The sequence below is a fragment of the Pseudomonas sp. RW409 genome, assembly GCF_003184125.1.
Lineage (GTDB): Bacteria > Pseudomonadota > Gammaproteobacteria > Pseudomonadales > Pseudomonadaceae > Aquipseudomonas > Aquipseudomonas chlororaphis_I.
Genome location: NZ_QHHP01000021.1, coordinates 281,386 through 512,071, shown reverse-complemented (window position 1 = coordinate 512,071; position 230,686 = coordinate 281,386). Strand labels below are relative to the sequence as shown.

Below are 230,686 nucleotides of genomic sequence, written 5' to 3'. Positions count from 1 at the left end.
CCTGTTTGCCGCGGCGGCCCGCCCTCGGCCCCCGGCTGAATAGCCCCATCGACCTTGTCTGCCTGCCGGCCTGGCCCGTGCAGGATCCTTTTGCGTCGAACAGGAGCCGTCATGAGCACTCGTCAGCACGACATGATCACCTGGGGCATGATGCTGCGAAAGTTGCCCTCCATCGCCCGGGCGTTGCCGCGGGTCATCAAGGGCATGCAGATAGCCAACGTCAAGCGTGCCGATCAGCCCTGCGGGCTGGGCTGGACCTTCGAGCAGGCCACGCAACGCAACCCTGACGGCCCGGCGCTGCTGTATGGCGACCGGGTGTTGAGTTATGCACAGGCCAACCAGTGGGCCAACCGGATCGCCCATTACCTGGCGAGCCAGGGCATCGGCAAGGGCGACGTGGTGGCGATCTTCGTCGAGAACCGTCCCGAGTTGCTGGTGAGCGTGCTGGCGGTGGCCAAGCTCGGCGGTATCTGCGCCATGCTCAACACCGCGCAGACCGGCAGTGTGCTGGTGCACAGCGTGAACCTGGTGAAGCCGGTGGCGATGATCGTCGGCGTCGAACTGCTGGATGCCTATTCGGCGATTCGCGACCAGGTCGCCATCGACGAGGCGCGTACCTGGTTCGTCGCCGACCCGGATGTGGCGCCCGGGCCAACGCCCGCCGGCTGCATCGACCTGATGGCCGCCAGCGCCGCCAGCGACTCGGGCAACCCCCCGAGCACCGCGCGGATCTACCTCGACGATCCGTGCTTCTATATCTACACCTCGGGCACCACCGGGCTGCCCAAGGCCGGCATTTTCAAGCATGGCCGCTGGATGCGCACCTCGGCCAGCTTCGGCATGATCGCCCTCGATATGCAGCCGGCCGACATCCTCTACTGCACCTTGCCGCTGTATCACGCCACCGGGCTGTGCGTGTGCTGGGGCTCGGCCATCAGCGGCGCCTCGGGCTTCGCCATTCGCCGCAAGTTCAGCGCCAGCCGGTTCTGGGAAGACGCCCGCCGGTTCAAGGCCACCACCATCGGCTATGTGGGCGAGCTGTGCCGTTACCTGATCGACCAGCCCGCCAGCGAGCACGACCGCGACAACAGTGTGGTGAAGATGGTTGGCAACGGTCTGCGCCCCGGCGTGTGGGGGGCGTTCAAGCAGCGTTTCGGCGTCGAGCATATCTGCGAGTTGTATGCCGCCAGCGACGGCAATATCGGCTTTACCAACGTGCTCAACTTCGACAATACCGTGGGTTTTTCCCTGGCGCCCTGGGCGCTGGTGGAGTACGCCCATGACACCTGCGCGCCGATCCGCAACGGTTCCGGCTTCATGCAGAAGGTCGCCCGGGGCGGGCAGGGCCTGCTGCTGGCGAAGATCGACGACAAGGCGCCGCTGGACGGCTACACCGAACCGGAAAAGAACCTGAAGGTGATCCTCACCGACGTGTTCGAGAAGGGCGACCGTTACTTCAATACCGGCGACCTGCTGCGCGATATCGGTTTTGGCCATGCGCAGTTCATCGATCGCCTGGGCGATACCTATCGCTGGAAGGGCGAAAACGTCTCCACCACCGAGGTGGAGAACATCCTCCTGCAACATCCGCAGGTCGCCGAGGCGGTGGCCTATGGCGTCGAGGTGCACAACACCAACGGTCGCGCCGGGATGGCGGCGATCACTCCGGCCGAGTCCCTGGCGACCCTGGATTTCACCGAGCTGTTGCAGTTCGCCCGCGAGCATCTGCCGGGCTACGCGGTGCCGCTGTTCCTGCGGGTCAAGGTGAAAATGGAGACCACCGGCACCTTCAAGTACCAGAAGACCCGGCTCAAGGAAGAAGCCTTCGACCCGTCGAAAACCGGTGGCGATCCGGTGTACGCCTGGTTGCCGGGATCGGCGACTTACGTCCAGGTGACGGAGGCGGTCCTGGCGGACATTTGCGCTGGCCGGCACCGTTATTGATTCTGGCTATGGCCGCTCTTGAGAAAAAAGGGATGACAGGGCAGGAGGCGCTTGGGGACACTAGCGGCTTTCCGATTGGCCGAAAGTGGAGTTCCCGATGTCAGACAAAAGCCGCCAGATGACCGCAGAAGAAGCCGCCGAGTTTACCGAGCAGGTCTTCAACGTCGCCCGTCAAGGCGACGCCCAGATGCTCGACAAGCTGGCGAGCAGCGGTCTGCCGGTCAACCTGCGCAATCACAAGGGCGACACCCTGCTGATGCTGGCCAGCTACTACGGGCATGTGGACGCGGTGCAGGTGCTGCTCAAGCACAAGGCCGACCCCGAGATTCGTAACGACAACGGCCAGAGCCCGATCGCCGGCGCGGCCTTCAAGGGCGACCTGGCGGTGGTCAAGGCATTGGTGGAAGGCGGTGCGGAGGTGGAAGGCTCATCCTTCGACGGGCGTACCGCGCTGATGATGGCGGCGATGTTCAACCGCACGGAAATCGTCGACTACCTGATCGGCAAGGGCGCCAACCCGCGGGCCACCGACGCCAACGGCGTGAGCGCACTGGACGCGGCGAAGACCATGGGCGCCGTCGACACCACCGCGCAGTTGCAGAAGTTGCTGGGCTGAGCTGAATGGCGCATGCCGCCGGGCCAAGGCCAGGCCTTGGTCGCGGCGGTAGGTTCGCGGGGCGGGTTTAGGCTATCCTGCGCGCCCGCCATTGACCCGTAACAGGATTCGCCCATGAAAACCGTCCTCGCCGAACTCATCACCAAAATCAGCTCCGGCTGCATGGGCGAAGAAGAAATCCTGCGGATCGCCGACGAGGCCGCCCAGGCCTACGCCGATCCCCAGGCTTTCCTGGCCGCCAACCCGGACATCAACTACGACGACAGCTTCCCGATCCCGCTGGGCGAATGGGTGGTGGTCGGCAGCCTGCCGGAAACCGTGCTGTTCCAGGCCGACACCTACATGGACCTGTTCGCGCAGATCGTTGCGTCTTTCGGCCCGGGCGTGGCGTTCAACATCAAGCCCAAGCAACTGGCCAAGACCGAGGCCCTGACCGCGCTCAACCGCATCCAGATCCAGATGGGCAGCATGAACCCGGAAAACGGCGGCTACGTGCTGATGAACTTCAGCCAGCTGCTGGACGACGAGCTGCAAGTGGTGCTGGTCTACGGCAACGATGTGCCGCGCGTGCTGGAGCTGTGCGCCGAAGCCGGTATCGCCGCCGCTCCGTCCCTGGAAGCGCTCAAGGTCGCGGTTCACGTCTGAGCTGCCGAGCCACGGACCTGACCGCGCGGGCGATAAAAAGGAACCCAGGCGCTGGCCGGCTATCCTAAGTGGGCAAGCCCTCACTTAGGAGCGACACCATGGGTTCCACCTTCAATACGCTGGTCGGCCTGATCATCCTCGCGCTGGACATCTGGGCGATCATCAATGTGCTAAAAAGCAGTGCCGAAACCGGGATGAAAATCCTCTGGGTGCTGCTGATCATCCTGTTGCCGGTTCTGGGCCTGATCATCTGGGCGATTGCCGGGCCGCGCGGTAACGTGAGGTTCTGAAGGCTGGCGCGGGTTCGAAAAGGGGCCGCCAGGCCCTTTTTTATGTGACCAAATATGCGCTGCACGAAATTTTCACAAAGTCTCCATGACAATTCGCCAGCGCTGTTTTTCCGCTGCACCCCGTGCGATCTCCGGTTGCGATCCCTGACTCTGGCCATTGCCGGCCGGGTGAGGGCGCCTGCCAGTAATCAATGGCAATGCCGCTGCTGATCGTGCAACATTTGCGCACCGCGCCATCCCCCCAGCCCTGAATGGCTACAAGAGGGCAAAGCGCAGCTGCATTTTTTTCGCAACTTCAACTTCCATTGGGTCCTAAAACGATATGGCAAACCCGGACGCCCTGAGTCAGCAGCGAGCCTCGAGTCGCCTGCTGCAACCGACCGTCAAATCGCATCTGGCTTATACGCTGCTCTGCGCGCTGGCCATGATGGTCATGCTGTCCTTGCTGCGCGTGGCGCTGCTGGTCTACAACCGCGAGATGATCCTCGACACACCGGCCTCGACCTTCCTTGAAGCCTTCGCCAACGGCCTGCGCTTCGACGTGCGCCTGGTGGTCTACCTCAGCATCCCGCTGCTGCTGGCCCTGTTCAGTGCCCGGGCCATGGCGGCTCGCGGTTTCTTCCGCTTCTGGCTGACCATCGTTTCGAGCATCGCGCTGTTCCTCGGCCTGATGGAGATGGACTTCTACCGCGAGTTCCACCAGCGCCTCAACGGCCTGGTCTTCCAGTATGTGAAGGAAGACCCGAAAACCGTGATGAGCATGCTCTGGTACGGCTTCCCGGTGGTGCGCTACCTGCTGGCCTGGGCGCTCGGCACCTGGCTGCTGAGCCTGGCGTTCAAGGGCGCCGACCGCGCGACCCGGCCACGCGGCCCGTTCAGCGGCGGCAGCATCGGCACCCGGCAGGTCGCCCCGTGGTACGCCCGTATCGGCGTATTCGTGGTCTGCCTGCTGGTCTGCGTGGTCGCCGCCCGCGGCACCCTGCGCCAGGGCCCGCCACTGCGCTGGGGTGACGTCTACACCACCGAATCGAACTTCGCCAACCAGCTGGGCCTCAACGGCACGCTGTCGCTGGTCGAAGCGGCCAAGAGCCGGATGGGCGAAGACCGCAGCAATATCTGGAAAGCCACCCTGCCGCAGCCCGAGGCGCAGCAAGTGGTGCGCGACCTGCTGGTGATGCCGGACGACAAGCTGGTGGACGCCGATATCGCCGCCGTGCGCCGCGACTACACGCCACCGGCCGACAAGACCCTGCCGATCAAGAACGTGGTCGTGATCCTGATGGAAAGCATGGCCGGTCACTCGGTGGGCGCCCTGGGCGCTCCGGGCAACATCACCCCGTACCTGGACCAACTGTCCAAGGAAGGCCTGCTGTTCGACCGCTTCTTCTCCAACGGCACCCATACCCACCAGGGCATGTTCGCCACCATGGCCTGCTTCCCCAACCTGCCGGGTTTCGAATACCTGATGCAGACCCCGGAAGGCAGCCACAAGCTGTCCGGCCTGCCGCAGGTGCTGAGCGCCCGCAAGTATGACGACGTGTACGTCTACAACGGCGATTTCGCCTGGGACAACCAGTCGGGCTTCTTCAGCAACCAGGGCATGACCAACTTCGTCGGTCGCAACGACTTCGTCGATCCGGTGTTCTCCGATCCGACCTGGGGCGTGTCCGACCAGGACATGTTCAACCGTGGCCTGGAAGAGTTGAAGGCGCGGGAAAACGGCAAGCCGTTCTATGCCCTGCTGCAGACCCTGTCCAACCACACCCCGTACGCCTTGCCGACGCCGTTGCCGGTGGAGAAGGTGACCGACCGTGGCAGCCTGAACGAACACCTGACCGCCATGCGTTATTCCGACTGGGCCCTGGGCCAGTTCTTCGAGAAGGCGCGCAAGGAGCCGTACTTCAAGGAGACGCTGTTCGTGATCGTGGGTGACCATGGTTTCGGCAACGAGCGCCAGATCACCGAAATGGACCTGGGCCGCTTCAACGTGCCGATGCTGATGATCGCCCCGGGCATCCAGGAGAAATTCGGCCAGCGCAACCACACCGTGGGTACCCAGGTCGATATCGTGCCGACCATCATGGGCCGCCTGGGTGGCGAAGTGCGTCATCAGTGCTGGGGCCGCGACCTGCTCAACCTGCCGCAGGGCGATACCGGCTTTGGCGTGATCAAGCCGTCGGGCAGCGAGCAGACCACCGCCATCGTCACCGCCGACCAGATCCTGGTACTGCCGCGCGAGAAGGAAATGGCGCCGAAGATCTACCAGTACGAACTGGGTGCCAATCCCCATGCCGAAGTCGTGCCGGACGCGCCGCGTACCGCCGAGTTGAAGCACAAGCTCGAAGCCTTCCTGCAAACCGCTACCAAGAGCCTGCTGGATAACACCGCAGGCGTGGTGCACGGCACGCCGGACTGATTCATCGCGCGAATGAAAAAGAGGCCCTCGGGCCTCTTTTTTTTCGACGGTTGAACAGTCCCGAGCTTGAACGAGCGATGCCTATATCCGGCCCAGTAGCACGAGAATCAGCAACACCACCAGGACCACACCGATGATGCCGGATGGGCCATAACCCCAGCTTCTGGAGTGCGGGAACACTGGAAGACCACCGATCAGCAGAAGAATAAGAATAATGATCAGGATTGTGCCCATGTCGTTGTCCTTATTGGATGATCAAAGGCGCGGCTGGATTCAAGGCAATTAATCCGCACCGCTTAATCATTCCGACTCTTTGTTTTCAAGGATGATTCCAAGTTTTTTTAATGCTTTTTGCACGCAGGGCTATTTCCTTTCGTACCTGCTACCGCTGGCCATCGAGTGGAACTTGCAACACCGCGGGAAGTCGCACCGAGGCCCCGGTTTGCCTGGGGCATTCAGCAATCTGATGGTGCGTGGGCGGCACAAAATCCTTCGCTACACTCGCCTCATCTCTCCCGGAACAACAAGGCAACTCCTATGCAAAATCGCATGATGATCACTGGCGCCGGATCCGGCCTGGGTCGCGAAATCGCTCTGCGCTGGGCGCGCGAAGGCTGGCAGTTGGCGTTGTCGGATGTCAGCGAACCCGGCCTGCAGGAAACCCTCAGGCTGGTGCGCGAAGCCGGCGGCGATGGCTTCGTGCAACGTTGCGACGTGCGTGACTACAGCCAGCTGACGGCCTTCGCCCAGGCCTGCGAGGTCAAGCTCGGCGGCATCGATGTGATCGTCAATAACGCCGGCGTGGCGTCCGGCGGCTTCTTCAGCGAGTTGTCCCTGGAAGACTGGGACTGGCAGATCGCGATCAACCTGATGGGCGTGGTCAAGGGTTGCAAGGCGTTCCTGCCGCTGCTGGAAAAGAGCAAGGGCCGGATCATCAATATCGCCTCGATGGCGGCCTTGATGCAGGGCCCGGCCATGAGCAACTACAACGTGGCCAAGGCCGGTGTGGTGGCTCTCTCCGAAAGCCTGCTGATCGAGCTGGCCCAGCAGGAAATCGGCGTGCACGTGGTATGCCCGTCGTTCTTCCAGACCAACCTGCTGGATTCGTTCCGCGGCCCGACCCCGGCGATGAAGGCCCAGGTCGGCAAGCTGCTGGAAAGCTCGCCGATCAGCGCGGCGGACATCGCCGATTACATCTACACCCAGGTCGCCGCCGGCGAATTCATGATCCTGCCCCATGAACAGGGGCGCATGGCCTGGGCCCTGAAGCAGAAGAACCCGCAACTGCTGTACGACGAAATGACCCTCATGGCCGACAAGATGCGCGCCAAGGCCAAGCAAAACGCCAGCTGAGCTTGCCGTTGACCCTGTGCGTCGTTAGGGTTGCCAGCATCTGGCATCCCTGACGAGACCTTGCATGCTCAATTACCTGTGGTTCTTCCTCGCCGCGCTGTTCGAGATCGCCGGCTGCTACGCCTTCTGGATGTGGCTGCGCCAGGGCAAAAGCGCCTGGTGGATGGTCCCGGCGCTGGCGAGCCTGATGCTCTTCGCCCTGTTGCTGACCAAGATCGAAGCGAGCTACGCCGGCCGCGCCTATGCGGCGTACGGCGGGATCTACATCATCGCCTCGATCGGCTGGCTGGGCATGGTGGAGCGGGTGCGGCCGCTGAGCTCGGACTGGCTCGGGGTGGCGCTGTGCGTGATCGGCGCGAGCATCATTCTGTTCGGGCCGCGCTTTACCAACGGTTGAGGGGCTGGCCGGGTTTTGGGCGCCGCCATGGCATCCGCTCCCGGCCGAAGATCAGTCGAACAATTCCTTGGGCACGTCGTGCTTGAGCATCAACTGGCACTGCTCGCTGTCCGGATCGAACACGATCACCGCCTGGCCCTTGGTCAGCGCCTGGCGCACGCGCAGGACGCGGGTTTCCAGCGGGGTGTCGTCGCCATTGTCGGTGCCGTCGCGGGTGACGAAGTCTTCGATCAGGCGGGTCAGGGTGTCGACTTCCAGTTGGTCATGGGGAATCAGCATAGGGGCCTCCGGCAAACAATCCCGGATCCTACTGCGCCGGGCCCCGCGCGGCTAGGCAAACCTCGCGCGGGGCCCGGCTTTTCACTTCAGGGCTTATCACCTCAGGACTTTTGCCCCACCAGGCTGTCCACCGACGGCACCCGGGTGTCGCTTTCCATTTGCGTGTCGTGCTCCAGCTGATGACTGAAGCGGTCCAGGGAGCCCTGGGCCGGCTGCGCGTCGCTGGCGAACACCGGCGGGCTGAGGATGTAGGCGCCCAGCAGCCGACTGAGGGCCGCCAGGCTGTCGATATGGGTGCGTTCATAGCCGTGGGTAGCGTCGCAACCGAAGGCCAGCAGGGCGGTGCGGATGTCGTGGCCGGCGGTGACCGCCGAGTGGGCATCGCTGAAGTAGTAGCGGAACAGGTCGCGGCGCACCGGCAGCTCGTGCTCGGTGGCCAGGCGCAGCAGGTGCCGCGACAGGTGATAGTCGTAAGGCCCGCCGGAGTCCTGCATGGCCACGCTCACCGCGTGCTCGCTGGAGTGCTGGCCGGGGGCGACCGGGGCGATGTCGATGCCGACGAATTCGCTGACGTCCCAGGGCAGGGCCGCCGCCGCGCCGCTGCCGGTTTCTTCGGTGATGGTGAACAGCGGATGGCAGTCGATCATCAGCGGCTCACCGCTGTCGACTATGGCCTTGAGCGCGGCCAGCAACGCGGCGACCCCGGCCTTGTCGTCGAGGTGGCGGGCGCTGATATGGCCGCTTTCGGTGAATTCCGGCAAGGGGTCGAACGCGACGAAATCGCCGACACCGATGCCCAGCGACTCGCAGTCGGCGCGGGTGGTGCAGTAGGCGTCCAGGCGCAATTCGATGTGGTCCCAGCTGATGGGCATCTCGTCCACCGCGGTGTTGAAGGCATGCCCGGAGGCCATCAGCGGCAGCACGCTGCCGCGCACTACGCCGTTGTCGGTGAACAGGCTGACCCGGCTGCCCTCGGCGAACCGGCTGGACCAGCAGCCCACCGGGGCCAGGGTCAGGCGGCCGTTGTCTTTCACCGCGCGCACGCTGGCGCCGATGGTGTCCAGGTGCGCCGAGACGGCGCGGTCCGGGCTGTTCTTCTGGCCCTTGAGGGTGGCGCGAATGGTCCCGCGGCGGGTCAGCTCGAAGGGAATGCCCAGTTCCTCCAGACGCTCGGCCACGTAACGCACGATGGTGTCGGTGAAGCCGGTGGGGCTGGGAATGGCGAGCATTTCCAAGAGCACTTTCTGCAGGTAGTTGAGGTCCGGTTCGGGAATCGATCGGGTCATGGAAACTCCTGGTGAAGTGGAGCCAGTGGGTGCGTCATCGCGGGCAAGCCTCGCTCCTACATGAATATCTGTGCCTGTAGGAGCGAGGCTTGCCCGCGATGAGGCCGGTACTGTCAGCACATGGCTTTCAAATCGCCGGCTGACTGTGGGGAAACAGCAGGTCGACGAACCTTTCGGCCGTCGGCTGCGGCTCATGGTTGGCCAGGCCGGCGCGCTCGTTGGCCTCGATGAACACGTACCGCGGCTGGTCGGCCGCGGGCACCATCAGGTCGAGGCCGACCATGGGGATATCCAGCGCCCGCGCCGCACGGATCGCGGCGTCCACCAGCTGCGGATGGAGAATCGCGGTGACATCCTCCAGGGTGCCGCCGGTATGCAGGTTGGCGGTGCGCCGCACGAACAGCCGTTCGCCGGCCGCCAGGATGCTGTCGTAGCCATGCCCGGCGGCCTGCAGGGTGCGCTGGGTTTCGTGGTCCAGGGGGATCTTGCTTTCGCCCCCGGTGGCGGCCTGGCGCCGCCGGCTCTGCGCTTCGATCAACTGCCTGATGGAATGCTGGCCGTCGCCGATCACCTCGGCCGGCCGGCGAATGGCGGCGGCGACCACCTCGAAGCCGATCACCAGGATGCGCAGGTCCAGGCCCTCGTGGAAGCTCTCGAGCAACACCCGGCTGTCGAACCGCCGGGCATTGTCGATCGCCTGTTGCAGCTCTTCGATGGTGCGCAGATCCACGGCCACACCCTGGCCTTGTTCCCCGTCGAGTGGCTTGACCACCACCCGTTCATGCTCGTCGAGAAACGCCAGGTTGTCGTCGGCGTTGCCCGCGAGTTGTTGCGCCGGCAGGTTCAGTCCGGCCTGTTTCAGCACCTTGTGGGTCAGGCTCTTGTCCTGGCACAGGCTCATGCTGATGGCGCTGGTCAGATCGCTCAGGGACTCGCGGCAGCGCACCCGGCGGCCGCCATGGCTGAGGGTGAACATCCCGGCTTCGGCGTCGTCGACCTGCACGTCGATGCCGCGACGATGGGCTTCCTCGACGATGATCCGCGCATAGGGGTTGAACGCCGCCTCGGGCCCGGGGCCGAGGAACAGCGGCTGGTTGATGCCGTTCTTGCGCTTGATGGCGAAGGTGGAGAGGGTGCGAAAACCCAGCTTGGCGTAGAGGCTCTTGGCCTGGCGATTGTCGTGCAGCACCGACAGGTCGAGGTAGCTCAGGCCGCGGCTCATGAAGTGTTCGATCAGGTGCCGGACCAACACTTCGCCGACCCCCGGGCGGGTGCAATGCGGGTCCACCGCCAGGCACCACAGGCTGCTGCCGTGTTCCGGATCATGGAAAGCCTTCTGGTGATCCAGGCCCATGACGCTGCCGATCACCGCGCCGCTGTCTTCGTCTTCGGCCAACCAGTACGCCGGCCCGCCGGCATGGCGCGGGGTCAGCAGGCTCGGGTCGACCGGCAGCATGTTGCGGGCCACGTACAGCTGGTTGATGGCCTGCCAGTCCGCCGCGCTCTGCGCCCGGCGGATGCGGAAACCACGAAACACCCGGGTGGCCTGGCGGTAGTCGCTGAACCACAGGCGCAGGGTGTCCGACGGGTCGAGGAACAACTGGGTCGGCTCCAGGCCGAGAATCTGCTGCGGCGCGGCGACATACAAGGCGATGTCGCGTTCGCCGGGGTGTTCGTTGAGCAGCTCCTCGGCCAGGCTCGTCGGGTCGGGAAAGGTATGGCCGATCAGCAGCCGGCCCCAGCCGCAGTGCACGGCGATGGGGGCGGTGCCGAGGGCGCTGCGGTCTTCGGCGAAACGCGCCTGCAGACGCTCGTAGGAGGGCGCCTGACCGCGCAGCAAGCGTTGGCTGTAAGCCGTGGCGTGGGGTTTCATGGGTCAGATTCCTTGTTCGCTGAGCCACAGGTTCAGCGCGGCCAGTTGCCACAGCTTGGAGCCGCGTAACGGCGTCAGCTGGCCTTGTGGGTCGGTCAGCAGGCGGTCGAGCATCGCCGGGTTGAACAGGCCACGGTCCTGGCTTGGGTCGAGCAGCAGCTCACGCACCCAGTCCAGGGTGTCGCCCTGCAGGTGCTTGAGGCCGGGCACCGGGAAGTAGCCTTTCTTGCGGTCGATCACTGCGCTGGGGATCACCAGGCGCGCGGCTTCCTTGAGCACCTGCTTGCCGCCATCGGGCAGTTTGAATTTGCCCGGTACTCGCGCTGACAGCTCCACCAGCCGGTAGTCGAGGAACGGCGTGCGCGCCTCCAGGCCCCAGGCCATGGTCATGTTATCCACACGCTTGACCGGGTCGTCGACCAGCATCACCGTGCTGTCCAGGCGCAGGGCCTTATCCACAGGCGCGGTGGCGCCGGGCTGGGCGAAATGCTCGCGGACGAAATCGCCGGCGGCGTCGTTGGCGGTCAGCCACTGCGACTGCACGGTGGCCGCGTAGTCGTCGTAGCTGCGGTCGAAGAACGCCTCGCGGTAGGCCGCGTAAGGATCGCTGGCGCCATCCACCTGCGGGTACCAGTGATAACCGGCGAACAACTCGTCGGCGCCCTGGCCGCTTTGCACCACCTTGCAATGCTTGGCGACTTCCCGGGACAGCAGGTAGAAGGCGATGCAATCGTGGCTGACCATGGGTTCGCTCATGGCACGGAACGCCGCCGGCAGCTGTTCGATGATCTCGCGCTCGTCGATGCGCAACTGATGGTGATCGGTGCCGTAGTGCTGGGCGATCAGGTCCGAATACTGGAACTCGTCGCCGCGTTCGCCCCCGGCATCCTGGAAGCCGATGGAGAAGGTCGACAGGTTATCCACACCCACTTCGCGCAGCAGGCCGACCAGCAGGCTCGAGTCGACGCCGCCGGACAGCAGCACGCCGACATCCACCGCTGCCCGTTGGCGGATCGCCACGGCTTCGCGAGTGCTGTCGAGCACGCGGTCGCGCCAGTCTTCCAGGCTCAGCCCGGTTTCATCGGCGCGCGGGCCGTAGGGCAGGGTCCACCAGGTTTGCTGCTCGGTGCGGCCGTCGGCTTCGATGCGCATCCAGGTGGCCGGCGGCAGTTTCTCGATGCCCGCCAGCAGGGTGCGCGGCGCGGGCACCACGGCATGGAAGTTCAGGTAATGGTTGAGCGCCACCGGGTCGAGCAGTGGGTTGATGTCGCCACCCTTGAGCAGCGCCGGCAAGGCCGAGGCGAAACGCAGGCGCTGGCCGGTGCGCGACAGGTACAGCGGCTTGACGCCCAGGCGGTCGCGGGCGATGAACAGGCGCTTGGCGTCGCGTTCCCAGATGGCGAAGGCGAACATGCCATTGAGCCGCGGCAGCAGCTCGGCGCCCCAGGCGTGATAACCCTTGAGCAACACCTCGGTGTCGCCGCCGGAGTAAAAGGCGTAGCCCAGGCTTTCCAGCTCGGCGCGCAGTTCGGGGAAGTTGTAGATCGCGCCGTTGAAGGCCAGGGACAGGCCCAGTTGGTTGTCGATCATCGGCTGGGCCGAGCCGTCCGACAGGTCCATGATTTTCAGGCGTCGATGGCCCAGGGCTATCGGGCCCTGGCTATGGAAGCCCCAGGCATCGGGGCCACGAGGGGTGAGGTGGTGGGTGATTCGTTCAACCGCTGCCAGGTCGGCGGGTTGATGATCAAAACGTAGTTCTCCAGCTAATCCGCACATAAGTCCTTACCGGTTTTTCCGTTGGGGAGGGGTGAATCGCGACCGGCCAGAAACGGCAGGTACCCGGAAACTGACCCAGGTGAAACCCTGGAGTTTTAGACCGATGGGTTATAAGCGGCGGGGTGCTAGTGCGTTGCGGGCCGAGGTAAAGGCCTTGATCTGCCTGGAGTTTTGCCGCGCGGGCAGGGCCCGTGGGCGTTTGCGCGGCGATGGCGAAGCGATGCCAGGGCGGCTGGCATCGCGGTTCGCTTTCATGGCTTGCCGCGAATCAACCGACGCAAGGCAAAGCGATTGGGGTGACAGGCTTCGGCCACGTTGCGCGGCAGGGGCAGCGGTTCGTTGTCCAGCCAGGCGGCCAGCAACTCGCCCGACAGCGGCGCGGTGATCAGCCCGCGCGAGCCGTGGCCGCTGTTGATATACAGGCCGTCCAGCCAGGGGCAGGGCAGGTCCGGGACCTGGCGCGCATCCTTGCCCAGCACCGCGTAGACCTCGGCGAACGCCGCCTGGTCCGCCAGGGGACCGACGATCGGCAGATAGTCCGGGCTGGTGCAACGGAAGGCGGCCCGTCCTTCGAGGGTTTCCGCATGCAGGCGGTCGGCTTCCAGGCGTTCCACCAGGTCCTGGGAGATCTCTTCGAGCATCTGCAGGTTGCCCGCGTGCTCGGCGGCGGTGGGCGTCAGGTCTTCGCTCTTGAAGTCGAAACTGGCGCCCAGGGTGTGTTCGCCCAGGCGCGCGGGGGCGACATAGCCTTCGGCGCACACCACCGTGGCCAGGTCCTGGCTGCGCGCGGTCTGCGGCAGGCGGGTGATCTGCCCGCGGATGCGCTTGAGCGGCAGCTCGGCGCTGGGCGGGAAGCGCTTGATCTCGGCGGCGCCGGCGAGGATCACCACCTCGGCACTGGCCAGCAGCCGCTCGCCGTCCCAGGCCTGCCACTGGCCATCGACCCGGCGCAATTCCAGCACATCGTGATGGGGCAGCAGGCGAATCCGTGGATGCGCGGCTTGCCACTGGCACAGGGCCGGCGGGTGCACCCAGCCGCCTTCCGGGTAGAACAGCCCGCCGTGGGCCAGGCCGATGCCGGCCAGGGCCTGGGCCTGGGGCTGGTCCAGCTGATGCAACAGGTCCGTCGGGAAGGCGGCCGCCAACTGCGCCTGGCGCTCGGCTTCCTTGGCGTTGAAGGCCAGTTGCAGCACGCCGCAGCTGTCCCAGTCGACGCCCCGTTGCAGCTGCTCGAGCAGGCGCCGGGTGTAGCCGAAACCACTGAGGATCATCTGCGACAGGGCGGTGCCATGGGCCGAGAGTTTCAGGTACAGCACGCCCTGCGGGTTGCCCGAGGCTTCCTGGGCCAGTTGCCCGTGGCGCTCCAGCAGGCTGACCTGCCAACCCCGCGCGGCGAGGCTGGCGGCGCTGGCGCAACCGGCCAGGCCGGCGCCGATCACCAGGGCATGTTTGTCCTGGATCCGTTGAGTGGGGCGGGCGAACCAGGGCTTGCTGGCGGCAGGCAGCGGCGTGTCTTCGGGCCAGCCGAGAAACTCGCCGCGCAGCACTTCCCACTTGTGGCCGATGCCCGGGGTGCGTTTCATCTTGAAGCCCGCGGCATTCAGCAGGCGGCGCACCCAGCCGGTGCTGGTGAAGGTGCTGATGCTCGAACCCGGAGCGGCCAGGCGCGCCAGTTCGGCGAACAGCTCGGCGGTCCACATCTCGGGGTTTTTCGCCGGGGCGAAGCCGTCGAGGAACCAGGCATCGACCTGCCCGTCGAGTTGCGGCAACTGCTCCAGGGCATCGCCGATCAGCAGGGTCAGGGTAACGCGGCCCTCGTCCAGCACCAGGCGTTGAAAGCCCTGATGCACGGCGACATAGGCGCGCAACAGGCGCTCGGCCAGGGGTGCGAGCTCCGGCCACAGGGCCAGGGCGCGCTGCAGGTCGGCTGGCGTCAGCGGGAATTTTTCCACGCTGACGAAATGCAGGCGTGCGCTGGGGTTGGCCTGTTGCTCGAACAACTGCCAGGCGCAGAGAAAATTCAGGCCGGTGCCGAAGCCGGTCTCGCCGATGACGAAGCGGCCACTGGGCGGCAACGCGGCAAAACGCTCGCGCAGGCGGTTCTGTTCGAGAAACACATGGCGGGTTTCATCCAGGCCCGAGTCGGTGGAGAAATACACGTCGTCGAAAACCCGCGAACGCGGGCGGCCCTGGTCGTCCCAGTCGAGTTGGGCATGGGACTGGGCATGGGGCTGGGTGTGGGACAGTTCAGCGGTCATGTTCGGCTCGGTAACGGCAAGGCGACCATTCTAGCCGATCGACACAGGGGGTAATGATCCACGGCAATGGCTGGCATCTTCCCTGCCGACAAATCAGGTGTCGATCCGCTAGTCTTGCTCCATCTTGCCAGGGAGTCGCTCATGTTCGAATCAGCCGAAATCGGTCACGCCATCGACAAAAAAACCTTTGACGCCGAAGTCCCGGCCCTGCGCGAAGCCCTGCTGGAAGCCCAGTTCGAGCTGAAGCAGAAAGCCCGTTTTCCGGTGATCGTATTGATCAACGGCATCGAAGGCGCCGGCAAGGGCGAGACGGTGAAACTGCTCAACGAGTGGATGGACCCACGCCTGATCGAGGTCCGCACCTTCGACCAGCAGACCGACGAAGAGCTGGCGAGGCCACCGGCCTGGCGCTACTGGCGGATGCTCCCGGCCAAGGGACGCATGGGCGTGTTTTTCGGCAACTGGTACAGCCAGATGCTCCAGGGACGGGTGCACGAGCTGTTCAAGGACGGCCGTTTCGACCAGGCCATCGCCGGCGCCGAACGCCTGGAGAAAATGCTGTGCGACGAAGGCGCGCTGATCTTCAAGTTCTGGTTCCACCTGTCCAAGAAACAGATGAAGGCCCGCCTCAAGTCGCTGCAGGACGACCCGCTGCACAGCTGGCGCATCAGCCCGCTGGACTGGCAGCAGTCGGAGACCTACGACAAGTTCGTCAAATATGGCGAGCGGGTGTTGCGCCGCACCAGCCGCGACTACGCGCCCTGGCATGTGATCGAAGGCGTGGACCCGCATTACCGCAGCCTGGCGGTGGGCAAGATTCTCCTCGAGGGCCTGCAGAGCGCGCTCAACCGGCCCGCGGTCGAAGCCGAGCCCCATGTGGCGCCGTTGGCCGAGGCGGTCGACAAGCTGACCCTGCTCGACAGCCTGGACATGAGCCAGCAACTGGACAAGGACGACTACGAGGAACAATTGATTACCGAGCAGGCGCGCCTGGCCGGCCTGCTGCGTGACAAGCGCATGCGCAAGCACGCGCTGGTGGCGGTTTTCGAGGGCAACGACGCCGCCGGCAAGGGCGGGGCGATCCGCCGGGTAGCGGCGGCGCTGGACCCGCGCCAGTACAGCATTGTGCCGATTGCCGCACCGACCGAGGACGAGCGTGCCCAGCCTTATCTGTGGCGCTTCTGGCGGCATATTCCGGCGCGGGGCAAGTTCACCGTGTTCGACCGTTCCTGGTATGGCCGGGTGCTGGTGGAGCGGGTCGAGGGCTTTTGCAGCCCGGCGGACTGGCTGCGCGCCTATGGCGAGATCAACGACTTCGAGGAGCAGCTCGAGGACGCCGGGGTGATAGTGGTCAAGTTCTGGCTGGCGATCGACAAGCAGACCCAGCTGGAGCGTTTCCAGGCCCGCGAAGAGATCCCGTTCAAGCGTTTCAAGATCACCGAGGACGACTGGCGCAACCGCGATAAATGGGACGCCTACCGCGCGGCTGTCGGCGACATGGTCGACCGCACCAGTACCGAGGTCGCGGCCTGGACGCTGGTGGAGGCCAACGACAAGCGCTGGGCCCGGGTCAAGGTGCTGCGCACCCTCAACCGCGCGCTGGAAGAGGCATTCGACAAGTCCGAGAAAAGGGACAAGAAAGGCAAGAAGAACAAGAAATAACCGTCGCCGGCGATGAGCGAGTCAAGGCACGGGCCCGGCGCCGCGATGGTTTTGCATATGCCGGATGAATGATCGTCGCGGTCGGGCAAGGGCTGGATTTATGCTCGACCCACTCACAACCGACAACAATAATGAGGTATGCCATGCGTGAAGTGGTGATCGTCGATAGCGTGCGGACCGGCCTGGCCAAGTCCTTTCGCGGCAAGTTCAACCAGACCCGTCCGGATGACATGGCCGCCCATTGCGTCAATGCGCTGCTGACCCGCAACGGTATCGACCCGGCCAGCGTCGAGGACTGCATCGTCGGCGCCGGTTCCAACGAAGGCGCCCAGGGCTACAACATCGGGCGTAACGTCGCGGTGCTGTCCCGCCTGGGCACCGGTACCGCGGGCATGACCCTTAACCGTTTCTGCTCTTCCGGCCTGCAGGCGATCGCCATCGCGGCCAACCAGATCGCGTCCGGTTGCAGCGACATCATTGTCGCCGGCGGCGTCGAGTCCATCAGCCTGACGATGAAAAGCGTCAACACCGACAACCTGATCAACCCGCTGCTCAAGGAGCAGGTGCCGGGCATCTACTTCCCCATGGGCCAGACCGCCGAGGTGGTCGCCCGGCGTTACAACGTGAGCCGCGAGGAGCAGGACCTGTACGCCCTGCAAAGCCAGCAGCGCACCGCGGCAGCCCAGGCGGCCGGGCTGTTCGACGACGAGATCGTGGCGATGGCGGTGAAGTACCGGGTCGAGGACAAGAACAGCGGCCAGGTGCAGATCCTCGACGGCGTGGTCGATCGCGACGACTGCAACCGCCCGGACACCACCCTGGAAAGCCTGGCCGGCTTGAAACCGGTGTTCGCCGAAGACGGTTCGGTGACCGCGGGTAACTCCTCGCAGCTGTCCGATGGTGCGTCCATGACCCTGGTCATGAGCCTGGAGCGGGCCCTGGCGCTGGGGCTCAAGCCCAAGGCGTTCTTCCGCGGTTTCACCGTGGCCGGTTGCGAGCCGGACGAAATGGGCATCGGCCCGGTGTTCTCGGTACCCAAGTTGCTCAAGGCCAAGGGCCTGCAAGTGGATGACATCGACCTCTGGGAGTTGAACGAGGCCTTCGCGTCGCAATGCCTGTACAGCCGCAACCGGCTGCAGATCGACAACGCCAGATACAACGTCAACGGTGGCTCGATCGCCATCGGCCACCCCTTCGGCATGACCGGTTCGCGCCAGGTCGGCCACCTGGTGCGCGAACTGCAACGGCGCAACCTGCGCTACGGCATCGTCACCATGTGCGTCGGCGGCGGCATGGGCGCGACCGGGTTGTTCGAAGCGGTGCGCTAAGTCCGTCAGGCGGGGGCGGATCTGTCTGCCTTACGAACCTATCGCGGGCAAGCCTCACTCCTGCAGAAGTACGCCATCTTCTTCTGTAGGAGCGAGGCTTGCCCGCGATGCTTTTTACGACCAGCACAATCCCAATCACGCTCAGCCGGCAATTGTCCCTGTGTTCGCCGCAGCCCCCGGGCCTAGAATGCGGGCTCCCTCCATCAGGCTTTTGGGGTTCGCATGCACATCTCGTCCGGTCGCTGGGTCTACGGCTTGTTCCTTGCGCTGCTGACGGCGCTGTTGTGGGGCATCCTGCCGATCAAGCTCAAGCAGGTGTTGCTGGTGATGGACCCGGTGACCGTGACCTGGTTTCGCCTGTTGGTGTCCGGTGGTTTCCTGCTGGTCTACCTGGCGGCGGTCAAGCGTTTGCCGAGCTGGCGGGTGCTCGGGCCGCGTGGCGGCTGGCTGGTATTGATGGCGGTCTGCGGGCTGGTGGGCAACTACGTGCTGTACCTGATGGGGCTGAACCTGCTGAGCCCCGGCACCGCGCAACTGGTGGTGCAGATGGGGCCGATCCTGCTGCTGATCGCCAGCCTGTTTGTGTTCAAGGAGCGTTTCAGCCTGGGGCAGGGGATTGGCCTGGCGGTGCTGCTGATCGGTTTCGGGCTGTTTTTCAATCAGCGCCTGACCGAGCTGCTGACGTCCCTGAGCAACTACACCGCCGGGGTGCTGACGGTGCTCGCCGCTTCGGCGGTCTGGACCTTCTATGCCCTGGGCCAGAAGCAGTTGCTGACGGTGTGGAATTCCTTGCAGGTGATGATGGTGATCTACCTGTTCTGCGCGCTATTGCTCACGCCCTGGGCCCATCCCCTCGAGGCGCTGGAGTTGAGTCCGCTGCAAGGCTGGCTGTTGCTGGCCTGCTGCCTGAATACCCTGATCGCCTACGGTGCCTTCGCCGAAGCGCTGGCCCATTGGGAGGCGTCGCGGGTCAGCGCCACCCTGGCGATCACCCCCTTGGTGACCTTCGCCGCGGTGGCTGTGGCGGCCTGGTTGTGGCCCGAATATGTGCATGCCGAACAGATCAACGGCCTGGGTTATGGCGGGGCGGTGCTGGTGGTGCTGGGGTCGGCCTTGACGGCCCTGGGGCCATCGCTGATGGCCGGGCTCAAGGCGCGGCGGGGACGTATGCAAGTGCCGGAGAGTTAGGGCGCGTTATCATTGATCGCGGGCAAGCCCCTATCCTGTAGGAGCGAGGCTTGCCCGCGATAGCGTCAGTTCAATCACCGCCTTCCATCAGCCCTGCTTGCCAGCCTCCAGCATGTTTTCCGGCCGCACCCAGGCATCGAACTCTTCGTCCGTCAGATACCCCAGCTCCAGGGCCGCTTCACGCAAGGTGCGGTTCTCAGCATAGGCCTTCTTGGCGATCTCGGCGGACTTGTCGTAGCCGATATGGGTATTGAGCGCGGTGACCAGCATCAGCCCGCGTTCCAGGTGATCGGCCATCTGCACCGGGTCGGGCTCCAGCCCGGCGATGCAGTGCTGCTGGAAGTTGCTGCAGCCGTCGGCGAGCAGGCGCACCGATTGCAGCAGGTTGTGGATGATCACCGGCTTGAACACGTTCAGCTGCAGGTGGCCCTGGCTGGCGGCGAAGCCGATGGCGACGTCGTTGCCCATCACCTGGCACGCCAGCATCGACAGGGCTTCGCACTGGGTCGGGTTGACCTTGCCTGGCATGATCGAGCTGCCCGGTTCGTTGGCCGGCAGCCTGACCTCGGCCAGCCCGGCGCGTGGCCCGGAGCCCAGCAGGCGCAGGTCGTTGGCGATTTTCATCAGGCACACCGCCAGGGTCTTCAGGGCGCCGGAGAGGGTGGTCAGGGGTTCATGGCCGGCGAGGGCGGCGAACTTGTTCGGCGCGGTGACAAACGGCAGTCCGGACAAGGCCGCCAGCTCGGCGGCGATCGCCTCGCCGAAACCGTGGGGCGAGTTCAGCCCGGTACCGACGGCGGTACCGCCCTGGGCCAGTTCGCAGACCGCCGGCAGGGCCGCGCGAATGGCGCGCTCGGCGTAGTCCAGCTGCGCGATGAAGGCCGACAGCTCCTGGCCGAAGGTGATGGGCGTGGCGTCCATCATGTGGGTGCGCCCGGTCTTCACCAGCTTCATGTGGCGTGCCGCGAGTTCGGCCAGGCCGCCGGACAGCTCGGCGATCGACGGCAACAGATGCTGCTGCACCGCCTGGGCCGCGGCGATGTGCATCGCCGTGGGGAAGCAGTCGTTGGAGCTTTGCGAGCGATTCACGTGGTCGTTGGGGTGCACCGGCGACTTGCCGCCGCGCGGGTTGCCGGCCAGTTCGTTGGCGCGACCGGCGATCACCTCGTTGACGTTCATATTGCTCTGGGTGCCGCTGCCGGTCTGCCAGACCACCAGCGGGAACTGGTCGTCATGCTGGCCGTCCAGCACCTCGTCGGCGGCCTGTTCGATCAGCCGGGCGATATCGGCGGGCAGGTCGCCGTTGCGGTCGTTGACCCGGGCCGCGGCCTTCTTGATCAACGCCAGGGCATGCAGGACCGACAGCGGCATGCGCTCGTTGCCGATGGCGAAGTTGATCAGCGAACGCTGGGTCTGGGCGCCCCAATAGGCGTCGTCCGGGACTTCAACCTGGCCAAGGCTGTCGGTTTCGATTCGACTCATCGTGCTCACTCCTGTAGGTCTGATTGCGCAGTTTAGGCCGTGATCCACAGCCTGGGTTCCATAAAGCGCCTTTCTGTGTCATTTGGTCGAGCAAATGCAGGCACCACAAGGCTTGGGGTTGAGCGACAGAGTTTTTTAGGCGCAGAATGGTCGCCCTTGGGGTTATACCTCGCCTGCTAGAAAAGGAAACTCGATGACTCGTCTTCGTGCCATCTGTACCGCGGTTGCTCTGGTTTGCGCCAGCGGCCAGGTGCTTGCCGATACCGCCAGCCACAACGCCAGTGCCGAAGCTTTCCTGACCCTGGCGCACGCTGACAAGCTGGGCACTCCGGTGTACATGCAAGTGCAGCAAATGTTCGCTCAGCGTTTTGAACAGACCAAAGCCCCAGAGTCGAAAAAAGCCGTGCTGGAAACCTACCAGGCCAAGGCCAACGCCGCCCTGGACCAGGCCATCGGCTGGAACAAGCTGAAGCCGGACATGGTCAAGCTCTACACCAGCAACTTCAGCGAATCCGAGCTCAAGGACCTGGTGGCGTTCTACCAGTCGCCGCTGGGCAAGAAAGTCCTGGAAAAAATGCCGCAGCTGACCCAGCAATCGGCCCAGATGACCCAGGCCAAGCTGGAAAGCGCGGTACCGGTAGTCAACAAGCTGCTGGCCGACATGACCGCCGAGCTCGAGCCTAAGGCCGCACCGGCGAAGAAGAAGTAAGCGGAGCCAGGAATGACCATGCAACAACGTATCGAATCGGCACTGGGCGCATTGCAGCCTGAGCATTTGCAGGTGCTGGATGAAAGCCACATGCACAGCCGCGGCCTGGAGACCCACTTCAAGGCCGTGCTGGTCAGCGAGCAGTTTGCCGGGCTCAACAGCGTCAAGCGTCACCAGAAGGTCTACGCGACCCTGGGCGAGCTGATGGGCCAGTTCCATGCGTTGGCGCTGCATACCTACACGCCGCAAGAATGGGCGAAGATTGGCGCGGCCCCGGCCTCGCCGACCTGCGCTGGCGGCAGCAAGCATTAACCACAGGTTTTTTGCTAGAATCCGCAACGCGCCGCTCAGTCGGCGCGTTTTTTTTGCATCCGGTTCACCCTTTACGAGGGTAGCCACCTGGAGAATTACCCATGACACAACCTATTGTCGTGGCGGCACTGTATAAGTTCGTCACCCTCGAAGATTACGTTTCCCTGCGCGAACCGCTGCTCAACGCGATGCTCGACAACGGCATCAAGGGCACCCTGCTGATCGCCGAAGAAGGCATCAACGGCACCGTTTCCGGCAGCCGCGAAGGCATCGACGGGCTGCTGGCCTGGCTCAAGAACGACCCGCGCATGGTCGACATCGATCACAAGGAATCGTACTGCGACGAGCAGCCGTTCTACCGCACCAAGGTCAAGCTCAAGAAAGAGATCGTGACCCTGGGCGTGCCCGGCGTCGACCCGAACAAGAAGGTCGGCACCTATGTCGAGCCGCAGGACTGGAACGCGCTGATCAGCGACCCGCAAGTGCTGCTGATCGACACCCGCAACGACTATGAAGTGTCGATCGGCACCTTCGAAGGCGCCATCGACCCGAAGACCACCAGTTTTCGCGAGTTCCCCGACTACATCAAAGCCAACTTCGACCCGAGCAAGCACAAGAAGGTCGCGATGTTCTGCACCGGCGGCATTCGTTGTGAGAAGGCTTCGAGCTATATGCTCAGCGAAGGTTTCGGCGAGGTCTTCCACCTCAAGGGTGGCATCCTCAAGTACCTCGAAGAGGTGCCGCAGCAGGAGAGTAAATGGCAGGGCGACTGCTTCGTCTTCGATAATCGGGTGACCGTGCGTCACGACCTCAGCGAAGGCGACTACGATCAATGTCATGCCTGCCGCACACCGGTAAGCGTCGAAGATCGCGCCAGCGAGCACTATGTACCGGGTATCAGCTGCCCGCATTGCTGGGACACGCTGAGCGAGAAAACCCGCCGCAGCGCCATCGACCGGCAGAAGCAGATTGAACTGGCCAAGGCTCGCAACATGCCGCACCCGATCGGTTACAACTACAAGCAATCTTCTTCCGAGGCCTGAGCCATGTCTGCCCGCCTGCTCTATGTGATGGACCCTATGTGTTCGTGGTGCTGGGGCTTCGCTCCGGTGGCCGAGGCCCTGGTCGAGCAGGCGCGCGCAGCGGGCGTCGAGTTGCATCTGGTGGTGGGCGGCCTGCGTACCGGCAGTGGCTCGGCACTGGAGCCGACCACTCGCCGCTACATCATCGAACACTGGCAGGCGGTCACCGAGGCCACCGGCCAGCCGTTCAAGTTCGAGGGCGCCTTGCCCGACGGTTTTGTCTATGACACCGAGCCTGCGTGCCGCGCCATTGTGACGGCGCGCAGCCTGGCGCCGGATTGCGCCTGGAAACTTTTGCGGCTGATCCAACAGGCTTTTTACGTCGAAGGCCGGGATGTCACTCGCGCCAGCGTTCTGGTGGAACTGGCCGAAGCAGCGGGTGTGCCGCGCATCGAGTTCGCCGAGGCTTTTGATCGCGCCGAGCAGCATGCCGCCACCGCCGCCGATTTCACCTGGGTCCAGGACCTGGGGATCGCCGGCTTCCCGACCTTGCTGGCCGAACGCAATGGCCAGCTGGCCTTGTTGACCAATGGCTACCAGCCCCTGAGTGAGCTGTCTCCACTGCTCGGCCGCTGGCTGGAGCGTGCCGCCTGTGCGTGACCTGGTTGGTGATCCACAAGCGCCGGAACCCGTCGATCGCCTGAGCTGGGCGGAAGTCCGCCGGCTGGCACTGCAGCATAAAAAAGCGTTGTGGATCGCCAATGGCGTGGCCGTCCTGGCGACGCTGTGCAGCGTGCCGATTCCGTTGCTGCTGCCATTGCTGGTGGACGAAGTGCTGCTGGGGCACGGCGATGCCGCGCTGAAGGTGATGAACCACGCCTTGCCCGCGGGCTGGCAGAGCGCCGCCGGCTATATAGGCCTGATGTTGCTGATCACCCTGATGCTGCGTTGCTCGGCGCTGCTGTTCAACGTGCTGCAGGCCCGGTTGTTTGCCGGGTTGGCCAAGGACATCGTCTATCGCATCCGCCTGCGGCTGATCGAGCGCCTCAAGCGCATTTCCCTGGGCGAATACGAAAGCCTGGGCAGCGGTACGGTGACGACTCACCTGGTCACCGACCTCGACACCCTGGACAAGTTTGTCGGCGAAACCCTCAGCCGTTTTCTGGTGGCCATGCTCACGCTGGTGGGCACCGCGGGCATCCTGATGTGGATGCACTGGCAACTGGCGCTGCTGATCCTGCTGTTCAACCCCCTGGTGATCTACGCCACGGTGCAGCTGGGCAAGCGGGTCAAGCACCTGAAGAAGCTCGAGAACGACAGCACCTCGCGGTTCACCCAGGCCCTGACCGAAACCCTGGATGCGATCCAGGAAGTCCGCGCGGGCAACCGCCAGGGCTTTTTCCTCGGCCGTCTCGGCCGGCGTGCCCAGGATGTGCGGGACTACGCGGTGGCCTCGCAATGGAAGAGCGACGCCTCCAATCGCGCCAGCGGGCTGCTGTTCCAGTTTGGGATCGATATCTTCCGCGCGGCGGCCATGCTCACCGTGCTGTTTTCCGATCTGTCCATCGGCCAGATGCTGGCTGTGTTCAGCTACCTGTGGTTCATGATCGGCCCGGTGGAACAACTGCTGAACCTGCAATACGCCTACTACGCCGCCGGTGGCGCGCTGTCGCGCATCAACGAGCTGCTGTCGCGGGCCGACGAGCCGCAGTACGCCGGCGGTGTCGACCCGTTCCAGGGGCGCGAGACCGTGGGGATCGAAGTCAGCGGCCTGAGCTTCGGCTACGGCGACGAGCTGGTGCTGGACCAGATGAACCTGTCGATCGAGCCGGGGGAGAAGGTGGCGATCGTCGGCGCCAGCGGCGGTGGCAAAAGTACCCTGGTGCAGCTGTTGCTGGGGCTCTATACACCGCAGGCGGGCGTGATTCGTTTTGGCGGCAAGACCCAGCAGGAAATCGGCCTGGAAACCCTGCGCGAAAACGTCGCGGTGGTGTTGCAGCATCCGGCGCTGTTCAACGACAGCATCCGCGCCAACCTGACCATGGGCCGCGAGCGCAGCGACGAGGCCTGTTGGCGGGCGCTGGAGATCGCCCAGCTGGATTCGACGGTGCGCGCCCTGGCCAACGGCCTGGACAGTGTGGTCGGCCGCTCCGGCGTGCGTCTGTCCGGCGGCCAGCGCCAGCGCCTGGCGATCGCGCGGATGGTCCTGGCCGAGCCCAAGGTGGTGATCCTCGACGAAGCCACCTCCGCCCTGGACGCCGCCACCGAGTACAACCTGCACCAGGCGCTGACCCGTTTCCTGCATGGCCGGACCACCCTGATCATTGCCCACCGCCTGTCCGCGGTAAAACAGGCGGATCGGGTTCTGGTGTTCGATGGCGGACAGATTGCCGAAGATGGCGACCATCAGCAGCTAATTGCCGACGGCGGCCTTTACGCCAAGCTTTACGGGCATTTGCAGCAAGTCCAACGACCTTGAGTTTTATCCGGTTTTCTGTGCTTAGTGCTTGAATTCTCTGGTGGAAATGACCCTCCTGGGGCACGGCCCTGTCGTGTCTCGACTGGCAGCGTGCTCGAACGTCACGGCCTGTGCGTTCGAAGCCGCGGAAATTAGCCTAGTCTGTGCTGTCAGGAGCGTTATTTTCTCGGGTGTTCATCTGGCAGTGCTTATGCAAGGGACCTCATGAAGCAAAAGCGGACTCTCGGAACGCCACGGTTATTGGGCATCGTCTGGCCATTTATTGCGGTGGTGTTGTTTCAAGCGCTGTTGGGTGGCCTCAGCTTATATGTCCTTTCGGCGGTACGTGGTTACGTTGCCGGGGAGAGCCTTTGGTCCAAGGGCCAGAAGGACGCCATCTACTACCTCAATCTCTACGCCGACAGCCGCGACGAATCGATCTTCCTGAAGTACCAGAACGCCATTGCCGTGCCTCAGGGCGGGCATGAGCTGCGGGTCGCGCTGGATCAGCAACCGCCCGACCTGAATGCCGCGCGGGCGGGGATTCTCAAGGGCGGCAACCACCCCGACGACAGCGACAGCGTGATCTGGCTGTACCTGAACTTCCGCCATTTCAGCTACCTGGAAAAAGCCATCGACCTGTGGACCGTGGGCGACAGTTATCTGGTGCAGCTCGATAGCGTGGCCCATGAAATGCACCGCAGCATTACCAGCAACCAGGCCTCCGAAGCCGATATCCAGCGCTGGAAGAACCAGATTTTCGCCATCAACGATGGCGTAACGCCCGCGGCCAAGGCCTTTAGCGATGCACTGGGCGAGGGCTCGCGGGTCATCCTGCGGCTGTTGCTGATCACCAACCTGGCCACCGCGCTGGGGCTGATTGTCCTGGCGTTGCTGCGCACCCATAAGCTGCTGGCCCAGCGTCATGAATTCGCCAGCGCCTTGCAGCTGGAAAAGGAGCGGGCGCAGATCACCCTGCAATCCATTGGCGACGGCGTCATCACCACCGACGTGGACGGCGCCATCGCCTACATGAACCCGGCCGCCGAGGAAATGACCCACTGGAAGGCCGAGCAGGCCGTGGGGCTGCCGCTGGCGGCCTTGTTCAATCTGCTCGATGAAAATGCCCAGACCGACGGCTTCACCCTGATCGAACATATCCTCAGCGGCCAGCTCAGTGGTGGCAGCGAGCATTCGAAGCTGATCCAGCGCCTGGATGGCAGCACGGTGTCGGTGACCCTGGTCGGCGCGCCTATCCAGAACGCCGGCAAGGTCAGCGGCACGGTGCTGGTGCTGCACGACATGACCCAGGAACGCCAGTACATCGCCAATCTGTCCTGGCAGGCGACCCACGATGCCTTGACCGGCCTGGCGAACCGCCGCGAGTTCGAATACCGCCTGGAGCAGGCGCTGCACAACCTGAGCCGGCAGTCGGGGCGGCATGCGCTGATGTTCCTCGACCTGGACCAGTTCAAGCTGGTCAACGACACCTGCGGCCATGCGGCAGGGGACGAGCTGCTCCGGCATATCTGCGCCTTGCTCCAGTCGGGCCTGCGCGAGGGCGATACCCTGGCGCGCCTGGGTGGCGACGAATTCGGCATCCTGCTGGAAAACTGCTCGCCGGAAGCGGCGGAAAAGATCGCCGAAGGCCTGCGCCAGACGGTGCAGAACCTGCATTTTGTCTGGAAGGGCCGGCCCTTCGTGACCACGGTCAGTATCGGCCTGGTGCACGTGGCGCACACCCCGACCACCCTCGAAGCATCACTGCGGGCAGCGGACATGGCGTGCTACATGGCCAAGGAGAAAGGGCGCAACCGGGTCCAGGTCTATCACGCGGACGACTCGGAGCTGTCCCTGCGGTTCGGTGAAATGGCCTGGGTCCAGCGCCTGCACATGGCCCTGGAGGAAAACCGCTTCTGTCTTTATGCCCAGGAAATAGCCGCCCTGGGGCATGTGGACCGGCTCGGCGGGCATATCGAGATTCTGCTGCGCCTGCACGACGAGGCCGGGCGGATGATCCTGCCCGACAGTTTCATTCCGGCCGCCGAGCGTTACGGCCTGATGACCTCTCTGGACCGTTGGGTAGTGGAGAATGTGTTCAAGATCATCGCCGAATGCATCCGCGAGGAGCGTGAAGGGCCGCTGGCGATGTGTGCGATCAATCTGTCGGGCGCGACCATCGGTGACGAGGCTTTCCTGGACTTCCTGCGCGAGCAGTTCATCGTCCATGGCGTGCCGCCGGACCTGATTTGTTTTGAAATCACCGAAACCAGCGCAATCTCCAATCTCGGCAGTGCGATTCGATTTATCAACGAGCTCAAGGGCTTGGGCTGCCATTTTTCGTTGGACGACTTTTGCGCGGGAATGTCGTCATTCGCTTATCTCAAACATTTGCCTGTAGACTTCCTGAAGATCGATGGAAGTTTCGTAAAGGATATGCTGGACGACCCGATCAATCGCGCGATGGTCGAGGTGATCAACCATATCGGTCATGTGATGGGCAAACGCACGATTGCCGAGTTTGTCGAAACACCGCAGATTGAGCAGGCATTGTTGGAGATCGGCGTGGATTACGCTCAGGGCTACCTGATCGAGCGCCCGCAACTCTTTACCTGCGACAGCCTGCAGTGCCGGCCTTCACGACCACAGCCTCTGCTATTCAAGGCTCCTGGCACGTTCCGTTGAATCTCTCGCTGATCCGTACCATCACCATCAAAAGGAGCCCCGACAGTGATCGACGCATTCAACAGGACCGGTCCGCTCATGGACGCTGCAAGCTATCCGGCCTGGGCCCAGCAGCTGATCCAGGATTGCAGCGAGAGCAAGCGCCGCGTGGTCGACCATGAACTGTACCAGCGCATGCGTGACAACAAGCTCAGCAACAAGACCATGCGCCAGTACCTGATCGGTGGCTGGCCGGTTGTCGAGCAGTTCGCCCTGTACATGGCGCAGAACCTGACCAAGACCCGTTTTGCCCGTCACCCCGGTGAGGACATGGCGCGGCGCTGGCTGATGCGCAATATCCGGGTCGAGCTCAATCATGCCGATTACTGGGTGAACTGGAGTCGCGCCCACGGCGTGAGCCTGGAAGATCTGCAGGCGCAGCAGGTCCCTCCGGAGCTGCATGCCTTGAGTCATTGGTGCTGGCACACCAGCTCCGCCGATTCGCTGATCGTGGCGATCGCTGCGACCAACTACGCAATCGAGGGGGCAACGGGTGAGTGGTCGGCGCTGGTCTGCTCCACTGGCGTGTATGCGGCGGCCTTTCCCGAAGAAGAGCGCAAGCGCGCGATGAAGTGGCTGAAAATGCATGCCCAGTACGACGATGCGCATCCTTGGGAGGCGCTGGAAATTATCTGCACCCTGGCCGGCATGAAGCCGAGCAAAGCCTTGCAGAGCGAACTGCGTCAGGCGATCTGCAAGAGTTATGACTACATGTACCTGTTCCTGGAGCGTTGCCTGCAACAGGAAAAGACCCCCGCGGTCCGTGAGCGGATGGCACTGGTCGAAGGTTGAGTGGCTGCCTCCGATGGAGGCGGCCCAGCGTTCTTCAGCCGGCCATCGCCAGGCGATTGCGGCCTTCGCGCTTGGCCACGTACAGCGCGCTGTCCGCACGGCGTAGCAGGCTCTCGGCTGATTCCCCCGGCAGCAGGGTCGAGCAACCCAGGCTGACCGTCAGCTCGATCAACTTGCCATCCGCCCAGTAATCCTTGGCCTGGGCCGCCTGGCGCAGCCGTTCTCCCACCATGGCGGCAGCATCGCGGCCGGTGTTGGACAGCAGGATCAGGAACTCCTCGCCGCCAAAACGAAACACCATGTCGACGTTGCGCAACTGCGCCTTGATGGCCGCGGCAACGGCCTTGAGCACTTCATCGCCGGCGCTGTGGCCGTGGCTGTCGTTGATTCTCTTGAAGTGATCGATATCCAGCATCAGCAGTGACAGCGGGTGCAGGTGGCGGCGGGCCATTTCAATTTCCCGCTGCAGCGTCTGGTCCATGGCGATCCGGTTGCCGGTGTCGGTCAAGGGATCGCGCAGGGCGCTACGGGTGGCGGCCCGATAGAGCAGGGCATTGCGCATCGGGTAAAGCAGGGTGGACAGCAGGGATTCCAGATGGCTCTGTTCCTGGTCGCTGAAGCGCTGATTGCGCCGAAACACCAGCTCACCCATGGTCTCGCCTTCATGGCTCAGGCTGTAGCTGATGGAGTGGTGGCCGCGCTGGCCGAATTCCAGGCGCAGGTCGCTGGGCTTGTGCTGGTAAACCAGGGCATCCAGGGGCACAAGGCGTTGGGTTTCGCGGAAGAACAGGCCGAGAATGCGTTGCGGTTCCAGGCTGGTCTGCAATTGCAGGCTCAGTTGCTGGCGCAGCTGGGCGAGGCTGACCGGGCGTTGCAGGAGTGGTGACTGCTGGCCAAAGCCCAGGCGTTGCAATTTGGCACTATCGAAGTCAATTGCGTTGGTCTGGGTCGGTGTTTTCATATGGCGTGAGCCCCTGAGCACGTAATGCAATCTTTACTGGCTGGGTGAGAGCGGCTCATGGCTGCACGTCATACTGTTCCATCAGTCCCGCAGGACAAAGTGCCCACAGTCTAATCCGCTTTAGAGCCCGTTATAAGCCCCGACCCGATCGCCGCCGAGTTTCGCCAATACACTGCCTATCTGAGGGAGATTAGAGCGAAAGGCGTGCCATTTGCTTCATCTGAGCAAAATGCTTTTGAATTCAGATGGTTGGCTGACAGTGCCGAGGTTTGGCGTGGCCAAGGGTGGCATTTGTCTGGCGATGGCTCGGCAAAGGCCGGCGAAGAAAGGAGCGCCGCGACGATATTCCGCCGCGGCCAAAGAAAGGATTACTGGGCGTCGAATGCCTGGCCGTTGATCCCGCTACTGTCCGGACCCATGAGGTACAGGTAGACCGGCATGATCTCCTCGGGGGCCGGGTTGTTACTCGGATTTTCCCCCGGGTAGGCCTGGGCGCGCATGCTGGTGCGGGTAGCGCCCGGATTGACGCTGTTGGCGCGCACCGGGGCGACGCCGTCGACTTCGTCGGCCAGGGTCTGCATCAGGCCTTCGGTGGCGAACTTCGAAACGCCATAGGCGCCCCAGTAGGCACGGCCCTTGCGGCCAACGCTGCTGGAGGTGAACACCACCGAGGCGTCCTGGGACAGCTTGAGCAGCGGCAGCAGGGTACTGGTCAGCATGAACATGGCGTTGACGTTGACTTGCATCACACGCATGAAGTTCTCGCCCGACAGCTGTTCCAGCGGCGTGCGTGGACCAATGATCGAGGCGTTATGCAGCAGGCCGTCGAGGTGGCCGAACTCGGCTTCGACCATGGCGGCCAGTTCGTCGTACTGGTGCGGCAGGGCGGTTTCCAGATTGAACGGAATCACCACCGGCTGAGGATGGCCGGCGGCTTCGATCTCGTCGTAGACCTGGGTCAGGTTGGCTTCGGTCTTGCCCAGCAGCAGCACGGTGGCGCCGTGGGCGGCGAAGGTCTTGGCGGCAGCGGCACCGATGCCGCGGCCAGCGCCGGTGACCAGGATGACCCGATCCTTGAGCAGTTCGGGGCGGGCGGAATAATCAAACATAAAAACCTCGGGAAATCAGAAGCGAAAGCCTGGGCCGGTCAGCAGCTGCACAGCGCCTGATCCAGGACCTGGCGCAGTTCCAGTGGGTGATCGACCACCACGTCGGCGCCCCAATGCTTGGGATTGTCGTCCGGATGGATGTAGCCGTAGGTCACGGCGGCGGTCCTGGTGCCTGCATCGCGGCCCGATTCGATGTCGCGCAGGTCGTCGCCGACGAACAGGACGCTGGCCGGGTCGAGGTCGAGCATCTTGCACGCGAGGATCAACGGTTCCGGATCGGGTTTGCTGTTCTTTACGTGGTCCGGGCAGATCAGCAGGGCGGAACGTTCCGCCAGGCCCAGCTGCTGCATGATCGGCTCGGCAAAGCGCACCGGCTTGTTGGTGACCACGCCCCAGAGCAGATTGGCCTTCTCGATATCGGCCAGCAGCTCGGCCATGCCGTCGAACAGCTTGCTGTGCACCGCGCAATGCTTGAGGTAGCGCTCCAGGAACTCCAGGCGCAGTTCCTCGAAGCCCGGGGATTCCGGGTCGATCGAGAAGGTCACGGCCACCATCGCCCGGGCGCCGCCGGAGATTTCGTCGCGAATATGCTTGTCCGCGATCGGCGCCAGGCCGCGGTCGGCGCGCATGGCCTGGCAGATGGCGATGAAGTCCGGCGCGGTGTCGAGCAGGGTGCCGTCCATGTCGAAAAGAACTGCTCTGATACGCATGGGCTTATTCCTCTCGCAGGGTCTGGATCATGTAGTTGACGTCGACGTCGGCGGCCAGCTTGTAGTGTTTGGTCAGCGGGTTGTAGGTCAGGCCGATGATGTCCTTGACGGTCAGGCCGGCGTCGCGGCTCCAGGCACCCAGTTCGGAAGGACGGATGAATTTCTTGAAGTCATGGGTGCCGCGTGGCAGCAGCTTCATGATGTATTCGGCGCCGATGATGGCGAACAGGTAGGCCTTTGGATTGCGGTTGATGGTGGAGAAGAACACCTGGCCGCCGGGCTTGACCATGCGGAAGCAGGCGCGGATCACCGAGGACGGGTCCGGTACGTGCTCGAGCATCTCCAGGCAGGTGACGACGTCGAACTGCTCGGGCATCTCCTCGGCCAGGGCTTCGGCGGTGATCTGCCGGTATTCGACGTTCACCCCGGACTCCAGTTGATGCAGCTGTGCCACCGCCAGCGGGGCCTCGCCCATGTCGATGCCGGTTACCGTGGCGCCGCGCTGGGCCATGGCTTCGCTGAGGATGCCGCCGCCGCAACCGACGTCGAGGACTTTCTTGCCAGCCAGGTTGACGCGCTCGTCAATCCAGTTGACCCGCAGCGGGTTGATATCGTGCAGCGGCTTGAATTCGCTTTCGCGGTCCCACCAGCGATGGGCGAGGGCTTCGAATTTGGCGATTTCGGCGTGGTCGACGTTGCTCATGGGTAATCCTCTGAATCTGGAAAATGCTTGCTATCGGTCTCGAGCCGCGGCTCGAGGGTTCCTGCTATTCGGTATGGCCGCTGATGCGCCGGCCCCAGGCTGTCGCCGTGGCGTGCAGCTGTTGTTCGTCCAGGCGCGTCAGACGCCGGTCGTCGAGCAATTGCTTGCCGGCGACCCAAAGGTGTTTCACGCAATCGCGGCCGGTGGCATATATAAGCTGCGAAACCGGGTCGTAGATCGGTTGCTGCGCCAGGCCAGACAGGTCGAAGGCCACCAGGTCCGCGGCCTTGCCGAGCTCCAGCGAGCCGATTTCGCTCTCCAGGCCCAGGGCCCGCGCGCCGTTGAGCGTGGCCATGCGCAGTGCCTGGTGGGCATTCAGGGCGGTGGCCGAGCCCGCCACGGCCTTGGCCAGCAGCGCGGCGGTGCGGGTTTCGCCGAGCAGGTCCAGGTCGTTGTTGCTGGCGGCCCCGTCGGTGCCTACTGCAACATTGACGCCAGCCTGCCACAGCCGTTCCACCGGGCAGAAGCCGCTGGCCAGTTTCAGGTTCGACTCCGGGCAATGAATGACATTGCTGTTGGTTTCTACCAGCAAAGCCAGGTCGTCATCGCTGATTTGGGTCATGTGTACGGCCTGGAAGCGCGGCCCGAGCAGTCCCAGCCGCGCCAGGCGGGCCAGGGGCCGTTCACCGTGCCGGGCGATGGCCTGTTCCACCTCGAAGGCGGTTTCATGGACATGCATATGAATGGATGCATCGAGTTCTTCGGCAATGATCCGGATCTTCTCCAGGTTTTCGTCGCCGACCGTATAGGGCGCGTGGGGGCCGAAGGTGATCTTGATGCGCGGATGATGCTTGAGGTCGCTGAACAGCTCGACGCCCTGGCGGATGGCCTCGTCGGCGCTGTGGGCGCCCGGAATCGGAAAGTCGAGGATCGGAATGGCGATCTGCGCCCGAATGCCGCTGTTGTGCACGCGCTCGCTGGCAACCTTCGGGAAGAAGTACATGTCGGAAAAACAGCTGATGCCGCCTTTGAGCTGTTCGGCGATGGCCAGGTCGGTACCGTCGCGGACGAAGGCTTCATCGACCCATTTGGCTTCGGCGGGCCAGATGTGGTTTTCCAGCCAGGTCATCAGCGGCAGGTCGTCGGCCAGGCCGCGGAACAGGGTCATCGCCGCGTGTCCATGGGCATTGATCAGGCCGGGGCTGAGCAACATGCCGGGCAGTTCGCGGACCTCGGCAGCCTGCAGCTTCAAGGCGTCGGCACGCGGGCCGATGAACACGATGCGGCCGTCGCGGATACCCAGGCCGTGCTCCTTGAGCACTACGCTGGCCGGTTCAACAGGCACCAGCCAGGTCGGCAACAGGAGTAGGTCGAGCGCAACGACAGGGTTCGGCATCGAAGATCGGTTCCAGGGCGTTTGTGGAGGATGGCGAAGTATACCCGAGCGTCTTCGCCGGGGGATCGCTATAATCGGCGGCTTTTGTTCATGAGTGCGGGGTGAGGGATGCGCGACCGACTGTTGGCTGCGGAGAAGGTGAAGGCCATCGATTGGCGGGATGACGCCCTGTATCTGCTCGATCAGCGTATTTTGCCCTTCGAAGAGCGCTGGATCGCCTACACCAGTGCGGCCGGCGTCGCAGAGGCCATTCGCGAAATGGTGGTGCGCGGTGCGCCGGCGATCGGCATCAGCGCCGCGTATGGCGTGGTCCTGGCCGCGCGCGCGCGTTTTGCCGCCGGTGGCGACTGGCAGGCGGCGATGGAGGAAGACTTTGCGCTGCTCGCCGATTCGCGCCCGACCGCGGTCAACCTGTTCTGGGCGCTGAACCGCATGCGTGAGCGCCTGGAGCGCCTCAAGGACCACGCCGACCCGCTGGCGGTGCTGGAAGCGGAAGCCCTGGCCATTCATGAAAGCGACCGCGAAGCCAACCTGACCATGGCCCAGCTGGGTGTCGACCTGATTCGCCGGCATCAGGGCAATGCCCAGGCCATCCTGACTCACTGCAACACCGGCGCCCTGGCGACCGGTGGTTTCGGCACGGCCCTGGGGGTGATTCGCGGGGCCTTTATCGAGGGCATGGTCGAACGGGTGTATGCCAATGAGACCCGTCCCTGGCTGCAGGGCTCGCGGTTGACCGCCTGGGAGCTGGCCAACGAAGGTATCCCGGTGACCTTGAATGCCGACTCCGCTGCCGCGCACATCATGAAAACCAAGGGCGTGACCTGGGTGATCGTCGGTGCCGACCGCATTACTGCCAACGGCGACGTGGCGAACAAGATCGGCACCTATCAGCTGGCGGTCAATGCGATGCACCACGGGGTGCGTTTCATGGTGGTCGCGCCGAGTTCGACCATCGACATGGCCCTGGCCAGCGGCGACGACATTCCGATCGAAGAGCGTGATGGCAAGGAGTTGCTCGAGGTCGGTGGCAAGCGGGTAGGGGCGGATGTGGAGGCCTACAACCCGGTGTTCGACGTCACCCCGGCGGACCTGATCGACGCCATCGTCACCGAGAAAGGCATAGTCGAGCGTCCCGATACCGCGAAAATGACTCAATTGATGTGCCGCAAGCGCCTGCACTGAAGTCGTTTAGCAAAAGTTTTCGCTGACGGCTGCCGTGGGGCGGTCGTCAGTCCGGAAAAAATCCGCATTTATGTGTGAAATCCGCCTCTGAGCTTCTCTCGTCTCTTATCAGCCTGTCATCGGTCAACTAACTATGCTCCATGCGCATCAGGGGGATAGGTGCGTGGCGGCGATTGTGATAACATCCGGCGGTTTCCAAGGTGGTCCGAAGTGACCGCCTTCACTGCGCAAATCCATGGCATAACTTGTTGATTTGTCGTAAGTCGGTGCATGGCACTAGGCCTGCAGCGGCGAGCTTCGTTCGTCCCATATGGATGTGACGAAGTTTCACCAGAAAAAGGAATCAGGCTTCTCATGGGCGAACTGGCCAAAGAAATCCTCCCGGTCAATATCGAAGACGAGCTGAAACAGTCCTATCTCGACTACGCGATGAGCGTAATCGTCGGGCGGGCACTGCCTGATGCGCGCGATGGCTTGAAGCCCGTGCACCGGCGTGTGCTGTACGCGATGAGCGAGCTCGGTAACGACTGGAACAAGCCGTACAAGAAATCTGCCCGTGTTGTCGGTGACGTGATCGGTAAGTATCACCCGCACGGTGATACCGCGGTGTACGACACCATCGTTCGTATGGCCCAGCCATTCTCCCTGCGCTACCTGCTGGTAGACGGCCAGGGTAACTTCGGTTCGGTCGACGGCGACAACGCGGCGGCCATGCGATACACCGAAGTGCGCATGACCAAGCTGGCGCACGAGCTGCTGGCCGACCTGCACAAGGAAACCGTGGACTGGGTGCCGAACTACGACGGCACCGAACTGATCCCCGCGGTCATGCCGACCAAGATCCCCAACCTGCTGGTCAACGGCTCCAGCGGTATCGCCGTGGGCATGGCGACCAACATTCCGCCGCACAACCTCGGCGAAGTCATCGACGGTTGCCTGGCGTTGATCGACAACCCGGAACTGACCGTCGATGAGCTGATGCAGCACATCCCGGGCCCGGATTTCCCGACTGCGGCGATCATCAACGGTCGCGAAGGCATCATCGAAGCCTACCGTACCGGTCGCGGACGCATTTACATGCGTGCCCGCTCGATCATCGAGGACATCGACAAGGTCGGTGGCCGTCAGCAGATCGTCATCACCGAGCTGCCTTACCAGCTGAACAAGGCGCGCCTGATCGAGAAGATCGCCGAGCTGGTCAAGGAGAAGAAGCTCGAAGGCATCACCGAGCTGCGCGACGAGTCCGACAAGGACGGTATGCGCGTGGTGATTGAGCTGCGCCGTGGCGAAGTGCCGGAGGTGATCCTCAACAACCTCTACGCCCAGACCCAGCTGCAGAGCGTGTTCGGTATCAACATCGTTGCGCTGATCGACGGTCGTCCGCGGATCCTCAACCTGAAGGACCTGCTGGAAGCCTTCGTGCGTCACCGCCGTGAAGTGGTGACCCGCCGCACTGTGTTCGAACTGCGCAAGGCTCGTGAACGTGGCCATATTCTCGAAGGCCAGGCCGTTGCCCTGTCGAACATCGACCCGGTCATCGCCCTGATCAAGGCCTCGCCGACCCCGTCGGAAGCCAAGGAAGCGCTGGTCAGCACGCCTTGGGAATCCAGCGCGGTGATGACCATGGTCGAGCGTGCCGGCGCGGATTCCTGCCGTCCGGAGAACCTCGATCCGCAATACGGTCTGCGCGACGGCAAGTACTTCCTGTCGCCAGAACAGGCACAGGCCATCCTGGAACTGCGTCTGCACCGCCTGACCGGCCTCGAGCATGAAAAACTGCTGGCCGAGTACCAGGAGATCCTCAACCAGATCGGCGAGCTGATCCGCATCCTCAACAGCGCCACGCGCCTGATGGAAGTGATCCGCGAAGAGCTGGAAGTGATTCGCGCCGAATACGGCGATGTGCGCCGCACCGAGATCCTCGATGCCCGTCTCGACCTGACCCTGGGCGACATGATTCCGGAAGAAGAACGCGTCGTGACCATCTCCCACGGCGGTTATGCCAAGACCCAGCCGCTGGCTGCGTACCAGGCCCAGCGTCGTGGCGGTAAAGGCAAGTCGGCAACCGGCGTCAAGGATGAGGACTACATCGCTCACCTGCTGGTGGCCAACAGTCACACCACGCTGTTGCTGTTCTCCAGCAAGGGCAAGGTCTACTGGCTGAAAACCTACGAAATCCCCGAGGCTTCCCGTGCCGCCCGCGGCCGCCCGCTGGTCAACCTGCTGCCGCTGGATGACGGTGAATACATCACCACCATGCTGCCGGTCGAGGAATACACCGAAGGTCACTACATCTTCATGGCGACCGCCAATGGCACTGTGAAGAAGACCCCGCTGGAATCCTTCAGCCGTCAGCGCAGCGTCGGTCTGATCGCGCTGGAACTGGACGAGGGCGATGTGCTGATTTCCGCCGCGATCACCGATGGCGAGCGCGAAGTCATGCTGTTCTCCGATGGTGGCAAGGTGACTCGCTTCAAGGAGTCCGACGTTCGTGCCATGGGCCGTACCGCCCGCGGTGTGCGCGGCATGCGTCTGCCGGAAGGGCAGAAACTGATCTCCATGCTGATCCCGGAAGAAGGCAGCCAGATCCTCACCGCTTCGGCGCGGGGTTATGGCAAGCGTACGGCGATCACCGAGTTCCCTGAGTACAAGCGTGGCGGTCAGGGCGTTATCGCCATGGTCAGCAACGAGCGTAACGGCCGTCTGGTCGGCGCGGTTCAGGTGCTCGACGGCGAGGAAATCATGCTGATTTCCGACCAGGGCACCCTGGTGCGCACCCGGGTCGACGAAGTGTCCAGCCTGGGCCGTAACACTCAGGGTGTGACCTTGATCAAGCTGGCCAACGACGAAACGCTGGTAGGCCTGGAGCGGGTTCAGGAGCCGTCCGAAGTCGAAGGTGACGAATTGGAAGACGAAGATGGCGAGGTGCTCGAGGGCGCCGTGCTGGATGCGGCGACCGACTCGGATGATGCCGTCGAAGGCCAGCAGGCTGACGCCGCAGGCGAAGAAGAGTCGCAAGACTAAATAAATCGTAGCAGGGCAGAGTGTTTGCTCTGTCCGCTACCGTGAATGCATAGCGAGAGTGGATGTGAGCAAACGAGCCTATAACTTCTGCGCAGGTCCCGCTGCGCTACCTGAAGCTGTCCTGTTGCGTGCCCAGGCCGAATTGCTGGATTGGCATGGCAAGGGCCTGTCGGTCATGGAGATGAGCCATCGCAGCGATGAGTTCGTCTCCATTGCCACCAAGGCCGAGCAGGATCTGCGTGATCTGCTGAATATCCCCTCGAACTATAAAGTGCTGTTTCTGCAAGGCGGCGCCAGCCAGCAATTTGCTCAGATTCCACTGAACCTGCTGCCGGAAAATGGCACTGCCGACTATATCGACACCGGTATCTGGTCGCAGAAGGCCATTGAAGAAGCCTCGCGCTACGGCCATGTCAATGTGGCTGCCACCGCCAAGCCTTACGATTATTTCGCCATCCCTGGCCAGAACGAATGGCAGCTGTCGAAAGACGCGGCCTACGTGCACTACGCGCCGAACGAAACCATCGGCGGCCTGGAATTCCAGTGGATCCCGGAAACCGGCGACGTTCCGCTGGTGGCTGACATGTCCTCCGACATCCTCTCGCGCCCTGTGGATATCTCCCGTTTCGGCATGATCTACGCCGGCGCGCAGAAAAACATCGGCCCGAGCGGCATCCTGGTCAATATCGTTCGCGAGGACCTGCTGGGTCGCGCGCGCTCGCTGTGCCCGACCATGCTCGACTACAAGGTCGCGGCGGATAACGGCTCGATGTACAACACTCCGCCGACCCTGGCCTGGTATCTGTCCGGCCTGGTGTTCGAGTGGCTCAAGGAGCAGGGTGGGGTGGAAGCCATCGCCAAGCTCAATGACGTCAAGCAGCGCACCCTGTACGACTTCATCGACGCCAGCGGCCTGTACAGCAACCCGATCAACAAGTCGGACCGCTCGTGGATGAACGTACCGTTCCGCCTGGCCGATGACCGTCTGGACAAGCCGTTCCTGGCCGGCGCCGACGCGCGTGGCCTGTTGAACCTCAAGGGTCACCGTTCGGTAGGCGGCATGCGCGCCTCCATCTACAACGCCGTCGACATCAATGCGGTCAACGCGCTGGTGGCGTACATGGCAGAGTTCGAGAAGGAACACGGCTAATGTCTGAGCAAGAACTCAAGGCACTGCGCCTGCGCATTGACGCTCTGGACGAGAAGGTCCTGGAGCTGATCAGTGAGCGCGCGCGCTGCGCCCAGGAAGTCGCGCGAGTAAAGATGGCCTCGCTGGCCGAAGGCGAAGTGCCGGTGTTCTATCGTCCTGAGCGTGAAGCTCAGGTGCTCAAGCGGGTGATGGAGCGCAACCAGGGGCCGTTGGGCAACGAAGAGATGGCGCGGCTGTTCCGTGAAATCATGTCGTCCTGCCTGGCGCTCGAGCAGCCGCTGAAAGTGGCTTACCTCGGTCCGGAAGGCACCTTCACCCAGGCTGCAGCCATGAAGCACTTCGGTCACGCGGTGATCAGCAAGCCGATGGCGGCGATCGACGAGGTGTTCCGTGAAGTGGCGGCGGGTGCGGTGAACTTTGGCGTGGTGCCTGTGGAAAACTCCACCGAGGGTGCGGTCAACCACACCCTCGACAGTTTCCTGGAGCACGACATGGTGATCTGCGGCGAGGTCGAGCTGCGTATCCACCATCATCTGCTGGTTGGTGAAAACACCAAGACCGACAGCATCAGCCGCATCTACTCCCATGCCCAGTCCCTGGCGCAGTGCCGCAAGTGGCTGGATGCCCATTATCCGAATGTCGAACGGGTTGCGGTTTCCAGCAACGCCGAAGCGGCCAAGCGGGTCAAGGGCGAGTGGAACTCGGCGGCCATCGCCGGCGACATGGCGGCGAGCCTGTATGGCCTGACCCGCCTGGCCGAGAAAATCGAGGATCGCCCGGACAACTCCACGCGCTTCCTGATGATCGGCAACCAGGAAGTGCCGCCGACCGGCGACGACAAGACCTCGATCATCGTTTCCATGAGCAACAAGCCTGGCGCTCTGCATGAGCTGCTGGTGCCTTTCCATGACAACGGCATCGATCTGACGCGTATCGAAACCCGGCCTTCGCGCAGCGGCAAGTGGACCTATGTGTTCTTCATCGACTTCGTCGGCCACCATCGCGATCCATTGATCAAGGGTGTGCTGGAAAAGATCAGTCAGGAAGCAGTGGCACTCAAGGTGCTGGGTTCCTACCCGAAAGCGGTTCTCTGAGGCTTTAACAATGAGTGGCGACTTCCTCGCTCTGGCGCAGCCGGGCGTGCAACAACTTTCGCCTTACGTTCCGGGCAAGCCCGTGGACGAACTGGCACGCGAGCTGGATCTCGATCCGGCGAAAATCGTCAAGCTGGCGAGCAACGAAAACCCGCTGGGTGCCAGTCCCAAGGCGCTGGCGGCGATTCGCGAAGAGCTGGCCGAGCTGACTCGTTACCCAGATGGCAATGGCTTTGCGCTCAAGACCCTGCTGGCCGAGCGCTGTGGCGTCGAGCTGGCGCAGGTCACCCTGGGTAACGGTTCCAACGACATTCTGGAACTGGTCGCCCGAGCCTATCTGGCGCCTGGCCTGAATGCGGTGTTCAGCGAACACGCCTTTGCGGTCTACCCGATCGTTACCCAGGCCGTGGGCGCCGAAGCCCGCGTGATTCCGGCTAAGGACTGGGGGCATGACCTGCCGGCCATGCTGCAGGCCATCGATGCCGATACCCGGGTGGTCTTTATCGCCAACCCGAACAATCCGACCGGTACCTGGTTCAGCGCCGAGGCGCTGGACGAGTTCCTCCAGGACGTACCGGCGCATGTGCTGGTGGTGCTGGACGAGGCGTACATCGAATATGCTGAAGGCAGCGATCTGCCGGATGGCCTGGACTTCCTGGCGGCCTATCCGAACCTGCTGGTTTCGCGAACCTTCTCCAAGGCCTACGGCCTGGCGGCGCTGCGCGTGGGTTATGGCTTGTCGACTCCGGCCGTTGCCGACGTGCTCAATCGCGTTCGCCAGCCATTCAACGTCAATAGCCTGGCCCTGGCAGCGGCGTGTGCGGCGCTGGAGGATACCGATTACCTGGCCGAGAGCCGTCGTCTGAACGAGGCGGGCATGCAGCAGCTGGAAGCCGGTTTCCGGGAGCTGGGCCTGAGCTGGATCGCTTCCAGGGGCAACTTCATCGCGGTGGATGTCGGGCGGGTTGCCGCGCCGGTGTTCCAGGGCTTGTTGCGTGAAGGGGTGATCGTGCGTCCGGTGGCCAACTACGGCATGCCGAATCACCTGCGCGTGACCATTGGCTTGCCGGCTGAAAACACGCGTTTCCTCGAGGCTTTGGCCAAGGTTCTGGCTCGTGGTTGATGTCATTCCAGTGCAACCTGCGGTGCCTATGATCGGTCGCCTGGTGGTGGTCGGTCTGGGACTGATCGGCGGTTCCTTTGCCAAGGGCCTGCGTGAAAGTGGCGTATGCCGCGAGGTGGTCGGCGTCGATCTCGACCCGCAATCGCGCAAGCTGGCCGTTGAGTTGGGCGTGGTGGATCGCTGTGAAGAAGACCTGGCGCTGGCGTGCCAGGGCGCTGACGTGATCCAGCTGGCGGTACCGATTCTGGCCATGGAAAAGTTGCTGGCGATTCTGGCCGGCATGGATCTGGGGCAGGCGATCCTGACCGATGTCGGCAGCGCCAAGGGCAATGTGGTGCGAGCGGCGACCGAGGCTTTTGGCGGCATGCCGCCGCGCTTCGTCCCGGGGCATCCGATCGCCGGTTCCGAGCAGAGTGGGGTGGAGGCCGCCAATGGCCAGTTGTTCCGTCGCCACAAGGTGATCCTGACACCGCTGGAACAGACCGACCCGGCAGCGCTGGCGGTGGTCGACAAGCTCTGGCGAGAGCTGGGGGCCGATGTCGAGCATATGCAGGTCGAGCGCCACGATGAAGTGTTGGCGGCGACCAGTCATCTGCCGCACTTGCTGGCGTTCGGTCTGGTCGATTCGTTGGCCAAGCGCAGTGAAAATCTGGACATCTTCCGCTACGCTGCGGGCGGTTTCCGTGATTTCACGAGAATCGCCGGTAGTGACCCGGTCATGTGGCACGACATCTTCCTCGCCAATCGCGAAGCTGTCCTGCGCACACTCGATACATTTCGCAACGACCTCGACGCCTTGCGCGACGCGGTCGATGCAGGGGATGGGCACCAGTTGTTGGGCGTATTCACTCGCGCCCGGGTTGCTCGCGAGCATTTCAGTAAAATCCTGGCCCGTCGGGCCTATGTGGACGCTATGAACTCCAATAACCTGATTTTCCTGGCAAATCCTGGTGGCCGCCTGACTGGGCGGATTCGTGTACCGGGCGACAAATCGATTTCTCACCGTTCGATCATGCTCGGCTCCCTGGCTGAAGGTACTACCGAAGTCGAAGGCTTCCTCGAGGGCGAGGACGCCCTGGCGACGCTGCAGGCTTTCCGTGACATGGGCGTGGTGATCGAGGGTCCGCACCATGGTCGCGTGACCATCCATGGCGTTGGCCTGCATGGCCTGAAGCCGGCTCCGGGACCGATCTACCTGGGCAACTCCGGCACCTCGATGCGTCTGCTGTCCGGCCTGCTGGCTGCGCAGAGTTTCGATAGCGTGCTGACGGGTGATGCTTCGCTGTCCAAGCGTCCGATGAATCGCGTAGCCAATCCGCTGCGCGAGATGGGGGCGGTGATTGAAACTGCCGCGGAAGGGCGTCCGCCGATGACCATCCGTGGCGGTCACAAGCTCAAGGGCCTGACTTACACCATGCCAATGGCCAGTGCCCAGGTTAAGTCCTGCCTGCTGTTGGCTGGCCTGTACGCCGAGGGCAAGACCACGGTGACCGAGCCTGCGCCAACCCGTGATCACACCGAGCGCATGCTGCGTGGCTTCGGTTACCCGGTAGCGGTCGACGGCGCCACGGCCTCGGTCGAGTCCGGTGGCAAGCTGCAGGCGACCCATATCGAGGTGCCTGCGGATATCTCCTCGGCGGCCTTCTTCTTGGTGGCTGCGTCCATCGCCGAAGGTTCCGAGCTGGTGCTCGAGCACGTTGGCATCAACCCGACTCGCACCGGGGTAATCGATATCCTGCGCCTGATGGGGGCTGATATCAGCCTGGAAAACCAGCGTGAAGTCGGCGGCGAGCCTGTGGCGGACCTGCGTGTTCGCGCAGCGAAGCTCAAGGGGATCGATATTCCGGAAGAGTTGGTTCCGCTGGCGATCGACGAATTCCCGGTGCTGTTCGTTGCCGCGGCCTGTGCCGAAGGGCGTACCGTGCTGCGGGGCGCCGAAGAGCTGCGGGTCAAGGAGTCCGACCGTATTCAAGTGATGGCGGATGGCCTGCTGGCCCTGGGCGTCAAGTGCGAGCCGACGCCGGACGGTATCATCATCGATGGCAGCCAGATTGGCGGCGGCGAAGTGCACGGGCATGGCGACCACCGTATTGCCATGGCCTTCAGCGTGGCCTCGTTGCGCGCCAATGCGCCAATCCGCATCCATGACTGCGCCAACGTTGCCACGTCCTTCCCGAACTTCCTCGCGCTGTGCGCGCAGGTCGGTATTCGCGTTGCGCAAGAGGCTCAGTCGTGAACATCAAGGCGCCAGTCATCACCATCGATGGGCCAAGTGGCTCGGGCAAGGGCACTATCGCCGGGATTCTGGCCAAGCGCTTGGGTTGGTGTCTGCTGGATTCCGGTGCCTTGTACCGTTTGCTGGCTTTTGCTGCACGCAATCATGGTGTCGACCTGACCAATGAGGAATCGCTGAAACTGTTGGCGGCTCATTTGGATGTACAGTTCGTCGGCGCGACCGAAGGTCATCCGCAACGCATCATCCTGGAAGGTGATGACGTCACCGACGATTTGCGCAATGAGCAGGTGGGGGCCTGGGCGTCCCAGGTTGCGGCGCTGCCGGCCGTACGCGATGCGCTGCTGCAGCGTCAGCGGGCTTTTCAGGAGCCGCCGGGGCTGGTGGCCGATGGGCGTGACATGGGGACAGTGGTGTTTCCCGATGCACCCCTGAAGATATTCCTCACTGCAAGTGCCGAGGAGCGTGCGCGCCGCCGTTACTTGCAGTTGAAGGGAAAAGTCGATGGTGTTAGTCTGTCGAGTCTGCTAGATGAGATTCGTGCGCGCGATGAGCGTGACACCCAGCGAGCAGTCGCCCCGCTCAAACCGGCGGTTGACGCGATACAGCTGGATTCCACGGAGTTGTCCATCGAGCAGGTGTTGGAACGCATCTTGAGTGAGATCGCCATTCGCGATATCGCCGGGTGACCAAGGAGGAGCGCAGGGGACCAGTCATAGTCCTGCGGTCCTTCTTTTATATGAACGTAACCCACATTGTCTGGGATGTGGCAGATGGGCGTATTCTTCGCCCTTATCAACAGGAATTAAAATGAGCGAAAGCTTTGCGGAACTCTTTGAAGAAAGCCTAAAAACCCTGAACCTTCAGGCAGGCTCCATCATCACCGGTGTTATCGTCGACATCGACTACCAAGCGCGTTGGGTAACCGTTCACGCTGGTCTGAAGTCTGAAGCGCTTATCCCGCTTGAGCAGTTCTACAACGATGCTGGCGAACTGTCCATCAATGTTGGTGATGAAGTTCACGTTGCTCTGGATTCGGTTGAAGACGGCTTTGGCGAAACCAAGCTGTCCCGTGAAAAAGCCAAGCGCGCTGAATGCTGGATCGTTCTGGAAGCAGCCTTCGCAGCCGAAGAAGTGGTCAAGGGCGTTATCAACGGTAAGGTTAAAGGCGGCTTCACTGTCGACGTTAACGGCATCCGTGCGTTCCTGCCAGGTTCTCTGGTTGACGTCCGTCCAGTGCGCGACACCACGCACCTGGAAGGCAAAGAGCTCGAGTTTAAAGTCATCAAACTCGACCAGAAGCGCAACAACGTTGTCGTTTCCCGCCGTAGCGTCCTCGAAGCCGAGAACTCCGCTGAGCGTGAAGCTCTGCTGGAATCCCTGCAGGAAGGTCAGCAAGTCAAAGGTATCGTCAAAAACCTCACCGATTACGGCGCATTCGTCGATCTGGGTGGCGTCGATGGCCTGCTGCACATCACCGACATGGCTTGGAAGCGCATCAAGCATCCTTCCGAAATCGTCAACGTTGGCGACGAGATCGATGTCAAGGTTCTGAAGTACGATCGCGAGCGCAATCGTGTTTCCCTGGGCCTGAAGCAACTGGGCGAAGATCCATGGGTTGCTATCAAAGCCCGTTACCCAGAAAGCACTCGCGTTACCGCTCGTGTAACCAACCTGACCGACTACGGCTGCTTCGCTGAGCTGGAAGAAGGTGTTGAAGGTCTGGTGCACGTTTCGGAAATGGACTGGACCAACAAGAACATCCATCCTTCGAAAGTCGTACAAGTCGGCGACGAAGTGGAAGTTATGGTTCTGGACATCGATGAAGAGCGTCGTCGTATCTCCCTGGGCATCAAGCAGTGCAAATCTAACCCATGGGAAGATTTCTCTGGCCAGTTCAACAAGGGCGATAAAATCTCCGGCACCATCAAGTCGATCACCGATTTCGGTATCTTCATTGGTCTGGACGGTGGCATCGACGGTCTGGTTCACCTGTCCGACATCTCCTGGAATGAAGTGGGCGAAGAAGCCGTACGCCGCTTCAAGAAGGGCGACGAGCTGGACACCGTTATCCTGTCGGTTGACCCAGAGCGTGAGCGTATCTCCCTGGGTATCAAGCAACTGGAAAGCGATCCGTTCTCCGAGTACGTTCAAGAGAACGACAAGGGTGCAATCGTTAAGGGTGTAGTAAAAGAAGTTGACGCCAAAGGCGCCATCATCACCCTGGCCAACGATATCGAAGCTACTCTGAAAGCCTCCGAAATCAGCCGTGACCGCATCGAAGATGCTCGTAACGTCCTGAAAGAAGGCGAAGAAGTTGAAGCCAAGATCATCAGCGTTGACCGTAAGAGCCGTGTAATCCAGCTCTCGATCAAGTCGAAAGACGTTGAAGACGAGAAAGAAGCTATCCAGAGCCTGCGCGACAAGCCAGCTGCTTCGGATATCGCTGCTGGTCCTACCACTCTGGGCGACCTGCTGCGTGCACAGATGGAAAAGCAGAACTAAGTTCTGTCAGACCATAGAAAAAGGGCGACTTCGGTCGCCCTTTTTTGTGTCTGCGATTTGGGTGTGGTTTGTATCTATCAAGAGAAGGGGAAACCAATAGAGCGGTTCGGGTGTCTATTTTCTTAAGCGGATCAATAACCTATTCAGGGCTAGGCTTGCTTGAGCTGAATGATGGTGGGGCGATTGCCCGGTATAAGGAAGTAGATGAAAAATCTCATTGTGGTTTTTGCGGTTCTAGTCTTGGTGGGTTGTACGACCAACGCCAAGGACCATGCAGTCCGTGGTGTCAGCGGCATCGAGATCGACTGCTCCGGTCTTGGGGCTGGATGGGACAAGTGCTACAGGCGCGCTGAGCGTGAATGCAAGGGGGATGGCTACAAAGTCATCACCAGATCCAGTGATGCCAAGGACGAGGAGGGTGACTATCCCTTTGGTTGGAATCCTGCGGGGTACCTCACGCGGACCATGCTTGTCATATGCCGCTAGTAGGATGGCGTGGAGGAAGGTCGAATTGCCGTTGGGTTTTCGTTCCGCGTGCTGTTGAATGCCTTTGCTTGTGGCGTTTTCGCAAGGTGGGAGATAAGTCAAGCTTGGGCTGTTCAAAATCCCCCGGTCGTGCTAAAACCTTTGAAGCGCTTATCTAGCTGCTTGAAAAAGAAGGGAAAAATATGACGAAGTCGGAGTTGATCGAACGAATTGTCACCCATCAAGGGCTACTCTCATCCAAGGATGTGGAGTTGGCCATCAAGACCATGCTTGAGCAAATGTCCCAATGCCTGGCAACCGGAGATCGTATCGAGATTCGGGGCTTTGGTAGCTTCTCTCTGCACTATCGTGCGCCGCGTGTCGGGCGTAACCCGAAGACTGGCCAGTCCGTCAGTCTAGACGGTAAGTTCGTTCCTCACTTCAAGCCTGGTAAAGAGCTGCGTGATCGAGTTAACGAAGAGGAGGAGGTTTGATGGTCGCTACCATTCAAGGAGTTGCTCGTGCGTAATCTCAAGCGCATGCTTATTGGCGTTTTCATTCTATTGCTGGTGTTGGTGACCCTGGCGTTTGTGCTCGAGAATCAGCAATCTATTTCGCTGATGTTCCTTGGTTGGGCTGGGCCGCAACTTCCCGTATCGCTGCTGATGGTGATCGCATTGCTCATAGGTATGGTGATTGGTCCGACTCTAGGCTGGTTTGTGGGGCGTTTGTCCATTGCTGCACGCAAGCGCTTTGTCCGATAACGGCCATCGCGTACATCCATCGAATTTGCATTGCTACCTGTCTATATCCATTAGTAAAATGTTCATTAAGCTGTAAAATGCAGTTCTTGTTCGAGAGTGGCACTGTATCCACGTCGATTCAGTCTGACTCTGACAGAAGTTAATCTTCCGACGGTTTTTGCATTGATGGATTAGATGGCGCTCGTCGGGGGTGCTGTCCCCAGCTCAAGGGTATGGTTTCGCGTGAAAATTCTAGTTACCGGCGGTGCCGGGTTTATCGGCTCGGCAGTCATCCGTCATATTATCTCCAGCACTGCCGATTCTGTCGTTAATGTCGATAAACTGACTTACGCTGGCAACCTAGAGTCTTTGGCTGAGGTCAGTCATGACTCGCGGTACGCATTCGAGCATGTCGATATCTGTGATCGTGATCAAATCGATCGGGTTCTGCGTGAGCACCAACCAGATGCAATCATGCACTTGGCCGCCGAATCCCATGTTGACCGCTCGATCTCTGGCCCGTCCGAGTTTATTCGGGCTAATATCATCGGCACTTACACTCTGCTGGAGGCTGCACGCCACTATTGGGCTGCACTGGATGATACGCGCAAGTCCAACTTCCGCTTCCATCACATTTCAACTGATGAAGTGTATGGTGACCTTGAAAGTCCAGAAGATCTCTTCACCGAAGCCACGCCATATCAACCGAGCTCTCCATACTCGGCCAGCAAAGCTAGCTCTGACCACTTGGTTCGTGCCTGGGCCCGTACCTACGGTCTACCGACGTTGGTCACTAACTGCTCGAATAATTACGGTCCATACCATTTCCCTGAGAAATTGATCCCTTTGATCATTCTCAATGCGCTTGAAGGAAAGCCGCTGCCGGTGTATGGCAAAGGCAATCAAGTTCGTGATTGGTTGTATGTCGAGGACCACGCTCGTGCGTTGTATAAAGTCGTTACCGAAGGGATCATCGGTGAGACCTATAACATCGGTGGTCATAATGAAAAGAAAAATATTGAAGTGGTACATGCCCTGTGTGCACTGCTTGATGAGCTTCGTCCAGATTCCGTTCACCAACCACGTGCAAGTTTGATCACCTATGTGCAGGATCGCCCGGGGCATGACCAGCGTTACGCAATCGATGCGAGCAAAATCCAACGTGAACTGGGTTGGGCGCCGGAGGAGACCTTTGAGAGCGGTATTCGCAAAACTGTCGAGTGGTATCTGAATAACACTGAATGGGTCGCTCATGTGAAGAGTGGCAGTTACCAGCAGTGGATCGACCAGAACTACACAGATCGTTCGGACAAAGCATGAAAATCCTTCTATTGGGGAAAAATGGCCAAGTGGGCTGGGAGTTGCAGCGGTCCCTTGCGCCACTTGGTGACTTGATTGCTCTGGATCGTCATCGGGATGACGGTTTTAGCGGGGATTTATCTGATCTCGACGAATTGCGTTCGACTATCCGAAAGGTCAAGCCCGAGATCATCGTCAATGCCGCGGCTTACACCGCAGTGGATAAAGCTGAGACCGAGACGGAGTTGGCCGATCGTGTGAACGTTCAGGCGAGTCAGGTCATGGCTGAAGAGGCTGCATCTCTGAATGCCTGGTTGATTCACTACTCGACTGATTACGTGTTCAGTGGTGAAGGCCTTAAGCCCTGGCAAGAGACCGATAACGTCTCTCCGGTCAATCACTACGGCGCTGGTAAGTTGGCCGGAGAGCAAGCGATTACCGCCTCGGGTTGCAAGCACCTGATCTTCCGTACCAGCTGGGTCTACGCTGCTCGCGGGAATAATTTTGCCAAAACCATGCTGCGCCTGGCCAAGGATCGCGAGACCCTCAACGTTATCGCCGACCAGATTGGTGCCCCTACGGGCGCGGATCTCATTGCTGATGTTACTGCATTGGCCATTAGGCAGGTTATGCAATCTCCTCAACTGTCAGGTATCTATCATCTTGCAGCTGCTGGCGAGGTTTCCTGGTGCGGATATGCCAGTCATGTGATCGAGTTTGCCAGGGCCAGCGGCGAAGTTCTCGCTGTCACAGCCATCAATCCAATCGTAACGGCGGCTTACCCAACACCGGCGCGCCGTCCTCTGAACTCCCGATTGAATACTCAGAAGCTGCGTGACAATTTTTCTCTACACTTGCCGGATTGGCAAAGTGGTGTAACCCGAATGCTTAGGGAAGTTCTGAATAAATGACCACGACAGATCGTAAAGGCATCATCCTTGCTGGTGGTTCGGGCACTCGTTTGCATCCGTTGACCTTGGGTGTGTCCAAGCAGATGTTGCCTATCTACGACAAGCCGATGATCTTCTATCCGCTATCGGTGCTGATGCTCGCGGGTATGCGTGAAATTCTGATCATTTCGACCCCGGAAGACCTGCCATGTTTTCGCAAACTGTTGGGAGATGGGAGTCTTTATGGTATCCAGCTTACTTATGCCGAGCAGCCGAGTCCAGATGGTCTGGCTCAGGCTTTCGTCATCGGTGAAGAGTTTATTGGTAGTGATCCCTGCTGTTTGATACTGGGCGACAATATCTTTTATGGCCAGCATTTTTCGGACAATCTGAGAGCTGCAAGCAATCAAGCGGGGGGGGCTACAGTTTTTGGCTACCACGTATCCGACCCGGAACGTTTTGGTGTGGTTGAGTTCGATGCAGCGGGGCGTGCCTTGAGCATCGAAGAGAAACCGTTGAAACCAAAGTCCAACTATGCCGTGACGGGGCTGTACTTCTATGACAGCCAAGTGGTTAGTATTGCCAAGAGCATAAAACCCTCGGCCCGGGGCGAGTTGGAAATCACGGATATCAACCAGGCATATTTGGATAAGAAGATGCTTAGCGTCGAAATGCTTGGTCGCGGTTTTGCGTGGCTGGACACGGGGACTCATGATTCGCTACTTGAGGCAAGTCACTTCGTGCATACCATTGAGCAGCGCCAGGGGCTGAAGGTGGCATGCCTGGAAGAGATCGCCTACCACAATGGTTGGATAACTGCACAGCAACTGGGGGCTCAGGCCGATGCTCTGAAGAAGACTGGGTATGGTCAATACCTGCAGAAGCTGCTGGAGTCACCTTCACGCTGACTGGAAGGGAGGTCCCTTCAAGATGACGCGGCTAACCGGTGTAGTAGGAATGGCATGTCAGTAAAACATCCAAGAGTTGCGGTTTTGCTGGCGGCCTACAACGGTATGCAATGGATCGACGAACAATTGACTTCTATCCTTGACCAAGTAGGCGTCGATGTAACTGTTTATATCAGTGTCGACACTTCCACGGATGGGACGGAAGTCTGGTGCGAAAACTATGCGAACAATCACTCCTCGGTGATTGTTTTGCCGCCAGCCGGCACTTTTGGTGGGGCAGCGCGAAACTTCTTCCGTTTGATTCGTGATGTCGAGTTGTATCATTTCGACTTCGTTGCATTTGCTGATCAAGATGATATCTGGCATTCAGATAAATTAGAGCGTGCGACTAGTGCTATTCAAGAGTGCAAAGTCGATGCCTACTCCAGTAATGTTACGGCCTTCTGGCCGAATGGCGGTACTCATCTATTGAACAAGGCTCAACCGCAGGTTGAGTGGGACTTCTTGTTCGAGGCTGCCGGGCCTGGATGTACTTACGTGATGGGCAGGGAAGTCATTGAGATGCTCAAGGCATCCGTGACTGCCAACTGGGTGCAATTGCAAAATGTCAGTCTTCACGATTGGTACTGCTATGCCTTTGCCCGCAGTCATGGTTTTAGGTGGTACATCGATCCCAAGTCTTCCATGGAGTATCGCCAACATGAGCGTAACCAAATAGGCGCCAATAAGGGGCTGAGTTCTCTGATATCTCGATACAAAACCATTTATGACGGCTGGTGGTTCAGTCAGGTACAACTTATAACCCGGCTGGTGGGGCGGGGGGCTGACCCATTTGTACGGGAGTGGTTGAGTTTGCGCCGTGCTCAACTCTTGCGTCTCTCGTTTAGCGCCTGGCGCTGCCGCCGACGCAGGCGCGATAAGGTGTTCTTCTTTTGCATTTGCTGGGCAACTGCGCTTATAGGAAAGAAAGTCAGATGACGGCCCTCAACGTTTTGGTGACTGGGGCCAGCGGGTTCGTCGGTGAGGCGTTGGTTTTGGAATTGTTGGTTGGCAGGCGTTTTTGCCCTGTTGCGGCCGTGCGAGGGGTGACTCGCTTGCAGGGTTTGTGTCGCGTAATACCCCTCGATTTAACTCGCACCGAGGTGTTGCCTATTCTTGAGGGAATCCAGGTTGTGGTTCATGCTGCTGCTAGGGTGCACGTCATGCATGAGTCTACCGCAGATGCGTTGGCCGAGTTTCGCAAAGTCAATGTGCAAGGGACGCTTAAACTGGCTCGGCGCGCTGCAGAGTCGGGGGTTAAGCGCTTCATCTTCATCAGCTCAATCAAGGTTAATGGTGAGAGCACTCCGTCGGGGAGCGTTTTCAGGGCTGATGATCTCCCATCTCCTGTTGATCCCTACGGCGTCTCCAAGTACGAAGCCGAGGAATCGTTGAGGCGGATGGGACGCGAAACCGGGATGGAGATCGTAATCATCCGTCCACCGCTGGTTTATGGTCCGGGTGTCAAGGCCAACTTCATGAGTATGTTGGGATGGCTTCACAGGGGTGTCCCGTTGCCATTGGGGGCGGTCAATAATCAGCGCAGCCTGGTGTCGATAGGAAACCTGATCAGTCTTATCGTCACCTGCATTGATCATCAGGCGGCAATCAATCAGGTTTTTCTCGTAAGTGATGGCGAGGATATGTCCACGACGCAACTGTTGAGTCGGTTGTCCCGGGCATTCGGGAAGCGGGCATGGCTGCTGCCGATCCCTGAGTGGTTACTCAAGCGTGTGGCCTCAATGTTCGGAATGCAAGCGGTTACTCAGCGCCTGTGCGGTTCGTTGCTGGTTGATATCGACAAGAATTTTGAGCTGCTTGGATGGAAGCCTCCCGTCAACGTGGATCGTGCGATGCGTCAAACCGTTAACCATTATCTGGATGCAAATACCAAATGATCGTGTGGTGGCTGTTGGTCGCAGTATTTATTGTCTCTTGGGGGATGACCTTTATATTGCGTCGTTATGCGCTAGCCAAGAGTTTGATGGATATTCCTAATGAGCGCAGTTCTCACTCAATCCCCACTCCTCGTGGGGGGGGGGTAGCGATAGTGGCTTCCTTCACTCTGGCTCTTCCTGCTCTTTACTGTTTTGGCTTGCTTGATCCAGGTCTGTTCTATGGTTTGCTTGGCGCTGGCTTGTTAGTGGCGATCATCGGCTTTGCTGATGATCACGGGCATATCGCAGCCAGATGGCGTTTGCTCGGTCATTTTTTTGCAGCTGTTTGGACTTTATATTGGATGGGTGGGCTAGCTCCAGTGTCGATGTTTGGTATGGAAGTCAAGCTTGGATGGTTGGGGAGCGTGCTGGCTACGATTTATCTCGTGTGGATGCTGAATTTATATAATTTCATGGATGGTATTGACGGAATTGCAAGTGTTCAGGCTATTTTTGTCTGTTTGGCAAGTTGTTTTATTTCCTTGCTGGCTGGAAGTGGATCTGTTCTGTGGGTGAGTTTTTTATTGTCCGGTGCGGTGGCTGGTTTTCTTCTTTGGAACTTCCCGCCGGCTCGTATATTTATGGGCGATGCCGGAAGCGGATTTTTGGGGGTTGTTCTAGGGGGGCTTTCGCTTTATGCGGCTTGGGGTGGTTCCGAGTTGATGTGGAGTTGGTTGATCCTTCTGGCAATCTTCACGGTAGATTCGACTGTTACATTGTTGAGAAGGCTTGTGCGGGGGGAAAAAATATACCAAGCGCATCGTAGTCACGCCTATCAATATGCTGCTCGACATTATGCTAGTCATAAAATAGTTACATTGGGAGTGACTTGTATAAATGTTTTGTGGGTATTTCCTATGGCAGTATTGGTAGGAATTGGTTGTCTGGATGGCTTGACAGGTTTGATCGCAACATACGTGCCATTGATTTTTCTTGCATTCAGATTCACTGCAGGCAAGCGTGAAGCGCAGATATGAAACGCTTGATTTTTTTGTGCGGTACGTGGCGCAATGATTGCCTTGCCGGCTGCGAGTCCCCCTCTGTCATTGTCTGAGGATGGCCAAACCTGTTAGGATTACTGATTATTTTGATGCTGTTAATGATCCCGTTCATCGGAAATTTTGCATTATGATTTACGGGTTTCTCTTTTTCTGCTCGTGTCGAATATAAGGCAAGTTGATTGAAACGTTTCGATGAGGTCATTGCTATTACTTATGAGTTTCGTTGTCAATGCTGCAGAGTGCTCGATTTTTTGGTCAAGGAAGCTAATATCGGTCACATTTTCTACCGAATGCTGGTTCCCTAGCAGGGGATGCCTCCTTGATGTTCCCGATTTCGGTGTGTTTTCGTAGCGGTCGCTTCGGTTGCTGCTGTTAACTTGCCTCTATGGTCGAAAGAAAAAATGAAATTGACAGAAAACACAAAGGGCTACGCATGAACCCGCACGCTGTTCGCTCAACATCCCCTATTACATTGTTTAGCTCTATCAGTAAAAGTCGTGGTTTGATTTACAGTCTGATTAAAAGAGATATTGCTGGACGTTACAGTGGTTCTGTATTGGGCTTGATGTGGTCTTTTTTTAACCCGGTCCTTATGTTGGCTGTTTATACTTTTGTATTCAGTGTTGTATTCAAGGCGCGTTGGATCGGGGGGAGTGGGTCAAAGACTGAGTTTGCACTTGTGCTTTTTGCAGGTTTAATGGTGTTTAATCTTTTTTCGGAATGTATCAATAGGGCTCCAAGTTTAATTCTTTCGAATGTCAATTATGTAAAGAAAGTAATATTTCCATTGGAAATTCTGCCTATTGTTACTCTGGGGTCCGCGCTTTTTCACCTGTTTGTAAACTTCATGGTGTGGCTGATTTTCTATGTGATCTTTTATGGGGTGCCTCATCTCGGTGTTCTGTTTTTTCCACTGATAATTTTACCGCTCGCTCTTATGACTCTCGGGGTGGCTTGGTTTGTGGCTTCGCTTGGGGTCTATCTGCGTGATGTGGCACAGGTTATTAGTACACTCGTACCGGTCTTGATGTTTCTGTCGCCGGTTTTTTACCCCCTGAAAAGTCTTCCTGAGCAATTCCAGGCTGTGGTGCAAGTTAGTCCAATCACCGTAGCGGTCGAACAAACGAGAGGGCTCATGTATTGGGGAGAGTCTATGGATTGGCGGGTTTGGGGGCTCTATCTGGTGATTTCCTGCGCGATTGCGTGGTTTGGTTTTGTTTGGTTCCAGAAGACGCGAAAGGGGTTTGCAGATGTCCTCTGATGAGTATTCGATCCGCGTAAATGGTCTTGGCAAGTGCTACGAAATTTATGCGACGCCGCGTGATCGCTTAAAACAGTTCATTATTCCTCCAATTCAACGGTTGGTAGGGTGTGAACCGTCATCGTATTGCCGCGAGTACTGGGCCTTGGAGAACATCTCCTTCGATATTCGCAAAGGCGAAGCCTTCGGTATTGTCGGTCGAAATGGTAGCGGGAAAAGCACACTTCTGCAGTTGATTACAGGAACCATCGCGCCGACGGTAGGGACCGTGGAAACTCGTGGTCGGGTAGCGGCACTTCTTGAACTGGGATCGGGCTTTAATCCGGAGTTCACGGGCCGTGACAACGTCTATCTCAACGCCATGCTTCTCGGTATGACCCATGATGAGGTTGACGAGCGTTTTGACAAGATTGCAGCCTTTGCCGATATTGGCGATTACCTCGATCAACCGGTTAAAACCTACTCCAGCGGGATGCTGGTGCGATTGGCGTTTGCGGTACAGGTTCAAATCGACCCCGACATTCTGATCGTCGACGAGGCGCTGGCCGTGGGGGACGCGCTTTTCCAGAAACGTTGTTTCGGCCGGATCGAAAAGCTGCTTTCTGACGGTGTTACCCTGTTATTTGTATCCCATGATCAGGAGTCGGTTAGAACGCTGACCAATCGTGCCATCCTGCTGAAGGGAGGGCGAGAAGTTTCGATGGGATCTGCATCTCAGGTTTTGTTGGATTACCGCAAACTGCTGCATCAGGAAGAGTCGGACTATTTCTCCAGGCTGATGCAGCCTACTGCCGACAAGGCTCAAGCTTCAGCGTCTCAGCCCAGTGACGTGAAGGCTTCTAGCGAGGGAGAATCAGCGACCCCATCGAATGAGTCTTCGGAAAAAAGTCAAACACCTGCTGTCTCCGGACGCGCAGATCAAATGTCCTTCGGAGATGGGGGCGTTGAAGTGCTGTCTGTCAGTACGTTTGGTGTGGATGATGAACCGTGTGCGGTTTTTTATCCTGGCGACGTCATTCGAATTCGGGTCGATTGTGTTTCGCATATTAATACTGATTGCATCAACGTTGGAGTACGCATTCGCAGTCGCGAAGGGATAAAAATGTATTCTTGGGGCACATTGAACCAAGATATGCAGGTTCTGGCCGGACTGCGCGAGGGTGAGCTTTTCTGGAAGCGTCAGCTCACGGGCGGGGAACAGTTCCATGTCTGGCTGGAGTGTGACTGTTCTCTAGGCTCGAATCTCTATGAGATTCAGGCATCCATTTCCTATGAAGGCAAGCCTGATTATTCCGCCCAAAGAATTTTGCACTGGAAAGATGAAGCTGCATTTTTCCAGACTCTGATGCGGCAGGATGAATACTTTTTCGGTGGAGTATCCGACTTACACATGGCTGCAAGGTGGTAATGATGAGCCCATTAAACACGGTCGATTACAACTCGCTCAACGACGATTATTGGAAAGACGCCATTGAGTCGGGCAAGAGCAATGCGGACTTTCGCGAGTTGTCCAGGTGGGTGGCGGAAACTTGCGGCATAGGATCTGTCCTGGATATCGGTTGCGGTACCGGGGGGTTGGTTTCAGAGCTCCTTTCTTTGGGCATCAATGCAGTAGGTGTGGATGTCTCTGCCCTAGCAGTGGACGCAGCAAACAAGCGTCACTCTAAACGGTTCAGCCATGGGTCTGTATTATCGTTACCGTTCACCGACGGCCAGTTTGATACCGTAGTCTCCACTAATTGTCTGGAACACCTTCGTCCCGAAGATGTGCCGACAGCGTTGCGCGAGATGTACCGTGTTTCCGCCAGGTACGTTTTTCTGCAGATTACAACAGCGGTTGAAGAAGGCGAGCGTTCGCTGCTTACTGCGGAAAGACGTGACTGGTGGGAAACTCAGTGTTTCGAGGCAGGGTTTCGAAAGCACGCGTTGTACTACCAGATCAATCCTTATGAAGCGCTGAACGAGGACGGTCGACAGATATTCGTATTGCTGGAGAAGGTTCCGGTCGAAGCATTGCGCCACTACGACCTGTCTGTCCTTGTTGAAGAGCGGTTACTCCATACCGACATGTTGCGCGAAGTCGGTCGGCGTGGTGACGCGCATTGCATTCGCTATCAGAAGGCTGCCGAGTTCGTACGCCCTGGTGATCGGGTGCTGGACGTAGCCTGTGGCTTGGGTTATGGCAGCTACATGCTATATGCCGCATCGCAGGCCGAGTCGGTATTGGGTGTTGATCTTAGTGATTTCGGTATCGCTTATGCCAATGCTCACTACAGTCGTCCAGGCAAGATCGAGTTTCAAGTAGGTGACGCCCAGGCGCTGACTTCAATTGCGGATAACAGCATCGACTTCATTGCTGCATTCGAAACAATCGAGCATGTTCCCGAGCCAATGGAGTATCTGCTCCAGTTAAAGCGCGTACTCAAGCCTGGTGGTCGCGTAATGGTCTGCGCGCCAAATGATTGGGCGGACGAAACCGGTAAGGATCCTAATCCTCACCATTTGCATGTTTACACTTGGGATCGGTTGGTTGCTGAATGCGCCACATATTTCCTGCTTGAGCAAGGCATGTTACAGACGGCGGGAGGGGCTATGAAATGCCACCATTCCCCTCGTAAATGGGAAACTGTCCCGGTTGACCGAACTCCAGAACAGGAAGCGGAGTGGGTTCTTCTGTTGGGTATGGCAGATCCGGTTGAAAGTGCAGCAGTGCCGTATGAAGAAACTCAATGGACATTGCCCGACTCACCCGAATTCTCAGTCTGTGCATTTGCCCGCGACTATCAGAACCCTTGGTTGGTACGGGGAATGGTTGCTCAGGGGCAGCGCGCACGATCGGCTTCTTTGTTGCGGTCCATGCAGGATCGGGTGTTGGCCACAGCTGCACCAGACTCGGTTGATTATGGTGCGGCGTTGTGCGGTAAGGTGTACAGCAACTCGAAAGTGGTTGAGTTGCCCGATGAGCTGTACCAAGAGCTTTTGACAGAAATTCGGCATTACGCCGCGATTTCTAATCCCTCCCCGCACCAGTTGCGTTGGCAGGTGTCATTGCTCTTTGCCGGCGGCGAGCTGGCGCGGCGCCGAGGTCATTTCGAAGATGCAATCGGCTGTTTCGCCGCGTGTGCCAGCCTTGATGTGTCAGTCTATAGCCCGTTGCTTGGCAACAAAGTCGTCGATGCGCTGCACTGGCTTGCAGAGTTAGCGTTGACTCGTGCTGACAAGCCCGCGGCGCGGATCTACTTGTGCCGCGCGGTAGCCGAAGTTCAGCGTCTTGTCAGTGGTTCATGGTTGAATATCAGCGGTGATCCTGATTCGCCGCTGTCCTTTGGTCTCGCTGAAGCTGCTCAGTTGCTGGACAAGGCGTCGCGAGCAGCTTATATGCTGTCCGTACTGGATAGCGTTTCGCTTAGACCAGGTATTGTGTACCGGGAGTCGGCCGGTTTCTTCGAGCGCCAACTGGTTGAACGTGACCAAAAGCTCAATGATGTGAGCAACTCTATTGACAGTCTTATTGCTGCATTGGAGCACAAAGATGTGGTGTGCAGGGACTTGGTTGAACAAATCAATGCGTTGGACAGCCGAACTCACGAGCTTGCTCGAGAGGTAGTGGCACAAGACAAGCACGCACAGAGTCTTGCGCAAGAAGTGATCAAGAAAGATGCCCATGCTCAGGCTCTTGTAGACGAAATTGTCAAAAGAGATGCTGAGATCGCTCGCCTGCTTGCCAAAGGCAGCCGGAACTCGGGGGCGACTTCCCAAGATAAAAGAGATGCTGAGATCACTATTAACAGTCTTGTTGCTGCATTGGAGCACAAAGACGTGGTGTGCAGGGACTTGGTTGAAAAAATCAATGCGTTGGACAGCCGAACTCACGAGCTTGCTCGAGAGGTAGTGGCACAAGACAAGTACGCACAGAGTCTTGCGCAAGAAGTGATCAAGAAAGATGCCCATGCTCAGTCTCTCGCAGACGAAATTGTCAAAAGAGATGCTGAGATCGCTCGCCTGCTGACTCAAGGCAGTCAGAGTTTGTTGCAGCCAGGATTGTGTGGAGAGTTGGAAGTGAGTAACAAGGTGACGAAAACCGGGATTGTTATTGTTTCCTACAATGCCTCCGAGGCAGTCAGGATCACGTTGGCGAGTATGCGACGTGCCTTTAACGAAGCTGCTTACAAGGTGATATTGGTCGACAATGCTTCAGAGTCTGGCGAAAGAGACAAAATTCGTGAAGCGATGTCCCATCACATTGCTGAAGTGGGTTCCTCATGGCGCTACATAGAGCAAGATACCAATCTTGGTTTTTCCGGCGGGAACAATGTTGGTATTTCCGAGTTTCTTGCAGATGACGAGATTACCCACATCTGCCTGCTTAACAGCGATGTCATCGTCACAGATTTCTGGCTGGACAATCTGTTGGCAAGCGACTCGGATCTCATCAGTGCTGTCACTAACAAGGCCGATGGCGAACAATGTGTTCCCGTAGATTATCAGTTAGAGCTTGCTGAATGCCTGGATCATCGTTCAGAGACTTTGCACGATAAGGTCTATCAGTGCGTTTCCAATTTTGCCGAGCGCTGGCATACCGCCTGGAAAGGCAATCTGGTTGAAACGGACGTAACGTTCTTCTGCGTTCTGGTGTCCAAGGTCGCCTTCGAAAAAATCGGTTTGCTTGACGATACCTTCTTCCCGGGTGGGTTTGAGGATGACGATTATTGCCTGCGCGCACGTAATGCAGGTTACGAAATTCATCTGGCGCGAGATGTTTTTATTCATCATTGGGGCTCGGCATCTTTTGGCCAGTTGCAATACCAATATTTCAGCGAGCGTGCGCAGCGTAACAAGGCATACCTGGAAAATAAACACGGCATAACCTGGCTTCGCCGACCGGAGAAACCGATCGTTTCTTTCGCAATGGACGTAGAGTTCGCACTGTCGCATCAAGATCGGCTTTCATTGCAAGCGCCCTTTTTTGATCTGTATGTCACTAATCTCGGCAAGCAAATTAGCTACTTCGAATCGGAATTCAGCAATCTGACCGAGGCGTTGGCCGTTCAGGGGCGTGTCGTACCGGATATACTTTTGAAAGCAGTGTCTTCTGCACGGTCTTATGGGGATTTGGTTTCACTCTGGGAGAAGGTCGTAGCGCGTATTCAGCGCGCGTTGACTGCGGGCTCCCTGGACGTCGGTGAGGCTAATGCCGTCAAGGAGGATCTCGGACTCATAGCGACCGGTGTCTACGAGCGGGTCGATTGCAATTTCGCTATCCACGCTTTTATCACCTCTCCAGGCGAGGATGGCGCCAGTGGCGTCGATATCCCGCCACCTGCCACTTCTGCGGCATTTTCCGCGCGGCCGGAAACGCGATTGGGCAAGCTACTCTGGTTCGTGCGCCGCAGCCTGGATTTCATACTGAAATTTGATGGTATCGTCTTCTTTGGCGGATATTTCTATCCTGAACGTCAAAGCGATGGTTATTTTCAACGCATCCAGATTGTCGATCGCATGTTTGTCGATCGGTGGCGTGTCTATGTCGAGAGTGACGAGTTGAAGGGGCGTAACATTTGGTTTGATCGACCTGAACCGAATGTGCTTGTGCTGCGAATCAATGGATCCAAGAAGCGTCGAATGCTGGTTCGCTTCTTGGCTCTGCTTGCTGTTTTACGCTGCCGGAAGATTTACTTTCATAGCGTGTTGCGCATGTACGACAACCGCTTTGGCGAGCTTCTGCATCTGCCATTCATCCGTAAGGCCGTGGATATTCATGGTGTCGTGCCTGAAGAGTTCCGAATGCACAACGATTTCTTCAGTGCTGTTCTTTATGAGAAAGAAGAAAGGCTTGCTGTGCAGAAGTCTGGCATTGTCATCGTTGTAACCGAGGCGATGAAGAACTACCTTCAGCAGAAATTTCGAGGTGCTTTGAAAGCTCGTTCGGTTTCCTTTCCGATCTTTCCTCGGTTTACCCCGACGCATGCAACCCGTCCTCTGATTGATGGCAAGCCGGTTGTGGTCTACGCGGGTGGCCTGCACAAGTGGCAGCAGGTTTCGAAAATGATTGATGCAATCATCCGGACTGCTGATCAGTGCAATCATCGCTTTTACTGCCCAGAGCCTCATATTGTTAAAGACATGCTGCCAGCGGAGCGGCTGGGGTCTGTGATCGTCGAAGGCAAAACCCATGTTGAACTGATGACGCTTTATCCGGAATGCCACTACGGTTTCATCCTCCGGGAGGACATCATTGTCAACAGAGCGGCCTGCCCGACGAAGCTCGTTGAATACCTTGCAATGGGTATTGTACCGATCGTCGATTGCGAAGATATAGGTGATTTCAAGACGTTGGGGATGCGCTACATCACTCTGGAAAATTTCTTGGCCGGGAATTTACCCGATGAAGCACAGCGTGTGGAGTTGGCAGAGGCAAACCTTTCGGTTTATGAGCGATTGAAAGAAGTGCGCCAGACGGGGGCAGAGGAAATCTTTGCCTACTTCACTCCGCCGGTTCGCAAGAGACGTGAGGTAAACGCGCGTCAGTTTGTTGCCGACATTGCACGACGTGTACTTCCCGCGGGCACGTTTCAGGGGCGAGCTGCGCGCAAAGTGTGGCGTGGTCTGCGCCCGGTGCTGGGGAGGTCGCGCCCGCTGATCTATCCAGTAGAGGTGAGTCAGGCGTACGACGTAGTGCAGGAGGCTCTGCCGGTCTGTGATGTCTTGGTTCAAGTCGACAACTTCGAAGCTGGTGGCTTGGAGAATGTTGTTCTTGATCTGAACGAGACGCTGATCAAGGCTGGATTGCGAGTTGTATTGCTTGTCCAGGGGACTCAAGGTCCTGCGGTTCGGCGGGCCCAAGAGTTAGGGCAGACGGTGGTGTGTCGTTCTTATTCGGTACAGTCCCATGGTGCGCTGATTGATAAGTTGCAGCCCAAGGTCGTTTTGGCTCATTACTCTTTTAGTGGAGTAGATATCTATCGCGAAAAGGGTATTGAATTTGTACAGGTCATCCACAACATTTATATGTGGTTCAATGATCACCAGCGCCAAGAGTTCGCATCGGTAGCGAAGAATACCAGCACCTTTGTGGCCGTATCGCAGCAAGTGAAAGATTACAGTATTTCTCGTCTTGGCGTGCCAGCGCAAAGCTGTATTGTCATTCCTAACGGTATTGATTTCAAACCGTTTGACGAGCTGGATCGGGTAGATGCCCGTGCGCGTTTGCGTGCGCAGTATGGTATTGCCGACGATGAGTTTGTCTTCATTGATATTGGATCAATCAATCATCAGAAAAACCATCTGGGCGCCATCAGGGCTTTTGAGATTGCGGCACAGTCGAGTGACAAGCTTCGGCTCCTCATTCTGGGACCGGTTTACGAACCTGAGTTGCTCGCCGAGATGGTGGCTTACATCGAGGTACATGATCTACAGGATCGCGTGACATATTGTGGGGCGGCCACCAACGTTCATGAGTATCTGGCCATGTCTGATGCTTTTGTCTCAGCGACTTTTTTCGAAGGTGGGCCACTGACGTTGCTTGAGGCGATCAAGGCGAATATCCCTGTTGCCATGCCCAAGGTTGGCTGTGCATCGCACTTCGCAGAGTATGCGGGTATTGAACTTGTCGATCCGGTTTATGACATGACGCGATATACGGGCGGCGTTTCAGAAATGCGATCTACAGTCGAGTTTGAGCAGCGCCTGGCGGTTGCCATGTTGCGTGCTTGGAGTAACGGTGTTCGCCCACAACTCTCAGAAATTGAACTTGAAGGCCTCAACAAAGAGCGCACTTATCAAAGTTACGTGAATCTTGTTCAGCAATTGATCAGTGGGCAAATAGTTCAAGTGAACGCCCCACTTGCTCTGAAACTCAGTTAAATGATCAAACGTTCCCGTATTTCAGTACATTCATTAGCTCGCCGTTGCTTTTGGTTGTTGCCGGCTACCTTGCGTAATCGGCTACACGGCGTTCGGCACGCAATTGTCCGCTGGCTGCGCGGTCGTAGCGTTCGCACGTCGATCAGACCTGGAGATCTGACTGGCGCTGAATTTCAAAGTCAGGTGCTGAGGGCAGCCAATTATCGGCTTATCATCATTTTCGAAGCGAATGTCGATTGGGGGATAATGCTGTTTCAGCGCCCTCACCACATGGCAATGGCACTTGGTCGTCTCAACTGTCTGGTTGTTTTCCAGACAACAGGCGATGACGTCCTGGGTTTCAGGCAAGTGGCAGATAATGTATGGATCGCCAACGATTCAGCCGTGAATGCCATTCCTGGTGCCATTCGTTGCTTTTACAGCACGTCGCTGTTGGCAACCCGTGAGGCCATAGCAGCTGCACGCATTCGAGGTCGGGTGGTGTACGAGTACATCGACCATATCGACGAATCGATTTCTGGCGGTAAGGGTGCCATCTGTCGACTGCTTGATTTGAAAGCAGCAGCGTTTGAAGGGGGGGCGGATATCGTTGTGTCCTCGGCTACGGCACTACACAAGGAGGCGTTGGCTGAGTGTGGGGACAGGCGTTGTGTTTGCGTCCCTAACGGCGTTGATGTGACTCATTATCGTGTCGTACAGGAGTCCGGCGTTGCTGTTCCCCGAGCGCTTGTCGAATTCAGAGGGCATCACAAACAGGTAGTCGGTTACTTTGGCGCTATCGCCCCCTGGCTCTGGTATGAAGTGATCGAGCAGGTTTGCTCCGGGATGCCGGATATTGGTTTTGTGTTTATCGGGCCTGACTATAGCGGTTGCGTCCCGTTGTTGCCGCAGCGCGCGAATGTGCTTTATCTTGGCCCGGTCAACTATGCCCAGTTACCTGCGTACGCCCGTTTGTTTGACGCCTGTTTCATCCCGTTCAAGCCGGGTGACGTTGCGCGATCCACATCTCCTCTGAAACTTTATGAGTACTTTGCGCTTGAGAAACCGGTCGTCGTGACTGCCGATATGAATGAGTGCACCGTTTATCCAGAGGTTTTTTCCGGTGGCGATGCTGCCGAACTCATCACAGCAGTTCGACAAGCTCTCAGTACCTGTGACGATCAGGTGTATCGTAAACGGCTGCGTACCTTGGCTGATCAAAATAGCTGGAACGTCAGAGCGGCTGTCTATGCAGATAAACTCGAAAATCTCGAAAGTGAATAACTGATTTTGTGGGAATTATTATTGTGAAACGAAAAATACTTTGCGTTGTTGGGACTCGTCCGGAAGCGATTAAAATGGCTCCGGTCATTTTGGCGTTGAAAAATGAACCTTGGGCAGATGTGCGGGTTCTAGCAACAGCCCAGCATCGCCATATGCTTGACCAGGTCATGAGCTTTTTCGGTATTGAACAAGATATCGATCTGGACATCATGCGTCCAAACCAGGCCTTGACCACGCTGACTGCTCGCTTGTTGCTGGAAATGGACGATGTGCTGAACGCTGAGAAACCAGAGATCGTTCTGGTTCAGGGTGATACAACGACTGTAATGACCGTTGCTCTTGCCTGTTTCTACCACAGGATTCCAATTGGTCACGTTGAGGCCGGGCTCCGCACCTGGGATATGCAGAACCCTTTCCCGGAAGAAGCCAACCGGGTCATCGCTGGCAAGCTGGCTCGCTGGCACTTTGCTCCTACTGAAGGCTCCCGGCAGAACTTACTGCGTGAAGGTGTTCCTGACTCCGATATCATCGTCACTGGCAATACTGTGATCGATGCGCTGCTCATGACAGCTGCAAAGGATCTGGATCTGGGGATTGAACTTGATCCAGGTAAACGACTGGTGCTCGTGACTTCGCACCGTCGGGAGAATTTCGGCGAACCCTTTCTCAATATTTGTCGTGCGCTGCGCACCTTGGCTGAAAACAATCCTGACGTTCAGTTCCTTTATCCGGTGCATCCAAACCCTAACGTCAAGGAGGTGGCTCACGAACTGCTTGGTCCGATTGCCAATTTTGTGCTGTGCGATCCATTGGAATATGCACCATTCGTGGCTGCGATGAAGCGCGCTTATCTGATTCTGACCGATTCCGGTGGTGTGCAAGAAGAAGCACCAGCATTGGGTAAGCCAGTATTGGTTCTGCGCGAAGAAACTGAGCGTCCGGAAGCGGTGGAGCACGGGGTCGTTAAACTGGTCGGTTCCAACTACGACGCAATCGTGAATGAAGCTCAACACTTGTTGGATGACGAGACAGCCTATCGCGAGATGGCCCGTGGCGTTTCTCCTTATGGAGATGGGCATGGCGCAGAGCGGATCGTCAATGCGCTACAAGAGTATTTTAACTGATGAGATTGATTTATTTGTCGCCTGTCCCGTGGGCCAGTTTTTCTCAGCGCCCCCACAAATTTGTCGAGTGGTTTCATCGACGTACTGGGCGACAAGTAATTTGGATTGAACCCTATCCAACCCGATTTCCTAAGCCTAGCGATTTGAAGCGCGCGGAGATGAACAGCCAGCAGGCTCGGGTGAGCGTACCACAATGGCTGAAAATACTGACGCCTCGGGCGTTTCCGATTGAACCTCTTCCCGGTTCCGGCTGGTTGAACCGTGGTTTGTGGGCGCCGCTGATCAGTGAAATAAAAGACCAATTCGGCACGCAAGAGCCTTTGATTGTTGTAGGAAAACCTTCAGTTTTGGCTCTCAAGGTTCTGCAAGCGTTCAAGCCCAAGCACTCTATTTATGATGCAATGGATGATTTTCCGGCGTTCTACACTGGCGTTTCCCGGGTGGCGATGGCGAACCGGGAGCGTCAATTGGTTCAAGCCGTAGAGAAAGTTTGGGTTTCGAGTACCGCCCTTAAAAGCCGTTGGTCACAGGAAAAGGCAAGTGTCTGTTTTGTGCCGAACGCACTTGATGATGCTTTGCTGCTCCCCCCCCGCAACGCTAGCGAGGAGCGGGCGCGAAAAGTTCTCGGCTATGTAGGGACGGTTGGGGCGTGGTTTGACTGGGACTGGATTCGAACATTGGCCAAACTTCGTTCTGGTGACATCATTCGTATAATTGGCCCGGTGTTTTCGCCGGCACCTTTTGAGCTGCCCTCAAATATCGAGCTGTTGCCACCTTGTGCCCATGATATAGCGTTGGCAGCGATGTGTGAGTTTGATGTCGGGCTTATCCCTTTCAAGAGGAATGAGCTGACAGTTTCTGTTGATCCAATCAAATACTATGAGTATCGGGCGCTTGGCTTGCCGGTTGTCTCAACGGACTTTGGAGAAATGAAGTTTCGCGAAGAGGCGGCCGGCACTTTTATCAGTAAGTCGCTTGGCGATATTGGTAAATTGATTGTCACGGCGGCTAAGTACCGGGATACCTGCGAAAGTAGCATGAACTTTATCAATGATAATACGTGGGATGCTCGATTTGAGGGAGCAGATATTGAACTATAGCTATTTTTCTATGGTGTTTTTTTGTAATTTAGAGATTATTTGTTTCTTGTGTGAAAAAATGAGTGTAATACATCGAAAATAGAATGTTCGTCTAGTAGGGGCTGGGAAGGAGTCCAAATGTCGATGTATTACGAGGGAAAAGTATTCTGTCGGTTGTTGCTGGGTATGCGAGCCGTGGTGTTGCATTGCATTGTATCTGTTTAATCCATATCCATTTCATATGCCATTTTTTCTTCCTTGCTGTTATTTTTTAGTGAGTGGTTCGTCAAAGAAATTGTTTCAGTGTTAAAGAGAAATATCAGATCATTATTGCTGTGTTCAATATTTTTATATTGCTTGTGCCTGTCTGTATAAGTATTGGCTTTTTATGGGTTACAGCTTTCGTGGAAGCGTTTTCTTTTCAAGATATACTCATGAGTTAGTTTTGGTGTTTAGGGGGTGTCTCTTTGCTAGTAGTGTGCTGGCTTATTTCATGTCTGTTCTTTTTATGAGTTTATTTTTCATTGTTCATGCAAGGCTGTTTGGGTTTTAAGTTGTTGTGGTGGTCTATTTTTTCGTAGCTTATTTGTTGGTAGGTTTCGTTGCTGTGGGCTACGTTTGTATTTTTGATTGGCCATCTCTACCTCTATCAAACGCTTTCTCTTGTAGGTTGTGACTCCTGGCAGCTTGCTCAGTCAATAGGCGTTGACATGGGAACTTTCATGGGGGCAGTTGTCTCTACTCTGCTGACAACTTGTCTCTGCATTGACCGCCCTCGGTACGGACGGGCGTTGTCTTGAGGCCAAATACTCAGCCCCTTGAATCTGGAGCCCAGTCCTGTACTACCAAGTGATAAGCTACCCTGTCGAGACGGGAATGATTCCCGCTAGTGTCCTGAAATGACTGCAGACCTTTGAGCGAGGTAATATTCGTTGGTTGGGATTTATGGATAAATTACGCGCCTTTTTGTTGAATCTGCCTCGTCGTCAAAAACGGTTGATTCAGATTGCCACCGACATTCTGCTGGTCTGGGCCTCGCTTTGGCTAGCGTTCATCGTCCGTCTCGGAGTGGACGATATGTATAACCCACTCAAAGTCCACCTATGGCTCTTTGCTTTTGCACCAGTGGTTGCCATCCCTCTCTTCATACGCTTCGGCATGTATCGTGCCGTCATGCGCTATTTTGGTAATGATGCGCTTATTGCCATCATCAAGGCTGTCAGTCTTTCATCACTCATTTTGGCAGTCATTGTCTATTGGTACAGCAACCACTCGGCGGTAGTCCCTCGCTCCATCATCTTCAACTACTGGTGGTTAAGCCTCGTCATCATCGGCGGCCTACGTCTCTGCATGCGCCAGTATTTTATGGGCGACTGGTTCACCGCAGCCCAACACGTGCCGTTTACCAATCGCGACGACGGTCTGACCAAGGTCGCCATTTATGGTGCTGGCGTTGCAGGCAACCAGCTGGTTGCGGCGCTGCGCATGGGGCGGGTAATGCGTCCTGTGGCTTTTGTCGATGATGATCCGAGTATCGCGGATCGCTCCATTTCCGGTTTGCAGGTTTACAAGCCCAAACACATCCAGCAGATGATTGAAGTAACCGGTGCCCAGGAGATTCTCTTGGCATTGCCGTCGTCGACTCGTGCGCGACGTCGGGAAATTCTCAACCTGCTTGAGGGCTTTCCGCTCCATGTGCGTAGTGTTCCGAACTTCACCGATTTGGCCAGCGGGCGGGTGAAGGTCGACGATATTCAGGAAGTTGATATCGCAGACTTGCTGGGGCGCGACGCTGTACCTGCTCAGCCTGACTTGCTGGCCCGTTGTATCAAGGGCAAGACGGTTCTGGTGACCGGCGCAGGTGGTTCGATCGGGGCCGAACTCTGCCGGCAGATTTTTTCGTTGGGGCCGACCACGCTCCTGTTGTTCGATCACAGTGAGTTCAATCTCTACAACATCCTGTCGGAACTCGAGCAGCGTCTCTCCCGCGAGTCGTCGCCTGTTCGGTTGCTGCCCATTCTTGGCTCGATTCGCAATCCGCATAAGCTGCTGGATGTGATGAAGACCTGGAATGTCGATACGGTTTATCACGCGGCGGCTTACAAGCATGTACCGATGGTCGAGCACAATATCGCCGAAGGCGTGCTGAACAACGTGATGGGAACGCTCAACACTGCTCAGGCCGCATTACAGGCCGGGGTCGCCAATTTCGTGCTGATTTCCACAGACAAGGCGGTGCGCCCAACCAATGTGATGGGGAGCACCAAACGTCTCGCTGAATTGACCCTGCAGGCTCTAAGTCGTGAAATCGCCCCGGTGTTGTTTGGGGACAAAGCCAACGTATCGCGTGTCAACAAAACCCGTTTCACCATGGTGCGTTTTGGCAATGTGCTGGGGTCTTCAGGCTCGGTAATTCCGTTGTTTCATAGCCAGATCAAATCTGGCGGCCCACTGACCGTTACCCATCCAAAGATCACTCGTTACTTCATGACCATCCCCGAGGCGGCGCAACTGGTGATTCAGGCCGGTTCCATGGGGCAGGGCGGCGATGTGTTCGTGTTGGACATGGGCGAGCCGGTGAGGATTGTCGAGCTGGCCGAGAAGATGATTCACCTCTCCGGGTTGAGTATTCGTTCGGAGAGGAACCCCCAGGGCGACATCGCCATCGAGTTCACGGGCTTGCGCCCGGGCGAAAAGCTTTACGAAGAGTTACTGATTGGCGACAACGTTTCTGCCACTCAGCATCCGATGATCATGAGCGCCAATGAGGATCATCTGCCTTGGGACTTGCTGAAAGCCAAGCTGGCGGAATTGCTGGTGGCCGTTGAGCAGGATGACTATTCCAGGGTTCGACAACTGCTGCGCGAGACTGTCAGCGGTTACACCCCGGATGGCGATATTGTCGACTGGATTTACCAGCAGCGTCGCCTCGAACCCTGAATTTACATACGTTGTAACCCAGTCACTTTTGACTTGCCCGTGGCACCGCCTAGGTTTGGAGAGCAGCTTTGGAAAAGCTGCTTTTCCTAATCGATGTCATGGAGTGTCACTTATGCGTATCGCTTATTTCCCTTCTCTGGTCTTCGCTCTGATGGCCAGTCTTTCTTCCATTACCTACGCAGCACCTGCGGTCAATACCGAGGCCAAGGCTCCGGCAGCGGCGCAGGTGGCCTCTTCGGAGCAAGCAGGCAGGATTGATTTGAACACTGCCGATGCAGCGGCCTTGCAGCGTGAGCTGTCCGGCGTTGGTGCGGTCAAGGCGCAGGCGATTGTTAAATATCGTGAGAGCAATGGACCTTTTACCTCGGTGGACGAACTGCTCGAGGTCAAGGGCATCGGCAAGGCGATTCTGGAAAGCAACCGGGAAAAGTTGAAGGTCAACTGACGCTTCAATTCATGCGCAAGGCCGATCAGTGATCGGCCTTGCGTTTTTCGGGTTCTAGCGCGCAAAACACCATAAGCAGGATTGCGCCATTCAATGTTGTCTATCGCTTCGATAGAATTATGATCGTAATATTTTATTGAATTATGACTATAATCAAATCGCTTCCCAAGCAGCGTATCAATTCCTTGTCTTTCCCTTCTCAAGCACTTTTCTGGAGAGCCGTTATGAACTCGATTTCCCCCAAGGGGCTGGCACTTGTCACCGGTGCTTCATCTGGCATCGGTGCGGTTTATACCGAGCGGTTGGCCGCTCGTGGTTACGATCTGTTGCTGGTTGCACGAGATGAGCCGCGCCTGCAAACTGCGGCTACCCGGCTACGGGCCGAGCACAAGGTGCAGGTTGAAGTGTTGAAAGCCGATCTGACGCTCAAGGCCGATGTGCTGAAGGTCGAGCAGCGTTTGCGTTCCGACTCGAGTATCAGTCTGTTGCTGAACAATGCCGGTATCGCTGCCGACGGAAGTCTGGCCGTTGCAGACACGGATCAGTTGGAGGTGATGATCCAGCTCAATGTGATCGCGGTCACTCGTCTGGCTGCCGCTGCTGCCGCCAGCTTTTCGGCAGCGGGAAGAGGGGCGATCATCAATATCGCTTCGGTGGTGGCGCTGATTCCCGAGCGTTTTAATGCGACCTACAGTGCGACCAAGGCCTATGTCCTGAGCCTGACTCAGTCGCTTGCTGCGGAACTGGACGGTAAAGGCGTGCAGGTCCAGGCGGTATTGCCCGGGGTGACCCGTACCGAGATCTGGGAGCGTTCGGGCATCGACGCCCAGGGGATTCCAGCCGAAATGGTTATGGACGCCACCGAGATGGTGGATGCGGCTCTGGCCGGTTTTGATCAGGGTGAGTTGATCACCATCCCCTCGCTACCCGACTCGGCTGATTGGGACGCCTTCGTGGCTGCGCGTTTTGCCCTGGGGCCCAACCTGTCGAAAAGCAGCGCGGCTGCTCGCTACAAATAACCGTGTCGAGGTCGGAGGGTGGTGCGGTTCACTCCGCCTGCCCATCCTGCTTTTTCAGATGCTCGCGTGTTACCTCCAGTATCCGTTTGGCCAGGTCGGGGTTCTCGACACTGCGTGACAGCACCAGGGCCCCGACCAGGGTCGACATGATCACCAGGCTCTGGTCGGCGGCATTTTCTCCTTCGAGATTGGCCTCGACCTGCGCGAGTCGGGCATTGAGCACTGCATCGGTGGTGGGACTGGCTTGCCCGCGCAGGCCCAGTTCCGAAGACATGGTGGGCAGCGGGCAGCCTTGACCGGGAGAGGTCTGATGCCACTCGGACAGGTAGCTGTCGATAAAGGCCTGCAGTGGCTGTTCCTGGGCAAACAGTGTGGCGCAGTGGGCATCAAGTTCTGTGGCCGCAGCCTGCAGGGCTTTTTCGACCAGATCATCCTTGGATTTGAAATGCGAGTAGAAACCGCCATGGGTCAGGCCCAGGGCTTTCATCAGTGGTTGCAGGCCTGTCGCACCGATACCGTCGCGCCGAAAGCGCTCGGCGGCTTCCTTGATGATGCGTTGATGGGTTTGGGCTTTATGGTCTTGCGAGTAACGCATCGGGGAAGTCTCCACAGCTAGGGAGTCATCTTACCCAAGGTTGACGGGAGGGGGATTGCACTTTTAACCCCAGAAACCTCATTTTCCCTACTGAATGACTAGAAAGTCATGGTTTGCCGGCGAGCCCAGTATTAGTTGGCATGAATAGTGATTATTGAATATCCATAGATTGTTCAACAATCGCAAGGCGATATTCATGAGCAACGTATTGTCCCTGGCTGACCAGATAACCCTGGAGTTACGTGCCGATATCATCGGCGGTCGCCTGTTGCCGGGCATGGCCCTGGTGGAAGGCGATCTGGTGTCCACCTACAACGCCTCGCGCAACACCATCCGCGAGGCCTTGCATCGTCTGGGGCAGGAAGGCCTGACGCGCTACGCACGCAACAAGGGCGTCACGGTGCGACAGTTGGGGATCGATGAAGTGCGTGACCTGTTCCAGGTGCGTCGTACCCTGGAGTTACAGGCCATTGCCTCCAGCAAACCGTTGCGCGACTACCAGTCCGATCGAATGCTCGAGGCTATCGAGGCCAGCGAACTCGCCCGTGAGCGCGAGGACTGGCGCTCGGTAGGTACCCACAGCCTGGCGTTTCATCAACACATCGTCGGGCTGATGCGTAGCCCCTTGTTCGACGAGTTCTTCACCAACGTCGTGGCGCAGCTGCGCCTGGTGTTCTGTGCCGCCCCTGACGAGCAGCGTTTCCAGTCCCCCTGGTTGGCCCGGGACCGGCAGATCCATGACTTGCTCGCCGATGGCGACAAGCAGGCCGCCGGCGAGACCCTCGCGGTTTACCTGGACGATTCCGAACGGTTGCTGCTCGACATTCTCAGCCACTCTTCCCGCCACTGATCGAGGGTTTCAACCATGTACAAGGACTATCCCGCGGCTTATCAGGTCAGCAAAGGCTCGGCTCTGCAGGTGGATACGGCCTTTTATGAGCGGGTCCGCGACAGCAAGGACCAACGCACCTTGATCGAGCAATTCGAGGTACCGATCCGCACCGGGCGGGCCTGGCATGTGCCGGCCGGACATGTGTTCCGGGTGACCACGCCGGCCGGCCCACAGGTGGGGGACTTCAACGTCTGGAATGCCAACGACCCGCGGGAGCGTTTGTGGGCGGCGCGTACCCGGCAGTTGCAGGGCGCGCATGTCAGTACTCATGATCGGTTGTGGTCGAACCTGCCGTTCCTGCGGCCGCTGGTGACCATTACCGATGACAGCCTGGCCGGTTACGGCATCGACGAGCATGGCGGGCGTTTGCACGACCTGCTCGGCACGCGCTGCGATCCCTACGTGAACCGCATGCTCACCGGGGAGGACTTCCATCACCATTGCCACTCCAACCTCACGCGCGCGGTCCTGCCCCACGGCCTGACCGAGTTCGATGTGCACGACGTGCTGAACATCTTCCAGTGCACCGGGCTCAATCACGACGACATGTATTTCATGAAGGCCTGCCCTGCGCAGAAGGGCGATTACCTGGAGTTCTTTGCCGAAATCGATCTGTTGTGTGCGCTCTCGACCTGTCCGGGCGGCGACCTGTCGTTGCCCATGTGGGGGCCGGAGGCCCAGGACCCCCTCAGTGTCTGCCGGCCATTGGGCGTGGAAATCTATCGGCTCGACGAGGCGTTGCTCGAAGGCTGGAGCCAGCCAGAGCGGGCTGCCTACAAAGGCTTGCATGGCCTGCAGATCACCAAGGCTGCCTGGGAGAAATAATGCCGCTGAGGAAATAAAAAGCCCCGCCATTGTGTTAGTGGCGGGGCTGTTCGATCGGGTTATCCAGTCAGCGGTCCTGCGCGTCCTTGGCGTCCGCTTCCGCGTTGCGCTCAGCAACGCGCTTGCGTTGCTCATCGGTCAGTTCCACCTTGTTGGCGGTGTCACGCAACATCATCAAACCGCCAACGATCGAGCCGATTGCAACGATCAGAATCAACCAGGCATACCAGGGCATAGGGCTCTCCTTGAGGGCATACCGGCGGGCGAGGAGTTTCGCCCGTCAAGCTGCCATACCACTTCGAGTTACAGCGTTTCGCAGTGGTTCCATTGTAGGCCTGATCTGCCCCGGTAACCTCTCTTGCATCAATCTTCCGTGTGGCTACGCAAGCCAATTACAGAGGCATGCTACTCACTCAGAGCCCGGTCAGCATCGCATCCGCTGGCGCATTGGCACGCAGTTGTGCGGTCAGTTGGAAGTAGACGAAACCGGCGGCCATGAAACCGAGGAAGATCAGGCCGATCAGGCTGTTGAACCAGGCCATGGCCACCAGGCAGACCACGGCCAGCGCCAGGGCAATGGCCGGGACCAGCGGGTAGCCCGGGGCGCGAAAGGTGCGTTCCAGGTGCGGCTCGACTTTGCGCAGCTTGAACAGGCTGAGCATGCTCATGATGTACATCACGATGGCGCCGAATACGGCCATGGTGATCATCGCCGCGGTCAGGGTCATGCCTCCCAGGTTGATCAGGCCATCGCTGTAGATGGCGGCGATGCCGATCAGGCCGCCGGCGATGATGGCGCGGTGTGGCGTCTGGAAGCGCGACAACTTGGCCAGCGACGCCGGCAGATAGCCGGCGCGGGCGAGGGCGAAGAACTGCCGCGAGTAGCCAAGAATGATGCCGTGGAAGCTCGCCACCAGGCCGAACAGGCCGATCCACACCAGCATGTGCAGCCAGCCGGAGTTGTCCCCGACCACGGCTTTCATGGCCTGGGGCAGCGGGTCGTTGATGTTCGACAGGGTGCGCCAGTCGCCCACGCCGCCGGCGAAGAACATCACGCCCATGGCCAGCAGCACCAAGGTCAGAATGCCGCTGATGTAGGCCTTGGGGATGGTGCGTTTCGGGTCCTTGGCTTCCTCGGCGGCCATGGCTGCGCCTTCGATGGCGAGGAAGAACCAGATGGCGAATGGAATCGCCGCGAACATCCCGGCAATCGCCGGCGCGCCGAAGGTGTCCGAACCGGCCCAGCCGTTGAGGGCGAAGTTGCTGAAGCTGAAGGCCGGCGCGACTACGCCCATGAACACCAGCAGTTCCGCCACCGCCAGTACGCAGACCACCAGCTCGAAGGTGGCGGCGAGTTTGACCCCGAGAATGTTCAGTCCCATGAACACGATATAGGCACCGACCGCCGCATGCTTCGGGTCCAGGGCGGGGAACTGCACATTCAGGTAGGCACCGATCGCCAGGGCGATGGCCGGTGGCGCGAAGACGAATTCGATCAGGGTCGCCAGTCCGGCGATCAGCCCGCCTTTTTCACCAAAGGCCCGGCGGCTGTAGGCAAAGGGCCCGCCTGCATGGGGAATGGCGGTGGTCAGCTCGGTGAAGCTGAAGATGAAACAGGTGTACATGGCCGCGACCATCAGTGAGGTCAGCAGAAAGCCCAGGGTGCCGGCGACACCCCAGCCATAACTCCAGCCGAAGTACTCCCCGGAGATCACCAGCCCGACCGCGATCCCCCATAAATGCAGCGTGCCCAGCGTTGGTTTGAGTTGTGTGTTCATGCGTGGCTCCCAGAACGGAAAGAAGTGCTCGAGGCTGCTCACTGCACCGCTCATGCCAGAGCGAAAACGGGCGTCGTAAAGCGCCAGAAGCTGTCGTATCGAGGATGTTTCCAGTTGTTTCTGGGCTGAAGGTGTCTGGATTGGTGCACAGCCGTGCAACAGAGAAGGGCGGCGTCCGGGCATGTTCCTTCATGGATTGTGCCTGCCGTTGCAGCAAGACTTCCCGCGATGGCTGCCGTCTCCTCCCCAGGCCACGCCGATTGCCGGTGTAAATCCCGCGTAAAGCCTTTCTTTACGCTTTCTTTATGCGCCGCCCACGCCCTCGATCTCGTTCCTTTACAGCCTCCCTGCGGACAATGCCCCACACGCGGCGATTGCCGTACGACGGAGAGATTCCATGAGCGTTCTGGACGGGGTGTCCCTGCTGCTGGCAGTGGGGCTGTTCATTTATCTGCTGGTTGCGCTGTTGCGCGCGGATCGGAACTAGGAGCGGCTATGCACAGTTATGACTATTGGCTGATCCTCGGCTTTTTTGCCCTGGTGCTGCTGCCCGCGCCTTTCCTGGGGCGGTTCTACTACAAGGTGATGGAGGGCCAGCGCACCTGGCTGACGCCGCTGTTGGGGCCGGTGGAGCGTGCCTGTTACCGGCTCTCGGGCGTCGATGCGCAGAGCGAACAGAGCTGGCAGAAATACACTCTGGCCCTGCTTGCGTTCAACCTGGCCGGCTTTCTGTTGCTGTTCACGATTCTGTTGTTCCAGGACCATTTGCCGCTCAACCCGCAGAACCTGCCGGGGCAGGAGTGGACGCTGGCGTTCAACACCGCGGTCAGCTTCATGACCAACACCAACTGGCAGTCCTACAGCGGTGAAGCCTCGCTGAGCTACCTGAGCCAGATGATCGGCCTGACCGTGCAGAACTTTGTCAGCGCCGCCACCGGCCTGGCCGTGCTGGTTGCCCTGTGCCGCGGCATCGGCCGGCGCTCGGCGCAGACCCTGGGCAACTTCTGGGTCGACATGACCCGCGCCACCCTCTACGGCCTGCTGCCGCTGTGCCTGCTGCTGGCATTGTTCCTGGTCTGGCAGGGCGTACCGCAAACCTTCGCCCAGTATGTCCACGCCGTGACCTTGCAAGGCGTCGATCAGGTGATTCCACTGGGGCCGGCCGCCAGCCAGATCGCCATCAAGCAACTGGGCACCAACGGCGGGGGCTTCTTTGGCGTCAACTCGGCGCATCCGTTCGAGAACCCGACGGCCTGGAGCAACCTGTTCGAGGTGGCCTCGATCATCCTGATCCCGGTCGCCCTGGTGTTCACCTTCGGCCACTACGTCAAGGACCTGCGCCAGAGCCGGGCGATCATCGCCTGCATGCTGGCGCTGTTCCTGATCGGCGGCGCGACTTCGCTGTGGGCCGAGTACCAGCCCAACCCGACCCTGAACAATGTCGCGGTCGAGCAGACCGCGCCGCTCGAGGGCAAGGAAGCGCGCTTCGGTACCACCGCCACCGTGCTCTGGTCGGTGACCACCACCGCGGCCTCCAACGGTTCGGTCAACGGCATGCATGACAGCCTCAGCCCGCTGAGCGGCATGGTCGCGCTGATCAACATGATGGTCGGCGAAGTGATCTTCGGCGGCGTCGGCGCGGGCCTCTACGGCATGTTGCTGAACGTGCTGATCGCGGTGTTCCTCGCCGGCCTGATGATCGGGCGCACCCCGGAATACCTGGGTAAGAAGCTGCAGGCCAAGGAAGTGCAGTTGCTGGTGGTGACGCTGATGGTGATGCCGGTCGGCGTGCTGGTCCTGAGCGCCATCGCCGCGAGCCTGCCGGGGCCGGTGGCAGCGGTGAGCAACCCCGGTGCCCATGGTTTCAGCCAGTTGCTGTACGCCTACACCTCGGCCAGCGCCAACAACGGTTCGGCCTTCGCCGGCCTGGGCGCCAATACCCCGTTCCATAACCTGATGCTGGGCCTGGGCATGTTGATCGGCCGCTTCGGCTACATCCTGCCGGTGCTGGCCCTGGCTGGCAGCCTGGCGCTGAAAAAGACCGCGCCGATCGGCCAGAACAGCTTCCCGACCCATGGCCCGCTGTTTGTCACGCTGCTGAGCATGACCATTTTGCTGGTGGGCGGGCTGACCTTTTTGCCGACCCTGGCGCTGGGCCCGATTGCCGACCACTTGAGCTTGGCTGCCTTTGGAATGAAGGGCTGAGGACTTAATGATGAATATGCCTGTTCCTGCCTCCAAGAAGGCTGTAACTGAAAAAATGCCCGGCGCTAAAACCGTGGCCTCGAAACACACGACCGACGAACAACAGAAAACCTCGATCGCAGCCCTGTGGCGCCCGGCGCTGGTACAGGCCTTCGTCAAGCTCGACCCGCGCCAGCTGCAACGTTCGCCGGTGATGCTGGTGGTCGAGCTGACCGCGATCCTGACCACAGTACTGTGCCTTGTGCCGGACACCGCGGTGCCGACCTTCGTCGCCGCGCAGATCGCTCTCTGGCTGTGGTTCACCGTGCTGTTCGCCAACTTCGCCGAAGCGCTGGCCGAAGGTCGTGGCAAGGCCCGCGCCGACAGCCTCAAGGCCGGCAGCGAAGGCCTGAGTGCGCGCCTGAAGAAAGCCGATGGCAGCTTCCAGGTGATCCCTGCCGCCAATCTGCGCAAAGGCGACGTGGTGCGTGTCGAGGCCGGGGAAATGATCCCCGGTGACGGTGAAGTCATCGAAGGCATTGCCGCGGTCAACGAGGCGGCGATCACTGGCGAGTCGGCGCCGGTCATTCGCGAGTCCGGCGGCGATCGCTCGGCCGTGACCGGCAATACGCGCCTGGTGTCCGACTGGTTGCTGGTGCGCATTACCAGCAATCCGGGCGAATCGACCCTCGACCGCATGATCGCCCTGGTGGAGGGCGCCAAGCGCCAGAAGACCCCCAACGAAGTGGCCCTGGACATCCTGCTGATCGGCCTGACCCTGATCTTTCTGATTGTGGTCGTGACCCTGCAGCCGTTCGCTCACTTCGCCAATGGCAGCCTGCCGCTGGTGTTCCTGGTGGCGTTGCTGGTGACCCTGATTCCGACCACCATCGGTGGCTTGCTGTCGGCCATCGGGATCGCCGGGATGGACCGCCTGGTACGGCTGAACGTGATCGCCAAATCCGGTCGCGCGGTGGAAGCGGCGGGTGACGTGCATGTCCTGCTGCTGGACAAGACCGGCACCATCACTTTCGGTAACCGTCGTTGCGCGGCCATCCACTCGGCGCCAGGGGTCAACCACCAGGAAATGGCCGAGGCCACCTTGCTGGCCTCGCTGGCGGACGACACGGCGGAAGGCAAGTCCATCGTCGAATACCTGCGCGGGCTTTATCCACAGCCCGAGCCGGGCGCCGATGCGCTGACCGCCGTGCCGTTCAGTGCTGAAACCCGGCTGTCTGGTGTCGACTATCAGGGGCGGGTCTATCGCAAGGGCGCGGTGGATTCGGTACTGGCTTTCGTCGGTCTGCAACGTGGCGACCTGGCTCCGGCGTTGTCCCGGGAAATCGACAAGATCGCCCAGAGTGGCGGCACGCCGTTGCTGGTGTGCGCCGAGGGCAAGCTGCTTGGCGCCATTCACCTCAAGGACGTGGTCAAGCCCGGTATCCGCGAGCGTTTCGCCGAGCTGCGCAAGCTGGGGATCCGCACCGTGATGGTGACCGGCGATAACCCGCTGACCGCCGCCGCCATTGCTGCGGAGGCCGGGGTGGACGACGTGCTGGCCGAAGCCACGCCGGAGAAAAAGCTGGCGCGCATTCGCCACGAACAGAACGACGGCCGCCTGGTCGCCATGTGCGGCGACGGCGCCAACGACGCCCCGGCGCTGGCCCAGGCCGACGTCGGCATGGCGATGAACGATGGCACCCAGGCGGCGCGCGAAGCGGCGAACATGGTCGACCTCGACAGCGATCCGACCAAGCTGCTGGACGTGGTGCAGATCGGTAAGGAACTGCTGGTGACTCGTGGCGCCCTGACCACCTTTTCCATTGCCAACGACATCGCCAAGTACTTTGCGATCCTGCCGGCGCTGTTCGCGGCGATTTATCCACAGCTCGGCGTGCTCAATGTCATGCAACTGAGCAGCCCGCAGAGCGCGATCCTCTCGGCGATCGTGTTCAACGCCCTGATCATTGTCGTGCTGATTCCGCTGGCCCTGCGCGGGGTGCGGGTGCAGGCGGCCAGCGCGGCCCATCTGCTGCGCCGCAACCTGCTGATCTATGGCCTGGGCGGGATCCTGGTGCCGTTCCTGGGCATCAAGTTGATCGACATGCTGCTGACGGCTTTGCACCTGGTGTAACCCCGCGACCCTGTAGGAGCCAGCTTGCTGGCGATAGCGTCAACCCAGTGCGCCAGACGCACTGCATCACCAGCAAGCGGGCTCCTACGGAGTTCGGGTAAACCTGTTAACCGAATCGAGGATTTGATGATGTCCACTGTATTGCGTCCGGCCCTGAGCCTGATTGTGTTGATGACCCTGATCACGGGCGTGGCCTATCCGCTGGTGGTCACCGGCGTGGCCCAGGTGGCGTTCCCGAAACAGGCCAATGGCAGCCTGGTGCTCGATGGCGTGGGCCAGGTCCGTGGTTCGGCCCTGATCGCCCAGGACTTCAGCGGCGACAGCTGGTTCCACCCGCGTCCATCGGCCGGGGCCTTTGCCACGGTGTCCAGCAGTGCGAGCAACCTGGCGCCGAGCAACCCGGCGCTGGCCACCCGTGTGATCGACGACGCCAACAAGCTGGTGGTACCAGGGCAGGGGCCGGTACCGCTGGCGTTGCTGACGACTTCGGGCAGCGGCCTGGATCCGCACTTGCCACCGGCGGCGATTAACTATCAACTGGCGCGGGTCGCGGCGGCGCGTAACCTGCCGGTCGCCACGCTGCAGCAACTGGTGGACGCTCATGTCGAGCAGCCTCTGGTCGGCCCGCCGGTGGTGAATGTGCTGGCCTTGAACATGGCGCTGGAAAAGCTCGCCCTGTAGCCAGCTGCTACAAGTCTGTATGTCGATGATTTGAGTCCAGAGAGAAAAATGCATGAGTGATTCCGGCCGCGCCGATGCCCTGTTAGCCGATCTGTCCCACGACGGCCGCGGCCGGCTCAAGGTTTTCCTCGGCGCCGCGCCGGGCGTCGGCAAGACCTACGCCATGTTGCAGGCGGCGCACACGCAATTGCGCCAGGGGGTGAAGGTTTTGGCCGGGGTGGTTGAAACCCATGGCCGGGCGGAAACCGAAGCCTTGCTCGGCGGTTTGCCGCAACAGCCGCTGGTGCGTTCCGAATACCGCGGGGTGATGCTCGAAGAGATGGACCTCGACGGTTTGCTCAAGGCCAGACCCAAGCTGGTACTGGTGGACGAGCTGGCCCACACCAACGCCCCAGGCAGCCGGCACGCCAAGCGCTGGCAGGATATCCAGGAGTTGCTGGCGGCCGGTATCGACGTCTTCACCACGGTCAACGTGCAGCACCTGGAAAGCCTCAACGATCAGGTTCGCGGCATTACCGGGGTGCAGGTCCGCGAAACCTTGCCCGACTGGGTGCTGCAGGAAGCCTACGAATTGCTGCTGGTGGACTTGCCACCACGAGAACTGCTGGAGCGCCTGCGCGAAGGCAAGGTGTATGTGCCGGAGCAGGCCCGCGCGGCGATCGATGCGTTCTTCACCCAGACCAACCTCACCGCGCTGCGCGAGTTGGCGATGCAGGCCGCGGCGGCGCAGGTCGACGACGACCTGGCCCAGGGTTATCGCAAGCTCGGGCAGGCCGCGCCAGCGGTGCGCGGGCGCTTGCTGGTAGGGGTCGACGGCGATGCCCAGGCCGAGCGCCTGGTGCGCCATGCCAGCCATGTCGCCCGGCGGCGGCATCTGCCCTGGAGCCTGGTGCATGTGGATAACGGCCGAGTTCCCGACGAGCAATCCCGCCAGCGCCTGCAAAGCGCCCAGCAACTGGCCGAGCGCCTCGGTGGCGAGGTGGTCCTGCTGCGGGCCGGCGAGGTGGCGAAAACCCTGATCCAGCATGCCGCGGAGCGGCGCGCCAGCCTGGTGCTGGTGGGGCAGTCACGCAAGCGCCTGCGTCGCCGTTTGTTCGGTGGCGGTCTGGCGGCGCGCCTGCTGCGCAACGCCCAGGGTCTGGAAATCAACGTGCTCGACAGCGAGGATGAACCCGGCCAGCCGCGCCTGCGGGTGGAGCGTTCGCTGGTCTGGTTCGACTACGCCCTGGCGGTGTTGGCGACAATCCTGGCGTCGGGGCTGTCGTGGGCAGTGGCGAGTGTGCTGGCGTTGCCGAATATCTCCCTGGTGTTCCTCGCCGCGGTGCTGCTGGTGGCAGTACGCAGCAGTCTCGGGCCGGCGCTGGTGTGCGCGGCCCTGTCATTCCTGACATACGATTTCCTGTTCATTCCACCGACGTTCTCCTTCGCCATCCAGCGCGAGGAAGACGTGCTGACGCTGCTGTTCTTCCTGTTGATGGCGGCCCTGACCGGCAACCTGGCGGCGCGCCAGCGTCGGCAATTGCAGGCATTGCGCGATACCCAGGAAGAAACCAGCGAGCTGCTGGACCTGTCGCGCAAACTCACCGCCGCTACCGACCGGCAGGCGGTGGTCAGTGCCGCGGCGCAGCATCTCAATGGCTGGAAGGAATTGCAGCTGTGCCTGCTCAATCGCGACGGGCAGGGTGGCTGGAAGGTCGAGACGGGCGGGCCCTTGCAGTTTTCCGAGTCCGAGCGGGCTGCCGCCGACTGGGCCTGGCAACACGATCAACCGGCGGGGATGGGCACCGGAACCCTGCCGTTCGGCCGCTGGTGGTGGTGGCCGTTGTCCGTCGATGAAGGTCCGCTGGGTTTGCTCGGGGTCTGCCCGAAAGAGGGCGAGGAACTCAACGCTCAGCGTCGACGCCTGTTGAGCGCACTGAGCCAGCCCCTGGCCCAGGCCTTGGCCCGGGCACAGTTGGCCGAGGACCTGGAAGCGGCGCGCCTGCACGGCGAAACCGAGCAGTTGCGCAGTGCGCTGCTGGCCTCGGTGTCCCATGACTTGCGCACGCCGCTGACCTCGATGCGCGGCAGCATTGACAGCCTGCTGGCGCTGGGGGAGGCGATCCCCCTGGAAGACCGGCGCGAACTGCTCGAAGGCACGCGTGATGAGGCCGAGCGCCTGGATCGCTACATTCAGAATCTGCTGGACATGACCCGTCTCGGGCATGGGTCATTGAAACTGGCGCGGGACTGGGTGGCGCCAGCCGATATCGTTGGCAGCGCGCTGAATCGCCTGCGGGTGGTGCTGGCGCCGCTGCGGGTCAGCACCGACCTGCCGGCCGAACTGCCGTTGCTTTTCGTGCATGCGGCGCTGATCGAACAGGCACTGATCAATGTCCTGGAAAACGCCGCGCGTTTTTCGCCAGCCAACGGCCGCTTGCAACTGAGCGTCGGGACCAGCGACACCGAGTTGCTGTTTGCCGTGAGCGACGAAGGGCCGGGTATTCCGGTGGAGGATCGCCCACGGATTTTCGACATGTTCTACACCGCCGCCCGCGGCGATCGTGGCGGGCAGGGTACCGGCCTGGGGCTGGCGATCTGTCAGGGCATGGTCGGTGCCCATGGTGGACGCATCACGGTGGGCGAGGGGATCGAAGGGCGTGGCACCTGCATCACCCTGTGCCTGCCGCTGCAGGCGCAACCCGAGCTTGAAGGAGAGGCCTGAGTGCCGGTAAAAAGCTTCAACCCAACGAGGCCAGGAGGGCCGCCCATGTTCTTTACAATCTACAGCGACGCCTGCGCTACTCTTGCGCCACTTATTTGCCTTGAACCGAAACCATGAGCCAGACCGCGACCATCCTGGTCATCGATGACGAACCGCAGATCCGCAAATTCCTGCGCATCAGCCTGGCGTCCCAGGGCTACAAAGTGCTTGAAGCCGGCACCGGCAACGAAGGCCTGGCCCAGGCGGCGTTGAACAAGCCGGACCTGCTGGTACTCGACCTCGGCCTGCCGGACATGGACGGCCAGCAGGTGCTGCGCGAGTTTCGCGAGTGGTCGGGTGTACCGGTGCTGGTGTTGTCGGTGCGGGCCAGCGAAGGGCAGAAGGTCGAAGCGCTGGACGGTGGCGCCAACGACTATGTGACCAAGCCCTTTGGCATCCAGGAGTTCCTGGCGCGTATTCGTGCCTTGTTGCGCCAGGCGCCCGTCGGCGAAGCGCAGGAAGCGGCCTTGAATTTCGGCCCGCTGACCGTGGACCTGGCGTATCGCCGGGTATTGCTCGACGGTGCCGAAGTGGCGCTGACGCGCAAGGAATACGCTGTGTTGGCGCAACTGGCGCGGCACCCGGGCCGGGTGATCACCCAGCAGCAACTGCTCAAGGATATCTGGGGGCCGACGCACACTGAGGACAGTCACTACCTGCGTATCGTGGTTGGCCATCTGCGGCAGAAGCTGGCGGACGATCCGACCCGGCCACGCTTTATCGTGACCGAGGCTGGCGTGGGCTACCGGTTGCTGGGGGCGGAGGAGTGAGCGGGCTCGCGGCCCTCTTTCAATTCAGCTCGTTCTCGTAGCGGTCCAGGGTGTCGCTGGCAATCTCCCGCCCCAGTGCGATCAGCTCCGGAGCCTTGTAGAACTCGAAGAAGCGGCACACCCGCTTGGGCACGTTGATCAGGATGTCCGGCGGGTAGCCGGCGATCTTGTACTGCGCCAGCGAGGTCTGCATCACCTCGAAGCTCTGGTTGATCAGGTCCAGCAGGGACGCGGGGCCGACGTTATCGATAATGAACGAGCCGGTGGCCGATTTCGGGGCGCCGTCGGTTTCCGGAGCCGCGGCCGGTTGCTGGGCCTCGGGCTCGGCGGATTCGATCCAGGGGTTGCCGATGTCGGCCGCCTCGCTGCGCAGGGCTTCCTGTTCGAGCAGCAGCAGTTGTTCGGCTTGCTTGCGGCGAAAGGGCAGGTGCGAGCCCAGGGAGTTGATCAGGCTGTCGAAGCGGCTCTTGAAGGCGGCGGGGCGCTGGATCACCGGCAACTGGTAACGACGCTGGTTGGTCGAGTTGAGGTTGACGGCGATGATCAGGTCGCAGTGGCTGGAGACCACCGGGACGATCGGTAGCGGGTTGAGCAGGCCGCCGTCCACCAGCATGCGGTTGCCTTGCATGACCGGGGTGAACAGGCTGGGGATCGCCGCCGAAGCCCGCATGGCCTGGTGCAGGCAGCCTTCCTGGAACCAGATTTCCTGCTGGTTGGTCAGGTCGGTGGCCACAGCGGTGTAAGGGATGCGCAGGTCTTCGATATTGATTTCGCCGACGATCTTGCGGATCTGGCCGAATACTTTCTCTCCGCGTATCGCCCCCAGGCGAAAGCTGACGTCTACCAGCCGCAGCACATCCAGGTAGTCCAGGCTTTCGATCCAGCTGCGGTAGTCGTCCAGTTTGCCGGCGGCGTAGATGCCACCGACCACCGCCCCCATGGAACAACCTGCGACACAGGCAATGTCGTAACCACGTCTTTCGATTTCTTCAATCACCCCGATGTGGGCGTAACCCCGGGCACCACCAGAGCCCAGGACCAGTGCGACACGCTTCTTCATGACCCGATCCTTCGCCAGACAGGTTTCCACAATGCACCCATCGAGGGTTTCGGTTCAATCACTGATGCCTGCCCGGGCCTTGGGCAAAGGGATTTTTCCACTGTCTTGCCGCATGAGGTTATGCTCGCGCGACTATATTTTCCCTTGACGGGCCAAGGCACTTTTAGCGGCGGCGATCGTCTTAGGTTCACGATTGTTTTTTTGTTCAAGACTGTTTCCCCCCTACTTTGAGGTGTCATTGATGAAAGCCTGGATCTGTCTGCCGTTGATTGCATTGGTACTTGGTGGTTGTGCTGGCAAGACCGCCTATCGCGACAGCTGCGGTACGCAACTGGATGCGGCCTGGCATGAACTGGATCTGGCCAAGGCCGAAGGTTTTGCGGGAACGGTCAGTTATTCCAAAGCCCTGTCGCTGCTGACCGGGGCCAAGACCCAGCAGCAATTCGAAGCCTTCGAGGGCTGCACCAGAAAAGCCGAGAAGGCCCGTTTCTATATTCGTGAGTCGCGCGCCGGCCGCTGATCGCAAGGTCGCCGTTTGCCGCTAGACTGAAGAGCGCTCTTCAGTTTCCGTCTCGCAGGCGCCTTGGTCGCGCCTGCCAGTCATGCCAGGGCCCGGCCGCAGTCTTTGTGCTGCGGGCCGGGTCATTCGTTTCGGGAGTCAATGATGTCTGCCTTGGTTGATCAGTTGGTGGCTCAGGTGTTGGGGCTGGAGGTGCGCTTGCTGGCGTGCCAGGCGCGTTTGCAGGCGGTGACCGACCCCGAGGCGCTGCACGATCTGCGTACCACGGTGCGCCGCTTGCGCAGCCTGTTGCGAGCACTGCGTGGCTTGCCCGGTGTCGAGCAACTGGAAGCGGCCGCCTCGGCGGTCGGGCAATTGACAACACCGTTACGCGACCGCGAGGTCCTGGCGGCGTACCTGCATCAACATGACTATCATCAGGCCGCGGAGCGCCGCACCACGGGCCTGGCGGACGAGTATCGGACGGTGGCGACAGGCGCTGAACTCAAGCAATTGCTGCTGGTGCTGGATGCCTTCCCGCGCTTCCTGCGGGCGGCGCAACGTCAGGAACTGTTGCGCGGTTTGCGCAAGCGCATTGAAAAACGCCTGGCCAAGCAATGGAAGGCGCTGGATCAGGCCCTGCATGATCCGGCCCATGACCGGCACCGTTTACGCCTGCTGATCAAGCGGGTGCGCTACGCGGCCGAGGCTTATCCCGAACTTGCCGCGCTGTCGCCCAAGGCGGTCTCGCACTTGAAGGCCGCGCAGGGCGCGCTGGGCGACTGGCATGATTGCTGGCAATGGCTGGCCCAGGCCGAACGGCAGGCGGACCTGTTGCCTTGTGTTCCGGTCTGGCACACCACCATGCACGAGGCCGAAGTCCGTTCCGATCGGGTACTCGACAAGCTGAGCTCTGCCTGCTTCCGGAGCTGAAAGGCGTCTGGCGGCTTATCTGTCAGTCTTTTTGGCGGGAATAAGTGCTTTACCCTTGTGTGCTGCTGGTTAAGATCCTCGAATCTTTCCTTTGACCAGAGGTGTTCATGCGCTTTTCCGATTTGCTCGATGCCGTCCGCCAACATCCGTTGGAGCTGTCGATTCCAACCGAGTGGGCGCAGGGGCGGGCCAGTTTCGGCGGATTGGTAGCAGCTTTGCAGTATGAAGCCATGCGCGCAAAAGTCTCCGCCGAGCGTCCGGTGCGTTCGTTGGCGATCACCTTTGTCGGTCCGGTCACCCCCGACGTACCGGTCAGCTTTGAAGTCGAGGTGCTGCGCGAGGGCAAGGCCGTCAGCCAGGTGCTGGGGCGTGCGGTGCAGAACGGTCAGGTGGTGACCCTGGTGCAGGGTAGTTTTGGTGCCTCTCGGCCGTCCGAGGTGACGGTCGTCGCCGAGGAAGCGCCTGCCATGAAACATTGGGACGAATGCCCGGAGCTGCCTTACGTCAAGGACGTGACGCCGGAGTTCATGCGTCATCTGGCAATGCGCTGGAGCATCGGTGGCATGCCGTTCACTGGCAACAAGTCGCGAGACATGGGCGGCTGGGTGCGCCTGCGTGGCGACGTGAAGGAAGAACCCCTGACCGAAGCGCATATCCTTGCATTGGTGGACGCCTGGCCGCCGGCCTTGTTGCCGCATCTGACCAGTGTCGTTCCCGGTAGCACCCTGACCTGGACCATTGAATTCGTGCAGCCGCTGCTGGCGCTGAGCACCCTGGACTGGTGCAAGTACCGGGTGCATATCGAGCATGCCCGTGATGGTTATGGCCATGCGGCCGCGGCACTCTGGAGCGCGGAAGGTCAGTTGATCGCGCTCAGCCGACAGACAGTAACCATCTTCGGCTGACACCCTCTCAATGCCGGTGGCGTTCGCGCCAGGCACGCCACCAGGCGCCGCTGAGAACGAAGCGTGGAAAGGTCACGAATTGTTCCACCAGCAGGCGCTGGACTGCATCTTTACGGTCACTGAACGGTTCCGCGGCTTGCGCCTCCAGGCTGTGGCCGTGGCGCTGCAGGCCCAAGGCTGCAATCAGGCCGACCACGCCGATGGCGACGTTGGTGAAGCTCAAGCCGAATACCCCTGAAACCAGCAACAGGAAGCCGACGATGAACAGCGGCACCGCAATCAGGTGCAACACCAGGTTGGTCGGGTTGCGGTGGTTATGTGGGTAGGAGCGCCATTGCCAGGCGGGGAGGTTGGGGTGACGTTTACCCATGACGGTGATCCTTGATTCGTAGAAAGCTATGTATCAAGGATAGGTCTCGCGTGGGGCTTCGGCGAATCAAGGCTGGCTATGGGGACGATAGCTTGGCAAGGGTTTCGCCGCGGCAGGGAGGCTGATCCTGCCGCAACGAAACTCGCGGTTTTAAAGCTTCAACTGACCGATGGCCTTGCTCAACTCTCCGGCCAGGGTCGCCAGTTCGTTGCTGGTGGTCGCCGAGTCGACGGTCTGTTGCACGGTGTTTTCGGTGACGTCGCGAATACTCACCACGGCGCGATTCATTTCTTCCGCCACCTGACTTTGCTGCTCGGCGGCCACTGCAATCTGGGTATTGCTTTCACGCATCTGCGCCACGGCCGCGGTGATTTCCGCCAGCGCTGCGCCGGCTTCCTGTGCCTGCTGCACGCAATCGTCTGCCTTGAACGAGCTTTCCTGCATGAAGTCCACCGCGTCGTGGGTGCCGGCCTGCAGGGCGGAGACCATCCGGGTGATTTCGTCGGTGGAGGTCTGCACCCGTTTGGCGAGGTTGCGTACTTCATCGGCGACCACCGCAAACCCCCGGCCCATTTCACCGGCGCGCGCCGCTTCGATCGCGGCGTTGAGCGCCAGCAGGTTGGTCTGTTCGGCGATGCTGTGGATCACGTTGACCACGCCATTGATCTTCTGACTGTCCTCGGCCAGGCGCTGGATCATCTCGGCGGTCTGTTGCACGCCGGTGGAAAGCCCGGCGATGGACTTCTGCACGCGTCCCACCACTTCCTGGCCACTGCCGGCCAGGGCGTCGGCGGCCTGGGAGCGATCCCGGGTGGCTCCGGCGTGCTGGGCGATGTGATAGACGGTGGCGGACATTTCGTTGATCGCCGTCGCGGCCTGATCGGTTTCGCTTTGCTGGCCCAGCATGCCGTGACGCACGTCGTTCATGCTCGACGCCAGGCGCGCGGCGCCGATATCCAGTTGCCGGGCGGTGTTGGCGACGGTGTTGACCACCCGCTGGTAACCGGCCTGCATCGCGTTGAAGGCATTGGCCATCTGGCCGACCTCGTCGGTGCACGACAACGGCACGCGCGCCGACAGGTCGCCGGTTTTCTCCACATGCAGCATCACATCCTTGAGGGTGTTCAGTTGGCTGAGCAGGAAACGGATCAACAGTTGCGAAGCACCGAGCATCGCCAGCATCAGAATGAACACGGCCACCGCGTATTGGCTGAAGCGTTCGCTGAACACCTGTTGCAGGCTTGGCCCATGAGCAAGCACCGCAACCCGTTGGTTATCGGCCCGGGACAGCACGTACGCGCCGATCAGCGGGTTTTCGCCGAACAGCGGCATTTCATCGAAGGCCACCCACCCATTGGCGTTGCTCAACTCTGGCAGGGAGCGTTGGTCGAGGCTGGGGATCTGGCCGGCAGCGAAGCCCAGCAGGTTTTCAGCATTGGGTAGCGCTTGTCCGGAGGGCCATGCACCGAGCAGGTTGGCCTGGGCCCGGGCGTTGTTTTGTGAGGCCTGGCTACGCGCGTGTTGCTCCAGCTGGACGGCGTACAGGACCAGTAGCAGGGTGGTCACGAAGGCGACTGCATTGACCGCCCAGAACTTGTATTTCAGTGAGATATTGCTGAGCCAGGCACCCATGGAAGGTCTTCTCTGATTAAGCGGAACAGTATTGGCAAGGTGCCATTATTGTGCCGCTATGCAGAGCGTCAAATCTTGATATGCGTCAAGCAATCTCGGGCAAGGCGAAGAAGGCTCGGGCGCTGGCGGTACTGTGGGTTGCCAGCTCTTCCTGGCTCTCTCCGCGATGCAGGGCCACCTCGCGCAATACCTCTGTCAGGTAGGCCGGTTCGTTGCGACCGTTCTTCGGTTTGGGGCGCAGGCTGCGCGGCAATAGATAGGGGGCGTCGCTTTCGAGCATCAGGCGGCCGCGGGGAATCTCTCGTACCAGAGGGTGCAAGTGAGTGCCGCGGCGTTCGTCGCAGATCCACCCGGTGATGCCAATGTGCAGATCGAGGTCCAGGTAGTTGAACAGCGCGCGCTGTTCACCGGTGAAGCAATGCACCACCGCAGCCGGCAAGCGGTCTCGGAAATCGCGGACTATTTCCAGCAGGCGCTGGCTGGCGTCGCGCTCGTGGAGAAAGACCGGCAGTTGCAGTTCAACGGCCAGGGCCAAGTGTTCCTCCAGTACTTTTTCCTGTTGCGGGCGAGGGGAGAAGTCCCGATTGAAGTCCAGGCCACATTCGCCCACGGCTTTGACGCTGCTTTCCTTGAGCAGGCTGCGCAGGCGCTGGGCACTGTCGGCATTCCAGTCGCTGGCGCAATGCGGATGAATACCGGCGGTAGAGAACAGTTGGCGGCCGCTTTCGTCCAGTTGCCGCGACAGCTCGAGCGCCTGTTCGCTGCCTTCGACGCTGGTGCCGGTGAGCACCAATTGGCAGACACCGGCGGCATAGGCTCGGTCCAGTACTGCGCGATGTTTTTCGGCGAAACTCGGGTTGGTCAGGTTGACGCCGATATCGATGAGTTGCATGGTGCTATCTCCGCCTGCGGCCGGAAAGCATATCAGAGCTGTAGATTTATAAGAAAAGCCAAGAACTACAACGAGTTGGAGCTGTCTCTTGATGCCGGGAGAAAGGCCGCGGTTGGTTTGCCCGCCGAGGTTGTGCCAGTCTTTCGCATCTTGTCGGCGCTCTAGGCGCTCTGTTTCTGTCGCCCGATTTTTCGCCAGTGCTCGAAAACTCGGACAGTATTCTTCCCGGAGAGCGGATGACGCGACCCTCGGTTTTGCTAGCGTTGTGCTTGTCGTTGCTGCTGCCCTTGCCGGCGGTCGCGCGCTTGGCCGGCCCTCCGGAAGCCGCCGTAGCGGGCAAGGTCCGCGACCTGGCGGAAATTCGTAGCAGCCGAGTCCTGCGGGTGCTGGTCAACCAGAGTCGCAACAGCTCCGGTGAAGTCCAGGGCCAGGCCATCGGCGTCGAATACCACCGCCTGCGCGCCTTTGAGCAGTACCTCAATGGTCATGCCCGCGACGGGCAGGAAATCAGCCTCAAGATCATCCCCAAAGCCAAGGATCAATTGCTCGGTGCGTTGCAGCGCGGTGAGGGCGACCTGGTCGCTCCGGGAGAGTTGCTGGAGGCGCTGCCGGGGCAAGCGGTAAGCCCCAGTGAGCCGGTCGCCAGCAACGTGCCGTTGCTGCTGGTGGGAATCAAGGGTGAGCGGCGCTACACCCGACTTGAACAACTCTCCGGCAAGACCCTGGCGCTGACCACAGGCAGCGCCGCCGGGGAGGTGGTGAGCCAGATCAATCAGAAGCTGGCGCTGCATAAGCTGGCGCCGATCAAGGTCGAGTGGGTCGATCCGAGCCTGGCAGTCGAAGATGTCCTGGAAATGGTCCAGGGCGGGATCTTTCACCTGACCATCGTCGAGAAACCCATTGCCGAGCGCTGGGGCAAGGTCCTGCCGAAGCTGCGTTTCGATCGGCAACTGGTCATCAGCGAGCCAGGCGAGGAGCACTGGTTCGTGCGGCGCGACGCCTCGATGCTGCGGGCGAGCATCGATCGTTTCCTGAAGGTCTACAAGGCGCCGGCGGATCAGGACGTTGCCTTCTTGCGTATCTATCGGCGCCTGTATCAGGTGCATAACCCTTTGACCCGGGCCGACCGCCAGCGCCTGGAAAAGCTGCGCCCGGTATTACAGAAGCATGCCGATGCGCAGAGCATGGACTGGTTGAACCTGGCGGCCCTGGCCTTCAAGGAGTCGTCGTTGCAACCCACTGCCAGGAGCGGCAGCGGCCCGACCGGCCTGATGCAGATCACCCCGTCAGCCGCCCAGCGGGTAGGGGTCAATAACATTCAGACTCTTGATAACAATGTGTTGGCCGGAGCCAAGTACCTGGCATTGATCCGGCGCAAGTTCTTTTCCAGCCCCAAGCTCAACGAACGCGAGCGCATGGCGTTCGTCTTGGCGGCCTACAACATGGGGCCGGAGCGTGTGCAGGGGATGCGCACCGAAGCCCGGCGGCGCGGGCTGAACCCCAATCAGTGGTTTTTCCAGGTCGAGCGCATTGCCATGGAACAGGTCGGAATGGGCGCCGTCAGCTATGTTAATAGCGTCAACAAATACTATTTGGCGTTTGACCGGGAACGCGAATCGTTGGAGCCGCAAGCGCGTAAGGTCGTCTCACGAAAATAATCGAAAAAATAGATTGTTATCTTGCTATTTTTGCACTTTTAATATGAATTTTTATGATTAATATAGCGACCCAATACCCAACACCACAAAGGACTACACAGCATGAGCACACTGATCAAAACCGTACTGAGCACCCGTGCAGGCTATGGCCTGACGGTCCTGCGAGTTTTTGTCGGCATCATTTTCGCCGCACACGGCGCGCAAAAGCTTTTTGGCCTGTTTGGCGGTTACGGATTGGCAGGGACGGCACAGTGGATGGAGAGCATCGGCCTGGCGCCGGGGCATTTGATGGCGTTGCTGGCGGGCGGTACCGAGTTCTTTGGCGGTCTGGCGCTGATTATCGGTCTGTTGGCACGTCCTGCCGCACTGGGGTTGAGCTTCACCTTGCTGGTGGCGATTTTCTCCGTACACATCAGCAATGGCCTGTTCATGGCGAACAATGGTTATGAGTTCGCCCTGGCTCTGCTCGGCGGCACCATTGCGGTTCTGATCGAAGGCGCGGGCAAATTGTCACTCGATGCCGCGATTACCAAGTAACTTCCGGCAAACACTCAAAGGCCCGCTTGTAGCGGGCCTTTTTCGTTGCTGATTTCGTTGTGGGGGATTCTTGACACTACCCGGTCGGCTTCTCTAGGATTGTTGCCCATGCGCCGATTTAAACAGCTACTTGCGGGGCGCCAGGTGATTCGGAATATCACCGATAGAAGCTCTACAGGCTTCGAAATACCGCTAAAGCGCTGGTTCGGTGTTGCCTCTCACCTGCCCGGCAGAAAATTGAGGCAGAGACACGACACGATGAATGCACTCCACCCTCCCGTACGTCTTGCGCCAATCACGGCGAATCTTGTTCAGCGCAATCCAAAAATTCTTCTTGGCGGCACACACCAGCCGACACTGCTGCGTTATCTCGATGGCTGGCCACGTCGCAGCACAGGCCCTTCAGCCTTTCTGATCCAGTTCATTGAAGATGGCGAGTCCCTGGCACGTTTTGCCAACGACAGTTTTGACCTTGCGGTGATACAGGCCCCCAGTGCGGAAAATGCCGCCGAAGTCATCCGACATCTGACCCGCGTGGCTCGACAGGGGCTGATCACCCGCAGGTAAGTAGCGTAGGGGATCAATCCGGCTGTCGAGGTGGGTGTTTCCTGAGGCTTCTGAATCCTGGCTGAAGGCTCCATCGATATCAGGGCTTCAAACGACGGAGTTGCGTTTGGCCAGCTCCGCCAGTGCTACCAGATTGGAAACGTTGAACCGTTTTAGCAGCCTGACCTTGTAGGTACTCACCGTCTTGTGGCTGATCAGCAGCGCATCCGCGATTTTCTGATTATTCAGGCCGCTTGCCAGCAGTTTCAGGACGGTGATTTCCCGGTCGGTCAGTTGGGCAATCAAGACACTTTCCTGGCAGGCGGCGTTTGTATTCTGTTGCAAGGTGCTGATCGTATCTTCGGGGAAGTAGCTATACCCCGATAGGATGGCTTTTACCGCATTAGCCAGTTCGTTCAGGTTATCGTTCTTGCACAGGAAGCCGGCTGCACCGGCCTGCAAACAGCGCAAGGCGAAATTCTTAGAGTTGCTGGAGGTCAGCACCAGCGTCTTTATCGGCAGTCCAGCGGACTTTATGTGGGAAATAACGGAAAACCCGTCGAGGTTGGGTATGTTCAAGTCCAGGATGAGCAGGTCCGGAAGATGCTTGCGTACCAACTGGACAGCGTCCGCGCCATTGTCCGCTTCGGCGACGATGTTGTGTTCATGAGGCTCCAGAACGGTTCTTATTGCGAGTCGAATCAACGGATGGTCGTCGACGATGATGATACTTCCCATGCAAGGCATCTCAATATTTAGGTGGAGGGTGCTTTTCGTATTTTATCCGAGCACTCTGAAAACTAAATCAGACGAATCTGATAGTTGTCATTGAGTGTCTAAGTTATGGTTGAGCACAGTTTTAATCTGGAAAAGACTAGCTCTCCATGCACGTTATTATCTTTAGACCGGCCCAGCTTAAAGGCTCCTGGTTATTTAATCTGCTTTTGCGTCTTGATCGTTTCATTTATTGGTTTGCCCCTTCTCTGGCTATGTTGACGGGGGCAGCTGGCATCGCGTTGTGTTTTCTAGCCTGGCAGCAGCAACTGATATTGACAGGGGTAGGTGGAGCACTCCTGATACTGATGGCAGCAGGAATAACCATGCTCTGGTCGAATTATGAGTGGTGGCTGTTTAAGCTCAGCCCGCAGAAAGGGTTGAATATTCCTCTTAAGTAAAATTTGAGCTGAAATATTGATGCAGTAATTTTATCTGTCATGTTTTTAAAATATTTCAATGTGACTCTCGTCGCTGTGTGATTCGGCGGCTTGTCGATGGTATCGGATAGTTCTACTTGAGGATCGGAAATGTCTGGTTTCCGGTTAGGTGTTGTAAGGTGTATTTTTTGCTCCTTGCGATATATATAACGGAGCCTGAGCCAGTGATGCTGCTACGAACTATTTCCATTAAAAATGCAGAGCAGGAAGTGCTGAACGGTGCGGTGCTCTGTAGCTTTGCAATTCCTATGCTGAGCCATAATTTTCTTGCTTATAGCTTGAATGAGGGGGCTGAAGTTGGAGAGTCGCGAGTTTATCTGGCGATGCTAAATAAGGCGGGGAAGAGTTATTCACTGAGCTCGATTGAGGCCGAGGAAGATTGGCGTCAGGTTATTCAAGTCTTCAAGGATATAGTCACCCATGCGAGCCTGCCTGAGGGGCGACAGCAAGGTGCCGGAAGTAGTACCGATATTCCTTACCATCTGATTGACCTTAAGGATTGTGTGATACCGACAGGAAACCTATCGGATCATCGTTCACTCACCATCAAGAAAAATCTGGTGATGAAGCTTATCTCGTCAGAAGCCTCGGTTGCTTGCCTGCCTGCAATTGACAGCGCTGAACTCGGAGTTCCTGCGCTCGATGCCTCTATTTTGATGACTTCTCAATCTACTCCTGCTGCACAGGCTGTCGCGGAGTGTATAGAAGATGAGGTTTCTGATTCGAATGAGCATTGCTCGCCAGGAAGCGTTGAGGATCTTGGAGGCGATGCACTCAATGGTGCTCCATCCGGGTTCGCTTCGATTGGAAATCCAGAAGAGCTCTCTCAAAAAACAGAAGAAGCTGAGACTGAAGTAGAGAAGGTTCTTACTGATGTTTCATTATTTACCGAGAGTTTTCAACACGATATGACTGAAATGCTGACTGCGAATGCCGAAAAATATGTCGACTCCTCTGAAAGTGATGCTCCCTTATCTGGCCATTTGACGCCTGAGGTTGTCGCTGACCACTCTGCCAACTCGGAGGCCGACATTGGACGCCTGTCCCAGGGTATACAGAGCACACTGGCTGGCTTGGCGGAGGTGGTTCGCGATTTGGCCTCGGAGGAAGAGATGAAGTTAATCCAGAGTGATGAGTTCGACCTGTCGATATCTGACAGTGTTCCAACTTTGATGGATAGGCAGGTTCAGGCTACCGCAGATATTGATCAATCCGCTCAAGTTGCTGGGGATGTAACACGGGATGAGGTGGCTGATTGCCCAATTCCCTTAGAGAGCTCATTGGATGAAGCACAGTTTCTGATGGCGACGCTTCCTGAGGCTGAAACTGCGCTTCAGGGGGCGGATACCGATCATCTACTTCTTGATGTGGAAAGCACTTTGTCGAATCTTGCACTTATGGCGCAGGAGTTGACGCAGCAAAAATTGGTTGCGGTGAAACAACAGGAAGCTTTGGAGCTTTTGAAGGAACAGTTGCAAGAGCGAGAGCGTAAACTTCATGAAAAAGATGAGCACCTGCGCCAGCTACAAAGTCAGCTTCAGCAAGAGAAGATCGCGATCGATAAGTCCGCTGAGCATAATTCCCGAGTGATTGCGGAACGCAGTGCTGCGCTTCAACAGCTGGCTGAAAGTGTTGAGTCCAGAGAGCGAAGTGTTGCCCGGCGTTCTGAACTAATGCAGCTTGAGCAGCAACGTCTTGATGAAATTTCCGCTAAGCAAAGTATCCGCGCAGCCGAACTGGAAAAGAGAGACATCGGAATCCAGCAAAAAAATGCAGAGCTGGTAGAAAGGTTAACGCAGTTGTCCAGCACCCGTAAGAAACTCAGCAATATTGTAAAAGGCTTCAATGAGACGGTGACCTTCAATAATAGCCTGCATAGCATATCCAGTACATTGCTCAGCGATGATGAGTAAAGCGCTTCTGCTGGAATTACAGTTCTCTTTTTTAGTGTGTTGGGTATTTCAATAAAGCCGTATTTGACCTGTGTGAAAAGGCGGATAGTGCAGTCAAACGGCGCAAACTGGAGAGGACTGATGGGGCGTATCCGGGTTTAGATATGTGCATTCTGATGTGGATTCGCACGTGGGTTTGATGCCCTATTGACCAAGCGCGACCGCTTTTTCGTACAACGCCCAAGCGGTAGTGTTATCGGCTTGTTCATTCTGGATAGGGTATCCCCGTGAGGAGGTGTGCTGCAGGTGGGTTTATCTCGCCTAGCATTGGTTCTCAAGGTCTCGATTCAACCATAATGCTGAACTGGCTCATAAGGCTCTGCATGGGGGATTTAACCAATTGAGTACCAAGCTCATTACGCAGGAAGGTTTCGAGGCTCTGAAAAACGAGCTGGATTACCTGTGGCGGGAGAAGCGTCCGGATGTGACGCAGAAAGTCACCTGGGCGGCCTCCCTGGGGGACAGGAGTGAAAATGCGGACTATCAATACAACAAGAAACTCCTGAGGGAAATTGACCGTCGAGTTCGCTACTTGCGCAAGCGACTCGAAGACATGAAGGTCGTGTCGTATTCGCCGGAGCAGGAGGGCCGGGTGTTCTTCGGCGCCTGGGTCGATATCGAGAACGAAGAGGGCGAAACCAAGCGCTTCCGTATCGTCGGTTATGACGAGATATACGGGCAGAAGGATTACATCTCCATCGATTCGCCCATGGCCCGGGCACTCTTGAAGAAAGAAGTCGGCGACGAGGCGATAGTGCAGACGCCCGGCGGAGAAATGTGCTGGTGGATCAATCAGATCGAATACGTGAAATGACCTGCCTGCGAGGGGCTTACCCCTCGCGAAGTACTGTCAGCGGGCTGGCATTCAATGCCCGGCGCGTTCCATAGACACCGGCACCTCCGATCAGCAGAGCTCCGATAATGGGCAGGAGCAGCAGCCAGGGATGTGGATGCCAGGGCAGGTCGAAGGCAAAGCGATAGAGCACCAGGCTCACCAATTCCGATCCCAATGCGGCCAGTAGCCCGCTGACGGCTCCCAGCAGCCCGAACTCGATACGCCGGGCCTTGACCAGTAATTGTCGTTCCGCCCCCAGCGCCCGTAGCAGGGCGCCCTGACGAATACGCTCGTCCAGGGTGGCCTGCAGTCCGGAAAACAGCACGGCCATGCCGGCGGCGAGTACGAACAACAGCACGTATTCCACGGCCAGGGTGACCTGGGCCAGGATGCTGCGCAGTTGTTCGAGCAAGGCCTCCACTTGCAGGATGGTCACTGCCGGGAAGGCCCTGGACAGCTCGACCACCTGCTGGTCGTGGCCCGCAGCCAGATAGAAGCTGGTCAGGTAAGTGGCAGGCAAATCCCGCAGCGTGCCCGGCTGAAAGATCATGAAAAAGTTGGGCTGGAAATTGTCCCAGTTGATTTCCCTCAGGCTGGTCACCCTGGCCTCGCGATTGACTCCGCCGACGCTGAACGTCATCTGGTCGCCAAGTTTGAGTTTCAGGCTTTCGGCCACTTGGGCCTCGACCGAGACGCCAGGCAAATCCCCTTCGGGCTGTTGCGCCCACCACGAGCCGCTGGTGATCTTATTGCCTTCTGGCAGATCCGCGGCCCAGGTCAGGCTCAAGTCCCGCTGTACGGCGCGGTCGCCACTGGAGTCCTTGCTGACGATTTCCCGGACCGGTTCGCCGTTGATGCTGATCAGCCGCCCTGGCACTACCGGATACAGGGGCGCGGAAGGAGCGGAAAGCGCCACCAGCTTGTCGGTGAAGGCCTGCTTGTCCGCGGGCAGGATATTCAGGGCGAAATAGTTCGGCGCGTTTTTGGGCAACTGGTTTTGCCAGGTGTCGAGCAGTTCTCCACGCAACAGCGCAATCAGGGCCATCGATAGCAGGATCAAGCCGAAGGCCAGGGATTGTCCGGCAGCGGCCAAGGGATGCCGCAGTAACTGGCCCAAACCCAGGCGCCATGGCAGCGACGCCTTGGCCAGCAAGCGACGCAGACTCTGCAGGGCCAGCAGCAGTAATCCACCCAGAACCAGGGCGGCAATGACGCCGCCACCGAGCAAGGCGAAGGTCAAGAGCAGATCCAGGCTCAGGCGCCACATGATCAGGCCCAGGGCCAGCAGGGCGGCGCCATAAACCATCCAGGTGCTTGGGGGGATCGGCAGCAGGTCACGACGCAACACCCGCAAGGGCGGGACACGCCCCAGCGCCGCCAAGGGCGGCAGGGCGAACCCCCCAAGCGCCACCAGGCCGGTACCGATACCGGCGACGGCGGGGAGCAATCCGCCGGGAGGCACATCGGTTGGTAGCAGGTCATGCAGCAGATAAAACAGCCCAAGCTGGGCGAGCCAGCCGAGCAGCGCACCGACGATGCTGGCCAGGATGCCGAGCAGGGCCAGTTGCAAGGTGAACAGCAGCATGGTTTCCCGGCGGGACAAGCCCAGGCAGCGCAGCAGCGCGCTGGCGTCGAAGCGGCGGGAGGCGAAGCGCGCGGCGGACAGGGCAACTGCCACGCCTGCCAGCAGCACCGCCACCAGGCTGGCCATGTTCAAGTAGCGTTCCGCCTTGCCCAGGGCTCCGCCGATCTGGCGGTTGCCATCTCGGGCATCCTGCAGGCGCTGATTGGCCGCCAGGCCAGGCTTGATCAATTGGCGATAGGTTTCCAGGGCGCTTCCTGGACCGCGCCAGAGTTCCTTGTAACTGACCCGGCTGCCCGGTTGCACCACGCCGGTGGCGTTCAGGTCGCTCAGGTTGATCAGTACCCTGGGTGTCAGGCTATAGAAGTTGCCGGCGCGATCCGGTTCGTAAGTCAGTACCCGGCTCAGGCGCAGGGTTTTCATCCCGACGTCGATGCTGTCGCCGATTTTCAGGTCCAGCGCGGTCAACAATCGGGCTTCGACCCAGGCTTCGCCTGGTTGTGGACCGCCGCCGATTTCTTCCGCCGCGTAAGGGGCCGGGGCACTTTTCAGCTGGCCGCGCAGCGGGTAGGCGTCGTCCGCGGCCTTGATACTGGACAGCTGGATGCCATTGTCGGTGGCGATCACACTGGAGAACTCCACCACCTGCGCATGTTGCAGGCCCAGTTCCCGGCCGCTTTGGATCTGTTCGGGCCTTGCCGGAGAGCTGCTTTCCAGCAGCAGGTCCGCGCCGAGAAACTCCGTGGCGCGCAGCAGCATCGCGCCGTTGAGGCGCGCGCCGAAATAGCCGATGGCAGTGCTGGCGGCTACCGCCACTACCAGGGCGAAGAACAATACCCGCAGTTCTCCGGCGCGGGCGTCGCGCAGAAGTTGGCGAATGGCAAGGCTGAACAGGCGCAACAGCGGCAGGCGTGCCATCAAGGCTCCAGGGGGGCGACCAGCAGGCCGGCTTCAAGGCGGATCAGGCGCCGGCAACGATGGGCCAGGCGTTCATCGTGAGTGACCAGGACCAGCGTCGTGCCGCTTTCCTTGTTCAGATCGAACAGCAGGTCGCTGATGCGCTCACCGGTGTGGCTGTCGAGGTTGCCGGTCGGCTCGTCGGCGAACAGCACGTCAGGCTCGGCGGCGAAGGCGCGGGCGATGGCTACCCGCTGTTGTTCGCCACCTGAGAGCTGGCGAGGCGAGTGGCTCAGGCGTTGCCCGAGCCCGACGCGCTGGAGCAGTTCGGTCGCACGCTCGCGGGCATCACGGCGGCCATCCAGCTCCAGGGGCAACATCACGTTCTCCAGGGCATTGAGGCTGTCGAGCAGTTGGAACGACTGGAAGACGAAGCCCACATGCTCGGCGCGGATTCGGGCGCGCTGGTCTTCGTCCAATGTGCCGAGGCTGCGGCCGGCCAGGGTGACCTCACCGCTGCTGGGCAGGTCGAGCCCGGCCAGCAGGCCGAGCAGGGTGGATTTTCCGGAGCCGGAACTGCCGACGATGGCCAGGCTGTCGCCTTTGTTCAGTTCCAGGCTGAGTTCGTGCAGGATGGTCAGTTCACCTTCCGCGCTGGGAACCACTTTGCTAAGGTTCCGCGCAGTGAGAATGCTTGCGCCCATGGAGAATCCGATGCGTGTGTGGTTTTTGAGTGCTGGCCTGGCCTTGATGTGCATGGCCCAGAACGCAGCGGCGGGTACAGTCCTGATCGTTGGCGATAGTATCAGCGCGGCTTTCGGCCTGGATACCCGGCAGGGGTGGGTGGCATTGCTCGAGCAGCGGCTCAAGAGCGAAGGTTTCGACGATGAGGTGGTCAATGCTTCCATCAGCGGCGACACCAGTGCAGGTGGCCAGGCGCGGCTGCCGGCGCTGCTTGCAGAGCACAAGCCGGAGCTGGTGATTCTCGAATTGGGCGGCAACGATGGCCTGCGCGGGCAACTGCCCACGCAATTGCAACAAAATCTTGCTTCGATGATCGACAGCTCCAAGGCCAGTGGTGCCAAGGTGCTGTTGCTTGGCATGCAGCTGCCACCCAATTACGGCGTGCGCTACACCCAGGCGTTTGCCGAGGTGTACAGCAAGCTCGCGAATGAAAAAAACGTGGCGCTGGTGCCGTTTTTTCTGGAAGGGGTCGGCGGTAATCCCGAGCTGATGCAGGCCGATGGCATCCACCCCGCGGTCGCTGCTCAGGGCAAGTTGCTGGAAAATGTCTGGCCGACGCTAAAACCGCTGCTTTGACGCTTTTCTACCGGCAGTGTTTCGGCTAATGTGGCGCCCCCGATTTGGAGCCCCCGATGCCGCGTCCCGCCTGGTCCCTGTTTGCCTACCAACTGATCGAGCCTGACGAACAGCTCGACCTGTTCGCCTGCCAGGAAGTCCGGGTGCATCTGGTGACGCGTCAGCTGGAGTTGGGCGGCTCAGCCGATCGCACGTTGTGCGGCACCTTGCTGCCTGCGCAACCGCGCTGGTCGAGTGTCGACCGGACCATTTTCCAGGACCAGCGCCTGTGTCCGTTGTGCCGGGCAATCCTCGAATCGCAAAAGCGCGGCACGCCGCCGATCTGGCCAGAGTTGCGTTTCGAACTGTAAGGCAGCAAGTTCTCGCCCGGCCCCCTTCTTGCGTTGATGCAGCTGTCGCTCCCGCAGCCACGGGGGCGGGTGTACAATCACTTTTTTACTCGTTGATCATGCGAAGGATTTTCCGGATGTTGCCGCGCTTTCCTGTCGTCACCCGTTGCCTGACGCTTGCCGCCTTCTGTGTGGCTGGCCCCGTTGCCGCATTGGAACTGCCTCTACCTCCACCGGGCGAAGATATCGTCGGTCAGGTACAGGTGATCAAGGCCAAGTACGAAGACACCTTTGCCGACCTGGGCACGACCTACGACCTGGGCTATTACGAGATGGTCGCGGCCAACCCGGGAGTCGATCCCTGGTTGCCGGGCGCAGGCACCGAAGTGGTGTTGCCGACGCGCTTCATCCTGCCGCCGGGACCTCGTGAAGGCATCGTGATCAACCTCGCCGAATATCGCCTCTACTACTACCCGAAAGGGCGGAACGTGGTGTACACCTTCCCCCTGGGTATCGGCCGGGAAGGTTGGGGGTCGCCGATCGCCCATACCAGCATCGTCGCCAAGACTCCGAATCCGACCTGGACGCCGCCTGCCTCGATCAAGGCCGAGCACGCGGCTGACGGTGACCCACTGCCGAACGTGGTGCCGGCGGGGCCGGACAACCCGTTGGGACCATTCAAGTTTACCCTGGGCACGCCGGGCTACCTGATCCACGGTTCGAACAAGAAGTTCGGTATCGGCATGCGAACCAGCCACGGCTGCTTCCGGATGTTCAACAACAACGTCCTGGAAATGGCCAGCATGGTGCCGGTGGGGACATCGGTGCGCATCCTCAACGATCCGTACAAGTTCGGTATCAGCGCTGGCAAAGTTTATCTGGAGGCTCATACGCCGCTCGATGACAAGGGCAATCCGTCGGTCGTGGACAAACACACCGCGGTGATCAACGCCTTGCTCAAGCGTGAAGACCTGGCCAATAACCTGCGGATGAATTGGGATGTAGTGCGCGACGTGGTGGCGGCCGAAGATGGTTTGCCAGTAGAGATCGCCATACCGACCAATGCACCGGTGGTATCGGCGGTGCCTATCGATATGCAGCAGTAACGGCTGGAACAGCAACCCGTCGATGCTTCAGGGTGTCGACGGGTTTTTTATTGCCACAAGAAAATCCGGGCAATAAAAAAGCCGACCCAATAAATGGGTCGGCTCGATAACAATCCCGAGGGATTATTACTTGCGGCTAGCTTTTTCCAGCATACGCAGAGCGCGCTCGTTAGCTTCGTCAGCAGTCTGTTGTGCTTTTTGAGCAGCAGCCAGAGCTTCATCAGCTTTACGGTAGGCTTCGTCTGCACGAGCCTGGGCACGAGCTGCTGCGTCTTCAGTTGCAGTCAGACGAGCTTCGGTTTCTTTGGATACGCTGCTGCAACCGGTAGCCAGAACTGCGGCCAGAGCCAGAGCAGAGAATTTCAGAACGTTGTTCATCGTGTTCCCCTTCAAGGACTTTCTATTAAGTAGCTATCTCATCCGAGTGATGAAATGGCCGGCGTACATACTACCCATTACTTGTAGTAAGTAAACTGACGTAGCGCAAGAAGCAAAAAAAATTCTAGGCGTTGAATCTTTTTCGAGCAACTTTTTATCGATCTGTATAAAAAATACGCAACCTTGTCACCCTGTTGGGAGCTTGCGCTTGTTAAGCGCATCTGCCGCAGAGTCCCTTTGCATGGCGCTCGCGGAGTGTAGGCTAAAGTCTATCTATATCGATTCGTCTACACTTTTGTTCAGAATCTGTGGGGCGCCTCACGCATCTTTGTCCATGTTGAGGTGACTTTAAATGGGTGGGCTCGTCTTAAATCTCAACATCCGGCGATGTTCAGGTTGTTGATCATCAGGTGGTTGGATCGAGTGCTTTGCATGTATCCGGGAACAGGTCCGGGGGAAGCATCGACACTAAACTGGCCTGATGCCGGTAGCTTGAATGCAAGCGTCCCTTGAGCATTGGTGCCAATGGTGCCTACTATTTGAAACGTGCTCGGTCATGCGAGAGCGGCAAGCTCTGCTCGGTGTCCAGACAGGCACGGGGTGGCGTAGTTGTTCCTTCGCCGGAAAAACATCGGTAAGGTAGGGGTCAGAATCCAAGACCCGCGAGGAGTAGTGATGAGCGAGGCGTTGTCCATCCACCATGACCAGGCTGGTCATCAATTCGAGACCAATGTGGACGGTCATCGTGCCTACCTGACCTATATGGACCTGGGTAAGCAGACCCTGGATATTTATCGGACGTTCGTGCCTAACGCGCTGCGCGGCCGTGGTATTGCTGCGGCACTGACCGAGCAGGCGTTGGAATATGCTGATCGCATGGGGTACACGGTGATTCCGTCGTGCTCATATGTGGAGCGCTACATGGAGCGCCATCAGCGCCACGCCGCGAAACTCTGAGCGGGGACACCAAAAAAAACGCCGGGCTTGGCCCGGCGTTTTTGTGTCTGCGATACGGGATCAGGTGCGAACCCGTTTAGGCAGGACGTCCTTGAGCTTGGCGTGCATGCTGCGCAAGGTTTTCTCGGTGCTTTCCCAATCGATGCAGGCATCGGTGATCGACACGCCGTATTGCAGTTCGGCCAGGTCCTTGGGAATGGCCTGGCAGCCCCAGTTCAGATGGCTTTCGACCATCAGACCGATGATCGACTGGTTGCCTTCGAGAATCTGGTTGGCCACGTTCTCCATTACCAGTGGCTGCAAGGCCGGATCCTTGTTGGAGTTGGCGTGGCTGCAGTCGACCATGATGTTCGGCTTGATCTTCGCCTTGTTCAGCGCCTGCTCGCAGAGGGCGACACTGACCGAGTCATAGTTCGGCTTGCCATTGCCACCGCGCAGAACCACGTGACCGTAGGCATTGCCCTTGGTGGTGACGATGGATACGCCACCTTCCTGGTTGATGCCGAGGAAACGGTGAGGGCTGGAAACCGATTGCAGGGCATTGATGGCAACGGTCAGGCCGCCGTCGGTGCCGTTCTTGAAACCTACTGCCGAAGACAGGCCGGAAGCCATCTCGCGGTGGGTCTGGGATTCGGTGGTACGCGCACCGATCGCCGACCAGCTGATCAGGTCCTGCAGGTATTGCGGGGAGATCGGGTCCAGCGCTTCGGTGGCGGTCGGCAGGCCCATCTCGGCCAGGTCCAGCAGCAGCTGGCGACCGATGTGCAGACCGTCCTGGATCTTGAACGAGTCGTCCAGGTACGGGTCGTTGATCAAGCCTTTCCAGCCAACGGTGGTCCGTGGTTTCTCGAAGTACACGCGCATCACCAGGTAAAGGGTGTCGGAGACTTCGGCGGCCAGGACTTTCAGGCGCTCGGCATACTCGTGGGCAGCCTTGATGTCGTGGATCGAGCAAGGGCCGATGACGACGAACAGACGGTGGTCGGTGCCGTCGAGAATATTGCGGATCACTTCGCGACCCTTGGTCACGGTGCGCAGGGCGGCGTCGCTCAGCGGAATGTCGCGCTTGAGCTGGTCGGGAGTGATCAGGGTTTCGTTGGAGGCGACGTTAAGGTCGTTGATCGGTAAATCAGCCATCGTGTTACTCGTCAGGTCACGGGTGCCGGCCGCCAGCGATCCCCGCGCGGCGGTGCACAGCGGATTTAAGCGCGTCGGGGAGCCGAACCTTAGCGCGTTACACCGGGGCTCGACAATGGGCAGAGGCGGGTTTAATCCAGCGCTGGCTGCATAAAAGCCTGATGAACCCGGTCGTGGGAGAACTCGGCGGCGTGCTGTTCGACCCATTGCTGGGCCAGGGTTTCGATCTGTCGCTGCTCGGCCTGGGGCTCATGCAGGTGGCAGTAGTGGGCGATCTGGCACACCTGCTCACTCATTCGGGCACGGAACAGGGTCTGTTCGTCGATGAAGGCGATCCCCACCAGGTAGCCACGCTTGCGTCGCAGGCACCAGGCCACATAGCCGTTGTAGCGGGCGTTTTCACCCAGAGTGGGCATGCAGATTTCCAGTGCAGTGCCGCGGCGCCAGGCGCGGTGATAATTGCAAGCCATGCCGCCGAGGCTGATAGTGTGCAACCGTTGACGCGAAATGCATGCGTGCTTGCGTAAGGTCAACTCAACCGGAACATCGTCAGGATGAGGAATGAAACGTCCCATGAACGCGGACTCCGAGTGTCGGCTATGTGACATTGTTTCTCCCAGTATAGTGGTCGAATTGGAGCTGACTGATTTCGATATCGATCAGCGGCTGTTGGCGATGAGCGGTGTTTCGCTGGTGATATTCACCAGCGTCGGCTGCGCCAGTTGTCGCTGGGCCCGGCAGCAGTTGCCCGGCTTCGATCTGCCGATCGAGCGGTTGTGCTGGATCGATGCGGGAAACAATGGCGGCGCGGTCGAGCGTTATCAGGTGTTTCACTTGCCGGCACTGTTCGTGGTGCGCGACGGTGAGTTTTATGGGGCCTTGCAGTCGCGCCTGACACCCGGCGAGCTCGGCGAGCGACTGGCACAGGCGCTGAATCGAATTCCAGAGGAGTTGCCTTGATGGAAGCAGTCCACACGCCGCGAATCGGCATTATCGGTACCGGAGCGATCGGTGGTTTCTACGGGATGCTGCTGGCGCGAGCCGGCCTGGATGTGCATTTCCTGCTGCGCAGCGAATTCGCCGCGGTCACCGAGCGGGGTTTGCAACTGCATAGCGCGGTGCATGGTGAGCTGACCCTGAACCCGGTCCAGGCCTATGCCAGTGCCGAAGACATGCCGCCCTGCGATTGGCTGCTGGTGGGAGCCAAGACCACCAGCAACGCCGAGTTGGCTCCGGCGATTCTTCGTGCGGCGGCTCCTGGCGCCAAGGTGCTGTTACTGCAGAATGGCCTGGATGTGGAGGACGGCTTGCGCGACCTGCTTCCCGACTCGCTGCATCTGTTGGGCGGCCTGTGTTTTATCTGCGTGCACCGTGCCGGGCCCGGGGTGATCGAGCATCAGGCGCTGGGCGCGGTGAACCTGGGGTATCACAGTGGCCCGGCCGCGCAGGACGAATCGCAGCGCCAGGCAATAGTGGAAGAGGGCGCCGCGCTATTCCGCAAGGCCAGTATTGATTCCCAGGCCATGGCCAACCTGCAGCAGGCGCGCTGGCAGAAACTGGTGTGGAACGTGCCGTACAACGGTTTGTCGGTATTGCTCAACGCCAGCACCACGCCGCTGATGGCCGATGCCGACAGCCGCGAGCTGATTCAGGCCTTGATGCGTGAAGTGGTGCAAGGCGCCCTGGCCTGTGGTCACAGCATGCCGGACGGCTATGCTGAGCACTTGTTCAAGGTGACCGAAAGCATGCCGGACTATTGGCCGAGTATGTACCACGACTACCGGCACAAGCGAGCGCTGGAGTTGTCGGCCATCTACGCCGCGCCATTGGCCGCGGCCAGGGCAGCGGGATGCGAACTGCCGAAAATGGAAGCCTTGTATCGGACGTTGAGTTTTATCGACCGGCATAACGTTTGATCGCAGCATCGGGGGGAAGCGATATGGCAAAGGGCTTGGGCGGTAAACTGGTGGTGGCGATTTCGTCACGGGCCCTGTTCGATCTCAGCGAAAGCCATAAGGTCTATCTGGCCGAGGGGGTCGAGGCCTACCGCAAGTATCAGATCGATCACGAGGAGGAATCCCTCGAACCGGGCGATGCTTTTCCCCTGGTGAAAAAACTCTTGAGCCTCAATGCCAGCCTCGGCCGGGCGCGGGTCGAGGTGGTGCTGGTGTCGCGTAACAGTGCCGACACAGGGCTGCGGGTCTTCAACTCGATCCAGCATTACGGCCTGGATATTTCCCGGGCCGCTTTTGTTGGTGGGCGCAGCCCTTATCCCTACCTCGCGGCCTTTGGCTGCGACCTGTTTCTTTCCACTCACGCCGAAGATGTGCGCAGCGCACTGGACGCCGGGTTTGCCGCGGCGACCATTCTTTCCGGTGGCGCCCGGCGCGCCGCCAGCGCCGAACTGCGGATCGCCTTCGACGGCGACGCCGTGCTGTTTTCCGATGAGTCGGAGCGGGTCTATCAACTCGGTGGCCTGGAAGCCTTCCAGGCCAAGGAGCGCGAGTCCGCCCGCGAGCCGTTGCGCGGGGGGCTGTTCAAAGGCTTCCTTGCCGCGCTCAATCTGCTGCAGCGCGAGTTCCCCGACGATGATTGTCCGATCCGTACCGCCTTGGTGACGGCACGTTCGGCACCGGCCCATGAGCGGGTTATTCGGACCTTGCGCGAATGGGACATCCGCCTGGACGAATCGTTGTTCCTGGGCGGCCTGGAGAAGGCTGCCTTTCTCGAAGCCTTCGCCGCCGATGTGTTCTTCGACGATCAGGCGGGCCATTGCGAACTGGCTCGCGAAGTGGTCGCCACCGGCCATGTACCCCATGGCATCAGCAACGAAACCAAGGTTTAGCTCAATGTTCACGGGCTTGCGCGGGACGTCGTAGTCGCCTTGGCACTGCTAAGCTGAATCAATCTCCGCCATATTGGCAGTCGAGGAGGTCATATGATTCGTTCGATGCTGTATGCCACTGACCTCGGTCTGTATGCGCCCTATGTGATGCAACATGCCCTGGAGCTGGCTCGAACATTCAATGCCGACTTGCACGTGGTTCATGCGGTGGAGCCCATGGGGCTGTTTGCCGAATCGGTGTTGCAGAGTTATCTCGACGAGCAGGCCCTGAATGAGTTTCACAGTCAGGGCCTGAACACGGTGATGGCGAATATCGAGCAACGGGTACTCGACAGCTTTCGCGAAGAGTTGGGGGAGGGCATGCAGGATCTCGCGCTGATTCAGTCGGTCCGGGTCTTTCAGGGGGACCCCTCGCAAGTCATTCTCGAACAGGCGTCGAAACTCTCTGTGGATTTGTTGATCGTAGGAAGTCACAGCCATGGGGCGGGTGGTGAAACCCCATTGGGCAGGACGGCCGCCAGGGTACTGCAACTGGCCAAGGTTCCGGTTTACCTGGTGCCCTTGGTGCAGCGTCGACGGTTCGGAGATATCTGACGCGGCTATTGGAATTTTCTTAAGAAAAGTTCTAGATTTATTCTTCGAACCATTAATATAGTTATATACCGTCGCTGATGCCCGTGGCGTCTACCTGCTTTGAGGGATTCATATGAAGCTTCAACAATTGCGCTACATCTGGGAAGTGGCGCACCACGACCTCAACGTCTCTGCTACAGCCCAAAGCCTTTATACGTCGCAACCGGGTATCAGCAAGCAGATTCGCCTGCTCGAGGACGAGCTGGGGGTCGAGGTATTCGCTCGTAGCGGCAAGCACCTGACTCGCGTCACCCCGGCTGGCGAACGCATCATCACTACCGCTGGCGAGATCCTGCGCAAGGTCGAAAGCATCAAGCAGATCGCCCAGGAATTCTCCAACGAGAAGAAGGGCACCCTGTCGATCGCCACCACCCACACCCAGGCCCGTTATGCCTTGCCGCCGGTGATCAGCAGCTTCATCAAGCAGTACCCGGATGTGGCGTTGCACATGCATCAGGGTTCGCCGATGCAGATCGCCGAAATGGCCGCCGATGGCACCGTCGACTTCGCCATCGCCACCGAAGCGCTGGAGCTGTTCGGTGACCTGGTGATGATGCCGTGCTACCGCTGGAACCGTTGCGTGGTGGTACCGCAGGGCCACCCGCTGACCAAGTTGCCGAAGCTGACCCTGGAAACCCTCGCCGAATACCCGATCGTGACTTACGTGTTCGGTTTCACCGGCCGTTCCAAGCTCGACGAAGCCTTCAGCCATCGCGGTCTGACGCCGAAGGTGGTGTTCACCGCCGCCGACGCCGACGTGATCAAGACTTACGTACGCCTGGGCCTGGGTGTGGGCATCGTCGCCAAGATGGCGGTCGATACCAAGCTTGATAGTGACCTGGTGGTACTGGATGCCAGCGAGCTGTTCGAGTCGAGCATCACCAAGATCGGTTTCCGCCGTGGCACTTTCCTGCGTGGCTTCATGTGCGACTTCATCGAGAAGTTCGCGCCGCATCTGACGCGCGAAGTGATGGCCAAGGCCATTCAGTGCCACAACAAGCAGGAACTCGAAGAGCTGTTCGACGGCGTCGAACTGCCTGTCCACTAAGTCGTCGGGCTCACTTGACCTCGGTGACCGCGAACTGTTGCCGAGCGCCCGCGACGACGATCTCCAGCTCATCCCCCTCGAACTTGCCCAGCAGGCCTTTGCCCAGCGGTGAACGAGGGGTGATGACGGTCACCGGTTGCCCCACCACCTCGACCTTCAGCCCCGCCCCATCTGGCGCCAGGAACAGCCATTGTTCGTGGCCGTTTTCGTCTTCGAGGCCCAGCAGCGCGCCGACCTGGATACCAACCTGCTCGTCGTACGGGCGCAGGGTCAGGTTCTGGCAGAGCGCCAGCGCCTGCCGGATTTCCTCGACGCGCCTGGCCTGGCCGGCGGCGAGATAGGACGCCTCCAGCCCCAGGGTGTCGTACTTGTTTTCGGCAATGTTCTCTTCGTGGGTCGCCGCCTCATAGGCGGTCTGCGCCGCACGCTGGGCGATCTCCAGATCGCCGCGGAGCTTGTCGAGAATCAGTTGGTGGACAGTAGGCTTGTGCATGGTCAGGTTCAGGCTCAATCGCAGAATTGCAGGACGTTGGCCCGGCTCTTTTCGCTCGGCGCCGTCTGGTCCTGTTGCAACCAGAACTGGCATTTCGGGTTGGACTGGTTGCGCAGGTTGCTGCGTGCATTATCCAGTGCCTGCTGCTGTTCGTTCTTGCGCAGGTTTTCCTGGTATTGCTCGAACATGCGGTTGGAGGCGGCCGACTCCGTGCTGGGCGGTTTTGTCAGCTGTTGCACGGCCTGGGCGACGGGCGCCAATTGCTGGTCGAACAGAAAACGCCAGGCCAGCCAGCAGGTCAGGGCGATTGCCAGAAAACCCAGCCACAATCCCAGGGCAATACTGCCGCTGAGCTGAAGTGCGTTTACGCTGATACGTAATGATCGACGGGGTGTCGGGCGATAGGGCATGGCAGCCTCCTGGCAGGCGGTGTCGGCAAGCCGTGATTGTCGCACGAAGATTATCGGCATTGGCTCTTCTGTCTGTGGCGATTTATGCGGACAATCGGCGCTTTTGCCAAACGGAGCCCGGAATGAAAGCCTCCTGGGATATTTTCTGCAGCGTCGTCGACAACTACGGCGATATCGGCGTGACCTGGCGGCTGGCCCGGCAACTGGTGGCCGAGCATCAGTGCGCGGTGCGGCTGTGGGTGGATGACCTGCGGGCCTTCGAGCGTTTGTGTCCACCGATCGATGTCGCCTTGCCTCAGCAATGGCAGGAAGGCGTCGATGTGCGCCACTGGCCGGCCGAGTGGTCGCCGGTGGCGGCTGCGGATGTGGTGATCGCGGCCTTTGCCTGCCAGTTGCCACCGGCTTATATGGAGGCGATGGCCGAGCGTGAACATACCCCTTTGTGGCTGAACCTCGATTACCTCAGCGCCGAGGCCTGGGTGACCGGCTGCCACGGCCTGCCCTCGGTGAAGTTCAAGGGCGTGCAGAAGTACTTCTTTTTCCCTGGCTTTCAGGCCGGCACCGGTGGCTTGCTGCGCGAGGCGGGGTTGTTGGAGCGACGCAGGGCGTTTCAGCAGGATCCGCGGGCTCGGCAACATTTCCTTGAAGGACTGGGCGTCTTTGCCGCACCCGACGCCCGCCTGATGTCGCTATTCGCCTATGAGAACGCCGGTCTGGCCAGTTGGCTGGACGCGCTGGCTGCCGACTCGCGGGCTACCCATCTGCTGGTTCCCGAAGGTCGGATCCTTGGTGACGTGCAACACTGGCTGGGTGTCGAGGCACTGGCGGCGGGTGCGGTGCAGGTCCGTGGGGCGTTGACGGTGCAGGTGCTGCCATTCGTCCGACAGGAGGAATACGACCAGCTCCTGTGGGCCTGCGATTTCAACGCGGTACGCGGCGAGGACTCGTTCGTGCGCGCACAGTGGGCCGGCCGGCCGATGCTCTGGCACATTTATCAACAGGACGAAGACATCCACCTGGACAAGCTCGATGCCTTTCTCGAGCTTTATACACAGGGGCTGTCGCCAGAGGCCAAGGCGGCGCTGATCGACCTGTGGCGGGCCTGGAATGCCGGGGGCGAGATGGCACAGGCCTGGAAAAAACTGCTGGAACACTGGCCGGAAGTGACCGCTCACGCCGAAAAGTGGTGTCTGGTACAGGGCTCACAGCCCGATCTTGCTGCGGCGCTGGTGCAGTTTTACCTAAATTGGATATGATACGCGGCCTAGATTTTTGTAAATCCCATCCAAATTCGGATATTCGCAATGAAAACTGGTAAAGAACTCAAACCCGGTACCGTGATCCGTATCGACAACGATCCTTGGCTGGTTCAGAAAGCTGAATTCACCAAGTCCGGTCGTAACAGCGCGATCATGAAGACCAAACTGAAGAACCTGCTGACCGGTTACAAGACCGAAACCGTTTACGGTGCGGACGACAAACTGGACGACGTGATCCTGGATCGCAAAGAAGCGACCCTGTCGTTCATCAGCGGCGACACTTACACGTTCATGGACACCACCGACTACACCATGTACGAGCTGAACGCCGAAGACATCGAAGCCGTTCTGCCGTTCATCGAAGAAGGCATGACCGACGTTTGCGAAGCCGTGTTCTTCGAAGACCGTCTGGTTTCCGTTGACCTGCCGACCACCATCGTGCGCCAGGTTGACTACACCGAAGGTTCCGCTCGCGGCGACACTTCGGGCAAGGTGATGAAGCCTGCCAAACTGAAGAACGGTACCGAGCTGTCGGTTGCTGACTTTATCGAAATCGGCGACATGATCGAGATCGATACTCGCGAAGGCGGTTCCTACAAAGGCCGCGCCAAGGTTTAAGCTTCTGCTTGAATTCTCGCGTACGAAAAAGCCCGACCATCGAGTCGGGCTTTTTTGTGGCCGAAGATCAGTGACAGCCTTACTTCAGGTGTTGCTTGAGCTCTTCACTGGCCTGCAGCAGCGCCGAGCGCACTGCGGGTACCTGGCTGACCACGTTGAGCAGGCCATAGTCATGGATCATCCCGTTGTAGCGCACCGAGGTCACGGTCACGCCGGCTTCGTCCAGCTTGCGGGCATAGGCTTCGCCTTCGTCGCGCAGCACATCGGCACCGGCCGTCTGGATCAGCGCGGGCGGCAGGCCCTTGAGCTGGGCGCTGGTGGCGCGCAGCGGCGAGGCGTAGATCTCGTTACGCTGCCGGGCGTCGGTGGTGTAGTTGTCCCAGAACCACTTCATCATGTTTTTGCTGAGGAAGTGCCCCTCGGCATACTGGTTGTACGACGCCGTCTCGAAATTCGCGTCGGTCACCGGCCACAGCAGTAGCTGGAACCGGATCGCCGGCGTGCCCTTGTCCTTGGCCATCAGGCTGACCACGGCCGCCATGTTGCCGCCGACGCTGTTGCCGGCAACCGCCAGGCGCTTGCCGTCGACGTTGATTTCCTGGCCATGCTCGGCCACCCACTTGGTTGCCGCGTAAGCCTGATTGATCGCCACCGGGTAATGAGCTTCCGGAGACGGCGTGTAATTGACGAACACCGCCGCCGCCCCGGAGCCCACCACCAGGTCCCGCACCAGCCGTTCATGGGTCGGGAAGTCGCCCAGCACCCAGCCGCCGCCGTGGAAAAACATGAACACCGGCAACGTGCCTTTCACCCCGGCCGGCCTGACGATGGTCAGGCTGATGTCTTGGCCGTCGACCTTGATGGTCTTCTGGCTGACATCCGCCTTGGGCAGCGTCAGCTTGACCCCGGCCTGGGCGCCGACCAGCACGGCCCGGGCCTCTTTTGGCGTCATCTGTTCCATCGGCTTGCCGCTGCCGGCGTTCAAGGCGTCGAGGAATGCCTGGGTGTTGTGTTCGACCCCGCCTTCGGCGAAGGCCGTGTTGATGGACAGGGCGAGAAGGCTACCGGTCAAGACCTTGCTGAAAGTGTTCATGTTCGTCTCCTGGGCGGTGCGGGCGCTGGTGCGCAGTTGGGTTAGACAGTCACGTGCAGACGTACGTCGACGTTGCCGCGGGTGGCGTTGGAGTAAGGGCAGACCTGGTGAGCCGCTTCGACCAGGGATTGCGCATCGCTCTGTTCAAGAGCTGGCAGGCTGATGTGCAGGTCGATGTCCAGGCCGAAGCCGCCAGGAATCTGGCCGATGCCGACATGGGCGGTGATCGAGGCGTTGTCCGGGATCTTGCGTTTGCTCTGGCTGGCGACGAATTTCAGGGCGCCGATAAAGCAGGCGGAGTAGCCGGCGGCGAAGAGTTGTTCAGGGTTGGTCGCCTGGCCGCCGGCACCACCGAGTTCTTTGGGGGTGGAGAGTTTGACGTCGAGGATGTTGTCGCTGGAGACGGCGCGACCATCACGGCCACCGGTTGCGGTTGCGACTGCGGTATAGAGAGTTTGCATGGTGTGAGCCTCTTGGGTTTCGAAGTTTTGCGCTAAATGTTTGCGCGCTAAGTAAGTGCGAAATAAATGTATCGCTCAAATATTTAGTGCGCAAGACAATTTTTTGAAAAAAACTCGGAAATGCTTGCCAGAAGCCCATATCTTTTAGCTAAGCGAATGATTTAAATAATATTTTTATCGAGAAATTTTTTCGTCGATACGCTGTTGGCGGCATCGAAATAGAGAGGATCGCGAGCAAGCGCTGCTGCAGGAGGGGCAGGCGTGCTCGCGAGAGCGCGGTTAAAGGCTGTCTTGCAGATGGCCGCGCAGGTTCAGCAGGTCGGCCTGCAGTTTGCGCAGCTGTTCCAGGGTCAGGCCGCTGGCGCCGAGGATGCATTGGGGAACGCCGCGCGCCCGGTCATACAGGGCCCGGCCTTGCTCGGTCAGCTCGATGATCACCACCCGTTCGTCTTCGCGGCTGCGGGTACGGCTCAGCAATCCCTCGGCCTCCAGGCGCTTGAGCAAGGGCGTCAATGAACCGGGATCGGTCAGCAGGCGGCTGCTGATTTCGCCGACGGTCAGGCCGTCCTGCTCCCAGAGCACCATCATCGCCAGGTACTGGGGATAAGTCAGGCCCAGCTCCTGCAGCAGCGGTTTATAGACTTTGGTCATCAGCAGCGAAGTCGAGTGCAGGGCGAAGCACAGCTGGTTATCCAGCAGCAGATCGTCGCATTTTTCCGGGGTGGAGCCTTTGGTGTTCATGGTCGGGCCTTGATCGATACTCGCCCTGAATCTAGCGGGCGAATCTTTAATGCGCCAGATAATTCTCGCCGGCTCTCAGCCCATGGCGCTCTGCAGGGCCAGATCCCATGGCGGAATCGGGCTGAAGCGAGTCTTCAGGTATTCCAGCAACAGACGGCTGCGGGCGTTGGTGTGCTGTTCCAGGCGCAAAGCATAGATACCGGCGCTTTCCGGTTTGGGCAGGCCGGTTTCGCAGAACAGCGGCAATAGCTCCCCGCGCAACAGGTATTCGCTGGCCAGCCAGGTCGGCAGGTGGGCGATGCCCAGCCCGGCCAGGGCTCCGGACAACAGGGCCTCGGCATTGTTGGCGCTCAGGCGGATGCGTTGTGGGCGGTGAGTCTGCAATTGCCCGTCCAGTTCGAAGCGCCAGGCGAACAGCGGAGCCAGGCCGTCCCAGTCCAGGCCATCATGCTGGCTCAGCTCGGCGGGATGGACCGGAGTGCCGCGAAGCTTGAGGTAGGCCGGGCTGGCACAGGCGATGCGCACGATGCTTGCCAGTGACGTCGCCACCATGCGGGTATCGACCCTTTGCCCGGCGCGCAGCACCAGGTCGACCTTGCCCAGGTGCGAGCCCTGCATGTCGACGAAGCTGTCGATCAGGTGCAACTGCACATCCAGCCCCGGATAGAGCATCAGGAAATCGGCGATGGCCGGCGCCAGGTGTCGCCGGCCGAACGCCGCGGGCGCGTCGATGCGGATCAGGCCTTCCGGCGCATGGCTCAAGGACACGGCTTCCGCCCGGGCCAGTTGCAGTTCGGCGACGATGCGCCGGGCGCGTTCGGCGAAGGCCTGGCCAGCCGCCGTCGCCACCACCGCGTGGGTGGTGCGCATGAACAGCTTGCTGCCGACCGCGTTTTCCAGGCTGTCGATACGCCGGGCCACCGCCGAAGGGGTCAAGGGATGCCGGCGCGCGGCGGCGGAAAAACTCCCGGCTTCCAGGACATCGAGAAACAGGCCGAGCTGGTCGGTGAGGGCGTTGGGGTTCATGGCGGGCATTTGCCTGTGCGAAATTGGCAAAGCCATTGTGCGTTGCTGTGCGTTTCCGCACCAGAGCCGACTGCGTAGCATGCAAGGCCTGAGGTGAGGAGAGCGGCGGTGATCGATTTAGCGATGTATGTGGTGTTGGGCGCGGCGCTGGGCACGGTGGGCGGCTTGTTCGGGATCGGCGGCGGCCTTATCGCGATTCCGGTGCTGGGTGTGCTGTTCGGGCTGGACCAGCAGATCGCCCAGGGCACGGCGTTGGTGATGGTGGTTCCTAACGTGATGCTCGCGTTGTGGCGCTATCACCAGCGCAACCGGATCGAGGCGCGGCATGCGCTGCCATTGGCCTTGATGGGTTTCTGTTTTGCCTGGCTCGGTTCGATCTGGGCGGTGGGCATCGATGCCCAGGTCATGCGGATCGGCTTCGTCGCGTTCCTGGTGGCCTTGTCGGCCTACAACCTGCTGCGCATGTTCCTGGCCAATGTCCCGGCTTCGGCGCAGATGCGTTACCCCTGGCCGTGGCTCGGTGTGCTGGGTGCAGCTTCCGGAACCATGGGCGGGCTGTTTGGGGTCGGTGGCGCGGTGGTTGCCACGCCGGTGCTGACCAGCGTGTTCGGCACCACCCAGGTGGTCGCCCAGGGGTTGTCGCTGGCCCTGGCCTTGCCCAGCACCGGGGTAACGCTGGTGACCTACGGAGTGCATCAGGAAGTGGACTGGATGATCGGTCTGCCGCTGGCGGCGGGTGGTCTGCTGAGCATCAGTTGGGGGGTGAAAATCGCCCACGCGCTGCCCGAGCGAATGCTGCGCGGGCTGTTCTGCGGTTTCCTGGTGGTCTGTGCGGTGATGCTCGCCTTTAAAGTTTGAAGCCTTCGACTATGTGCTCGGCCAGGCATTCGGTGATGGGCGAGGGCGTGTTGAGGTTGCGCACCAGCATGATGCTGGCTTCGGGCAGTTGGGGCAGGTCTTCGGCGGCGCCCAGGATGCGCATGTCCGGGGTGATCAGGCTTTCCAGTTGCGCGGTGATCGCCAGGCCGGCGCTGACCACGGCCATCAGGGCGGCCAGGCTGGAGCTGTTATAGGCAATGCGATAGTCGCGCCCGGCGGCGTCCAGCGCATTGCAGGCCCACTGTCTGCAGAAGCAATCGCTGTTGAACATCGCCAGGGGCAGCGGCGTCTGTTCGTGGGGACAGAAGCCCTGGGCCTCGGCCCAGACGAAACGCTCCTTGCGCAGCAACTGGCCGATTTCGCTGCCCGGCTCGCGAGTGACGATGGACAGGTCCAGGTCCTGGCGCAGCAGCAGTTGCTTGGACGACTCGCAATGCACTTCGATCTGGATCAAAGGGTAAGCCTGGGCAAAACGCGACAGGATCCCCGGTAGAAAACGCATCACGTAATCGTCCGGCGTACCGATGCGCACGGTGCCGACCATGTGCGGCTCGCGCAGGGTATTGAACACCTCGCTGTGCAGTTTCAGGATGCGCCGCGCGTAACCCAGCAGCACCTGGCCTTCGGCGGTCAGGCGCACTTGCCGGCCCTCACGCTGGAACAGCTGGCGTTGCAGCACATCTTCCTCGAGCCGCTTCATCTGCATGCTCACCGCGGACTGGGTGCGATTGACCTGCTCCCCGGCCTTGGTGAAACCGCCCTGATCGGCGATGGCGACGAAGGTGCGCAGGACCTCGGTATCAATGCTTGGGTAGCTGGACAATTCATCAAACTCCGAGATGTATTGCATAAGAAACATTCGTTGGATTGATCTTAGCCCCGGGTGGAGACTTGAGCCATCCCCACTGGAGGGCAAGACGATGAAAGGTCAAAAAGGTTTTGTACTGGCTCACCGATTTGCATGGCATGGCATTTCCGTGCGGCATCTGCTGCAGAGGATTGTCCGCTGGCATGAGCTGCACCGTGAACGGATCATGCTGGCCGGCATGAGTGACGAAGCGCTGAAGGATATCGGCCTCAGTCGCGCGGATGTGGAACGGGAGACCGTGCGGCCGTTCTGGGACGATCCGATGCACAAGTGAATGTCAAAGCGCTACACAAGCCACTTCTCACTGAGGTAGTTTGCGGGCAGACAAGGAGATTGCCATGCCCGCAGAACTGTCCTTTTCCCTCAAGCAAGCTCGGCGTCTGGCGCTGGCCGCCCAAGGTTTTTCCGGGCGGCCGCTGCCTGCGACGATCAGGCCGGCACAGGTCAATCGCCTGATCGCGCGCCTGGGCATCCTGCAGATCGATTCGGTCAACGCCCTGGTGCGTTCGCACTACCTGCCGCTGTTTTCCCGCCTTGGCGACTATCCCGCGCAACTGTTGGACCAGGCCGCCTGGAGCCAGGGCCGGCAACGCACGTTGTTCGAGTACTGGGGGCACGAAGCCTCGTTGCTGCCGCTGTCGCTGTACCCACTGATGCGCTGGCGCATGCAGCGGGCCAGCCAGGGGCAGGGGATCTACCAGCAGTTGGCGCGTTTCGGCCAGGAGCAGCAGGCGACTATCCGCCGGGTCCTGGCCGCGGTCGAGGAACAGGGCGCCCTCGGCGCGGGCAGCCTGTCTACCCGCGAGGAACGCGCCGGCCCCTGGTGGGACTGGAGCGCGGAGAAGCACGCGCTGGAATGGCTGTTCGCCGCCGGTGAGGTGACGGTCGCCGGTCGGCGTGGATTCGAGCGTTTGTACGACTTGCCGGAGCGGGTGATTCCTTCGAGCGTCCTGCAACATTCGCCGCTCAGCGAGGCCGACGCCCAGCGCGGTTTGCTGTTGCATGCCGCCAGTGCCTTGGGCGTGGCCACCGAGAAGGATCTGCGCGATTACTTTCGCCTGGAACCGGCAGACAGCCGGGCACGCCTGGCGGAGTTGCTGGAAGGCGGCGAGTTGCTGGCCTGCGAGGTGGAAGGCTGGAAGCAAGCGGCCTATTGCCTGCCGCAGGTGAAGGTGCCGCGTAGCGTGCCGGCCAGTGCCTTGCTTTCTCCCTTCGATTCGCTGATCTGGGAGCGCAGCCGCACCGAGCGCCTGTTCGATTTCCGCTATCGGCTGGAGATCTACACGCCGCAGCACAAGCGGGTGTATGGCTATTACGTGTTGCCGTTTTTGCACCACGAACGGATCGCCGCGCGGGTCGACCTGCGGGCAGAAAGGGCGCAGGGACGCCTGGCGGTGCATGCCGTGCATGAGGAAGAGCAGGGGCTGGACGAGCAGGGCATGCAGGCGCTGGCGAGCAACTTGCGGGATATGGCCAATTGGTTGGGGCTGGCCGACGTCCAGCTCAATTGCCCGAGGGCCAGCGCCCAGCGCTTGCGAGGGTTTCTTTGAAGCGCGTCGATCATCCAGCAGCGTTTCCTGGATGATCGAGCGCTACAGGTTCAACGCTTGACCTGTTTCAAGGTCTCGGCAATCAGGAACGCCAGCTCCAGCGACTGATCGGCGTTCATCCGTGGGTCGCAATGGGTGTGGTAGCGATCCGACAAGGCATCTTCGGTAATCGGCCGCGCGCCACCGATGCACTCGGTGACGTTCTGCCCGGTCATCTCGATGTGGATACCGCCGGCATAACTGCCCTCGGCTTCGTGGACCTGGAAGAACTGTTTCACCTCATTGAGGATCTGCGCGAAATCCCGGGTCTTGTAACCGCTGCTGGCCTTGATGGTGTTGCCATGCATCGGGTCGGAGCTCCACAGCACCTTCTTGCCTTCGCTTTCCACCGCGCGGATCAACTGCGGCAGATGGTCGCCGACCTTGTTCACACCCATGCGCACGATCAGGTTCAGGCGGCCCGGATCGTTGTCCGGGTTGAGGATGTCGATCAGGCGGATCAGCTCCTCGGTGTTCATGCTCGGGCCGACCTTGACCCCGATCGGGTTATTCACCCCACGCAGGAATTCGACGTGGGCGCCGTCGAGCTGGCGGGTACGGTCGCCGATCCACAGCATGTGCGCCGAGCAGTCGTAATAGTCGTTGGTCAGGCTGTCGCGACGGACGAAGGCTTCTTCATAGTTCAGCAGCAGCGCCTCGTGGGCGGTGAAGAAACTGGTCTCGCGCAACTGCGGCGAGCTGTCCATGCCGCAGGCGCGCATGAAGGCCAGGGTTTCGTCGATGCGGTCGGCCAGCTGGCTGTACTTCTCGGCCAGGGCGGAGTTGGCGATGAAGTCCAGGTTCCATTTGTGCACCTGGTGCAGATCGGCAAAACCGCCCTGGGCAAAGGCGCGCAGCAGGTTCAGGGTGGCGGTGGCCTGGTGATAGGACTGCAGCAGGCGGTCCGGGTCCGGCACCCGGCTTTTTGCGTCAAAGCCGATGCCGTTGACGATATCGCCGCGGTAGGCCGGCAGGGTCACGCCATTGATGGTTTCGTCATTGGCCGAACGCGGCTTGGCGAACTGGCCGGCCATGCGCCCGACCTTGACCACCGGGCAGCCGGCGGCGAAGGTCATGACGATCGCCATCTGCAGCAGGACCTTGAAGGTGTCGCGGATCTTCGCCGCGGAGAACTCGGCGAAGCTCTCGGCGCAATCGCCGCCCTGCAGCAGAAAGGCGCGGCCCTGGGTCACCTCGGCAAACTGGCGGCGCAGCTCGCGGGCTTCGCCGGCAAACACCAGCGGCGGGTAGCTGGCCAGGGTCTGCTCGACCTGCAACAGGTGGGCGGCGTCGGGGTAGGCGGGTTGTTGCTGGATCGGCAGGGCGCGCCAGCTGTCAGGACTCCAGGGTTGGCTCATCACGGACTCGGGTGTTTTTTAAGGTCGGACAGGCATGTTATCAGCAATTAGTGCGTGACCTGTTCCCGCTGGTTCGCGGACAATCGCGCCTTTCCCGCTCGGCGCCGAGCGGCCGGTTTATCGCGACGGCGAGGTTGAGCCCCGTCGCGGCTAGGAGAAGAGATGACTGAGGAGCGCGTCGAGCGCCTGCTCGCCGAAGTGCACGATGAGTTCGGCATGATTCGGGTACTGGAAGTGGCGGATTACCGCTTCCTCGAATTTGGTGATGCCATCGAGCAGAGCTGCGTGTTTACCGCCGACCCGAGCTGGCTGGAGTACGACTACACCCGGGCCATGCTGATCGGTGCGCTGTGCCATGAACAGCCCGAGAGTGCGCTGTTTCTCGGCCTGGGCGCTGGCACCCTGACCCAGGCCTGCCTCAAGTTCTTGCCGCTGGAAGATGTCGAGGCCATCGAGTTGCGCCCCGACGTACCGCGCCTGGCCATCGAGTACCTGGGGCTGGATGACGATCCGCGTCTCTATATCCGGGTCGGCGATGCGCTCGAACTGCTGGACAGCGCCGAGTCGGCGGACCTGATTTTCGTCGACCTGTATACCGACGTCGGACCGGGCGTCGGGCACCTGGCCTGGGGCTTCCTGGAAAACTGCCAGAAGCGCCTCAACCCGGGCGGCTGGCTGGTGATCAACCAGTGGGCCACCGACGATGGCAAGCCACTGGGGGCGGCCTTGCTGCGTGGGCTTTACCACCGGCATTACTGGGAGCTGCCGGTGAAGGAGGGCAACGTGATTCTGATCGTGCCGTCCGACCTGGACCAGGATCTGGACATGGACGGCCTGAGCGCCCGGGCCGAGGCGCTGGCGCCGCGCCTGGGCTATTCGTTGCAGTCGTTGATCAAGTGCATTCGGCCGGCGACCTGAGTCGGTTGGCCGAGCGCATCTGTAGGAGCGAGGCTTGCCCGCGATAAGGCCTCACATTCGTCACCTGTCCGGACCGCTCAACACCCCTTGAACACCCCCGGCCGCTTCTCGACCATCGCTCGTACACCTTCCTTGGCGTCCTCGCTGTTCAATAGCTTCTTCACCAGCGGCGGCAGCCCCTGCGCCGCCGCGCTTTCCCCTTCGAGCCGGGCTTGTCGGGCCGACATCAGGGTCGCCTGAACCCCCAGCGGCGCCTGGCTGGCGATCCGCTCGGCGAGAGCCAGGGCGCGGGGCAGCAGGTCTTCGCTGGCCATGACTTCCTGCACCAGCCCCAGGCGCAGGGCTTCATGGGCGTCGAATTCGTCGCCGGTGAGCAACCAGCGCATGGCGTTGCCCCAGCCGGCGATCTGATGCAGGCGCAGGGTGGCGCCGCCGAACGGAAAGATGCCGCGTTGCACTTCCAGTTGGGCGAAGCGGGTATTGCTGGCGCACAGGTTGATATCCGCCGCCAGCATCAGCTCGATGCCTATGGTCAGGCAGTAGCCCTGCACCGCGACTATTACCGGTTTGCTGACCCGTGGCCCGGCGAAGACGCCCCAGGGATCGCAACCGCCGGCCGGCGCTTGCCAGCCTTTGGCGAGCTTGGCTCCGACATTGGCCAGGTCCAGCCCCGCGGTGAAGTGCTCGCCATGGCCGAACACCACGGCGACGCGGGCTTCGGCACAGGCCTCGAACTCGCCATAGGCCAGGCTGAGTTGATCGAGCAACTGCAGGTCGAAGGCGTTGCGCTTGGCGACCCGGTCCAGGCCGATGAGGAAGAGATGACCACGTTGTTCACGGCTGACGCGACTGCAACTGGGCTGGCTCATGGGGCATTTCCTCGGACGGTAAAGAGTGTCTCGGACCGACGGTATCGGCCGGCAAGATGAACCGTTTAAGCGTCATCCCCCGACAGGCGTGGGCCTGTGCAAAATAGACCTTTGCCGGATTATCCGCAAAGCCTGTGACAACTAGGTATTCAGCGGGTTTTTCCGATAAAAAAAACTCCCTTTTTTGAGTAATTCCGGTATAGTGCGCGCCGGCCTTTAACCGGGCCTCGTTTAGGTGATGCAATTCCCCGAAGTCAGCTTCGGCTGCTTGTCCGCTGCGCGGACTATCCTTGACGTTCATTTCTTTCAATCGTTTTCGCAAATCCCCGCCGACAAAGCTGCCAGGGTGACTCTTGAGTCTTACACGGCATGCGCAGCTTTGGAGCATGGGTCTTTGCGGATGCACTTAGAGGCAGACCCATGACCCAGGAAATCGGCGGCTTCGCCGCTCTTGAACTTCATCCCAATATTGTCGCTGCAGTAGTCGCTACCGGCTATGAAGAGCCTTCGGCCATTCAGCAGCAGTCGATCCCGATCATCCTCGCCGGTCACGATATGATTGGCCAGGCGCAAACCGGTACCGGTAAGACCGCCGCGTTCGCCCTGCCTATCCTGCACCGCATTGATCCGTCCAAGCGCGAGCCGCAAGCTCTGATCCTGGCCCCAACCCGTGAGTTGGCGCTGCAAGTTGCAACCGCTTTCGAAACCTACGCCAAGCAAATGCCGGGCGTAACTGTTGTGGCTGTCTACGGCGGCGCGCCGATGGGCCCACAACTGAAAGCAATCCGTAATGGCGCACAGATCGTTGTCGCCACTCCGGGCCGTCTGTGCGACCACCTGCGTCGCGACGAAAAAGTCCTGGCGACCGTGAACCACCTGGTTCTCGACGAAGCCGACGAAATGCTCAAGCTGGGCTTCATGGATGACCTGGAAGTGATCTTCAAGGCCATGCCGGAAACCCGCCAGACCGTACTGTTCTCGGCCACCCTGCCGCAGTCGATCCGTGCGATCGCCGAGCGTCACCTGAAGGACCCGAAACACGTCAAGATCCAGAGCAAGACCCAGACCGTCACCGCGATCGAACAGGCTCACCTGTTGGTTCACGCTGACCAGAAGACTTCTGCCGTTCTCAGCCTGCTGGAAGTGGAAGATTTCGACGCCCTGATCATGTTCGTGCGCACCAAGCAAGCGACCCTGGACCTGGCCAGTGCCCTGGAAGCCAAAGGCTACAAGGCCGCTGCGCTGAACGGCGACATCGCCCAGAACCAGCGTGAGCGCGTGATCGACTCCCTCAAGGATGGCCGCCTGGACATCGTTGTGGCGACCGACGTTGCCGCCCGTGGCCTGGACGTACCGCGCATCACCCACGTATTCAACGTGGACATGCCGTACGACCCGGAATCCTACGTGCACCGTATCGGCCGTACCGGCCGTGCCGGTCGCGAAGGTCGTGCGCTGCTGCTGGTGACTCCACGCGAGCGCCGCATGCTGCAAGTGATCGAGCGTGTAACCGGTCAGAAGGTGGCCGAGGTTCGTCTGCCGGACGCCCAAGCCGTTCTCGATGCGCGCATCAAGAAGCTGACCAACAGCCTGTCGCCGCTGGTGGCTGACGCTGAATCGACCCACGGTGATCTGCTCGATCGCCTGACCGCCGATATCGGTTGCAGCCCGCGTGCCCTGGCCGCGGCCCTGCTGCGCAAGGCCACCAACGGTCAGGCGCTGAACCTGGCAGCGATCGAGAAGGAACGCCCACTGGTGCCGAATAGCGCGCCACGTGGCGACCGTCCTGAACGTTCCGGCGATCGTCCTGATCGCGGCGAGCGTGAGCGTCGTGCACCGATGCCTCTGGCTGAAGGTCGTGCCCGTTGCCGTACTGCGCTGGGCGCGCGTGACGGTATCGCGGCCAAGAACCTGCTGGGCGCCATCCTCAACGAAGGCGGCCTGGCCCGCGAAGCCATCGGTCGCATCCAGGTGCGTGACAGCTTCAGCCTGGTCGAGCTGCCGGAGGAAGGTCTGGAGCGTCTGCTGACCAAACTGAAGGACACTCGCGTGGCCGGCAAGCAGCTGAAGCTGCGTCGCTATCGCGAAGACTGATCGGCGTTGAGCTGATCGGTTGAACGAAAAAATCCCCGCCTGGTGCGGGGATTTTTTTTGCCTGGTGTTTTGATCCGGTAGGGCTCGCCAGGCTTCATGCCCGACAGTGGCATCAACCGAAGCGATAGATATCCATGCCCAGCGCGCCCATGGTGAAGCCTTGATGGGCGATGCTGAAGTCGCCGCCGGCGCCTCTGGCGAAATACAGCGGCAGCAGGTGTTCGTCGCTGGGATGGCTGCGCACGGCATTCGGTGCCTGGCGACGGTAATCGTGCAGCGCGGCTTCGTCGTTGGCGGCGAGTTTCTCGATCATCCAGTCGCGAAAAGCCTTGGCCCAGGGCTCGACGCTTTCCGGGCCGGCGTGCCAGTCCAGTTCGCGCAGGTTGTGGGTAATGCTGCCCGAGCCGATCAATAGCACCCCTTGTTGTCGCAGGCTGGACAGGGCATGGCCGACCTGAGTCTGCAAGGCCGGGCCCATTCGGCTGGGCAGGGAAACCTGGACCACCGGAATGTCCGCCTGTGGGTACATCAGCGACAGCGGCACCCAGACCCCGTGATCGAATGGGCGCTGGTCGTCGAGCTGCGCCGGCAGGCCGTCGGCCCTGAGCAGCTGCACCACCTGTTCCGCCAGTTCAGGCTGGCCGGGGGCCGGGTATTGCACGGCGAACAGCGCCGCGGGGAAACCACCGAAGTCATGCCAGGTTTGCGGTTGCGGGTTGCTATTGACCCGCAGGTCCTGGCTTTCCCAGTGGGCCGATACCACCACTATGGCCTTGGGACGTGGCAGCTCGGCGGCCAGGCGGGCGAGGGCCGGGCCGCTGGCGCCGGGTTCCAGGGCAAGCATCGGCGATCCGTGGGAGATAAACAGGCTAGGGAGCATGAATAAGGTCCTGAGCGTTAAGATGCACCATCTTCAATCAGATCATTGATCTAAATCTAATATAAGTTTTTGTGGTTTTTGATCGAATTTCAGGGTGATTTATGCAGCCGGAGTTTTGGCACAAACGGTGGGAGCAGAATCAGATCGGCTTCCATTTGTCCGAGGTTAATCCTTATCTGCAACGCTACTGGCCCCAACTGGAGCTGGCGCCGGGTTCGCGGGTGCTGGTGCCGCTGTGCGGCAAGAGCCTGGACCTGAGCTGGCTGGCCAGTCAGGGCCATCAGGTGCTGGGTATCGAGTTGTCGGAGAAGGCCATCCAGGACTTTTTCAGCGAACAGCAGTTGCAGCCGCAGGTCAGCCTTCGAGGTGGGTTCAAGGTCTATGAGTACGGTCCGATCCAGCTCTGGTGCGGCGACTTTTTTGCCCTGCGGACCACGGATGTCGCCGACTGCCAGGCGTTGTACGACCGGGCGGCGTTGATCGCCTTGCCGCCGGAGATGCGCGAGCGGTATGCGGCGCATTTGCAGTCCATCCTGCCCCAGGGCTGCCAGGGGCTGCTGGTCACCCTGGATTACGACCAGGCGCTGATGGCGGGGCCACCTTTCGCCGTGCTCGATGACGAGGTCAAGGCCTTGCTCGGTAAACGCTGGCAGCTGCGGGTCGAGGAGGAGCGGGACATTCTTGGCGAGAGCTGGAAGTTTCTCCAGGGCGGCGTGACCCGCCTCGAAGAGCGGGTCTATCGCTTGCTGGTGCGCTGAGTTCCGGTTTCCACAGGCAATAAAAAAGGGCGACCCGGGTCGCCCTTTTTTGTGTTGCGCCAGCATTATCCGCGACGACGACTCAGTGCGTCGATACGCTCTTCCAGCGGCGGGTGGCTCATGAACATGCGAGCCAGGCCTTGCTTGAGGCCACCGTTGATGCCGAAGGCATTCAGGGTGTCGGGCATGTGCACCGGCAGGCCCTGTTCCGAGCGCAGGCGTTGCAGGGCGCCGATCATTGCCGCGGTACCGGCCAGCTGCGCGCCGGCTTCGTCGGCACGGAATTCGCGCTTGCGCGAGAACCACATGACGATGGCGCTGGCCAGGATGCCCAGGACCAGTTCGGCGAAGATGGTCGCGATGTAGTAGGCGATACCCTGGCCTTCTTCGTTCTTGAAAATCACCTTGTCGACGAAGTTGCCGATGATGCGCGCGAAGAACATCACGAAGGTGTTAACCACGCCCTGGATCAGCGCCAGGGTAACCATGTCGCCGTTGGCCACGTGACCGATCTCGTGGGCCAGCACGGCTTTCACTTCATCGGGCGAGAAGCGCTCGAGCAGGCCCTGGCTCACCGCGACCAGTGCGTCGTTCTTGTTCCAGCCGGTGGCGAAGGCGTTGGCCTCGTAGGCCGGGAAAATACCGACTTCTGGCATCTTGATCCCGGCTTCGCGGGACAGTTGCTCGACGGTTTGCAGCAGCCATTGCTCATGACGAGTACGAGGCTGGGTAATGATCTGGGTGCTGGTGCTCATTTTCGCCATCCACTTGGAGATGAACAGCGAGAACAGGGAACCGGCGAAACCAAAGACCGCACAGAAAACCAGCAGCTGATTGAGGTTGAGATCAACCCCATTGGCCGCCATGAACCCGTTGAAGCCGAAAAGGCTCAGGGTGATGCTGGCAATCAGCACGACCGCCAGGTTAGTGGCCAAGAACAGCAGGATGCGCATCATGGTTGTAGAAATCTCCTCATGCTAAAGATGTAGCGTTCTGCGGGGTATATAAGGTGCGGCACCGGCCTATTCAACCGAGTGACTATTTCAAACTGTGTCCTGCAGGCTGATTTTAGACGCTTGCATGAGCTTTCTGTCGCAGGTGGGGAAGGCACCGGAAGCTGACCAGCGCTTCAGAGGCGTGTTACCACTGAGCACGAGGTGCAAGGCAAAGATACAGAAGGGTAGGCGCAGCAGGGAGTACAGAAGTGTTGCTGAATTAATCGCAGTGCGACCCGGGGCGGTCGCACTGCGTCGCAAGGCTTACTGGCGATACGACTTGAGGAAGCTGCCGATACGGCCGATCGCCTGTTCCAGGTCATCGACCCGCGGCAATGTCACGACACGGAAGTGGTCCGGCCATGGCCAGTTGAAGGCGGTGCCCTGAACCACCAACAGTTTCTCCGAGAGCAGCAGGTCCAGGACGAACTTCTCATCGTTGTGGATCGGGCAGACTTTCGGGTCGATTTTCGGGAAGGCGTACAGCGCGCCCATGGGCTTGACGCAGCTGACGCCGGGGATGTCGTTGAGCAGTTCCCAGGTGCGGTTGCGCTGTTCCAGCAGGCGGCCCGGCGGCAGCACCAGGTCGTTGATGCTCTGGTAGCCGCCCAGCGCGGTTTGGATGGCGTGCTGGCTCGGCACGTTGGCGCACAGGCGCATGTTGGCCAGCATGTCGATGCCTTCGATGTAGCTCTGGGCGTGGTGCTTGGGACCGGAAATGGCCACCCAGCCGGAACGGAAACCGGCCACCCGGTAGGACTTGGACAGGCCGTTGAAGGTCAGGCACAGCAGGTCCGGCGCCAGGGAGGCAGTGCAGACGTGCACGGCGTCATCGTAGAGGATCTTGTCGTAGATCTCGTCGGAGAACACCACCAGGTTGTGCTGGCGCGCCAGTTCGAGCATCTCCAGCAACACTTCCTTGGGGTACACCGCGCCGGTCGGGTTGTTCGGGTTGATGATCACCAGGGCCTTGGTGTTCGGGGTGATCTTGGCCTTGATGTCGGCGATGTCCGGCCACCAGTTGGCCTGCTCGTCGCACAGGTAGTGCACCGGGTTGCCGCCGGCCAGGCTCACGGCCGCGGTCCACAGCGGGTAGTCCGGGGCCGGTACCAGTACTTCGTCACCGTTGTTGAGCAGGGCCTGCATGGCCATGACGATCAGTTCGGAAACGCCGTTGCCCAGGTAGATGTCTTCGATGCCGACGCCTTCCACCTGCTTTTGCTGGTAGTACTGCATGACTGCCTTGCGGGCGCTGAACAGGCCCTTGGAGTCGCTGTAGCCCTGTGCGGTCGGCAGGTTGCGGATCACGTCCTGGAGAATTTCGTCCGGCGCTTCGAAACCAAAAGGCGCCGGGTTGCCGATGTTCAGCTTGAGGATGCGATGGCCTTCCTCTTCCAGGCGTTTGGCGTGCTTGAGCACTGGGCCGCGAATGTCATAACAGACGTTGGCGAGCTTGTTCGATTTGCTGACCTGCATGGCGATGTGTTCCCGAAAATGAACGATCCAGACGGTGAGTGAGCTACCGTACTGGGAATCCTGCGTTTGCACACAGGCCTGAAGCCTGGGTTCGCGGCGGCAAAATCCGTTTGAACCCGTGTAACACGGCTGCCAGACTGGCGTCTAACGAGGCGCAATCATACGTGCCGCCCGATCCGTGGAAAAGATACAGATCGGGCTTTTTCAGTTGCAGAGGAAGGACCATGGAAAAGCTGGAAAAAACCCTTGAAGAATGGCGTGCCATGCTCGATCCGGAGCAGTACAACGTCTGCCGCCTCAAAGGCACCGAACGGCCGTTCTCGGGCAAGTACAACGCCACCAAGACCGACGGTGTGTATCACTGCATCTGCTGCAATGCGCCACTGTTCGACTCCAAGGCCAAATTCGACTCCGGTTGTGGCTGGCCGAGCTTCTACGAGCCGATCGGCGAGAGCGCCATGGTCGAGATCCGTGACCTGAGCCACGGCATGATCCGCACCGAAGTGGTCTGCGCCAAATGCGATGCGCACCTGGGGCATGTATTTCCGGACGGTCCGCCGCCGACCGGCCTGCGCTACTGCATCAACTCGGTGTGCCTGGACCTGGTTCCACGCTGATCGTAGTGGGCGCCCAAGGCGATTTTTCGAAATCGCTTTTTGGCTAATTAAATTGCACGCAATTTAATTGAGCGCTATTTTTATCGCACCTTTCGTTTCTGGAGTCCGCGCCATGAGTGACACATTGCTGAACATTCCGTGCACCACCATCAAGGGTGAGCAAAAGACCCTGGCCGACTTCGCCGGCAAGGCCGTGCTGGTGGTCAACACCGCGAGCAAGTGCGGTTTCACCCCGCAGTACAAGGGCCTGGAAGAACTGTGGCAGACCTACAAGGACCGGGGCCTGGTGGTGCTGGGCTTTCCCTGCAATCAGTTCGGCAAGCAGGAGCCGGGCAACGAAGGGGCGATTTCCGAGTTCTGCGAGCTGAACTACGGCGTCAGCTTTCCGCTGTTCAAGAAGATCGACGTCAATGGCGCCGAGGCGCATCCACTGTTCGTGCAGTTGAAAAAACGCGCGCCGGGGGTATTGGGTTCCCAGGGCATCAAGTGGAACTTCACCAAGTTCCTGATTGGCAAGGACGGCGCGCTGGTCAAGCGTTTCGCCCCGGCCACCAAGCCCCAGGACCTGACCCGCGAGATTGAAGCCCTGCTCAAATGACCGACCTGTCCGCCGATTCGCTGAAACTCGACAGCCAGCTGTGCTTCAAGCTGTACGCCGCCTCGCGGGCCGTAGTGCGGGGCTACAAGCCGATGCTCGACCAGTTGGGCCTGACCTATCCGCAGTACCTGGTGATGCTGGTGCTCTGGGAATGGCAGGCCACGCCGCCAGAGCTGCCGACGGTCAAGGCACTGGGGGAACGCCTGGCGCTGGATTCCGGGACCCTGACACCGCTGCTCAAGCGCCTTGAACAGCTGCAACTGGTGCAGCGCCAGCGTTCGTCCCGCGACGAGCGCGAGGTGCACCTGAGCCTGAGCGAGGCCGGCCTGGCCCTGCGCGATCAGGTGCCGCCGCTCAAGGCCGCGCTGTTATGCGACAGCGGTGTCGACCTCGACAGCCTGAGCGAATTGCGCAATGGCCTGGACCGTCTGCTGGCCCAGGTCAAAGCGCTGTCGTAGTCGGCACCCAGAGGTCCAAGAGGGCGATCAGCTCTTCACGGCGGAAGGGTTTGGCCAGGTAGTCGCTCATGCCCGCGGCCCGGCAGCGCTCGCGCTCTTCGGGCATGGCATTGGCGGTCAGGGCGACGATCGGCAGGTCCGGCCAGCGGCCGCTGCGGCGGATCTGCCGGCTGGCCTCGTAGCCATCCATCACCGGCATGTTGCAGTCCATCAGCACCAGGTCGAAATGCTGGTGCTCCAGCACGTCCAGGGCTTCGGCGCCCTGGGAGGCGACCGTCACTTCGCAGCCGAGCTTGCTCAGCATGCCTTTGGCCACCAGCTGGTTCACCGGGTTGTCTTCCACCAGCAGGATGAAGGCGCGGCGCAGGGGCGCCAGGGTTTCCAACTGGGTTTCATTGATCACCGCGGTTTCGGCCAGCAGGGCCCGGCGCAGGGTCTGATACAAGGCGTTGCGCGCCAATGGCCGCGCCTGTTGCTGCAACGGCGCCAGGGCGCTGGCTTCTTCGCTGGGCAGGAAACTGCCGTAGGCGGTGACCAGCAGAATCGGCGCGCTGATGCTCGGGCGCAGGCCGAACAGGCATTCCGGGCAGTCGGTGATCAACAGGTCCGGCTTCTGCCCGAGCAGTGATTCATCGAGATCGCAGCGCCGATATTCCAGCCCCCAGAACGGCAACTGCACGCTCAGCAGTTCGGCCAGCCCGCTGCCTTCGGAGGTAATGGCCAGCACCTGGCCGTGCAGAGGCGACGGTGGGCTGGCAGGCGTGTGGCAGGGCAGCGGCAGGTCGGCACAGAACTGGCTGCCAAACCCCACTTCCGAGCTGATGCTCAGGCGCCCCTGCATGGCTTCGCAGAGGTTGTAGGTCAGCGCCAGGCCCAGGCCGGTGCCGCCGTATTGCCGGGTGATCCCGGCGCCGGCCTGGGTATAGGGCTGGAAGATCTTCACCTGGGCCTCGCGGGCGATGCCGATGCCGGTGTCGCAGACTTCGATCCTGACCCCGTCTTCGAGCCTACGCAGGCGCACATCGACACGGCCGAAGCGGGTGAACTTGAGGGCGTTGGACAGCAGGTTGCTGACGATCTGCCGCACGCGCGTGGGGTCGCCGAGGACCAGCGCCGGGAACTCCGGCTCGATCAGGCAGGCCAGCTCGACACTCGGCGCGGCGTTCTGCGACAGCAGGTTGGCGGTGTCCTCCACCAGCACCCCGAGGTCGAAGGGGATGCGCTCCAGCTCCAACTGGCCGGCGTCGAACTTGGACATGTCGAGAATATCGTTGAGCAGCTCCACCAGCACTTTGCCGGAGTCGTGGGCGATCGACAGTTGCTGGCGTTGTTCGGCGTTCAGCGGACTGTCCAGCGACAGGGCGATCATGCCCAGCAAGCCATTGAGCGGCGTGCGGATTTCATGGCTCATGTTGGCCAGGAAAGCGGCTCGCGCCTGGGCCATGTCGAGGGCGGTACTACGAGCGATTTCCAGCTCTTCGTTGGACTGGCTCAGCCGGTCGTTGATCGCCTTGAGCTCGGTGGTGCGCGCCGAGACGATATTTTCCAGCTGCCCGAGGTAGTCGGTCAGGCGGTTTTCGGCATTGCGCCGTTGCTGGATCTCGGTGGCCATGTTGTCGAACTGCTGGTTGGCGACCTTGACCAGCACGCCGATCTCGTCCTGTTCGTGGCTGGGCGGAAAGTCCAGTCGCGTCTGGTCGGGGTTGCGCGGATCGCGGCCGCTGAGCTCGCGAATGACGCCGACCAGGGGTTTGGTCAGCATCACGTAGAACAGCGCCAGGAGCAGCCCGGTGAGGATCAGGCTGCGCATGAAACCGTTGATCAGGGTGATTTCCGCACGGCGCAGGAAGCGGCTGCCGAACGAGTAGGTGTCGACTTCCAGGTGCAGGACGCCGAGGGATTCCGAGGGCAGGTGATCGAGGTACAGGCGGTCCTGGAACTCGCGCTTGGCGCCGAACAGGAAGTCGCTGAGCATCCGGTAGGGGCTTTGCTGGGCCGGTCGGGTGACGTTGGCCAGCAAAGTGTCGTTGTTGTCGATCAGCCGGGCGCGGATGATCGCCGGCGAGCGCAGCAGGCCGAGCGTCAGCTCCTGGGCGAGCTCGGAGTCGATGTTGTAGGCGATACGCGAGGCCGGATTGTGGCTGATTTCCAGGAGCGCGTTGATTTCCCGGTTGATGGAGGCATCTTCGCTGGCATAATCGATGCCGATTTGCAGCAGACTGAGCGCCGTCCCCAGGACAAACCCGACCAGCACAGTGAGCCTGGCTTGCTTGTAAGACAGGCGGTTGGTGAACTTGATGTCCATGGGGTGTTGAACCAATTTCCGTTTCCCTTCGCTGGGCAAGCATAGCTGATCGTCAGTGTGTGCCGGCAGGGCCCGGCACCGTTCGCCTGCGATAGACCTGGGCGGCGGAAGGTCGTTTCGTCTGCGTGCCACATCATTACTGGGAACCTGCCCGAGGAGAAGTCGTGGAATCTCGATTGAATGCTTTTCTTGAACGCGCCGACGCGGTTCTGGCGCGTATCGAGCCGCTGTTGCCCGCGCCGCGACAAGCCATCGACTGGAGCCAATGCCTGGCCGCGCGCTGGCAACGTGAAGGCCGCAGCGGTTTTCTGCTGCCGCTGGAGGTCAGCCTGGACATGCGCTTGTCCGACCTGATCGGTGTCGACAACCAGCGCGACCAGTTGGGGCGTAATACCCGGCAGTTTCTCGACGGCCTGCCGGCCAACCACGCCTTGCTGTGGGGCTCGCGCGGCACCGGTAAATCGTCGCTGGTCCGCGCGCTGCTGGCCGAGCATGCCGAGCATGGCCTGCGCCTGATCGAAATCGAGCGCGATCACCTGGCCGACCTGCCGCGGGTGGTGGAGCAACTGGTCAAGCTGCCGCAACGTTTCGTGCTGTTCTGCGACGACCTGTCGTTCGAGTCGGGCGAGGGCGACTACCGGGTACTCAAGAGCGTGCTCGACGGCTCGCTGGAGCAGGCCCCGGATAACGTGCTGCTGTATGCCACCTCCAACCGCCGGCACCTGGTGCCGGAGAAGGAAAGCGACAACGAGAACTGGAAGCGCGTCGATGGCGAGTTGCACCCGAGCGAGGCAGTGGAAGACAAAATTGCCCTGTCGGACCGCTTCGGCCTGTGGCTGTCGTTCTATCCCTTCACCCAGGAGCATTACCTGAACGTGGTCGAGCACTGGATCGGCGAGTTGGGAAGCAAGGCTGGCCTGCAATGGCAGCGTGACGAAGCCCTGGACATCCTCGCCGTGCGCTGGGCCACCGGCCGCGGCAATCGCAATGGTCGCTGCGCGTATCAGTTCGCACGCTACTGGGTAGGTTTGCAGTTGTTGGAGCAAAAAGCATGATCGATCTGCAGAACACCGGCAAAGGCCTGGACGGCTATGCCTTGCTGTGCGCCCAGCTGGAATCGTTGCTGGCCGACGAGCGCGATTTCATCGCCAACGCCGCGCAATTCTCGGCGTTTCTGTTCAATCAGATGGACGACTTGAACTGGGCCGGGTTCTACCTCAATCGCAACGAGGAACTGGTGCTCGGCCCGTTCCAGGGCCAGATCGCCTGTGTGCGCATTCCCTTCGGGCGTGGCGTGTGCGGTGCGGCCGCGGCGAGCCTGCAGACCCAGCGGGTCGAGGATGTGCACGCGTTCCCCGGGCATATCGCCTGCGACAGCGCTTCCAACAGTGAGTTGGTGGTGCCCCTGGTCAAGGCTGGGCGGCTGATTGGCGTGCTGGATCTGGACAGCCCGAAAATCGCCCGCTTCACCCTCGAGGATCAGGCCGGCATCGAGCGCCTGGCGGCAATTTTCCTGCGCCTGACCGACTGCTGAGCCCGCGTCAGGCCCTGAGGCCGGCCTTGCCCAGCACGCCCTCGGGATCTACCGCATCGATCTGCTGCGGTTCCATGAAGCGGTCGGCGTACTGCTGGTAGATCCCGGTCTGGATGAACAACTCGAACAGCTGCGGATCGATATGGGCATCGCGGCACATGGTCGCCATGATGCCCAGCGCTTCGCTCAGGGTCTTGCCCTTCTTGTAGGGGCGATCGGCCGCGGTCAGCGCTTCGAAGATATCGGCGATCGCCATCATCCGCGCCGGCAGGCTCATCTGCTCCCGTTTCAGCTGCCTGGGATAACCGGTGCCATCCATTTTCTCGTGATGGCCGCCGGCGATCTCGGTGATGCTGTTCAAGTGGCTGGGGAAGGGCAGGTGGCTGAGCATCCGGATGGTCTGCACCATGTGGTGATTGATCACGTAGCGCTCTTCACGGGTCAGGGTGCCTTTGCCGATTTTCAGGTTGTACAGCTCGCCACGGTTGTACTTGTAGGGCGGCACATCGAGCTTGAAGCCCCAGGGATTGTCCGCCGGAATCAGCTCGCAAGGGTTGCGTTCGATCAGATGCTCGGGCTTGTCGGCCAGCAGCGGTTCGGTGACCGGCAGGGTCGCCGCCGGGGTACGTTGCTGGCGGCGGTTTTCTTCCCAGGACACGCCCAGGCGATCGTCCAGGGTGCGGCTCCAGGTGCGTTGGGCAATTCGTTCCAGGTGTTGCAGATCGGCCTCGGCCATGGCTTCGCTGCCGAGGTTGCAGCGGGCGATAAAGGCAAAGTCGTCGTCCAGTTCCGCCAGGCCGGCATCGCGGATCGCCGCCAGCGAAGCCTCATCGCCACCCTGGGCACGAGCCTGCCAATAGTCGATCCAGAGATCGCGCTTGAGCACCTCGAAGCGGGTGCGGATCTCGTGGATGCGGTCGTTCAGGGTTTCCAGCTTGGTGGCCTTGTCCACCACGTACTCGGGGGTCGTGATCTTGCCGCAATCGTGCAGCCAGGCCGCGATATGCAACGCCTCCCACTCGTCCTCGGTGGGCTGGTAGGCGCTGAACGGCGGTTGCTGGCTGGCCGCGGCGGCCTGGGCCAGCATCAGGGTCAGCGCCGGCACCCGCTGGCAATGCCCGCCGGTGTACGGGCTCTTGGCATCGATCGCCCCGGCCAGCAGCTGGATGAAGGCGTCGAGCAATTGCTTTTGCCGGTTCTGCAAGCGCTGGCTGTCGATGCTGACCGCCGCGGCGCCGGAGACTGCCTGCAAGAAAGCGATGCGGTCCGGGCGCAGCTTTTCCAGGTCGGCTTCCTGGCCGCTGTCGGCCAACAGCAGGACAAGGATGCCGACGGTTTCGTTGTGACGATTGTGCAGGCGGATACCGATCAGATGGACGCTGGGGCAGTTCATGGCCAGCAGCACGCTTTGCAGGTCGGCCGCCTGCTCGAACCCCAGGGTCGTGACCACGTTCTCGCTGTTCGCCAGTTGCCGCAGCCACACCGGGCTTGCGTCGTGCTGGGCATCCTGGCTCCGTATGTCGAATGCCGGCAGGTCCTGGACATTGCCGGCAATGATCAGGCCGTGAGGCTCCAGGCTCATGCCTTCGTTTTCCCGCAGGTAGATCAGCCCGGCCTGGGCCTGGCCGATCTTCATGGTTTCAAACAGCACCCGTTGCAGCAGCGGGTCGAAGCGGGTTTCCGCGGAAAGGCTGGCGGTGATTTCAAAAAAGCTGGCCAGGGTGTCTTTCATGCGGGCCATCGACACGCTCAACTGGTCGACTTCCAGCACCGGCGAGCGGCGGGTCAGCGGGTAGTTGAAATCGAAGCTGCGGACGGCGTCGGCTTCCTGCACCAGGGCGCGCAACGGCCTGACCAGCACCCGTGAGGTCAGCCAGCCGAGCGGCAGGCACAGCAGCAGAATGCTCAGGGTGATCAGCGCGCCTTGCCAGCGCATGCGATAGGCGTCCGCCAGCAACTCGTCCTCGGGCACCAGCAGCGCCAGCTGCAAGCCACGGGGCCCACCTTCCTGCAGATGACGACTGGCAACTATCCATTGGCGATCCTTGAGTCGCAGGCGATTACCCTGGGCCTTGCCCTGCAACAGCGCATCGAGGGCCGGGTTCAGGTCGTTGGCGCGGATCAGCCGGGCACTCTGTTCTTCGACGATCAGCCGACGGCTGTCCGGATAAGCCACGGCATGGCCATTGCCATCCACCAGGGCGATTTCAGTGCTGGGCGTGACCCGATGCTTGGCCAGGGTGGCCGAGAGTTGTTCCAGGGTCAGGTCGGCGCCCATCACCGCGTTATGGCCACTGCGGCGGGCGAGGGTGGTACCGACGTTGCGGGTGGAGAAAAAGACGTACGGCTCGGTGGTGATCTGATCGGTGTCGGCCTTGGCGTTGGCAAACCAGTTGCGGCTGCTCGGGTCGTAGGCTTCCTGGGAATTGTCCCGGCGGCTGACCAGGGCGAGGTCGGCGTCGTAGAACAGCGACTGTGAATGCAGTTGCCCGGTATGGCGGTCGCGCTCGATGCTCCAGACTTCATAGGCCGCGGGTCCGGGGGCCTGGCGGGCCTCCTTCAAGGCCTGGCTGCGCAAGGGCCGGACCATGAAAAAGTCCCCGTCGGCATAACCCACATAGAGGGAAGCCAACTCGGGATTGTCCTTGAGCGATTGGCTGAAAGGCCCGAGCAGCGCCAGGCGTTGCCCCAGGTCGGTGGCCTGGACGGCCGGATTGCCCACCAGCAGGCTGAGCAGATGGCGAATCGGTTCGTAGGTCGCTTTCAGGTCCAGCTGCACGTCCTGTTCGATGCGCTGGAACAGTTTTTCGCTGCTGGAAAGGATGATGCGGGTGGTCTGCTGGTAATTGAAAACGCCCAGCACCACGCCGGTCAGCAGAAGCAGGCAAGTGAACATCACGCTGATATGCACATGGAGAGGAAATCGGCGTTTATCGAACGACAGCGTGCTCGGCATTACAGCTCTCTCCAGGGGGCGCGTGATGCGCAGCTCAACGTCTCAGCATAGTTAAGGCAGGTGCATTGTGCTCAGGGGAGGCAGCTCCGGAGGCGTTGCGAATTGCAGTCTGATGGAGACTCGCCATGAGGCTTTTGCGGCCGACTGACAGGATAGTGGCTTTTTGATATTTATCTGGCAACTAGCGGCAAACACAAGCTGTTGCGTTGGTGATGGGGCTCAGGTCAGGGGCGCGCTGGGCTGTTGATCGATCTGCCACAGCAGGGCCCGTTCGAGCTTGAGCATGGCCTGTTCCAGGGCGGTTCTGCGCTGCGTCAGGGTTTGCCTGTCCGCGTCTTCCAGAACGGCCTGCTCAAGGGCTTCGCACTGCGCTTCAAGGTCTTTGGCCTGCACCATCAGCGCCGAGCCCTTGATCTTGTGGGCCAGTTCCGCGAGTGCCCGGGGCGGTGGCTCGCAGGGCAGGGCCATCAGTTGCTGGCGGTCCCGATAGCTGCAATGCAGCAGTTCGGTGAGGATGCGCAGGGCGAACTGCGGTTTGCCACGGGACAGGGTGCGCAGCGCTTTCAGGCTGAACACGCCATTCCAGGGCCGCGGTTGCAGGCCAGCCAGTTTGTGACTGAGGGTCGCCAAGCCGACAGGCTTGAACAGGCAGTCATCGATGCCGGCCTGTTCGCACTGCTGTCTCTCTTGCGGTCGGGGGCTGGCGGTCACCCCCAATACCCGGCAGGCCGCGCGGGACTCCAGGCGTTCATGCTCGCGGATGGCGCGGATCAGCTCGTAGCCGTGCATGCCCGGCATGTTGCAATCGACAATGAGCAGGTCGAAGAACCCCTTGCACCAGAGCTCGAAGCCTTGCTCGACGTCTTCGGCGGTGCGGCAGCGGTGCCCGAGAAAATGCAGTTGTTCCCCCAGCAGCAGGCGGTCCGCCGAATGATCGTCAATCACCAGTACGTTCAAGGCCCGGGTGGCAGGGGCAATGAGTGGCTCGACGAGGGTCGCGGGTTTTCGCGCAGGCTGACAGGCCAGCGGCAACAGGACCCGCACTTCCGTGCCTATGCCCGGCTGGCTGGCCAGTTGCAGCGTGCCTTGCATGAGCTCGCAGAGGTGACGGCAAAGGGTCAGGCCCAGCCCGGCGCCGTCAGGCCGGGAAAGGGGGCGAGCCTGGACCTGGAAGAAGGGTTCGAACAGCCTGTGCTGATCCTGCTCGTCGATGCCGATGCCGCTGTCCGTCACTTGCAGCATCAGTTGCACGTATTGCGGCTGCGTGGCCGCTTGCAGGTCGAGATGGACCCTGATCTGGCCCTGTTCGGTGAACGTGATCGCGTTGTGCAGCAGGTTGCCCAGGACCTGCCTGAAACGCAGCGGGTCGAGCAGCACATCGACCGGCTCGAGGCTGGAGTGGAAGGTCGGCAGCAGCTTGAGATGCTTCTCCCGGACCTGGCTGTCGAACTCGCTGACAACGGTTTCGACAAGCAGGTGCGGGTCGAGCCATTCAGGCTTCAGCGCCAGGCTGCCTGATTCGATGCGGGCGATATCGAGGGTATCGTCGACCAGGGCCTGCATTGTCCGCGCCGAGCGATAAGCCATTTCAATGACCGGACCATCCTGGGACTGGCTGGCGGAGCGCTGCTGCAGCAGTTCCAGCGCACCGATCAGCGCATTCATCGAGCGGCGCAGTTCGTGGCTGGTGCTGGCCAGGAATGCACTTTTCGCCCGGCAGGCCGCTTCGGCCTGTTGCCGGGCGGCCTCGAGGCTGTCGCTGAGCCGATGGCGTTCGCTGATATCGACCCAGCCGCCGATGATGCCCCGGACCTCGCCGTTCGCGTCCCGATAGGGCAGGACCCAGTGCTGGACGGTCAGTTCCTGCCCGTTCAGGCGCAGTGGACGGTCACGCAGCAGCGGGCGGCCTTGCGCCATGACCCGCTGGTAGTCAGCGTGATATTCGCGGGCCTGCCCGGGATCGTCCATGACGCCCTGCAACAGGGTTTTGCCGATGAGCGCTTCGCGGTGGGCGGCGAGACTTTCCAGGTAACTGGCATTGCAGCTTTGCAGCAAGCCCTGGCGGTCGCGCACGTAAGTCGGATGCGGCACGCCGTCGATCCAGGCCTGCATGAATGCGAGCTGCTGCCCAAGATCATGCGCGGCCTGTTGCTGGCGGGCCAGGCGCCGGTGCAGCCAGGCATTCCAGCCCAGGGACGCCAGCAGCGGCACGCCAAGCCCCAGGCCAGCGAGCAGGAGCAGCCCGCGATGGCCGTTATCGAGAGGTGGGTCGGCAGCCGATTCAAGACAAGGCGCGGTGCCAGTGCACTGAGGGGCGGATGTTATTCCGGACTCTCGTTGCCCGGCCTCGACCAGGCCAAGAAACAGTACCGCCAGAACGGTCGTGGCCGTCAGGGTTAAATAATAAGAAATGTGTTTGAACATCCTGTTTCTCACACCAGTTCGTGACGTTGTGCCAACTCGATAAGTTCCGCCATGGAAGTCGCGCGAAGTTTGTGCATGATTCTTTTTTTATAGGTGCTGACGGTCTTGCCACTGAGAAATATGCTGTTGGCTATTTGCGTACTGGTGCTGCCCTTGGCAAAAAGTTGCAACACCATGAGTTCCCGATCACTGAGCAACATCAGGCGGTTCAGTTCGTCGTTCGAAGTTTCATCCTGCCTTGGCGTTTGCAGGGCATGACTCGGAAAGTAGTTGTAGCCGCACAGCACGGCCTTCATGGCGCTGAGCACTTCGCTCAGGTCTTCCTGCTTGCACACATAGCCGCAGGCCCCGGCCTGCATGCAGCGCCCGGCGAACAGGGCTGGCGACTGCGCCGTCAGCACCAGCACCCGCAGCGACTTGTCCAGGGCGCCGAATCGCAACAGCAGCTCCAGCCCGTCGAGCTTGGGAATGCTGATATCGAGCACGATCAGGTCCGGCATGCTGTCACGGACCATTTGCAGGGCATCGACCCCGTTATCGGTTTCGCCGACGACTTTATAACCTTCATGTTCCAGCAACATGCGGATGGCCAGTCGGATAACGGGATGGTCGTCGATGATGAAAACAGAACTCATGGTCAAACCCGTGGGAATAAATACAGGGCTGGACCTTAGCGCAGGCAGGACAGTGGATATATGCGGGTTAAGGCGGGGTTGGGGACAATAAGGCAGTTCTTACATGAAAGACGGTTTCGGATTACAGCGGTTTTTCAGTTGAAAGTAGGAATGAGTATCCAGCCATGTAAAAGGTAAGGAGATGTTGGCGGTTTAGTGCAGTTTTCGCAGGGCAATAAAGGGAGGAGGGAAGGGAACAGAGCGAGGCTGCCCCCCGTTCATGGGGGGCAGCCGATCACGGAGCGCTTGCCTCAGGGCGCTTTCTGATCGATGCCGGCCTGCAACAGCTGGCTGTCGCTATGGCCGCCGACGCGCAGCGGCCCCAGGTTGAACGCCTGATCCTTCTGGGTGGCCTCGTCCTGCTTGCGGGTCAGCTCATCCTTGGCGCCGAGGGCCAGGTTGACCGGCGACTTCGACAGGTTCAGCCCGACGTCGGCACGGTAATCCGTACCGGCCAATGCCGTGGTGCTGACGGTCGAGCCGCCGAGGTCGACCTTGCCCTCGCTGGCGCCGATCCGCGCGCCGCTCAGGCGGGTCTCGCCCGACACTTGCAGGCTCACGCCCCGGGTCCCGCTGATGCCTGAAGCCTCTGCCACGCTGCCCTTGCTCTGACGGCTGACATTCAGGTTCAGGGTCGGCGTGTAGGAAGTGTTGCCGCTCTTGTCGCCGAACAGCACGCCTTCCGCGGTGTTGGTCAGCTTGCTGCCAGCGCCGGTTTTCTCGCTGACGGCGTAGCTGTCGCTGGTTTTCGGCCAGACCCGTTCCTTGAGGCTGGAGAAGCGATCGCCCAAGGCTTCGGTCTTGTCGGCGAGGTAGCCCTTGGCTTTGTCCACGCCGCGACCGAAGGCGCCCTTGGGTTCCGGGTTGACGTCATAGCTGCCGCTGCGGGTGAATTTCTCGCCCAGGCGCTCCTTGGCAATTTCGGCCTTGTTCACCAGGTTGTCCTTGGCCGCCACCAGGCGCTCGGTGCCCTTGTCGACAACGTTTTCCAGCTTCTCGCGGTGCTTGTCGAAACTGCCTTCGGCCTTGGCCTGCAGCTTGTCCTTGAGCGGGCCGGTCTGCTTGGTCAGCTTGTCGACCACGCCAGGCTGGTTCTTCTCGGCGTCCAGGCGGGCGTCGAGGTTGACCGTGGTGCTGCTGAGCTGGTCCTTGCGGCTCTCCACCTTGAGATCGCCACCGATCCGTCCATCCACCTGATTGGCGTCGATGCGCGCACCCGCCAGATGGGTATCGCCGCTGCTGTTGAGCGTCACCTGGTCGGCCTTGATCAGGCTGTTGTGCTGGGTGTTGCTGTGCACCTGCGCGACATCGATCTTGGCCCGGGCGTGGATACCGCGATCGGTTTTCGGCGAGTCGTGTTCGCCGGCGTCGGCGCGGGTGGTCTTGCCGCCGTTGCCGCCGGCGCCCAGGGTCAGGCCCCAGTTGTTGTGGGCCTGGGTGGATTGCGCCGACTCCTGGTAGATCCCGCCGCGGTCAGCGCTGAGGGTGACGTTTTTGCCCTCGACCTGGGTGCCCTGCAAGTGCAGCGCGGTGTTGCTGTCGGAGCCGCTGGCGAGTGTTACCTGGCCATTGCTGTGCAGTTGCCCGCCGGTCTGCTTCTGGTCCTGTTCCGAGACCCGGCCGATGTTGAAGTTGGCGCTCAGGTTGGCGCTCTTGCCGCTGCTCTGCTCGCTGCTGGTCTTGCTGGCGCCGCCGGTCAGGCCGCCACCGAGGTTGCTGCCCTGGCTGCTGTGGGTGTCGACCGCGGCCTGCAGGTCGAGTTTGCCGCCGGCGTTCAGGTTGATGTCGCCGGTCTTGGCGGTTTTGCTGCCGATGGTAGTGCCCTGCAGGATCAGGTCGCCACCGCTGGTCAACTCGACCGGGCCTTTGCCCTGGATGGTCGCGACCCGCGCCTGGCTGTCCTGTTGGTCCAGGCGCTTGTGGTCCAGTTGCACGCCGGCGCCGAGGTTGAGGTTATTGCCGTTGGCGCCCGGGGCGCTGCCGACGGTGAGCGAGGCATCGCCGCGCAGGCTGGAGTCGCTGCTGTTCTGGCGGTCATTGGCCTGGTTCAGCGCCAGTTCGCCGCCGCTGTGCAGCTTGACGCCGGCTTCGCCGCCATCGAACCGGCTGCCTTCGTACTGGCCGTCGCCGCTCAGCGCGATGTCCACGCCCTGTTTGCCGACATAGCTGCCGACCACCGCCTTGCTGCTGTCGCTGCGCTTGTCGCTGCTGCCGCCAGCGCCGCTACCACGTACGTTCAGGTCCTCGCCCGTGGTGGTGTAGACCCGTACGCCAGCCTTGGCGTCCAGCGCCTGCTCGCTGCTGCTGTGGGTATTGCTGGCGGCCTTGGCCACCTGGCTGCCGGCGTCGATCTTCAGCGTGCCTTGGGTGGCCTCGTAGCGGCTGCCCTCATCCTGCAACTGGCCGGCTACCTTGACCTCCACCTGGCCGCCCTGGAACTGGCTGACCACGGCGTTGCTGCCTTGCTCGGTGCGCTGTTTGTTCTGGTGGCCGACTTCCACGTCCAGGCCAACGTTGGGTTGTTCCAGGGCGTCGAGCAGGCCTGGCTGATGGAACTTGCGCTGGGCCACGCCTTCGATGGCTTTTTCCACCGGGCGGGTCAGGCCCTTGTATTCGACGTTGGCGCCGACATCGGCGCTCCAGGTGTTTTCCTTGTGGCTGGTGGACTCAGTGTTGTGCACCGCGCGGTTGTCGACCTGCTCGGCATTCACCAGCAGCTTGCCGCCGGCCTTGACCTGGGCGCCCTCGGTCACCAGGGTGTTGCCGGCCTTGATGGTCAGGTTGCCGCTGGCGGCGATGCCGGTGGTGTTGGCGGTACCGGTGTTATGGGTGTCCTGGGTGCTGCTGTGGGCGAACTCCACACCGTTGCCCGCGCGGTCCAGGCCGCCGGTGTAGTAGAAACCGCCGCCGGTGGTGCGGGTGTCGGTGCTTTCGGTCTTGCTGTCGTGATCGGCCAGCAACTCGACCTGCTGGCCGCTGAGGCTGGCATCGCCGTGGGTGGCCTTCAGGTCGCTGCCCTTGATGCTCAGGTCGCCGCCCGCAGCGACTTGCAGGCTACCGCCGCTGAGGCTTGAACCCTGCTGTTGGGTGTCGCTGGTCTTGACCGTTTTCTGCTGGTCTTCGTAACGCACGCCGGCGCGGTATTGCCGGGTGCCCGGGGCATTTTCCTTGGCATAGGCGTCGAAGCCACGGGTGTGGGTGGTGCTTTCGCTCTGCGAGGTGTTTTGCGCCGAGTCGATCTTGATGTCGCCGCCAGCCTTGGCTTCGAGCTCGCCGGTCGCGGCCACGTGCGCGCCGCTGATGGCGATGTCCTGGGTGCTTTGCAGCTTGAGGTTGCTGTCCGAGCGTAGGTCGCTGGTGACGGTGGTGCTGTCTTTGCGGTTCTGCCGGCTTTCATCCTTGGTGATGCCGAAGAACTTGCTGTCCTTGCTGTAGCTGTTGTCGTGGGAGCGGTCTTGCACGCCGTCGATGGTCAGCGAGCCGTTTTCGCTGATCACGCTGGCCTGCTTGCCGCCACGGGCCTGGCTGCCGCTGATGCGGACCTCGTCGGCCTTGACGATTAGGTTGCCCTTGGCGTTGACCTTGCTGCCCTTGTTCAGGGTCTTGCCCTTGTCGCCGTCGCCGTTCTTGCCGAAGAAGCTGCCGCCGACCAGATCGCCGGAGTAGGACTTGTCGCTGTTGCTCTGGGTGCGGCTGGCACTGGTGATGTCCACCTGGCGCCCGGTCAGCTCGATATTGTTGCTGGCCAGTTCGGCGCCCTGCAGTTGCAGCTGCTTGCGACTGGTCAGTTGTAACTGTTCTTTGGCCTCCAACTGGCTGGTGATACTGCGCTGTTCGCTGCTGGACTTGTCCCAGTCGGCTTTCCACAGGTGTTTGCGGTGGTGGCCCTGGTCGCGTTGTTCGTGGGTTTCGGTGGCGGCGGTCAGGCGCAGGTCGGCGCCGCTGTCGACCGTCAGGTTGTTGCCGGCCTTGATCTGGCTGGCCTTGAGTTCGGTGTTGGCGCGGGCCTTGAGCTCGGCATCGCGGCGGGCGGTCAGCTGGTTGCCGTGCTGACGGCTGTCGCTGTCGGTCAGGGTGCGGTCGTAGGTTTCCCAGGTGATGCCGATGGTGCTGTTGCTCCACTGCTCGCGTTTTTCCTGGAGCTTGCGGCTTTCGATGGCGCTCAGGGTGAGGTTGCGTCCGGCATCGAGCTTGATGTCGCGGGCGCTGACATCGGTGGCGGCGAGGGTCAGGTCCTGGCCGCTGCGCAATTGCACGTCGCCCTGGCTGCTGTGCACGCCGGCACGGACGGCGTCGAGGCTGTCGGGCTTGGCCTGGCCGCTGATCTGCAGGTCGCCGGCAGACGCGATATCCACCCCGTCGTGACCTTTGACCTGCACCGCGCCGACCCGCACGCCGGCGCCTTCGGCGGTGCTGACAATGTTGATGCGCCCGGCCTGCATGGCGCCGAACAGGCTGGCGTCGATGCGCTGCTCTTTGGTGTTACCGGCCGGGTCGGTGCTGAGCACCTTGCCGCTGGCCGGGTCCACGCGGTTGCGTCCGACGGTGAGGTTGAGCTGGTTGCTGGCGGTGATGTCGCCCTGGCTGTCGATGCGCGGGGCGATCAGGTTGATGCTGCCATTGTCGTTCTTCAGGCCTCGGCCCTCGACCGTCAACTGGCCTTTGGCGTCACCGGTGCTCAGGGCTTGCAGCTTGCCGTCGTTGAGCTCGGGGCGACCGACCAGCAGGCTGGCGTTCGGCGTGTTGATGAAGCTGCCGCCGTTGACCGAGATGCCATTGGGGTTGGCCAGCACATAGTCGGCGGCGCGGCCGAAGATCTCCTGGGTACCGTTGAGCGCCGAGGCGTTGCGGCTGATCACCTCGTTGAGAATCACACTGGCGTCCTGGCCGTGGAACTGCGGGTTGGCAGCCAGCTGCCCGGCCAGTTGCGAGGCGCCGGATTGCAGGGAGTTGTTCAGCACCACGCCCTGGCGATCGACGTTGTAGTCGAGGAACTGGTTATGGGAGAGCCCGGCGCCGTTGGGCGCGACGATGTTGACGATCGGCACGCCGTTCTGGTTTTGCAGCTGCGGGATACCGCCCGGGCCCGGGGCCACGGTGATACCGCCGGCCAGCGCCTGCGGCAGATGGGAGACCAGGAGCAGGCTGGCGATGGCCAGGCGCAGTTTGCCCCTGGGGGACAGGTGAAACACAGATGTGTTGTCGGGCATAAGAAGCTCTCTATGTGTGGGCCGAGTGGCGGTGCGCGCTGTTCGTTGCAACGCTGCTGTGGTGTTCAGGCTCGGCTGTTTTTTTCAGGCTGATGCACGGTTCGCGGGACCTCAGATCTGCACACTCAGGCGGGTCAGCCAGGCGGGCGATTCATGGTGAAAACGCTGGGGTGTTTCCAGGCTGTGCTGGTAGTCGACATCGACTTGCACGTTCTTCCAGCTCAGGTTCAGGCCGATGCTGGCGCTGCTCAGGCGCTCGCTGCTGGCGCCTTCTTGCGCCTTGATCCGGCCGTGGTCGAAGGCCAGGCGCGGGGTCAGCTTGACGGGCAGGTCGTTCTGCAACGGCAGGCGCAGGGTGTTGCGCCAGATCCCGCCGATGGCGCCCGAGGCGCTGTTCTCGCGATAGCCGCGCACGGCGGAGTCGTCGGTGCCCAGCAGTTGTTCGATGGCCGGCAGCGGGTCTGGGCTGTACTGCAGCGACAGCTGGCTCTGCCACTGCCAGGGCTGGCTGGCGAAGTGGCCATTGCGCCATTGGCTGAGGCTGGCGCGGTACTTGCGAAACTGCGCCTGCGGCAGGTTTTTCTGCACCTGTTGCGAGTCGCGGTCGGCGCCGAACCAGGTCAGGCCCTGGGCGTAATTGACATCGAGGTTCCACACCGCGCTGTCGAGCCAGAACAGGTTGAGCCCGGCTTCGGCCACGGTCAGGGTCGGGCTCTGGATGCCCAGGCGGACTTTCTCCAGGTAGCTGTCGACATCCTTGTGGGCCAGTTGCAGGTTGGCGCTCAGCTGGTGCCCCTGGTCGCGCCACAGTACGCGATCGGCGCGCAGGCTGAGCAGGTCGGTGCGCCCGCTGTTGTAGAAGGTCACGCTGCTGAGCTTGAACGGCGCCCGGTACTCGGCATGGCTGGCGAACAGGCTGTAGGTCCAGTAGCCGTAGGGGATCGAATAGAAAACGCTGGCGCTGCGGCTGTAGCGCGGACCGTGATTGAGGGTGTCGCTGAAGTTCAGGTTGAGCGCGTCGTTGAGTTGCAGCGGGCTGTCGAGGCTCAGGTTGACGGAGTTGCGGTCGCGTCCGGTACTGGCGCTGCCGAGGTTATCCACACCCAGCCCGAGGGCCCAGCGCGAGGCGCCGCTGCTGCGCGAGCGCAGGATGATCCGCGAGGCGCCGGGCTGGCTGCCGGGGGCGATATCGGCAGTCAGGTCCAGGGAGCGCAGGCGATTGAGCTGGTCCAGGCCCTGTTCCAGGTCGCGCAGGTTCAGCGGTTCGCCGAGCATGCCGGGAAAGGCCCCGGCCAGGGAAACCGGCAGGCTCTGGTCGGCCAGTTCGACGGCCTCGACATAACCTTCGTCGACCACGATATCCAGCGAATGGCCGGCGGCGGGAGCACTGCTCAGGTAGGGGCGGCTGGCGATGTAACCGGCCTCGACATAGATCCGGGTGATCTGCGCCAGCAGGCGGTTGATCCCGTTCACTCCCATGCAGGGCGCGATATAGGGTTCGAGCTGGCGGTTCAACCGGTCTTTCTTGAACAGCGTGACGCCGGCGATCCGTGTGCCGCTCAGGGCCCAGCACTGTTCATCCTGGCCACCCTGGGTGGTTTCGGCGGGAGTGACCGCCGGGGTCCCGAAGCTGCCGCGCTGTAACTGGCGCTGGCGCTGTTCCAGTTGCAGTTGTTGCAGGTCGCGCTGTTGCTGTTGCTGCAGACGCAGGGCTTCCTGACCTGGTTGTGGCATATCGGCGGCGGCCACCGGCAGGGACCCGGCCAGCAGCGAGAGCAGCAACCAGCGACGCAGGCTGGTATGGCAACTTGGGTGACTTGAGGACGTATGGGGCACTCGACATCCTTAACAGTGAAAAACGGACGAGGAAGTGCGGGAACAACTTATCGACACGGATTCATTCCGTGTACTCACTTCCATTTTGACGCTTGAGTCCTGGGCGTGCTCTTTGTTACAGCGAGGGGTGAAATTATTTTCGAACTAACCGTTGGCTTGAAGTTTTAGTGAAGGTACTTAGTTCGCTTGCTATTTGTTTTGCCGGCGATCATCCGGCCTGGGGTCATGAACGGGGAACGATCTATCGAGGCGTGAAATTAACCTTGTTAAGCCATTACGGTTCGAGACTAGCGGAAACGATAAAGTTGATTTGTACGGAATTTGTAATCGACGGGAACCTGCAGGGGCCTTGTGTTGCAAGGGGTTTGGTCCGACGGGTGAGCAGATGTATCGAAAGGTAAAGGTAGGATGTCTGGTTGTTTCGTTAACGGTCTGTTTAATTCAGGTTAGTTGGATTGATTGTTCAGCTACATATATCGGTCACTATCGCTAGTTATAGAGCAAGTGCTCTAGGTGCTGAAGGCTGCCTGGAATAGTGTCGAGACTTGATGGATGTCTAGTGAACGAGGTGGAAGTGAAGGCGCTGTCGAACAGTGCGCAGAAGGCAGCTGATCAAAGTTGAAGTAACGATTGCATCGGGATATTGCCTGATAAGGGCCTAGGGGAATCCCTTAGTTGCCGACTCACACAAGACCGCTCGAACGGCCACCTCGATAACGCGAGGCAGCCGTTCAACGACGGGTCATTGCGGGCTGGAACGCCCGGTCATTTCCCGGGCCATTTCGCTGGCGTAGCTGTCGGTCATGCCGGCGATGAAGTCGATCATGCGCAGGAAGGAGGTGTGCAGCGAACCGTTCGGATCCGGCGCGTTGTTGCCGAGCAGGTCGAGGATCCGCCGGTTCTTGAACGACGGTGTGCGTCCGCCGTGCTGTTCCAGCGCGGCGCCGCAGAACGAGTTGAGGAGGATTTCCAGGGTGGTGTAGGCACCGATCTCGTGCAGGGTCTTGCGCTTGTCCTGGAAGATCTTCTTGCGCGCGATGTCCTTGGCATTGAGCACGCAACGCTTGGCCGGGCCGTGCATGTGTTCCACCAGATCGCCGGGCAGGGTGCCGCTGAGCAGGGCGTCCTGCTGTTCGACGAAGGCCCGGGCGGCGGCGTTGGTCAGGTGCTCGATGGCCTTGCCGCGCAGGATCGCCAGCTTGCGCCGGCGCGAGTCCCGTGGGCCGAGCTGGCGATAGGTTTCCGGCAGGTCGTCGCCCACCAGGCCGAGCAGCAGCGACTCGACTTCGGCATAGTCGAGCAGATCCATCTCCAGCCCGTCCTCGAGGTCGATCAGGGCGTAGCAGATGTCATCGGCGGCCTCCATCAGGTACACCAGCGGATGGCGGGCCCAGCGTTGTTCCTCGAGTTGCGGCAGGCCGAGCTTGTTGGCGATCTGTTCGAGCAACGGCAGTTCGCTCTGGTAGCAGCCGAACTTGTGCTTCTTGTAGCCCAGGGAGTCGGCGTGACGCGCGGTCCAGGGGTACTTCAGGTAGGTGCCGAGGGTGGCGTAGGTCAGCCGCGTGCCACCGTCGAACTGGTGATATTCCAGCTGGGTCAGCACCCGGAAGCCCTGGGCATTGCCTTCGAAATTGAGGAAGTCGTTGCGCTCGTTTTCGCTCATGGCGTCCAGCCAGCCGCGCCCGGCGGCCTGCTGGAACCAGTGACGGATCGCATCTTCGCCGGAGTGGCCGAATGGCGGGTTGCCGATATCGTGGGCCAGGCAGGCCGATTGCACCACCATCCCCAGGTCGCTCGGTTCGCACCACTCGGGCAGGGCGTCGCGAATGGTTTCGCCGACCCGCATGCCCAGGGAGCGACCGACACAGCTGACTTCCAGGGAGTGGGTCAGGCGCGTATGGATATGGTCGTTGCTGGACACCGGGTGCACCTGGGTCTTGCGGCCCAGGCGGCGGAAGGCACCGGAGAAGATGATGCGGTCGTGGTCCTTGTGGAAGGGGCTGCGGCCCAGTTCTTCAGGGCTGTGCAGCGGTTTTCCGAGGCGTTCGCGGGTAAGCAGGGTATGCCAATCCAAGGCGGGGTCTCTCCGTCGAATGACTGATGGGCTAGCTTCCCGGTTCGCGCCAGCGCCTGCAAGTGGAACTAAAGCCCCGCGGCATCGATATCGATCAACAGCAGGCGCTGGCCATTGTCGAAGAACTGCCCGGCGGTCAGGCAGTACTGGTTGCTGGTGGCGTCGCGGTAGGTGTTGGACAGGGTCAGCCGCCGCTCGTCCCAGCCTTCGGCCAGCAGGTGGTAGAAGTAAGGACGCCACGACCAGTTGTGGCCGACGTAGCTGTGGTCGGCCTGCCAGCGCTCGTGGCGCCATTCCAGGTTCGGCGTCAGCTGGGTGCCGTGGCGATCGCATTGATAGAAGCGCAACAACCAGGGAAAGGCATCCACCTGCGGTAACCGTTCGATCGGGGCCCGGGCCTGGGCCCAATCCTGCAGCAGGGTCATCAGCTCCGCGAGTTGCTGGCGCATCTGCATCAGGCGTCCGCGTTCGGCCAGTTTCTGCTGCACATAGCGCTGGCGCGCCCGGGCAAAAGGCGCGACGAAAGCATCGCTGGCGAAGAACGCCTGCTCGGCCCGGGCAAACAGGAAACCCTGGACATACCGCGAGCCGCATTCCAGGGCGAAGTTGAGTTCGGTTTCGCTCTCGACTCCTTCGGCGATGATCCAGCAGCCGGTCTTCTCGGCCATCTGCGCCAGGGCCTTGACCACGTCACTGCTGGGCCCGCCACGGGCCGCGGCCTGGAACAGGCGCATGTCGAGCTTGAGAATGTCCGGTTGCAGGGCCAGCACCCGGTCGAGCTGGGAGTAGCCGGCGCCGAAGTCGTCGATGGCGATCCGCGCGCCGGCTTCGCGGTAGCGCGCCACCACTTCGCTCAGGCGCTGGCTGTTGCCGCTCAACTCGGTGATTTCGAAGACCACGCGCCGCGGATCGACGCCCTGTTGCTGCAATTGCCTGAGGCTCGGCAACGGCTGGCCGGCGCGCAGGCGGCTGATCCAGCGGGGCGAGATATTGAGGCTCAGGAACCAGTCCGCGGGCGCTTCATGCAGGCGGCTCAGGGCGTCGGCGCGAATCAGCCGGTCGAGCCGGCGCAGGGCGGTGGAAGAGGTCCGGGGATCGTTGAACAATGGGCCGACCGACAGCAGTTGGCCGTTCGGTTGGCGCAGGCGGCCCAGGGCTTCGACACCGGCAATGCGGCCAGTGGCGGTGTCGATGAAGGGTTGAAAGCAGGCAAGCGGTTGCCCGTCGATCACGGGGCCTCCTTGGTTGATCTTGTTGATCTTGGGCGGCGCGCCGACGCAACAGGCAGGCAAGGCCCGACCTCTCGTGAGAGAGGCCGGGGCGCAGCTATTGCGGGAACGGTTGCAAGAATGCAGCCAGATGGTGGCGGCTCAATGCTTGCTCGAAGAACCTTGCATGACCAGCTTGATCAGCGGCAACAGGCCGGCGCTGAGCCGTACCAGTCGGGCGAAGTTTCTGACGCTGCCGCTCTTGGCGCCCTTGCCGGTGAGAAACCCCAACAGGGTCACGGCGGCCACACCCCACAACGGCGCGTGCTTGATGCCGAAGCCCTGTTGCCAGCTTTGGCCAAGGCCACGGACCCGCTGCAAGGGTTGCAGCAATTGATGGGATTCGTGGCGGATTTCCTGGCGATGCATTTCCATGCGCAGGCGGATCAGCGCCTTGCGCATTTCGCGCCGGGAATTGGTTTGCGGAATGTCCGGCAGGCTCATGGCAGCAGGCGCTCCCTGTCATTGGCCAGCTCTTCGAGGGTGGCATGGAAGGGCGAGGATTCATCGAAAATCGCCGCCTTCAGGCGCAGGGCGCAGAACAGCGCGGCCAGCGTATAGAAGACGCACAGCCCGGTGATGGCGGTCAGGCGATAGGTGTCCCAGAACAGGATCAGCACCAGCGTCGACAGGCCTACCAACAGCAGCAGGGCGAACACCAGGGTCAACCCGGCGAACAACAGCAGGCTGACGGTTCTGGCTTTCTGTTCCTGCAACTCGATACCGAACAGTTCGACGTGGCTGTGCAACAAACCCAGGAAAGCAGCGCCCAGGCGCCGCGTTGAGGAGCCTTGGCCCGCGGTGGAGCCGGATTCATCGATAGCCATATCAGCGCCGGGTCGCCAGCAGGCCGATCAGGAAGCCCACGCCCGCCGCGATGCCCACTGCTTGCCAGGGGTTGTTCTGCACATAGTCTTCGGTGGCAGTGACCGCCGCCTCGCCGCGTTCGCGCAGCGATTGCTCGGTCAGTTGCAGGGTCTCGCGGGCGCGCAGCAGGCTGTCGTGAATCTGTGTGCGCAATTCGTCCGCCTGTTCGCCCGCCAGGGTGGCGGTGTGTTCCAGCAGGCGTTCCGTGTCACTGACCAGTGCCTGAAAGTCCGCCATCAGGGTTTCTTGAGCTGTCTTGGTGGTTTTGCTGGCCATGATGATCTCCATAGTGGCGTTCTGAAGGGTTCGAGTATGAGCCTTGCGCGAAGGTTCAGTGCAATTGTCTGGTACAGCTTTTGCTTTGTCCTGGTGCGTAAACACGGGTGGTTGCGCCGAAAGCGCGCAGGATGCGGTGCCTGGCAGCTAAAACCTTACCCTAAAAAATCAACACTTATGGAAACACCCCCGAGCGATACACCTCTCTCGAAAAAGCGTCGCGCCAAAATGGGTCGCAATACGTAGGTCGACAGGACCTTAGGTGCCAAGTTGGTGCAAAAACGCTCGAGCGGCTCGCGGATAATTCCTGCTATCAGGTCTGCCCATTCCATGGAAAATCTGCAAAGCGCTGTGGACACTCTGGTCCATGGTTCCAATACCCTGTTTATCCTCATCGGTGCGGTCATGGTCCTGGCCATGCATGCCGGCTTCGCCTTTCTCGAGGTGGGCACGGTGCGCCAGAAAAACCAGGTCAACGCCTTGTCGAAGATCCTCAGCGACTTCGCGGTCTCGACCCTGGCCTATTTCTTTATAGGCTATTGGATCTCCTACGGCGTCAGCTTCCTGCAACCGGCGGCGGTGATCAGCGCCGATCACGGCTACGGGCTGGTGAAGTTCTTCTTCCTGCTGACGTTCGCCGCGGCCATTCCGGCGATCATTTCCGGCGGCATCGCCGAGCGTGCGCGGTTCGTCCCGCAGCTCTGCGCCACGGCGCTGATCGTGGCCTTCATCTATCCCTTCTTCGAAGGCCTGGTGTGGAACGGCAACTACGGCCTGCAAGCCTGGCTGCAGGAGAGCTTCGGCGCAGGCTTCCATGATTTCGCCGGCTCGGTGGTGGTGCATGCCATGGGCGGCTGGCTGGCGCTGGCCGCGGTGCTGTTGCTCGGGCCGCGCAACGGGCGCTACCGCGACGGCAAGCTGGTGGCGTTCGCGCCGTCGAGCATTCCGTTCCTGGCCTTGGGTTCGTGGATCCTGATTGTCGGCTGGTTCGGCTTCAACGTGATGAGCGCGCAGACCCTGCAGGCGGTCAGCGGGCTGGTGGCGGTGAACTCGCTGATGGCCATGGTCGGCGGCACGGTGGCGGCGTTGATCGTCGGGCGTAACGACCCGGGCTTTTTGCACAACGGCCCGCTGGCCGGGCTGGTGGCGATCTGCGCCGGCTCCGACCTGATGCACCCGGTGGGAGCGTTGATCACCGGGGCGATCGCCGGCGCGCTGTTCGTCTGGTGCTTTATCGCCACCCAGACGCGCTGGAAGATCGACGATGTGCTGGGTGTCTGGCCATTGCATGGTGTGTGCGGTGTGTGGGGCGGTATTGCCTGTGGGGTCTTCGGCCAGAGCGCCCTGGGTGGCCTGGGCGGTGTCAGCCTGATCAGCCAGTTGATCGGTACCGGCCTGGGCGTGCTGGTGGCGCTGGTCGGCGGCTTCCTGGTGTATGGCGCGATCAAGGCGCTCTGCGGCCTGCGCCTGACCCAGGAGCAGGAGTACTACGGCGCCGACCTGTCGCTGCACAAGATCGGCGCGGTCAGCCAGGACTGAAGCCTTGCGGCCCGGGCTGGAGCCTCCAGCCTGGGCTGCTTGCCGCTGATCATTGGCCGCCGAGCAGGCGCGCCTCCGACGCTTCGATGGCCGCCAGCGGGCCGGACATCAACACCGTATCGCCGGCTTGCAGCAAGGTGCCGGCGGTCAGCTCCAGGTCACGGCCATCGCGCTGCACGCCTTGCACATCCACACCCAACTGTTCCAGGGCCAGCTCGCCCAGGGCCAGGTCGCAGGCGTGGGCCGCGCTGCCGAGATTGACCGCATGCATCAGCACCCGTGGCTGGCCGCGGTTGTCCAGCAGGTCGGTCTGCGCGCCATGGTAGAAACCGTGCAGCAGGCTATAGCGGTTGTGGCGGACTTCATCGACCTTGGCCTGTACCTGGTGTTCCGGCAGCCCGAGCATCACCAGCGCATGGGACGCCAGCATCAGGCTCGACTCCAGCAGCTCCGGCACCACTTCGCTGGCGCCGGCGGCTTTCAGTTCGGCCAGTTGGCTGTCGTCCCGGGTGCGTACCAGGATCGGCACGTCGCTGTTGATCCGGCGCGCGCTTTTCAGCACGTTGAGGGCGATGTCGGTCTTGTCCACGGCAATCACCAGCAGCCGCGCGCGTTCGAGGCCGACCGCCGCCAGCAGCTCGGCGCGGCGGGAGTCGCCGTAATGCACGCAGCTTTCGCCGGCCGCGGCTTCCTGGACCCGCACCGGGTCATCGTCCAGGGCAATGAAACGCTGCTGTTCGCGGCGCAGGAAGCGGCCGATCGACTGGCCGACGCGGCCATATCCACAGATCACCACATGGCCCTGCAATGCGGCGTTGAGGGCGCTGATTTCTTCCAGGTGGGCCTCCTGGTTCGGCTTGCGGTGCAGGCGCGCGGCAATGCCCGGGGCGGCGCGCAGCAGCAAGGGGGTCAGCAACATCGAACAGAAGGTCGCGGCCAGCAGCAGGCCGCTCAGCTCGGCCGGCATCAACTGGCTTTGCTGCATCTGCGCCATCAGCGCAAAACAGAACTCGCCGCCCTGGGCCAGGGCTAGGCCACTGCGCCAGGCCGTCTCGCCGTCGCTGCCGCGCAGCTTGAGCAACAGCGCCACCACGGCGCCCTTGATCAGCATCAGGGCCAGGGTCAGGCCGAGGATCAGCAGGGCATGGCTGGCGAACAGTTGCAGGTCGATCAGCATGCCGATGCTGACGAAAAACAGCCCCAGCAGAATGTCGCGGAACGGCCGGATGTCAGCCTCGATCTGGTGTCGGTAGCGGCTTTCCCCCAGCAGCATGCCGGCGAGGAACGCGCCAAGGGCAGGGGACAGGCCGAGCAGGTGGGTCAGCCAGGCGGTCAGCAGGACGATGACCAGGGCCAGCAGCACGAACAGCTCGGCGGAATGGGAGGCGGCCACCTCATGGAACAGCCGTGGCAGCAGCCAGCGGCTGGCCAGCGCCAGGCCGATGAACAGCAGGGCGGTCTTGCCCAGGGTCAGGGGCAGGGCCCAATACCAGGCCTGCTCGGTATTGCCGGCGAATACCGGCACCAGGGTCAGCAACAGCACGGCCACCACGTCCTGGAACAGCAACACGCCGATCGCATTCTGCCCGTGGCTGCTGAAGATTTCCCCTAGGCTGCCCAGCTCCTTGCTGACGATGGCGGTGGAGGACAGCGCCAGGCCCGCGCCGAGCAGCAAGGCCGGGATCAGCGGCCCGCCGGCGAGGATCAGCAGGCCACCGAGGACGGCGCCGCTGCACAGCACTTGCAAGCTGCCCAGGCCGAAGACCACCTGGCGCAGGGCCAGCATCTTCGATACGGAAAACTCCAGCCCCAGGGAAAACAGCAGGAATACCACCCCCAACTCCGCCAGGTCAGGCAGGTTTTCGTTGTCGTTGACCCAGCCGAAGGCGGTCGGCCCCACCAGCAGGCCCACGCACAGGTAGCCCAGCACGGGCGGCAGGTGCAGGCGGCGGAACAGGGCGATCACCACCAGGGATGAAGCGAGGATGATCAACAGATTGGCAAACACAGGCATCTCCGGCGGCGGGTTGGAATACAGAGCGTAGAGGCAAAAAAAGCCGCGAGGGTCGCTCAATCGCAAGTTGGCGACGCTGACCTGCATCAGCTGTTTGGCAGAATGCCCGACGATGACCGCACGCTGCCGTGTTCATCGGTCGACGGCTTTTTATCGCGGGCCTAGAATAAGCGCCTGTCTCTTTTCGGTCTGTATGTCATGCCTCCTGAATGTCAGCTGTTCGGCACCCTGGGTTGCCACCTGTGCGAACTCGCCGAAGCGGAGTTGATGCCGTTGGTGGAGCACGGGTTGTTGGTCGAGCTGGTGGATATCGCGGAAGACGAAACCCTGTTCGAGGCGTATGGCCTGCGTATCCCGGTCCTGCGCCGGGTGGACAACGGCGCCGAGCTGGGCTGGCCGTTCGATGCCGAACAGGTGGTGGCCTTCCTGCGCTGAGCCGGCTGTCGCTGGCACGACCCTTTCCGTTTGTCGCCTTCGCTGCAATCCCTTGGCGGGATCCCGATTATTCGGTTACTGTATATGCGTACAGTTATCGGGATGGTTCGTCATGTCTCTCACAATCCTTGCCCGCGCCGAGCGTTTGCAACACCTGTCGCCCGAACATGCGGAGCACGGCGGGTTTGCTGCCGGGCTCCAGTTCGAAGGCGGTTTTTCGCTGGATCGCACCGTGGGTCTCGGAGCCCCGCAGATCCGCGCGGTGCTGGTGGATGACGACAGTCTGCTGGGCTTCGGTATCTATCCCGGCGACCGGCTGATCGTCGATCGTTCGGCAGCCCCGGCAGTGGATCAATACGTGGTGGCCCATCTCGATGGCGAAGACGCCTATGGCGTGCGCCTGCTGGCTCCCGACCCCAAGGGCGGGCTGCTGCTCAAGGCGGCGCGACCTTCGATTGCACCGATTCCCCTGGACGATCGGGATTCGGCGCAAATCTGGGGCGTGGTGTTGTGGGTGGTCAGTTACGTCGGCCGTGGCTGATATCGATGCGCAGGGCGTGTGCTCAGTGGATGAATGAGAGGGTAGAAGGACTGATGATGGTCAATGTCGAACAATTGAAGAGCAGTGTGAACCGCATGTCCGCCGATGTGGTGCGCGAAGCGGTACTCGAGCTGCGCCTGGACGGGCTGGTCACGGAGGGCAAGACACCGTTCAACAAGCTGCATTTCAATACCTGCTTCGCGGAAATCGAAGCGCTGTTCCAGCGTGCGGGTTATCACCGGCAACTGGACGTGGTGGGGTATCAGGGTTTGTTGTATGCGTTGTATGACCCGGCCCGCTGGGAAGCGGTCGATGTGCTGCGCTGGCTGAAGGAGTTCACCGATGCCGCCGCGCAGGCCAACGTGGCTCGCGCCTAGTCGTTGGTCCCGAAGGGGGAAACTCTCCTAGGTTCCCCGGGACCCATGTTGGATAATGCCGCTCTGCATTGTCCGCTCGAGCTTTTGTATGTCCTCCGTACCTTTTTCCGCCGCACAGCATCAGGCCAGCACCCTGTACCTGCCCCCCGGGTCATGGCCAACCGTACTGGACTGCCTGTGTGATCACTTCAGCACCATCAGCCGCGAGCAGTGGCTGAGCCGGATCGTCCGTGGCCGGGTGCTCGATGGACAGGGTTTGCCGATCAGCGTCGACCTGGCGTACCGCGAAGGCCTGCGCATTCATTATTTCCGCGAAGTGCCCGACGAAAAGGTCATCCCGGTGCAGGAATCGATCCTCTACGTCGATGAGCACCTGGTGGTGGCGGACAAGCCGCATTTCCTGCCGGTCACCCCGGCGGGGGAATATGTCGAGCAAACCTTGCTGCGCCGCCTGATCCGCAGCCTGGGCAATCCCCACCTGGTGCCTCTGCATCGCATCGATCGGCATACGGCGGGCCTGGTGCTGTTTTCGGCCAATCCGCAAAGCCGCTCGGCTTATCAGTCGCTGTTTCCGACACGCAGGATCGACAAGCGCTACGAGGCCATCGCCCCGGCCTTGCCCGGTCTCGAGTTCCCGCGGGTGCATAAAAGCCGTCTGGTCGATGGCGAGCCTTTTTTCCGCATGCAGGAGGGGCCTGGTACACCTAATACGGAAACAGCAATTGAGGTCCGGGAAAAGAACGGTGACCTCTGGCGTTATGGGTTGTATCCGGTGACTGGCAAAAAGCACCAGTTGCGGGTGCACATGAGTGCGCTGGGGGCGGCAATCTGCAACGACCCGTTCTATCCCGATGCGCTCAAGGATGTGGAGGACGATTACGCCAAGCCGCTCAAACTGTTGGCTCAGGGGCTGCGTTTTACCGACCCGCTGAGCGGGGAGGAGCGTGAGTTCGAGAGTCGGATCACCTTGCAGTGGTAATCCAGGCCACTGCTGGTTGTTGCCCGGAAACGATAAAGCCCGCGAAAGCGGGCTTTATCGTTCAAGGCTGTTGTAACGGTATGGATTACAGCTCTTTTACCGTACGAACCTGATCCTTGTTGATACGGGTTTGTTTGCCGTCCAGTTGTTCGAACTCGTAGAAGCCGGAATCCTCATCGTATTTCGGCGTATCGACGGCCTGGATTTCGCGACCGTCATTCAGGGTGATCACAGTAGGCGATGCGCAACCGGCGAGAGTGGCAAGGCCCAGTGCGAGCATGAGAGTGGCGAGAGTCCGCTGAATCATTATGTGTCTCCGAGATGAATACTTTTAGTTGCTGTGCTTGAGACGTATACAACGCCTGCAAGTTCCTTGAGTTAAGGGCATTCTGACACGCCGTGCTGCTGGCTTAACAGCGCTGGTGTATTCAGATTAGCCAATCGGGGATCGTTTGCCGGACATTGCAGGGCCTGAGCATCCAGCCCGCGCATGATACGTCCGGGGCTGCGTTCACCGTTCTGCCAGGCGCCGTCGAAGGTGCCGAGCAGGGCGCGCGGAATGATACACAGCAGGGGTTCCCAGTGCTCGCCATGGCGCAGCATCAGTGGTTTGTCCGGGTGCCGGGCGGCGCTTTGTCGCATGGCGTCGATCAGTTGCGCGTCGATACGCGGTACGTCGCAGGGCAATACCAGCAGTCGGGCATGCCGGGCGACCGCCAGTCCGGCACGAATACCTGCCAGCGGCCCGGGGAAATCGTTGCTTTCGTCCTGCACCAGTTGATCGGCATAAGGCGCGTACTGCTGCTGATTGCGGTTGCAGGAAATGATCAGGTCATCGCTCAGGCTGCGGGTCAGTCGATGCAGGTGGGCGATCAATGGCCGGCCCTGCCACTCGATCAACCCCTTGTCCCTTCCGCCCATGCGTTGGCCGCGCCCACCGGCCAGGAGCAGAATGGAGCAGGGCGGCAAATCTGCGCGCTGGGTCATGGCACGTCTCCACAGGGGCGGGCAAAGAGAGCGCTGTGATATAACACCGGGCTGTTTCTCCTACAACTGGATCGAGCCTATGAAAGCCAAGGCTGATGTACCTTTTGCACCCCTGAACATCGCGGTGCTGACTGTCAGTGATACCCGGACCCTGGAGACCGATACATCCGGCCAGGTCTTCGTCGATCGTCTGAGCGCTGCTGGCCATAACCTGGCCGCGCGCGTCCTGCTCAAGGACGATCTCTACAAGATTCGCGCACAAGTGGCGACCTGGATCGCCGACGATCTGGTCCAGGTGGTGCTGATCACCGGCGGCACCGGTTTCACCGGCCGCGACAGTACCCCGGAAGCCGTGTCTTGCCTGCTCGACAAACAGGTCGACGGATTTGGCGAGTTGTTCCGCCAGATCTCGGTGGCCGATATCGGCACTTCCACCGTGCAGTCCCGAGCCCTGGCTGGCCTGGCCAACGGCACGCTGGTGTGCTGCCTGCCGGGTTCGACCAATGCGGTGCGTACCGGTTGGGACGGCATCCTCGCCGAACAGCTGGATTCGCGGCACCGTCCGTGCAATTTCGTCACCCACCTGAAACAGGCAGCGCCTTGTGAATCCCGTGGGTAAGCCAGGCAAGACCGGTGCCTTGATGCCGGTCGAGGTCGCACTGGCCCGTTTGCTCGAGATGGCCGAGGCTACCCCCATTCTCGAACGCGAACGGTTGCCACTGGCGGCTGCTCAAGGCCGGGTATTGGCCGACGACTTGATTTCCACCCTGGATCTTCCGCCCTGGCCCAACAGCGCCATGGACGGTTACGCCTTGCGTGCCTCGGACTGGAAGGGCGAGCCCCTGGTGGTCAGCCAGCGCATCTTCGCCGGCCAGGCGCCTGAGCCTTTGGCACCTGGCACCTGCGCACGCATCTTCACCGGGGCGCCGGTCCCGGCGGGAGCCGACTGCGTGGAAATGCAGGAGAACGCCAAGGTCCAGGCCGATGAGCGGGTGGCTTTTACCGAGCCTCTCGGCGCGGGGCAGAACATTCGTCCGCAAGGCCAGGAAACCACGGTTGGCGAGTGTGTGCTGGTGGCCGGAACGCAGCTGGGGCCGATCGAGCTGGGGCTGGCTGCGTCCCTGGGTTGCGCGGAGCTGGATGTGGTGCGCCGCGTGCGGGTCGCCGTGCTCTCCACTGGCGATGAACTGGTCGAACCCGGGCGGGCGCTCGGTCCCGGGCAGATCTACAACAGCAACCGTGTCCTGCTGTGCAGTTGGTTGCAGCGTCTGGGCTGCGAGGTGATCGACGGCGGAATCCTGCCGGACGACCTGCCCATGACCCGGCGTCGTCTTGCCGAGCTGGCGGATGTGGATCTGATTCTGTCCACCGGCGGCGTATCGGTGGGCGAAGCGGATTTCCTGGGGATCGCCTTAAGAGAAGAGGGTGAACTGGCCCTCTGGAAGCTGGCGATCAAGCCTGGCAAGCCGTTGACCTTCGGGCATTTCCGCGGTGTGCCGGTAATCGGCCTGCCCGGTAACCCGGCCTCGACGCTGGTGACCTTTGCCTTGCTGGCCCGCCCCTATATTTTGCGGCGCCAGGGAGTGAAGCAACTGCATCCCTTGCAGTTCCAGGTTCCGGCTGGATTTGCCTGGCCGAAGCCGGGGAACCGCCGAGAGTATCTGCGCGGGCGCCTGGAGCAGGGCAGGGCAATCATCTACCGGAACCAGAGTTCCGGGGTCTTGCGCAGTGCCGCCTGGGCCGAGGGGCTGGTCGAGGTGCTGGAAGAGCGAACGCTGGTCGAGGGCGATTGGGTCAACTTCATTCCGTTGAGTGAAGTCCTGGGCTGACGCCAGGGGAGGCGGACCTGGTCGGCAGGGCCGGGTCCATCCTCCAGAGCCCCACCTATCAACGCAGCAGTAGAAGGATCAGCAAGCCAAAACGGCTGTTCAGGCCCCAGGACAGCAGTGCCGATAGAAACCCGGCATAGGCCAATATCCACGCGAGTTTCTTGAGCAAGGCGTGAAGCTTGCTGTCGGGCTTATGCTCGCGGTCATGGGCATGTACTTGATGGACACTCAGTTCCGGGTGTTTGCCTGTACTGAGCAGGATGCTTCCTTCCAGCCGGTTGAGTGCGGAGTTCGAGCGTTCAAAGCATTTCTTGTCATCCATGTGTTTCGCTTCCCTGTTTGAGGCGTCGTTCGCCTGCCATGAACATTCTCCGATTGTCTGTTTCGGGTCAATTCAGGTGATTCTCAATCTGCGGTCAGAAAAGTTACCGGTCAGCCAGCAGACGGCCTGATGGGGACAAATTCATTACATTCCGGTCGGACTTTTTCTCATGGGGCGAGGGTCAACATCCTTCAATGGCCCTCGAATGACAGGAGTGATGAGCGATGAGCGAACGCAAGGCGATGCTGATATTGCACGGCAAGCAGGCCCTCAACGAAGAGGTCCGCGACGCTGTCGAGCGCAAGCGCGAAGAGGGTTGGGAGCTGGCGGTCCGCCTGACCTGGGAGGCGGGCGATGCCCAGCGTCTGGTGGATGAAGCCCTCGCGGGCGGTTATACGCGCCTGATCGCAGGAGGCGGTGACGGCACCTTGCGTGATATCGCCGAGGCCATGGCGGCGCAGGCCAACGATGCCAGTCTGGTGTTGCTGCCACTGGGGACGGCCAATGATTTCGCGCGGGCGGCTGGCGTTTCGTTGCTGCCCCATGAGGCATTGAGCCTGCTCGACGTGCCGGCACGGACGATCGACCTCGGTGAGGTCGGTGGCCAGGTATTCCTCAACATGGCCACGGGTGGGTTCGGCAGCCAGGTGACGGCCAATACCTCCGAGGACCTGAAAAAGATCCTGGGGGGCGCCGCCTATCTGTTCACTGGTTTGTCCCGCTTCAATGAGCTGCATGCGGCCTATGGCGAGCTGCAGGGGCCGGATTTCCATTGGCGCGGCGAGCTGCTGGCCCTGGGGATCGGCAACGGGCGCCAGGCCGGTGGCGGTCATCTGCTGTGCCCTGAGGCGATGGCCGATGACGGGTTGCTTGATGTCAGTATCCTGCCGGCCCCTCAGGAGCTGGTGGGCACCTTGAAGGATCTGCTGGCCGGCGGCTGGGGGATCGACAATCTGTTTGTGCGTACACGCCTGCCCTGGGTGGAAATCAAGGTGTCCGAGGGGCTGGATATCAATCTCGACGGTGAGCCCCTGCAAGGCGAAAACCTGCGTTTTCGCGCGCTTCCAGGGGCATTGCGGGTGCATTTACCGGAAGACTCCCCGCTGTTGGGAGCTTTGGCGCCTTAATCGTCGAGGCTGATGATCTGCTCGCGGACGGCAAACAGGACCAGGCCGGCTACGTCGTAGATCTGCAGGCGTTTCATGATCTGCGAGCGGTGGGTTTCCACAGTCTTGATGCTCAGGCCCAGCCCGTGAGCGATTTCCCGGGTCGATTTGCCGCGAACGATCAGGCGCAGGATCTCCAGCTGGCGGGCGGTCAGGTTATGGGTTTCAACGGGTTCTGGATGGGGCTTCTGCACGCGGATCAGCGCCTGATTGATCACCGTATGGGCAATGGCCGGGCTGAGGTAACGCTCGTTGTTGCGCAAGGCGTCGAGCGCGTGCTCGAGCTCGTTGGCGGTGGTGTCCTTGAGCAGGTAGCCATGAGCACCGGATTCCAGGGTCTGCATGATCAGCGCCGGATCGGTATGCATCGAGAGAATCAGGACTTTGCTCTGCGGATGCACCACCTTGAGTTTCTTCAGGGCTTCAAGGCCGCTGACATCCTTCATGGAAATATCCAGCAGGATAATGTCTGGCGACAGCCTTTCGACCATTTCCAGTACTTGTGCGCCATCGTTGGCTTCGCCGATCACGGCATAGCCAGGAATGTCCATGACCAGGGCACGCACGCCAGCCCTGATGAGCGAGTGGTCATCCACCAGAAGTAAATTGCAGGTCAATGTAAAACCTTATTCGTACTGGCCCGTTCGAGTGCGCGAGGCGCCCAGGGGAAGAGTGCTTCGATTTGTGTGCCCTGGTCGGGCTGGCTGGAAACCTTCAGGGTGCCACCCAGTTGCGCGATTCTTTCCGACATGCCCGCCATGCCGCGTTGTCCTTGTGCACCAGGATTGGCCGCCGGGGAAAAACCACGGCCATCGTCGCTGATAAACAGCGAAAGCCCCTCGGGCAGGCGTTGCAGGCGTACCAGCAGGTTATCCGCCTGGGCGTGACGCAGCATGTTGGTGACGGCTTCCTGGGTGATGCGAAAGGCGGCCACCGCCATCTCTTCGGGGATGCCAGCCAGGCGTTGCTTGCATTCCAGGCTCCAGTGCACGGAGGTGTTTTCCAGGGTCTTCAGCAAGTGGGCCCGCAGGCTGGCTTCCAGGCCCAGGCTGGCCAATTGCCGGGGATTGAGAATGGCCGATACATCGCGGACCTTGGCCAGGGTTTCTTCCAATGTGCTTTGAAGCGTCGTGCAATGCTGTTGCAGCTCTTCGGGCAGGCGGCGCTTGAGCCATTCGCTTTGCAACTTGGCGGCGGTCAACAACTGACCAATATCATCATGCAATTCACGACTGAGGCGATGGCGCTCGTTTTCCTGGACTTCCAGCAAACGGTCCGCCAGTTCCTGAGGCTGGAACTTGATCGATTTGCGCGAATCGCCGTAATAGGCCCAGACACTGGCCAGGGCCGCCAGATTCAGGATCAGCAGGCTGAGGGGAAAGGTAGTCGACAGGCAATAGACGGCCAGGCTTCCAAGTGCCGAGCATGAGCACAGCAACAGGTTGAGCCGGCGCAGGTGTATTCGAGAAAGAAGCCTGGTGGCGGTTGACTTGAGGCTGGCGTACATAGCGGATGGAGCCAATGAATGTTCGCTGCGGGGAGACCGGTCAAGTCGGCTGACGGGCCCCGGTTTGGAAAACGGTATTGTTTGAGTATGCGGCTTCAATTAACGCGGTCTATTCGTTGGGAGCAAGCCTTGCACTGATCCGGTGTGTAACAAGATCAATCTGAAGTCACAGTGCCATTAAGTACATCGGTTAGTGGTTGGCATAGTACCAGCTTAGCTACCGTTGGTCGCGCCTCTATATATGTCCAGAAAGTCAGGAATATCGCCTTTTGGGACGTATGTGCCGATTTGCTTGTTTCAACTGGCCACCCTGAAACAGTGACTGTATCTCGCCTTGAGCGAACGGGCAGGCGAAATTCAGGACACTTGAAGTCTCGGGATTGGTTTTATTTAGTTGCGCTAGTTGGTTCTGTCGTTAACAGGCATGAAATATTGAATAACGACATGATGCTGATCAATGTCACAACATATCTAACGGCTGAAGTTAGGGATTAACGACAGGTTTATGCGTTTCTCTTGGCGATCGAAAAAACTTTAAACGAGTTGTGTTGGCAGGACAGGGGCGCAGGCAGAGGATCCATTTGCACGGCGAGGGTTTCGATGAGGGTGGCCTGTTCGTTGCCGTCGAGGTTCAGTTGCCCGGTCACCGGATCGACGAGTTCAAGCTGCCAGGCCATCAGGCTGAAGCACTCCCCGAGGGTGTCGAGAATCTGCTCGTTCATGTCCGGATGAGGATGGGAATGATCCAGCAACGCATGAACCTGGCGCGAGAATTCGGCGGTGCTGCGCAGCGCCAGCGCGTCGGTTTTCTCGGCAAGCTTGAGCAGAGTGGACAACATGCAATCGATGGCGTCCTGATCGTTCTTGATCAGATTGAGATGGTTCAGGCACTCAACCGACTTGGCCAATAGTGCTTCTGCCTCAAGCAGAAAGTCAGGTGATTGGTGCCACGTTTGATCGTCGATCAGCATGCTTGTCTCCACGACGCCACGTCAGATGATGGAATGGTCCGTTTTGTGAGCGGCTGTAAGGTATTACGCCGGTTATGCCGTGGGATATAGGACGAATCTGATTGGTTCTGAATGGACGAAGACGATGGGCTGGTGTTTAGTCTGCAGGATGCAACTCGTCGGGCACGGTCTATCGACCACGCTTGGACAGCGGAGGTGGGGGGGCTCGAAAGGGCACCAGCCCATCTTCCTGCGATCACAAACAAAAGCCTGACTCCATTCATGCAATGAGAATGGCGTCACATTAATGGCTATTGGATATTGCGAATATCAGGTTGGTCCTGATTGCCGATAGGGGATTCCCTTACAGAGGGGAACCAAGCGCTGAAATAGAGGTCGCGGCGGGGAAGTTGCGTGGATGAAATCGCGAAGCCAGTAAAGCATGATGTTAATGTGACATCAATGCCTTTGCATGGCATTTTGTATGCGGGTCAAGATTCGGCGAATTGCGCCGATAACCCGCGTTAGTGAATTCATCAGAACAAGCCCAGGAGTCATTACATGGCCGGCATTCTCGACACGGTAGATCAACGCACGCAACTGGTGGGTGAGAATCGCCTGGAAATCCTCATGTTCCGTCTGGCCGGGCGACAGTTGTTCGCGATCAACGTGTTCAAGGTGCAGGAAGTCCTGCAATTGCCGAAGCTGACGCTGATGCCCCAGCGCCATCCGTTCGTCTGTGGCGTGGTCAACCTGCGGGGGCAGACGCTGCCGGTCATCGACCTGTCCCAGGCGATCGGCATGCGGCCGCTGGTGCCGGGGCCCAACAGCACCATCATCGTCACCGAGTACAACCGCTCGGTGCAGGCCTTCCTGGTGGGAGGCGTCGACCGCATCGTCAACATGAACTGGGAAGCCATCCTGCCACCGCCGACCAGTGCCGGGCGCCAGCATTACCTGACGGCGATCAGCAAGGTCGACGATCAACTGGTCGAGATCATCGACGTGGAAAAGGTCCTGGCCGAAATCGTCCCGTACAACGCCAAGGTCTCTCGCGACAAGCTCGACGACCCGGTACTCGAACGTGCCCGCGGCCGTGAAGTGCTGCTGGTGGACGACTCCAACGTGGCGCTGACGCAATTGCGCGACACCCTGGGCCAGCTGGGGGTGAAGATGCACATTGCCAGCGACGGCCTGAAAGCCCTGAAGATGCTCAAGGCCTGGGCCGATACCGGGGTCGACATGACCGACAAGCTGCTGATGGTGTTCACCGACGCCGAAATGCCGGAAATGGACGGCTATCGCCTGACCACCGAAATCCGCAACGATCCGCGTCTGCGCGGTCTTTATGTGGTGTTGCACACCTCGCTGTCCGGCAGCTTCAACGAGTCGATGGTGAAGAAGGTCGGTTGCGACAACTTCCTGTCCAAGTTCCAGCCGGACAAACTGGTCGACGTGGTGCGCCAGCGCCTGATGCTGGACGAAGTTCCCGCCTGACGGGAGCAGTGGCCGGAGTGATGCCTGCGCCGCAGGTGCTTCTTTGATTCGCGGGCCGGCTCGTATAAGGTTGCTTTTTTTGCCTCCCGGGAGCTGGCCATGCGTCTCAGCGCGCTTTATCGATACCCCTTGAAGTCCGGCAGGGGCGAGTCCCTGCAACAGGTCGCGCTGGACAGGCTGGGGCTGGAGGGAGATCGACGCTGGATGCTGGTCGATGAACCCAGCGGACGCTTCCTGACCCAGCGCGCGGTCCCGCACATGAGCCAGCTGTCGGCGCTGTGGAACGCCGACGGTGGGCTGACCCTCAGCGCTCCCGGCTATCCAGCCCTCGATGTGCCAGTGCCTGGTGCGGATGCCCCGTTACGTGGCGTGACCATCTGGCGCGACACCCTGCGCGTGCCGGATGCCGGCGAGGCGGCCCATGCCTGGCTGAGCGAGTTCATCGGCAAGCCGACCCGCCTGGTACAGGTGCCCCTGGAGCGCGCGCGCACCACTCAGGCCGGTTACGGCAAGGATGACGATCAGGTGGCCTTTGCCGACGGTTTTCCGTTGTTGCTGATTGGCGAGTCTTCCCGGGAAGACCTGTCCAGTCGCGTCGGCCGTCCCCTGGAGATGCTGCGTTTTCGTCCCAACCTGGTGATCGAAGGCTTCCCGGCATTCGCCGAAGACGGCTGGAAGCGCATTCGCATCGGCGATATCGAGTTTCGGGTGGTCAAGCCTTGTGCGCGTTGCATCCTCACCACCATCGATCCGCAGACCGGCGAGCGCAGCGCCGACCGTGAACCGCTGGCCACGCTGCAGCAGTACCGGGCGCAAGAAGGTGGGGCGATGTTCGGGCAGAACCTGGTGAACGATGGCATTGGCCGGCTGGAAGTCGGCATGCCGGTCACTGTGCTGGAATAGCCAGCGGCGCTGCAACGAAAAATGCCCGTATCGTCAGATACGGGCATTTTTTATGACCGACAATCAGTCCCCGAAGAAGGGATCAGCCGCGGTATTCGCACAGGTAGGCGGTGTCGACGGCGACCTTCAGCTGGAACTTGCTGTTGGCCGGTACGTTGAACTGGCTGCCGGCGGCGAAGGTTTCCCAGTCGTTGCTGTCAGGCAGCTTGACGGTCAGGGCACCGGAAACCACGTGCATGATTTCCCGTTGGGCGGTGCCGAACTCGTATTCGCCCGGAGCCATGACGCCGATGGTGGCTGGACCTTCGGCCGTGCCGAAGGCAATCGACTTGACGGTGCCGTCGAAGTACTCGTTGACTTTAAACATGGGCGATTCCTCAAAAAAGGGGTCAAAAAGGCCGGCCAGTATGCACAAGGCCTTCAGATGCGTCACCTGTTGCGCAGACGGATCAGCCGGGAAGAATCAGAGGCAATAAACGCGCCGTATTGCGGGCATCTTCCAGGGCGCGATGCTGCTGGCCGGTGAACTGCAGCCCGGCGAGTTGCAGCGCGCCGTTCAGGCCCAGCGGCCGTTCGAGGCGACGCGCCTTGGCGAAGCGTTGCTTGAGGTTCATGTGCGGCAGTTGGGCGAGGGCGCTGTGCAGTTGCGAGCGTTGCCACTCCTGCAGCAGCTGCTTGCGATCGTAGTCGCCCCAGCTGGCCCAGCCTTCCAGGCGCGCATGGTGCTGGCCCAGCCAGCGTTCGAACAGAGGCCAGACTTCGCTCAACGGTTGGGCGCCGTCGATCTGGGCCTGGCTGATGCGGGTCAGTTCACGGCAGAACGGCGTCAGCATCGGCCGCCGCAGCGGGCGCACGAAGCGCTGGAAATGGTCCAGTTCACGCCCTTCGCGGTTCACCAGGGTGGCGCCGATCTCGATGATTTCCATATCGGTCACCGGCCAGCCTCCTTCGTCCGTGGTGGCTTCCAGATCAATTACCAACCAGTGGGGCATCACAGGCTCCAGCTTCAACATCCCGATGAGGCTTGAGCGTAGCCAAACCCGACGCCTGCGCCTAGCGGCTTATTCCACCTCCAGCAGAACCTGGCGGTTTTTCACCTGATCGCCCAGGTTGACCTGCAGCCGCTTGATCACGCCATCGATCCCGGCCTTCAGCGGATGCTCCATCTTCATGGCCTCCAGCACCAGCAGCAGTTGGCCCTTGCTGACGGTCGCGCCCTCGCTGACCAGTACGTCGACGATGGCGCCGTCCATGGGCGCCTTGAGCATGCCGCTGTGGGCGCCGGCCTGGCTGGCGACCGGTGCGTGGCTCAGGTCTTGAAGGTGCAGGCTGCCGGGACGGGTAAACAGCCAGAGCTGCCCGGCTTCCAGGGTGTAGGCGTAGTGGCGGCGGATGCCGTCGATGGTCGCGCAGGCCCAGCGGCCATCCGCTTCCAGCAGCTGTACCTCGAAGCTTTCGTCGGCGTGTTGAATCTGCAGCGTCCCGGCTTGCTGGTTATTCAGTTCAAGGTTCCACACGGCTTCACCCGAGCCCAGGCGATAGTGCAGCGGCACACTGGCGTTGTTGCGCCAGCCGGCCAGCGCCGCGCCGTGGCGTTGGGCCGCGTGCTGATACAGCAGCGCCGCGGCCAGGGCCAGTTCGGCGCCGCTTGGCGGCTGGGGATGCAGACTTGGGTCGTCGGCAAAATGTTCGGCGATAAAGGCAGTGCTGAATTGGCCGCTGACAAAACCGGGATGGCGCAGCAGGTTCGCCAGCAGTTTCTGGTTGTTCGCCACACCCGTCAGCACCGTGTCCTCGGCCGCGCGCAACAGCTTGCGGCGCGCTTCTTCGCGGGTGGCGCCGTGGGCGATGAACTTGCCCAGCATCGGGTCATAGAACGGGCTGACGCTCTGGCCTTCCAGCAGGCCATGGTCGATGCGCACATCGGTGCCCAGCGCCGGCTCCCAGCGCCGTACCTGCCCGGTTTGCGGCAGGAAGTCCTGCGCCGGGTCTTCGGCATACAGCCGCACTTCGATGGCATGGCCCTTGAGTTCGACCTGCTCCTGGCGCAGCGGCAGCGCTTGTCCGGCAGCCACCTGCAGTTGCAGGGCCACCAGGTCCAGGCCGGTGATCATTTCGGTGACCGGGTGTTCGACCTGCAGCCGGGGGTTCATTTCCAGGAAATAGAACTGCCCCCGCGCATCGAGGAGAAACTCCACGGTGCCGGCGCCGACATAGTTCACCGCCCGGCCCGCCTTGAGGGCTGCCTCGCCCATGGCCTGGCGCAGCTCGGCGGTCATCACCGGGCAGGGCGCTTCCTCGACGACTTTCTGATGGCGGCGCTGGATCGAGCAGTCGCGCTCGCCGAGGTAGATCAACTGGCCGTGGCAGTCGCCGAACACCTGGATTTCCACATGCCGCGGCTCGATCAGCGCCTGTTCCAGAATCAACTCGTCGCTGCCAAAGGCGTGCAGCGCCTCCGAACGTGCGGTGCGTACCTGTGCCAGCAGTTCATCGGCGTGCTGAACGAAGCGCATGCCGCGTCCGCCGCCACCGGCGCTGGCCTTGATCATCAGCGGGTAGCCGATGCGTTCGGCTTCCTGTTGCAGAGTCGTATCGTCCTGTTCCGCGCCCTGATAACCGGCGATGCAGGGCACGCCCGCCGCGAGCATCGCCAGCTTGGACAGGCGCTTGCTGCCCATCAGTTCGATGGCCTCGGCGCTGGGGCCGATAAAGGTGATGCCGGCCGCCTCGCAGGCGCGGGCGAATTCGGCGTTCTCCGACAGAAAGCCGTAGCCGGGATGCAGCGCATCGGCGCCCGTGCGCCGGGCCGCGTCGAGGATCGCCTGGCTGTTCAGGTAGGACTGCTGCACCGCCGCCGGGCCGATGCGCACCGCCTCGTCGGCCATCCGCACATGCAACGCATCGGCGTCGGCGTCGCTGAACACCGCCACGGTGCGATAACCCAGGGCTTGCGCGGTGCGCTGGATGCGGCAGGCGATTTCGCCACGGTTGGCGATCAGGATTTTGCTGAAGGCGGGCATGGAGTGGTTTCCTGAGATCGGTGGTGTTTGGTCGGGCATTTCGCGAGCAAGCTCGCTCCTACAAGGAGTAGGCAGGTCACGGACCTGTAGGAGCGAGCTTGCTCGCGATGGGGCTCATGACGCCCACGCCGGTTTGCGTTTCTGCACGAAGGCCATGGTCCCCTCGATGCCTTCGGCACCAGTGACGGCGGCGGCGAACTGCTCCGCCGCGCGATCGAGCAGGGGCGCCAGCGGTTCTTCAGCGCTGGCCAGCAACAGGGCCTTGGTCGCGGCATTGGCTTCGGGCGCGCAGCACAACACATGGGCCAGTACCTCATCGAGGCGTTCGGCCAGGGCCTGTGGACTGTTTTCGACAAAATGCACCAGGCCCAGCCGCTTGGCTTCGTGGCCATCAAAGCGCGCGGCGGTCAGCGCCAGCCGGCGGGCCTGGGTCAGGCCGATGCGCTTGACCACGAACGGGGCGATTTGCGCCGGCAGCAGGCCGAGGCTGGTTTCCGGCATACCGAACTGCGCCTGATGATCGGCGATGGCGATATCGCTGACACAGGCCAGGCCGAAGCCGCCGCCCAGCACCGCGCCTTGCAGCAGCACGATCAGCACCTGCGGGCTGTGCTGGGCTTCTTCGAGCAGCGTGCCGAATGCCCGGTTCAGTTCCTGATAGGCGCTGGCGCCCTGGGCGCGGGCACTGGCCATGTCTTTCAGGTCGCCGCCGGCGCAGAAGTGCCCGCCGGCGCCTCTCAGCACCAGGGCGCGAATGTCGCGGTCATCGCGTACCGCCGCCAGCACCGCGCGCAGTTCGGCGACCATTTGCAGGCTCATGGCGTTGCGGCTGTCCGGGCGATCGAGGGTGATGTGCAAGACGCCGCCGCGGGGCGCCAGCAGCAGGGTTTCGCAGGCGGGCAGGCGGCTCATTTTCTTTTCCCCGGCAGGATGCCCATGAGTTTGCAGATGATGCCCAGCATGATTTCGTCGGCGCCGCCGCCGATCGAGACCAGGCGCACGTCGCGGTAGGCGCGGGCCACCGGGTTGTCCCACATGAAGCCCATGCCGCCCCAGTATTGCAGGCAGCTGTCGCTGACTTCGCGGCCCAGGCGCCCGGCCTTGAGCTTGGCCATGGACGCCAGGCGAGTGACGTCCTGGCCCCGTACGTACTGCTCGGTGGCCTGGTACACCAGGGCCCGCAGGCATTCGATTTCGGTGGACAGCTCGGCCAGGCGGAAGTGGATCACCTGGTTGTCGATCAGCGCGCTGCCGAAGGTCTGGCGTTCCTTGCAGTACTCGATGGTGCTGTCGACGCAGTACTCCAGGCCCTTGATCATGTTGGCCGCGCCGAACAGCCGCTCTTCCTGGAATTGCAGCATCTGCATCATGAAACCGGCACCTTCGTGGCCGATGCGGTAACGCTGGGGCACGCGCACGTTGTCGAAAAACACCTGGGCGGTTTCCGAGCTGCGCATGCCGAGCTTGTCCAGGTGCGGGCTGAGACTGATGCCGGGGCTGTTCATCGGCACCATGATCAGCGACTTGTTGACGTGGGGCTTGTCGTCCGAGGTGTTGGCCAGCAGGCAGATGAAGTCGGCGCTGGGGGAGTTGGTGATCCACATCTTGCTGCCGTTGATCACATAGTCGTCGCCGTCCTTGCGCGCCGTGGTCTTGAGCCCGGCCACGTCGGAGCCGGCGCCGACTTCGGAGACACCGATGCAGCCGACCATTTCCCCGCTGATGGCCGGGCGCAGGAATTCCTCGCGCAGCTCGTCGGAGCCGAAGCGCGCCAGGGCCGGGGTGCACATGTCGGTCTGCACGCCGATGGCCATCGGGATGCCGCCGCAATGAATGGTGCCGAACTCTTCGGCGGCGACTATCGAATAGCTGTAGTCCAGGCCCATGCCGCCGAACTTCTCCGGCTTGGAGATGCCCAGCAGGCCCAGCTCGCCGGCCTTGCGGAACATCTCGTGGATCGGAAAGCGCCCGGCCTTTTCCCATTCGTCGACGTACGGGTTGATCTCGCGCTCGACAAAGTTGTGCACCGTGCGCCGCAGTTCTTCATGTTCCTGGGTGAAGATCATTTTTATTGTTCTCCTCAAGTTGAGTGACGCAATCCCTGAACCTTGTGACTCCTGTAGCCGCTGCCGCAGGCCGAAAACACCGCCGTTGCGGAACTGCTCGCTGTCCCTGTCGCCGCTGCCGAAGGCTGCGATAAGGCCCGAAGGGCCTTCGAGGGCTTCAAGAGCACGTCCTCTTCGGGGCCGATCGCAGCCTACGGCAGCGGCTACATCAGAACCGTGCGACACCGAAGCTATTGGGTTGTAGCTGACGCACCTGCGCCTCATGGCAGATATCCAGCAGATAACCCAGCAGGGTGCGGGTATCCCGTGGGTCGATCAGCCCGTCGTCCCACAGGTTGGCGCTGCCATACAAGGCGGTGGACTGGCTGTCGAGCTTCTGCGCGGTGACCTGTTCCAGCATATCCAGCATCTGCGGATCGGCCGCCTGGCCCTGCTTGGCGTGCTTGGCCTCGGTGACGATGCGCAGCACCTTGCCGGCCTGGGCGCCGCCCATCACCGCGGTGCGGCTGTTGGGCCAGGCGAAGATGAAGCGTGGGTCCAGGCCACGGCCGCACATGGCGTAGTTGCCGGCGCCATAGGAGCCGCCGACCACGATCGTCAGCTTCGGCACCCGGGCATTGGCCACCGCCTGGATCAGCTTGGAACCGTGCTTGATCACGCCTTGCTGCTCCGACTCGGTGCCGACCATGAAACCGGTGGTGTTGTGGAAAAACAGCAGCGGGGTGCCGCTCTGGTCGCACAATTGAATGAACTGCGCGGCCTTGCTTGCACCTTTCGGGGTGATCGGCCCGTTATTGCCGATAAAACCGCAAGGGCGCCCCTGGATCTGCAAATGACCGCAGAGGGTCTGCTGGTCGAACTCGCCCTTGAATTCGAGGAAGTTCGAACCGTCGGCGATGCGCGCGACGATTTCCCGGGCGTCATAAGGCTTTTTCGGGTCGTCGGGAATCAGCCCCAGCAGCTCGTCGATCGGGTACAGCGGTTCCGCGTAGGCGCGGGTCGGCTGCAGCGGCAGCCGGGCATTCCACGGCAGGGCGTCGAGAATCTCCCGCACGATGCGCACGCCATCGCCGTCGTTTTCCGCCAGGTATTCGGCGGTGCCGGCCACCTGCGCATGCATCTCGGCGCCGCCCAGTTCTTCGTCGGTGGCCACCTCGCCAGTGGCGGCCTTGAGCAGGGGCGGCCCGGCAAGAAACAGCTTGGCCTTGCCGCGCACCACCACCACGTAATCCGACAGCCCCGGCTGGTAGGCGCCGCCGGCGGTGGCCGAGCCGTGCACCACAGTGATCTGTGGCAAGCCCATGGCCGACATGCGCGCCTGGTTGGCGAAGCTGCGCGCGCCTTCGACGAAGATCTCCGCCGCGTAATTGAGGTTGGCGCCGCCGCTCTCGGCCAGGGTCACCACCGGCAGTTTGTTTTCCATGGCGATCTGTTGCAGGCGCAGGGATTTTTTCAGGCCGCTGGGGGAGATGGTGCCGCCCTTGATCGCGCTGTTATTGGCTACTACCAGCACTCGCACGCCGCTGACATAACCGATGCCGGCGATCAGCCCGCCACCGGCCTGGCTGCCGTCCTTGTCGTCGTGCAGCTTGTAGCCGGCCAGGCTCGCCAGTTCGAGAAAGGGCGCGCCGGGGTCCAGCAGCAGGTTGAGGCGTTCGCGGGGCAGCAGTTGCCCGCGCTTTTCGAATTTCGCCTTGGCCTCGGCAGCCTTGATCAGCAGGTTCTGTTCCAGTTGGCGGATCTGCGCCAGGCCGGCCAGCATCGCTTCGCGGTTCTGCAGGAACTGCGGGCTGTGAGGGTCGAGTTGGGACTGGATGACCGGCATGGCTTACTCCTGATCCTTGAGCACGTCGGGCAGATAAGCGCGGTGGAAGCCGTTGTAGGACTGGCTATGGGAGGCCTTGTGCAACGGCCAGGCGCGGCTGCCGAGGCTGGCGGCGCCGTCGATGCGCAAGGTGCTGCCGCTGATGAAGGCCGCCGCCGGGCTGAGCAGGAAGACGATGGCGGCGCTGACTTCCGACTCGGTGCCGATGCGCTTGAGCGGCACGTGTTCGCGCAGGGTCGGGATCAGCGCCTTGAACGCGCCTTCGTAGGTGTCCATGCCGCTGGAGGCGATCCAGCCCGGCGCCACGGCATTGACCCGCACCCCGGCATGGCCCCATTCGAACGCGGCGGTCTTGGTGAAGTTGTCCATCCCCGAACGGGCGGCGCCGGAATGGCCCATGCCGGGCATGCCGCCCCACATGTCGGCGAGCATGTTGACGATGCTGCCGCCGTGCTTGCTCATGGACTGGTTGAAGACTTCCCGGGCCATGAGAAAACCGCCCACCAGGTTGGTGCGCAGCACGGTTTCAAAACCTTTCTGATTGATCGAGGCCAGGGGCGAGGGGTATTGCCCGCCGGCGTTGTTGACCAGGCCATGCAGCGGCCCGTGCTCACGGATCAGTTCACTGACCAGGGTCTTGACCGCTTCCTCGTCGCGAATGTCGCAGGCATGCCCGCTGGCCTGGCCACCGTCTTCGGCAATCTCCGCGGCCACCTTGTGCAGCTTGTCCGCCTTGCGCCCCACCAGCAGTACACGGGCGCCAAGGGCCGCCAGTTCGTGGGCGGTGCAGCGCCCGATGCCGCTGCCGCCGCCGGTGACGATGATGGTCTGGCCGGCGAACAGGTCGGGTTTGAAAATCGAGTCATAACCCACGATAGGTGTCCTCTAATTAACGGCGTCAGCGATGCTCTGCGGCACCGGGATCTGGATTTCCAGCAACTGCTGGGCGAAGGCCTTGCCTTGCGGGTCGATGCGCAGGCTGGCGACACCGCCGCCACCGAGGGCGTTTTCCAGCAGGAAATTCAGGCTATGGCTGCCCGGCAGGTACCAGCGCTGGACCCGGCCATGGATCGGGTCCAGCACATGGCTCATCCAGTCCACCACGACTGCGGGGGTCAAGGCTTCGGCGATCCACGGCAGGTATTCGGGCGCGCGGGCCATGACTCCGATATTGCTGTGGTTACCCTTGTCTCCGGAGCGCGCCACCGCCAGCTTGACCAGCGCCACGCTGGCATCGGCGCGGCCCACGGGGCTGGCCACGGCATGGGGCGCGGGCAGGGCGCTGGAGTCGAGGCTGTCGAGCTCGGGCAACTCGACCCGGTGGCGCTGGCCGGCCATCTCGACTTCCAGGGTGCAGGCGCTTTTGTCGATCAGGAACGAGAACAGACGGATCAGCGGATAGACCGTGGGCCGGCCGCCGACGATGCCGGTCAGGCCCGGAGCCATGCCCGTGGCGGCCTGGGCGATCTCCCGGGAAAACAGCACCAGCGCGCGCTTGTCCGGGTGGCGCACGGCGAGCTTGATCACCACTTCGCGGCTGTCCTGGCGCTGGCCGTGAGGGCCGTAGGTGGCTTCGCTGCCGAGCAGTTCGATATTGACTTCGCTGTAGGGCGCCCAGCCGCGCTGGGCGAACATTTCCGCGGTCTTGTCGATGATCGCCTGGCTGACCCGGCGCGCCTTGGCCACTGCGTCGATACCGGCGATCAGGCAACTGGCGGTGCAACGGAAACCGTCCGGGTAGGTGGCGCTGACCTTGTACTGGCCGGTCGGCGGCAGGCCCTTGGCGCCGTGCACGCTGACCGCATTCTTGCCCTGTTGGCGCAGCTTGACCTGGGTGAAGTCGCAGACCACGTCGGGCAGCAGATAGGCCCGAGGGTCGCCGATCTCATATAGCAGTTGTTCGCCGACGGTCAGCGGCGTGACCAGGCCGCCCGAACCTTCGGGCTTGCTGACCACGAACTGGCCGTCGGCGCCGACCTCGACTATGGGAAAACCGATGTGTTCGTAGTCCGGTACGTCGCGCCAGTCGGTGAAGTTGCCGCCGGTGCACTGTGCGCCGCATTCGATGATGTGCCCGGCGAGGGCGGCCTGGGCCAGCTTGTCGTAGTCGTGCCAGGACCAGCCGAACTCATGCACCAGCGCGGCGCTGACCACCGCGCTGTCAACCCCGCGGCCGGTGATGACAATGTCGGCGCCGAGCTTCAGGGCTTCGACTATTCCCGGGGCGCCGAGGTAGGCGTTGGTGGACACGCACATGGGTGGCAGCGGCGCGCCGCTGAACATTTCATGAATGCCGCTGCCGCTCAGTTGCTTGAAGCGGGGTTGCAGGTCGTCGCCCAGCAGCACGGCGATCTTCAGGGCCACGCCGGCCTGGTCGCAGGCCGCTTGCAGGGCCGCGGCGCAGGCCTGTGGGTTGACCCCGCCGGCATTGCTGATGACCCGGATGTTTTGCCGGGCGATCTCGCCCAGCAGCGGGCTCAAGACCTCGACAAAGTCCGTGGCGTAGCCGGCAGTGGGATCCTTCATCCGGGCGCCGGCCATGATCGACATAGTGATCTCGGCCAGGTAGTCGAACACCAGGTAATCCAGGCGGCCGCCCTGCACCAGTTGCGCGGCGGCGCTCGAGGTGTCGCCCCAGAAGGCACTGGCGCAGCCGATGCGGAGGGTCTTGGTCATGGCAGGGGGCTCTCGATAAAAGACTCGATAAAAGACGCGATGACAGAACTGCATCGAGACTACCAAGCAAGCGCTTGGTTTGTAAACGTCGGAAATATCTTCTTCCCAAGCGCTTGCTTGGTCGTCCCCACGGGCTTAAATTGCGCGCGCAAGCTCCCTGTTTCAGCGGGCTGCGCCGCATAACGATCGAGCGAATGTAGGAGAGAGGCCGTGGACGAGCAAAAAGCCTTGCTGGTGATGCGCCAGCTGGTCGCCAACGGGCAACTGACCGATCCGGACAGCGCCCGCGGCAAGCTGCTGCAAACCGCGGCTCACCTGTTTCGCAACAAAGGCTACGAACGCACCACGGTGCGCGACCTGGCCAGCGCGGTGGGCATCCAGTCCGGCAGCATCTTTCATCACTTCAAGAGCAAGGACGACATCCTGCGCGCGGTGATGGAGGAAACCATCCACTACAACACCGCCCTGATGCGCGCCGAACTGGCCGAAGCCGGCAGCGTGCGCGAGCGGGTGCTGGCGCTGATCCGCTGCGAGCTGCAATCGATCATGGGCGGCAGCGGCGAGGCCATGGCGGTGCTGGTCTACGAATGGCGCTCGTTGTCGGCGCAAGGCCAGGCCGACGTCCTGGCCCTGCGCGACATTTATGAGCAGATCTGGCTGCAGGTGCTGGGCGAGGCCAAGGAGGCCGGCTTTATCAAGGGCGATGTGTTCATTACCCGGCGTTTTCTCACCGGGGCGCTGTCCTGGACCACCACCTGGTTTCGCGCCGAGGGCAGCCTGACCCTCGAACAACTGGCCGAGGAAGCGCTGACCCTGGTGCTCAACGAGCCCTAAGCGCAAGTAATTAATTACTCAGTGGAAAGTTGTCGAAGCGAGGGAAACCGCCTAGCTTTAATGGCACTGCCCTGTTTCTTTTCTTGAGGTACGTTACCTGATGTCTTCGCCAATGCGGACGGCTTTGCGAATGCTTGTGTGGGGCCTGGCCACCCTGACGGTTTTCCCGGTCTGTGCTGCACAGTTGGTACGGGTGGGGGCGGCGCACTTTCCTCCTTATACCGTGCGGCCCGAGCAGGGCGCCGACACCGGTTTGCTGCCGCAACTGGTGGAGGCCTTGAACGTACTGCAAAGTGATTATCAATTCGTACTGGTGCCGACCTCGATTCCCCGGCGTTTTCGCGATTTCGAGCAAGGCCGCGTCGACATGGCGATTTTCGAGAACCCGGCCTGGGGCTGGCAGGACATTCCCCACACCAGCGTCGACATGGGCCTGGAAGATGCCGAGATCTTCACCGCCCAGCGCGAGCCCGGCCGCGGCCAGGAATATTTCGCCGACCTCAAGGGCAAGCGCCTGGCCCTGTTCAGCGGTTACCACTATGCATTTGCCAACTTCAATGCCGACCCCAAGTACCTGGCCGACACCTACAACGCGACCCTGACCTACTCCCACGACAGCAACCTGTTGATGGTGCTGCGCGGTCGTGCCGACATTGCGCTGGTGACCCGTTCCTACCTCAGTGATTTCCTCTCGCACAATGCCGACACGGCGCAGCAGTTGTTCGCGTCCGAGCGGATCGATCAGGTCTACCACCACTACGCCCTGATTCGCCCCATGGCGCCGATCACGGGCGAAGACTTCGCCAAGTTGCTGGGGCGCCTGCGCGACAGCGGTGAAATGCTGAAGATCTTCGATCCCTACCGCATCGTGGTCATGCCCCCGGCCAAGTGAAGCCGGCCTGCCTAAATTTCTCTCTGCGGCTCACGTCACTTGGTTGAACACCGATGACGCTGAGTCCGTGCCATGTCCTCTCTCGATACGCTGTCCGCTGTGGCCGTTGCCGATACCTGCCGTTGCGTCGCCGATGCCGCTGGCCTGCAACCGCTGCGGCTCGCCGGCATTGAAACCAGCGGTGCCAGCCGCGGGCCTGACGCGCCGCTGCCACCGGCGGGCAGCGAGGTGCTGCAAGCCTTGCGTGGGCAAGACGGATGGCGTGAGGAGTGGATGGCCGGCTGGTTGTCGACCCTGGTGCATTCGTTATGCCTCGACCACGGGCCGAGCGAGCGGCTGGTCGAGGACGCTGGCCACAGGCTCGAGCAGCAGGAGCGTTGCCTGCATTGTGGAAGGGCCTTCGATTTTTCGCACAAGCGCGCCGCCCTGCTGATTCTGGCGCAGGGGCGTGGTGTCGAACGGCATCAGGGGGTCGAGAAGATCGGGCGGGAGCGTTCCTGTTCGCGGTAGCGCCGTGGCGGACGGTGGCTATCGCGATCAGGTGCGGGAGTAGCGGGCAGCGCGGATCAGTGGCGGGCGTAGGTGTCGGCGCGGCTACCCGAGACTTTGCGGCAGTGCACCAGTGCATCGCGAATCATGAAATTCACCAGGGTCGGCGAGACCCCGAGCTCCTTGGCGATGTCCTTTTGCGGCACGCCATGCAGGCGATACATCTCGAACGCATAGCGGGTGCGGCTCGGCAGTTCCGTCAGCGCATCGGCAATGTGTTCCAGGGTCGAGAAATTGATGTGTGAGGTTTCCGGCGACGCTCCCTGCACGACCACATTCAAGCCCTCTTCTTCAGTGCCCGAATACTTCTGCTCCAGCGCCTGCTTGCGATAGTGGTCGATCGCCAGGTTGCGCACGATCTGGAACAGGTAGCTCAACTGCGCCTTGAACGACGAGGTGATCTGCGGCGCCGATTGCAGCCGGAAGAAAGCGTCCTGCACCACGTCTTCGGCGCGGGAGCGGCAGCCGGTAATGCGCGCCGCGATTTTGACCAGGATCAGGCGGTTGTCGACAAAGGCCTGGAGTAGCGGTGAATCGCACCTGCTTGTGGATACTTGTTCCGTCATGGAAATCACCTTGCTGCAAAAGGGTTAGTAGGACGACAGAAATTTCAGATTCGTCTTACACATCGAGCGACAAATTATGTTGAATGATAATGATTGTCAATTGAGAAAGAGAATTAATGATCCTCTTTGGTGCGCAGTGAGAACTGCGGCTCGTTGTCGCACTTTGTGAAGGTGTTCGAGGGGTGGGTGGGGACTAATTATTTCAAGACGCCATCCGTTCTCATTGGAGAAAGGCTACGGGTGGAACATCCCGCCACAGCAGTCTCCAGATGCCCCGTTCCGAGGGCAGGGGCCTTTATTTTTCAAAGGTTTATGTAACGGTCGCGGCCTTGGTCCGCGGCTCTACGTGCAAGCACAATCCGCGCAGGAAACCCCATGATGGACGCGTTCGAACTCCCCAGCACTCTGGCTCAAGCCCTTCAACGCCGGGCGGCTCAGACCCCCGATCAAGTGGCCTTGCGCTTTCTTGCCGAAGAGCAGGATCAGAGCGTGGTCCTCAGTTATCGCGACCTGGATCTGCGCGCCCGGACCATCGCCGCGGCGCTGCAGGCCAATGCCGGTCTGGGCGATCGCGCGGTGCTGCTGTTCCCCAGCGGCCCGGACTATGTCGCGGCGTTTTTTGCCTGCCTGTATGCCGGGGTCATCGCGGTGCCGGCCTATCCGCCGGAGTCGAGCCGACGCCATCACCAGGAGCGGCTGATCTCGATCATCGCCGACGCCGAGCCGCGGCTGCTGCTGACCAGCAGCGGGCTGCGCGATTCCCTGGCGCAGATGGACGAGCTGCAAGGCGCCGACGCGCCGCAGCTGCTCTGCGTGGACACCCTGGAGGCGAGCCTGGCCGAAGGCTGGACGGCCACCGAACTGCGCGGCGGCGACATCGCCTTCCTGCAATACACCTCGGGTTCCACCGCCTTGCCCAAGGGCGTGCAAGTCAGCCACGGCAACCTGGTGGCCAACGAAGTGCTGATCCGCCGCGGCTTCGGCATCGACCTCAACCCCGACGACGTGATCGTCAGCTGGCTGCCGCTGTACCACGACATGGGCCTGATCGGCGGCCTGCTGCAACCGATCTTCAGCGGCGTGCCCTGCGTATTGATGTCGCCGGCCTACTTCCTCGGCCGGCCGTTGCGCTGGCTGGAGGCGATCAGCGAATACGGCGGCACCATCAGCGGCGGCCCGGACTTCGCCTATCGCCTGTGCAGCGAGCGGGTCAGCGAATCGGCCCTGGAGCGCCTGGACCTCAGCCGCTGGCGCGTGGCCTATTCCGGGTCCGAGCCGATCCGCCTGGACACCCTGGAGCGCTTCGCCGAGAAGTTCGCCGCCTGCGGTTTCACCCCGAACAACTTCTTTGCCTCTTATGGCCTGGCCGAAGCCACCCTGTTTGTTGCCGGCGGCACCCGTGGCCAGGGCATCCCGGCCCTGCGCCTGGACGAGCAGGCCCTGGCGCAGAACCGCGCCGAGCCGGGCACCGGCAACGCCATGATGAGCTGCGGCACCAGCCAGCCCGAGCACGCCGTGCTGATCGTCGAGCCGCACACCCTGGTCGAGCTGGAAGACAACCTGGTCGGCGAAGTCTGGGCCGCCGGCCCGAGCATCGCCCATGGTTACTGGCGCAACCCCGAGGCGTCGGCCAAGACCTTCGTTCAGCACGCCGGCCAGACCTGGCTACGCACCGGCGATTTGGGCTTCATGCGCGGTGGCGAGCTGTTCATTACCGGTCGCTTGAAAGACATGCTGATCGTGCGTGGCCACAACCTTTATCCACAGGACATCGAGCAGACCATCGAGCGTGAGGTCGAGGTGGTGCGCAAGGGCCGGGTCGCGGCGTTCGCCGTCACCGAACAGGGCGAGGAAGGCATTGGTATCGCCGCGGAAATCAGCCGCAGCGTGCAGAAGATCCTCACGCCGGAGGCGCTGATCAAGCTGATTCGCCAGACCGTGGCCGAGGCCTATCAGCAAGCGCCGAGCGTGGTGGTCCTGCTTAACCCCGGCGCGTTGCCCAAGACCTCCAGCGGCAAGCTGCAACGTTCGGCCTGCCGCAACCGCCTGGCCGATGGCAGCCTCGACAGTTATGCCCAGTTTCCTAGTCGCCAGGCGGCGATCGACGAGGCCAGCGGCGAAGCGAGCAGCGAACTGCAAGAGCTGATCGGCCGCATCTGGCGCGAACAGCTGCACGTCGAGCAAGTGGCGAGCGACGATCACTTTTTCCTGCTGGGCGGCAACTCCATCGCCGCGACCCAGGTCGTCGCGCGCCTGCGTGAAGAACTCGGCCTGGAGCTGAACCTGCGCCTGCTGTTCGAGGCGCCGACCCTCGGCGCTTTCGCCGCGCAGGTCGCGCAATTGCAACAGGACGGCGGCCTGGCCCAGGGCGCGATCAATGCCTTGTCGCGTGCCGAGGCGCTGCCTCAGTCCCTGGCGCAGAATCGCCTGTGGATCACCTGGCAGCTCGACCCGCACAGCAGCGCCTACAACATTCCCGGCGGCCTGCGCCTGCGCGGCGAGCTGGACGAAGACGCCCTGCGCGCCAGCTTCCAGCAACTGATCGAGCGTCATGAATCCCTGCGCACGCGCTTTTTCGAGCGCGACGGCCAGGCGCTGCAACAGGTCGAAGCCGCCGGCGAATTCAACCTGCAGGTGATCGACCTCAGCGACTTGCCGTTGGCCGAGCGCGAAGCGCGGGCGCAACAGATCCGCGAGGAGGAAGCCCGTACCCAGTTCGACCTGGAACAAGGCCCGCTGCTCTGGGTGACCCTGGTGCGCCTCGACGACGAAGAGCACCAACTGCTGGTGACCCTGCACCACATCATCGCCGACGGCTGGTCGCTGAATGTGCTGATCGACGAGTTCTCGCGCTTGTATGCCGCCGCCGTGCAAGGCCAGGCGGCGAGCCTGGCGCCGTTGCCGCTGCAATACGCCGACTACGGCAGCTGGCAGCGCCAGTGGCTGGCCCAGGGCGAAGGCGAGCGGCAACTGGCCTACTGGAAACAGCAGTTGGGCGACGAGCTCCCAAGCCTGAGCCTGGCCACCGATCACCCGCGCTCGGCGCAGCGGCAACACAGCGCCGCGCGCCACAGCCTGCGCCTGGGGGCGAGCCTGAGCGAAGCCATTCGCCAGACCGCCCAGGCCCATGAATCCACACCTTTCATGCTGTTGCTCACGGCGTTCCAGAGCCTGCTGCATCGCTACAGCGGCCAGCGCGACATCCGCATCGGCGTGCCCAACGCCAACCGTCCGCGCCTGGAAACCCAGGGCCTGATCGGCTTTTTCATCAACACCCTGGTGCTGCGCGCCGAGGTGGATGGTCGCCTGCCATTTAGCGCGTTGCTGGCGCAGACCCGCCAGGCCGCGCTGGAAGCCCAGGCCCATCAGGACCTGCCGTTCGAGCAACTGCTCGAAGCCTTCCCCCAGGCCCGCGAACAGGGTCTGTTCCAGGTCATGTTCAACCACCAGCAACGCGACCTCGGCGCCCTGCGCCGGTTGCCCGGGCTGCTGGCCGAAGAGCTGCCGTGGCACAGCCGCGAGGCCAAGTTCGACCTGCAACTGCACAGCGAAGAAGACCGCAACGGCCGCCTGAGCCTGTCCTTCGACTACGCCGCCGAGCTGTTCGAGGCCGCGACCGTCGAGCGCCTGGCCGAGCATTTCGTCAGCCTGCTGCGCGAGGCCTGCGAGCGTCCGCAGACCGCCATCGCCGACTTGCCGTTGCTCAACCCCTGCGAGCAGGCGCAGCAGCAACAGTGGAGCGAAGCCCCTTGCGCGGCGGCCAGCCAATGGCTGCCCGAGCTGCTCGACGCACAACTGCAACAGACCCCGGAGCGCACCGCGCTGGTGTGGCAGGGCGGCGAGCTGAGTTTCGCCGAGCTGCATGCCCAGGCCAACCGCCTGGCCCATTACCTGCGCGACAAAGGGGTCGGCCCGGATGTCTGCGTGGCCATCGCCGCCGAGCGTTCGCCGCAGCTGTTGATCGGCCTGCTGGCGATCGTCAAGGCCGGCGGCGCCTATGTGCCGCTGGACCCGGACTACCCGGCCGAACGCCTGGCCTACATGCTGGCCGACAGTGGCGTCGAGCTGCTGCTGACCCAGACCCAGCTGCTCGAGCGTCTGCCCCAGGCCGAGGGTGTCAGCGCCATCGCCATGGACAGCCTCAAGCTCGACAGCTGGCCGAGCCATGCGCCGGGCCTGCACCTGCACGGCGACAACCTGGCGTATGTGATCTACACCTCCGGCTCCACCGGCCAGCCCAAGGGCGTGGGCAACACCCACGCGGCCCTGAGCGAACGCTTGCAGTGGATGCAGAACACTTACCGCCTGGATGCCAGCGATGTGCTGATGCAAAAGGCGCCGATCAGCTTCGACGTGTCGGTGTGGGAATGCTTCTGGCCGCTGATCACCGGCTGCCGCCTGCTGCTGGCCGCGCCGGGTGAACACCGCGACCCGCATCGCATCGCCCAGTTGGTGCAGCAATACGGCGTGACCACGCTGCACTTCGTGCCGCCGCTGTTGCAGCTGTTCGTCGATGAGCCGCTGAGCGACGAGTGCGGCAGCCTGCGCCGGCTGTTCTCCGGTGGCGAAGCCTTGCCGGCCGAATTGCGCGACCGGGTGCTGGAGCAACTGCCGAACGTCCAGTTGCACAACCGTTATGGCCCGACCGAAACCGCGATCAACGTCACCCACTGGCATTGCCGCAGCAGCGATGGCGAGCGCTCGCCCATCGGCCGGCCGCTGGGCAATGTGATCTGCCGGGTACTGGATGCCGACCTCAACCCGGTGCCGGCCGGCGTGCCGGGCGAGCTGTGCATTGCCGGGATCGGCCTGGCCCGTGGTTACCTCGGGCGGCCGGGGCTGAGCGCCGAACGTTTTGTCGTCGACCCGCTGAGCACCGAGGGCGCGCGCCTGTACCGCACCGGCGACCGAGTGCGCTGGGCGGCCGATGGTGCGCTGGAATACCTCGGGCGCCTCGATCAGCAGGTCAAACTGCGCGGCTTTCGGGTCGAACCCCAGGAAATCGAAGCGCGCCTGCTGGCCCAGGAGGGCGTGGCCCAGGCCGCGGTACTGGTGCGCGAGACCGCGGCCGGTGCACAGCTGATCGGTTATTACACCGCCACTGCGGATGTGGAAGATGAGGAGGTGCAGATCGCGCGCCTGAAAACCGCCCTGGCCAGCGAGTTGCCGGAGTACATGGTGCCGGCGCAACTGATGCTTCTTTCGGCCATGCCGCTGAGCCCGAGCGGCAAGCTCGACCGCCGCGCCTTGCCGGAGCCGCAATGGCAGGTGCGTGAACACGTCGAGCCGGTCACCGAACTGCAACAACAGATCGCGGCGATCTGGCGCGAGGTGCTGGGGCAGCAGCGCATTGGCTTGCGCGATGACTTCTTTGCCCTGGGCGGCCACTCGCTGCTGGCCACGCAGATCATTTCCCGGACCCGCCAGGCCTGCGACGTCGAGTTGCCGCTGCGGGCCTTGTTCGAAGCCAGCGAGCTGGGCGACTTCGCCGAGCAGGTGCGGCTGATCCAGGAATCCGGCAAGCGCAACCAGCAACAGCCGATCGCCAAGGTCGACCGCAGCGCGCCTGTACCGCTGTCCTATTCCCAGCAGCGCATGTGGTTCCTCTGGCAGATGGAGCCGGACAGCCCGGCCTACAACGTCGGCGGCATGGCGCGTTTCAAGGGCGTGCTGGATGTCGGGCGTTTCGAGGCGGCGCTGCAGGCGCTGATCCTGCGTCACGAAACCCTGCGTACCACTTTCCCCAGCGTCGACGGCGTGGCCCGGCAACGGGTGCACGCTGAAACCGGCGTGCGCATGGCCTGGAAGGACTTCTCCAGCCTGGATGCAGCGGCCCGCGAACAGCGCCTGCAACAGCTGGCCGACAGCGAGGCGCACCAGCCATTCGACCTGGAAACCGGTCCGCTGCTGCGCGCCTGCCTGGTCAAGGCGGCGGAGCATGAGCACTACTTCGTGCTGACCCTGCACCACATCGTCACCGAAGGCTGGGCGATGGATATCTTCGCCCGTGAGCTGAGCGCGTTGTACGAAGCCTTTATCGACGACCGCGACTCGCCGCTGGAACCGCTGCCGGTGCAGTACCTGGACTACAGCGTCTGGCAGCGCCAGTGGCTGGAGTCCGGCGAGCGTCAGCGCCAGCTGGATTACTGGACCGCGCAACTGGGCAACGAACACCCGCTGCTGGAACTGCCGGGCGACCGTCCGCGGCCGCCGGTGCAAAGCCACCAGGGCGAGCTGTACCGCTTCGACCTCAGCGACGAGCTGGCGGCACGGGTGCGCCGCTTCAACGCGGAACACGGCCTGACCCTGTTCATGACCATGACCGCCACTTTGGCCGTGCTGCTCTATCGCTACAGCGGCCAGACCGACCTGCGCATCGGCGCGCCGGTGGCCAACCGCATCCGTCCGGAAAGCGAAGGGCTGATCGGCGCCTTCCTCAACACCCAGGTACTGCGTTGCCAGCTCGACGGGCAGATGAGCGTCGGCGAGCTGTTCGAGCAGGTGCGGCACACCGTGATCGAAGGCCAGTCCCATCAGGACCTGCCGTTCGACCACCTGGTGGAAGCCCTGCAACCGCCGCGCAGCGCCGCCTACAACCCGCTGTTCCAGGTGATGTGCAACGTCCAGCGCTGGGAGTTCCAGCAGAGCCGCAGCCTGGCCGGGATGACGGTCGAATACCTGGCCAACGATGCGCGGGCCACCAAGTTCGACCTCAACCTGGAAGTCACCGACCTCGATCATCGCCTGGGTTGCTGCCTGACCTACAGCACCGACCTGTTCGACGAGCCGCGCATCGCGCGCATGGCGGCGCACTGGCGCAACCTGCTGGAGGCCTTGATCGAGAGCCCCGAGCAGCGCCTGAGCGAATTGCCGCTGCTGGATCGCGCCGAGCAACAGCAACTGCTGGACAGCCTGGGCGTCGAGCCCGGCGAACATCGCCTGGACCAGCGCATCCATCACCTGTTCAGCGAACAGGCGCTGCTGCGCCCGAACGCGCCGGCCCTGACATTCGCCGGGCAGACCCTGAGCTACGCCGAGCTCGACAGCCGCGCCAACCGCCTGGCCTGGATGCTCCGTGAACGTGGCGTCGGCCCGCAGGTGCGGGTCGGCCTGGCCCTGGAGCGTTCGCTGGAAATGGTCATCGGCCTGCTGGCGATCCTCAAGGCCGGCGGCGCCTACGTGCCGCTGGACCCGGAATACCCGCTGGACCGCCTGCACTACATGATCGAAGACAGTGGCATCGGCCTGCTGCTCAGCGACGCGGCGATGTTCCAGGCCCTGGGCCAGCTGCCGCCGAGCGTGGCGCGCTGGTGCCTGGAAGAGGACGGCGCGCAACTGGCCAACTACCCGGCCGGTGAGCTGCCCTTTATCAGCCTGCCGCAGCACCAGGCGTACCTGATCTACACCTCGGGTTCCACCGGCAAGCCCAAGGGCGTGGTGGTGTCCCATGGCGAGATCGCCATGCATTGCCGTGCGGTGATCGAGCGCTTCGGCATGCGCCCGGACGACTGCGAGCTGCACTTCTATTCCATCAACTTCGACGCCGCCACCGAGCGTCTGCTGGTGCCGCTGCTCAGCGGCGCCCAGGTGGTGCTGCGGGCGCAAGGGCAGTGGGACACCGAAGAGATCTGCCAGCTGATCCGCCAGCACCGCATCAACATCCTCGGCTTCACCCCGAGCTACGGCAGCCAGCTGGCGCAGTGGCTGGCGACCCAGGGCGAAACCCTGCCGGTGCGCATGTGCATCACCGGCGGCGAGGCACTGACCGGCGAGCACCTGAGCCGCATCCGCGCGGCGTTCAAGCCGAGCCTGTTCTTCAACGCCTACGGCCCCACCGAAACCGTGGTCATGCCTTTGGCCAGCCTGGCGCCGGAACAACTGGAGGAGGGCGTCGGCAGTGTGCCGATCGGCACGGTGGTCGGTGAGCGCGTGGCCTACATCCTCGACGCCGATCTCGCTCTGTTGCCACAAGGCGCCACCGGCGAGTTGTATGTCGGCGGGGCCGGCCTGGCCCAGGGTTACCACCAGCGTCCGGGCATGAGCGCCGAGCGCTTCGTCGCCGACCCGTTCAGCGCTAAAGGCGGGCGCCTGTATCGCACCGGCGACCTGGTGCGCCAGTGCGCCGACGGTCAGGTGGAATACATCGGCCGGGTCGACCATCAGGTGAAGATTCGCGGCTTCCGCATCGAGCTGGGGGAAATCGAAAACCGCCTGCTGGAACATGAGGCGGTGCGCGAAGCGGTGGTGCTGGCCCTGGACATGTCCGGCGGCAAACAGCTGGCCGGTTATCTGGTGACCGATGTCGCCGAACAGAGTGACGAGCAGCAAGCTGCCTTGCGCGAAGCGATCAAGGCCCAGCTGAAAATCCACTTGCCGGATTACATGGTGCCCACCCATCTGGTCCTGCTGGCGAGCATGCCGCTGACCGCCAACGGCAAGCTCGACCGCCGTGCCTTGCCGGCACCGGACCTGGAACTCAACCGCCAGCAGTACGTGGCGCCGAGCAACGAGCTGGAGCAAACCCTGGCCCAGGTCTGGTGCGATGTGCTGAACCTGCCGCAGGTCGGCCTGCACGACAACTTCTTCGAACTGGGCGGCGACTCGATCCTGTCGATCCAGGTGGTCAGCCGCGCCCGCCAGCTGGGCATTCATTTCAGCCCGCGGGATTTGTTCCAGCATCAGACCGTGCAGACCCTGGCCGCGGTGGCCAGCCGCAGCGAGCAGATTGTTGCCGAGCAAGGCGTGCTCAGCGGCGAGTCGGGCCTGACGCCGATCCAGCACTGGTTCTTCGACAGCGAGATCCCCGAGCGTCAGCACTGGAACCAGGCGCTGCTGCTGGCGCCGACCCAGGCACTCGATGGGCAGTTGTTGGAGCAAGCGCTGCACGCGGTGCTGGCCCAGCATGACGCCCTGCGCCTGCGCTTTACCCAGGTCGACGGCCAATGGCAGGCGATGCATCAACCGTTGTCCGAAGCGCCGCTGCTGGTGCAGATGCATGTGGCGTCTATGGATCAATGTGTTGCGCTGTTCGCCGAGGCTCAGCGCAGCCTCGACCTGGCCAACGGACCGCTGTTGCGCGCACTGTTGGTGGACGGTCCGGATGAGCAGCAACGCCTGTTTATCGCCATTCACCACCTGGTGGTCGACGGCGTGTCCTGGCGGGTGCTGCTGGAGGATCTGCAAAACCTCTACCGCCAGCTTGAAGCTCAGCAGACGCCGCGCCTGCCGGCGAAAACCAGCGCCTTGCGCGATTGGGCGTCACGCCTGCAGGCCTATGCCGGCAGCGAGTCGCTGCGCGAAGAGTTGAGCTGGTGGCAGGACCAACTGGCTGGCCCGGCGGCGATGCTGCCGGTGCAACACGCTGAGGGCGGGCGGCAGAACAAGCATGCCCGGACCGTCAGCGTGAAACTGGATGCCGAGCGCACCCGGCAGTTGCTGCAACAGGCGCCGAGCGCTTACCGCACCCAGGTCAACGACCTGCTGCTGACGGCCCTGGCCCGCGTACTCTGCCGTTGGACCGGCGAGGCTTCGGCGCTGATCCAGCTCGAAGGCCACGGCCGCGAAACCCTGTTCGACGAGATCGACCTGACCCGCACGGTCGGCTGGTTCACCAGCGCTTACCCGCTGCGCCTGACCCCGCTGGCTATAGAGGAAGCGGCCGGGCAGGGCGCCTCGATCAAGGCGATCAAGGAGCAGCTGCGCGCCGTACCGCACAAAGGCCTGGGTTATGGCGTGCTGCGCTACCTGGCCGACGCGGCGATCCAGCAAGGCATGGCGGCCTTGCCGAAGGCGCCGATCACCTTCAACTACCTGGGCCAGTTCGACCAGAGCTTTGCCAGCGACGCGCTGTTCCGTCCGCTGGACGAGCCGGTGGGCGCCGCCCATTCGCCGGAGGCGCCGCTGCCCAACGAGCTGAGCGTCGACAGCCAGGTCTACGCCGGTGAGCTGGTGCTGCGCTGGACCTTCAGCGGCGAGCGTTTCGACCCGCAGACCATCGACGAGCTGGCCCAGGCCTACCTCGGCGAACTGCACTGCCTGATCGCCCATTGCCTGGAGGACGATGCCGGCGGCCTGACGCCGTCGGACTTCCCCCTGGCGCGCCTGACCCAGGCGCAGCTGGACGCGCTGCCAGTAGCAGCCGGGGTCATCGAAGACGTCTACCCGCTGACCCCGATGCAAGAGGGCATGCTGCTGCACACCCTGCTGGAGCCGGGCACCGGCCTGTACTACATGCAGGACCGCTACCGCATCAACAGCGAGCTGGACCCTGCGCGTTTCGCCCAGGCCTGGCAGGCGGTGGTGGCTCGTCACGAAGCCCTGCGCGCGTCCTTCTGCTGGAACGTCGGCGAAGACATGCTGCAGGTTATCCACAAGCCGGGCGGCACGCCGATCGAGTTCCTGGACTGGAGTTTAGTGGCCGAAGCCGAGCAGGAGCCGAAGTTGCAGGCGCTGCTGAAAAGCGAACGCGAGGCCGGTTTCGATCTGCTCGAGCAGGCGCCGTTCCACCTGCGGCTGATCCGCGTGGGGGCCGCGCGCTACTGGTTCATGATGAGCAACCACCACATCCTGATCGATGCCTGGTGCCGTTCGCTGTTGATGAACGACTTCTTCGAGATCTACACCGCCCTGGGCGAAGGTCGCGAAGCCCAGCTCAGCGTACCGCCACGCTACCGCGATTACATCGGCTGGCTGCAACGCCAGAGCCTGGCCGAGGCGCGCCAGTGGTGGAAAAACAACCTGCAAGGCTTCGAGCGCACCACGCCGATTCCGAGCGACCGGCCGTTCCTGCGTGAGCACGCCGGCGACAGCGGCGGCATGATCGTCGGTGACTGCTACACCCGGCTCGATGCCCGCGACGGCGCGCAACTGCGCGAGTTGGCGCAGCAGCATCAACTGACCGTCAACACCTTCGCCCAGGCGGCCTGGGCCCTGGTCCTGCGGCGCCTGAGCGGCGAGCGTGACGTGCTGTTCGGCGTCACCGTGGCTGGGCGCCCGGTGGAAATGCCGGAGATGCAGCGCACCGTCGGCCTGTTCATCAACAGCATCGCGCTGCGGGTGCAGCTGCCGGAAGACGGTCAGCGCTTGAGCGTGCGTCAATGGCTCAGCAGCCTGCTGGAACGCAATATGGAGCTGCGCGAGTACGAGTACCTGCCGCTGGTGGCGATCCAGGAAAACAGCGAACTGCCCAAGGGCCAGCCGCTGTTCGACAGCCTGTTCGTGTTCGAGAACGCGCCGGTGGAAGTCTCGGTGCTGGACCGCGCGCAAAGCCTGAACGCCACCTCGGATTCCGGCCGCACCCACACCAACTTCCCGCTGACCGCGGTGTGCTACCCGGGGGATGACCTGGGGCTGCACCTGTCCTACGACCAGCGCTACTTCGAGCAAGCGACCATCGAGCGCATGCTCGGCGAATTCAAGCGCCTGCTGCTGGCGCTGGTGCAGGGCTTCCATGGCGACATGGCCGAGCTGCCGCTGCTGGGCGCAGAAGAACAGGACTTCCTGCTCGCCGGCTGCAACCAGAGCAAACATGAGTACCCGCTGGAGTGCAGCTACGTCGAACTGTTCGAAGCGCAGGTGGCGGCCCATCCGCAACGCATCGCCGCCAGTTGCCAGGAGCTGCAATACAGCTACGCCGAACTGAACCAGCGCAGTAACCGCCTGGGCCACGCCCTGATCGCCAACGGCGTGGGCCTGGACCAGCCGGTGGCCCTGTTGGCCGAGCGCAGCCTGGACCTGCTGGGCATGATCATCGGCAGCTTCAAGGCCGGCGCCGGCTACCTGCCGCTGGACCCGGGCCTGCCGAGCCAGCGCCTGGGGCGGATCATCGAGCTGAGCCGCACGCCGTTGCTGGTGTGCACCGCGGCCTGCCAGGCACAGGCGCAAGCCTTGCTGGACGAATTCGCCTGCGCCAACCGACCCCGTTTGTTGGTCTGGGAAGAGGTGCAAGCGGCCGATCATTCGCTGGACAACCCAGGCATTTACAGCGGCCCGGACAACCTGGCCTATGTGATCTACACCTCGGGTTCCACCGGCCTGCCGAAGGGCGTGATGGTCGAGCAGCGCGGCATGCTCAACAACCAGCTGAGCAAGGTGCCGTACCTGCAATTGAGCGAAGCCGACGTGATCGCCCAGACTGCGTCGCAGAGCTTCGACATTTCGGTCTGGCAGTTCCTCGCCGCGCCGCTGTTCGGCGCGCGGGTGGACATCGTGCCGAACGCCATCGCCCATGACCCGCAAGGTTTGCTGGCCCATGTGCAGGCGCAGGGCATCACGGTGCTGGAGAGTGTGCCGTCGCTGATCCAGGGCATGCTGGCCCAGGAGTCCATCCACCTTGATGGCCTGCGCTGGATGCTGCCGACCGGCGAGGCGATGCCGCCGGAGCTGGCGCATCAATGGTTGCTGCGTTACCCGCAGATCGGCCTGGTCAACGCCTACGGTCCGGCCGAGTGCTCGGATGACGTGGCCTTCTACCGCGTCGACATGGCCTCGACCCGTGGCAGCTACTTGCCGATCGGTACGCCGACCGACAACAACCGCCTGTACCTGATGGATGGCGCGCTGGACCTGGTGCCGCTGGGCGCGGTGGGCGAGCTGTGCGTCGCCGGTACCGGGGTCGGCCGTGGCTATGTCAGCGATCCGCTGCGCACCGCCCAGGTGTTCGTGCCCCATCCGTTCGGTGCCCCGGGCGAACGCCTGTACCGCACCGGCGACCTGGCACGCCGTCGCGCCGATGGCGTACTGGAATACGTCGGGCGCATCGACCACCAGGTGAAGATCCGTGGCTACCGCATCGAGCTGGGGGAAATCGAAGCCCGCCTGCACGAACAACCGGAAGTCCGCGACGCGGCGGTCGGCGTGCAGGAAGGCGTCAACGGCAAGCATCTGGTGGGCTATCTGGTGGCCAGCGACTCGGCGCTGAACCCGACGGAACGCCTGGAGCGCATCAAGCAACGCCTGCGCGCCGAGCTGCCGGAATACATGGTGCCGCTGCACTGGTTGTGGCTGGAACGCCTGCCGCTCAACGCCAACGGCAAGCTCGACCGTAAGGCCCTGCCGGCCCTGGAGATCGGCCAGCTGCACAGCCAGGACTACCTGGCGCCGCGCAGCGAGCTGGAGCAGACCCTGGCCGCTATCTGGGCCGAGGTGCTCAAGGTCGAGCGGGTCGGGGTCCGGGACAACTTCTTCGAACTGGGCGGGCATTCGCTGCTGGCCACGCAGATCGCCTCGCGGGTGCAGAAGACCCTGCAACGCAACGTGCCGCTGCGGGCAATGTTCGAATGCAGCACGGTGGAGGAACTGGCGCAGTACATCGACAGCCTGGCGAGCAGTGAAATCAGCGAGGAGAAGGTCGATCGCCTGAGCGATCTGATGGCGGAGCTGGAGGGGCTGTAATCCAGTGTTGTCAGTGCTGGCCCTATCGCGAGCAAGCTCGCTCCTACAGAAGGCGATATGTCCCATGTAGGAGCGAGCTTGCTCGCGAAAAACCTCCAGGCTTGCACGGCCGTTAGGACTTGTCCGATTGACGGCAACCCTTCACCGGCACAGTCTACCGAAGCTTTTTCGCAGCCCACCTGACAGGAGACAGTTGATGCCCTTCGCGACTATTGATGGACAAGCCCTTCACTACCTGGACCAGGGCAGCGGCCCCGCGGTGCTGCTGGCCGGCAGTTACCTGTGGGACCTGAACATGTGGGCGCCGCAGATCGAGGCGCTGTCCCGACAGTACCGGGTGATCGCCCTGGACCTGTGGGGCCACGGCCAATCTGGTGCGCTACCGCAAGGTACTGCTTCGCTGGACGATATCGCCCGGCAGGTGCTGGCGCTGCTGGACCATCTTGAGATCGAGCGCATCACCCTGGTCGGTCTGTCGGTGGGCGGCATGTGGGGCGCGCGCCTGGCCCTGGCGGCGCCGCAGCGCATCAATGGCCTGGTGTTGATGGACACTTATCTCGGGGCCGAGCCGGAGCCGACTCGCCAGTATTACTTCTCGCTGTTCAAGCAGATCGAAGAGAGCGGGGTGATCGCCCCGCAACTGCTGGACATCGTGGTACCGATTTTCTTCCGTCCGGGCATCGACCCGCAGTCGGCGTTGTACCAGGACTTCCGCGCCGTCCTCGCGGCACTGCCCAGCGAGCGCCTGCGCGAAAGCGTGGTGCCCATGGGCCGCATCACCTTCAGCCGCGCAGACCTGCTGTCGCGCCTGAACCAGCTGGACCCCAAGACCACCTTGCTGCTGTGCGGCGACCAGGACAAACCGCGCCCGCCGTCGGAAACCCGGGAAATGGCCGAGCTGATTGGTTGCCCTTATCAGCTGGTGCCTGAGGCGGGGCATATCTCTAATCTGGAGAACCCGGAATTTGTCACCGAGGCGTTGTTGGCGTTTCTGGCGCAGCGGTATTCCTGCTGACGTCTCGGCGGCGTTTGGGCTGACGTCATCGCGGGCAAGCCTCGCTCCTACAGAAGCCGTATTTTCCCTGGTGGATCGCGGCTTCTGTAGGAGCGGCCGGTCGATGCTCGATTGCCCGCGATGCGACTGCGTAATGCCGCCGAATCTTCCGGTTGACGGCGCTTCTGTAGGAGCGAGGCTTGCCCGCGATTCGATCTCAAGGCTACCCCCGACCCCTCTGCTATAGTCGCGCCCGGCGCAGGTCCAAGCACCTGCGTCGGGCGTTTTCATTCAGGGACAGGGGCCATGACGGAACAGATTTACTGGCGCGATATCGAGGACCTGGCCGTCAACTGGAACGGCCTCGGGGTGGACGTCAAGCGCCCGGCCAGCGGCAAGCCGAACCTGCGCCTGCTCAGTGGCAACAACCGACGCATGCAACTGGTGCTGGGTGACCAGACGCTGCTGTGGGGCAGCATGTCCCGCTGCCTTTACGGCGTGTGGCTGGTACGCAATCACCTGCTGGAGCAATTGCCGCAAACCCTGGTGGGCCCCATCGACTCGCCTCAGGTGGAGCAACAGATACGCCTCGACCCGGCCCTGCGCCTCAAGGCCTGGAGCCGCTTCTTCGTCCAGCAGTTGATGCAGCATCAGCCGGACTTTTTCTACCCCGGCTACTGGCTGGTACGGGCCCTGCGCCCGGAATCCCTCAAGCCGATGCGGCCGTTGCTGAGCGGCACCGAAGCCTGGTACTTCAAGGGCGGTGAAGACGCCCTGAGCCATATGCCGCAGTGGGCGATCTACGGCCGCAACATCCTCGACAACCGGCAACCCGGCGCGGCGCGCTGGGTCGAGTTGGGCGAGAGTGGCGGCGCAGTGGTCGGCCTGCATGCAGTGGACCCGCATTCCGGGCGCCTCAAATGGTGGCGCAAGAAAGCCCGTGAAGGCAGCTTGCCGCCCATCCTGCTGTGGTACGTCAGCGGCCTGAGCTGCCACCTGATTCTCGATGGCCATTACCGCTTGCAGGCGGCCATCGATGAAAACCTTCCACCGCAGTTCCTGGTGCTCAGCTCGCCGCGGCTCTTCAGCTATCGCCCGAACCCGCAAGAGCAGCAGAAGGTGCTGGGGGCCCTGCAGATGCAGATCCAGCGCAAGAACCTGGAGACGGTGCGCTTCAACCAACTACTGATCAGCACCTTCGATGACCGTCCGTATCACGGCTTCGGCAGCCAGTCGTGGGCCGGGATTGCCTCGGAAAAGGTCTGGGTCGATCAGGTCAGCGCCATCCTCAACGAACGGGGAGACACGGACGAACTGGAGAACATCCTTGCCCGCGAAGCACCAGACGAGTTCGCCTGAGCCTTACGCACAAACGCCGAATGCTGACGCCCCTGTAGCCGCTGCCGAGCTCCGCGAGGCTGCGATCGGGCGCGAAGCGGCCGCAAACCAGGCGATGGGGTTTTGCCTGACACACCGCATTGGCAGGTTTGGCACTTGCTGCGCCCGAACGCGGACCGAGCCGATCGCGCCGTCGGCAGTCGCTTATCCACAGGCGCCGAATTCTGACACTCCCCTGTAGCCGCTGCCGAAGGCTGCGATCGGGCGCGAAGCGGCCGCAAACCAGGCGACGGTATTTTTCCTGACACACCGCATGGGCAGGTTTGGCGCCTGCTACGCAGTCGATCGCAGCCTCGCAGGCTCGGCAGCGGCTACAGGGGGCCGATTCGCTTTCTTTTGTAGGGCATTTCCGGGAAGTGGTTTGCCGCTTGAATACGGGGGGCCTGACGCACTAGCCTGCACAGGTCATTGCGAAATCAATGGCCGGATGTGCAAGTCCGAAACATATCGGGAACGTACGAAGACCCAGAAGTATTTGCTGGGTGTTCATATCCACTGTGTTGAGGACCGCATCCATGAAAAAGCCAATCCCTGTATATCGTTACCCTGAGTTGAAAACCGCCAATCAAACCTTGCGTCAGGCGCTGGCCAGTTCGCCTCCTGAAGCATTTGATTCTCTCCACGCCACTACGGCAGGGCCGGTAGGTCCGGATTCTCTTTTTTGTGTACGCGAAGGCATCAGCGCCGAAGAAGCCCTGGTGCATGTGTCGTTGCTGCTCAAATGCGCTGAAGAAGTCAGCGATGAAATCACCGAACGCGGCAGTGGCCTGGAGCGTGGGTTGATCTGGTCGATGGTCCATTCCGTGGAAATGGCCAGGGCGGTGGTGGATGCGTTGCTGGATGGGCGCGGCGCCCGTTGAGTCGTTTTTGAAGCGTTCATCCTGAGCGGGCTCGCCCCCACAGGGGCCTGATCGTTGTTTCACAATCAGGTATCCGTGGGGGGCGAGCGCGTTCACCAAATATCTTCAGGTCAGCGTCAGGCGCTGACGGTGTTCAACGTTAGGCCTGCTCTTCCAGAGCATTCAGTCTTGCCAGAAATGAAGCAGGCCCCATTCTTTGCAGCGGGAATTTGCCGCGACTCACCGCATCGAAATAGCGCAGCGACCCCCAGAGGTCAAAATCCCCCACCAGATAGACCCGACGTTTGGCCCGGGTGAGGGCAACGTTCAACAGGTTGGGTTTGGAGGCGGCCCACTGCGCCGCTCCCGCATGCTCGGGGTCTGCCCCCAGCAGCATGAACACGGTGTCTTGTTCCTTGCCCTGGAAGGTATGCACGGTGCCGATGGAGGCTTTCAACCACTGTTTCAACTCGCCCGCGGGTAATTTCGGGCGATGGTTGGGCCTGGCCCAGGCCGCCGCGCGTATGGCTTTCTGCAGGGCCAGGCGCACGGCCTTGAACGGCGAGATCACGTACAGCTGCGGCAGTTCTCCATCGCGCAGGTACAGCTGCCCGAGAAGATCGACCATGAACTCGATCTGCTTGGGGACGACCTGTTTGTGTTCGACATTGCCAGGGATATCGACCCAGCAACTGGAGCTGTACACCGGGGCGTCCTGTTCGGCGTGGGCGTTGGGCAGGCCAAAGACCATCTTGTTACCGTAGGCGATCTGGTTCGACAGGCTGAACATGGGTTCGATGCAGCGTCTGTGGACCCTCAGCGGGCTGCCGATCCACAGCTCTTCATCGGTGTCGTTCTTGAACACGCTGCCATAGCGATTGTTCTGGTCCGCCAGGCTCTGGACCGACACGCGATTGGGGGCGAAGGCATCGTTTGCCGTGTGCGCCGATAGCTGGCCCAGTGTCTTGACCAGGCGTTGCGGCAGGGTGAAGACCGGCTCGATTTGCAGGGGGTCGCCCACCACCATGGCGCGCTGCGCCCGCCACAAGGCACCGACGGCGGCCTGGGGCACGGCTTGCCCTGCCTCGTCGATGTACAGCCAGCCCAGAGAGCCGGCACCCAGCCCACGGAACTGGTTGCCAAAGGAGGCAAAGGTGCTCGAGACCACCGGGATCACCATGAACAGGCTTTGCCAGAGCACCTGGGTCAGTCGCTCATCCTCGGGTGTCTTGTTGCTCAGCAACAGGCTGATGGCTGCAAGGTTGGCGCTGAAGCCCTTGCCGTTCGAGCCTGAGGGCGCGACCTCGGCAAGCCAGGCCTCATGCAGGGTCAACGCCGCGGCGAACACGGTCGAGCGCAATCGGTTGAGCGCGGCATCATGCCAAAGCCCATTGATCTGGAAGTCGCTGTTCTCCAGTTCACTCAGTTGGCCTGGCAGGTTCGGACGGCCCAGGCGGCTGGCGAAATCGTCCAGGCATTGGCACTTGCCTTGCCATTGCGCTTTACGGGCATCGAGTTCGCTTTTACAGAACAGCAATGCGGTTTGCGCGCTTTCAAGTTCCGGTCTCAGGCTATTGTTCAGAAGGCTTTTCGCGCGGTTGATCTCTTCATGCGCCAGACGCTGGAGCCGGGCATTTTCCTGTTGTTCATTACGGTGGGTTTTAGCTGCTTGAGTATTGAACAAGCGCTTCCACCAGACCGGACGACTGCGATCTATCAGGCGCTCCAGTTCCTGCAGGCTGCTCAGGTGTTGCGCCGTTGCTTGAAGTTGCTGTTGCTGGCGGTCGAGGGCTTGCTGGGCGGACGCCCTGGTCTGTTCGGCCTGATTGAATGACTGCTGTTGAGGGTGCAGGAAGGCCGGCTCATCGGTAGCCGCCATTTCTTCCAGCAGGCTGGCGTAGCGGGCTCGCTCCTCCAGCGCCTTGCTGACCTCCTCGTCGGCTTTTTTGAAGGCTGCGCAGGCCTCCTTGAAGGTGGGGCCCTTATAGTCATCCACCCATTGCCGAATCGTCAGGGGCGGATTGGGCTCGGTGGTGTCTACCGGGTTGAAAAACAAACGTTCCTGCAGGGCTTTTCGGTTGCCGCTGTTACCGAGTGCGGCGCAGATCAAACCCCAGGGTTTGTCCTCATCGGACAGGGGGCTGATGCTGCCATCGCTTTTCTGGGCAGCAATCTTATGGGCGACCGGTTGCAGGTACTGCACGTTGCTCCAGCATTTTCCCAGGGATTTGCGTTTGGGCAGGTCCCGGGAAATGTTTTCCACGGCGGCATTGTTGGAGGAGGCCACCACCATTTCATAGCCGGTCAGCTCAGGCTTGAGCGCGCGGATGGTGTAGGTATTCGGCATGCCCTTGAAGGTGACCTGCGGTTTTTTCCCGCCAACAAAAGCGTCTGCCGCCTCGCTGTATCCCGCCAATACCCGCGCTCGACGAACAATGTTCTCGGCGAACATGTCGCGCAATAAGGTCGTTTTGCCTGTCCCGGGTGGTCCGTTAACGGAGAACACCCCGCTGTTTTCCAAGGTGCCGAGCGCGGTATTGATCGCGAACTGTTGCATCAGGCTCATGGCATGGCCGGGCTCATCCGGCCAATGCCCGGGGTTTATGCATTGCGGTTGCAGGGCCTGGTAAATGGCCGTGCGGCCATGATCGGTATACAGGTCGATTCTTTTGCTCGGGTCGGCTTCGCCCAGGTACTGAAGCAAAGGCAGCGGCTGCTCTGCGCGCTGCAAGCTGGCGATCGCACGCTCGATGTCTTTTATGAAAAAGCTGTTGAGAATGTCGATCTCGGTATCGGGTTCTTCTTCATCCTCGACTTCCGGTGCCTGTGCCGCAGAGAGTTGGGTGAGTGGTTTCTCGACCTTGGGCTGGGTCAGGACTTGAAGCAATGCGACCGCGGTACCGCTGTTCTGCTCAGGCGTGAAACTGGCCCAGTTGCACAGCAGTTGATGTAAATGCAGGACTTCCTCAGCCATCAAGCTCGGGTCATCGTTTTGCTGGCGCTGTCCATGGAAGTTGTGCAGCAGTTTGATCAACTGCTCCTTGGCGTCTTCGAAGGCTTGATGGCCAAGAGCGCCAAGCCCTTTGCTCACCGTTTGCCCCAGGGCCCAGGGAGCCGTCGACAGTGACACGGCATCCAGTTGCGGGACGGCTTGAGCGTTGAGCTTGATCTTGGCAAAGCACGTCAGCCCTTCAAGCTCCACCCGTTCCTGCTCTTCATAGAAGGTGTTCTCGTCTACCGATAAAGCGGCCAGGTGCGGTTCGCAAAGAGTTGCAATGACGGAGGCATCAAAGACTCCGATGTAGAGGTTGAAGCCTTTGACTTGAAGGTCGTCCGGGATGGAAAAGTTGCGCCAGCGGCTGTCCTTGCTCTGCTGGAGATCTTCCTGGGAGAGCCATCGGGTCTCCCATTCCTTGAAGTCCTCGACATATTTCTCGAGGGCATAAGGTAGAAAGAACTCCACCTTGTGCCAGTAATCGAGAATGTCTAAAAGCCTAGCTTGTCCTTGAGCTATCAAAACGTCACTTCCCTGTCTGCGTGAATAAAGGCAGTAGTGTAACGCTGTCGGTAAGGCTAAAGGCCATTACGGGTCAGGTCTTGGCGCATCTCATTCATTTAGGCCCGAGAATTTTCACCAGCTTGCCTGGCGCCGGCGCGCCTTGTTGCTGTTGCAGTTCACCCTGGTCGTCCATGTAGAAGATCGCCGGGGTGGCGGACAGCTCCAGTTCGTCCATCAGCGCCATGTTGGCGTCGAGCTTGGCCTGGACTTCGGCGGGGATCTTGTCCAGGGGTTTGAGGCTGCTGCCCTTGCCGGCTTTTTCGTGGTCCTGCAGGGCTTTTTGCGGGTCTTTGGCGGCCAGCAGGGCGGCGGATTTGCCCGGGCTGTCTTCGCGGATGATGCCGACCATGATGTGCCGCAACTGGACCTTGCCGGCGTTCACCCAGGGCCGCGCCTGTTCCCAGAACATGTTGCAGTAAGGGCAGTTGGGGTCGCTGAACAGGTAGACCACGCGTGGCGCGTCGGCCTTGCCGTCGGCGATCCAGTTGCTCTTTTCCATCTTGGCCCAGACTTCCTTGGCCATTGGCGCATACACCAGTTTCTGCAGCGGCTCGGCGCTCAGGTCCTTGCCGTCGGCGTCGTACAGGTTGCCCAGCAGCACATGCTTGCCGTCCGGGGTCAGGTACAGGGCCATGCCACGGTTCTGGTACTGCGCGGCATAACCCTTGAGGCCGTCCGGGGCGTCGAAGCGGCCGACGATCTTGGCGCCTTTGGCTTCGATGTTTTTGATCGCCTGGGGCAGTTCTTCGGCGTGCAGCAGCGGTACCTGGAGCAGGGCCGCGCCCAGGGACAGGCTCAGCAGGTGGCGGATGAAGGGCATGGCAGTTTCCTTGAAGGGGCGGCCTGCGTGGCCGTGGTCGAATGCGGTCGGTCGAAATGTTCCAGGGCGCGGGCCAGGCTGGCCTCGGACAGCTCGCCCAGGTGGCTGCCGAGCATGCGCCCGTCAGCGCTATAGAACAGCGTAGTCGGTAGCGCCATGGAGCCCACGGCCTGGCCCAGGCGGCCGCTGCCGTCGAACAGCACGTTGTTCAGGTTGAGGTCCTGGGTGGCCAGGAAGGTGCTGACGCTCTGCATGCTTTCGGCCTGGTTGACGAACAGGAAGGTCAGGTCCGGGCGCTGCTGCTGGGCTCTTTCCAGCACCGGCATTTCCCGGCGGCAGGGCGGGCACCAGGTGGCCCAGAGATTGATCACCAGGGGCTTGCCCTGGTAACTGGTCAGTTGCACGGTGCCGCCGTCGGCGTTGCGCAGGGCGATCTCCGGCAGCCGTGTGCCTTGTTCGAAAATGCTCAGGGACAGGGTGGCGAGCAGCCAGAAGGCCAGGCCGCTACCGACCCCGGCGCCCAGCGGCTTGCGCAGGGCCGGGCGGCGCCAGCCCCAGGCGAGGGCGGCCAGCAGCAGGACGATCGCCCCCGGCCAAGGGAGAAAACCACCGTCGCGCAGGTCGATGATCTGCCACAGGTCGTGGCGGTAATGCTTCCAGTAGGCGACCACGAAGCCGATGCGCGCCGCCAGCATGCCCAGCAGGAACAGGCCGAACAGCACCGATTCCGGGTTCTCGCCACCGCGCTTGGCGACTCGCCAGCCAACCAAGGTGGCCAGCGCCAGGGCACTGATCAGCAGCAGGTGGTTGAGCGCGATGGCAAAGGTGCCGATGGTAAAGGTCAGCATCAACGGGCTTCTCGGGTAGCGGTCCAGCGTTGCAGGAAGCCAGCGGCGTCTACCTCGCCGGTAATCCGCTGGCTGCGTCGTTCTTCGCCGTCCGGGCCGATCCACAGCAGGCTCGGCGGCCCCGGCACTTTATACCGGTTGAGCAGTTCGCGGCTGGCGGCGTTGTCGGCCGTCACGTCCAGGCGCAGCAGGCGCACGTCTTTCAGAGCGTCGAGGACCTGGGGTTGGCCGAACACCTGTTTCTCCATGATCTTGCAGGACACGCACCAGTCAGCGTAGTAGTCCAGCAGCACCCACTGGCCCTGGGCCCTGGCGGCGTCGAGAGCGCCTTGCAGGTCGGCCGGCGCCTTGACGGTGGTGAAGGCGTCGTGGGCGCTGACCGCCGCCACGGCATTGCCGCCGCTGTAGACCTTCAGCGGTCGCCACAGGTCGTCGCTGCCACCGGCGGCGCCCACCAGCAGCAGGCTGCCCCACAGGCCGAACACCACCGAGCCGGCGCCGAACAGGTGCCCGGCGCGCCCGGCGGCACGCATCTGATACCAGGCGGTGTAGGCCAGGACCAGCGCCAGCGCGCCCCACAAGCCGATCCACAGCGACTCGTCGAGCACCGGGCGCAGCAGCACGATGGCGGTACCGAGGAACAGGAAGCCGAACACGCCCTTGAGCAGGTTCATCCACGGACCGGGCTTGGGCAGGAAGCGGTTGCCCAGGGTCACCAGCAGCAACAGCGGCAGGCCGATGCCCAGGCCCATGACGAACAGGATCAGCCCGCCATGCAGGGCGTTGCCGCTCTGGGCGATGTACAGCAGGGCGCCGGCCAGCGGCGCGGTCATGCACGGGCCCACCAGCAGGCCGGACAGGGCGCCGAGCACCCCGGCGCCGACCAGGCTGCCACCGCGGCGCGAACGGCTGGCGTTTTCCAGGCGGTCGCGCAGGGCCGCCGGCAGTTGCAGCTCGAAGAAGCCGAACATCGGCAACGCAAGGATCACGAACACCGCGGCAAAGCTGCCCAGCAGCCAGGGCTGTTGCAGCAGGGCTTGCAGATTGGCGCCGAGCAGCGCGGCCAGTACGCCCATGGCGGCGTAGACCAGGGCCATGCACACCACATAGCTGCCGGCCAGGGCGAAGCCGCGACGCGGGCTGGCGCCGCTGCCCACCACCAGGCCGGCGAGGATCGGCAGCATCGGCAGCGAGCAGGGGGCGAAGGCCAGCAGCAGGCCGAGGCCGAAGAACACCAGCAGGCTCCAGCCCAGGGCCCGCTGTTGCAGGCCGCTGGCCAGGGCCTGGTCGCTGGCCTCAGGGGTATTGGTTGCATTGGCGGCGGCCGGGCTGCCGCCCAGGTCCACTTCCAAAGATTGCGGCGGGTAGCACAGGCCGGCGTCGGCGCAGCCCTGCCAGCCGAGCTTGACCTTGCCGGTGGCGCCGGCGGGGATTTTCAGTTCCAGGCCCTGGCGATACACCTGCTGCGCGCCGAAGAATTCGTCACTGTGGGCCTCGCCCTCGGGCAGCGCCGGTTTTTGCGCGTCCGCCAGGCCGTCGAATCTCAGCCGCTGCTGATACAGGTAATAACCATCGGCGATTTGCCAGAACAGCTGGGTTTCCCCCGAGGCCAGGCGTTCGGAGGTGAAGACGAAGGCTTTGCCGACCGGGAGAAAGTCGGGTTTGACCTCGAACGGGTTGTTACCCGCCTGGGCCAGGCCCGACAGCAGCATGAACAACAGGATGAACAGACGACGCATGGAAAAGCCTTAAACCGGTGCAAGTGGGGGGCACAATGGCCGATGGCGATTAACCGATGATTAACCCTGCACGCCTTGTGACACTGGCGGTGCGGGCATAATGTCGGCTTAATCGGCGATAGTTTTAATGCACCCCTTTTCTACAGGTTTCACCATGCACGTACTGGTCTGTGAAGATGATGAACTGATTGCCAGCGGGATCGTGGCCGGCCTCACGGCCCAGGGCCTGACGGTCGAACATGTGGCCACCGCCTCGGCGGCGCGGGCCATGCTCGGCGTGGCGGAGTTCGACGTGATGGTGCTCGACCTCGGCCTGCCCGACGAAGACGGCCTGAAGCTGCTCAAGCAGCTGCGCCACAACGGCCTGGAAATCCCCGTGCTGATCCTCACCGCGCGGGACTCGGTCAGCGACCGGGTCGACGGCCTGCAGGCCGGCGCCGACGATTATCTGCTCAAGCCTTTCGACCTGCGGGAACTGGCGGCGCGCCTGCATACCCTGTTGCGCCGGGTGGCGGGGCGCAGCGTCAACCTGATCGAACACGGCCGCCTGACCTACGACCCGAGCACCCGCGAAACCCTGCTCGGCGGCCAGCCGGTGGACCTGTCGCGACGCGAGCAGTCGCTGCTCCAGGCACTGCTGCACAACCGCGGCCGGGTGCTGTCCAGCGAACAGCTCAAGGACAGCGTCTACGGCTTCAACGACGAACTGGAAAGCAATGCCCTCAACGTGCACATCCACCACCTGCGACGCAAACTCGGCAATGGCATCGTCGAGACCGTGCGCGGCCTGGGCTATCGCCTGGGGCCGGCGGATGGTGGGGAGGAGTCGTAAGTGATGAGCCTGCGTTTGCGCCTGAGCCTGACCATCGGCGCGGCCTTCGTGCTGATCTGGGCACTGGCCGCGGCCTGGATGTTCAGCGACTTGCGCAACCAGATGATGTTTTCCCTCGACCAGCGCCTGGTGGCTTCGGCGCGCATGGTCGCCGGCCTGCTGGAACAATTGCCGCCGTTGTCGAGCAAGGGCGAGGGCACTCATTTCAGTGCCGAACAGCTGAACATTCCCGGGGGCATGGCCTGCCAGGTCAGCTCCCTGCGCGGCGAGATTCTTGCCCGCAGCCATAACCACCCCGACGAGAAACTCGAAGCCGAACGCATGGGCTTTCACGACCAGATGATCGATGGCGTGCGCTGGCGCAGTTTCACCCTGGCCCGGGGCGACCTGCGCATCACCACTGCCGATCGGCAGGTCGAGCGCGAGGCGTTGAACATGTCGGTGCTGCTGGCTGCCTCGGTGCCAGTCGGCGTGGCGTTGCTGGGCTGCCTGTGGTTGCTGTGGCTGGGGATCGGCCAGGGCCTGGCGCCGCTGAACCGCATGCGCGATGCCTTGATGCGCCGTAGCGCCGACTCCCTGGAGCCGTTGCAGATCCAGCCGCTGCCCAGCGAGTTGCGGCCGTTGCTGGAAACCCAGAACCAGCTATTCCAGCGCATCGGCAAGACCATCGAGCGCGAGCGCCGCCTGACCGGCGACGCTGCCCATGAGTTGCGCAGCCCGCTGACGGCGATCAAGACCCACCTGCAAGTGGCGCGCATGACCGACGGCGCGGCCCGCGATCAATCCCTGGCACGTGCCGAAGAGGGCGCCGACCGTCTGCACCGGACCCTGGAGCAACTGCTGTTGCTGGCGCGGGTCGAAGGCAGCCTGTCGTTCGAGGACGGCGTGCAGTGCAGCGCCGAACAGGTGGCGAAAACCGCGATCCAGGACGCCGCCAGCGGTGCCCGGCAGCGGGTCCGGCTGCATATCGACGAGCGGGTGTCGGCGGCGCCGCTGGAAATGCCCTCGGTGCTGGCCATCGCCGCGCTGCGCAACCTGCTGGACAACGCCCTGCGCCATACCCCGAGCGATGCGCCGGTGGAGCTGAACCTGGAAGCCCTCGGCAACCGCGTGCGCTTCCAGGTGCGCGACCATGGCAGCGGCATTCCCGAGGATGACTTGCAGCACCTGACCCAACGCTTCTGGCGCAACGGCCAGAGCACCGGCTGCGGCCTGGGCCTGGCCATCGTCCAGGCGATTGTCCAGCGCTGCGGTTGCGTGCTGCATTTCGACAGCCGGCCGGATGGCTTGCGGGTCGAGCTGACCATGCCGCTGCAATCGACCTGACGCCCTCATCGCGGGCAAGTCGGATCGCCGCCCGCTCGCTCCTACAAAATCCTGTAGGAGCGAGGCTTGCCCGCGATGACGTCTTGATGTCCACCACCACCTTCGTGGTTGATACGCAATAAACCCTCTCCCGGGTGTAAATCCTCTCGTCGCTGATGCGTTTCCAGAACAGGAAAACCTGCGAGTGCGCGCTGAACCGGCTGCGTACCTGTGTGGTGTGCGGTTTCGCTCAACTCATCAGCGTGAGGATTCGAGAGATGTCAGTTGCTACCAGCCTTGTCGACGATCAGCCCGCGCGGACCAGTCCCGCGCCGGCCGAAACGCTTTACCAGTTCACCGAATCGCCGTTGCTGGCCCGGCAGAACCAGCAGGAATCCAATGCCCGCAGCTACCCGCGGCGCATTCCCCTGGCGCTCAAGCGCGCGCGCGGGATTCATGTCGAGGACGTCGAAGGCCGGCGCTTCATCGACTGCCTGGCCGGTGCCGGGACCCTGGCCCTGGGCCACAACCACCCGGTGGTGATCGAGGCGATCCAGCAGGTGCTGGCTGATGAGCTGCCGCTGCTGACCCTGGACCTGACCACGCCGGTCAAGGACCAGTTCGTCCAGGACCTGTTCGGCCTGCTGCCGCCGGCCCTGGCCGCCGAGGCGAAAATCCAGTTCTGCGGCCCCACCGGCACCGACGCCGTGGAAGCGGCGTTGAAGCTGACCCGTACCGCCACCGGCCGCAGCACCGTGCTGTCGTTCCAGGGCGCCTACCACGGCATGAGCCAGGGCGCCCTGAGCCTGATGGGCAGCCTGGGGCCGAAGCGGCCGTTGGGTGCGCTGCTGACCAATGGCGTGCAGATCCTGCCGTTTCCTTACGACTACCGCTGCCCGTTCGGCCTGGGCGGCGAAGCAGGGGTGAAGGCCAACCTGAGCTACCTGGAAAACCTGCTGAGCGACCCGGAAGCTGGCGTGCAACTGCCGGCGGCGATCATCGTCGAGGCGGTGCAGGGCGAGGGCGGGGTGATTCCCGCCGACCTCGACTGGCTGCGCGGTGTGCGTCGCATCACTGAAAAGGCTGGCGTGGCCTTGATCGTCGACGAGATCCAGAGCGGTTTCGGCCGTACCGGCAAGATGTTCGCCTTCGAACACGCCGGGATCATCCCGGATGTGGTGGTGATGTCCAAGGCCATCGGCGGCAGCCTGCCGATGGCGGTGGTGGTCTACCGTGACTGGCTCGACACCTGGCTGCCGGGCGCCCATGCCGGCACTTTCCGTGGCAATCAGATGGCCATGGCCACCGGTTCCGCGGTGATGCGCTACCTCAAGGAACACAAGGTGGCCGAGCATGCCGCCGCCATGGGCGAGCGCTTGCGCGAGCACCTGCGGATCCTGCAGCGCGACTTCCCGCAGATGGGCGACATTCGCGGGCGCGGCCTGATGCTGGGGATCGAGCTGGTGGACCCGGCCGGCGAGAAAGACGCCCTGGGCCATCCGCCGCAGTTCAGCCACCTGGCGCCGCTGGTGCAGCGTGAATGCCTCAAGCGCGGGTTGATCCTGGAAATGGGCGGGCGCCATGGCAGCGTGGTGCGTTTCCTGCCGCCACTGGTGATCACCGCAGCGGAAATCGACCAGGTGGCGGATATTTTCAGCCGGGCCTTGGCGGCGGCGGTCGCCAGCCTCTAATTTTCCACGAACCTCGAACGTTCCTTATTCACAACCGTTGCGCGCTCGGCGCAGCGAGCCTTACAGCGATGGAGACACGTAATGACTTCAGTATTTGACCGCGAGGACATCCTCTTTCAGGTAGTGGTCAACCATGAGGAGCAGTATTCGATCTGGCCGGACTACAAGGCTGTGCCACAAGGCTGGCGCACCGTGGGCAAGAGCGGCTTCAAGAAGGAGTGCCTGGCCTACATCGAAGAGGTATGGACCGACATGCGCCCGCTGAGCCTGCGACAGAAGATGGACGCCCAGGCGGCGGCCAACTGACTGCCCACGCCCTGTAGCCGCTGCCGAGCCTGCGAGGCTGCGATCGACTGCGCAGCAGGCGCAAAACCTGAGAATGCGTTGGGTCAGGATAATCGCGTTGGCCCCATTGCGGCCGCTTCGTCGGAATGCCGCCCAGCCCGATCGCAGCCTCGCTAGGGCTCGGCAGCGGCTACAGGGAGTGTGGGGATGTGGAAAGCCCGCTGGAGATACAGTCCTGCGGGCTTTTTTGTGGGCCTGAGGTTTAGCGTTTGACGGCCTGCAAGGTGTAGCTCAGTGGCAGGCGCAGGGGCGCTTCCTTGAGGTGCCATTCGCCTTGTTCGTCACAACGCATCTGCCCGGGCAGGGCGTCCCAGGGGATGCTCTGGTGTTCCACCAGGCCGCTGATCTGCAGGCCGTGCTTGAGCAGCGCGCTGACGATTTCCCCCAGGCCGTGGTTCCACGCATGGGTCACCGTGGCCTTGAGCGGCCGGTCGGTGCTGACGTAGGTGCTGTCGTCGTCCCACACCAGCGGTTCGCTGTGCTCGAAGTAGGGCAACTCCACCAGCAGTGTATCCTCGCGCCTTTCGTCCAGGGCCCAGAGCATCGGGTGGCCTTCGCGGATAAACAGCCGGCCACCGGGCTTGAGCAGTTCGCTGACATTACGCGCCCAGGTATCGACGCTGGGCAGCCAGCACAGGGCACCGATACCGGTGTAGACCAGATCGAAGGCTCCCTTGGGCAGTACTTCGGAGGCCTTGTAGACGTCGGATTCGACGAACTCGATAGTGGTACCCGTGCGCGCCATCAGGCTGCGGGCTTCGGCCAGGGACGCGGGGGAGAAATCCAGCCCGGTCATCCGCGCGCCGAGGCGCGCCAGCGACAGGGTGTCGGTGCCGATATGGCATTGCAGATGCACGCCGCGCAGGCCGCTGATGTCGCCCAGCAGCGGCAGGTCGAAACGCACCACCTCGGACAGGTGCCGCGGGTCGTCGACAAACATCTGTACCTGATAGTCCGGCGAGGCCGCGTGCAGCGGTGCGCGCTCGTCCCAGTTGGCCTGGTTGAGCTTGAGGTAGTCACTCATGGCGGGGCTTCCTGTCCGTTCAAGGGAGCAGCAGGCTAGCACCGGCGAGGCGGGCGTTTCTTGGGGGAATTTGTAAGCCGCGCCATTTCCCCTGTAGGAGCGAGCTTGCTCGCGATGAGCGCAAGAACAACGCGTTCACTCAGGCAATACGCATCATCGTTGACGTTTATCGCGAGCAAGCTCGCTCCTACAGAGGTAGTGGCGGGTCAGGTTTTCGGAGCGAGGGCACTGGTGATCTGGCTGATGTTGCTCTCCAGCTCCGCCAGCGGGTCGGCGCTGTCGGTTTGCAGCACCAGCAACTGGCTGCCGGCGGCGCTGATGGCGGCCTTGATCGCGTCGGACGGCTGGCGGTGATGCAGGACGATGGCCACGTCGTTGTCCTTGAGCCGGGCTTGCAACTGCTGCAGCGCTTCGGCCGTCCACTCGTTGTCGGCGCGGGCGTCGACCTCCAGCAGCTCCAGGTTGAGCCCGCTGACCAGGTAACCGAAGTGGTCGCTGAGGCTGAGCACGCTGAGGTTGTCGGCGTTGGCCAGTTGCCCCTCGGTATCGGCGCTGAGCTTGAGCAGGCGTTGCTTGAGGCTGGCCAGGTTGGCGTCGATCTTCGGCTTGGCGGCGGGGGCCAGGCGCACCAGGTCGGCGGCCAGCACATCGGCCATGCGCCCTAAATTGTTGCTCGACAGCCACGGCTGGCTGTTCAGGCCATCGCTCTTGCCGGGTTGCAGGGCGACGCCGGGCAGGGCGCCGTCCACCGGGCGCGCGGCATCGACTTCGACGATGCGGATGTTGCTGCGCCGTGCGTTGGGGTACAGCGGGTCGTCCGGCCAGATCGAGCGCAGGCCGATCACCGCGTCGGCGTCGAGGGCCAGTTTGTGCAGCGCCGGGGCGCCGCGGCCGGTGAAGTAAGCGGTCTGGCGCGAGCCCGGCAGGTTATCGGGGGCGGCGCGTTCGAGCTGCACGTCGGTGCCTTGCAGCAGCAACTGGCCGAGGCCGAAGGTCACCGGCAGCGAGGCCAGCACGGTCAGCGGCTTGTGTGAACGACTGCTGTGCAGCGCCGTGGTGCCCAGGCTCTGGTTGGCGGTGACGCGCATGGGTTCGAAACGGTCCGGCTGGGCCAGGGCCGGAGCGCTGCCCAGCCCGCCGAGGGCCAGGGCCAAAGCCAGGGGGAGTGTCAGGTGACGTAGTGAACTGTGCATTTATCCGATATTCCCTTTGAGGCTGGGGACAATGCCGCGGGCAATGGCGGCCAGGGCGAAGGCGACACCGGCCACCAGGATGATCGCAGCGCCGGAGGGCACCGGCAGGTCGAAGAGGATCGGCAGCAGGATGCCGCACAGGGTGCTGACCGTGGCGATCAGCACCGAGATCCAGAAAAAGCCCTTGAGCGACTGGCTCAACAGGCGCGCGGCCGCCGCCGGAATCACCAGCAGGGCGCCCACCAGGATCGCGCCTATGACTTTCACCGCGGCCACGGTGATCAGGGTCACCAGGATCACGAACAGGTAGTCCAGGGTCTTCACCGCGACGCCGCGCACCGCCGCCAGTTGCGGGTTGAAACTGGCCAGCATGATGCGGTTGTACAGCGGCAGGCTCAGGCCCATCACCAGGGCGCCGACGATCAGCAGCACCAGCAGGTCGTTGCCGTTGACCGTGAGCACCGAACCGAACAGCACGTTTTCCAGGATGTGCACGTTGATCTTGCCGGCGAGGATCAGCAGCAGGCTGGCGCCCAGGGCCAGGGACACCGAGAGGAACACGCCGATCAGGGTGTCCGGCGCCAGGCCGGTGCGGTTGCGCAGGTAGTTGAGCAGGATGCCGAACAGCAGGCAGTAGCCGAACAGACTGCCGTACGGGCCGGTGTAGGGCTCGCCGAGCAGAATGCCGATGGCCACGCCAGTCAGGGCCGCATGGCCCACCGCTTCGGAGAAGAAGGCGAAGCGCTTGACCACCACCAAGGTGCCCAGGCCGCCGAGCACCGGGCCGATCAGCAATCCGGCGAGCAGGGCGTTGACCACAAACCCATAGGCCAGGGCTTCCGGCAGGTAACCGGAGGAGGCCCAGCCCTGGATCATCAGACGAAAGGCTTCGTAACTCATCAGGCAACACTCCCGCTGACAATGTCCGTGCTGCGCGGGTGGGTGGAAAACAGCGTCAGCAGGCGTTCCGGGGTCAGGGCCTGTTGCGGCTGGGCGTCGAACAGCGCCCGGCGATGCAGGCCGGTGACCCGGTCCGCCAGGCGGCCGACCGCTTCCAGGTCGTGTTCGATCCACAGCAGGGTGATGCCGGCCTGGCGCCAGTCGCCGAGCAGGCGCTCGAAGACCTGGATGCCGGCCTCGTCGAGGGCCGACATCGGTTCGTCCAGCACCAGCAGCTGCGGCGCCGGGATCAGCCCCTGGGCCAGCAGCACCCGCTGGCGTTCGCCGCCGGACAGGGCGCCCATGCGCCGCTTGCGTTTGTCCTGCATGCCGACCCGCTCCAGGGCCTCGCCTATGGCCGCGGCGTAATGCCGGCTGAGGCCGAGGAAGGCCGGGCGGCGCTGGCACATGGCGGCCATGAAGTCATCGACGGTCATCGGCAGGCCGCGATCGAACTCCAGGGCTTGCGGCACATAGCCGATCACCCCCGGTTCGCCCGGCCATTGCAGGCTCAACTGGCCCTGGTGGGGCATCTGCCCGAGCAGGGTCTTGATCAACGAGCTCTTGCCGCCACCGTTGGGCCCGACCAGGGCATGCAGGGTGCCGGGCTGCACCTTGAAGCTGACGTTGTCGAGGATGGTGGTGCGGCCCAGGGTCAGGCTGACCTGGTCGAACTCGATGGACGGGCCGCGGGCCAGGGTGTGCAGGGCGGTCATGCGCCGGCCTCCTGGATCGCCCGGACCACGGTGTCGAGGTTGCCGGCCATTTCCTTCTCGTATTTCTCGGCGCTGTAGTCGCCGTAGGAAATGTGCGACAGCGGGTACAGCTTGACCCCGGACTCGCGCTGGATGGTGTCGACGTAGGTGGACGGGAAATCCATCTCGGAGAAGATCACCTTGACGTCCAGTTCACGCAGTTGGTCGATGGTCTTTTTCAACTGGCTCGGGCTGGGCTCGATGCCGTGGGCCGGCTCGACCACGGCGGTGACTTCCAGGCCGAACTCGCGCAGCAGGTAATCGTAGGCGGCGTGCACCGTGGCCACCCGCAGGTCGGCGTTGGGCGCCTTGGTCAGCTTGGCCAGGGCGTCGGCACGCATCTGCCGCAGGCGTTTGCCGTAGGCGCGGGCGTTCTGGGTGTAGGCCTTGGCGTTGGCTGGGTCCATCTTGCCCAGCTCGCGGGCGATGTTGTTGACCTGGGCGATGGAGGCGCTGATGGACAGGAAGGTGTGCGGGTTGACCACCTTGCCGGCGCCGCGCGCGGCGATGCCGGTGGCGGCCAGCAGCGGCACGTTCTGGTTGGCCTCGATCACCGGGATGTCCGGGCGCTCGCTGGCCTCGATCATGCGGTCGGCGAAGTCGTCGTGACCGACGCCGTTGAGCACGATCACGTCCAGGGTGCCGATGCGCTTGATGTCTTCGGCGCGCGGTTCATAGGCGTGGGGGTTGAAGCCGGCGGGAATCAGCGGCACGACCTCGGCCTTGTCGCCGACGATGTTGGCCACGTAGCTGTAGTAGGGATGCAGGGTGATGCCGATACGCAGGCGCTTGGCCTGGTCGGCCATGGCGAGAGGGCTGAGCAACAGGGCGAACAGGCTGACCAGCAGCACCCGCAGGAACGGGCGGCGTTGAGATGAAATAGGCATGGGCTAGCGGTCTTCTCTCGGGTGAATGCGTGGGTTCAGTGGCGATGCTGGCGGGTCACTCCGGCATCGAATTGCGCGACCACCTGCTGCCAGCCGGCACTGGCCAGGGCGGCGTCGCTGAGGTCGTCGGGGGCGGCGAGGGACGGGCCGCGATTGAGCCAGATATCCGGGGCGGCGGCCGGGTCGGCAGCGATGCGCATCAGCAAGGAACCGGCCACTGCGTTGTTCTGGCTGAGGCCGACATAGGCCTGTTGCCGCAGTTGCCAGACATGCCCGCCACGGCTCACCGAGCTGGCGTCCTGGGCAAAGGGCGCGAAGCCTTCCTCGGCCAGTTGCTCGGGGGGCGGCAGGGCCTGGGCTTCTTCGCGCAGCAGGCGGATTTCGTCGAGGGTCACCCGCAGGTCGGCGTACAGGCCCTGTTCGCCGGCGGTGAGGTCGCGGCGGGCGTCCAGTTGGTGGCTGTCGACGCTCGCCACTTCGCGGGTTTCGCCGCGCCAGAGCACCACGGAGCCGGCCACGCTGAGGATCAACAGGCACAACAACAGGACGTAGAGGGTTTCATGGCCGGCGCCGGCCGGGCGCACGACTTGGGGAGGGGAGGTGCTCATGGGGCCTCGATGTCGGCTTGGTCGATCTCGACCACGTGGCCGGGGCCGGCGTCGAACAGCACATAGAACTCGGCGTCGGGTTTCTTGAAAGTCAGGGTGGAGTCGGCGCCCAGTTTGCCGGGCACCAGGATGGTTTCGTCGTAGCCGATCACGTCCAGGGTCACCCCCGGGGCGCCGCTGCCATCGGAGAAGCCGCCGGTGCAGCGGATCTGCTCGCCGTCGATCTGCTTGCACTCGCACATCGGGTTGTGGGCCAGGGCGCCGCCACTGAACACGGCGCTGGCGAGCAGGAGCGCGCCGGCGCCGAGCAGGCGCAGGCGGGCGGTGGGTACAGCAATCATGGTTTGCCTCCTTGTTTGTTCAGCCAGGCGAGGGTCGCCGGGGATGCCTGGCCCAGAGGGATGGCCGCCTGGTGCATGCTGCCGTCCCAGCCTTCCATGGTGATCCACAGCTCGGCGTCGGCCTTGGTCTTTTCCGCAACGGGCAGGCTGGCCCCCATGCGGTATGGGGTGCCGAAGAAAATCACCCCGGCGGCGCGCAGGCTGCGGGGTTTGCCGATGCGCAGGTAGGTGGCCTTGACCTGGTCGATGCAGGCGTCGCACAGGGCGGCGTTGAAGCCCTTCATATAACCGGCCGGCCCCTGGAGTTGCGGCGCTTCGTTACGCAGTTCGGCCAGGCGCAGGCTCCAGGGGCCGACCTGGATCTCGCCCACCTCGCGTTCGCCCAGGCCGCTGTCGCCACGGGCCAGAGCCGCGTCGGCAAAGTACTTGGGCATGAAACCGAGGGGGATCAGCAACAGCAGGATGTTCAGGTGGAAACGCCATTTCAGCCAGAACTGGCGCAGGGGCGAAACCGGCATTGGGTTGTCTGTCTTGCTCACAGGTTGCCCTCCGGCGTGTCGCTGTGCAGGGCCGCAAGCGGGCGCGGGGCGAGGGCGGGGCGCGGCGTCTTGGTGCTGCGTTTGAGGGCCGCGGCGGTGGCCAGGGCGGTGCGTTTGGTCCAGATCAGCAGGCCGCTGAGGACCATCATGCTCAGTAGCAGGCCGAAGAAGAACCAGATCAGCTTGATCCAGAGGCCGCCGAAGTCACCGGTGTGCAGCGGGCGCATGGACTCGGTGACGAATTCCAGGGCCGAGCGATGGGACAGCAGGTGCGCGGTATCCACCGAGCCGCTGTAAGGGTTGAGGTTGGCGGTCTGGTACATCAGCGGGTACCAGCCGCGGCCGCCGATGAACATATGGCTGTAGGCGTTGCTCGGCAGCATGACGAAGCCGACCTCGAAGCCCGAGATCTGCTGGGTGGCGATGCGGATGGCTTCATCGACGCCGATCATCGACGCCGGGCTGCCGTCGGCCGAGGTCGGCACGTTTTCGCGGGCGATCACCGGCACTATGGGTTCGCTGGAAATGGTGATCTGGTTGTCGCTGAGGATTGCCTCGATCAGGAACCAGGTGCCGGTGATGGAGATCACCGCGATAAACCAGATCGACCAGATGCCGCTCAGGCGATGGAAATCGCCCCAGAAAATCCGCGCGCCATGGCGCAGGCGCAGGGTCGGCTTGAGAAAGCCCTTCCAGAACTTCTTGTAGACCACCAGGCCCGTGACCAGCGACGCCAGCATCGGCAGGCCGAGCAGCGATACCAGGTACCAGCCCCAGCTGTAGCCATTGGTGAACGGCACCAGCCACCAGCCGTGCAGGGCGCGGGTGAAGGCCTGGAAGTTGAACGGCGGGCTGACGCCCTGGATCACGCCGGTGTACGGATTGACATAGACCTCGACAGAACGGCCATCGGGGTAGCTGACGCCCACGGTCAGGGCGAAATGCGCTTCGTCGGGGGTGTTGATACTTTCGACCAGGGTCTGCGGTTCGGCCTGCTTGATGGCCTTGACGATCTGGTCGTAGCTCAGCGGCTGGGCATCGCCTGTGGGTTTGCTGGCGCGGATGTCGGGGTTGGCCAGCCAGACGATTTCCTGGCTGACCACGGCCAGGGTGCCGGTGACGCAAACGATCAGCACAAAGAACCAGATGGGCAGCGCCAGCCAGCTGTGAACGAGAAACCAGATTTTCGAGCGGGACTTCTTCGACATTGAGCACGCGTCTTGATTCGAGGAGTGGAGTTGCGGGGCGTTTGCCGAGCCCGGAGATAAACCCGCGGCGTAGCCTTCGCCAACGCGACCTGCTGCATCTAATTAAGACGAATGAGAATCGTAAATCCCGAAAGACGATATGAAAGTAAATGTTTCCGCGCGACCAATGGCGTGCAAAAGGCCGGTGCTGTGGGGCGTTGAGGGCGCTATCGCGGGCAAGCCTCGCTCCTACAAGGGAGCGCGCATCTGTAGGCGCGAGCGGGCGGCGATCCGACTGGCCCGCGATCAGCGGTTTACAGGCTCAGGGCTTATCCCTGCTGTTTAAACATCTCCACGGCCCGCTGCTTGATCTGCTCTTCGCTCAGGTCTTCCTTGCGGGTGGCGAGAAACCACAGGTGGCCGAACGGGTCTTTGAGGGTGCCGCTGCGGTCGCCGTAGAACTGGTCCTTGACCTCGGACACCACCTGGCCGCCGGCGGCGATGGCCTGGGCGAACTGTTTGTCGACATCGTTGACGTACAGGTGCAGGCCGACCGAAGGCGATTGGTCGGGATTGCTCAATGGCCCTTGGTCGCAGGGCGTTCCCAGCATGATCGGGCAGTCGCCGATGCGCAGTTCGGCATGGCCGACACTGCCGTCGGGCATGTCCAGGCGCATGACCTGGGTGGCGCCGAAGGCATTCTTGTAGAACTCGATAGCCTCGGCAGCCTGCGTGATCCCCAGGTAGGGCGTGATGCTGGGGTAACCCTCGGGGATGGGTTTGACGCTCATCTCGGTTCTCCTTTCTTGTCTGGGTGTTCGTCGAAGTGAACCTGGCCGGTTTTCCGGTCGGTTCACTATAGGCCCGGGGAATCCACAGCCTGGTTTGAACTGACGAGGTGTTCGCCAGGCAACAGTGAGCCAGCGATCAGGGGAAGATATGTCGCCGCTGCCGCAGGCCGCGATCGGGCCGGGCGGCATTTCGAGGTAGCGCTCGCCAGACCTGGCAGTGCGTTTTGACCTGAAAAGACGCCAGCAGCGGCTGCTCCACCGATTGCCGGCTGGGGAAACCGCTGCGCCGTCCGCTCAGTCGGTTTCCAGCAATTGCGCGCCCGGGCCGTGTTCGCCCAGCTGGTCGCCCTGGTTGCGCAGCGGGCAGTCTTGCATCGACAGGCAGCCGCAGCCGATGCAGCCATTGAGGCGGTCGCGCAGCAGGGTCAGCTGCTTGATCCGCTCATCGAGCTCATGGCTCCACTGTTCGGACAGCCGCTTCCAATCGGCGGCCGTCGGTGCGCGGTGCTCCGGCAGGCTGCGCAGGGCCTGGCCGATCTCGGCCAGGGGAATGCCCAGGCGCTGCGCCACCTTGATCAGCGCCACCCGGCGCAGCACTTCCCGCGGATAGCGGCGCTGGTTGCCGGCGTTGCGGTTGCTCTTGATCAGCCCCTTGGTTTCATAGAAATGCAGCGCGGTGACCGCTACGCCACTGCGGGCGGCCACTTGGCCGACGGTGAGTTCCTTGTGCACGGTTTCGGGGGTGAGCATGCAGCACTCCTGCGGGTGGGGAATGAGCAAAAGTCGCTTGACCTTTACTTAACTGGAGGTTTTACCCTGCAGGCCTTCGAATCACAAGATTCCGTTTATCCGTCAGTGGGGACTTGCCATGCACGCGTTTGCGCAAAATCGCAGCTTTACGCAATTGATCGAATTCGAAATCGAACCCCATCAACAATCCGGCCTGGTGTCGGCGCTGTCCGAGCAGACCGAACGCCTGGCCCAGGGTTACCCGGGGTTCCTGAGTGGCAGCGTGCAGGCCAGCGAAGACGGCCGGCGGGTGCTCAACTACCTGCAATGGCAAACCCGGGAAGCTGGCGAAGCGGCCTTCCAGAGTTTCGAGAAGGGCGAACAAGACTTCTGGCAACTGCTGCGCGCCTATCAGGCCAAGACCGTGACCTTCGGCTCGTTCCAGGTGGTGCGCAGCATCGAGCGCAGCCCGGATAACGCGCTGCATTGCCGTTTGGCCAGCTAGATCGACAGTTGCAGGGTGCGTTCATGCTGGCCGGTTTTTTCCGGCGGACGGCGCTTGTTCACCGCCAGTTCGCCGATCTTGATCAGCCGGGTGCGGGTGACGTTGCGGCTCAGGCCCAACAGATTGGCGGTATGCACCTGGTTGTAGTGGCTGAAACGGTAGGCCGCGCGCAGCAGCGTATCCTCGACCTTTTCATGCAGGGCGCCGGCCTGCTCTTCGAAGAGTTTGTGAAAGGCCCGCTCCAGCAGGGCTTCGGCTGAGTCGTCATGGCTGTGATGGCTGTCGTCCTGGCGCTCGATGCGCATGTTCGACAGGCGCAGGTCGTCGCGCTCGATCACGCCGTCGCGGCAGATCAGCAGGGTGTGGTGGATGACGTTTTCCAGTTCGCGGATATTGCCCGGCCAGCTGTAGCTGCGCAGCTTGTGCTCGGCCTCGCTGCTGATGGTCACGGCGCCGTAGCCCAGGCGCTGGCTGTAGGCTTCGATGAAGTGCCGGGTCAGCGGCAGGATGTCGCCGGGACGTTCGCGCAGCGGGCTCAGTTCCAGGCTGACCACGTCGAGGCGGTAGTACAGGTCCTCGCGGAAATGCCCGGCGTTGATGGCTTTCTCCAGTTGCACGTTGGTCGCCGCCAGCACCCGCACATCGATGGGAATGCTTTTGCGCGAACCCAGGCGCACCACTTCGCGCTCCTGCAACACCCGCAGCAATTTCACCTGGATCGCCATCGGCAGGTCGCCGATCTCGTCGAGGAACAGAGTCCCGCCATTGGCTTCTTCGAACCAGCCGGCCTTGGCGCTCAGGGCCCCGGTGAAGGCGCCTTTTTCATGGCCGAACAGCTCGGCCTCCACCAGCGACTCGGAGAACGCCCCGCAGTTCACCGCCACGAACGGCCGGTTGCGCCGGGCGCTGAGGTTGTGGATATGGCGCGCCACCAGCTCCTTGCCGGTACCGGTCTCGCCGATGATCAGCACACTGGCCTCGCTCGGCGCGACCTGCTGCAGATGCGCCAGCAAGGCCTGGGATTTCGGGTCTTCGAATACCTGGGCGGTGGCCCGGATCGAGGTGGCCAGGGCGGGCGAGGGCGGTAAGGTCAAAAGCTGCATGGACAAGCTCCGGGAACAGAAGGCTAGGAATAGAAAGTCGGGGTCGGCAGGGACTGGTTCAGGGCCCAGTCGCCCAACTCATGGAGTTTGTAATCCACCGGGTCGTGCAGGGTTTGCGTGCGCAGGTTGCGCCAATGCCGGTCCAGGCGCAGGGAGGCGTGGGTGGAGCGGGCGCCGGTGACCTCGAACAGGCGGCTGCACAGTTCCAGGCCCTGGCGCGTGGTGGCGACCTTGGCGGTGGCGATGGCCGTGGCCAGGTGACCGCGTTCTTCGGCGCTCAGGTTCGGCCCCTTGGCCCAGGCCTTGTCCAGCAGCTCCGCGGCGCGCTCCACCAACAGACGCATGCCTTCCAGGGCCACCCAGAAATCACCGTAATGGCCCAGTACGTAAGGGTCCTGATAGGCCTCCTGTGCGCTGGACTTATGCCAGGGCCGGGTTTCGCTGAGGGTGTACTGGCGGGCTTCTTCAAAGGCGCCTTCGGCGATGCCGAGGAACATGTGGGTGAAGGTCAGCTGGGCGATCAGCGGGCGCAGACAGGCAAAGGGCGTGCTCAAGGGGCCCGGGTCCAGCAGCAGCTCCGATTCCTCGACCCGCACCCGCTCGAAGCTGGCGCTGCCGCTGTCGGTCTGGCGCTGGCCCATGTTGTTCCAGTCGTTGTGCAGGGTGATGCCGCTGCGGCCGCTGGGGATGGCGGCGATCAACAGCTTGCCGCCGTTGCTTTCGTCGACCGCCGAGGCAATGAGCATTTCCGAATCGCTGGCGCCGGAGCAGAAGCTCTTCTTGCCGGAGAACTCGCGCCAGCCGCCGAGGTTCTTCACCACGGTGCGGGTGTCCAGCGGGTTGAGGGCGTTGCCCCAGAACCAGTTCTTGCGCGCGGTCTGTTCGAACCAGGGTTGCCATTGTTCCGGGCGGGCGAACAGGCGCACGGTGGCCAGCATCAGGTGATGGAAACCGAAGACGTGGGCGATGGAGCTGTCGACCTTGGCGAACTCGCGGACGATGTTCAGGGTCTCGCTCCAGCTGGCGCCGAGGCCGCCGTACAGGGTGGGAATGCTCAGGGCCAGCAGGCCGCTCTGGCGCAGGGCGTCGCGCTGGGCTTTGGGGGTTCCGCCGCGTTCGTCGCGTTCGACGGCGGTCAGGGCAAACTCGGCCGCCAGCTGGCGGGCGGTCTGCAAGGGGGACAACAGGGCGCTTTGCGGCTTGGCAGTCACGCGGTGTTCCTCGTTGGGGGCCGGTTGCGCGGCCGTGAAATCGGTGGGGCTGTGGGGATGATCGCGAGCAAGCTCGCTCCTACAGAAAACACCTGCATCCTGTAGGAGCGAGCGGGCGGCGATCCGACTTGCCCGCGATAGCGTTCTATCAGGCAATAAATACCCTTAAGCCCCAGCCGCTTTTTTGCTCGGCAACACATCATTGGCAATCATTTCGCCAAACGGCCCGGTTAGGTTGGTCACGCCACGTCCGGCCAGGCTGGCGTAGGGTTCCGGCAGCAGCGGGAACACCAGTTCGGCAAAGCGATAGGCTTCTTCCAGGTGCGGGTAGCCGGAGAAAATGAAGCTCTCGATCCCCAGGTCCGCGTATTCCTTGATCCGCGCCGCGACCTGCTCGGGGTTGCCCACCAGCGCGGTGCCGGCGCCGCCACGCACCAGGCCGACGCCGGCCCAGAGGTTGGGGGCGATTTCCAGGTTGTCGCGCCGCCCGTCGTGCAAGGCAGCCATACGCCGCTGACCCTCGGAGTCGAAGCGCGAGAAGGATTGCTGCGCGGCGGCGATGGTCTCGTCGCTGATGTGTTCGATCAGCTTGTCCGCGGCCTTCCAGGCCTCTTCCGCGGTTTCGCGCACGATCACATGCAGGCGGATGCCGAACTTCACCGTGCGGCCATGGCGGGCGGCCCGCTCACGCACATCGGCGAGTTTCGCGGCGACCGCGGCCGGCGGTTCGCCCCAGGTCAGGTAGACATCTACCTGTTCGGCGGCGAGGTCATGGGCGGCGTCCGAGGAACCGCCGAAATACAGCGGCGGATAGGGCTTCTGCACCGGCGGGTACAGGGCCTTGGCGTTCTGCACATGCAGATGCTTGCCTTCGAAGTCCACGGCTTCGCCTTGCAGCACCCGGCGCCAGATCCTCAGGAACTCGTCGGTGACTTCATAGCGCTCGCTGTGGCTGAGGAAACTGCCGTCGCCACGGTTCTCGTCGGGGTCGCCGCCGGTCACCACATTGATCAGCAGGCGGCCGTTGGACAGCCGGTCGAGAGTGGCGGCCATGCGCGCCGAGACGGTCGGCGAGATGATTCCCGGACGGATCGCCACCAGGTAGCGCAGGCGTTCGGTCAGGGGCACCAGCGCCGAGGCGATCACCCAGGAGTCTTCGCACGAGCGGCCGGTGGGGATCAGTACGCCGTGATAACCCAGGCTGTCCGCGGCCTGGGCCACTTGCTTGAGGTAGTTGAGGGTGACCGGGCGCGCGCCCTGGGTGGTGCCCAGGTAATGGCCGTCGCCGTGAGTCGGAAGAAACCAGAAAACATCCATGACAGGTCCTTAAGCGATTTTCAGCAGATTTTTCGGATGCACGCCGAACAGGGGCGCGGCGCGTTCTGCCGCAAGGCGAATGCGGGCCTTCAAGGGCTCGCTGGTTATCTGGTAGTTGGCGAAGTCGGCCTCGGTGGCATAGACCCCGATGGGCAGGGTCAGGGCCTGGAAGAAACTGAACAGCGGCCGCAGCTGGTGATCCAGCACCAGGGCGTGACGCTCGCTGCCTCCGGTGGCGGCCAGCAGCACCGGGGTATTGATCAGGGCGTTGAGGTCGATCAGGTCGAACAGGTGCTTGAGCAGGCCCGGGTAGGAGCCTCGATACACGGGCGCTGCGACGATCAGCAGGTCGGCGCTTTCGATGGCCTGCAACTCGGCTTCGACTTCCGCCGCCAGTTCCTGGCGGGACAGGGCCGCGCCCAATGGGCGGGCGATGTCGCCCAGTTCGATGAGCTTGCTCTCGATCGGCAATTGCCCCGCCAGTTCGGCGAGCAGCGCCTGGGTCAGCACCAGGGTGCGCGATGGGCGCCAGGTTCCACCGGACAGGGCAACGACTTTTAATGGACGCGACATGATCAGTTCCTTTGTTGAACAGGGCTCAACGAGCAGTGAGTAGTCCCAGGGCTTGAGCAAGAGCTGTACCAGCGGGGCAAAGCCTTGAGTGGCGGGGCTCGTGGCGCTGTTGCAGGATCAGGCTGTTGTTGAGAAGACACTGTTTTGTTGATTGGCTGTTGCCTGGCGAACAGTTGCCCAGGCAACAGCAGGCGGCGCGATGGGCCTGTTATAAAGGCTTACTGATATTCCTAAAAAATACTTTATTTCCATATTTATAGATCTTTTGGAAATAAGAGATGGCGCTATGGGCTGCGATAGGGGGAATCGATAGCCACTATCGAGCGTGATGATTTCTGCCCCGGGAAGGGCGACGGTAGCCTGTGTCCATTGCCTCGCAGACCAGATCCAGGAGCCTTTGCCATGAACCGTTCGCTCGTCTTATCCCTGCTTGTCGTCACCTCGGTCCTGGCCGGTTGTGCCAGCCAGCCGGGTCCGGAATCGCGCCCTTATACCGCCGAGGAAACTCGCGAACTGGCGCTGGAAGCCCTGAACCGGCGCGGGCTGTCCTTTGACGAATACCAGCAGAAGAAGGCCGAGCTGCTTGCCCCGCAACGGACCTTCGGTTTCGACCAGCAGGGCGAAATGAACGCCGAACACAGCGTGACCCTGCATGGCCGTGCCAGCTGATTTGTCGATCTTCCGTGGCCTTGCCCGCAGAGGCTGACGGACTGCCGGTGACAGTCGGCAAAACCCTGTGATGATTTTCCCGCCTCCTGCCTTGTTCTTCGGCCCCTTGGCCGAACCTCGCTTAACCCGGCTCCCGGAGCCTGTTAAGCTGCCCCTCGGGAGCGTTCCTACGCACTTTTAAATGAAGTTGTCCTTCTTTAACTGCATCCGATCGGGTATTGCTGACGGTCTGCCGTTTTTGCGTTGCCGAAAGGGCGCGTATCAGCGTTCGGCACCGAGCGAACCTTGATCCTGGAACAGGCTCTGCGGGTATTTTTGCGATGAATAAACGTCCTCTCTATTTCGACTACGCCGCCACCACGCCGGTGGATGAGCGAGTCATTCAGGTGATGGTGGAATGCCTGGGGTTCAACGGTAACTTCGGCAACCCGGCGTCCAGTTCCCACGCCTTCGGCCAACAGGCCCGGCGCAGTGTCGAGCTGGCGCGGCAGCAGGTCGCCCAACTGGTGGGGGCGGCGCCCGAGCAGATCGTCTGGACCTCCGGCGCCACCGAATCCAACAACCTGGCGCTCAAGGGCGTGGCTCAGGCCCGGGGCGTATCCGGCGGGCACATCATCACCAGCCAGATCGAACACAAGGCCATTCTCGATACCGCCAGCCAGCTGCAGGCTGCCGGCGTGGCAGTGACTTACCTGGTACCGGACCGCGACGGGCTGATCACGCCCGAGGCGGTTAGCGAAGCCCTGCGCGACGACACCTTCCTGGTGTCGCTGATGCTGGTCAACAACGAGCTGGGTACGGTCAACGATATCCCGGGCATTGGCCGCGTGGTCCGCGAGCGCGGTGCGCTGCTGCATGTCGACGCGGCCCAGGGCGCGGGCAAGGTGGCGATCGACCTGGCGCAGTGGCCGGTGGACCTGATGTCCTTTTCCGCCCACAAGATTTACGGCCCCAAGGGCATCGGCGCGCTTTACGTCGGCCCTCGCGCGCAGCAGCGCTTGCAGGCGCAGATCCACGGCGGCGGCCATGAGGGCGGCTTGCGCTCCGGGACGCTCGCGACCCATCAGATTGCCGCCATGGGCGCCGCCTTTGCCCTGGCCGCCGAACACTTCGATGAAGAAGCGGCGACCATCGCTCGGCTGCGCGAGCGCCTGCTCGAACAGCTGGCCGACCTGCCGGGGCTGTGCCTGAACGGCAGCCCGGCCCAACGCATTCCCCATACCTTGAGCCTTACCTTTGGTGAAGGGGAGTTCAATCCGGCGGCCCTGAGTGCCTCCATCGCGTTTTCCGCGACCTCGGCCTGCAACTCGGCGAGCAATGCGCCGTCCCATGTGTTGCTGGCGCTGGGGCTCGACGCCCGGACGGCGGGGCGGACCATCCGCCTGAGCCTGGGCCGCTTCACCACCGAGCAGGACATCGATCAGGCCGTCCAACTGATCAAGGCTTCATCCGCCAGTGCACCGGCGTTCTGGGCGGTTGCCCAACCCTGAGGGCTTATGCCCTCGGTATCCAATAACAATGATTCACCTGGTAGCAGGAGACACAATGAGTACGCAGCCCTTGACCAATGGAGTGGTCCCCCAGCGCCTGGCGCGCACCCGTGAGCTGATGAGCCGCGAGGGCATTCATGCCCTGCTGGTGCCGTCGGCCGATCCGCACCTGTCGGAGTACCTGCCGGGTTACTGGCAAGGCCGGCAGTGGCTGTCGGGCTTTCACGGTTCGGTCGGCACCCTGATCGTCACGGCGGATTTCGCCGGGGTCTGGGCCGATAGCCGTTATTGGGAGCAGGCGACCAAGGAGCTCAAGGGCAGCGGTATCGAACTGGTCAAACTGTTGCCGGGTCAGCCCGGTCCGCTGGACTGGCTGGCCGAGCAGACCCCGGAAGGGGGCGTGGTCGCGGTCGACGGCGCGGTGATGGCGGTGGCTTCGGCGCGAACCCTGGGCAACAAGCTGCAGGAGCGTGGCGCTCGCCTGCGCACCGATATCGATCTGCTGAACGAAGTCTGGAGCGATCGCCCGAGCCTGCCGGATCAGCCGATCTATCAGCATTTGCCGCCCCAGGCCACGGTCAGCCGGGTCGAGAAGCTCGGCAAGTTGCGCGAAACCCTGAAAGAGCGAGGCGCGGATTGGCATTTCATCGCCACCCTCGACGACATCGCCTGGTTGTTCAATCTGCGCGGCGGTGACGTCTCGTTCAACCCGGTATTCATCTCCTTCGCCCTGATCAGCCAGCAGCAGGCGACGTTGTTTGTGGCGCTGAGCAAGGTCGATAACGCTTTGCGTGCCGTGCTGGAACAGGATGGCATCACCCTGCGTGACTACAGCGAAGTGGCCGCGGCCCTGAGTGCGATCCCCGACGGCGCCAGCCTGCTGGTGGATCCGGCGCGGGTCACTGCCGGTTTGCTGGATAACCTCGGCAGCGGCGTGAAGCTGCTGGAAGGCCTGAACCCGACGACATTGGCCAAGTCCCGGAAAAGCCTGGCCGATGCCGAGCATATCCGTCAGGCCATGGAGCAGGATGGCGCCGCACTCTGCGAATTCTTTGCCTGGCTGGAGTCGGCCTGGGGTCGTGAGCGCATCACCGAGTTGACCATCGACGAGCACCTGACCGCGGCGCGCACCCGTCGCCCCGGTTACGTGTCCCTGAGTTTCAACACCATCGCCGCGTTCAACGCCAATGGCGCGATGCCGCATTACCACGCCACCGAAGAAGAGCACGCGGTGATCGAAGGCGATGGCCTGCTGCTGATCGACTCCGGCGGCCAATACCTGGGCGGCACCACGGACATCACCCGCATGGTCCCGGTCGGCACCCCGAGCGCCGAGCAGAAACGCGATTGCACGCGGGTGCTCAAAGGCGTGATCGCTTTGTCCCGGGCGCACTTCCCGCGGGGCATCCTGTCGCCGCTGCTGGACGCCATCGCCCGCGCGCCGATCTGGGCCGAGGGCGTGGACTATGGGCACGGCACCGGCCATGGCGTGGGGTACTTCCTCAATGTCCACGAAGGCCCGCAAGTGATCGCCTATCAGGCGGCGCCGGCACCGCAAACCGCGATGCAGCCAGGGATGATCACCTCGATCGAGCCGGGAACCTATCGTCCGGGCTGTTGGGGCGTGCGCATCGAAAACCTGGCGATGAACCGTGAGGCGGGCACCACCGAATTCGGCGAGTTCCTCAAGTTCGAAACCCTGACCCTGTGCCCGATCGACAGCCGCTGCCTGGAGCCTTCGCTGCTGACCCAGGACGAGCGTGAGTGGCTCAACGCCTACCACGCCGAAGTGCGTCGGCGCCTGAGCCCGCTGCTGCAAGGCGCGGCGCTGGAATGGCTGAATACCCGTACCGCAACTATCTGAACGTTAATCGCGCTGCCGGCTTTGGGCTGGCAGCGCGAATGGCGTTGCTCGTCATATCGACGTCTTGGCTTAACTCAAGGCTTCGAGGACAAAGTCCAGGCGATCCTGGCCGAAAAACAGCTGGTTATCGACGAACATGCTCGGCGCGCCAAACACGCCGCGCTGCAAGGCTTGTTCGGTCTTGTCCTTGAGGGCGTTCTTGACCTCTTCATCGTTGGTCAGGGCCAGCACCTCCAGCGGATCGAATCCCCCCTCACTGAGTACCGCTGCCACTGTGGCCTGATCATTCAGGTTGCGCTTCTCGACCCAGAGTGCGCGAAACAGGCAGTCGATAAAGGCAACAAAGCGCTGCGGGTGTCGCAGTTGCATGCCGGTCACCGCGCGCATCAGCAGCAGGGTGTTGATCGGGAAGTGCGGGTTGAATGCCAATGGCACCTCATAGCGTCTGGCATAACGCGCCAGGTCCTGAAGCATGTAGCGCCCTTTGGCGGGGATGCTGATCGGCGAGGCGTTGCCAGTGACCTTGAACACGCCACCGAGCAACATGGGTTGATAAATCAGTTGGCTGTCTGTCTGGGCACAGATCTTCGGCAGTTGGGTGTAGGCCAGGTACGAGGTCGGGCTGCCCAGGTCGAAAAAGAACTCGACGGTTTTGCTCATCGGTAATGCTCCTTTTTGTTGTTGTGGAGGAGGGGGTTACCAGCGTTCGTTCCAGGGCCGCAGATCCAGTTCGAAGGTCCAGGCATCCCGTGGCTGGCTGTGTAGATGCCAGTAGTTGTCGGCGATGTGCTCGGGGTTGAGGATGCCGTCTTCATCCTTGAGCGCGTACTTTTCCGGGAAACTGTTGCGGATAAAGTCAGTGTCGATGGCGCCATCGACCACCACGTGAGCGACGTGGATGTTCAGCGGTCCCAGTTCCCGGGCCATGCTTTGCGCCAGCGCGCGAATGCCATGCTTGGCTCCGGCGAAGGCGGCAAAACCCGCAGCGCCACGCAATCCCGCGGTGGCCCCGGTGAACAGGATGGTCCCGCGTTTGCGAGTGACCATGCGCTTGGCCACTTCCCGCGCATTGAGGAAACCCGAGAAGCAGGCCATCTCCCAGATCTTGAAGTACTTGCGCGCGGTTTCCTCGAGGATGCTGCACGGCACGTTGGCGCCGATATTGAACACCAGGGCTTCGATCGGGCCGATCTCGCTCTCGATCTGTTCGATCAAGGCAATCACTTCTTCCTCTTTTCGAGCGTCGCAGGCGAACCCGTGGGCTTCGCCTCCCGATTGCTGGATGGCCTCCACCAGTGGCTGCAACTTGTCCGCGCTGCGTCGGGTGACACAGGCCACAAGACCTTCCCGGGCAAAACGCTTGGCGATGGCACCGCCTGTGGCATCGCCGGCTCCGACGACCAAAACGACTTTCTTGTTCTCTGTAGCTGTAGTCATGGTGGGATCGCTCTATTGGTAAACGGTCGTTAACTAAACGAACGTTATGCTACGATTCGCCGAGCGTCAAGGCGAAGAGAGGAGAGGGGCGTCATGCGTTATTCAGCCAGTCACAAGCAGGAAACCAGGGAGCGGTTGCTGCAAAGCAGCGCCGTGTCAGCCAAAAAGGAAGGGTTTTCGACTGTAGGGGTCGATGGCCTGATGAAAGCGATCGGGCTGAGCGGCGGGGCGTTCTACAGCCACTTTTCGTCCAAGGATGAGCTGTTCGGTTCGATTGTCGAGCGGGAGCTGAGCCAGAGCCTTGAGCGCCTGGGCGCCGATGGCGAGCAAAGCCGGATGCGGCTTGAACGTTGCCTCAAGCACTACTTGAGCATGGCGCATGTCGAGAGCCCGGAAACGGGTTGTGCGCTGCCGACCTTGGGTGCGGAAATATCACGGGCGGACGAGGTGGTTCGACAGCAGGCGGAAGACTGGATTTGCCGCTTGCAGCAGAGCTGGGCGCACACCTTGGGCAGCGACAGCCTGGCCTGGTCGATCCTGTCGCAATGTGTAGGGGCGTTGGTGGTGGCGCGAATGTTGGTCAGTCCGGACATTCAGCGCCAGGTCCTGAAATCGAGCCATGACGAAATTGTTCGTCAGTTGCCAACGCAGGATGTGCAGTAGGCAGGTGCTGCCTACTTGCAGATGACGATCATGCTGCGGCTGGTGTAGCCGGCGGGGTTCAGGCCGAAGGGGTAATCGCCCGGATCCTCCACCGTATCGCCGGACTTGGCGATCACTTTGTAGCCTTTGGGGCCACAGGAGGTGGCAGCACTGGCGTAGCATTTGTCCCAGGAGGAGGACAGGCCGGAGCAGTTGATATGCAGGCCCTTCTTTCCGCGCTTGACCTCGGTTTTCGAAGTTGCGGCGCAACCTGCGATGGCAAGTACGGCTAACAGAATCAAAAAACGTTTCATTCCTGTCCCTATTGCTGATCCCGGATCTGTTGTCCGGGTTCGACTGCGTTAGCTGTCACTTTGGCGTCTGTGCGGTCCTTGCCCGAAAAATCCATGACTGGCGCTGAGTTACAGCGCCTAAACATGGCCTAATTGAGCGGCAAATGCCAGAGCTATGTACAACCGAGAATCAATCCGCCGCTACCAAAGGTTTCGATTCGCTGCGCATGGTCAGGGTCGCACCCACTGACGCCAGGATGATGCAGGCAATAGCCATCCATTGTGCGAGAGACAGGTATTCGTGGAGGAACAGCAGCCCGGACAAGGCACCGAAAGCGGGTTCGATACTCATCAGTGTGCCGAAGGTTCTCGCTGGCATTCGGGTCAGGGCGACCATCTCCAGGCTATAGGGAAGGGCGGTGGAGAGAATGGCCACTCCGATGGCGATGGGAATCAGGCTGGGGGTCAGCAAGGCAGCTCCGGCGTGCACGATACCGATAGGCGCAACGAACAAGGCGGCGATCATTACACCCAGCGCTGCGGTCTGGACGCCATTATCGGCTCCGGCCTTTTGCCCGAACAGAATATAGAGCGCCCAGCACACTCCGGCCCCCAAGGCATAACCTGCGCCGATCAGGTCGATGTCGGCGCTGGTATCGTTGGTAGGGATCAACAGCAGCAGGCCGATAACCGCCAGAAGGATCCAGAGAAAGTCGATGGCTTTTCGCGAAGCATAAATGGCCACGGCAAGCGGGCCGGTGAATTCCAGGGCGACGGCGATTCCCAGGGGAACGCTGCGTAGCGACATATAGAAGAGGAAGTTCATTCCACCCAGCGCCATCCCGTAAACGATGACCGTGCGCAGGGACTTGGCGGTGAGCTTCGCGCGCCACGGGCGCAATAGCAGCAGCATGATGATGCTGGCGAAGATCAGGCGCAGTGTGGTGGTGCCCTGTGCGCCCACGATCGGGAACATGCTTTTGGCCAGCGAGGCGCCGGACTGGATGGAGGCCATGGCAATAAGCAGCAGTCCCACCGGGAACAGGGTTGAGGCTAGGCTGCGGGGCTGGTCATTCATGGCAAGGCATCATCCGGTTTTATAAAGGGGGGAGATTGGGTGCGCCGACATGATGCTCAACTAATAACGCATGAGCAATATATTGCTCATGGTGTTTCTGCTCTTCTTATATAGAGAAGGATTTATCTGTTTTTGCAGGTTATTGATAGAAAAGACAAATTAGGGGTTGACGGCAGATTCTGGAAGTCTATAATTCGCCCCACTTCCGGCGCAGTCGAAACGGAAAACTCCTTGAGATTCAACGAGTTACGCGGTTTTCGGCAGCGGTACACTTCAGTTCATCGAGGCCCGAAGGAGTCGGTTCGGCAGTGTGTTTTCGCCGGATTGACGGTTCGATCTTCTCGGTCGAAAGCGGAGAAAAAGAGGTGTTGACAGCAGCGTGTAACGCTGTAGAATTCGCCTCCCGCTGACGAGAGATCGGAAGCGCAAGTGGTTGAAGTTGCAAAGGAAACTTTGAAAACTTCTTAAAATAACCGCTTGACAGATACAGAGGCTGCTGTAGAATGCGCGCCTCGGTTGAGACGAAAGACTTAACCAACCGCTCTTTAACAACTGAATCAAGCAATTCGTGTGGGTGCTTGTGGAGTCAGACTGATAGTCAGAAAGATTATCAGCATCACAAGTTACTCCGCGAGAAATCAAAGATGTAACCAACGATTGCTGAGCCAAGTTTAGGGTTTTCTCAAAACCCAAAGATGTTTGAACTGAAGAGTTTGATCATGGCTCAGATTGAACGCTGGCGGCAGGCCTAACACATGCAAGTCGAGCGGTAGAGAGAAGCTTGCTTCTCTTGAGAGCGGCGGACGGGTGAGTAATGCCTAGGAATCTGCCTGGTAGTGGGGGATAACGTTCGGAAACGGACGCTAATACCGCATACGTCCTACGGGAGAAAGCAGGGGACCTTCGGGCCTTGCGCTATCAGATGAGCCTAGGTCGGATTAGCTAGTTGGTGAGGTAATGGCTCACCAAGGCGACGATCCGTAACTGGTCTGAGAGGATGATCAGTCACACTGGAACTGAGACACGGTCCAGACTCCTACGGGAGGCAGCAGTGGGGAATATTGGACAATGGGCGAAAGCCTGATCCAGCCATGCCGCGTGTGTGAAGAAGGTCTTCGGATTGTAAAGCACTTTAAGTTGGGAGGAAGGGTACTTACCTAATACGTGAGTATTTTGACGTTACCGACAGAATAAGCACCGGCTAACTCTGTGCCAGCAGCCGCGGTAATACAGAGGGTGCAAGCGTTAATCGGAATTACTGGGCGTAAAGCGCGCGTAGGTGGTTCGTTAAGTTGGATGTGAAATCCCCGGGCTCAACCTGGGAACTGCATCCAAAACTGGCGAGCTAGAGTATGGTAGAGGGTGGTGGAATTTCCTGTGTAGCGGTGAAATGCGTAGATATAGGAAGGAACACCAGTGGCGAAGGCGACCACCTGGACTGATACTGACACTGAGGTGCGAAAGCGTGGGGAGCAAACAGGATTAGATACCCTGGTAGTCCACGCCGTAAACGATGTCAACTAGCCGTTGGGAGCCTTGAGCTCTTAGTGGCGCAGCTAACGCATTAAGTTGACCGCCTGGGGAGTACGGCCGCAAGGTTAAAACTCAAATGAATTGACGGGGGCCCGCACAAGCGGTGGAGCATGTGGTTTAATTCGAAGCAACGCGAAGAACCTTACCAGGCCTTGACATCCAATGAACTTTCCAGAGATGGATTGGTGCCTTCGGGAACATTGAGACAGGTGCTGCATGGCTGTCGTCAGCTCGTGTCGTGAGATGTTGGGTTAAGTCCCGTAACGAGCGCAACCCTTGTCCTTAGTTACCAGCACGTCATGGTGGGCACTCTAAGGAGACTGCCGGTGACAAACCGGAGGAAGGTGGGGATGACGTCAAGTCATCATGGCCCTTACGGCCTGGGCTACACACGTGCTACAATGGTCGGTACAGAGGGTTGCCAAGCCGCGAGGTGGAGCTAATCCCATAAAACCGATCGTAGTCCGGATCGCAGTCTGCAACTCGACTGCGTGAAGTCGGAATCGCTAGTAATCGCGAATCAGAATGTCGCGGTGAATACGTTCCCGGGCCTTGTACACACCGCCCGTCACACCATGGGAGTGGGTTGCACCAGAAGTAGCTAGTCTAACCTTCGGGAGGACGGTTACCACGGTGTGATTCATGACTGGGGTGAAGTCGTAACAAGGTAGCCGTAGGGGAACCTGCGGCTGGATCACCTCCTTAATCGACGACATCAGCTGCTTCATAAGCTCCCACACGAATTGCTTGATTCATTGAAGAAGACGATTGGGTCTGTAGCTCAGTTGGTTAGAGCGCACCCCTGATAAGGGTGAGGTCGGCAGTTCGAATCTGCCCAGACCCACCAATTACTGGTGCACCCTGTAGCGATACGGGGCCATAGCTCAGCTGGGAGAGCGCCTGCCTTGCACGCAGGAGGTCAGCGGTTCGATCCCGCTTGGCTCCACCATTACAGATTGGTGTCCATCGTTTAAAGCTTAGAAATGAGCATTCCGCTGATAGGCGATGAATGTTGATTTCTGATCTTTATCAGAATCGTTCTTTAAAAATTTGGGTATGTGATAGAAAGATAGACTGGATAGCACTTTCACTGGTGTTTATTCAGGCTAAGGTAAAATTTGTGAGTTTAATCGCGAATTTTCGGCGAATGTCGTCTTCACAGTATAACCAGATTGCTTGGGGTTATATGGTCAAGTGAAGAAGCGCATACGGTGGATGCCTTGGCAGTCAGAGGCGATGAAAGACGTGGTAGCCTGCGAAAAGCTTCGGGGAGTCGGCAAACAGACTTTGATCCGGAGATGTCTGAATGGGGGAACCCAGCCATCATAAGATGGTTATCTTGTACTGAATACATAGGTGCAAGAGGCGAACCAGGGGAACTGAAACATCTAAGTACCCTGAGGAAAAGAAATCAACCGAGATTCCCTTAGTAGTGGCGAGCGAACGGGGACTAGCCCTTAAGTGGCTTTGAGATTAGCGGAACGCTCTGGAAAGTGCGGCCATAGTGGGTGATAGCCCTGTACGCGAAAGTCTCTTAGTCATGAAATCGAGTAGGACGGAGCACGAGAAACTTTGTCTGAATATGGGGGGACCATCCTCCAAGGCTAAATACTACTGACTGACCGATAGTGAACTAGTACCGTGAGGGAAAGGCGAAAAGAACCCCGGAGAGGGGAGTGAAATAGATCCTGAAACCGTATGCGTACAAGCAGTGGGAGCAGACTTTGTTCTGTGACTGCGTACCTTTTGTATAATGGGTCAGCGACTTATATTCAGTGGCGAGCTTAACCGAATAGGGGAGGCGTAGCGAAAGCGAGTCTTAATAGGGCGTTTAGTCGCTGGGTATAGACCCGAAACCGGGCGATCTATCCATGGGCAGGTTGAAGGTTAGGTAACACTGACTGGAGGACCGAACCGACTACCGTTGAAAAGTTAGCGGATGACCTGTGGATCGGAGTGAAAGGCTAATCAAGCTCGGAGATAGCTGGTTCTCCTCGAAAGCTATTTAGGTAGCGCCTCATGTATCACTGTAGGGGGTAGAGCACTGTTTCGGCTAGGGGGTCATCCCGACTTACCAAACCGATGCAAACTCCGAATACCTACAAGTGCCGAGCATGGGAGACACACGGCGGGTGCTAACGTCCGTCGTGAAAAGGGAAACAACCCAGACCGTCAGCTAAGGTCCCAAAGTTATGGTTAAGTGGGAAACGATGTGGGAAGGCTTAGACAGCTAGGAGGTTGGCTTAGAAGCAGCCACCCTTTAAAGAAAGCGTAATAGCTCACTAGTCGAGTCGGCCTGCGCGGAAGATGTAACGGGGCTCAAACCATACACCGAAGCTACGGGTATCACGTAAGTGATGCGGTAGAGGAGCGTTCTGTAAGCCTGTGAAGGTGAGTTGAGAAGCTTGCTGGAGGTATCAGAAGTGCGAATGCTGACATGAGTAACGACAATGGGTGTGAAAAACACCCACGCCGAAAGACCAAGGTTTCCTGCGCAACGTTAATCGACGCAGGGTTAGTCGGTCCCTAAGGCGAGGCTGAAAAGCGTAGTCGATGGAAAACAGGTTAATATTCCTGTACTTCTAGTTATTGCGATGGAGGGACGGAGAAGGCTAGGCCAGCTTGGCGTTGGTTGTCCAAGTTTAAGGTGGTAGGCTGGAATCTTAGGTAAATCCGGGGTTCTAAGGCCGAGAGCTGATGACGAGTTACCT

Annotated in this window: 195 protein-coding genes, 2 tRNA genes, 2 rRNA genes and 1 pseudogene (1 of these 200 cut by a window edge); 112 read left to right on the top strand and 88 right to left on the bottom strand. The window is 61.5% G+C overall.

The window, feature by feature from the left end:
- Positions 1-111 precede the first annotated feature (111 nt).
- From DK261_RS11070 to DK261_RS11050, 5 genes are all read left to right on the top strand, one after another.
- Positions 112-1,944 (top strand): long-chain-acyl-CoA synthetase, encoded by a 1,833-nt coding sequence (locus DK261_RS11070; RefSeq protein ID WP_028683094.1) that lies wholly within the window; start codon positions 112-114, stop codon positions 1,942-1,944.
- A gap of 97 nt (positions 1,945-2,041) precedes the next feature.
- Positions 2,042-2,560, top strand: coding sequence for an ankyrin repeat domain-containing protein (locus tag DK261_RS11065; protein WP_009045037.1), 519 nt, complete (start codon positions 2,042-2,044; stop codon positions 2,558-2,560).
- 114 nt (positions 2,561-2,674) lie between these two features.
- Positions 2,675-3,205, top strand: a complete 531-nt coding sequence (locus DK261_RS11060) for a hypothetical protein (protein WP_009050191.1) — start codon at positions 2,675-2,677, stop codon at positions 3,203-3,205.
- Positions 3,206-3,303: 98 nt separating this feature from the next.
- A complete protein-coding gene (locus DK261_RS11055) occupies positions 3,304-3,495 on the top strand; it encodes a PLDc N-terminal domain-containing protein (RefSeq protein ID WP_009050190.1) in 192 nt (63 codons plus the stop codon).
- A 322-nt stretch (positions 3,496-3,817) separates the two neighbouring features.
- A complete protein-coding gene (locus DK261_RS11050; protein WP_009050189.1) occupies positions 3,818-5,911 on the top strand; it encodes an LTA synthase family protein in 2,094 nt (697 codons plus the stop codon).
- An 81-nt stretch (positions 5,912-5,992) separates the two neighbouring features.
- Here the strand turns inward: DK261_RS11050 and DK261_RS11045 are convergent, their stop codons facing one another.
- Entirely contained in the window at positions 5,993-6,145 is a 153-nt protein-coding gene (locus DK261_RS11045) for a DUF3309 family protein (RefSeq protein ID WP_009045034.1), read from the bottom strand.
- Positions 6,146-6,448: 303 nt separating this feature from the next.
- Here DK261_RS11045 and DK261_RS11040 point away from each other — a divergent pair, with 303 nt between their 5' ends.
- Together DK261_RS11040 and DK261_RS11035 are read left to right on the top strand one after the other, a co-directional pair.
- A complete protein-coding gene (locus DK261_RS11040) occupies positions 6,449-7,264 on the top strand; it encodes an SDR family oxidoreductase (RefSeq protein ID WP_009045033.1) in 816 nt (271 codons plus the stop codon).
- A gap of 64 nt (positions 7,265-7,328) precedes the next feature.
- Complete coding sequence (locus DK261_RS11035; protein WP_007932246.1) at positions 7,329-7,661, top strand: YnfA family protein; 333 nt, start codon at positions 7,329-7,331, stop codon at positions 7,659-7,661.
- Positions 7,662-7,712: 51 nt separating this feature from the next.
- Here the strand turns inward: DK261_RS11035 and DK261_RS11030 are convergent, their stop codons facing one another.
- The 5 genes from DK261_RS11030 to mnmC all read right to left on the bottom strand — a co-directional run bounded on the left by DK261_RS11030 (position 7,713) and on the right by mnmC (position 15,133).
- The gene (locus tag DK261_RS11030; protein ID WP_007932245.1) at positions 7,713-7,940 is read right to left on the bottom strand and encodes a YheU family protein; all 228 of its coding nucleotides are present in this window, start codon (positions 7,938-7,940) and stop codon (positions 7,713-7,715) included.
- Between the two features lie 101 nt (positions 7,941-8,041).
- The gene (locus DK261_RS11025) at positions 8,042-9,226 is read right to left on the bottom strand and encodes an osmoprotectant NAGGN system M42 family peptidase (protein ID WP_007932243.1); all 1,185 of its coding nucleotides are present in this window, start codon (positions 9,224-9,226) and stop codon (positions 8,042-8,044) included.
- 127 nt (positions 9,227-9,353) lie between these two features.
- A complete protein-coding gene (ngg, locus tag DK261_RS11020) occupies positions 9,354-11,099 on the bottom strand; it encodes an N-acetylglutaminylglutamine synthetase (protein ID WP_110175703.1) in 1,746 nt (581 codons plus the stop codon).
- A gap of 3 nt (positions 11,100-11,102) precedes the next feature.
- Positions 11,103-12,875, bottom strand: a complete 1,773-nt coding sequence (locus tag DK261_RS11015; protein WP_110175702.1) for an N-acetylglutaminylglutamine amidotransferase — start codon at positions 12,873-12,875, stop codon at positions 11,103-11,105.
- Between the two features lie 251 nt (positions 12,876-13,126).
- The gene (mnmC, locus tag DK261_RS11010; RefSeq protein WP_110175701.1) at positions 13,127-15,133 is read right to left on the bottom strand and encodes a bifunctional tRNA (5-methylaminomethyl-2-thiouridine)(34)-methyltransferase MnmD/FAD-dependent 5-carboxymethylaminomethyl-2-thiouridine(34) oxidoreductase MnmC; all 2,007 of its coding nucleotides are present in this window, start codon (positions 15,131-15,133) and stop codon (positions 13,127-13,129) included.
- 141 nt (positions 15,134-15,274) lie between these two features.
- On the opposite strand from mnmC, the gene pap reads away from it, so the two are divergent.
- The 3 genes from pap to DK261_RS10995 all read left to right on the top strand — a co-directional run bounded on the left by pap (position 15,275) and on the right by DK261_RS10995 (position 19,311).
- Entirely contained in the window at positions 15,275-16,795 is a 1,521-nt protein-coding gene (gene pap, locus DK261_RS11005) for a polyphosphate:AMP phosphotransferase (RefSeq protein ID WP_009050182.1), read from the top strand.
- 143 nt (positions 16,796-16,938) lie between these two features.
- Positions 16,939-18,123: a thiolase family protein gene (locus tag DK261_RS11000; RefSeq protein WP_016704377.1), complete on the top strand. Its 1,185-nt coding sequence runs from the start codon at positions 16,939-16,941 to the stop codon at positions 18,121-18,123.
- Between the two features lie 222 nt (positions 18,124-18,345).
- Complete coding sequence (locus DK261_RS10995; RefSeq protein ID WP_016704376.1) at positions 18,346-19,311, top strand: DMT family transporter; 966 nt, start codon at positions 18,346-18,348, stop codon at positions 19,309-19,311.
- 87 nt (positions 19,312-19,398) lie between these two features.
- On the opposite strand, the gene DK261_RS10990 is transcribed toward DK261_RS10995, so the two are convergent.
- Positions 19,399-20,793, bottom strand: coding sequence for a class II fumarate hydratase (locus DK261_RS10990; RefSeq protein ID WP_009050179.1), 1,395 nt, complete (start codon positions 20,791-20,793; stop codon positions 19,399-19,401).
- Positions 20,794-20,986: 193 nt separating this feature from the next.
- On the opposite strand from DK261_RS10990, the gene DK261_RS10985 reads away from it, so the two are divergent.
- From DK261_RS10985 to DK261_RS10955, 7 genes are all read left to right on the top strand, one after another.
- On the top strand, positions 20,987-21,502 hold the full coding sequence (locus DK261_RS10985; RefSeq protein WP_009045024.1) for a DUF2059 domain-containing protein: 516 nt from the start codon (positions 20,987-20,989) through the stop codon (positions 21,500-21,502).
- Between the two features lie 12 nt (positions 21,503-21,514).
- On the top strand, positions 21,515-21,814 hold the full coding sequence (locus DK261_RS10980; RefSeq protein WP_016704374.1) for a BolA family transcriptional regulator: 300 nt from the start codon (positions 21,515-21,517) through the stop codon (positions 21,812-21,814).
- A 101-nt stretch (positions 21,815-21,915) separates the two neighbouring features.
- Positions 21,916-22,857: a rhodanese-related sulfurtransferase gene (locus tag DK261_RS10975; RefSeq protein WP_038634177.1), complete on the top strand. Its 942-nt coding sequence runs from the start codon at positions 21,916-21,918 to the stop codon at positions 22,855-22,857.
- A 36-nt stretch (positions 22,858-22,893) separates the two neighbouring features.
- Positions 22,894-23,496: a DsbA family protein gene (locus tag DK261_RS10970; protein WP_172833393.1), complete on the top strand. Its 603-nt coding sequence runs from the start codon at positions 22,894-22,896 to the stop codon at positions 23,494-23,496.
- The gene (locus DK261_RS10965) at positions 23,489-25,315 is read left to right on the top strand and encodes an ABC transporter ATP-binding protein (RefSeq protein WP_009050175.1); all 1,827 of its coding nucleotides are present in this window, start codon (positions 23,489-23,491) and stop codon (positions 25,313-25,315) included. Before DK261_RS10970 ends, DK261_RS10965 begins: the two co-directional genes overlap by 8 nt.
- Before the next feature lie 204 nt (positions 25,316-25,519).
- Positions 25,520-27,979: an EAL domain-containing protein gene (locus DK261_RS10960; protein WP_009050174.1), complete on the top strand. Its 2,460-nt coding sequence runs from the start codon at positions 25,520-25,522 to the stop codon at positions 27,977-27,979.
- 78 nt (positions 27,980-28,057) lie between these two features.
- Entirely contained in the window at positions 28,058-28,810 is a 753-nt protein-coding gene (locus DK261_RS10955; protein WP_371923067.1) for a TenA family transcriptional regulator, read from the top strand.
- A gap of 34 nt (positions 28,811-28,844) precedes the next feature.
- On the opposite strand, the gene DK261_RS10950 is transcribed toward DK261_RS10955, so the two are convergent.
- From DK261_RS10950 to DK261_RS10930, 5 genes are all read right to left on the bottom strand, one after another.
- A complete protein-coding gene (locus tag DK261_RS10950; RefSeq protein WP_009050172.1) occupies positions 28,845-29,771 on the bottom strand; it encodes a GGDEF domain-containing protein in 927 nt (308 codons plus the stop codon).
- Positions 29,772-30,139: 368 nt separating this feature from the next.
- Positions 30,140-30,880, bottom strand: coding sequence for a YciK family oxidoreductase (locus tag DK261_RS10945; protein ID WP_016704371.1), 741 nt, complete (start codon positions 30,878-30,880; stop codon positions 30,140-30,142).
- A 38-nt stretch (positions 30,881-30,918) separates the two neighbouring features.
- Entirely contained in the window at positions 30,919-31,590 is a 672-nt protein-coding gene (mupP, locus tag DK261_RS10940; RefSeq protein WP_028683086.1) for an N-acetylmuramic acid 6-phosphate phosphatase MupP, read from the bottom strand.
- A gap of 4 nt (positions 31,591-31,594) precedes the next feature.
- Positions 31,595-32,293, bottom strand: a complete 699-nt coding sequence (gene ubiG, locus DK261_RS10935) for a bifunctional 2-polyprenyl-6-hydroxyphenol methylase/3-demethylubiquinol 3-O-methyltransferase UbiG (RefSeq protein ID WP_007932212.1) — start codon at positions 32,291-32,293, stop codon at positions 31,595-31,597.
- Positions 32,294-32,357: 64 nt separating this feature from the next.
- Entirely contained in the window at positions 32,358-33,689 is a 1,332-nt protein-coding gene (locus DK261_RS10930; RefSeq protein WP_009050170.1) for a TRZ/ATZ family hydrolase, read from the bottom strand.
- 108 nt (positions 33,690-33,797) lie between these two features.
- Here DK261_RS10930 and mtnA point away from each other — a divergent pair, with 108 nt between their 5' ends.
- From mtnA to DK261_RS10800, 26 genes are all read left to right on the top strand, one after another.
- On the top strand, positions 33,798-34,874 hold the full coding sequence (gene mtnA / locus DK261_RS10925; protein ID WP_110175700.1) for an S-methyl-5-thioribose-1-phosphate isomerase: 1,077 nt from the start codon (positions 33,798-33,800) through the stop codon (positions 34,872-34,874).
- 354 nt (positions 34,875-35,228) lie between these two features.
- Entirely contained in the window at positions 35,229-37,898 is a 2,670-nt protein-coding gene (gene gyrA, locus DK261_RS10920; RefSeq protein ID WP_009050168.1) for a DNA gyrase subunit A, read from the top strand.
- A 64-nt stretch (positions 37,899-37,962) separates the two neighbouring features.
- Complete coding sequence (gene serC / locus DK261_RS10915; protein WP_029527103.1) at positions 37,963-39,048, top strand: 3-phosphoserine/phosphohydroxythreonine transaminase; 1,086 nt, start codon at positions 37,963-37,965, stop codon at positions 39,046-39,048.
- Positions 39,048-40,142 carry a prephenate dehydratase gene (gene pheA / locus DK261_RS10910; RefSeq protein ID WP_009045010.1) on the top strand — a complete coding sequence of 365 codons (1,095 nt, stop codon included), beginning with the start codon at positions 39,048-39,050 and terminating at the stop codon, positions 40,140-40,142. The genes serC and pheA overlap by 1 nt, the downstream gene beginning before the upstream one ends.
- Positions 40,143-40,152: 10 nt before the next feature.
- Positions 40,153-41,265: a histidinol-phosphate transaminase gene (hisC, locus tag DK261_RS10905; protein ID WP_110175699.1), complete on the top strand. Its 1,113-nt coding sequence runs from the start codon at positions 40,153-40,155 to the stop codon at positions 41,263-41,265.
- A 28-nt stretch (positions 41,266-41,293) separates the two neighbouring features.
- Entirely contained in the window at positions 41,294-43,501 is a 2,208-nt protein-coding gene (locus tag DK261_RS10900) for a bifunctional prephenate dehydrogenase/3-phosphoshikimate 1-carboxyvinyltransferase (RefSeq protein ID WP_038577083.1), read from the top strand.
- On the top strand, positions 43,498-44,187 hold the full coding sequence (gene cmk / locus DK261_RS10895) for a (d)CMP kinase (RefSeq protein ID WP_007931317.1): 690 nt from the start codon (positions 43,498-43,500) through the stop codon (positions 44,185-44,187). The genes DK261_RS10900 and cmk overlap by 4 nt, the downstream gene beginning before the upstream one ends.
- Before the next feature lie 121 nt (positions 44,188-44,308).
- Positions 44,309-46,003, top strand: coding sequence for a 30S ribosomal protein S1 (gene rpsA / locus DK261_RS10890; RefSeq protein ID WP_007931318.1), 1,695 nt, complete (start codon positions 44,309-44,311; stop codon positions 46,001-46,003).
- Between the two features lie 204 nt (positions 46,004-46,207).
- Positions 46,208-46,489, top strand: a complete 282-nt coding sequence (locus DK261_RS10885) for a hypothetical protein (protein ID WP_038634169.1) — start codon at positions 46,208-46,210, stop codon at positions 46,487-46,489.
- Between the two features lie 182 nt (positions 46,490-46,671).
- The gene (ihfB, locus tag DK261_RS10880) at positions 46,672-46,962 is read left to right on the top strand and encodes an integration host factor subunit beta (protein ID WP_038634167.1); all 291 of its coding nucleotides are present in this window, start codon (positions 46,672-46,674) and stop codon (positions 46,960-46,962) included.
- A 27-nt stretch (positions 46,963-46,989) separates the two neighbouring features.
- Entirely contained in the window at positions 46,990-47,232 is a 243-nt protein-coding gene (locus DK261_RS10875) for a lipopolysaccharide assembly protein LapA domain-containing protein (RefSeq protein WP_110175698.1), read from the top strand.
- A gap of 222 nt (positions 47,233-47,454) precedes the next feature.
- Positions 47,455-48,531 carry a dTDP-glucose 4,6-dehydratase gene (gene rfbB / locus DK261_RS10870; RefSeq protein ID WP_177411708.1) on the top strand — a complete coding sequence of 359 codons (1,077 nt, stop codon included), beginning with the start codon at positions 47,455-47,457 and terminating at the stop codon, positions 48,529-48,531.
- On the top strand, positions 48,528-49,421 hold the full coding sequence (gene rfbD, locus DK261_RS10865; protein WP_038634163.1) for a dTDP-4-dehydrorhamnose reductase: 894 nt from the start codon (positions 48,528-48,530) through the stop codon (positions 49,419-49,421). Before rfbB ends, rfbD begins: the two co-directional genes overlap by 4 nt.
- Complete coding sequence (gene rfbA, locus DK261_RS10860; protein ID WP_038634161.1) at positions 49,418-50,308, top strand: glucose-1-phosphate thymidylyltransferase RfbA; 891 nt, start codon at positions 49,418-49,420, stop codon at positions 50,306-50,308. The genes rfbD and rfbA overlap by 4 nt, the downstream gene beginning before the upstream one ends.
- A gap of 54 nt (positions 50,309-50,362) precedes the next feature.
- On the top strand, positions 50,363-51,286 hold the full coding sequence (locus DK261_RS10855; RefSeq protein ID WP_038634159.1) for a glycosyltransferase: 924 nt from the start codon (positions 50,363-50,365) through the stop codon (positions 51,284-51,286).
- Positions 51,283-52,245: an SDR family oxidoreductase gene (locus DK261_RS10850; RefSeq protein ID WP_038634157.1), complete on the top strand. Its 963-nt coding sequence runs from the start codon at positions 51,283-51,285 to the stop codon at positions 52,243-52,245. Before DK261_RS10855 ends, DK261_RS10850 begins: the two co-directional genes overlap by 4 nt.
- A complete protein-coding gene (locus DK261_RS10845; protein WP_080710588.1) occupies positions 52,242-53,261 on the top strand; it encodes a glycosyltransferase family 4 protein in 1,020 nt (339 codons plus the stop codon). Before DK261_RS10850 ends, DK261_RS10845 begins: the two co-directional genes overlap by 4 nt.
- A 457-nt stretch (positions 53,262-53,718) precedes the next feature.
- The gene (locus tag DK261_RS10840; RefSeq protein WP_038634155.1) at positions 53,719-54,546 is read left to right on the top strand and encodes an ABC transporter permease; all 828 of its coding nucleotides are present in this window, start codon (positions 53,719-53,721) and stop codon (positions 54,544-54,546) included.
- The gene (locus DK261_RS10835; protein ID WP_038634153.1) at positions 54,536-55,954 is read left to right on the top strand and encodes an ABC transporter ATP-binding protein; all 1,419 of its coding nucleotides are present in this window, start codon (positions 54,536-54,538) and stop codon (positions 55,952-55,954) included. Before DK261_RS10840 ends, DK261_RS10835 begins: the two co-directional genes overlap by 11 nt.
- A gap of 2 nt (positions 55,955-55,956) precedes the next feature.
- Complete coding sequence (locus DK261_RS10830) at positions 55,957-62,409, top strand: methyltransferase domain-containing protein (RefSeq protein ID WP_158286940.1); 6,453 nt, start codon at positions 55,957-55,959, stop codon at positions 62,407-62,409.
- The gene (locus DK261_RS10825; RefSeq protein ID WP_051673152.1) at positions 62,410-63,672 is read left to right on the top strand and encodes a hypothetical protein; all 1,263 of its coding nucleotides are present in this window, start codon (positions 62,410-62,412) and stop codon (positions 63,670-63,672) included. It begins immediately after the preceding gene.
- A gap of 23 nt (positions 63,673-63,695) precedes the next feature.
- Complete coding sequence (wecB, locus tag DK261_RS10820; protein ID WP_080710647.1) at positions 63,696-64,796, top strand: non-hydrolyzing UDP-N-acetylglucosamine 2-epimerase; 1,101 nt, start codon at positions 63,696-63,698, stop codon at positions 64,794-64,796.
- 158 nt (positions 64,797-64,954) lie between these two features.
- Positions 64,955-65,896, top strand: coding sequence for a glycosyl transferase (locus tag DK261_RS10815; RefSeq protein ID WP_232539738.1), 942 nt, complete (start codon positions 64,955-64,957; stop codon positions 65,894-65,896).
- 924 nt (positions 65,897-66,820) lie between these two features.
- Entirely contained in the window at positions 66,821-68,815 is a 1,995-nt protein-coding gene (locus DK261_RS10810) for a nucleoside-diphosphate sugar epimerase/dehydratase (RefSeq protein ID WP_110175696.1), read from the top strand.
- Positions 68,816-68,927: 112 nt separating this feature from the next.
- Positions 68,928-69,260: a helix-hairpin-helix domain-containing protein gene (locus DK261_RS10805; protein WP_009050160.1), complete on the top strand. Its 333-nt coding sequence runs from the start codon at positions 68,928-68,930 to the stop codon at positions 69,258-69,260.
- 224 nt (positions 69,261-69,484) lie between these two features.
- Positions 69,485-70,279 (top strand): SDR family oxidoreductase, encoded by a 795-nt coding sequence (locus tag DK261_RS10800; RefSeq protein WP_110175695.1) that lies wholly within the window; start codon positions 69,485-69,487, stop codon positions 70,277-70,279.
- 28 nt (positions 70,280-70,307) lie between these two features.
- Here DK261_RS10800 and DK261_RS10795 read toward each other — a convergent pair whose 3' ends face one another.
- Entirely contained in the window at positions 70,308-70,874 is a 567-nt protein-coding gene (locus tag DK261_RS10795; protein WP_103331008.1) for a TetR/AcrR family transcriptional regulator, read from the bottom strand.
- Positions 70,875-71,070: 196 nt separating this feature from the next.
- On the opposite strand from DK261_RS10795, the gene DK261_RS10790 reads away from it, so the two are divergent.
- Entirely contained in the window at positions 71,071-71,724 is a 654-nt protein-coding gene (locus DK261_RS10790; RefSeq protein WP_009050157.1) for a GntR family transcriptional regulator, read from the top strand.
- Positions 71,725-71,739: 15 nt separating this feature from the next.
- Entirely contained in the window at positions 71,740-72,591 is an 852-nt protein-coding gene (locus tag DK261_RS10785; protein ID WP_028683080.1) for a DUF1989 domain-containing protein, read from the top strand.
- A gap of 67 nt (positions 72,592-72,658) precedes the next feature.
- On the opposite strand, the gene DK261_RS10780 is transcribed toward DK261_RS10785, so the two are convergent.
- A complete protein-coding gene (locus DK261_RS10780; RefSeq protein WP_009050155.1) occupies positions 72,659-72,826 on the bottom strand; it encodes a DUF2897 family protein in 168 nt (55 codons plus the stop codon).
- 178 nt (positions 72,827-73,004) lie between these two features.
- Entirely contained in the window at positions 73,005-74,369 is a 1,365-nt protein-coding gene (gene eat, locus DK261_RS10775; RefSeq protein ID WP_028683079.1) for an ethanolamine permease, read from the bottom strand.
- A gap of 397 nt (positions 74,370-74,766) precedes the next feature.
- Between eat and kdpF the strand changes: the two genes are divergently transcribed.
- The 6 genes from kdpF (at position 74,767) to DK261_RS10745 (ending at position 82,881) form a co-directional block, all read left to right on the top strand.
- Complete coding sequence (kdpF, locus tag DK261_RS10770; RefSeq protein ID WP_007899818.1) at positions 74,767-74,856, top strand: K(+)-transporting ATPase subunit F; 90 nt, start codon at positions 74,767-74,769, stop codon at positions 74,854-74,856.
- An 8-nt stretch (positions 74,857-74,864) separates the two neighbouring features.
- Positions 74,865-76,574: a potassium-transporting ATPase subunit KdpA gene (gene kdpA, locus DK261_RS10765; protein ID WP_110175694.1), complete on the top strand. Its 1,710-nt coding sequence runs from the start codon at positions 74,865-74,867 to the stop codon at positions 76,572-76,574.
- Between the two features lie 55 nt (positions 76,575-76,629).
- Positions 76,630-78,687 (top strand): potassium-transporting ATPase subunit KdpB, encoded by a 2,058-nt coding sequence (gene kdpB / locus DK261_RS10760; RefSeq protein WP_016704353.1) that lies wholly within the window; start codon positions 76,630-76,632, stop codon positions 78,685-78,687.
- Positions 78,688-78,816: 129 nt separating this feature from the next.
- A complete protein-coding gene (gene kdpC, locus DK261_RS10755) occupies positions 78,817-79,368 on the top strand; it encodes a potassium-transporting ATPase subunit KdpC (RefSeq protein WP_029527096.1) in 552 nt (183 codons plus the stop codon).
- Between the two features lie 52 nt (positions 79,369-79,420).
- Complete coding sequence (locus tag DK261_RS10750; RefSeq protein ID WP_016704351.1) at positions 79,421-82,072, top strand: sensor histidine kinase KdpD; 2,652 nt, start codon at positions 79,421-79,423, stop codon at positions 82,070-82,072.
- Between the two features lie 113 nt (positions 82,073-82,185).
- Positions 82,186-82,881, top strand: a complete 696-nt coding sequence (locus tag DK261_RS10745; RefSeq protein WP_016704350.1) for a response regulator — start codon at positions 82,186-82,188, stop codon at positions 82,879-82,881.
- Between the two features lie 19 nt (positions 82,882-82,900).
- Here DK261_RS10745 and DK261_RS10740 read toward each other — a convergent pair whose 3' ends face one another.
- A complete protein-coding gene (locus tag DK261_RS10740; protein ID WP_007931359.1) occupies positions 82,901-83,941 on the bottom strand; it encodes a patatin-like phospholipase family protein in 1,041 nt (346 codons plus the stop codon).
- Positions 83,942-84,182: 241 nt separating this feature from the next.
- Between DK261_RS10740 and DK261_RS10735 the strand changes: the two genes are divergently transcribed.
- From DK261_RS10735 to DK261_RS10725, 3 genes are all read left to right on the top strand, one after another.
- Positions 84,183-84,461, top strand: a complete 279-nt coding sequence (locus DK261_RS10735) for a hypothetical protein (RefSeq protein ID WP_009050148.1) — start codon at positions 84,183-84,185, stop codon at positions 84,459-84,461.
- A gap of 144 nt (positions 84,462-84,605) precedes the next feature.
- The gene (locus DK261_RS10730; RefSeq protein WP_110175693.1) at positions 84,606-85,373 is read left to right on the top strand and encodes a CHAD domain-containing protein; all 768 of its coding nucleotides are present in this window, start codon (positions 84,606-84,608) and stop codon (positions 85,371-85,373) included.
- 107 nt (positions 85,374-85,480) lie between these two features.
- The gene (locus DK261_RS10725; RefSeq protein WP_110175692.1) at positions 85,481-86,278 is read left to right on the top strand and encodes an acyl-CoA thioesterase II; all 798 of its coding nucleotides are present in this window, start codon (positions 85,481-85,483) and stop codon (positions 86,276-86,278) included.
- Between the two features lie 7 nt (positions 86,279-86,285).
- Here DK261_RS10725 and DK261_RS10720 read toward each other — a convergent pair whose 3' ends face one another.
- The 3 genes from DK261_RS10720 to DK261_RS10710 form a co-directional block, all read right to left on the bottom strand.
- Positions 86,286-86,648, bottom strand: a complete 363-nt coding sequence (locus DK261_RS10720) for an Mpo1-like protein (RefSeq protein ID WP_009050145.1) — start codon at positions 86,646-86,648, stop codon at positions 86,286-86,288.
- Between the two features lie 150 nt (positions 86,649-86,798).
- A complete protein-coding gene (locus DK261_RS10715) occupies positions 86,799-88,280 on the bottom strand; it encodes a methyl-accepting chemotaxis protein (protein ID WP_110175691.1) in 1,482 nt (493 codons plus the stop codon).
- Between the two features lie 85 nt (positions 88,281-88,365).
- Positions 88,366-89,172: a TatD family hydrolase gene (locus DK261_RS10710; RefSeq protein ID WP_096375081.1), complete on the bottom strand. Its 807-nt coding sequence runs from the start codon at positions 89,170-89,172 to the stop codon at positions 88,366-88,368.
- A 236-nt stretch (positions 89,173-89,408) separates the two neighbouring features.
- Here DK261_RS10710 and DK261_RS10705 point away from each other — a divergent pair, with 236 nt between their 5' ends.
- The 3 genes from DK261_RS10705 (at position 89,409) to DK261_RS10695 (ending at position 91,934) form a co-directional block, all read left to right on the top strand.
- Positions 89,409-90,830, top strand: coding sequence for a transglycosylase SLT domain-containing protein (locus tag DK261_RS10705; RefSeq protein WP_053269659.1), 1,422 nt, complete (start codon positions 89,409-89,411; stop codon positions 90,828-90,830).
- Between the two features lie 102 nt (positions 90,831-90,932).
- Positions 90,933-91,367, top strand: coding sequence for a DoxX family protein (locus DK261_RS10700; protein WP_009050141.1), 435 nt, complete (start codon positions 90,933-90,935; stop codon positions 91,365-91,367).
- 258 nt (positions 91,368-91,625) lie between these two features.
- Positions 91,626-91,934, top strand: a complete 309-nt coding sequence (locus tag DK261_RS10695; protein ID WP_009050140.1) for a hypothetical protein — start codon at positions 91,626-91,628, stop codon at positions 91,932-91,934.
- An 87-nt stretch (positions 91,935-92,021) separates the two neighbouring features.
- On the opposite strand, the gene DK261_RS10690 is transcribed toward DK261_RS10695, so the two are convergent.
- Positions 92,022-92,651 (bottom strand): response regulator transcription factor, encoded by a 630-nt coding sequence (locus tag DK261_RS10690; RefSeq protein WP_007931372.1) that lies wholly within the window; start codon positions 92,649-92,651, stop codon positions 92,022-92,024.
- Positions 92,652-92,797: 146 nt separating this feature from the next.
- On the opposite strand from DK261_RS10690, the gene DK261_RS10685 reads away from it, so the two are divergent.
- From DK261_RS10685 to greB, 3 genes are all read left to right on the top strand, one after another.
- A complete protein-coding gene (locus DK261_RS10685; RefSeq protein WP_016704342.1) occupies positions 92,798-93,088 on the top strand; it encodes a hypothetical protein in 291 nt (96 codons plus the stop codon).
- A 158-nt stretch (positions 93,089-93,246) separates the two neighbouring features.
- Positions 93,247-95,040: a hypothetical protein gene (locus DK261_RS10680; protein ID WP_256597569.1), complete on the top strand. Its 1,794-nt coding sequence runs from the start codon at positions 93,247-93,249 to the stop codon at positions 95,038-95,040.
- 379 nt (positions 95,041-95,419) lie between these two features.
- Positions 95,420-95,893 (top strand): transcription elongation factor GreB, encoded by a 474-nt coding sequence (greB, locus tag DK261_RS10675; RefSeq protein WP_009044968.1) that lies wholly within the window; start codon positions 95,420-95,422, stop codon positions 95,891-95,893.
- A 16-nt stretch (positions 95,894-95,909) separates the two neighbouring features.
- On the opposite strand, the gene DK261_RS10670 is transcribed toward greB, so the two are convergent.
- Positions 95,910-98,414 (bottom strand): ABC transporter permease, encoded by a 2,505-nt coding sequence (locus DK261_RS10670; protein ID WP_110175690.1) that lies wholly within the window; start codon positions 98,412-98,414, stop codon positions 95,910-95,912.
- Positions 98,414-99,097 (bottom strand): ABC transporter ATP-binding protein, encoded by a 684-nt coding sequence (locus DK261_RS10665; protein ID WP_009050136.1) that lies wholly within the window; start codon positions 99,095-99,097, stop codon positions 98,414-98,416. The genes DK261_RS10670 and DK261_RS10665 overlap by 1 nt, the downstream gene beginning before the upstream one ends.
- A gap of 10 nt (positions 99,098-99,107) precedes the next feature.
- On the opposite strand from DK261_RS10665, the gene DK261_RS10660 reads away from it, so the two are divergent.
- The 3 genes from DK261_RS10660 to DK261_RS10650 all read left to right on the top strand — a co-directional run bounded on the left by DK261_RS10660 (position 99,108) and on the right by DK261_RS10650 (position 101,148).
- A complete protein-coding gene (locus tag DK261_RS10660) occupies positions 99,108-99,713 on the top strand; it encodes an arylesterase (RefSeq protein ID WP_009050135.1) in 606 nt (201 codons plus the stop codon).
- Between the two features lie 56 nt (positions 99,714-99,769).
- Complete coding sequence (locus DK261_RS10655) at positions 99,770-100,063, top strand: hypothetical protein (RefSeq protein WP_007931378.1); 294 nt, start codon at positions 99,770-99,772, stop codon at positions 100,061-100,063.
- A gap of 116 nt (positions 100,064-100,179) precedes the next feature.
- Positions 100,180-101,148: a L,D-transpeptidase family protein gene (locus DK261_RS10650; RefSeq protein ID WP_009044964.1), complete on the top strand. Its 969-nt coding sequence runs from the start codon at positions 100,180-100,182 to the stop codon at positions 101,146-101,148.
- A gap of 126 nt (positions 101,149-101,274) precedes the next feature.
- On the opposite strand, the gene oprI is transcribed toward DK261_RS10650, so the two are convergent.
- Positions 101,275-101,526 (bottom strand): outer membrane lipoprotei OprI, encoded by a 252-nt coding sequence (gene oprI, locus DK261_RS10645; protein ID WP_003448337.1) that lies wholly within the window; start codon positions 101,524-101,526, stop codon positions 101,275-101,277.
- 675 nt (positions 101,527-102,201) lie between these two features.
- Between oprI and DK261_RS10640 the strand changes: the two genes are divergently transcribed.
- Positions 102,202-102,483, top strand: a complete 282-nt coding sequence (locus tag DK261_RS10640) for a GNAT family N-acetyltransferase (RefSeq protein ID WP_007931380.1) — start codon at positions 102,202-102,204, stop codon at positions 102,481-102,483.
- Positions 102,484-102,543: 60 nt separating this feature from the next.
- On the opposite strand, the gene DK261_RS10635 is transcribed toward DK261_RS10640, so the two are convergent.
- Positions 102,544-103,620, bottom strand: a complete 1,077-nt coding sequence (locus DK261_RS10635; RefSeq protein WP_009044963.1) for a 3-deoxy-7-phosphoheptulonate synthase — start codon at positions 103,618-103,620, stop codon at positions 102,544-102,546.
- Between the two features lie 131 nt (positions 103,621-103,751).
- Positions 103,752-104,195, bottom strand: coding sequence for a PilZ domain-containing protein (locus tag DK261_RS10630; RefSeq protein WP_009050134.1), 444 nt, complete (start codon positions 104,193-104,195; stop codon positions 103,752-103,754).
- Between DK261_RS10630 and DK261_RS10625 the strand changes: the two genes are divergently transcribed.
- The 5 genes from DK261_RS10625 (at position 104,194) to cysB (ending at position 108,146) form a co-directional block, all read left to right on the top strand.
- Complete coding sequence (locus DK261_RS10625) at positions 104,194-104,580, top strand: co-chaperone YbbN (protein ID WP_009050133.1); 387 nt, start codon at positions 104,194-104,196, stop codon at positions 104,578-104,580. The two genes, DK261_RS10630 and DK261_RS10625, sit on opposite strands and share 2 nt — an antisense overlap.
- Entirely contained in the window at positions 104,580-105,536 is a 957-nt protein-coding gene (locus tag DK261_RS10620) for a putative 2-dehydropantoate 2-reductase (protein ID WP_016704335.1), read from the top strand. The genes DK261_RS10625 and DK261_RS10620 overlap by 1 nt, the downstream gene beginning before the upstream one ends.
- Before the next feature lie 23 nt (positions 105,537-105,559).
- On the top strand, positions 105,560-106,465 hold the full coding sequence (locus DK261_RS10615; RefSeq protein ID WP_110175689.1) for a 5'-nucleotidase: 906 nt from the start codon (positions 105,560-105,562) through the stop codon (positions 106,463-106,465).
- A gap of 93 nt (positions 106,466-106,558) precedes the next feature.
- Entirely contained in the window at positions 106,559-107,059 is a 501-nt protein-coding gene (locus DK261_RS10610; RefSeq protein WP_110175688.1) for a universal stress protein, read from the top strand.
- Between the two features lie 112 nt (positions 107,060-107,171).
- Positions 107,172-108,146, top strand: coding sequence for an HTH-type transcriptional regulator CysB (gene cysB, locus DK261_RS10605; RefSeq protein WP_007931387.1), 975 nt, complete (start codon positions 107,172-107,174; stop codon positions 108,144-108,146).
- Positions 108,147-108,156: 10 nt separating this feature from the next.
- Here the strand turns inward: cysB and DK261_RS10600 are convergent, their stop codons facing one another.
- The gene (locus tag DK261_RS10600) at positions 108,157-108,639 is read right to left on the bottom strand and encodes an elongation factor GreAB (protein ID WP_009050129.1); all 483 of its coding nucleotides are present in this window, start codon (positions 108,637-108,639) and stop codon (positions 108,157-108,159) included.
- 14 nt (positions 108,640-108,653) lie between these two features.
- Complete coding sequence (locus DK261_RS10595; protein WP_016704332.1) at positions 108,654-109,049, bottom strand: hypothetical protein; 396 nt, start codon at positions 109,047-109,049, stop codon at positions 108,654-108,656.
- A gap of 122 nt (positions 109,050-109,171) precedes the next feature.
- Here DK261_RS10595 and earP point away from each other — a divergent pair, with 122 nt between their 5' ends.
- Together earP and DK261_RS10585 are read left to right on the top strand one after the other, a co-directional pair.
- A complete protein-coding gene (gene earP / locus DK261_RS10590; protein WP_016704331.1) occupies positions 109,172-110,305 on the top strand; it encodes an elongation factor P maturation arginine rhamnosyltransferase EarP in 1,134 nt (377 codons plus the stop codon).
- A gap of 48 nt (positions 110,306-110,353) precedes the next feature.
- On the top strand, positions 110,354-110,926 hold the full coding sequence (locus DK261_RS10585) for an elongation factor P (protein WP_007931398.1): 573 nt from the start codon (positions 110,354-110,356) through the stop codon (positions 110,924-110,926).
- A 79-nt stretch (positions 110,927-111,005) separates the two neighbouring features.
- Here the strand turns inward: DK261_RS10585 and DK261_RS10580 are convergent, their stop codons facing one another.
- The 4 genes from DK261_RS10580 to DK261_RS10565 form a co-directional block, all read right to left on the bottom strand.
- Positions 111,006-112,019 (bottom strand): alpha/beta hydrolase, encoded by a 1,014-nt coding sequence (locus DK261_RS10580; RefSeq protein WP_016704330.1) that lies wholly within the window; start codon positions 112,017-112,019, stop codon positions 111,006-111,008.
- A 41-nt stretch (positions 112,020-112,060) separates the two neighbouring features.
- A complete protein-coding gene (locus tag DK261_RS10575; RefSeq protein ID WP_110175687.1) occupies positions 112,061-112,480 on the bottom strand; it encodes an organic hydroperoxide resistance protein in 420 nt (139 codons plus the stop codon).
- A gap of 279 nt (positions 112,481-112,759) precedes the next feature.
- Positions 112,760-113,221, bottom strand: coding sequence for a MarR family winged helix-turn-helix transcriptional regulator (locus DK261_RS10570; RefSeq protein WP_007931403.1), 462 nt, complete (start codon positions 113,219-113,221; stop codon positions 112,760-112,762).
- Between the two features lie 75 nt (positions 113,222-113,296).
- Positions 113,297-114,247: a LysR family transcriptional regulator gene (locus DK261_RS10565; protein ID WP_016704328.1), complete on the bottom strand. Its 951-nt coding sequence runs from the start codon at positions 114,245-114,247 to the stop codon at positions 113,297-113,299.
- Between the two features lie 108 nt (positions 114,248-114,355).
- Between DK261_RS10565 and DK261_RS10560 the strand changes: the two genes are divergently transcribed.
- Positions 114,356-115,105, top strand: coding sequence for a sulfite exporter TauE/SafE family protein (locus tag DK261_RS10560; protein WP_038577195.1), 750 nt, complete (start codon positions 114,356-114,358; stop codon positions 115,103-115,105).
- Here DK261_RS10560 and DK261_RS10555 read toward each other — a convergent pair.
- Positions 115,095-115,949, bottom strand: a complete 855-nt coding sequence (locus DK261_RS10555) for a LysR substrate-binding domain-containing protein (RefSeq protein ID WP_162184990.1) — start codon at positions 115,947-115,949, stop codon at positions 115,095-115,097. The genes DK261_RS10560 and DK261_RS10555 overlap by 11 nt on opposite strands.
- 97 nt (positions 115,950-116,046) lie before the next feature.
- Between DK261_RS10555 and DK261_RS10550 the strand changes: the two genes are divergently transcribed.
- Positions 116,047-116,268 (top strand): DUF1127 domain-containing protein, encoded by a 222-nt coding sequence (locus tag DK261_RS10550; RefSeq protein WP_009050122.1) that lies wholly within the window; start codon positions 116,047-116,049, stop codon positions 116,266-116,268.
- A gap of 64 nt (positions 116,269-116,332) precedes the next feature.
- Entirely contained in the window at positions 116,333-117,544 is a 1,212-nt protein-coding gene (locus DK261_RS10545; protein ID WP_101283061.1) for a winged helix-turn-helix domain-containing protein, read from the top strand.
- 50 nt (positions 117,545-117,594) lie between these two features.
- Here DK261_RS10545 and DK261_RS10540 read toward each other — a convergent pair whose 3' ends face one another.
- On the bottom strand, positions 117,595-118,941 hold the full coding sequence (locus tag DK261_RS10540) for a class II 3-deoxy-7-phosphoheptulonate synthase (RefSeq protein WP_009050120.1): 1,347 nt from the start codon (positions 118,939-118,941) through the stop codon (positions 117,595-117,597).
- Between the two features lie 162 nt (positions 118,942-119,103).
- On the opposite strand from DK261_RS10540, the gene DK261_RS10535 reads away from it, so the two are divergent.
- The gene (locus DK261_RS10535; RefSeq protein WP_009050119.1) at positions 119,104-119,859 is read left to right on the top strand and encodes a spermidine synthase; all 756 of its coding nucleotides are present in this window, start codon (positions 119,104-119,106) and stop codon (positions 119,857-119,859) included.
- Between the two features lie 77 nt (positions 119,860-119,936).
- Here the strand turns inward: DK261_RS10535 and DK261_RS10530 are convergent, their stop codons facing one another.
- Complete coding sequence (locus DK261_RS10530) at positions 119,937-120,728, bottom strand: crotonase/enoyl-CoA hydratase family protein (protein WP_009050118.1); 792 nt, start codon at positions 120,726-120,728, stop codon at positions 119,937-119,939.
- On the bottom strand, positions 120,694-121,029 hold the full coding sequence (locus DK261_RS33175; RefSeq protein WP_164485202.1) for a hypothetical protein: 336 nt from the start codon (positions 121,027-121,029) through the stop codon (positions 120,694-120,696). The genes DK261_RS10530 and DK261_RS33175 overlap by 35 nt, the downstream gene beginning before the upstream one ends.
- A gap of 85 nt (positions 121,030-121,114) precedes the next feature.
- Between DK261_RS33175 and DK261_RS10520 the strand changes: the two are divergent.
- Positions 121,115-122,822: pseudogene (locus tag DK261_RS10520) on the top strand (DEAD/DEAH box helicase).
- Positions 122,823-122,934: 112 nt separating this feature from the next.
- Here DK261_RS10520 and DK261_RS10515 read toward each other — a convergent pair.
- Positions 122,935-123,702, bottom strand: a complete 768-nt coding sequence (locus DK261_RS10515; protein ID WP_028683060.1) for a class III extradiol ring-cleavage dioxygenase — start codon at positions 123,700-123,702, stop codon at positions 122,935-122,937.
- A gap of 101 nt (positions 123,703-123,803) precedes the next feature.
- Between DK261_RS10515 and DK261_RS10510 the strand changes: the two genes are divergently transcribed.
- A complete protein-coding gene (locus tag DK261_RS10510) occupies positions 123,804-124,460 on the top strand; it encodes a thiopurine S-methyltransferase (RefSeq protein WP_110175686.1) in 657 nt (218 codons plus the stop codon).
- Between the two features lie 65 nt (positions 124,461-124,525).
- On the opposite strand, the gene htpX is transcribed toward DK261_RS10510, so the two are convergent.
- Positions 124,526-125,416 (bottom strand): protease HtpX, encoded by an 891-nt coding sequence (gene htpX / locus DK261_RS10505; protein WP_007931437.1) that lies wholly within the window; start codon positions 125,414-125,416, stop codon positions 124,526-124,528.
- 303 nt (positions 125,417-125,719) lie between these two features.
- Entirely contained in the window at positions 125,720-126,931 is a 1,212-nt protein-coding gene (locus tag DK261_RS10500; RefSeq protein ID WP_009050115.1) for a pyridoxal phosphate-dependent aminotransferase, read from the bottom strand.
- Between the two features lie 224 nt (positions 126,932-127,155).
- Here DK261_RS10500 and msrB point away from each other — a divergent pair, with 224 nt between their 5' ends.
- The 3 genes from msrB (at position 127,156) to DK261_RS10485 (ending at position 128,604) form a co-directional block, all read left to right on the top strand.
- Positions 127,156-127,548: a peptide-methionine (R)-S-oxide reductase MsrB gene (msrB, locus tag DK261_RS10495; protein ID WP_009050114.1), complete on the top strand. Its 393-nt coding sequence runs from the start codon at positions 127,156-127,158 to the stop codon at positions 127,546-127,548.
- Between the two features lie 112 nt (positions 127,549-127,660).
- On the top strand, positions 127,661-128,146 hold the full coding sequence (locus tag DK261_RS10490) for a glutathione peroxidase (RefSeq protein WP_110175685.1): 486 nt from the start codon (positions 127,661-127,663) through the stop codon (positions 128,144-128,146).
- Entirely contained in the window at positions 128,143-128,604 is a 462-nt protein-coding gene (locus DK261_RS10485) for a MarR family winged helix-turn-helix transcriptional regulator (protein WP_028683058.1), read from the top strand. The genes DK261_RS10490 and DK261_RS10485 overlap by 4 nt, the downstream gene beginning before the upstream one ends.
- Here DK261_RS10485 and DK261_RS10480 read toward each other — a convergent pair.
- Entirely contained in the window at positions 128,588-130,909 is a 2,322-nt protein-coding gene (locus DK261_RS10480) for a response regulator (RefSeq protein ID WP_009050111.1), read from the bottom strand. The genes DK261_RS10485 and DK261_RS10480 overlap by 17 nt on opposite strands.
- A 164-nt stretch (positions 130,910-131,073) precedes the next feature.
- Between DK261_RS10480 and DK261_RS10475 the strand changes: the two genes are divergently transcribed.
- The gene (locus tag DK261_RS10475; RefSeq protein WP_009050110.1) at positions 131,074-131,964 is read left to right on the top strand and encodes an ATP-binding protein; all 891 of its coding nucleotides are present in this window, start codon (positions 131,074-131,076) and stop codon (positions 131,962-131,964) included.
- A complete protein-coding gene (locus DK261_RS10470; protein WP_053269649.1) occupies positions 131,961-132,443 on the top strand; it encodes a GAF domain-containing protein in 483 nt (160 codons plus the stop codon). The genes DK261_RS10475 and DK261_RS10470 overlap by 4 nt, the downstream gene beginning before the upstream one ends.
- Positions 132,444-132,450: 7 nt before the next feature.
- Here DK261_RS10470 and DK261_RS10465 read toward each other — a convergent pair whose 3' ends face one another.
- The 10 genes from DK261_RS10465 to DK261_RS10420 all read right to left on the bottom strand — a co-directional run bounded on the left by DK261_RS10465 (position 132,451) and on the right by DK261_RS10420 (position 150,028).
- Positions 132,451-135,399, bottom strand: coding sequence for an HD domain-containing phosphohydrolase (locus DK261_RS10465; RefSeq protein ID WP_110175684.1), 2,949 nt, complete (start codon positions 135,397-135,399; stop codon positions 132,451-132,453).
- Between the two features lie 219 nt (positions 135,400-135,618).
- Complete coding sequence (locus tag DK261_RS10460; RefSeq protein ID WP_110175683.1) at positions 135,619-137,823, bottom strand: ATP-binding protein; 2,205 nt, start codon at positions 137,821-137,823, stop codon at positions 135,619-135,621.
- An 8-nt stretch (positions 137,824-137,831) separates the two neighbouring features.
- On the bottom strand, positions 137,832-138,458 hold the full coding sequence (locus DK261_RS10455) for a response regulator transcription factor (RefSeq protein ID WP_009050106.1): 627 nt from the start codon (positions 138,456-138,458) through the stop codon (positions 137,832-137,834).
- A gap of 290 nt (positions 138,459-138,748) precedes the next feature.
- Positions 138,749-143,707: a hemagglutinin repeat-containing protein gene (locus DK261_RS10450; protein ID WP_110175682.1), complete on the bottom strand. Its 4,959-nt coding sequence runs from the start codon at positions 143,705-143,707 to the stop codon at positions 138,749-138,751.
- 111 nt (positions 143,708-143,818) lie between these two features.
- Entirely contained in the window at positions 143,819-145,543 is a 1,725-nt protein-coding gene (locus DK261_RS10445; protein WP_009050104.1) for a ShlB/FhaC/HecB family hemolysin secretion/activation protein, read from the bottom strand.
- Positions 145,544-146,285: 742 nt separating this feature from the next.
- Complete coding sequence (locus DK261_RS10440) at positions 146,286-147,617, bottom strand: deoxyguanosinetriphosphate triphosphohydrolase (RefSeq protein WP_028683053.1); 1,332 nt, start codon at positions 147,615-147,617, stop codon at positions 146,286-146,288.
- Positions 147,618-147,685: 68 nt separating this feature from the next.
- Positions 147,686-148,849, bottom strand: coding sequence for an EAL domain-containing protein (locus DK261_RS10435; RefSeq protein ID WP_009050102.1), 1,164 nt, complete (start codon positions 148,847-148,849; stop codon positions 147,686-147,688).
- Between the two features lie 138 nt (positions 148,850-148,987).
- Positions 148,988-149,329, bottom strand: coding sequence for a hypothetical protein (locus DK261_RS10430; RefSeq protein ID WP_009050101.1), 342 nt, complete (start codon positions 149,327-149,329; stop codon positions 148,988-148,990).
- Positions 149,326-149,712, bottom strand: coding sequence for a phage holin family protein (locus tag DK261_RS10425; RefSeq protein ID WP_009050100.1), 387 nt, complete (start codon positions 149,710-149,712; stop codon positions 149,326-149,328). The genes DK261_RS10430 and DK261_RS10425 overlap by 4 nt, the downstream gene beginning before the upstream one ends.
- 1 nt (position 149,713) lies before the next feature.
- Positions 149,714-150,028, bottom strand: a complete 315-nt coding sequence (locus DK261_RS10420) for a YqjD family protein (protein WP_009050099.1) — start codon at positions 150,026-150,028, stop codon at positions 149,714-149,716.
- Positions 150,029-150,358: 330 nt separating this feature from the next.
- Between DK261_RS10420 and DK261_RS10415 the strand changes: the two genes are divergently transcribed.
- On the top strand, positions 150,359-151,567 hold the full coding sequence (locus DK261_RS10415) for an ammonium transporter (protein ID WP_009050098.1): 1,209 nt from the start codon (positions 150,359-150,361) through the stop codon (positions 151,565-151,567).
- A 49-nt stretch (positions 151,568-151,616) separates the two neighbouring features.
- Here DK261_RS10415 and DK261_RS10410 read toward each other — a convergent pair whose 3' ends face one another.
- Positions 151,617-153,575 (bottom strand): monovalent cation:proton antiporter family protein, encoded by a 1,959-nt coding sequence (locus tag DK261_RS10410; RefSeq protein ID WP_009050097.1) that lies wholly within the window; start codon positions 153,573-153,575, stop codon positions 151,617-151,619.
- A 204-nt stretch (positions 153,576-153,779) separates the two neighbouring features.
- On the opposite strand from DK261_RS10410, the gene DK261_RS10405 reads away from it, so the two are divergent.
- The 4 genes from DK261_RS10405 to DK261_RS10390 all read left to right on the top strand — a co-directional run bounded on the left by DK261_RS10405 (position 153,780) and on the right by DK261_RS10390 (position 155,913).
- A complete protein-coding gene (locus DK261_RS10405) occupies positions 153,780-154,016 on the top strand; it encodes a glutaredoxin family protein (protein ID WP_009050096.1) in 237 nt (78 codons plus the stop codon).
- A gap of 112 nt (positions 154,017-154,128) precedes the next feature.
- Positions 154,129-154,557, top strand: a complete 429-nt coding sequence (locus DK261_RS10400) for a S24 family peptidase (RefSeq protein WP_009050095.1) — start codon at positions 154,129-154,131, stop codon at positions 154,555-154,557.
- Positions 154,558-154,613: 56 nt separating this feature from the next.
- Positions 154,614-154,934, top strand: a complete 321-nt coding sequence (locus DK261_RS10395) for a hypothetical protein (protein WP_028683052.1) — start codon at positions 154,614-154,616, stop codon at positions 154,932-154,934.
- A gap of 88 nt (positions 154,935-155,022) precedes the next feature.
- On the top strand, positions 155,023-155,913 hold the full coding sequence (locus tag DK261_RS10390) for a pseudouridine synthase (protein ID WP_028683051.1): 891 nt from the start codon (positions 155,023-155,025) through the stop codon (positions 155,911-155,913).
- 85 nt (positions 155,914-155,998) lie between these two features.
- Here DK261_RS10390 and DK261_RS10385 read toward each other — a convergent pair whose 3' ends face one another.
- Both DK261_RS10385 and mobA read right to left on the bottom strand, forming a co-directional pair.
- Positions 155,999-156,220: a YgdI/YgdR family lipoprotein gene (locus DK261_RS10385; RefSeq protein WP_007923269.1), complete on the bottom strand. Its 222-nt coding sequence runs from the start codon at positions 156,218-156,220 to the stop codon at positions 155,999-156,001.
- 71 nt (positions 156,221-156,291) lie between these two features.
- The gene (gene mobA, locus DK261_RS10380; protein WP_009050093.1) at positions 156,292-156,900 is read right to left on the bottom strand and encodes a molybdenum cofactor guanylyltransferase MobA; all 609 of its coding nucleotides are present in this window, start codon (positions 156,898-156,900) and stop codon (positions 156,292-156,294) included.
- A 79-nt stretch (positions 156,901-156,979) separates the two neighbouring features.
- Here mobA and moaB point away from each other — a divergent pair, with 79 nt between their 5' ends.
- Positions 156,980-157,519: a molybdenum cofactor biosynthesis protein B gene (gene moaB, locus DK261_RS10375; RefSeq protein WP_007923271.1), complete on the top strand. Its 540-nt coding sequence runs from the start codon at positions 156,980-156,982 to the stop codon at positions 157,517-157,519.
- Complete coding sequence (gene glp, locus DK261_RS10370; RefSeq protein ID WP_053269642.1) at positions 157,503-158,729, top strand: gephyrin-like molybdotransferase Glp; 1,227 nt, start codon at positions 157,503-157,505, stop codon at positions 158,727-158,729. Before moaB ends, glp begins: the two co-directional genes overlap by 17 nt.
- A 58-nt stretch (positions 158,730-158,787) precedes the next feature.
- Here glp and DK261_RS10365 read toward each other — a convergent pair whose 3' ends face one another.
- On the bottom strand, positions 158,788-159,051 hold the full coding sequence (locus DK261_RS10365) for a hypothetical protein (RefSeq protein WP_009050091.1): 264 nt from the start codon (positions 159,049-159,051) through the stop codon (positions 158,788-158,790).
- Between the two features lie 224 nt (positions 159,052-159,275).
- Here DK261_RS10365 and yegS point away from each other — a divergent pair, with 224 nt between their 5' ends.
- Positions 159,276-160,178, top strand: coding sequence for a lipid kinase YegS (gene yegS / locus DK261_RS10360; RefSeq protein WP_028683048.1), 903 nt, complete (start codon positions 159,276-159,278; stop codon positions 160,176-160,178).
- On the opposite strand, the gene DK261_RS10355 is transcribed toward yegS, so the two are convergent.
- The 3 genes from DK261_RS10355 to DK261_RS10345 form a co-directional block, all read right to left on the bottom strand.
- Positions 160,175-160,834 (bottom strand): response regulator transcription factor, encoded by a 660-nt coding sequence (locus tag DK261_RS10355; protein WP_009050089.1) that lies wholly within the window; start codon positions 160,832-160,834, stop codon positions 160,175-160,177. The two genes, yegS and DK261_RS10355, sit on opposite strands and share 4 nt — an antisense overlap.
- The gene (locus DK261_RS10350; protein ID WP_009050088.1) at positions 160,831-161,724 is read right to left on the bottom strand and encodes a sensor histidine kinase; all 894 of its coding nucleotides are present in this window, start codon (positions 161,722-161,724) and stop codon (positions 160,831-160,833) included. The genes DK261_RS10355 and DK261_RS10350 overlap by 4 nt, the downstream gene beginning before the upstream one ends.
- A 503-nt stretch (positions 161,725-162,227) precedes the next feature.
- Entirely contained in the window at positions 162,228-162,695 is a 468-nt protein-coding gene (locus DK261_RS10345) for a hypothetical protein (RefSeq protein WP_009050087.1), read from the bottom strand.
- A gap of 540 nt (positions 162,696-163,235) precedes the next feature.
- On the opposite strand from DK261_RS10345, the gene DK261_RS10340 reads away from it, so the two are divergent.
- Together DK261_RS10340 and DK261_RS10335 are read left to right on the top strand one after the other, a co-directional pair.
- On the top strand, positions 163,236-164,171 hold the full coding sequence (locus tag DK261_RS10340) for a chemotaxis protein CheV (RefSeq protein WP_009050086.1): 936 nt from the start codon (positions 163,236-163,238) through the stop codon (positions 164,169-164,171).
- Between the two features lie 99 nt (positions 164,172-164,270).
- Positions 164,271-165,074, top strand: coding sequence for an MOSC domain-containing protein (locus tag DK261_RS10335; RefSeq protein WP_110175681.1), 804 nt, complete (start codon positions 164,271-164,273; stop codon positions 165,072-165,074).
- A gap of 82 nt (positions 165,075-165,156) precedes the next feature.
- Here the strand turns inward: DK261_RS10335 and DK261_RS10330 are convergent, their stop codons facing one another.
- The 8 genes from DK261_RS10330 to DK261_RS10295 form a co-directional block, all read right to left on the bottom strand.
- Positions 165,157-165,441, bottom strand: a complete 285-nt coding sequence (locus tag DK261_RS10330; RefSeq protein WP_007930001.1) for a pyrimidine/purine nucleoside phosphorylase — start codon at positions 165,439-165,441, stop codon at positions 165,157-165,159.
- A gap of 82 nt (positions 165,442-165,523) precedes the next feature.
- Positions 165,524-166,066, bottom strand: a complete 543-nt coding sequence (locus DK261_RS10325) for an exonuclease domain-containing protein (RefSeq protein WP_009050084.1) — start codon at positions 166,064-166,066, stop codon at positions 165,524-165,526.
- A 69-nt stretch (positions 166,067-166,135) separates the two neighbouring features.
- The gene (locus tag DK261_RS10320) at positions 166,136-168,097 is read right to left on the bottom strand and encodes an acetyl/propionyl/methylcrotonyl-CoA carboxylase subunit alpha (RefSeq protein ID WP_110175680.1); all 1,962 of its coding nucleotides are present in this window, start codon (positions 168,095-168,097) and stop codon (positions 166,136-166,138) included.
- Between the two features lie 114 nt (positions 168,098-168,211).
- Positions 168,212-169,009 carry an enoyl-CoA hydratase/isomerase family protein gene (locus DK261_RS10315; protein ID WP_028683045.1) on the bottom strand — a complete coding sequence of 266 codons (798 nt, stop codon included), beginning with the start codon at positions 169,007-169,009 and terminating at the stop codon, positions 168,212-168,214.
- Positions 169,006-170,163, bottom strand: a complete 1,158-nt coding sequence (atuD, locus tag DK261_RS10310) for a citronellyl-CoA dehydrogenase (protein ID WP_081360222.1) — start codon at positions 170,161-170,163, stop codon at positions 169,006-169,008. The genes DK261_RS10315 and atuD overlap by 4 nt, the downstream gene beginning before the upstream one ends.
- Positions 170,164-170,371: 208 nt before the next feature.
- Positions 170,372-171,988, bottom strand: coding sequence for a geranyl-CoA carboxylase subunit beta (atuC, locus tag DK261_RS10305; protein WP_041987721.1), 1,617 nt, complete (start codon positions 171,986-171,988; stop codon positions 170,372-170,374).
- 3 nt (positions 171,989-171,991) lie between these two features.
- Entirely contained in the window at positions 171,992-172,861 is an 870-nt protein-coding gene (locus DK261_RS10300; protein ID WP_110175679.1) for an SDR family oxidoreductase, read from the bottom strand.
- A gap of 12 nt (positions 172,862-172,873) precedes the next feature.
- Entirely contained in the window at positions 172,874-174,664 is a 1,791-nt protein-coding gene (locus DK261_RS10295) for an acyclic terpene utilization AtuA family protein (RefSeq protein WP_009050078.1), read from the bottom strand.
- 210 nt (positions 174,665-174,874) lie between these two features.
- Between DK261_RS10295 and DK261_RS10290 the strand changes: the two genes are divergently transcribed.
- From DK261_RS10290 to DK261_RS10280, 3 genes are all read left to right on the top strand, one after another.
- A complete protein-coding gene (locus DK261_RS10290) occupies positions 174,875-175,498 on the top strand; it encodes a TetR/AcrR family transcriptional regulator (RefSeq protein ID WP_009050077.1) in 624 nt (207 codons plus the stop codon).
- Between the two features lie 100 nt (positions 175,499-175,598).
- Positions 175,599-176,390, top strand: a complete 792-nt coding sequence (locus DK261_RS10285) for an ABC transporter substrate-binding protein (protein WP_110175678.1) — start codon at positions 175,599-175,601, stop codon at positions 176,388-176,390.
- 72 nt (positions 176,391-176,462) lie between these two features.
- The gene (locus tag DK261_RS10280) at positions 176,463-176,900 is read left to right on the top strand and encodes a hypothetical protein (protein WP_028683040.1); all 438 of its coding nucleotides are present in this window, start codon (positions 176,463-176,465) and stop codon (positions 176,898-176,900) included.
- Between the two features lie 56 nt (positions 176,901-176,956).
- Here the strand turns inward: DK261_RS10280 and DK261_RS10275 are convergent, their stop codons facing one another.
- Complete coding sequence (locus DK261_RS10275; protein ID WP_009050074.1) at positions 176,957-177,505, bottom strand: RNA polymerase factor sigma-70; 549 nt, start codon at positions 177,503-177,505, stop codon at positions 176,957-176,959.
- A gap of 375 nt (positions 177,506-177,880) precedes the next feature.
- On the opposite strand from DK261_RS10275, the gene DK261_RS10270 reads away from it, so the two are divergent.
- From DK261_RS10270 to DK261_RS10255, 4 genes are all read left to right on the top strand, one after another.
- Positions 177,881-190,897: a non-ribosomal peptide synthetase gene (locus DK261_RS10270; RefSeq protein ID WP_110175677.1), complete on the top strand. Its 13,017-nt coding sequence runs from the start codon at positions 177,881-177,883 to the stop codon at positions 190,895-190,897.
- A gap of 196 nt (positions 190,898-191,093) precedes the next feature.
- The gene (locus tag DK261_RS10265; protein WP_110175676.1) at positions 191,094-191,912 is read left to right on the top strand and encodes an alpha/beta fold hydrolase; all 819 of its coding nucleotides are present in this window, start codon (positions 191,094-191,096) and stop codon (positions 191,910-191,912) included.
- A 285-nt stretch (positions 191,913-192,197) separates the two neighbouring features.
- The gene (locus DK261_RS10260) at positions 192,198-193,250 is read left to right on the top strand and encodes a hypothetical protein (protein WP_110175675.1); all 1,053 of its coding nucleotides are present in this window, start codon (positions 192,198-192,200) and stop codon (positions 193,248-193,250) included.
- 554 nt (positions 193,251-193,804) lie between these two features.
- Positions 193,805-194,149 carry a DUF6124 family protein gene (locus DK261_RS10255; protein WP_009050070.1) on the top strand — a complete coding sequence of 115 codons (345 nt, stop codon included), beginning with the start codon at positions 193,805-193,807 and terminating at the stop codon, positions 194,147-194,149.
- Positions 194,150-194,288: 139 nt separating this feature from the next.
- Here the strand turns inward: DK261_RS10255 and DK261_RS10250 are convergent, their stop codons facing one another.
- From DK261_RS10250 to dsbD, 4 genes are all read right to left on the bottom strand, one after another.
- Positions 194,289-197,591, bottom strand: a complete 3,303-nt coding sequence (locus DK261_RS10250; RefSeq protein ID WP_256597566.1) for an ATP-binding protein — start codon at positions 197,589-197,591, stop codon at positions 194,289-194,291.
- Positions 197,592-197,739: 148 nt separating this feature from the next.
- Positions 197,740-198,507 (bottom strand): thiol:disulfide interchange protein DsbG, encoded by a 768-nt coding sequence (gene dsbG, locus DK261_RS10245; RefSeq protein ID WP_009050068.1) that lies wholly within the window; start codon positions 198,505-198,507, stop codon positions 197,740-197,742.
- Complete coding sequence (locus DK261_RS10240) at positions 198,483-199,355, bottom strand: TlpA disulfide reductase family protein (protein ID WP_009050067.1); 873 nt, start codon at positions 199,353-199,355, stop codon at positions 198,483-198,485. The genes dsbG and DK261_RS10240 overlap by 25 nt, the downstream gene beginning before the upstream one ends.
- Positions 199,355-201,094 carry a protein-disulfide reductase DsbD gene (gene dsbD, locus DK261_RS10235; RefSeq protein ID WP_016704290.1) on the bottom strand — a complete coding sequence of 580 codons (1,740 nt, stop codon included), beginning with the start codon at positions 201,092-201,094 and terminating at the stop codon, positions 199,355-199,357. The genes DK261_RS10240 and dsbD overlap by 1 nt, the downstream gene beginning before the upstream one ends.
- A gap of 154 nt (positions 201,095-201,248) precedes the next feature.
- On the opposite strand from dsbD, the gene DK261_RS10230 reads away from it, so the two are divergent.
- The 4 genes from DK261_RS10230 to DK261_RS10215 all read left to right on the top strand — a co-directional run bounded on the left by DK261_RS10230 (position 201,249) and on the right by DK261_RS10215 (position 205,228).
- The gene (locus tag DK261_RS10230; RefSeq protein WP_009050065.1) at positions 201,249-201,926 is read left to right on the top strand and encodes a response regulator; all 678 of its coding nucleotides are present in this window, start codon (positions 201,249-201,251) and stop codon (positions 201,924-201,926) included.
- 3 nt (positions 201,927-201,929) lie between these two features.
- Positions 201,930-203,252 carry an ATP-binding protein gene (locus DK261_RS10225; protein ID WP_110175673.1) on the top strand — a complete coding sequence of 441 codons (1,323 nt, stop codon included), beginning with the start codon at positions 201,930-201,932 and terminating at the stop codon, positions 203,250-203,252.
- A gap of 257 nt (positions 203,253-203,509) precedes the next feature.
- A complete protein-coding gene (locus DK261_RS10220) occupies positions 203,510-204,922 on the top strand; it encodes an aspartate aminotransferase family protein (protein WP_110175672.1) in 1,413 nt (470 codons plus the stop codon).
- Positions 204,923-205,003: 81 nt separating this feature from the next.
- Positions 205,004-205,228, top strand: a complete 225-nt coding sequence (locus tag DK261_RS10215) for an MbtH family protein (RefSeq protein ID WP_007923760.1) — start codon at positions 205,004-205,006, stop codon at positions 205,226-205,228.
- 241 nt (positions 205,229-205,469) lie between these two features.
- Here DK261_RS10215 and DK261_RS10210 read toward each other — a convergent pair whose 3' ends face one another.
- From DK261_RS10210 to soxR, 11 genes are all read right to left on the bottom strand, one after another.
- A complete protein-coding gene (locus tag DK261_RS10210) occupies positions 205,470-206,291 on the bottom strand; it encodes a bifunctional 2-polyprenyl-6-hydroxyphenol methylase/3-demethylubiquinol 3-O-methyltransferase UbiG (protein ID WP_110175671.1) in 822 nt (273 codons plus the stop codon).
- 206 nt (positions 206,292-206,497) lie between these two features.
- Positions 206,498-207,484 (bottom strand): metal ABC transporter solute-binding protein, Zn/Mn family, encoded by a 987-nt coding sequence (locus DK261_RS10205; RefSeq protein ID WP_009050061.1) that lies wholly within the window; start codon positions 207,482-207,484, stop codon positions 206,498-206,500.
- Positions 207,485-208,384: a metal ABC transporter permease gene (locus DK261_RS10200; protein WP_009044895.1), complete on the bottom strand. Its 900-nt coding sequence runs from the start codon at positions 208,382-208,384 to the stop codon at positions 207,485-207,487. It lies immediately after the preceding gene.
- Positions 208,384-209,139, bottom strand: coding sequence for a metal ABC transporter ATP-binding protein (locus DK261_RS10195; RefSeq protein WP_110175670.1), 756 nt, complete (start codon positions 209,137-209,139; stop codon positions 208,384-208,386). The genes DK261_RS10200 and DK261_RS10195 overlap by 1 nt, the downstream gene beginning before the upstream one ends.
- Complete coding sequence (locus tag DK261_RS10190; protein ID WP_009050059.1) at positions 209,136-210,065, bottom strand: metal ABC transporter substrate-binding protein; 930 nt, start codon at positions 210,063-210,065, stop codon at positions 209,136-209,138. The genes DK261_RS10195 and DK261_RS10190 overlap by 4 nt, the downstream gene beginning before the upstream one ends.
- Positions 210,066-210,100: 35 nt before the next feature.
- Entirely contained in the window at positions 210,101-210,673 is a 573-nt protein-coding gene (locus DK261_RS10185; RefSeq protein ID WP_041987760.1) for a DUF6162 family protein, read from the bottom strand.
- Positions 210,670-211,014 carry a hypothetical protein gene (locus tag DK261_RS10180; RefSeq protein WP_009050057.1) on the bottom strand — a complete coding sequence of 115 codons (345 nt, stop codon included), beginning with the start codon at positions 211,012-211,014 and terminating at the stop codon, positions 210,670-210,672. The genes DK261_RS10185 and DK261_RS10180 overlap by 4 nt, the downstream gene beginning before the upstream one ends.
- A complete protein-coding gene (locus tag DK261_RS10175) occupies positions 211,011-211,532 on the bottom strand; it encodes a hypothetical protein (protein WP_009050056.1) in 522 nt (173 codons plus the stop codon). Before DK261_RS10175 ends, DK261_RS10180 begins: the two co-directional genes overlap by 4 nt.
- A 17-nt stretch (positions 211,533-211,549) precedes the next feature.
- On the bottom strand, positions 211,550-212,761 hold the full coding sequence (locus DK261_RS10170) for a PepSY domain-containing protein (RefSeq protein WP_110175669.1): 1,212 nt from the start codon (positions 212,759-212,761) through the stop codon (positions 211,550-211,552).
- Between the two features lie 308 nt (positions 212,762-213,069).
- Positions 213,070-213,531, bottom strand: a complete 462-nt coding sequence (locus DK261_RS10165; protein ID WP_009050054.1) for a VOC family protein — start codon at positions 213,529-213,531, stop codon at positions 213,070-213,072.
- Positions 213,532-213,825: 294 nt separating this feature from the next.
- Positions 213,826-214,281: a redox-sensitive transcriptional activator SoxR gene (gene soxR, locus DK261_RS10160; RefSeq protein ID WP_110175668.1), complete on the bottom strand. Its 456-nt coding sequence runs from the start codon at positions 214,279-214,281 to the stop codon at positions 213,826-213,828.
- A gap of 118 nt (positions 214,282-214,399) precedes the next feature.
- Here soxR and DK261_RS10155 point away from each other — a divergent pair, with 118 nt between their 5' ends.
- Positions 214,400-214,765 (top strand): antibiotic biosynthesis monooxygenase, encoded by a 366-nt coding sequence (locus tag DK261_RS10155; RefSeq protein WP_028683023.1) that lies wholly within the window; start codon positions 214,400-214,402, stop codon positions 214,763-214,765.
- On the opposite strand, the gene DK261_RS10150 is transcribed toward DK261_RS10155, so the two are convergent.
- The 4 genes from DK261_RS10150 to msuE form a co-directional block, all read right to left on the bottom strand.
- A complete protein-coding gene (locus tag DK261_RS10150) occupies positions 214,762-215,868 on the bottom strand; it encodes a sigma-54-dependent Fis family transcriptional regulator (protein WP_110175667.1) in 1,107 nt (368 codons plus the stop codon). The genes DK261_RS10155 and DK261_RS10150 overlap by 4 nt on opposite strands.
- Positions 215,869-215,891: 23 nt before the next feature.
- The gene (locus tag DK261_RS10145) at positions 215,892-217,079 is read right to left on the bottom strand and encodes an acyl-CoA dehydrogenase family protein (RefSeq protein WP_110175666.1); all 1,188 of its coding nucleotides are present in this window, start codon (positions 217,077-217,079) and stop codon (positions 215,892-215,894) included.
- Positions 217,080-217,244: 165 nt separating this feature from the next.
- Positions 217,245-218,396 carry an FMNH2-dependent alkanesulfonate monooxygenase gene (gene ssuD / locus DK261_RS10140; RefSeq protein WP_016704805.1) on the bottom strand — a complete coding sequence of 384 codons (1,152 nt, stop codon included), beginning with the start codon at positions 218,394-218,396 and terminating at the stop codon, positions 217,245-217,247.
- A gap of 9 nt (positions 218,397-218,405) precedes the next feature.
- Positions 218,406-218,969 carry an FMN reductase gene (msuE, locus tag DK261_RS10135; protein WP_009050048.1) on the bottom strand — a complete coding sequence of 188 codons (564 nt, stop codon included), beginning with the start codon at positions 218,967-218,969 and terminating at the stop codon, positions 218,406-218,408.
- A 402-nt stretch (positions 218,970-219,371) separates the two neighbouring features.
- On the opposite strand from msuE, the gene DK261_RS10130 reads away from it, so the two are divergent.
- The 3 genes from DK261_RS10130 (at position 219,372) to DK261_RS10120 (ending at position 222,992) form a co-directional block, all read left to right on the top strand.
- Positions 219,372-219,638 (top strand): hypothetical protein, encoded by a 267-nt coding sequence (locus DK261_RS10130; RefSeq protein WP_009050047.1) that lies wholly within the window; start codon positions 219,372-219,374, stop codon positions 219,636-219,638.
- Positions 219,639-219,958: 320 nt separating this feature from the next.
- Positions 219,959-221,128: an aminotransferase class V-fold PLP-dependent enzyme gene (locus DK261_RS10125; RefSeq protein ID WP_101283011.1), complete on the top strand. Its 1,170-nt coding sequence runs from the start codon at positions 219,959-219,961 to the stop codon at positions 221,126-221,128.
- A 55-nt stretch (positions 221,129-221,183) separates the two neighbouring features.
- Complete coding sequence (locus tag DK261_RS10120; protein WP_110175665.1) at positions 221,184-222,992, top strand: aminopeptidase P family protein; 1,809 nt, start codon at positions 221,184-221,186, stop codon at positions 222,990-222,992.
- A 69-nt stretch (positions 222,993-223,061) separates the two neighbouring features.
- Here the strand turns inward: DK261_RS10120 and DK261_RS10115 are convergent, their stop codons facing one another.
- Together DK261_RS10115 and DK261_RS10110 are read right to left on the bottom strand one after the other, a co-directional pair.
- Positions 223,062-223,652: a 2-hydroxychromene-2-carboxylate isomerase gene (locus tag DK261_RS10115; RefSeq protein ID WP_041987783.1), complete on the bottom strand. Its 591-nt coding sequence runs from the start codon at positions 223,650-223,652 to the stop codon at positions 223,062-223,064.
- A gap of 36 nt (positions 223,653-223,688) precedes the next feature.
- The gene (locus DK261_RS10110; protein WP_016704808.1) at positions 223,689-224,429 is read right to left on the bottom strand and encodes an SDR family oxidoreductase; all 741 of its coding nucleotides are present in this window, start codon (positions 224,427-224,429) and stop codon (positions 223,689-223,691) included.
- Positions 224,430-224,522: 93 nt separating this feature from the next.
- Between DK261_RS10110 and DK261_RS10105 the strand changes: the two genes are divergently transcribed.
- Positions 224,523-225,092 (top strand): TetR/AcrR family transcriptional regulator, encoded by a 570-nt coding sequence (locus DK261_RS10105; protein WP_009050042.1) that lies wholly within the window; start codon positions 224,523-224,525, stop codon positions 225,090-225,092.
- An 11-nt stretch (positions 225,093-225,103) separates the two neighbouring features.
- On the opposite strand, the gene DK261_RS10100 is transcribed toward DK261_RS10105, so the two are convergent.
- Positions 225,104-225,385 (bottom strand): hypothetical protein, encoded by a 282-nt coding sequence (locus DK261_RS10100; protein ID WP_009050041.1) that lies wholly within the window; start codon positions 225,383-225,385, stop codon positions 225,104-225,106.
- 169 nt (positions 225,386-225,554) lie between these two features.
- A complete protein-coding gene (gene rhtA, locus DK261_RS10095; protein ID WP_009050040.1) occupies positions 225,555-226,442 on the bottom strand; it encodes a threonine/homoserine exporter RhtA in 888 nt (295 codons plus the stop codon).
- Positions 226,443-227,143: 701 nt separating this feature from the next.
- Here rhtA and DK261_RS10085 point away from each other — a divergent pair.
- The 4 genes from DK261_RS10085 to DK261_RS10070 all read left to right on the top strand — a co-directional run.
- A 16S ribosomal RNA gene (locus DK261_RS10085) occupies positions 227,144-228,680 on the top strand.
- A 65-nt stretch (positions 228,681-228,745) separates the two neighbouring features.
- Positions 228,746-228,822: transfer RNA gene (locus DK261_RS10080), tRNA-Ile, on the top strand.
- Positions 228,823-228,848: 26 nt separating this feature from the next.
- Positions 228,849-228,924 (top strand) — tRNA-Ala (locus DK261_RS10075).
- A gap of 239 nt (positions 228,925-229,163) precedes the next feature.
- Positions 229,164-230,686, top strand: a 23S ribosomal RNA gene (locus tag DK261_RS10070); it runs 1,369 nt beyond the window's last position.
- Together the 16S and 23S rRNA genes with 2 tRNA genes alongside form the textbook arrangement of a ribosomal RNA operon.

Excerpts from the sequence above, each read along its gene's own strand:
- DK261_RS10840 (WP_038634155.1), top strand. The coding sequence starts at position 53,719 with ATGAACCCGCACGCTGTTCGCTCAACATCCCCTATTACATTGTTTAGC.
- DK261_RS10215 (WP_007923760.1), top strand. The coding sequence starts at position 205,004 with ATGACTTCAGTATTTGACCGCGAGGACATCCTCTTTCAGGTAGTGGTC.
- DK261_RS10395 (WP_028683052.1), top strand. The coding sequence starts at position 154,614 with ATGGTCAATGTCGAACAATTGAAGAGCAGTGTGAACCGCATGTCCGCC.
- DK261_RS10490 (WP_110175685.1), top strand. The coding sequence starts at position 127,661 with ATGAGTGACACATTGCTGAACATTCCGTGCACCACCATCAAGGGTGAG.
- DK261_RS10780 (WP_009050155.1), bottom strand. The coding sequence starts at position 72,826 with ATGCCCTGGTATGCCTGGTTGATTCTGATCGTTGCAATCGGCTCGATC.
- DK261_RS10705 (WP_053269659.1), top strand. The coding sequence starts at position 89,409 with ATGACGCGACCCTCGGTTTTGCTAGCGTTGTGCTTGTCGTTGCTGCTG.
- ubiG (WP_007932212.1), bottom strand. The coding sequence starts at position 32,293 with ATGAGCAACGTCGACCACGCCGAAATCGCCAAATTCGAAGCCCTCGCC.
- DK261_RS11000 (WP_016704377.1), top strand. The coding sequence starts at position 16,939 with ATGCGTGAAGTGGTGATCGTCGATAGCGTGCGGACCGGCCTGGCCAAG.
- DK261_RS10455 (WP_009050106.1), bottom strand. The coding sequence starts at position 138,458 with ATGAGTTCTGTTTTCATCATCGACGACCATCCCGTTATCCGACTGGCC.
- DK261_RS10155 (WP_028683023.1), top strand. The coding sequence starts at position 214,400 with ATGCACGCGTTTGCGCAAAATCGCAGCTTTACGCAATTGATCGAATTC.
- DK261_RS10225 (WP_110175673.1), top strand. The coding sequence starts at position 201,930 with ATGAGCCTGCGTTTGCGCCTGAGCCTGACCATCGGCGCGGCCTTCGTG.
- DK261_RS10350 (WP_009050088.1), bottom strand. The coding sequence starts at position 161,724 with ATGTACGCCAGCCTCAAGTCAACCGCCACCAGGCTTCTTTCTCGAATA.
- kdpA (WP_110175694.1), top strand. The coding sequence starts at position 74,865 with ATGCACAGTTATGACTATTGGCTGATCCTCGGCTTTTTTGCCCTGGTG.
- DK261_RS10575 (WP_110175687.1), bottom strand. The coding sequence starts at position 112,480 with ATGCAAACTCTCTATACCGCAGTCGCAACCGCAACCGGTGGCCGTGAT.
- DK261_RS10725 (WP_110175692.1), top strand. The coding sequence starts at position 85,481 with ATGCGCTTTTCCGATTTGCTCGATGCCGTCCGCCAACATCCGTTGGAG.
- dsbD (WP_016704290.1), bottom strand. The coding sequence starts at position 201,094 with ATGCGTCGTCTGTTCATCCTGTTGTTCATGCTGCTGTCGGGCCTGGCC.
- DK261_RS10785 (WP_028683080.1), top strand. The coding sequence starts at position 71,740 with ATGTACAAGGACTATCCCGCGGCTTATCAGGTCAGCAAAGGCTCGGCT.
- DK261_RS10670 (WP_110175690.1), bottom strand. The coding sequence starts at position 98,414 with ATGGCACGCCTGCCGCTGTTGCGCCTGTTCAGCCTTGCCATTCGCCAA.
- DK261_RS10110 (WP_016704808.1), bottom strand. The coding sequence starts at position 224,429 with ATGACTACAGCTACAGAGAACAAGAAAGTCGTTTTGGTCGTCGGAGCC.
- DK261_RS10730 (WP_110175693.1), top strand. The coding sequence starts at position 84,606 with ATGTCTGCCTTGGTTGATCAGTTGGTGGCTCAGGTGTTGGGGCTGGAG.
- DK261_RS11035 (WP_007932246.1), top strand. The coding sequence starts at position 7,329 with ATGCTCAATTACCTGTGGTTCTTCCTCGCCGCGCTGTTCGAGATCGCC.
- msrB (WP_009050114.1), top strand. The coding sequence starts at position 127,156 with ATGGAAAAGCTGGAAAAAACCCTTGAAGAATGGCGTGCCATGCTCGAT.
- DK261_RS10515 (WP_028683060.1), bottom strand. The coding sequence starts at position 123,702 with ATGCTCCCTAGCCTGTTTATCTCCCACGGATCGCCGATGCTTGCCCTG.
- DK261_RS10150 (WP_110175667.1), bottom strand. The coding sequence starts at position 215,868 with ATGCAGCTTTTGACCTTACCGCCCTCGCCCGCCCTGGCCACCTCGATC.
- DK261_RS10485 (WP_028683058.1), top strand. The coding sequence starts at position 128,143 with ATGACCGACCTGTCCGCCGATTCGCTGAAACTCGACAGCCAGCTGTGC.
- dsbG (WP_009050068.1), bottom strand. The coding sequence starts at position 198,507 with ATGCCCTTCATCCGCCACCTGCTGAGCCTGTCCCTGGGCGCGGCCCTG.
- DK261_RS10975 (WP_038634177.1), top strand. The coding sequence starts at position 21,916 with ATGACACAACCTATTGTCGTGGCGGCACTGTATAAGTTCGTCACCCTC.
- DK261_RS10710 (WP_096375081.1), bottom strand. The coding sequence starts at position 89,172 with ATGCAACTCATCGATATCGGCGTCAACCTGACCAACCCGAGTTTCGCC.
- DK261_RS10625 (WP_009050133.1), top strand. The coding sequence starts at position 104,194 with ATGAACGCGGACTCCGAGTGTCGGCTATGTGACATTGTTTCTCCCAGT.
- DK261_RS10690 (WP_007931372.1), bottom strand. The coding sequence starts at position 92,651 with ATGGGAAGTATCATCATCGTCGACGACCATCCGTTGATTCGACTCGCA.
- DK261_RS10745 (WP_016704350.1), top strand. The coding sequence starts at position 82,186 with ATGAGCCAGACCGCGACCATCCTGGTCATCGATGACGAACCGCAGATC.
- DK261_RS10630 (WP_009050134.1), bottom strand. The coding sequence starts at position 104,195 with ATGGGACGTTTCATTCCTCATCCTGACGATGTTCCGGTTGAGTTGACC.
- DK261_RS11015 (WP_110175702.1), bottom strand. The coding sequence starts at position 12,875 with ATGTGCGGATTAGCTGGAGAACTACGTTTTGATCATCAACCCGCCGAC.
- DK261_RS10190 (WP_009050059.1), bottom strand. The coding sequence starts at position 210,065 with ATGCCTATTTCATCTCAACGCCGCCCGTTCCTGCGGGTGCTGCTGGTC.
- DK261_RS10315 (WP_028683045.1), bottom strand. The coding sequence starts at position 169,009 with ATGAGCCGCCTGCCCGCCTGCGAAACCCTGCTGCTGGCGCCCCGCGGC.
- DK261_RS10845 (WP_080710588.1), top strand. The coding sequence starts at position 52,242 with ATGATCGTGTGGTGGCTGTTGGTCGCAGTATTTATTGTCTCTTGGGGG.
- kdpF (WP_007899818.1), top strand. The coding sequence starts at position 74,767 with ATGAGCGTTCTGGACGGGGTGTCCCTGCTGCTGGCAGTGGGGCTGTTC.
- kdpB (WP_016704353.1), top strand. The coding sequence starts at position 76,630 with ATGCCCGGCGCTAAAACCGTGGCCTCGAAACACACGACCGACGAACAA.
- DK261_RS10545 (WP_101283061.1), top strand. The coding sequence starts at position 116,333 with ATGCCCGCAGAACTGTCCTTTTCCCTCAAGCAAGCTCGGCGTCTGGCG.
- mtnA (WP_110175700.1), top strand. The coding sequence starts at position 33,798 with ATGCGCGACCGACTGTTGGCTGCGGAGAAGGTGAAGGCCATCGATTGG.
- msuE (WP_009050048.1), bottom strand. The coding sequence starts at position 218,969 with ATGTCGCGTCCATTAAAAGTCGTTGCCCTGTCCGGTGGAACCTGGCGC.
- DK261_RS10995 (WP_016704376.1), top strand. The coding sequence starts at position 18,346 with ATGCACATCTCGTCCGGTCGCTGGGTCTACGGCTTGTTCCTTGCGCTG.
- DK261_RS10335 (WP_110175681.1), top strand. The coding sequence starts at position 164,271 with ATGCGTCTCAGCGCGCTTTATCGATACCCCTTGAAGTCCGGCAGGGGC.
- DK261_RS10270 (WP_110175677.1), top strand. The coding sequence starts at position 177,881 with ATGATGGACGCGTTCGAACTCCCCAGCACTCTGGCTCAAGCCCTTCAA.
- DK261_RS10955 (WP_371923067.1), top strand. The coding sequence starts at position 28,058 with ATGGACGCTGCAAGCTATCCGGCCTGGGCCCAGCAGCTGATCCAGGAT.
- yegS (WP_028683048.1), top strand. The coding sequence starts at position 159,276 with ATGAGCGAACGCAAGGCGATGCTGATATTGCACGGCAAGCAGGCCCTC.
- DK261_RS10620 (WP_016704335.1), top strand. The coding sequence starts at position 104,580 with ATGGAAGCAGTCCACACGCCGCGAATCGGCATTATCGGTACCGGAGCG.
- earP (WP_016704331.1), top strand. The coding sequence starts at position 109,172 with ATGAAAGCCTCCTGGGATATTTTCTGCAGCGTCGTCGACAACTACGGC.
- DK261_RS10465 (WP_110175684.1), bottom strand. The coding sequence starts at position 135,399 with ATGCCGAGCACGCTGTCGTTCGATAAACGCCGATTTCCTCTCCATGTG.
- DK261_RS10615 (WP_110175689.1), top strand. The coding sequence starts at position 105,560 with ATGGCAAAGGGCTTGGGCGGTAAACTGGTGGTGGCGATTTCGTCACGG.
- DK261_RS10365 (WP_009050091.1), bottom strand. The coding sequence starts at position 159,051 with ATGGATGACAAGAAATGCTTTGAACGCTCGAACTCCGCACTCAACCGG.
- ihfB (WP_038634167.1), top strand. The coding sequence starts at position 46,672 with ATGACGAAGTCGGAGTTGATCGAACGAATTGTCACCCATCAAGGGCTA.
- DK261_RS10280 (WP_028683040.1), top strand. The coding sequence starts at position 176,463 with ATGTCCTCTCTCGATACGCTGTCCGCTGTGGCCGTTGCCGATACCTGC.
- DK261_RS11045 (WP_009045034.1), bottom strand. The coding sequence starts at position 6,145 with ATGGGCACAATCCTGATCATTATTCTTATTCTTCTGCTGATCGGTGGT.
- DK261_RS10195 (WP_110175670.1), bottom strand. The coding sequence starts at position 209,139 with ATGACCGCCCTGCACACCCTGGCCCGCGGCCCGTCCATCGAGTTCGAC.
- DK261_RS10550 (WP_009050122.1), top strand. The coding sequence starts at position 116,047 with ATGAAAGGTCAAAAAGGTTTTGTACTGGCTCACCGATTTGCATGGCAT.
- DK261_RS10260 (WP_110175675.1), top strand. The coding sequence starts at position 192,198 with ATGACGGAACAGATTTACTGGCGCGATATCGAGGACCTGGCCGTCAAC.
- DK261_RS10900 (WP_038577083.1), top strand. The coding sequence starts at position 41,294 with ATGATCGGTCGCCTGGTGGTGGTCGGTCTGGGACTGATCGGCGGTTCC.
- DK261_RS11060 (WP_009050191.1), top strand. The coding sequence starts at position 2,675 with ATGAAAACCGTCCTCGCCGAACTCATCACCAAAATCAGCTCCGGCTGC.
- DK261_RS10255 (WP_009050070.1), top strand. The coding sequence starts at position 193,805 with ATGAAAAAGCCAATCCCTGTATATCGTTACCCTGAGTTGAAAACCGCC.
- DK261_RS10980 (WP_016704374.1), top strand. The coding sequence starts at position 21,515 with ATGACCATGCAACAACGTATCGAATCGGCACTGGGCGCATTGCAGCCT.
- DK261_RS10430 (WP_009050101.1), bottom strand. The coding sequence starts at position 149,329 with ATGAGCCTGCCGGACATTCCGCAAACCAATTCCCGGCGCGAAATGCGC.
- mupP (WP_028683086.1), bottom strand. The coding sequence starts at position 31,590 with ATGCGTATCAGAGCAGTTCTTTTCGACATGGACGGCACCCTGCTCGAC.
- DK261_RS10295 (WP_009050078.1), bottom strand. The coding sequence starts at position 174,664 with ATGACCAAGACCCTCCGCATCGGCTGCGCCAGTGCCTTCTGGGGCGAC.
- gyrA (WP_009050168.1), top strand. The coding sequence starts at position 35,229 with ATGGGCGAACTGGCCAAAGAAATCCTCCCGGTCAATATCGAAGACGAG.
- DK261_RS10500 (WP_009050115.1), bottom strand. The coding sequence starts at position 126,931 with ATGCAGGTCAGCAAATCGAACAAGCTCGCCAACGTCTGTTATGACATT.
- DK261_RS10175 (WP_009050056.1), bottom strand. The coding sequence starts at position 211,532 with ATGCCGGTTTCGCCCCTGCGCCAGTTCTGGCTGAAATGGCGTTTCCAC.
- DK261_RS10650 (WP_009044964.1), top strand. The coding sequence starts at position 100,180 with ATGTTGCCGCGCTTTCCTGTCGTCACCCGTTGCCTGACGCTTGCCGCC.
- DK261_RS10585 (WP_007931398.1), top strand. The coding sequence starts at position 110,354 with ATGAAAACTGGTAAAGAACTCAAACCCGGTACCGTGATCCGTATCGAC.
- DK261_RS10170 (WP_110175669.1), bottom strand. The coding sequence starts at position 212,761 with ATGTCGAAGAAGTCCCGCTCGAAAATCTGGTTTCTCGTTCACAGCTGG.
- DK261_RS10970 (WP_172833393.1), top strand. The coding sequence starts at position 22,894 with ATGTGTTCGTGGTGCTGGGGCTTCGCTCCGGTGGCCGAGGCCCTGGTC.
- rfbA (WP_038634161.1), top strand. The coding sequence starts at position 49,418 with ATGACCACGACAGATCGTAAAGGCATCATCCTTGCTGGTGGTTCGGGC.
- atuD (WP_081360222.1), bottom strand. The coding sequence starts at position 170,163 with ATGATCTTCACCCAGGAACATGAAGAACTGCGGCGCACGGTGCACAAC.
- ngg (WP_110175703.1), bottom strand. The coding sequence starts at position 11,099 with ATGAAACCCCACGCCACGGCTTACAGCCAACGCTTGCTGCGCGGTCAG.
- DK261_RS33175 (WP_164485202.1), bottom strand. The coding sequence starts at position 121,029 with ATGAACGTCAAGGATAGTCCGCGCAGCGGACAAGCAGCCGAAGCTGAC.
- DK261_RS10460 (WP_110175683.1), bottom strand. The coding sequence starts at position 137,823 with ATGTTCAAACACATTTCTTATTATTTAACCCTGACGGCCACGACCGTT.
- DK261_RS10685 (WP_016704342.1), top strand. The coding sequence starts at position 92,798 with ATGCACGTTATTATCTTTAGACCGGCCCAGCTTAAAGGCTCCTGGTTA.
- DK261_RS11065 (WP_009045037.1), top strand. The coding sequence starts at position 2,042 with ATGTCAGACAAAAGCCGCCAGATGACCGCAGAAGAAGCCGCCGAGTTT.
- DK261_RS10885 (WP_038634169.1), top strand. The coding sequence starts at position 46,208 with ATGAAAAATCTCATTGTGGTTTTTGCGGTTCTAGTCTTGGTGGGTTGT.
- DK261_RS11070 (WP_028683094.1), top strand. The coding sequence starts at position 112 with ATGAGCACTCGTCAGCACGACATGATCACCTGGGGCATGATGCTGCGA.
- DK261_RS10420 (WP_009050099.1), bottom strand. The coding sequence starts at position 150,028 with ATGGCCAGCAAAACCACCAAGACAGCTCAAGAAACCCTGATGGCGGAC.
- hisC (WP_110175699.1), top strand. The coding sequence starts at position 40,153 with ATGAGTGGCGACTTCCTCGCTCTGGCGCAGCCGGGCGTGCAACAACTT.
- DK261_RS10400 (WP_009050095.1), top strand. The coding sequence starts at position 154,129 with ATGTCTCTCACAATCCTTGCCCGCGCCGAGCGTTTGCAACACCTGTCG.
- DK261_RS10100 (WP_009050041.1), bottom strand. The coding sequence starts at position 225,385 with ATGAAACGTTTTTTGATTCTGTTAGCCGTACTTGCCATCGCAGGTTGC.
- DK261_RS10740 (WP_007931359.1), bottom strand. The coding sequence starts at position 83,941 with ATGAAGAAGCGTGTCGCACTGGTCCTGGGCTCTGGTGGTGCCCGGGGT.
- DK261_RS10665 (WP_009050136.1), bottom strand. The coding sequence starts at position 99,097 with ATGGGCGCAAGCATTCTCACTGCGCGGAACCTTAGCAAAGTGGTTCCC.
- DK261_RS10130 (WP_009050047.1), top strand. The coding sequence starts at position 219,372 with ATGAACCGTTCGCTCGTCTTATCCCTGCTTGTCGTCACCTCGGTCCTG.
- DK261_RS10480 (WP_009050111.1), bottom strand. The coding sequence starts at position 130,909 with ATGGACATCAAGTTCACCAACCGCCTGTCTTACAAGCAAGCCAGGCTC.
- DK261_RS10805 (WP_009050160.1), top strand. The coding sequence starts at position 68,928 with ATGCGTATCGCTTATTTCCCTTCTCTGGTCTTCGCTCTGATGGCCAGT.
- DK261_RS10325 (WP_009050084.1), bottom strand. The coding sequence starts at position 166,066 with ATGCCCCACTGGTTGGTAATTGATCTGGAAGCCACCACGGACGAAGGA.
- mobA (WP_009050093.1), bottom strand. The coding sequence starts at position 156,900 with ATGACCCAGCGCGCAGATTTGCCGCCCTGCTCCATTCTGCTCCTGGCC.
- DK261_RS10795 (WP_103331008.1), bottom strand. The coding sequence starts at position 70,874 with ATGCGTTACTCGCAAGACCATAAAGCCCAAACCCATCAACGCATCATC.
- DK261_RS10790 (WP_009050157.1), top strand. The coding sequence starts at position 71,071 with ATGAGCAACGTATTGTCCCTGGCTGACCAGATAACCCTGGAGTTACGT.
- DK261_RS10425 (WP_009050100.1), bottom strand. The coding sequence starts at position 149,712 with ATGGCTATCGATGAATCCGGCTCCACCGCGGGCCAAGGCTCCTCAACG.
- DK261_RS10565 (WP_016704328.1), bottom strand. The coding sequence starts at position 114,247 with ATGAACCCCAACGCCCTCACCGACCAGCTCGGCCTGTTTCTCGATGTC.
- DK261_RS10735 (WP_009050148.1), top strand. The coding sequence starts at position 84,183 with ATGAAAGCCTGGATCTGTCTGCCGTTGATTGCATTGGTACTTGGTGGT.
- DK261_RS11030 (WP_007932245.1), bottom strand. The coding sequence starts at position 7,940 with ATGCTGATTCCCCATGACCAACTGGAAGTCGACACCCTGACCCGCCTG.
- DK261_RS10700 (WP_009050141.1), top strand. The coding sequence starts at position 90,933 with ATGAGCACACTGATCAAAACCGTACTGAGCACCCGTGCAGGCTATGGC.
- pap (WP_009050182.1), top strand. The coding sequence starts at position 15,275 with ATGTTCGAATCAGCCGAAATCGGTCACGCCATCGACAAAAAAACCTTT.
- DK261_RS10450 (WP_110175682.1), bottom strand. The coding sequence starts at position 143,707 with ATGCCCGACAACACATCTGTGTTTCACCTGTCCCCCAGGGGCAAACTG.
- DK261_RS10115 (WP_041987783.1), bottom strand. The coding sequence starts at position 223,652 with ATGAGCAAAACCGTCGAGTTCTTTTTCGACCTGGGCAGCCCGACCTCG.
- rfbD (WP_038634163.1), top strand. The coding sequence starts at position 48,528 with ATGAAAATCCTTCTATTGGGGAAAAATGGCCAAGTGGGCTGGGAGTTG.
- kdpC (WP_029527096.1), top strand. The coding sequence starts at position 78,817 with ATGTCCACTGTATTGCGTCCGGCCCTGAGCCTGATTGTGTTGATGACC.
- DK261_RS10415 (WP_009050098.1), top strand. The coding sequence starts at position 150,359 with ATGGAAAATCTGCAAAGCGCTGTGGACACTCTGGTCCATGGTTCCAAT.
- cysB (WP_007931387.1), top strand. The coding sequence starts at position 107,172 with ATGAAGCTTCAACAATTGCGCTACATCTGGGAAGTGGCGCACCACGAC.
- DK261_RS10830 (WP_158286940.1), top strand. The coding sequence starts at position 55,957 with ATGAGCCCATTAAACACGGTCGATTACAACTCGCTCAACGACGATTAT.
- DK261_RS10530 (WP_009050118.1), bottom strand. The coding sequence starts at position 120,728 with ATGAGCCAGCCCAGTTGCAGTCGCGTCAGCCGTGAACAACGTGGTCAT.
- rpsA (WP_007931318.1), top strand. The coding sequence starts at position 44,309 with ATGAGCGAAAGCTTTGCGGAACTCTTTGAAGAAAGCCTAAAAACCCTG.
- DK261_RS10470 (WP_053269649.1), top strand. The coding sequence starts at position 131,961 with ATGATCGATCTGCAGAACACCGGCAAAGGCCTGGACGGCTATGCCTTG.
- DK261_RS10810 (WP_110175696.1), top strand. The coding sequence starts at position 66,821 with ATGGATAAATTACGCGCCTTTTTGTTGAATCTGCCTCGTCGTCAAAAA.
- DK261_RS10230 (WP_009050065.1), top strand. The coding sequence starts at position 201,249 with ATGCACGTACTGGTCTGTGAAGATGATGAACTGATTGCCAGCGGGATC.
- DK261_RS10695 (WP_009050140.1), top strand. The coding sequence starts at position 91,626 with ATGAATGCACTCCACCCTCCCGTACGTCTTGCGCCAATCACGGCGAAT.
- DK261_RS10985 (WP_009045024.1), top strand. The coding sequence starts at position 20,987 with ATGACTCGTCTTCGTGCCATCTGTACCGCGGTTGCTCTGGTTTGCGCC.
- DK261_RS10205 (WP_009050061.1), bottom strand. The coding sequence starts at position 207,484 with ATGCACAGTTCACTACGTCACCTGACACTCCCCCTGGCTTTGGCCCTG.
- DK261_RS10595 (WP_016704332.1), bottom strand. The coding sequence starts at position 109,049 with ATGCCCTATCGCCCGACACCCCGTCGATCATTACGTATCAGCGTAAAC.
- DK261_RS10540 (WP_009050120.1), bottom strand. The coding sequence starts at position 118,941 with ATGAGCCAACCCTGGAGTCCTGACAGCTGGCGCGCCCTGCCGATCCAG.
- DK261_RS10200 (WP_009044895.1), bottom strand. The coding sequence starts at position 208,384 with ATGAGTTACGAAGCCTTTCGTCTGATGATCCAGGGCTGGGCCTCCTCC.
- DK261_RS10640 (WP_007931380.1), top strand. The coding sequence starts at position 102,202 with ATGAGCGAGGCGTTGTCCATCCACCATGACCAGGCTGGTCATCAATTC.
- DK261_RS10340 (WP_009050086.1), top strand. The coding sequence starts at position 163,236 with ATGGCCGGCATTCTCGACACGGTAGATCAACGCACGCAACTGGTGGGT.
- DK261_RS10535 (WP_009050119.1), top strand. The coding sequence starts at position 119,104 with ATGACTGAGGAGCGCGTCGAGCGCCTGCTCGCCGAAGTGCACGATGAG.
- DK261_RS10120 (WP_110175665.1), top strand. The coding sequence starts at position 221,184 with ATGAGTACGCAGCCCTTGACCAATGGAGTGGTCCCCCAGCGCCTGGCG.
- DK261_RS10930 (WP_009050170.1), bottom strand. The coding sequence starts at position 33,689 with ATGCCGAACCCTGTCGTTGCGCTCGACCTACTCCTGTTGCCGACCTGG.
- DK261_RS10855 (WP_038634159.1), top strand. The coding sequence starts at position 50,363 with ATGTCAGTAAAACATCCAAGAGTTGCGGTTTTGCTGGCGGCCTACAAC.
- DK261_RS10990 (WP_009050179.1), bottom strand. The coding sequence starts at position 20,793 with ATGAGTCGAATCGAAACCGACAGCCTTGGCCAGGTTGAAGTCCCGGAC.
- DK261_RS10405 (WP_009050096.1), top strand. The coding sequence starts at position 153,780 with ATGCCTCCTGAATGTCAGCTGTTCGGCACCCTGGGTTGCCACCTGTGC.
- DK261_RS10580 (WP_016704330.1), bottom strand. The coding sequence starts at position 112,019 with ATGAACACTTTCAGCAAGGTCTTGACCGGTAGCCTTCTCGCCCTGTCC.
- DK261_RS10125 (WP_101283011.1), top strand. The coding sequence starts at position 219,959 with ATGAATAAACGTCCTCTCTATTTCGACTACGCCGCCACCACGCCGGTG.
- DK261_RS10265 (WP_110175676.1), top strand. The coding sequence starts at position 191,094 with ATGCCCTTCGCGACTATTGATGGACAAGCCCTTCACTACCTGGACCAG.
- DK261_RS10655 (WP_007931378.1), top strand. The coding sequence starts at position 99,770 with ATGCCGCGTCCCGCCTGGTCCCTGTTTGCCTACCAACTGATCGAGCCT.
- DK261_RS10180 (WP_009050057.1), bottom strand. The coding sequence starts at position 211,014 with ATGATTGCTGTACCCACCGCCCGCCTGCGCCTGCTCGGCGCCGGCGCG.
- moaB (WP_007923271.1), top strand. The coding sequence starts at position 156,980 with ATGAAAGCCAAGGCTGATGTACCTTTTGCACCCCTGAACATCGCGGTG.
- DK261_RS10275 (WP_009050074.1), bottom strand. The coding sequence starts at position 177,505 with ATGACGGAACAAGTATCCACAAGCAGGTGCGATTCACCGCTACTCCAG.
- DK261_RS10610 (WP_110175688.1), top strand. The coding sequence starts at position 106,559 with ATGATTCGTTCGATGCTGTATGCCACTGACCTCGGTCTGTATGCGCCC.
- DK261_RS10510 (WP_110175686.1), top strand. The coding sequence starts at position 123,804 with ATGCAGCCGGAGTTTTGGCACAAACGGTGGGAGCAGAATCAGATCGGC.
- DK261_RS11055 (WP_009050190.1), top strand. The coding sequence starts at position 3,304 with ATGGGTTCCACCTTCAATACGCTGGTCGGCCTGATCATCCTCGCGCTG.
- htpX (WP_007931437.1), bottom strand. The coding sequence starts at position 125,416 with ATGATGCGCATCCTGCTGTTCTTGGCCACTAACCTGGCGGTCGTGCTG.
- DK261_RS11025 (WP_007932243.1), bottom strand. The coding sequence starts at position 9,226 with ATGACCCGATCGATTCCCGAACCGGACCTCAACTACCTGCAGAAAGTG.
- DK261_RS10390 (WP_028683051.1), top strand. The coding sequence starts at position 155,023 with ATGTCCTCCGTACCTTTTTCCGCCGCACAGCATCAGGCCAGCACCCTG.
- DK261_RS10825 (WP_051673152.1), top strand. The coding sequence starts at position 62,410 with ATGATCAAACGTTCCCGTATTTCAGTACATTCATTAGCTCGCCGTTGC.
- pheA (WP_009045010.1), top strand. The coding sequence starts at position 39,048 with ATGTCTGAGCAAGAACTCAAGGCACTGCGCCTGCGCATTGACGCTCTG.
- oprI (WP_003448337.1), bottom strand. The coding sequence starts at position 101,526 with ATGAACAACGTTCTGAAATTCTCTGCTCTGGCTCTGGCCGCAGTTCTG.
- DK261_RS10835 (WP_038634153.1), top strand. The coding sequence starts at position 54,536 with ATGTCCTCTGATGAGTATTCGATCCGCGTAAATGGTCTTGGCAAGTGC.
- DK261_RS10105 (WP_009050042.1), top strand. The coding sequence starts at position 224,523 with ATGCGTTATTCAGCCAGTCACAAGCAGGAAACCAGGGAGCGGTTGCTG.
- DK261_RS10815 (WP_232539738.1), top strand. The coding sequence starts at position 64,955 with ATGAACAGCCAGCAGGCTCGGGTGAGCGTACCACAATGGCTGAAAATA.
- eat (WP_028683079.1), bottom strand. The coding sequence starts at position 74,369 with ATGAACACACAACTCAAACCAACGCTGGGCACGCTGCATTTATGGGGG.
- DK261_RS10210 (WP_110175671.1), bottom strand. The coding sequence starts at position 206,291 with ATGAGTGACTACCTCAAGCTCAACCAGGCCAACTGGGACGAGCGCGCA.
- DK261_RS10635 (WP_009044963.1), bottom strand. The coding sequence starts at position 103,620 with ATGGCTGATTTACCGATCAACGACCTTAACGTCGCCTCCAACGAAACC.
- ssuD (WP_016704805.1), bottom strand. The coding sequence starts at position 218,396 with ATGGATGTTTTCTGGTTTCTTCCGACTCACGGCGACGGCCATTACCTG.
- DK261_RS10185 (WP_041987760.1), bottom strand. The coding sequence starts at position 210,673 with ATGAGCACCTCCCCTCCCCAAGTCGTGCGCCCGGCCGGCGCCGGCCAT.
- DK261_RS10960 (WP_009050174.1), top strand. The coding sequence starts at position 25,520 with ATGAAGCAAAAGCGGACTCTCGGAACGCCACGGTTATTGGGCATCGTC.
- DK261_RS11050 (WP_009050189.1), top strand. The coding sequence starts at position 3,818 with ATGGCAAACCCGGACGCCCTGAGTCAGCAGCGAGCCTCGAGTCGCCTG.
- DK261_RS10165 (WP_009050054.1), bottom strand. The coding sequence starts at position 213,531 with ATGAGCGTCAAACCCATCCCCGAGGGTTACCCCAGCATCACGCCCTAC.
- mnmC (WP_110175701.1), bottom strand. The coding sequence starts at position 15,133 with ATGACCGCTGAACTGTCCCACACCCAGCCCCATGCCCAGTCCCATGCC.
- DK261_RS10330 (WP_007930001.1), bottom strand. The coding sequence starts at position 165,441 with ATGTTTAAAGTCAACGAGTACTTCGACGGCACCGTCAAGTCGATTGCC.
- DK261_RS10320 (WP_110175680.1), bottom strand. The coding sequence starts at position 168,097 with ATGCCCGCCTTCAGCAAAATCCTGATCGCCAACCGTGGCGAAATCGCC.
- DK261_RS10715 (WP_110175691.1), bottom strand. The coding sequence starts at position 88,280 with ATGGGTGCCTGGCTCAGCAATATCTCACTGAAATACAAGTTCTGGGCG.
- atuC (WP_041987721.1), bottom strand. The coding sequence starts at position 171,988 with ATGCCGGTCATCCAGTCCCAACTCGACCCTCACAGCCCGCAGTTCCTG.
- DK261_RS10750 (WP_016704351.1), top strand. The coding sequence starts at position 79,421 with ATGAGTGATTCCGGCCGCGCCGATGCCCTGTTAGCCGATCTGTCCCAC.
- DK261_RS10600 (WP_009050129.1), bottom strand. The coding sequence starts at position 108,639 with ATGCACAAGCCTACTGTCCACCAACTGATTCTCGACAAGCTCCGCGGC.
- rhtA (WP_009050040.1), bottom strand. The coding sequence starts at position 226,442 with ATGAATGACCAGCCCCGCAGCCTAGCCTCAACCCTGTTCCCGGTGGGA.
- DK261_RS10220 (WP_110175672.1), top strand. The coding sequence starts at position 203,510 with ATGTCAGTTGCTACCAGCCTTGTCGACGATCAGCCCGCGCGGACCAGT.
- DK261_RS10850 (WP_038634157.1), top strand. The coding sequence starts at position 51,283 with ATGACGGCCCTCAACGTTTTGGTGACTGGGGCCAGCGGGTTCGTCGGT.
- DK261_RS10660 (WP_009050135.1), top strand. The coding sequence starts at position 99,108 with ATGCGTGTGTGGTTTTTGAGTGCTGGCCTGGCCTTGATGTGCATGGCC.
- DK261_RS10570 (WP_007931403.1), bottom strand. The coding sequence starts at position 113,221 with ATGAACACCAAAGGCTCCACCCCGGAAAAATGCGACGATCTGCTGCTG.
- DK261_RS11040 (WP_009045033.1), top strand. The coding sequence starts at position 6,449 with ATGCAAAATCGCATGATGATCACTGGCGCCGGATCCGGCCTGGGTCGC.
- DK261_RS10285 (WP_110175678.1), top strand. The coding sequence starts at position 175,599 with ATGTCTTCGCCAATGCGGACGGCTTTGCGAATGCTTGTGTGGGGCCTG.
- DK261_RS10385 (WP_007923269.1), bottom strand. The coding sequence starts at position 156,220 with ATGATTCAGCGGACTCTCGCCACTCTCATGCTCGCACTGGGCCTTGCC.
- DK261_RS10240 (WP_009050067.1), bottom strand. The coding sequence starts at position 199,355 with ATGCTGACCTTTACCATCGGCACCTTTGCCATCGCGCTCAACCACCTG.
- DK261_RS10720 (WP_009050145.1), bottom strand. The coding sequence starts at position 86,648 with ATGGGTAAACGTCACCCCAACCTCCCCGCCTGGCAATGGCGCTCCTAC.
- DK261_RS10345 (WP_009050087.1), bottom strand. The coding sequence starts at position 162,695 with ATGCTGATCGACGATCAAACGTGGCACCAATCACCTGACTTTCTGCTT.
- soxR (WP_110175668.1), bottom strand. The coding sequence starts at position 214,281 with ATGCTCACCCCCGAAACCGTGCACAAGGAACTCACCGTCGGCCAAGTG.
- DK261_RS10945 (WP_016704371.1), bottom strand. The coding sequence starts at position 30,880 with ATGTTTGATTATTCCGCCCGCCCCGAACTGCTCAAGGATCGGGTCATC.
- DK261_RS10950 (WP_009050172.1), bottom strand. The coding sequence starts at position 29,771 with ATGAAAACACCGACCCAGACCAACGCAATTGACTTCGATAGTGCCAAA.
- DK261_RS10800 (WP_110175695.1), top strand. The coding sequence starts at position 69,485 with ATGAACTCGATTTCCCCCAAGGGGCTGGCACTTGTCACCGGTGCTTCA.